This is a genomic window from Marinobacter sp. H13, from assembly GCF_059072335.1.
The window spans coordinates 1,587,982-1,817,994 of sequence record NZ_JCACRU010000001.1 but is presented as its reverse complement, the minus strand read 5'-3'; the positions used below and the strand labels follow the sequence as shown (position 1 = coordinate 1,817,994).

202 protein-coding genes (2 of these 202 cut by a window edge) are annotated in these 230,013 nt (G+C 58.7%); 113 read left to right on the top strand and 89 right to left on the bottom strand.

Annotated elements, in window-relative coordinates; genetic code table 11:
- Both AC5JQH_RS08505 and pdsR read right to left on the bottom strand, forming a co-directional pair.
- Positions 1–1,430 carry the 5' portion of an ATP-binding protein gene (locus AC5JQH_RS08505; RefSeq protein WP_008175771.1) on the bottom strand. It extends 601 nt beyond the left edge of the window, so only the first 1,430 of its 2,031 coding nucleotides appear in the window; the start codon lies at positions 1,428–1,430; the stop codon falls past the left edge of the window.
- A gap of 3 nt (positions 1,431–1,433) precedes the next feature.
- Positions 1,434–2,135, bottom strand: coding sequence for a proteobacterial dedicated sortase system response regulator (gene pdsR / locus AC5JQH_RS08500; protein WP_008175773.1), 702 nt, complete (start codon positions 2,133–2,135; stop codon positions 1,434–1,436).
- Positions 2,136–2,502: 367 nt separating this feature from the next.
- Here pdsR and AC5JQH_RS08495 point away from each other — a divergent pair, with 367 nt between their 5' ends.
- The 5 genes from AC5JQH_RS08495 to AC5JQH_RS08475 all read left to right on the top strand — a co-directional run bounded on the left by AC5JQH_RS08495 (position 2,503) and on the right by AC5JQH_RS08475 (position 6,647).
- Positions 2,503–4,572, top strand: a complete 2,070-nt coding sequence (locus AC5JQH_RS08495) for a marine proteobacterial sortase target protein (protein ID WP_100169516.1) — start codon at positions 2,503–2,505, stop codon at positions 4,570–4,572.
- Positions 4,569–5,159 carry a class GN sortase gene (locus tag AC5JQH_RS08490; RefSeq protein ID WP_493805487.1) on the top strand — a complete coding sequence of 197 codons (591 nt, stop codon included), beginning with the start codon at positions 4,569–4,571 and terminating at the stop codon, positions 5,157–5,159. The genes AC5JQH_RS08495 and AC5JQH_RS08490 overlap by 4 nt, the downstream gene beginning before the upstream one ends.
- Positions 5,160–5,207: 48 nt before the next feature.
- Positions 5,208–5,906, top strand: coding sequence for a lysophospholipid acyltransferase family protein (locus AC5JQH_RS08485; protein ID WP_008175778.1), 699 nt, complete (start codon positions 5,208–5,210; stop codon positions 5,904–5,906).
- A gap of 94 nt (positions 5,907–6,000) precedes the next feature.
- Positions 6,001–6,243: a GlsB/YeaQ/YmgE family stress response membrane protein gene (locus tag AC5JQH_RS08480; RefSeq protein WP_008175780.1), complete on the top strand. Its 243-nt coding sequence runs from the start codon at positions 6,001–6,003 to the stop codon at positions 6,241–6,243.
- 2 nt (positions 6,244–6,245) lie between these two features.
- Positions 6,246–6,647, top strand: coding sequence for an MAPEG family protein (locus AC5JQH_RS08475; protein ID WP_008175782.1), 402 nt, complete (start codon positions 6,246–6,248; stop codon positions 6,645–6,647).
- 79 nt (positions 6,648–6,726) lie between these two features.
- Here the strand turns inward: AC5JQH_RS08475 and AC5JQH_RS08470 are convergent, their stop codons facing one another.
- Positions 6,727–7,167, bottom strand: coding sequence for an OmpA family protein (locus tag AC5JQH_RS08470; RefSeq protein ID WP_039882127.1), 441 nt, complete (start codon positions 7,165–7,167; stop codon positions 6,727–6,729).
- A 322-nt stretch (positions 7,168–7,489) separates the two neighbouring features.
- Between AC5JQH_RS08470 and AC5JQH_RS08465 the strand changes: the two genes are divergently transcribed.
- The 3 genes from AC5JQH_RS08465 to AC5JQH_RS08455 all read left to right on the top strand — a co-directional run bounded on the left by AC5JQH_RS08465 (position 7,490) and on the right by AC5JQH_RS08455 (position 10,419).
- On the top strand, positions 7,490–8,944 hold the full coding sequence (locus AC5JQH_RS08465; RefSeq protein WP_008173052.1) for a rhomboid family intramembrane serine protease: 1,455 nt from the start codon (positions 7,490–7,492) through the stop codon (positions 8,942–8,944).
- A gap of 335 nt (positions 8,945–9,279) precedes the next feature.
- Positions 9,280–9,429 (top strand): hypothetical protein, encoded by a 150-nt coding sequence (locus AC5JQH_RS08460; protein ID WP_008173050.1) that lies wholly within the window; start codon positions 9,280–9,282, stop codon positions 9,427–9,429.
- 21 nt (positions 9,430–9,450) lie between these two features.
- Positions 9,451–10,419, top strand: coding sequence for an alginate export family protein (locus AC5JQH_RS08455; RefSeq protein WP_008173048.1), 969 nt, complete (start codon positions 9,451–9,453; stop codon positions 10,417–10,419).
- 98 nt (positions 10,420–10,517) lie between these two features.
- On the opposite strand, the gene AC5JQH_RS08450 is transcribed toward AC5JQH_RS08455, so the two are convergent.
- Both AC5JQH_RS08450 and AC5JQH_RS08445 read right to left on the bottom strand, forming a co-directional pair.
- Positions 10,518–11,159: a c-type cytochrome gene (locus AC5JQH_RS08450; RefSeq protein WP_493805486.1), complete on the bottom strand. Its 642-nt coding sequence runs from the start codon at positions 11,157–11,159 to the stop codon at positions 10,518–10,520.
- A 189-nt stretch (positions 11,160–11,348) separates the two neighbouring features.
- A complete protein-coding gene (locus AC5JQH_RS08445; protein WP_493805485.1) occupies positions 11,349–12,803 on the bottom strand; it encodes a hypothetical protein in 1,455 nt (484 codons plus the stop codon).
- 144 nt (positions 12,804–12,947) lie between these two features.
- Between AC5JQH_RS08445 and AC5JQH_RS08440 the strand changes: the two genes are divergently transcribed.
- The 5 genes from AC5JQH_RS08440 (at position 12,948) to AC5JQH_RS08420 (ending at position 20,683) form a co-directional block, all read left to right on the top strand.
- A complete protein-coding gene (locus tag AC5JQH_RS08440) occupies positions 12,948–14,771 on the top strand; it encodes an ABC transporter ATP-binding protein (protein WP_493805484.1) in 1,824 nt (607 codons plus the stop codon).
- Positions 14,772–14,868: 97 nt separating this feature from the next.
- The gene (locus tag AC5JQH_RS08435) at positions 14,869–15,528 is read left to right on the top strand and encodes an SCO family protein (protein ID WP_493805483.1); all 660 of its coding nucleotides are present in this window, start codon (positions 14,869–14,871) and stop codon (positions 15,526–15,528) included.
- Positions 15,525–17,045: a methyl-accepting chemotaxis protein gene (locus AC5JQH_RS08430; RefSeq protein ID WP_493805482.1), complete on the top strand. Its 1,521-nt coding sequence runs from the start codon at positions 15,525–15,527 to the stop codon at positions 17,043–17,045. The genes AC5JQH_RS08435 and AC5JQH_RS08430 overlap by 4 nt, the downstream gene beginning before the upstream one ends.
- 260 nt (positions 17,046–17,305) lie before the next feature.
- A complete protein-coding gene (gene acnA / locus AC5JQH_RS08425; protein WP_273157430.1) occupies positions 17,306–20,065 on the top strand; it encodes an aconitate hydratase AcnA in 2,760 nt (919 codons plus the stop codon).
- A 78-nt stretch (positions 20,066–20,143) separates the two neighbouring features.
- Entirely contained in the window at positions 20,144–20,683 is a 540-nt protein-coding gene (locus AC5JQH_RS08420; RefSeq protein WP_008173036.1) for a ferritin-like domain-containing protein, read from the top strand.
- A gap of 123 nt (positions 20,684–20,806) precedes the next feature.
- On the opposite strand, the gene AC5JQH_RS08415 is transcribed toward AC5JQH_RS08420, so the two are convergent.
- A complete protein-coding gene (locus AC5JQH_RS08415; RefSeq protein WP_493805481.1) occupies positions 20,807–23,644 on the bottom strand; it encodes a PAS domain S-box protein in 2,838 nt (945 codons plus the stop codon).
- Positions 23,619–25,358: an ATP-binding protein gene (locus AC5JQH_RS08410; protein WP_493805480.1), complete on the bottom strand. Its 1,740-nt coding sequence runs from the start codon at positions 25,356–25,358 to the stop codon at positions 23,619–23,621. Before AC5JQH_RS08410 ends, AC5JQH_RS08415 begins: the two co-directional genes overlap by 26 nt.
- A gap of 161 nt (positions 25,359–25,519) precedes the next feature.
- On the opposite strand from AC5JQH_RS08410, the gene AC5JQH_RS08405 reads away from it, so the two are divergent.
- The 8 genes from AC5JQH_RS08405 (at position 25,520) to AC5JQH_RS08370 (ending at position 33,804) form a co-directional block, all read left to right on the top strand.
- Positions 25,520–27,208 carry a diguanylate cyclase domain-containing protein gene (locus AC5JQH_RS08405; protein ID WP_493805479.1) on the top strand — a complete coding sequence of 563 codons (1,689 nt, stop codon included), beginning with the start codon at positions 25,520–25,522 and terminating at the stop codon, positions 27,206–27,208.
- A gap of 27 nt (positions 27,209–27,235) precedes the next feature.
- On the top strand, positions 27,236–28,384 hold the full coding sequence (locus tag AC5JQH_RS08400) for a response regulator (protein ID WP_008173029.1): 1,149 nt from the start codon (positions 27,236–27,238) through the stop codon (positions 28,382–28,384).
- On the top strand, positions 28,374–28,787 hold the full coding sequence (locus AC5JQH_RS08395; protein ID WP_008173027.1) for a response regulator: 414 nt from the start codon (positions 28,374–28,376) through the stop codon (positions 28,785–28,787). Before AC5JQH_RS08400 ends, AC5JQH_RS08395 begins: the two co-directional genes overlap by 11 nt.
- A 40-nt stretch (positions 28,788–28,827) precedes the next feature.
- Positions 28,828–29,148, top strand: a complete 321-nt coding sequence (locus AC5JQH_RS08390) for a DUF2288 domain-containing protein (protein ID WP_008173025.1) — start codon at positions 28,828–28,830, stop codon at positions 29,146–29,148.
- A 12-nt stretch (positions 29,149–29,160) separates the two neighbouring features.
- Complete coding sequence (locus AC5JQH_RS08385) at positions 29,161–29,529, top strand: PA4575 family protein (protein ID WP_491712992.1); 369 nt, start codon at positions 29,161–29,163, stop codon at positions 29,527–29,529.
- A gap of 27 nt (positions 29,530–29,556) precedes the next feature.
- Positions 29,557–30,465 (top strand): LysO family transporter, encoded by a 909-nt coding sequence (locus tag AC5JQH_RS08380; RefSeq protein WP_014578602.1) that lies wholly within the window; start codon positions 29,557–29,559, stop codon positions 30,463–30,465.
- 103 nt (positions 30,466–30,568) lie between these two features.
- Positions 30,569–31,528, top strand: a complete 960-nt coding sequence (locus AC5JQH_RS08375) for an ABC transporter substrate-binding protein (protein WP_493791062.1) — start codon at positions 30,569–30,571, stop codon at positions 31,526–31,528.
- Positions 31,529–31,584: 56 nt separating this feature from the next.
- Entirely contained in the window at positions 31,585–33,804 is a 2,220-nt protein-coding gene (locus tag AC5JQH_RS08370; RefSeq protein WP_493791063.1) for a PhnD/SsuA/transferrin family substrate-binding protein, read from the top strand.
- Positions 33,805–33,855: 51 nt separating this feature from the next.
- Here AC5JQH_RS08370 and AC5JQH_RS08365 read toward each other — a convergent pair whose 3' ends face one another.
- The gene (locus tag AC5JQH_RS08365) at positions 33,856–35,064 is read right to left on the bottom strand and encodes a cyclic di-GMP phosphodiesterase (RefSeq protein WP_493791064.1); all 1,209 of its coding nucleotides are present in this window, start codon (positions 35,062–35,064) and stop codon (positions 33,856–33,858) included.
- On the bottom strand, positions 35,061–35,870 hold the full coding sequence (locus AC5JQH_RS08360; protein WP_491712991.1) for a TatD family hydrolase: 810 nt from the start codon (positions 35,868–35,870) through the stop codon (positions 35,061–35,063). The genes AC5JQH_RS08365 and AC5JQH_RS08360 overlap by 4 nt, the downstream gene beginning before the upstream one ends.
- Positions 35,871–35,998: 128 nt before the next feature.
- On the opposite strand from AC5JQH_RS08360, the gene AC5JQH_RS08355 reads away from it, so the two are divergent.
- Positions 35,999–36,832, top strand: a complete 834-nt coding sequence (locus AC5JQH_RS08355) for a polyphosphate kinase 2 family protein (protein WP_493805478.1) — start codon at positions 35,999–36,001, stop codon at positions 36,830–36,832.
- Positions 36,833–36,849: 17 nt separating this feature from the next.
- Positions 36,850–38,121, top strand: coding sequence for a D-amino acid dehydrogenase (locus AC5JQH_RS08350; protein WP_053115489.1), 1,272 nt, complete (start codon positions 36,850–36,852; stop codon positions 38,119–38,121).
- A gap of 125 nt (positions 38,122–38,246) precedes the next feature.
- Here the strand turns inward: AC5JQH_RS08350 and AC5JQH_RS08345 are convergent, their stop codons facing one another.
- Positions 38,247–38,975 (bottom strand): tRNA/rRNA methyltransferase, encoded by a 729-nt coding sequence (locus AC5JQH_RS08345; RefSeq protein WP_008173009.1) that lies wholly within the window; start codon positions 38,973–38,975, stop codon positions 38,247–38,249.
- Between AC5JQH_RS08345 and AC5JQH_RS08340 the strand changes: the two genes are divergently transcribed.
- Complete coding sequence (locus AC5JQH_RS08340) at positions 38,974–40,248, top strand: methyltransferase (protein WP_493791067.1); 1,275 nt, start codon at positions 38,974–38,976, stop codon at positions 40,246–40,248. The genes AC5JQH_RS08345 and AC5JQH_RS08340 overlap by 2 nt on opposite strands.
- On the opposite strand, the gene AC5JQH_RS08335 is transcribed toward AC5JQH_RS08340, so the two are convergent.
- The 3 genes from AC5JQH_RS08335 to AC5JQH_RS08325 form a co-directional block, all read right to left on the bottom strand.
- Positions 40,205–40,711, bottom strand: a complete 507-nt coding sequence (locus AC5JQH_RS08335) for a DUF4124 domain-containing protein (protein WP_493805477.1) — start codon at positions 40,709–40,711, stop codon at positions 40,205–40,207. The genes AC5JQH_RS08340 and AC5JQH_RS08335 overlap by 44 nt on opposite strands.
- 50 nt (positions 40,712–40,761) lie before the next feature.
- A complete protein-coding gene (locus tag AC5JQH_RS08330; RefSeq protein ID WP_053113221.1) occupies positions 40,762–41,970 on the bottom strand; it encodes an OmpA family protein in 1,209 nt (402 codons plus the stop codon).
- A 160-nt stretch (positions 41,971–42,130) separates the two neighbouring features.
- The gene (locus tag AC5JQH_RS08325; RefSeq protein ID WP_493805476.1) at positions 42,131–44,452 is read right to left on the bottom strand and encodes an ATP-dependent helicase; all 2,322 of its coding nucleotides are present in this window, start codon (positions 44,450–44,452) and stop codon (positions 42,131–42,133) included.
- Between the two features lie 38 nt (positions 44,453–44,490).
- On the opposite strand from AC5JQH_RS08325, the gene AC5JQH_RS08320 reads away from it, so the two are divergent.
- From AC5JQH_RS08320 to AC5JQH_RS08310, 3 genes are all read left to right on the top strand, one after another.
- Positions 44,491–44,868 carry a DUF2237 family protein gene (locus AC5JQH_RS08320; RefSeq protein WP_493805475.1) on the top strand — a complete coding sequence of 126 codons (378 nt, stop codon included), beginning with the start codon at positions 44,491–44,493 and terminating at the stop codon, positions 44,866–44,868.
- A complete protein-coding gene (locus AC5JQH_RS08315) occupies positions 44,868–47,024 on the top strand; it encodes a tRNA(Met) cytidine acetyltransferase TmcA (RefSeq protein ID WP_493805474.1) in 2,157 nt (718 codons plus the stop codon). The genes AC5JQH_RS08320 and AC5JQH_RS08315 overlap by 1 nt, the downstream gene beginning before the upstream one ends.
- An 82-nt stretch (positions 47,025–47,106) precedes the next feature.
- On the top strand, positions 47,107–47,604 hold the full coding sequence (locus AC5JQH_RS08310; RefSeq protein ID WP_273157413.1) for an ankyrin repeat domain-containing protein: 498 nt from the start codon (positions 47,107–47,109) through the stop codon (positions 47,602–47,604).
- An 11-nt stretch (positions 47,605–47,615) separates the two neighbouring features.
- Here AC5JQH_RS08310 and AC5JQH_RS08305 read toward each other — a convergent pair whose 3' ends face one another.
- Complete coding sequence (locus tag AC5JQH_RS08305) at positions 47,616–48,719, bottom strand: enoyl-CoA hydratase/isomerase family protein (protein ID WP_474545947.1); 1,104 nt, start codon at positions 48,717–48,719, stop codon at positions 47,616–47,618.
- Between the two features lie 219 nt (positions 48,720–48,938).
- On the opposite strand from AC5JQH_RS08305, the gene AC5JQH_RS08300 reads away from it, so the two are divergent.
- Entirely contained in the window at positions 48,939–49,274 is a 336-nt protein-coding gene (locus AC5JQH_RS08300) for a c-type cytochrome (RefSeq protein ID WP_008172995.1), read from the top strand.
- A gap of 25 nt (positions 49,275–49,299) precedes the next feature.
- Here the strand turns inward: AC5JQH_RS08300 and ppnN are convergent, their stop codons facing one another.
- Positions 49,300–50,682, bottom strand: coding sequence for a nucleotide 5'-monophosphate nucleosidase PpnN (gene ppnN, locus AC5JQH_RS08295; protein ID WP_493805473.1), 1,383 nt, complete (start codon positions 50,680–50,682; stop codon positions 49,300–49,302).
- A gap of 110 nt (positions 50,683–50,792) precedes the next feature.
- Here ppnN and thiI point away from each other — a divergent pair, with 110 nt between their 5' ends.
- Positions 50,793–52,247, top strand: coding sequence for a tRNA uracil 4-sulfurtransferase ThiI (gene thiI, locus AC5JQH_RS08290; RefSeq protein WP_493805472.1), 1,455 nt, complete (start codon positions 50,793–50,795; stop codon positions 52,245–52,247).
- A 4-nt stretch (positions 52,248–52,251) separates the two neighbouring features.
- On the opposite strand, the gene AC5JQH_RS08285 is transcribed toward thiI, so the two are convergent.
- Entirely contained in the window at positions 52,252–53,265 is a 1,014-nt protein-coding gene (locus AC5JQH_RS08285) for a histone deacetylase family protein (RefSeq protein ID WP_476158377.1), read from the bottom strand.
- A gap of 185 nt (positions 53,266–53,450) precedes the next feature.
- Between AC5JQH_RS08285 and AC5JQH_RS08280 the strand changes: the two genes are divergently transcribed.
- The gene (locus AC5JQH_RS08280; RefSeq protein WP_493805471.1) at positions 53,451–54,902 is read left to right on the top strand and encodes an NAD-dependent succinate-semialdehyde dehydrogenase; all 1,452 of its coding nucleotides are present in this window, start codon (positions 53,451–53,453) and stop codon (positions 54,900–54,902) included.
- 239 nt (positions 54,903–55,141) lie between these two features.
- Positions 55,142–57,307 carry a DNA helicase II gene (gene uvrD, locus AC5JQH_RS08275; protein ID WP_493805470.1) on the top strand — a complete coding sequence of 722 codons (2,166 nt, stop codon included), beginning with the start codon at positions 55,142–55,144 and terminating at the stop codon, positions 57,305–57,307.
- Positions 57,308–57,319: 12 nt separating this feature from the next.
- Here uvrD and AC5JQH_RS08270 read toward each other — a convergent pair whose 3' ends face one another.
- Positions 57,320–58,117 (bottom strand): undecaprenyl-diphosphate phosphatase, encoded by a 798-nt coding sequence (locus AC5JQH_RS08270; protein WP_008172985.1) that lies wholly within the window; start codon positions 58,115–58,117, stop codon positions 57,320–57,322.
- 129 nt (positions 58,118–58,246) lie between these two features.
- Complete coding sequence (arsB, locus tag AC5JQH_RS08265) at positions 58,247–59,317, bottom strand: ACR3 family arsenite efflux transporter (RefSeq protein WP_493805469.1); 1,071 nt, start codon at positions 59,315–59,317, stop codon at positions 58,247–58,249.
- Between the two features lie 91 nt (positions 59,318–59,408).
- Between arsB and AC5JQH_RS08260 the strand changes: the two genes are divergently transcribed.
- Genes AC5JQH_RS08260 through arsJ form a run of 3 tightly spaced genes read left to right on the top strand, consistent with a single transcriptional unit; the run spans position 59,409 to position 62,419 of the window.
- Complete coding sequence (locus AC5JQH_RS08260; protein ID WP_008172983.1) at positions 59,409–60,173, top strand: metalloregulator ArsR/SmtB family transcription factor; 765 nt, start codon at positions 59,409–59,411, stop codon at positions 60,171–60,173.
- 46 nt (positions 60,174–60,219) lie between these two features.
- Complete coding sequence (locus AC5JQH_RS08255; protein WP_493805468.1) at positions 60,220–61,224, top strand: ArsJ-associated glyceraldehyde-3-phosphate dehydrogenase; 1,005 nt, start codon at positions 60,220–60,222, stop codon at positions 61,222–61,224.
- A gap of 1 nt (position 61,225) precedes the next feature.
- Positions 61,226–62,419, top strand: a complete 1,194-nt coding sequence (arsJ, locus tag AC5JQH_RS08250) for an organoarsenical effux MFS transporter ArsJ (RefSeq protein WP_424006652.1) — start codon at positions 61,226–61,228, stop codon at positions 62,417–62,419.
- A gap of 7 nt (positions 62,420–62,426) precedes the next feature.
- Here arsJ and AC5JQH_RS08245 read toward each other — a convergent pair whose 3' ends face one another.
- Positions 62,427–63,053 (bottom strand): hypothetical protein, encoded by a 627-nt coding sequence (locus tag AC5JQH_RS08245; protein ID WP_493805467.1) that lies wholly within the window; start codon positions 63,051–63,053, stop codon positions 62,427–62,429.
- Positions 63,054–63,142: 89 nt separating this feature from the next.
- On the opposite strand from AC5JQH_RS08245, the gene AC5JQH_RS08240 reads away from it, so the two are divergent.
- From AC5JQH_RS08240 to AC5JQH_RS08215, 6 genes are all read left to right on the top strand, one after another.
- A complete protein-coding gene (locus AC5JQH_RS08240) occupies positions 63,143–63,751 on the top strand; it encodes an ABC transporter ATP-binding protein (protein WP_482902152.1) in 609 nt (202 codons plus the stop codon).
- Positions 63,738–64,535, top strand: a complete 798-nt coding sequence (locus AC5JQH_RS08235) for an ABC transporter permease (RefSeq protein WP_482902153.1) — start codon at positions 63,738–63,740, stop codon at positions 64,533–64,535. The genes AC5JQH_RS08240 and AC5JQH_RS08235 overlap by 14 nt, the downstream gene beginning before the upstream one ends.
- Positions 64,532–65,716 (top strand): MFS transporter, encoded by a 1,185-nt coding sequence (locus tag AC5JQH_RS08230; RefSeq protein WP_482902154.1) that lies wholly within the window; start codon positions 64,532–64,534, stop codon positions 65,714–65,716. The genes AC5JQH_RS08235 and AC5JQH_RS08230 overlap by 4 nt, the downstream gene beginning before the upstream one ends.
- 11 nt (positions 65,717–65,727) lie before the next feature.
- On the top strand, positions 65,728–66,846 hold the full coding sequence (locus AC5JQH_RS08225; RefSeq protein WP_273157397.1) for a tRNA-queuosine alpha-mannosyltransferase domain-containing protein: 1,119 nt from the start codon (positions 65,728–65,730) through the stop codon (positions 66,844–66,846).
- 110 nt (positions 66,847–66,956) lie between these two features.
- Complete coding sequence (nifJ, locus tag AC5JQH_RS08220) at positions 66,957–70,550, top strand: pyruvate:ferredoxin (flavodoxin) oxidoreductase (protein WP_493805466.1); 3,594 nt, start codon at positions 66,957–66,959, stop codon at positions 70,548–70,550.
- Positions 70,543–71,535 (top strand): dihydroorotate dehydrogenase-like protein, encoded by a 993-nt coding sequence (locus tag AC5JQH_RS08215; RefSeq protein ID WP_491713300.1) that lies wholly within the window; start codon positions 70,543–70,545, stop codon positions 71,533–71,535. The genes nifJ and AC5JQH_RS08215 overlap by 8 nt, the downstream gene beginning before the upstream one ends.
- A gap of 12 nt (positions 71,536–71,547) precedes the next feature.
- Here the strand turns inward: AC5JQH_RS08215 and AC5JQH_RS08210 are convergent, their stop codons facing one another.
- Entirely contained in the window at positions 71,548–71,952 is a 405-nt protein-coding gene (locus AC5JQH_RS08210) for an acyl-CoA thioesterase (protein ID WP_286811128.1), read from the bottom strand.
- Between the two features lie 197 nt (positions 71,953–72,149).
- On the opposite strand from AC5JQH_RS08210, the gene AC5JQH_RS08205 reads away from it, so the two are divergent.
- The 5 genes from AC5JQH_RS08205 to phoU all read left to right on the top strand — a co-directional run bounded on the left by AC5JQH_RS08205 (position 72,150) and on the right by phoU (position 77,638).
- Positions 72,150–73,190: a substrate-binding domain-containing protein gene (locus AC5JQH_RS08205; protein WP_414673567.1), complete on the top strand. Its 1,041-nt coding sequence runs from the start codon at positions 72,150–72,152 to the stop codon at positions 73,188–73,190.
- 137 nt (positions 73,191–73,327) lie between these two features.
- Entirely contained in the window at positions 73,328–74,716 is a 1,389-nt protein-coding gene (gene pstC / locus AC5JQH_RS08200; protein ID WP_491713301.1) for a phosphate ABC transporter permease subunit PstC, read from the top strand.
- A complete protein-coding gene (gene pstA, locus AC5JQH_RS08195; protein WP_053113208.1) occupies positions 74,709–75,983 on the top strand; it encodes a phosphate ABC transporter permease PstA in 1,275 nt (424 codons plus the stop codon). The genes pstC and pstA overlap by 8 nt, the downstream gene beginning before the upstream one ends.
- An 11-nt stretch (positions 75,984–75,994) precedes the next feature.
- Positions 75,995–76,882, top strand: a complete 888-nt coding sequence (gene pstB / locus AC5JQH_RS08190; RefSeq protein WP_041645688.1) for a phosphate ABC transporter ATP-binding protein PstB — start codon at positions 75,995–75,997, stop codon at positions 76,880–76,882.
- Positions 76,883–76,915: 33 nt separating this feature from the next.
- Complete coding sequence (gene phoU, locus AC5JQH_RS08185; protein ID WP_088558819.1) at positions 76,916–77,638, top strand: phosphate signaling complex protein PhoU; 723 nt, start codon at positions 76,916–76,918, stop codon at positions 77,636–77,638.
- A gap of 155 nt (positions 77,639–77,793) precedes the next feature.
- On the opposite strand, the gene AC5JQH_RS08180 is transcribed toward phoU, so the two are convergent.
- The 5 genes from AC5JQH_RS08180 to mnmH form a co-directional block, all read right to left on the bottom strand.
- Positions 77,794–78,159: a histidine triad nucleotide-binding protein gene (locus AC5JQH_RS08180; RefSeq protein WP_482902161.1), complete on the bottom strand. Its 366-nt coding sequence runs from the start codon at positions 78,157–78,159 to the stop codon at positions 77,794–77,796.
- A 41-nt stretch (positions 78,160–78,200) separates the two neighbouring features.
- The gene (locus tag AC5JQH_RS08175; protein WP_493805465.1) at positions 78,201–79,496 is read right to left on the bottom strand and encodes an FAD-dependent monooxygenase; all 1,296 of its coding nucleotides are present in this window, start codon (positions 79,494–79,496) and stop codon (positions 78,201–78,203) included.
- Positions 79,497–79,578: 82 nt separating this feature from the next.
- Positions 79,579–80,136 (bottom strand): aminoacyl-tRNA deacylase, encoded by a 558-nt coding sequence (locus tag AC5JQH_RS08170; RefSeq protein WP_008172962.1) that lies wholly within the window; start codon positions 80,134–80,136, stop codon positions 79,579–79,581.
- Positions 80,137–80,306: 170 nt separating this feature from the next.
- Positions 80,307–81,140, bottom strand: coding sequence for a mechanosensitive ion channel family protein (locus AC5JQH_RS08165; protein ID WP_493791083.1), 834 nt, complete (start codon positions 81,138–81,140; stop codon positions 80,307–80,309).
- A 141-nt stretch (positions 81,141–81,281) separates the two neighbouring features.
- On the bottom strand, positions 81,282–82,385 hold the full coding sequence (gene mnmH / locus AC5JQH_RS08160) for a tRNA 2-selenouridine(34) synthase MnmH (RefSeq protein WP_273069541.1): 1,104 nt from the start codon (positions 82,383–82,385) through the stop codon (positions 81,282–81,284).
- A 133-nt stretch (positions 82,386–82,518) separates the two neighbouring features.
- On the opposite strand from mnmH, the gene AC5JQH_RS08155 reads away from it, so the two are divergent.
- Positions 82,519–83,217 carry a class I SAM-dependent methyltransferase gene (locus AC5JQH_RS08155; RefSeq protein WP_493791084.1) on the top strand — a complete coding sequence of 233 codons (699 nt, stop codon included), beginning with the start codon at positions 82,519–82,521 and terminating at the stop codon, positions 83,215–83,217.
- Between the two features lie 405 nt (positions 83,218–83,622).
- Here the strand turns inward: AC5JQH_RS08155 and AC5JQH_RS08150 are convergent, their stop codons facing one another.
- Entirely contained in the window at positions 83,623–84,039 is a 417-nt protein-coding gene (locus AC5JQH_RS08150) for a VanZ family protein (RefSeq protein WP_473805722.1), read from the bottom strand.
- An 85-nt stretch (positions 84,040–84,124) separates the two neighbouring features.
- On the opposite strand from AC5JQH_RS08150, the gene cysZ reads away from it, so the two are divergent.
- The 6 genes from cysZ to AC5JQH_RS08120 all read left to right on the top strand — a co-directional run bounded on the left by cysZ (position 84,125) and on the right by AC5JQH_RS08120 (position 92,043).
- Positions 84,125–84,874, top strand: coding sequence for a sulfate transporter CysZ (gene cysZ / locus AC5JQH_RS08145; RefSeq protein WP_092030554.1), 750 nt, complete (start codon positions 84,125–84,127; stop codon positions 84,872–84,874).
- A gap of 16 nt (positions 84,875–84,890) precedes the next feature.
- Positions 84,891–87,752 (top strand): RNA polymerase-associated protein RapA, encoded by a 2,862-nt coding sequence (gene rapA / locus AC5JQH_RS08140; RefSeq protein WP_493805464.1) that lies wholly within the window; start codon positions 84,891–84,893, stop codon positions 87,750–87,752.
- A 130-nt stretch (positions 87,753–87,882) separates the two neighbouring features.
- Positions 87,883–90,333 carry an acyl-CoA dehydrogenase gene (locus tag AC5JQH_RS08135; RefSeq protein ID WP_092030551.1) on the top strand — a complete coding sequence of 817 codons (2,451 nt, stop codon included), beginning with the start codon at positions 87,883–87,885 and terminating at the stop codon, positions 90,331–90,333.
- A 17-nt stretch (positions 90,334–90,350) separates the two neighbouring features.
- A complete protein-coding gene (gene crcB / locus AC5JQH_RS08130; protein WP_008172952.1) occupies positions 90,351–90,731 on the top strand; it encodes a fluoride efflux transporter CrcB in 381 nt (126 codons plus the stop codon).
- Between the two features lie 239 nt (positions 90,732–90,970).
- Positions 90,971–91,177, top strand: coding sequence for a cold-shock protein (locus AC5JQH_RS08125; RefSeq protein ID WP_008172950.1), 207 nt, complete (start codon positions 90,971–90,973; stop codon positions 91,175–91,177).
- A gap of 170 nt (positions 91,178–91,347) precedes the next feature.
- Positions 91,348–92,043, top strand: coding sequence for a lysophospholipid acyltransferase family protein (locus AC5JQH_RS08120; protein ID WP_008172949.1), 696 nt, complete (start codon positions 91,348–91,350; stop codon positions 92,041–92,043).
- A 50-nt stretch (positions 92,044–92,093) separates the two neighbouring features.
- Here AC5JQH_RS08120 and AC5JQH_RS08115 read toward each other — a convergent pair whose 3' ends face one another.
- The gene (locus AC5JQH_RS08115) at positions 92,094–92,897 is read right to left on the bottom strand and encodes a dienelactone hydrolase family protein (RefSeq protein WP_053113199.1); all 804 of its coding nucleotides are present in this window, start codon (positions 92,895–92,897) and stop codon (positions 92,094–92,096) included.
- Positions 92,898–93,054: 157 nt separating this feature from the next.
- Between AC5JQH_RS08115 and ald the strand changes: the two genes are divergently transcribed.
- The 5 genes from ald to AC5JQH_RS08090 all read left to right on the top strand — a co-directional run bounded on the left by ald (position 93,055) and on the right by AC5JQH_RS08090 (position 100,369).
- Complete coding sequence (ald, locus tag AC5JQH_RS08110; RefSeq protein WP_136629869.1) at positions 93,055–94,173, top strand: alanine dehydrogenase; 1,119 nt, start codon at positions 93,055–93,057, stop codon at positions 94,171–94,173.
- A gap of 22 nt (positions 94,174–94,195) precedes the next feature.
- Positions 94,196–94,768 carry a glutathione S-transferase family protein gene (locus AC5JQH_RS08105; RefSeq protein WP_136629870.1) on the top strand — a complete coding sequence of 191 codons (573 nt, stop codon included), beginning with the start codon at positions 94,196–94,198 and terminating at the stop codon, positions 94,766–94,768.
- Positions 94,769–94,963: 195 nt separating this feature from the next.
- Entirely contained in the window at positions 94,964–95,575 is a 612-nt protein-coding gene (locus tag AC5JQH_RS08100; RefSeq protein WP_008173563.1) for a Yip1 family protein, read from the top strand.
- 216 nt (positions 95,576–95,791) lie between these two features.
- Positions 95,792–97,534 (top strand): alkaline phosphatase D family protein, encoded by a 1,743-nt coding sequence (locus AC5JQH_RS08095; protein ID WP_493805463.1) that lies wholly within the window; start codon positions 95,792–95,794, stop codon positions 97,532–97,534.
- Positions 97,535–97,642: 108 nt separating this feature from the next.
- Positions 97,643–100,369, top strand: a complete 2,727-nt coding sequence (locus AC5JQH_RS08090) for a cation-translocating P-type ATPase (RefSeq protein ID WP_493805462.1) — start codon at positions 97,643–97,645, stop codon at positions 100,367–100,369.
- Here the strand turns inward: AC5JQH_RS08090 and AC5JQH_RS08085 are convergent.
- On the bottom strand, positions 100,350–102,767 hold the full coding sequence (locus AC5JQH_RS08085) for a phosphoketolase family protein (RefSeq protein ID WP_493805461.1): 2,418 nt from the start codon (positions 102,765–102,767) through the stop codon (positions 100,350–100,352). The two genes, AC5JQH_RS08090 and AC5JQH_RS08085, sit on opposite strands and share 20 nt — an antisense overlap.
- A gap of 212 nt (positions 102,768–102,979) precedes the next feature.
- Between AC5JQH_RS08085 and ilvD the strand changes: the two genes are divergently transcribed.
- Positions 102,980–104,668: a dihydroxy-acid dehydratase gene (ilvD, locus tag AC5JQH_RS08080; RefSeq protein WP_493805460.1), complete on the top strand. Its 1,689-nt coding sequence runs from the start codon at positions 102,980–102,982 to the stop codon at positions 104,666–104,668.
- 12 nt (positions 104,669–104,680) lie between these two features.
- Here the strand turns inward: ilvD and AC5JQH_RS08075 are convergent, their stop codons facing one another.
- Complete coding sequence (locus AC5JQH_RS08075) at positions 104,681–107,284, bottom strand: EAL domain-containing protein (RefSeq protein WP_493805459.1); 2,604 nt, start codon at positions 107,282–107,284, stop codon at positions 104,681–104,683.
- A 226-nt stretch (positions 107,285–107,510) separates the two neighbouring features.
- Here AC5JQH_RS08075 and pbpG point away from each other — a divergent pair, with 226 nt between their 5' ends.
- Positions 107,511–108,461, top strand: coding sequence for a D-alanyl-D-alanine endopeptidase (gene pbpG, locus AC5JQH_RS08070; RefSeq protein ID WP_493805458.1), 951 nt, complete (start codon positions 107,511–107,513; stop codon positions 108,459–108,461).
- Positions 108,462–108,480: 19 nt separating this feature from the next.
- Entirely contained in the window at positions 108,481–108,960 is a 480-nt protein-coding gene (locus tag AC5JQH_RS08065) for an asparaginase domain-containing protein (protein ID WP_008173551.1), read from the top strand.
- A 3-nt stretch (positions 108,961–108,963) separates the two neighbouring features.
- Here the strand turns inward: AC5JQH_RS08065 and rsuA are convergent, their stop codons facing one another.
- The 3 genes from rsuA to AC5JQH_RS08050 all read right to left on the bottom strand — a co-directional run bounded on the left by rsuA (position 108,964) and on the right by AC5JQH_RS08050 (position 112,003).
- Positions 108,964–109,656, bottom strand: coding sequence for a 16S rRNA pseudouridine(516) synthase RsuA (gene rsuA, locus AC5JQH_RS08060; protein WP_482902164.1), 693 nt, complete (start codon positions 109,654–109,656; stop codon positions 108,964–108,966).
- 5 nt (positions 109,657–109,661) lie between these two features.
- Positions 109,662–110,690 (bottom strand): metal-dependent hydrolase, encoded by a 1,029-nt coding sequence (locus AC5JQH_RS08055; RefSeq protein WP_491713307.1) that lies wholly within the window; start codon positions 110,688–110,690, stop codon positions 109,662–109,664.
- A gap of 62 nt (positions 110,691–110,752) precedes the next feature.
- Positions 110,753–112,003, bottom strand: coding sequence for a lytic murein transglycosylase (locus tag AC5JQH_RS08050; RefSeq protein ID WP_493805457.1), 1,251 nt, complete (start codon positions 112,001–112,003; stop codon positions 110,753–110,755).
- Between the two features lie 228 nt (positions 112,004–112,231).
- On the opposite strand from AC5JQH_RS08050, the gene AC5JQH_RS08045 reads away from it, so the two are divergent.
- The gene (locus tag AC5JQH_RS08045) at positions 112,232–113,107 is read left to right on the top strand and encodes a response regulator (RefSeq protein ID WP_008173544.1); all 876 of its coding nucleotides are present in this window, start codon (positions 112,232–112,234) and stop codon (positions 113,105–113,107) included.
- On the opposite strand, the gene phoR is transcribed toward AC5JQH_RS08045, so the two are convergent.
- The 5 genes from phoR to AC5JQH_RS08020 all read right to left on the bottom strand — a co-directional run bounded on the left by phoR (position 113,104) and on the right by AC5JQH_RS08020 (position 117,570).
- Positions 113,104–114,423, bottom strand: coding sequence for a phosphate regulon sensor histidine kinase PhoR (gene phoR / locus AC5JQH_RS08040; RefSeq protein WP_104270800.1), 1,320 nt, complete (start codon positions 114,421–114,423; stop codon positions 113,104–113,106). The two genes, AC5JQH_RS08045 and phoR, sit on opposite strands and share 4 nt — an antisense overlap.
- Before the next feature lie 53 nt (positions 114,424–114,476).
- Positions 114,477–115,169 (bottom strand): phosphate regulon transcriptional regulator PhoB, encoded by a 693-nt coding sequence (phoB, locus tag AC5JQH_RS08035; RefSeq protein WP_008173539.1) that lies wholly within the window; start codon positions 115,167–115,169, stop codon positions 114,477–114,479.
- A 342-nt stretch (positions 115,170–115,511) separates the two neighbouring features.
- Positions 115,512–116,399 carry a 4-hydroxybenzoate octaprenyltransferase gene (gene ubiA, locus AC5JQH_RS08030; RefSeq protein WP_008173537.1) on the bottom strand — a complete coding sequence of 296 codons (888 nt, stop codon included), beginning with the start codon at positions 116,397–116,399 and terminating at the stop codon, positions 115,512–115,514.
- 69 nt (positions 116,400–116,468) lie between these two features.
- Positions 116,469–117,032: a chorismate--pyruvate lyase family protein gene (locus tag AC5JQH_RS08025; RefSeq protein WP_008173535.1), complete on the bottom strand. Its 564-nt coding sequence runs from the start codon at positions 117,030–117,032 to the stop codon at positions 116,469–116,471.
- Positions 117,013–117,570, bottom strand: coding sequence for a hypoxanthine-guanine phosphoribosyltransferase (locus tag AC5JQH_RS08020; RefSeq protein WP_405417317.1), 558 nt, complete (start codon positions 117,568–117,570; stop codon positions 117,013–117,015). Before AC5JQH_RS08020 ends, AC5JQH_RS08025 begins: the two co-directional genes overlap by 20 nt.
- Positions 117,571–117,834: 264 nt before the next feature.
- On the opposite strand from AC5JQH_RS08020, the gene AC5JQH_RS08015 reads away from it, so the two are divergent.
- The 3 genes from AC5JQH_RS08015 to tesB all read left to right on the top strand — a co-directional run bounded on the left by AC5JQH_RS08015 (position 117,835) and on the right by tesB (position 120,207).
- Entirely contained in the window at positions 117,835–118,002 is a 168-nt protein-coding gene (locus AC5JQH_RS08015; RefSeq protein WP_008173532.1) for a rubredoxin, read from the top strand.
- 58 nt (positions 118,003–118,060) lie between these two features.
- Complete coding sequence (locus AC5JQH_RS08010; RefSeq protein WP_493805456.1) at positions 118,061–119,215, top strand: NAD(P)/FAD-dependent oxidoreductase; 1,155 nt, start codon at positions 118,061–118,063, stop codon at positions 119,213–119,215.
- Between the two features lie 134 nt (positions 119,216–119,349).
- Complete coding sequence (gene tesB, locus AC5JQH_RS08005; RefSeq protein WP_053113187.1) at positions 119,350–120,207, top strand: acyl-CoA thioesterase II; 858 nt, start codon at positions 119,350–119,352, stop codon at positions 120,205–120,207.
- Positions 120,208–120,211: 4 nt separating this feature from the next.
- Here the strand turns inward: tesB and AC5JQH_RS08000 are convergent, their stop codons facing one another.
- From AC5JQH_RS08000 to AC5JQH_RS07990, 3 genes are all read right to left on the bottom strand, one after another.
- Positions 120,212–122,791 (bottom strand): EAL domain-containing protein, encoded by a 2,580-nt coding sequence (locus AC5JQH_RS08000; RefSeq protein WP_493805455.1) that lies wholly within the window; start codon positions 122,789–122,791, stop codon positions 120,212–120,214.
- Between the two features lie 81 nt (positions 122,792–122,872).
- Positions 122,873–123,319: a flavodoxin gene (locus AC5JQH_RS07995; RefSeq protein ID WP_008173520.1), complete on the bottom strand. Its 447-nt coding sequence runs from the start codon at positions 123,317–123,319 to the stop codon at positions 122,873–122,875.
- A 79-nt stretch (positions 123,320–123,398) separates the two neighbouring features.
- Positions 123,399–124,502, bottom strand: coding sequence for a GGDEF domain-containing protein (locus AC5JQH_RS07990; RefSeq protein WP_053113185.1), 1,104 nt, complete (start codon positions 124,500–124,502; stop codon positions 123,399–123,401).
- A gap of 208 nt (positions 124,503–124,710) precedes the next feature.
- On the opposite strand from AC5JQH_RS07990, the gene AC5JQH_RS07985 reads away from it, so the two are divergent.
- Both AC5JQH_RS07985 and AC5JQH_RS07980 read left to right on the top strand, forming a co-directional pair.
- A complete protein-coding gene (locus tag AC5JQH_RS07985; protein WP_482902167.1) occupies positions 124,711–126,270 on the top strand; it encodes an inorganic phosphate transporter in 1,560 nt (519 codons plus the stop codon).
- 89 nt (positions 126,271–126,359) lie between these two features.
- The gene (locus tag AC5JQH_RS07980) at positions 126,360–126,626 is read left to right on the top strand and encodes a hypothetical protein (RefSeq protein WP_069182143.1); all 267 of its coding nucleotides are present in this window, start codon (positions 126,360–126,362) and stop codon (positions 126,624–126,626) included.
- A 187-nt stretch (positions 126,627–126,813) separates the two neighbouring features.
- On the opposite strand, the gene panP is transcribed toward AC5JQH_RS07980, so the two are convergent.
- From panP to AC5JQH_RS07960, 4 genes are all read right to left on the bottom strand, one after another.
- Positions 126,814–128,490 carry a pyridoxal-dependent aspartate 1-decarboxylase PanP gene (gene panP, locus AC5JQH_RS07975; RefSeq protein ID WP_286811280.1) on the bottom strand — a complete coding sequence of 559 codons (1,677 nt, stop codon included), beginning with the start codon at positions 128,488–128,490 and terminating at the stop codon, positions 126,814–126,816.
- A gap of 195 nt (positions 128,491–128,685) precedes the next feature.
- A complete protein-coding gene (locus AC5JQH_RS07970) occupies positions 128,686–129,030 on the bottom strand; it encodes a DUF503 domain-containing protein (RefSeq protein ID WP_053113183.1) in 345 nt (114 codons plus the stop codon).
- Positions 129,031–129,191: 161 nt separating this feature from the next.
- Positions 129,192–130,892 carry an isovaleryl-CoA dehydrogenase gene (locus AC5JQH_RS07965; RefSeq protein WP_008173507.1) on the bottom strand — a complete coding sequence of 567 codons (1,701 nt, stop codon included), beginning with the start codon at positions 130,890–130,892 and terminating at the stop codon, positions 129,192–129,194.
- A gap of 2 nt (positions 130,893–130,894) precedes the next feature.
- The gene (locus AC5JQH_RS07960; protein ID WP_482902168.1) at positions 130,895–131,527 is read right to left on the bottom strand and encodes a TetR/AcrR family transcriptional regulator; all 633 of its coding nucleotides are present in this window, start codon (positions 131,525–131,527) and stop codon (positions 130,895–130,897) included.
- A 272-nt stretch (positions 131,528–131,799) separates the two neighbouring features.
- Here AC5JQH_RS07960 and AC5JQH_RS07955 point away from each other — a divergent pair, with 272 nt between their 5' ends.
- The 5 genes from AC5JQH_RS07955 (at position 131,800) to AC5JQH_RS07935 (ending at position 137,865) form a co-directional block, all read left to right on the top strand.
- Positions 131,800–132,021: a hypothetical protein gene (locus AC5JQH_RS07955; RefSeq protein ID WP_008173503.1), complete on the top strand. Its 222-nt coding sequence runs from the start codon at positions 131,800–131,802 to the stop codon at positions 132,019–132,021.
- Between the two features lie 226 nt (positions 132,022–132,247).
- Positions 132,248–133,201, top strand: coding sequence for a lipase secretion chaperone (locus tag AC5JQH_RS07950; protein ID WP_482902169.1), 954 nt, complete (start codon positions 132,248–132,250; stop codon positions 133,199–133,201).
- Between the two features lie 141 nt (positions 133,202–133,342).
- Positions 133,343–134,362, top strand: a complete 1,020-nt coding sequence (hemB, locus tag AC5JQH_RS07945; protein WP_008173501.1) for a porphobilinogen synthase — start codon at positions 133,343–133,345, stop codon at positions 134,360–134,362.
- A 49-nt stretch (positions 134,363–134,411) separates the two neighbouring features.
- Entirely contained in the window at positions 134,412–136,553 is a 2,142-nt protein-coding gene (gene ppk1, locus AC5JQH_RS07940) for a polyphosphate kinase 1 (protein WP_053113181.1), read from the top strand.
- 22 nt (positions 136,554–136,575) lie between these two features.
- Positions 136,576–137,865, top strand: coding sequence for a DUF945 family protein (locus AC5JQH_RS07935; RefSeq protein WP_273085089.1), 1,290 nt, complete (start codon positions 136,576–136,578; stop codon positions 137,863–137,865).
- Positions 137,866–137,926: 61 nt separating this feature from the next.
- Here the strand turns inward: AC5JQH_RS07935 and coaD are convergent, their stop codons facing one another.
- From coaD to AC5JQH_RS07915, 4 genes are all read right to left on the bottom strand, one after another.
- Positions 137,927–138,403 (bottom strand): pantetheine-phosphate adenylyltransferase, encoded by a 477-nt coding sequence (gene coaD, locus AC5JQH_RS07930; protein ID WP_008173494.1) that lies wholly within the window; start codon positions 138,401–138,403, stop codon positions 137,927–137,929.
- 343 nt (positions 138,404–138,746) lie between these two features.
- Positions 138,747–140,348 (bottom strand): GMC family oxidoreductase, encoded by a 1,602-nt coding sequence (locus tag AC5JQH_RS07925; RefSeq protein ID WP_008173492.1) that lies wholly within the window; start codon positions 140,346–140,348, stop codon positions 138,747–138,749.
- A 28-nt stretch (positions 140,349–140,376) separates the two neighbouring features.
- On the bottom strand, positions 140,377–141,015 hold the full coding sequence (locus AC5JQH_RS07920; RefSeq protein ID WP_008173490.1) for a hypothetical protein: 639 nt from the start codon (positions 141,013–141,015) through the stop codon (positions 140,377–140,379).
- Positions 141,016–141,184: 169 nt separating this feature from the next.
- Positions 141,185–142,630 carry a coniferyl aldehyde dehydrogenase gene (locus tag AC5JQH_RS07915; protein WP_008173488.1) on the bottom strand — a complete coding sequence of 482 codons (1,446 nt, stop codon included), beginning with the start codon at positions 142,628–142,630 and terminating at the stop codon, positions 141,185–141,187.
- 191 nt (positions 142,631–142,821) lie between these two features.
- Here AC5JQH_RS07915 and AC5JQH_RS07910 point away from each other — a divergent pair, with 191 nt between their 5' ends.
- The 6 genes from AC5JQH_RS07910 (at position 142,822) to gntR (ending at position 148,296) form a co-directional block, all read left to right on the top strand.
- Positions 142,822–143,502 carry a TetR/AcrR family transcriptional regulator gene (locus tag AC5JQH_RS07910; protein ID WP_008173486.1) on the top strand — a complete coding sequence of 227 codons (681 nt, stop codon included), beginning with the start codon at positions 142,822–142,824 and terminating at the stop codon, positions 143,500–143,502.
- 291 nt (positions 143,503–143,793) lie between these two features.
- Positions 143,794–144,804 (top strand): TRAP transporter substrate-binding protein, encoded by a 1,011-nt coding sequence (locus tag AC5JQH_RS07905; RefSeq protein ID WP_288367250.1) that lies wholly within the window; start codon positions 143,794–143,796, stop codon positions 144,802–144,804.
- Positions 144,805–144,865: 61 nt separating this feature from the next.
- Entirely contained in the window at positions 144,866–145,468 is a 603-nt protein-coding gene (locus AC5JQH_RS07900; RefSeq protein ID WP_286811814.1) for a TRAP transporter small permease subunit, read from the top strand.
- Positions 145,461–146,777, top strand: a complete 1,317-nt coding sequence (locus AC5JQH_RS07895; protein WP_286802782.1) for a TRAP transporter large permease — start codon at positions 145,461–145,463, stop codon at positions 146,775–146,777. Before AC5JQH_RS07900 ends, AC5JQH_RS07895 begins: the two co-directional genes overlap by 8 nt.
- Before the next feature lies 1 nt (position 146,778).
- The gene (locus AC5JQH_RS07890; RefSeq protein ID WP_493805454.1) at positions 146,779–147,297 is read left to right on the top strand and encodes a gluconokinase; all 519 of its coding nucleotides are present in this window, start codon (positions 146,779–146,781) and stop codon (positions 147,295–147,297) included.
- Complete coding sequence (gene gntR / locus AC5JQH_RS07885; RefSeq protein ID WP_339621538.1) at positions 147,298–148,296, top strand: gluconate operon transcriptional repressor GntR; 999 nt, start codon at positions 147,298–147,300, stop codon at positions 148,294–148,296. It abuts the gene before it with no gap.
- Between the two features lie 7 nt (positions 148,297–148,303).
- Here gntR and yihA read toward each other — a convergent pair whose 3' ends face one another.
- On the bottom strand, positions 148,304–148,927 hold the full coding sequence (gene yihA, locus AC5JQH_RS07880; protein WP_008173473.1) for a ribosome biogenesis GTP-binding protein YihA/YsxC: 624 nt from the start codon (positions 148,925–148,927) through the stop codon (positions 148,304–148,306).
- A gap of 176 nt (positions 148,928–149,103) precedes the next feature.
- On the opposite strand from yihA, the gene AC5JQH_RS07875 reads away from it, so the two are divergent.
- The 3 genes from AC5JQH_RS07875 to AC5JQH_RS07865 all read left to right on the top strand — a co-directional run bounded on the left by AC5JQH_RS07875 (position 149,104) and on the right by AC5JQH_RS07865 (position 151,411).
- A complete protein-coding gene (locus tag AC5JQH_RS07875; RefSeq protein ID WP_008173471.1) occupies positions 149,104–149,712 on the top strand; it encodes a c-type cytochrome in 609 nt (202 codons plus the stop codon).
- A gap of 143 nt (positions 149,713–149,855) precedes the next feature.
- Entirely contained in the window at positions 149,856–150,491 is a 636-nt protein-coding gene (locus AC5JQH_RS07870) for a thiol:disulfide interchange protein DsbA/DsbL (protein ID WP_008173469.1), read from the top strand.
- Between the two features lie 59 nt (positions 150,492–150,550).
- A complete protein-coding gene (locus tag AC5JQH_RS07865) occupies positions 150,551–151,411 on the top strand; it encodes an endonuclease/exonuclease/phosphatase family protein (RefSeq protein WP_008173468.1) in 861 nt (286 codons plus the stop codon).
- 64 nt (positions 151,412–151,475) lie between these two features.
- On the opposite strand, the gene rpmG is transcribed toward AC5JQH_RS07865, so the two are convergent.
- The 3 genes from rpmG to radC form a co-directional block, all read right to left on the bottom strand.
- Positions 151,476–151,631, bottom strand: coding sequence for a 50S ribosomal protein L33 (gene rpmG / locus AC5JQH_RS07860; protein WP_008173465.1), 156 nt, complete (start codon positions 151,629–151,631; stop codon positions 151,476–151,478).
- Between the two features lie 11 nt (positions 151,632–151,642).
- On the bottom strand, positions 151,643–151,879 hold the full coding sequence (rpmB, locus tag AC5JQH_RS07855; RefSeq protein WP_493805453.1) for a 50S ribosomal protein L28: 237 nt from the start codon (positions 151,877–151,879) through the stop codon (positions 151,643–151,645).
- A gap of 229 nt (positions 151,880–152,108) precedes the next feature.
- A complete protein-coding gene (gene radC, locus AC5JQH_RS07850; protein WP_008173460.1) occupies positions 152,109–152,783 on the bottom strand; it encodes a RadC family protein in 675 nt (224 codons plus the stop codon).
- 186 nt (positions 152,784–152,969) lie between these two features.
- Between radC and coaBC the strand changes: the two genes are divergently transcribed.
- The 7 genes from coaBC (at position 152,970) to argA (ending at position 162,351) form a co-directional block, all read left to right on the top strand.
- Entirely contained in the window at positions 152,970–154,169 is a 1,200-nt protein-coding gene (gene coaBC, locus AC5JQH_RS07845) for a bifunctional phosphopantothenoylcysteine decarboxylase/phosphopantothenate--cysteine ligase CoaBC (RefSeq protein WP_008173458.1), read from the top strand.
- 41 nt (positions 154,170–154,210) lie between these two features.
- Positions 154,211–154,672, top strand: coding sequence for a dUTP diphosphatase (gene dut, locus AC5JQH_RS07840; protein ID WP_008173456.1), 462 nt, complete (start codon positions 154,211–154,213; stop codon positions 154,670–154,672).
- Between the two features lie 95 nt (positions 154,673–154,767).
- A complete protein-coding gene (locus AC5JQH_RS07835) occupies positions 154,768–157,410 on the top strand; it encodes a phosphomannomutase/phosphoglucomutase (RefSeq protein ID WP_493805452.1) in 2,643 nt (880 codons plus the stop codon).
- Positions 157,411–157,470: 60 nt separating this feature from the next.
- Complete coding sequence (argB, locus tag AC5JQH_RS07830; RefSeq protein WP_064229789.1) at positions 157,471–158,367, top strand: acetylglutamate kinase; 897 nt, start codon at positions 157,471–157,473, stop codon at positions 158,365–158,367.
- A gap of 24 nt (positions 158,368–158,391) precedes the next feature.
- On the top strand, positions 158,392–159,642 hold the full coding sequence (locus tag AC5JQH_RS07825) for an aq_1923 C-terminal domain (RefSeq protein WP_493791098.1): 1,251 nt from the start codon (positions 158,392–158,394) through the stop codon (positions 159,640–159,642).
- Between the two features lie 26 nt (positions 159,643–159,668).
- Complete coding sequence (gene argE / locus AC5JQH_RS07820) at positions 159,669–160,838, top strand: acetylornithine deacetylase (protein ID WP_493791099.1); 1,170 nt, start codon at positions 159,669–159,671, stop codon at positions 160,836–160,838.
- A gap of 205 nt (positions 160,839–161,043) precedes the next feature.
- On the top strand, positions 161,044–162,351 hold the full coding sequence (gene argA / locus AC5JQH_RS07815; RefSeq protein ID WP_008173448.1) for an amino-acid N-acetyltransferase: 1,308 nt from the start codon (positions 161,044–161,046) through the stop codon (positions 162,349–162,351).
- On the opposite strand, the gene AC5JQH_RS07810 is transcribed toward argA, so the two are convergent.
- Positions 162,325–163,395, bottom strand: a complete 1,071-nt coding sequence (locus tag AC5JQH_RS07810; protein ID WP_039881999.1) for an aminopeptidase — start codon at positions 163,393–163,395, stop codon at positions 162,325–162,327. The two genes, argA and AC5JQH_RS07810, sit on opposite strands and share 27 nt — an antisense overlap.
- A 171-nt stretch (positions 163,396–163,566) precedes the next feature.
- Here AC5JQH_RS07810 and AC5JQH_RS07805 point away from each other — a divergent pair, with 171 nt between their 5' ends.
- Together AC5JQH_RS07805 and AC5JQH_RS07800 are read left to right on the top strand one after the other, a co-directional pair.
- Positions 163,567–167,328 carry a DUF1631 family protein gene (locus AC5JQH_RS07805; protein ID WP_493805451.1) on the top strand — a complete coding sequence of 1,254 codons (3,762 nt, stop codon included), beginning with the start codon at positions 163,567–163,569 and terminating at the stop codon, positions 167,326–167,328.
- A gap of 18 nt (positions 167,329–167,346) precedes the next feature.
- Positions 167,347–168,213, top strand: coding sequence for a phosphoribulokinase (locus tag AC5JQH_RS07800; RefSeq protein WP_008173441.1), 867 nt, complete (start codon positions 167,347–167,349; stop codon positions 168,211–168,213).
- A gap of 5 nt (positions 168,214–168,218) precedes the next feature.
- Here the strand turns inward: AC5JQH_RS07800 and AC5JQH_RS07795 are convergent, their stop codons facing one another.
- From AC5JQH_RS07795 to AC5JQH_RS07785, 3 genes are all read right to left on the bottom strand, one after another.
- Entirely contained in the window at positions 168,219–169,067 is an 849-nt protein-coding gene (locus tag AC5JQH_RS07795; protein ID WP_008173439.1) for a pirin family protein, read from the bottom strand.
- A 135-nt stretch (positions 169,068–169,202) separates the two neighbouring features.
- Complete coding sequence (gene speD / locus AC5JQH_RS07790) at positions 169,203–169,997, bottom strand: adenosylmethionine decarboxylase (RefSeq protein ID WP_008173437.1); 795 nt, start codon at positions 169,995–169,997, stop codon at positions 169,203–169,205.
- A gap of 247 nt (positions 169,998–170,244) precedes the next feature.
- Complete coding sequence (locus tag AC5JQH_RS07785; RefSeq protein WP_008173433.1) at positions 170,245–170,667, bottom strand: OsmC family protein; 423 nt, start codon at positions 170,665–170,667, stop codon at positions 170,245–170,247.
- A 265-nt stretch (positions 170,668–170,932) separates the two neighbouring features.
- Between AC5JQH_RS07785 and crp the strand changes: the two genes are divergently transcribed.
- Positions 170,933–171,574: a cAMP-activated global transcriptional regulator CRP gene (gene crp, locus AC5JQH_RS07780; RefSeq protein ID WP_007153756.1), complete on the top strand. Its 642-nt coding sequence runs from the start codon at positions 170,933–170,935 to the stop codon at positions 171,572–171,574.
- Positions 171,575–171,656: 82 nt separating this feature from the next.
- On the opposite strand, the gene modC is transcribed toward crp, so the two are convergent.
- The 6 genes from modC to AC5JQH_RS07750 form a co-directional block, all read right to left on the bottom strand.
- Complete coding sequence (gene modC, locus AC5JQH_RS07775) at positions 171,657–172,739, bottom strand: molybdenum ABC transporter ATP-binding protein (protein ID WP_008173427.1); 1,083 nt, start codon at positions 172,737–172,739, stop codon at positions 171,657–171,659.
- On the bottom strand, positions 172,736–173,416 hold the full coding sequence (modB, locus tag AC5JQH_RS07770) for a molybdate ABC transporter permease subunit (RefSeq protein WP_008173425.1): 681 nt from the start codon (positions 173,414–173,416) through the stop codon (positions 172,736–172,738). The genes modC and modB overlap by 4 nt, the downstream gene beginning before the upstream one ends.
- Positions 173,416–174,219: a molybdate ABC transporter substrate-binding protein gene (gene modA, locus AC5JQH_RS07765; protein WP_008173423.1), complete on the bottom strand. Its 804-nt coding sequence runs from the start codon at positions 174,217–174,219 to the stop codon at positions 173,416–173,418. Before modA ends, modB begins: the two co-directional genes overlap by 1 nt.
- The gene (locus tag AC5JQH_RS07760) at positions 174,203–175,171 is read right to left on the bottom strand and encodes an alpha/beta hydrolase (RefSeq protein ID WP_008173421.1); all 969 of its coding nucleotides are present in this window, start codon (positions 175,169–175,171) and stop codon (positions 174,203–174,205) included. Before AC5JQH_RS07760 ends, modA begins: the two co-directional genes overlap by 17 nt.
- On the bottom strand, positions 175,131–176,117 hold the full coding sequence (locus tag AC5JQH_RS07755; protein WP_008173420.1) for a sterol desaturase family protein: 987 nt from the start codon (positions 176,115–176,117) through the stop codon (positions 175,131–175,133). The genes AC5JQH_RS07760 and AC5JQH_RS07755 overlap by 41 nt, the downstream gene beginning before the upstream one ends.
- Positions 176,118–176,225: 108 nt before the next feature.
- Positions 176,226–176,972, bottom strand: coding sequence for a glutathione S-transferase family protein (locus tag AC5JQH_RS07750; RefSeq protein ID WP_008173418.1), 747 nt, complete (start codon positions 176,970–176,972; stop codon positions 176,226–176,228).
- 138 nt (positions 176,973–177,110) lie between these two features.
- Between AC5JQH_RS07750 and AC5JQH_RS07745 the strand changes: the two genes are divergently transcribed.
- Entirely contained in the window at positions 177,111–178,085 is a 975-nt protein-coding gene (locus AC5JQH_RS07745) for an META domain-containing protein (RefSeq protein WP_227497823.1), read from the top strand.
- Here the strand turns inward: AC5JQH_RS07745 and AC5JQH_RS07740 are convergent.
- The 4 genes from AC5JQH_RS07740 to AC5JQH_RS07725 form a co-directional block, all read right to left on the bottom strand.
- Positions 178,061–178,903: a substrate-binding periplasmic protein gene (locus AC5JQH_RS07740; protein ID WP_008173414.1), complete on the bottom strand. Its 843-nt coding sequence runs from the start codon at positions 178,901–178,903 to the stop codon at positions 178,061–178,063. The two genes, AC5JQH_RS07745 and AC5JQH_RS07740, sit on opposite strands and share 25 nt — an antisense overlap.
- An 82-nt stretch (positions 178,904–178,985) precedes the next feature.
- Positions 178,986–180,044, bottom strand: coding sequence for a quaternary amine ABC transporter ATP-binding protein (locus AC5JQH_RS07735; protein WP_008173413.1), 1,059 nt, complete (start codon positions 180,042–180,044; stop codon positions 178,986–178,988).
- A gap of 11 nt (positions 180,045–180,055) precedes the next feature.
- On the bottom strand, positions 180,056–181,090 hold the full coding sequence (locus AC5JQH_RS07730; RefSeq protein ID WP_008173411.1) for an ABC transporter permease: 1,035 nt from the start codon (positions 181,088–181,090) through the stop codon (positions 180,056–180,058).
- 97 nt (positions 181,091–181,187) lie between these two features.
- Positions 181,188–182,153 carry an ABC transporter substrate-binding protein gene (locus tag AC5JQH_RS07725; RefSeq protein ID WP_493791101.1) on the bottom strand — a complete coding sequence of 322 codons (966 nt, stop codon included), beginning with the start codon at positions 182,151–182,153 and terminating at the stop codon, positions 181,188–181,190.
- 299 nt (positions 182,154–182,452) lie between these two features.
- Here AC5JQH_RS07725 and AC5JQH_RS07720 point away from each other — a divergent pair, with 299 nt between their 5' ends.
- From AC5JQH_RS07720 to AC5JQH_RS07705, 4 genes are all read left to right on the top strand, one after another.
- Positions 182,453–183,553: a M14 family zinc carboxypeptidase gene (locus tag AC5JQH_RS07720; protein ID WP_493805450.1), complete on the top strand. Its 1,101-nt coding sequence runs from the start codon at positions 182,453–182,455 to the stop codon at positions 183,551–183,553.
- Positions 183,554–183,594: 41 nt separating this feature from the next.
- Positions 183,595–184,329: an alpha/beta fold hydrolase gene (locus AC5JQH_RS07715; RefSeq protein ID WP_008173405.1), complete on the top strand. Its 735-nt coding sequence runs from the start codon at positions 183,595–183,597 to the stop codon at positions 184,327–184,329.
- 91 nt (positions 184,330–184,420) lie between these two features.
- Positions 184,421–185,038 carry a glutathione S-transferase family protein gene (locus AC5JQH_RS07710; protein WP_474545921.1) on the top strand — a complete coding sequence of 206 codons (618 nt, stop codon included), beginning with the start codon at positions 184,421–184,423 and terminating at the stop codon, positions 185,036–185,038.
- A 36-nt stretch (positions 185,039–185,074) separates the two neighbouring features.
- Positions 185,075–185,692, top strand: a complete 618-nt coding sequence (locus AC5JQH_RS07705; RefSeq protein WP_493805449.1) for a DUF4202 domain-containing protein — start codon at positions 185,075–185,077, stop codon at positions 185,690–185,692.
- Between the two features lie 134 nt (positions 185,693–185,826).
- Here the strand turns inward: AC5JQH_RS07705 and trpC are convergent, their stop codons facing one another.
- The 6 genes from trpC to rpe form a co-directional block, all read right to left on the bottom strand.
- Positions 185,827–186,648, bottom strand: coding sequence for an indole-3-glycerol phosphate synthase TrpC (gene trpC / locus AC5JQH_RS07700; RefSeq protein ID WP_493805448.1), 822 nt, complete (start codon positions 186,646–186,648; stop codon positions 185,827–185,829).
- A gap of 166 nt (positions 186,649–186,814) precedes the next feature.
- Positions 186,815–187,843: an anthranilate phosphoribosyltransferase gene (gene trpD, locus AC5JQH_RS07695; protein WP_008173396.1), complete on the bottom strand. Its 1,029-nt coding sequence runs from the start codon at positions 187,841–187,843 to the stop codon at positions 186,815–186,817.
- Between the two features lie 11 nt (positions 187,844–187,854).
- Entirely contained in the window at positions 187,855–188,436 is a 582-nt protein-coding gene (locus AC5JQH_RS07690) for an aminodeoxychorismate/anthranilate synthase component II (protein ID WP_008173393.1), read from the bottom strand.
- Positions 188,437–188,452: 16 nt separating this feature from the next.
- Positions 188,453–189,940, bottom strand: a complete 1,488-nt coding sequence (gene trpE, locus AC5JQH_RS07685; protein ID WP_039882005.1) for an anthranilate synthase component I — start codon at positions 189,938–189,940, stop codon at positions 188,453–188,455.
- 232 nt (positions 189,941–190,172) lie between these two features.
- A complete protein-coding gene (locus AC5JQH_RS07680; protein WP_008173387.1) occupies positions 190,173–190,862 on the bottom strand; it encodes a phosphoglycolate phosphatase in 690 nt (229 codons plus the stop codon).
- Positions 190,859–191,545 (bottom strand): ribulose-phosphate 3-epimerase, encoded by a 687-nt coding sequence (rpe, locus tag AC5JQH_RS07675; RefSeq protein ID WP_008173385.1) that lies wholly within the window; start codon positions 191,543–191,545, stop codon positions 190,859–190,861. Before rpe ends, AC5JQH_RS07680 begins: the two co-directional genes overlap by 4 nt.
- A 117-nt stretch (positions 191,546–191,662) precedes the next feature.
- Between rpe and AC5JQH_RS07670 the strand changes: the two genes are divergently transcribed.
- The gene (locus AC5JQH_RS07670) at positions 191,663–192,619 is read left to right on the top strand and encodes a DUF3530 family protein (RefSeq protein WP_273045897.1); all 957 of its coding nucleotides are present in this window, start codon (positions 191,663–191,665) and stop codon (positions 192,617–192,619) included.
- On the opposite strand, the gene AC5JQH_RS07665 is transcribed toward AC5JQH_RS07670, so the two are convergent.
- Genes AC5JQH_RS07665 through AC5JQH_RS07655 form a run of 3 tightly spaced genes read right to left on the bottom strand, consistent with a single transcriptional unit; the run spans position 192,616 to position 195,117 of the window.
- Positions 192,616–193,377 (bottom strand): DnaJ domain-containing protein, encoded by a 762-nt coding sequence (locus tag AC5JQH_RS07665; protein ID WP_483111599.1) that lies wholly within the window; start codon positions 193,375–193,377, stop codon positions 192,616–192,618. The two genes, AC5JQH_RS07670 and AC5JQH_RS07665, sit on opposite strands and share 4 nt — an antisense overlap.
- A complete protein-coding gene (gene murU, locus AC5JQH_RS07660) occupies positions 193,364–194,062 on the bottom strand; it encodes an N-acetylmuramate alpha-1-phosphate uridylyltransferase MurU (protein WP_014578482.1) in 699 nt (232 codons plus the stop codon). Before murU ends, AC5JQH_RS07665 begins: the two co-directional genes overlap by 14 nt.
- Entirely contained in the window at positions 194,059–195,117 is a 1,059-nt protein-coding gene (locus AC5JQH_RS07655; protein WP_493791175.1) for an aminoglycoside phosphotransferase family protein, read from the bottom strand. Before AC5JQH_RS07655 ends, murU begins: the two co-directional genes overlap by 4 nt.
- Before the next feature lie 243 nt (positions 195,118–195,360).
- Between AC5JQH_RS07655 and AC5JQH_RS07650 the strand changes: the two genes are divergently transcribed.
- The 9 genes from AC5JQH_RS07650 to slmA all read left to right on the top strand — a co-directional run bounded on the left by AC5JQH_RS07650 (position 195,361) and on the right by slmA (position 203,900).
- On the top strand, positions 195,361–197,682 hold the full coding sequence (locus tag AC5JQH_RS07650) for an LPS-assembly protein LptD (RefSeq protein ID WP_100169491.1): 2,322 nt from the start codon (positions 195,361–195,363) through the stop codon (positions 197,680–197,682).
- Positions 197,683–197,746: 64 nt separating this feature from the next.
- On the top strand, positions 197,747–199,087 hold the full coding sequence (locus tag AC5JQH_RS07645; protein WP_008173372.1) for a peptidylprolyl isomerase: 1,341 nt from the start codon (positions 197,747–197,749) through the stop codon (positions 199,085–199,087).
- A complete protein-coding gene (gene pdxA / locus AC5JQH_RS07640; RefSeq protein ID WP_483139518.1) occupies positions 199,087–200,097 on the top strand; it encodes a 4-hydroxythreonine-4-phosphate dehydrogenase PdxA in 1,011 nt (336 codons plus the stop codon). The genes AC5JQH_RS07645 and pdxA overlap by 1 nt, the downstream gene beginning before the upstream one ends.
- On the top strand, positions 200,094–200,924 hold the full coding sequence (rsmA, locus tag AC5JQH_RS07635; RefSeq protein ID WP_493805447.1) for a 16S rRNA (adenine(1518)-N(6)/adenine(1519)-N(6))-dimethyltransferase RsmA: 831 nt from the start codon (positions 200,094–200,096) through the stop codon (positions 200,922–200,924). Before pdxA ends, rsmA begins: the two co-directional genes overlap by 4 nt.
- Positions 200,917–201,717, top strand: a complete 801-nt coding sequence (locus AC5JQH_RS07630) for a symmetrical bis(5'-nucleosyl)-tetraphosphatase (RefSeq protein WP_008173365.1) — start codon at positions 200,917–200,919, stop codon at positions 201,715–201,717. The genes rsmA and AC5JQH_RS07630 overlap by 8 nt, the downstream gene beginning before the upstream one ends.
- Before the next feature lie 43 nt (positions 201,718–201,760).
- On the top strand, positions 201,761–202,120 hold the full coding sequence (locus tag AC5JQH_RS07625) for a DUF423 domain-containing protein (protein WP_008173363.1): 360 nt from the start codon (positions 201,761–201,763) through the stop codon (positions 202,118–202,120).
- 25 nt (positions 202,121–202,145) lie between these two features.
- The gene (thiS, locus tag AC5JQH_RS07620; RefSeq protein ID WP_008173362.1) at positions 202,146–202,346 is read left to right on the top strand and encodes a sulfur carrier protein ThiS; all 201 of its coding nucleotides are present in this window, start codon (positions 202,146–202,148) and stop codon (positions 202,344–202,346) included.
- Between the two features lie 66 nt (positions 202,347–202,412).
- Complete coding sequence (locus AC5JQH_RS07615) at positions 202,413–203,222, top strand: thiazole synthase (protein WP_014578475.1); 810 nt, start codon at positions 202,413–202,415, stop codon at positions 203,220–203,222.
- A gap of 90 nt (positions 203,223–203,312) precedes the next feature.
- Entirely contained in the window at positions 203,313–203,900 is a 588-nt protein-coding gene (gene slmA, locus AC5JQH_RS07610) for a nucleoid occlusion factor SlmA (protein ID WP_008173360.1), read from the top strand.
- Positions 203,901–204,088: 188 nt separating this feature from the next.
- Here the strand turns inward: slmA and AC5JQH_RS07605 are convergent, their stop codons facing one another.
- The 3 genes from AC5JQH_RS07605 to AC5JQH_RS07595 all read right to left on the bottom strand — a co-directional run bounded on the left by AC5JQH_RS07605 (position 204,089) and on the right by AC5JQH_RS07595 (position 207,677).
- Positions 204,089–204,913 (bottom strand): inositol monophosphatase family protein, encoded by an 825-nt coding sequence (locus AC5JQH_RS07605; protein WP_493805446.1) that lies wholly within the window; start codon positions 204,911–204,913, stop codon positions 204,089–204,091.
- 56 nt (positions 204,914–204,969) lie between these two features.
- Positions 204,970–206,265, bottom strand: a complete 1,296-nt coding sequence (locus AC5JQH_RS07600) for a pyridoxal phosphate-dependent aminotransferase (RefSeq protein WP_008173357.1) — start codon at positions 206,263–206,265, stop codon at positions 204,970–204,972.
- A gap of 113 nt (positions 206,266–206,378) precedes the next feature.
- Complete coding sequence (locus AC5JQH_RS07595; RefSeq protein WP_227507831.1) at positions 206,379–207,677, bottom strand: substrate-binding domain-containing protein; 1,299 nt, start codon at positions 207,675–207,677, stop codon at positions 206,379–206,381.
- Positions 207,678–207,906: 229 nt separating this feature from the next.
- Between AC5JQH_RS07595 and AC5JQH_RS07590 the strand changes: the two genes are divergently transcribed.
- Positions 207,907–208,566: a response regulator transcription factor gene (locus AC5JQH_RS07590; protein ID WP_008173353.1), complete on the top strand. Its 660-nt coding sequence runs from the start codon at positions 207,907–207,909 to the stop codon at positions 208,564–208,566.
- Here AC5JQH_RS07590 and AC5JQH_RS07585 read toward each other — a convergent pair.
- The 5 genes from AC5JQH_RS07585 to AC5JQH_RS07565 all read right to left on the bottom strand — a co-directional run bounded on the left by AC5JQH_RS07585 (position 208,499) and on the right by AC5JQH_RS07565 (position 214,136).
- Positions 208,499–209,893 carry a sensor histidine kinase gene (locus tag AC5JQH_RS07585; RefSeq protein ID WP_008173352.1) on the bottom strand — a complete coding sequence of 465 codons (1,395 nt, stop codon included), beginning with the start codon at positions 209,891–209,893 and terminating at the stop codon, positions 208,499–208,501. The two genes, AC5JQH_RS07590 and AC5JQH_RS07585, sit on opposite strands and share 68 nt — an antisense overlap.
- Before the next feature lie 79 nt (positions 209,894–209,972).
- Positions 209,973–211,076, bottom strand: coding sequence for a lipase secretion chaperone (locus tag AC5JQH_RS07580; protein WP_493805445.1), 1,104 nt, complete (start codon positions 211,074–211,076; stop codon positions 209,973–209,975).
- Positions 211,077–211,083: 7 nt separating this feature from the next.
- Complete coding sequence (locus tag AC5JQH_RS07575; protein ID WP_008173346.1) at positions 211,084–212,010, bottom strand: esterase/lipase family protein; 927 nt, start codon at positions 212,008–212,010, stop codon at positions 211,084–211,086.
- A 129-nt stretch (positions 212,011–212,139) separates the two neighbouring features.
- On the bottom strand, positions 212,140–212,454 hold the full coding sequence (locus AC5JQH_RS07570) for a DUF3301 domain-containing protein (protein WP_008173344.1): 315 nt from the start codon (positions 212,452–212,454) through the stop codon (positions 212,140–212,142).
- A 50-nt stretch (positions 212,455–212,504) separates the two neighbouring features.
- Positions 212,505–214,136 carry a methyl-accepting chemotaxis protein gene (locus AC5JQH_RS07565; RefSeq protein ID WP_273069947.1) on the bottom strand — a complete coding sequence of 544 codons (1,632 nt, stop codon included), beginning with the start codon at positions 214,134–214,136 and terminating at the stop codon, positions 212,505–212,507.
- A gap of 238 nt (positions 214,137–214,374) precedes the next feature.
- On the opposite strand from AC5JQH_RS07565, the gene AC5JQH_RS07560 reads away from it, so the two are divergent.
- Entirely contained in the window at positions 214,375–216,063 is a 1,689-nt protein-coding gene (locus AC5JQH_RS07560; RefSeq protein ID WP_273083432.1) for a putative bifunctional diguanylate cyclase/phosphodiesterase, read from the top strand.
- A 452-nt stretch (positions 216,064–216,515) separates the two neighbouring features.
- Positions 216,516–217,109, top strand: coding sequence for an AraC family transcriptional regulator (locus AC5JQH_RS07555; protein ID WP_227497821.1), 594 nt, complete (start codon positions 216,516–216,518; stop codon positions 217,107–217,109).
- A gap of 64 nt (positions 217,110–217,173) precedes the next feature.
- Here the strand turns inward: AC5JQH_RS07555 and AC5JQH_RS07550 are convergent, their stop codons facing one another.
- Both AC5JQH_RS07550 and AC5JQH_RS07545 read right to left on the bottom strand, forming a co-directional pair.
- Positions 217,174–220,263 carry an efflux RND transporter permease subunit gene (locus AC5JQH_RS07550; protein WP_014578464.1) on the bottom strand — a complete coding sequence of 1,030 codons (3,090 nt, stop codon included), beginning with the start codon at positions 220,261–220,263 and terminating at the stop codon, positions 217,174–217,176.
- Complete coding sequence (locus tag AC5JQH_RS07545) at positions 220,263–221,363, bottom strand: efflux RND transporter periplasmic adaptor subunit (protein WP_008173339.1); 1,101 nt, start codon at positions 221,361–221,363, stop codon at positions 220,263–220,265. Before AC5JQH_RS07545 ends, AC5JQH_RS07550 begins: the two co-directional genes overlap by 1 nt.
- Before the next feature lie 226 nt (positions 221,364–221,589).
- Between AC5JQH_RS07545 and AC5JQH_RS07540 the strand changes: the two genes are divergently transcribed.
- Positions 221,590–222,096 carry a J domain-containing protein gene (locus tag AC5JQH_RS07540; RefSeq protein WP_008173338.1) on the top strand — a complete coding sequence of 169 codons (507 nt, stop codon included), beginning with the start codon at positions 221,590–221,592 and terminating at the stop codon, positions 222,094–222,096.
- 2 nt (positions 222,097–222,098) lie between these two features.
- Here AC5JQH_RS07540 and AC5JQH_RS07535 read toward each other — a convergent pair whose 3' ends face one another.
- Positions 222,099–222,887 (bottom strand): secretin N-terminal domain-containing protein, encoded by a 789-nt coding sequence (locus AC5JQH_RS07535; RefSeq protein WP_493805444.1) that lies wholly within the window; start codon positions 222,885–222,887, stop codon positions 222,099–222,101.
- Positions 222,888–223,248: 361 nt separating this feature from the next.
- Here AC5JQH_RS07535 and AC5JQH_RS07530 point away from each other — a divergent pair, with 361 nt between their 5' ends.
- Positions 223,249–224,301 (top strand): 3-deoxy-7-phosphoheptulonate synthase, encoded by a 1,053-nt coding sequence (locus AC5JQH_RS07530; RefSeq protein ID WP_493791179.1) that lies wholly within the window; start codon positions 223,249–223,251, stop codon positions 224,299–224,301.
- Here AC5JQH_RS07530 and AC5JQH_RS07525 read toward each other — a convergent pair.
- Positions 224,246–224,917, bottom strand: coding sequence for a LysE family translocator (locus AC5JQH_RS07525; RefSeq protein WP_405417245.1), 672 nt, complete (start codon positions 224,915–224,917; stop codon positions 224,246–224,248). The genes AC5JQH_RS07530 and AC5JQH_RS07525 overlap by 56 nt on opposite strands.
- Before the next feature lie 173 nt (positions 224,918–225,090).
- Here AC5JQH_RS07525 and AC5JQH_RS07520 point away from each other — a divergent pair, with 173 nt between their 5' ends.
- On the top strand, positions 225,091–226,533 hold the full coding sequence (locus tag AC5JQH_RS07520; protein ID WP_493805443.1) for a dihydrolipoyl dehydrogenase: 1,443 nt from the start codon (positions 225,091–225,093) through the stop codon (positions 226,531–226,533).
- A gap of 18 nt (positions 226,534–226,551) precedes the next feature.
- Here AC5JQH_RS07520 and AC5JQH_RS07515 read toward each other — a convergent pair whose 3' ends face one another.
- Positions 226,552–226,827 (bottom strand): DUF2061 domain-containing protein, encoded by a 276-nt coding sequence (locus AC5JQH_RS07515; protein WP_202945859.1) that lies wholly within the window; start codon positions 226,825–226,827, stop codon positions 226,552–226,554.
- Between the two features lie 229 nt (positions 226,828–227,056).
- Here AC5JQH_RS07515 and AC5JQH_RS07510 point away from each other — a divergent pair, with 229 nt between their 5' ends.
- Together AC5JQH_RS07510 and AC5JQH_RS07505 are read left to right on the top strand one after the other, a co-directional pair.
- Complete coding sequence (locus AC5JQH_RS07510) at positions 227,057–227,530, top strand: Dps family protein (RefSeq protein WP_014578457.1); 474 nt, start codon at positions 227,057–227,059, stop codon at positions 227,528–227,530.
- Between the two features lie 157 nt (positions 227,531–227,687).
- A complete protein-coding gene (locus AC5JQH_RS07505; RefSeq protein ID WP_421865957.1) occupies positions 227,688–229,412 on the top strand; it encodes a choice-of-anchor I family protein in 1,725 nt (574 codons plus the stop codon).
- Positions 229,413–229,475: 63 nt separating this feature from the next.
- Here AC5JQH_RS07505 and AC5JQH_RS07500 read toward each other — a convergent pair whose 3' ends face one another.
- Positions 229,476–230,013, bottom strand: the 3' end of a protein-coding gene (locus AC5JQH_RS07500; protein WP_493805442.1) for an NAD(P)/FAD-dependent oxidoreductase. The gene runs 587 nt beyond the window's last position; 538 of the gene's 1,125 nt are visible here — the last part of the coding sequence; the start codon falls outside the window, past its right edge — the gene reads right to left on this strand; its stop codon occupies positions 229,476–229,478.

Sequence of the window (230,013 nt, the reverse complement as noted above, 5' to 3'; positions counted from 1 at the left end):
TCCAGCGAGGAACGAACCACAGCGACAGGTGTTTTAAGTTCGTGAGAGAGTCGCCGGGAGAAGCTTTCCAGGTAGCGGTTGTACCCGTGGAGACGATCCACCATCAGGCTGAAGTGTCGCTGCAACTGGCCCAGTTCGTCCTTGCTTCGGGCATCCGGCACTCTGCCCGTGATCCGGCCGTCTTCATCAATACTGGCGCTGACAGCACGCTGCAGCCGGGTAATCCGCCAGGACAACCAGCTGGCATAGCCAAGCAGAACCAGGGTGAGAGCGACAATGATGAGGGTGCTGCGGGCAATGACCGAGCCGAGGGCAGAGCCGGAGAGGGTAAGAAGCTGATCCAGCGACTGCTCCAGAATCAGCGTGCGGCCACCGAAAACCTCCCGGGTGGTCAGCAGCCAGACGCTGTCATCTTCATGACGGACCAGGCTCGTTTCCGGTAGCGCCTCAACGTCCACACGGTTGGTGTCGGTTTCGATTGAGGTGGGTTCTGGCTGGTAAAGGCGCACCAGGCCCCTGAGTGCATTGAGACTGATCTTTTCGATCACCTGCACCGGGCTGAGACTATCGAACTCTGGCGCTGTGACGGCTGAGTCAGCCTGTTGTCTCGCGATGACCCATCCGGCCGGTTCAACCAGTCGGGCCTGCTGGCCGGGGTTAAGTTGTGGTTCCAGCTGTCGCTCCAGGGCGAGATTTCGACTGACCAGCACCGGCAATGGATCAACCGACGTGGAGACGCCGGTTACCTGATCACTGCCCCATAAGGCCGCAAAACCCAGGCGGCTGCGGTCGACAGGCATGGGCAGTTTCAGTTCCAGCTGCCAGCCATCACCGGCGCCCTGCAAAAAGCCGGAGAGGCGATAGTCAGGCTGGCCGCCTTTCTCTTCAAGGCCATAGAGCTGGCCGGGAGCCGGTGTGCGCAGTAACCAGGACTGCCGGCCGGATTCCTGGGCCAGGTTGCCGCCTGAGGGCTCTAGCCAGAGCCTCAGCCGGTCATGGGCCTGTTCCGGGCTGCCGGGATTAAAGAACACGGGTTGCCTATGGCTAACGCGAATTAGCAGGTACAGGTTCCGTCTATCGGTAGCGGCCTGCCATTGCAGAGCCGTTTCCCCGGCTTTGCCGCTGGTGACCCTTTGCCAGTTTCTGGTCTGGTTTGCCTCGTCATATCCTGGCCAATCGTCAGCGTAACCATCCAGGTTCAGGTTGCCGGCAAAAGGTTCCACGTAGATGGCGGGCTCACCGGGCCGGACCACCGGCGTACCGATGATCTGATCGCCGGCAGTCGCGGCCAGTCTTTCGGCCTGGGCCTGGAGTTGCTGCCGGGCCTGTTGGCGAAGGGCATCGTCCAGCTCCAGAACAAACTGAAGGCCCGCCCAGGGGATCAGCAGCATCAGAAGGCTGGCAACGAACAGCTGGCGCTTGAGATTCAAGACTCAGACCTCACGGGCGTTCCACCGGTAGCCCATGCCGTAGGCGGTCTGTATGCCGTCAAAGGTTGCGTCAATCTGCTGGAACTTGCGGCGGATACGCTTGATGTGGGAGGTGACCGTATTGTCATCCAGCACCGTGCTTGCGGCTTCCATCAATTGTTCCCGGCTGCGGACATGGCCGGGGTGCTGAACCAGCGAGTGCAGCATCCAGAATTCAGTGACGGTCAGGTCGATGGGCGTTTCATCCCAGGCCACTGTCATGCGATCCACATTGAGGGAGAGTTTGCCCCGCTCGAGCACCTCGTCCGGTTTCTGCAGGGCTTCGGCCCAGGCGTCGGCCCGCCTGAGCAGGGCGGTAACCCGGGCCAGCAGGTGGTCCAGGCTCATGTCCTTGGTGACGTAATCATCGGCCCCAAGGCGCAAACCGTGGACGGAATCGATGTCGCTGTCTCGGGCGGTCAGGAAGATAATCGGCAGGGTCTGGGACAGTGACCTCAGATCCTGGCACAGGGCGAAGCCACCCTCCGGCTCATCGCCCAGGCCAACGTCGATGATGGCCAGGTCCGGCAAGGACTGCCGCAACACCTGCCAGGCCGACGACCGGTCGCCATGGGCGGTCACGCGATAGCCACGGCGCTCGAATGCGGCGCGGTAGTTGTCGCGGATGGCGGGTTCGTCTTCGATCAGTACAACGTGTTTCTTCATGGTGGCGGCTGCTTCCCGTTGCCGGTGTGTGCCTATTTAACCACGGCAGGTGCTGATAACAAGCGCGCAGGTCGTTGTTGCCATAATTCATCATTTTTTGAGGGTGGTTTGTCGCTTTCTGCCATGGGAGTTCCTCTCCGGATTGCTGAAATGGCGGTGTTTCGCACAGTCATGCAGTCACAAGGATTCTCTCATGATGCTCTCCAATTCTCTCTTGCAGCTCTACTCGACTTCTTCTGATAAGAGTCTGCCGCCCGGCCAGCGCCGGGTACCTTCCGAAACACGCTGTGAATACGTCCCTGTACGCTCGGCTCCGCCATCCATGGCTCCGCACGGTTTCGGAAGGTACCCGGCGCTGGCCTCTTTCATGAGCCGCTTTCTGCACCGTCGTTTCAAGCAGATCTGTGAGGGAATTAGCCTCTGGCTGGCAGTTTTGCTGATGCTGTTTGTTCACCCACTGTATGCCGAGGCGAATGAGGCAGACAAGGTCGGCCAGTTGCATTTTGTCGACGGCCAGGGGCAATGGCAGGAACCGGCGCTGGTGCTGGACAGTGAATTCGACATTCAGGTCAGCGGACTGATTGCCGACACTCGGTTGCTGCGCAGTTTCCAGAATACCAGCGACCAGTGGCGCGAAGGCGTTTTCGTGTTCCCGTTGCCCGAGAAGGCCAGTGTGTACGGTCTGACGATGACGGTGGGGGAGCGGACCATTGAGGGCAAGGTGCAGCCCAGGGAGACGGCGCTGCAGACCTATGAGAAAGCAAAGCAGGCCGGGCAGCATGCGGCGAATGTGGAGCAGCAGCGTCCGAATCTTTTTACTGCCCGGGTTGCCAATATCCCGCCGGGGGAGACGGTTTCGGTTAAGCTGAAGTACCAGCAACCGGTGCAGTATCAGGCCGGGGTGTTCGAGCTCACTGTGCCGACCACGCTGACGCCGCGTTACATGCCGGGAGCGCCGGTCAGCACCGCACCGGATCAGTGGCAAGGCGGGTGGGCGCTGCCGACGACCGAGGTGCCGGATGCCGGTGCCATCAGTCCGTTTACGGTAACCCCGGATGATGTGGCGGCCGACAGCCACCGGGCGGTGATTAATCTGGTGATTGATTCCGGGCTGCCGCTGGAGAGCGTCTCCAGCCCGTCCCACCGTCTCGCGACCAGTCAGGATGGCCAGACTTTCAGGATTCGTCCCGATGGCGGCGAGATCCTGATGAATCGTGATTTCGTGGTGCGGTGGCGTCCGGTTGCCGGGCTGGAACCCTCCGCAGCGGTTTTTCACCAGTCCTGGCAGGGTGAGGACTATCTCATGGCGATGCTGGTGCCGGGCGAAAACGGCACCATGGCGCTGCCCCGGGATCTGGTGTTCGTGATCGACACCTCCGGTTCCATGGCGGGGGAATCGATCCGTCAGGCCCGAAGTGCCCTTCAGGCCGGTCTGGACACGCTGACGCCACGTGACCGGTTCAATGTGATTCAGTTCAACAGCCAGACTCACTCGCTGTTTATGCAACCGGAAGTGGCGACCGGCAATAACCTCGCCCGGGCCCGTCGGTACGTTGACCGTCTGCGGGCCGACGGCGGTACCGAGATGGCACCGGCCCTGTCCCGAGCCCTGGAAGGTGCAGGCGAGACTGAAGGCGGGGCGAGGGTGCGCCAGGTCATCTTCATTACCGATGGCGCAGTGGGCAATGAGGCGGCGCTGTTCCGGCAGATCCGTCAGCAACTGGGCAGCCAGAGGTTGTTTACCGTAGGCATTGGTTCTGCGCCGAACCGGCATTTCATGCGTGAGGCTGCCCGCTGGGGCCGGGGCACTTATACGGCGATCCACTCGCCTTCCGATGTGGACGGTCCTTTGCAGGCGCTGTTTTCGGCCATGGAGTCGCCGGTTCTGACGGACATCCGGGTCGACTGGCCAGGCCAGGAGACAGGCAAGGAGTCATTTCCGAGGCGCTCGGGCGATCTGTTCCAGGGCGAGCCGCTGGTTCATGTGGTGCGCGGTGTTCCGGCCATGGGGGAACTGAAGGTGTCGGGTCGCCTGCCGGGTGGCAAGGACTGGACCAGAACGCTGGACCTGCAGCAGGCCGCCCCGGCAACCGGGCTTCATCGGCATTGGGCGAGAGAGAAGATCGACAGCCTGGAGGATGAGGCCAGGGTGACGGGCCGGGAGCCGGACAAGGCCGGCATTACCGAGCTGGCGGTCAGCCATGGCTTGATGTCGGCCTACACCAGTTTTGTGGCCGTGGATTCCACGCCGGCCCGGAGCCCAGAAACGCCAATGGAATCGGATAATTTGCCCACTCTTCTGCCGGCGGGCAGCCAGGACGGCATGCTGCGCTATCCGCAGACGGCAACGTCGGCGCCGCTGCTGATTGCGCTCGGCCTGGTCGGGCTGATGTTTTCCCTGGCGATTGTGCTGCTGCAGAGGAGGGCGTTCCCATGACAAGGCTCCTGTTACTGTTATTGACCAGCTCTGCTACCTTGTTGGTATTCGGGTTATGGATTCCGCTCAAGGCGGTTATTGCCCAGGAATTACTGGAGATGGCCTGGGCGGAAAGTCAGGCCCGGCAGACGGAATCGCGGCCCTGGCCCTGGGCGGACACCTGGCCGGTAGCTCGCCTGGCCATTCCGGAGCTGAACGACACGATGATTGTTCTGGCCGATACCCACGGCGAGAGTCTGGCGTTTGGTCCAGGCCGGTTAACCGGAAGCAGGGATCATGGCGGAGCCGTGATCATTGCCGGGCACCGGGATACCCATTTCCGGAGCCTGAAAGCGCTGGAGACCGGCAATGAGGTTCGCCTGCAAGGCCGGGATGGCCGGTGGCAGAGTTACCATGTAGACGGTGCCCGGGTGGTGGATAGCCGTTCAGAGCTGATTGACACCCAGCGTTTGCCGGAGGGGACGCTTCTGCTGGTGACCTGTTACCCGTTCGACAGTGTCGATGCCGGAGGGCCGCTTCGTTACGTGGTAAGGGCCTCGGCAAAGGGCAAACAAAGGGAGCAAATTGACACTGTTGCCGGAATATAAAGTTGGCGTACACTTGTGCGCCAAAATTTGGCTGCAGAGTGTGGTTGCATGGGTATTATCAGAAAACTGCTGGCGTGGCTGAGCGTACCGATCATCTGCCTTTTCGCGTTGGTTTTCTACGCAGCAAGGCCGTTCAACCCGGATAACAATCGTTTCCTGGCGCGTGCTGTGGCGCGTTTCGGGCGGGCAGTCCTCGGTATGGAACGGCCGCTGGAAGGCTGGGAGAACATGCCGCAGGACCGGCCCACGGTCGTCATTGCCAACCATCAGCACAATGACGATCTGTTTGTTGTGGGCGACCTGTTGCCGCCGCGAACCGTAACTGTCGGTAAATCGTCACTGGTCTGGGTGCCTTTCTTTGGCCAGGTGTTCTGGCTTGGTGGCAACGTGATCCTCAATCGCGGACGCTCCCACAAGGCCGTTGCGGTTATGAAGGCCACAAGCAGTGCCATTGCCCGGGACCGGAAAAGTCTCTGGGTTTTCCCCGAGGGCACCCGCAGCAAGGGCCGTGGCCTGCAGAAATTCAAAAAAGGCGCGTTTCACGCAGCAGTGGCATCCGGAGCGCCGATCACCATGGTGTGTGTGCAGGAATATGCTGATGAGGCGAAAGGCTGGAGCGGCCGCCGTGAATCGGTAGCCATCCGGGTTCTGCCGCCCATCGAAACCGAGGGCCTTACCGCCGAGGATATTCCGGAACTGATGGCCCGATGCCACCGGCAAATGTCTGAGGCCATTGCCGCACTGTAATCCCCTTCCCTGGAAGTGCTTGAAGCACCACTGGAAACAGGGCAGTCTTGCGGGACGGTTGTTTCGTTCAATGACCCTCAGGGAGAGGCAAGAGATGAACCTGATTCTGTTTCTGATTATCGGCGGTGTGGCCGGCTGGTTGGCTGGTCTGATCATGAAAGGCCGTGGATTTGGCATTCTGGCCAACATCGGTATTGGTATTGTCGGCTCGTTTCTCGGCGGTTTCGTATTCCGGCTATTGGGGCTGGCGGCCCAGGGTGCTGTCGGTGAGCTGGTGACCGCAACGGTGGGTGCGGTGCTGCTTCTGGCGATCGTCAGCGCAATCAAGAAGGCCTGAGCATGATCGTACCCGTAACCGGAGTGTTTGCCGCAGTAATTGGCATTCTTTTACTGGTGTTGTCGGCTCAGGTCGTCAAATTTCGTCTGAAGTACAAAAAGGGTCTCGGCACCGCCGACGACCAGGATTTTGAGGCGGCTGTCCGGGCCCACGCCAATCTGGTGGAGTACGCCCCTCTGGGTCTGATCATGCTTGCTATCGCTGAACTCAACGGCGTTGCCAGCGGCCTGATCTACTGGACCGGGATGGCGCTGGTGGTTGGCCGTATTCTGCATGCCTTCGGCATGATCAACGGTCGCGGCGGCACCCACTGGGCCCGGATGATCGGCATCCTGCTGACCTGGCTGGCAATCCTGGTGGCTGCATTGCTGCTGCTGTGGAACGTCTGGCAGGTTTACGGTTAACGAAACGCTACTGGCAAGATTTGCAGAGAGCGAATCCAAAAGGGGGCCTGGCCCCCTTTTTTCGTCTGTAGGCGATTTGTCAGAGCGCCCGGGCCACATCCAGAGTCAGATATTCCAGCTCAACCCGCCGGTTGGCAGCCCGATCTTCCGGAGTTGCCAGAGGTCGGGCTGAGCCCCAGTGGCTCATCAGAATGCGGGATTCCGCAACCCCTTCCTGCATGAGAATCCGCGCTACCGCGTTGGCCCGCAATCGGGAGAGGAACCGGTTGTAGTCTTCCGAGCCGAAGTTGTCGGAGTGGCCATGAATCCTGACGCTGACGGAAGGGTGTTCCTTCAGATAGGCGGCATGCTGCTGGAGGAACGCCATGTCATCATTGTCCACCGAGTGCTTGTTGAAGCCGTAATGGAACTTTATGCGGTGCGGGCGCCTGGTTCCGGCCTCGAAAGTGGCAGTGGTGAAGCCGGCGGCTATCGCGGCATTGGCAATCAGCTCCGGGTTATCCAGTACGAGTACGGTCATCTGAAAATCCTTGGTTCGGTATCCGGTTTTTCTTGTTATTCCTGTTCACTATTGGCTGGAGCAGGAACAACGGCAATTGGCGAAAGGTCGATATCTGGCCCGGTACAGTCCGTCGATGGAACCGATTAAATGTCATTTCTGTGACGTCTCTATGACAGTCGAACCGGTTGTCGGGGCTTTCCCGACTCTGTGGCGTGTGCCACCTTTCCGGGATTGACCCGCAACGACCTTTGCGCTGGATTCCATTTGAGCGCGAAAAGAAGGCCTGGGTGTGGTAAAAAACACTCTTTCAGGGACAGATTATGATGAATTGTGACCGCCCATGCTGATTATCCCCGCCGAAAACGCCATCAACTGGAAACGTCCGCCCTGGGTAACCCTTGGCCTGATCATGGCCTGTCTGCTGGTTTTTCTGTTCTATCAGGGGGGTGACAGCCGCAAACTCGAGCAGGCCGTTGAACAATACCTGGCCGCCGATCTTTACGAGCTGGAGGCACCGGCCTACGAGGATTACCTGCAGCGGCAAATCCAGTTCCAGGGCGAAGAAAGCCGGGTCTACGAACTACAGCAGTTTCAGCAACTCCGGCAAGAGAACGAGAACTTCTGGCTGGCCATCAACCTGATGATGGACCGGGAGTTCTACCAGTACCTGCTGCAAAATCGCGATGTCATCTGGGCGCCGGCGGAAAGGGCGCACTGGCAGGAACAGCGCAGCGCCATCGAGCAGGAATACCTCCAGAAACTCAGTGCCAACCAGCTTGGTCTGGTGCCGGCGGATCTTTCGCTGTATACCCTGATTACCTACCAGTTTCTACACGGCGGCTGGGGCCACATCATCGGCAACCTGATCTTCCTGTTCCTGCTCGGATTTACCGTTGAGAAAGCCCTTGGGCCGGGCCGCTACCTGATTGCCTACCTGGTGTGCGGGGCCCTTTCCGGCCTGATGTTTACCGCGGTTTCTGCAGGTAGCTATGTGCCTCTCGTGGGGGCCTCGGGCTCGATCTCCGGCCTGATGGGCATGTATGTGGCCATCTACGGGCTACAGAAAATCCGTTTCTTCTACTTTCTCGGTGTCTACTTCAACTATTTCCGTGCTCCGGCTATTGCCCTGCTGCCCGTATGGGTGGGCAAGGAAATCTACGATTACTGGTACGCCGGTGCCACCGGCATCGCCTACATGGCCCACGCTGGCGGCCTGATCGCCGGCGCAGGCCTGGTCTGGCTGCTCGGCAAGAGCTGGCTGCAGGTGCGCGAGGAATTCTTCGAGCCGGAAGAGGAAGAGCAGGATGCCCGGTTCACCACCGGTTATGCCCAGGCCATGGCCAGCCTCGGCCGGATGGAGTTCGATCTGGCCCGCCGCCAGTTCGAAGCCTTGCGTGAGCATTATCCGGAGCGGCCCATCCTGCTGGAACATCTCTACCACCTGGCCAAACTCCGGCCAGACCTGCCGCAATACCGCGACCGTGCCAGGGAGCTGATGAATGATGCCCTTGGCCGTCGCCAGCCGGAGCAGACGATTGCCATCTGGCAGGAGTATCTGGCTAAAGGGGAACCTCACCATCCATTAACGGCGGAAGATCATAACCGGGTGCTGTTCAGCAGCCTGAAACAGCATGACCTCAAAGCAGCGGAGAAAGCTTTTGAACGGCTCAGAAGCACCGGTGACGAACTGCTCACTACTGAAGCCTGCCGGCTACTGGCTGAAGAATTTGAGAAACGCCAGATGACGCCCAAGGCCCGCCACTATCAGCAGGTTCTGGAAGCCGCGCATTTTTGAGGACTTATCCGCAGATATTGATCATCACGAGCGATTGAGAGGTTAAAACAAGTACCACCACGTGGGTAGGTTGTTATTATTTATAGGTATTTTGGTCTGTTATATGCCGTTTACCGGGTGGTCAGAACTCTCGGCTGACTTTCATCAAGGTTGGTACGGTTTGAAGCACCCTAGACTCGCACAGCTTCATCCGCTTCTGTTTGTCAGCAACCCGTTAGCCAGCACACAAGGTACAATACCGATGAAAAAACGATCACTGCTCTCCAGTTCGCGCCCGGAAACTGTCGCTGCCGGTTTTGCCGCTCGGCATTTTATTGGTCTCGACAGCGACTCCGGTGGCGTCGCAAAGCATTACCGATGCGCTGACCTCCGGCACAGCGTCGGCTGATATCCGTTATCGCTACGAGTTTGTCGACCAGGACAATCCGCTTGATAATGCCCAAGCCTCCACTATCCGCACACGCCTGGGTTACCGCACTGCTTAGTATCAGGGGTTTGAGTTATTCATGGAGGCTGAGAACGTCACTGCGGTAGGTGATGAGAACTACAACAGCACCGTCAACGGCACCGTTGACCACTCGGTGGTGGCAGACCCTACAGAAACCGAGGTCAACCAGGCCTACCTGCGCTATCGCGGTCTGGCGGATACGACCTTGACCTACGGCCGTCAGCGTCTTGCGCTGGACAACCATCGCTTTATCGGCAACGTTGGCTGGCGTCAGAATGAGCAGACCTTTGACGGGTTCACCGCCATTAACACCTCGCTTCGGGATACACGGATAACCGCAGGCTATTTGTATAATGCCAATCGAATTTTTTCAGATGCGAGTCCGGTGGGTGATTTCCGCATGCGTGCTCCAGTGCTCAATGTTCAGTATGAGGGGCTGGCCGCAGGCACGGTGACGGGTTACGGCTACCTGCTGGACTTTACCGATTTACCGTCTTTGTCTACGCAGACCCTTGGCTTGCGTTTCGATGGAGGAACGGTCATTACCGAGGGGGCTAAGGCCGTTTACACACTTGAGTATGCGCGCCAGAGCGACTACGGGGACAACCCCCAAAGTTTTGATGTGGACTACTGGCTCCTGGACGCAGGACTGGCAGCCTTGGGAGTGACGTTTAAGGCGGGTGTGGGAACCCTCGGCTCCGATGACGGCAATGCGTTCCAGACACCGTTGGCGACGCTTCACGCCATGAACGGCTGGACCGATCAGTTCCTGGTAACCCCGGTGGACGGCCTGCAGGATATCCATGCGTCTGTTGCGACCTCGGTCAACGGGGTCAAGCTGATGGTGGTCTATCGGGACTTCAGTAGTGATAGGAATAGCGTTGATTATGGCAGCGAACTCGGTCTTCGGGCGACGTATACCATTGATGAGAACCGTAGTGTGGGCGCCAAGTTCGCCAGTTTCTCGGCCGATGACTTTGGTGTCGATACGGACAAGGCCTGGTTGTGGGCTGGAGTGAAGTTCTGATCCGCCATAATTGGTGTTAACTTCAGGCCAGAAAACGATCCCCAGGGGGCGTTTTCTGGTTTTCCGTTCCCACCCGCTCATTATGGAGCTACGCGGGTTTACCTCTCCGTCAGATACTCAGCCAAAGCCTTAATATCCCCCTCTGACAAAGTCGCGGCGATCCCAATCATGGGCGTGCTTTGCTTCTCGGGATCCATGTCCTGAAACCGCTTCAAGGCAATCTCAAGATACTCCGCCGGCTGCCCCGCAAGCCGCGGCATATCACGAAAGCCCTGAGCGTCTTTTTGATGGCACGCCGCACACCGCCCAGCAAATAGCTTTCCGCCTGTTTCTGCCAGGGCCGGGTCGCTACCGGTCCGGGGTTTGGCAGTCTGCTGGCTGTGGTAAACCGCGATGTTAATCCGCTCTTCCAGCGAAAGCGTCTTCGCCAGTTTCGACATCACATAGTCTTCGCGGGTGCCGGTCCGGAACTTTTCAAACTGGTTGAAGAGGTATAGCGGATGCTGTGCCGCGAGATTCGGAATGTAATCCCGCTTGCTATTGCCATCCTCGCCATGGCAATAACCACAGAATCGAATGCGCTCGTGCCCCGCCTCGTAGCTGGCCTGCCGTTTCTCGTCATCCGCCATGATGGCGTTAAGCTGGTCCATTGCATCGTCTGTCGAACCCGCAAGTGCGAGGGAGGAGGTTGTCAGGCCAAGCGCCAACACCAGATTCCTCAGGCGAGAACTACGAATCATAAGCCACCTACTGCTACGGGAAGGGCAAAGAATAGTCGACCGTTCAGACCTCAGCCTTGCCAAATATCAAAAATCGGAACAGCTCATCAGAGCGCGGTTTGTGAGGCAGGTCCGGTGTCTCTCTTGAGCTGTCCGTGGTTCCCCCATCCTGGGGTACCGGTTTCCGTTGATTGTCGCTTCCGAATCCACTCACTCCGACACGCTGAAGCGGGCCTTTGGCCCCTTCAGGGGTTCCCGGTTCTCCGCCTGCCTGAGATAAGTCGCAATCTGCTCCTGTAGTGGGTGACTAGCGCATCGCTTCTGGATAAATGTCAGGAAGGCGGTTGCCTTTTCCCACTGGGACAACCCGTTGGCCAGGGTCTGTGCCACCAGCAGGTAGGCCGGTGCCAGCTGTTCGCTGTCCGGGAAGCGTTTGTGGAAATCCTGAAGCACTCGCAAGGCCGGTTTGAACTGGCCCCGGTGGTACAGGGCCCGGGCGCAGCGCACTGAAAGGTCCGGATCCTCCAGTTTGAAGCCGGGTTCTGCTTTCTGGATCGTATTCAGCACACCGGCGATGCCTTCTCCGTCGTTGCGATCGGCCAGCCAGCCCAGAATGCGCGGGTGGTAACGGTAGAGTTCGTCGGTGTCCTGGCGGGCCGTCAGTAGCTGGTACAGCTGGCCGATTCTCAGGGCGTTATCACGATCTCGCTTCAACGCCTCCTTCAACATGCTCTGCACCCGATCGTAGTTGCCGTCTTTCAGGTTCATGTCGATATCGGCATCGAAGCGGGCGCTACGGTCGCGCTGATGGGTGTCCTGCCCGGAGGTGTCATCCTGGATATCCGAGGCAAAACCCAGCTCTTCCTGGTACTGGAACAGCAGGTAGCCAAGCATGTGGAACAGAATCAGCGTGAAGGTACTGTTCAGGAAGCCCGCCAGGGGCTGAGCAACCCAGAACGGGAAGTGATTCACCGCGAAGTCCTGGGCCGCGCCCGAGGCGAGGGTCAGCAGGATCAGGTAGCCGTAGAGCAGGAAATAGGGGGTGCCAATTCGCGAGATCAGCACCGCCAGATTCATCGGATTCACCGCCGCGCCCACCGAACGCTCCATGGCCAGAACCATGATGCTTGCCGGCAGTGCCAGGATGACAAATGCCAGCGCCAGCAGCATCAGGATCGGGCCGCCGAGCATGGCGGCAGCGCCAACCAACCCGCCCATCAGCACGAATACCAGCAACTGCAGGATGACAATATCAAAGCCACTGCCGGTGAAGGCGACGGACACCGCCGGCGGTTTCAGGTGACCTTCAGCGGTGTGGTTGATCACCGCATAGGTGTACTTGAAGAGCGCAAGCGCCAGCACTATCCAGATAAGGATGCCAATCAGATTGGCCGGGGCAATCACCGGCACCAGGGTACAGATGGCAATAACGATCAGCGGGTCGGTATGGAATGGGTAGCGGAAGAAAGCGCCGAGTCGCTGCCAGAAGGGGACCACCTCGGTGGCGGCGCCCAGATATCGCATGGCCTTGCTGCAGTGGGGGCACAAAGCCCTGCGCTGGCGGGTGTCGGCATCGGGCATGCAGCGACTGCAGTAATGGATCTGGCACTCCCCACAGTGCCATTTGGCAGGGTCGCCGGGGTGATAGTGGCAATCGTGTTTCACAGGTGCTTGTGTCCTGGTCCATCAGAAAATCGTTGGCTCATGATGACAGATGTCGGTTTTGATCGCAGCAAACCAGTTAACAGGTAGACTATTGTCAGTTCCCGGGCGTATCCAACCGGGCACATCTTATTCTCGGGAGGTTGCTTGGAACACCCGCAAAACAGCGTAACCGGTATCGACACCCGTGAAACCCGGCAGCAGTACTCCTGGCGGGATATCTTTGGGCTTGCGCTCAAGCACAAGCCAAGACTGGTGCGTGCCAATCTGCTGGCTATCATGGCAACCGCGATGAGTGTGCCGGTGCCACTGCTGCTGCCGGTTCTGGTGGATGAAGTGCTGCTGGACGAGCCTGGCCCGGTGTTACCGGTAATGGATTCTTTCCTGCCGGGGAGCTGGGAAACACCGGTGGTCTATATCGGCCTGATGGTTGTGGTGGCATTTCTGCTTCGTGTGGCGGCACTGTCGTTCAACGTTTTGCAGTCCCGGGAATTTTCCAAGGTTTCCAAGGATGTGGTGTTCCGCATCCGGTCCCGCCTGCTCGGGCGTTTGCAACGGGTGGCCATGTCCGAGTACGAGACTCGCGGCTCGGGCGGAATCAGCAGTCACTTTATTACCGATCTGGATACCGTAGACCAGTTTCTGGGCACCACCATCAGCCGTTTTCTGGTGGCGAGCCTGACAGTGCTGGGTACCGCTGGGGTCCTGCTCTGGGTGCACTGGGAGTTGGGCCTACTCATTCTGCTGTTCAATCCGCTGGTCATCTTCGCCACGATTCTGATCGGCAAGCGGGTCAAGGAGTTGAAGCGCCGGGAGAACAGCGCTTACGAAGAGTTCCAGGGCGACCTGACCGAAACCCTGGATGCGATTCACCAACTGCGGGCGGCTAATCGGGAAAAGCATTACCTTCGCCAGCTGATCGACCGCGCCCGCAACGTGCGGGACCACGCGATCCAGTTCGAATGGCGCAGCGATGCAGCCAGCCGGGCCAGTTTTGCCCTGTTCCAGTTCGGCGTCGACGCGTTCCGGGCCGCCGCGATGGTAACCGTGCTGTTCAGCGACCTGAGCATCGGCATGATGTTCGCCATTTTCGGCTACCTCTGGTTCATGCTGACGCCGGTTCAGGAAATGCTCAACATGCAGTACGCCTGGTTCGCCGCCAATGCGGCGCTCGGGCGTATCAACCGGTTAATGGATCTGAAAGAAGAGCCCCGCTATCCGGCGCTGGAGAACCCGTTCCGCGACCGTCATACCGTGGGGCTTACCCTGCGCAACATCCACTTCGCTTATGGCGAGGAGCAGGTGCTCCGGGGCATCAATCTGGAGTTGGCGCCCGGCGAAAAAGTGGCCCTGGTGGGCGCCAGCGGTGGCGGCAAGTCGACCCTTATTCAGGTCATCCTCGGCATGTACACACCGCAGCAGGGCGAGGTGCTGATTGATGGAGTGCCTGTTGAGCGCATTGGCTTGCCCTGCCTTCGTGAACATGTCGCGACCGTGCTTCAGCACCCGGCGCTGTTCAACGACACCGTTCGCCAGAACCTGACCCTTGGCCGGGACAAGCCCGATGCCGCGCTCTGGGATGCCCTGCGAATCGCCCAATTGGACGGCACGGTTGCGGCAATGCACGACCAGCTTGATACCGTTATCGGCCGACAGGGCGTGCGCCTGTCGGGCGGACAGCGTCAACGCCTGGCCATTGCCCGGATGATCCTGTCAGAGCCTTCAGTGGTGATCCTGGATGAAGCCACCTCGGCGCTGGATGCGGAAACAGAGTTTCAGCTCCATCGGGACCTCGAAGCTTTCCTCAAACAGCGCACCACGCTGATCATTGCCCATCGCCTCAGCGCCGTTAAACAGGCAGATCGTGCCTGTGTTTTCGAAGATGGCCGGATTATTGAAGAGGGTCACCACGACGAGCTCATTGCCAGGGAAGGGCTATACGCCCAACTTTATGGCGAGCGCCAGATGTAATCCTGTCCCTAAAGTTTACTTCTCATTACAACAAAAAAAGATCTGTCGCTTTTTGCGTCCGTAAAAGATTGGAAATGCAAGTTCTAGGGGCTAAACGTTGCGTAATGCACCTATAGCCCGGTTTCAAACTTCTCTGCAAACTTGCGCCGATCTTTCACGGACAGGAAAAGTGAACAGGAAAACGACAAGTATTCTGCTTTTCGCCGCAGCTTTCCTGCTGGCACTCGCGCTCCCGGTGATGCCGTCGCTGCTGAACAACAGCGGGTTTTACGGGATGGCGATCAATGAGCCGGGAGAAAACCTGATCGGCTACCAGCCTCCGCAGGAAGGGCTTGCCGTTATTTTCTTTGGTTATCGCCAGTGCGGAACCGTTTGCCCGGTCCAATTGGTCAATCTGATGGAGCTGAGCCAGCTTTTGGATGGGACTGAGATCGAGTTCCTGTTTGTCACCCTTGACCCGGAAAACGACACACCGGAAGTCCTTGACCAGACCATGGAGAGTCTTGGGCAGGCGTTCAAATACTACCGGCCGGAAACTCACCGGGCCGCTCAAAAACTTGCTTCAGCTTACAACGATTTTGCCGTTAAACAGGGTAGTTCCGAGGATGATCTCATTGCTCACAGCGCACATCTGCATGTAGTGACGGGAGAGTTCCGCAGAAGGCTGGTTTACACAACACCAGATCTGAATCTCAAGCTGGTTGAACAGGATCTTCGCCGCTTACTAAAAGACAAAAATAGCGAGAGTTCCACATGACGACCGCAGTAAACAGTCAGTCTTATGAAGTTGAAATCCGGGAGCGCACCGATCGCCAGATGTTGTTGATCCTTCTGGCTCATATTCCGGTGGTCGGCTTGCTGGTGCCGATGGGCTATGGCACCACCACGTTTGCTCTGATTGCGTCGTTGTTAGTGGGAGGTCTTGCAACTGCCGGTTTCTTTACGATGCGTGGAACAAGGGCCTTGTCGTCACTGTTCGCAATCTGCCTGATGCTCTTCTCGGCCATCATGATCCAGGCCCAGATGGGGCGCATTGAAATGCATTTCCACATCTTTGCCGCCCTGGCTCTGGTTATCATTTATCGGGACTGGCTGCCCGTGGTGGTCGCGGCAGGCACCATTGCCGTTCATCACCTGGCGCTGACGGGCCTGCAGCTGAGCGGTGCATCCTTTGGCAACATGGCATTGATGATCTTCAACTATGACTGCAGCTGGTCGATCGCATTTCTGCACGCAGCGTTCGTGGTTTTCGAGGCGGCGATTCTGGTGTTCTTCGCAATCCGAATGGGCGCGGAGCAAAAGCAGTCGATCAGGATTATCGAGATTATTCGGGGCTTCGACAGCAACAACGATCTGACAGCCCGTCTTGATGAGGCAGACAAGAGCGTCACGGCCAGTTCCTTCAATAATATGCTTGAGCGGTTCGTTGAGTTGATTGCCAGACTCAGGGAACTGTCAGAGCAGCTGCGCTCAAACGCTAATGAAATGACCAGCGTTAGCGATACCACGACGCAGATCACCAGTGAGCAGCAGGTCCAGACCGATCAGGCAGCCACGGCTACCAATGAAATGTCCGCCAGTATCCAGGAAGTCGCCAGTAACGCGCAGTTGGCGTCCGATGCGGCCAGCAATGCTTCTGGCGCTGCCAACCGGGGCGGTGAAGCCATGGCTAACGCCTCAAAACTGACTGAGGCAACCGATGAGGCGCTGGAGAGCAGTGCTAAAAGGGTCGATGAGCTGGGCGAAAAAATCGAATCCATTTCCTCAGTCGTTGGCTCGATCAATGCGATCTCCGAGCAGACCAATCTGCTGGCTCTGAACGCCGCCATCGAGGCGGCAAGAGCCGGAGAGCATGGCCGTGGATTCTCCGTGGTGGCGGATGAGGTCAGGGCGCTTTCCCTGAGAACCCAGGAATTTACTGACCAGATTCGGGCTACCGTCGGCGAACTGAGCGACATATCAGAAGCCACCAAGGCTTCGATGGAGATGGGCCGGACCCGTTCTGCCGAGTCAACACGGGCCATGCGAGAAACTGGCGAGGCAATTCGCGAAGTTGAAGCAGCCATCGGCGAGGTTTCGCGAATGAATTACCAGATCGCATCGGCCTCGGAAGAGCAGGCAGCCACGTCGCTTCAGATCAATGAGAACATCCATTCCATCGCCAACCGGAACAACGATGTGGTATCCGAGGCGGAGCGGGTCAGAACCATGGCTTCAGACCTTGAGGCGGTCACCGAAAAACTGAATGAACTGGTGAAGCTGTATCGCATCTAAACCTTCCAGGAACTGATGTCGGAGAGTCGTCGGGCTCTCCGACGTTGGTCTGATATTCACCGCGCTGATGCCGAACATTCACCGGCCCGCGGTTGAACTCTCGTTAATTGCTGCAATAGTTAAAGGTGACTTCATGCTGTGGAGTCCTTTCATCAGGCTATTGCCCGGTATGGGATTGCTTTCCCGGTCGATGCGTTGCTGAAAGGGCTTCGAAAGAGCCTTCCGGACTACGCGGATAACGACGAAAAAGGAGGCACCACATGTCGAACGAAAGTCTCAGTAAAGACAGTCTGAATACCCTTTCCAGCCTGGATGCTGGCGGTAAAACCTTTCATTACTACAGCCTGCCCAAGGCTGCGGACACCCTCGGCGACCTGAATCGCCTGCCGTTTTCGCTCAAAGTGCTGATGGAAAACCTTCTGCGCAATGAGGATGGCACCACCGTGGACAGAAGCCACATTGATGCCATGGTGCAGTGGATGAAGGATCGCTGTTCCGACACTGAAATCCAGTTCCGGCCTGCCCGCGTGTTAATGCAGGATTTCACCGGCGTGCCCGGCGTCGTCGACCTGGCTGCCATGCGTGAGGCGGTCAAGGCAGCCGGTAAGGATCCGGCGATGATCAACCCGCTGTCGCCGGTGGACCTGGTGATCGACCACTCTGTGATGGTGGACAATTTTGGCGACGCCTCTGCGTTCAAGGACAACGTTACCATCGAGATGGAGCGCAACCAGGAACGTTACGAATTTCTGCGTTGGGGCCAGCAGGCCTTCGACAACTTCCGTGTGGTGCCGCCGGGCACGGGTATCTGCCACCAGGTGAACCTGGAGTACCTCGGCAAGACCGTCTGGCAGAAGGACCAGGACGGCAAGACCATCGCGTACCCGGACACCCTCGTGGGCACAGACTCCCATACCACTATGATCAACGGCCTGGGCATTCTTGGCTGGGGCGTTGGCGGCATCGAAGCGGAAGCCGCCATGCTGGGCCAGCCCGTCTCCATGCTGATTCCGGAAGTGGTGGGCTTCAAGGTCACCGGCAAGCTTCGTGAGGGCATCACCGCAACAGATCTGGTGCTCACCGTCACCGAAATGCTGCGCAAGAAAGGCGTGGTGGGCAAGTTCGTGGAGTTCTATGGCGACGGCCTGAAGGACATGCCGGTGGCAGACCGGGCCACCATCGCCAACATGGCCCCGGAATACGGCGCCACCTGCGGGTTCTTCCCGGTAGATGAGCAGACCATCAAATACATGCGCCTGACCGGCCGTGAGGAAGAACAGCTGGAGCTGGTGGAAGCCTACGCCAAGGCCCAGGGCTTGTGGCGTGAGCCCGGCCATGAGCCGGTGTACACCGACAACCTGGAACTCGACATGGGCGAAGTTGAGGCCAGCCTTGCCGGCCCCAAACGCCCGCAGGATCGTGTTGCCCTGAAAAACATGAAGTCGTCCTTTGAGCTTTTGATGGAAACCGCTGAAGGGCCGGCTGAGAACCGTGAGGCGAATCTTGAGTCTGAGGGCGGCCAGACTGCCGTAGGCGTCGATGACAGCTACGAGCACCATGCCAGCCAGCCCCTTGAGATGAATGGCGAGAAAAGCCGGCTCGATCCGGGCGCCGTGGTCATTGCGGCGATCACGTCCTGCACCAACACCTCAAATCCGAGCGTTATGATGGCCGCAGGCCTGATCGCCCAGAAAGCGGTCCAGAAGGGACTGAGTACCAAGCCCTGGGTCAAGACATCGCTGGCGCCGGGTTCCAAAGTCGTCACTGACTATCTGAAAGTGGGTGGCTTCCAGGACGATCTGGACAAACTCGGCTTCAACCTCGTCGGCTATGGCTGCACAACCTGCATCGGCAACTCCGGGCCTCTGCCGGACGCGGTAGAGAAAGCCATCAGTGATGGTGACCTGACCGTGGCCTCTGTGCTCTCCGGCAACCGGAACTTCGAAGGCCGGGTGCATCCGCTGGTGAAAACCAACTGGCTGGCATCGCCGCCTCTGGTGGTTGCCTATGCGCTGGCCGGCAACGTGCGCCTGGATCTCTCAAAAGATCCGTTGGGCAACGACAAGGATGGCAACCCGGTGTACCTGAAGGACCTCTGGCCGAGCCAGCAGGAGATCGCTGAAGCGGTGGAGAAAGTGAAGACCGATATGTTCCGTAAGGAATACGCGGAAGTCTTCGATGGCGACGCCACCTGGAAGTCCATCAAGGTGCCGGAAAGCAAGGTGTACGAGTGGTCTGATAAATCCACCTACATCCAGCATCCGCCGTTCTTCGAAGGGCTCAAGGAAGAACCGGACGCGATCGACGATATCAAGGATGCCAACATACTGGCACTGCTGGGCGATTCGGTGACTACCGACCACATCTCACCGGCCGGTTCCTTCAAGCCGGACACCCCTGCCGGACAATACCTGCAGGAGCACGGTGTCGAGCCGAAAGACTTCAACTCCTATGGCTCTCGCCGGGGTAACCACGAAGTCATGATGCGTGGCACCTTTGCCAATGTGCGTATCAGGAACGAAATGCTCGACGGCGTGGAAGGCGGTTACACCAAATTCGTGCCCACGGGCGAACAGATGGCGATTTACGATGCCGCCATGAAGTATCAGGAGAAAGGCACGCCGTTGGTGGTCATTGCCGGCAAGGAGTACGGTACCGGCTCAAGCCGCGACTGGGCGGCCAAGGGTACCCGTCTTCTGGGTGTGAAAGCTGTGGTGGCCGAATCCTACGAGCGCATTCACCGCTCCAACCTGATCGGTATGGGCGTAATGCCACTTCAGTTCCCGGAAGGCACGGACCGCAAGAGCCTCAAGCTCACCGGTGAGGAAACCATCAGCATCGAAGGCCTGTCTGGTGAGATCAAGCCGGGACAGACCCTCAAGATGACGGTGAAGTACAAGGACGGATCCACGGAGACCTGCGAGCTGAAATCTCGCATCGACACCGCCAACGAGGCCGTCTACTTCAAGCATGGCGGCATCCTCCATTACGTGGTGCGGGAAATGTTGCGCACTGCCTGAGTGGACAGGGTGAAATGGCATAGCGGGCGGCCGCTATGCCGAATTCAAGAGATCAATGAGAGAAACGAGAGAGACATTATGACCGATCAACCGTTTCTGACCGACGTGAAAACCCTCAGAGAGCGGGCCCGCAAGCACATCGAAGAAGGAGCGCTTACCGAGGGCTACGGTGCCAACCGCGACAATGTCGTGAAAATCCTGAATGAGGCACTGGCAACCGAAATTGTCTGCACGCTGCGCTACAAGAGCCATTACTTCCGTGCAGATGGCATCAATGCCAATGTTGCTGCCCAGGAATTCCTGGAGCATGCCGATCAGGAACAGCAGCACGCCGATTGGCTGGCCGAACGTATCGTGCAGTTGGGTGGGAAACCGAACTTCTCGCCCGAAGGTCTTTTAACGAGGTCCCACGCTGAGTTCGTTGAGGGCGATACATTGCGGGAAATGGTAGTGGAAGATTTGGTGGCGGAGCGGATTGCCATCGACAGCTACCGCGAAATTGCCCGTTATCTGGGAGATCAGGACCCGACATCACGGCGGATTATCGAGGAAATCCTGGCTCAGGAAGAGGAGCACGCCGACGATATGGCGGGCTTACTTGAAGGTCTGGATAGCTAAGCCGCCTGACCGTAGACAGTAAAAGTGCTGCCTTTCAGGCAGCGCTTTTATTGCCGGTTTAGGCGACTGGCAAACTCAACCAGAAACAGGCGCCATGCCCTTCCTCTGAGTCAAACCCCACATCTATGCCTTCACTTGCTCCAACGGCAGTCCCAGCCAGAAAGTTGAGCCCCTTCCTTCCCGTGACTCGAATCCGACATCTCCTCCCATCTGTGTCATGATTTCTTTCGTGATGGCCAGACCGAGACCTGTTCCCCGTTTGCCACGTGTGTCGGAACTGTCTGCCTGAGCGAATTTCTGGAAAATTCTGCCGCGGAAATTATCAGGAATGCCAGGTCCCTGATCAGTAACGAGGATACGGACAAGATCATGTTCGACCTCGGTGCATACCAAAACCTCACCTTCAGGGGGCGAGAACTTGATGGCGTTAGACAGCAAATTGGTAAATGCCTGGCCCAGACGCGATCGATCGATTTTCGCCATGCAGTTGGGGCTACTGTCTTCGATCTGCACAGAAACGCCGCTGTCCAGGGCGTAGGTTTTGAGACGTTCTGCCGACTCCTCAATGACGGGGCCAAGTTCCTGTATACGCAGGTTCATGGTCATCTTGCCGGAAACAAGTTTTTCCATGTCTAACAGGTCGTCCACCAGTTGTTTCAGCTGCTCGGCATTACGATGGGCGATAGACACCATACGCTCAGCCTGTGAGGGAAGCGCGCCCAAAGTTCCGCTTTCGACCAGGCCAAGAGAACCCGATATGGAGGTCAGCGGCGTACGGAGTTCATGGCTTACCGTTGAGATGAACTCGCTTTTCATCCGGTCTACTTTTTTGCGCTCGGAAATATCTTCTATAAGGGTCCAGGTCAGGGGTTGGCCAGAGGGGTTGCTGATTCTCATACCGCGGACGATGGCAGGGTAGGTTGAACCATCCGCGCGCCCGATCTCGACTTCATAAGGCCCGAAACGTCTGTCGCTCTGAAGTTCCGCGATGATTTGCTGTCGATGGTTTTCGAAGTCCGGAGGCAGGAGCTGCGAGTAGTCCATTGCCATCAATTGGTTACGGCTGTATCGGGTAGGCCCTAGCAGAGCCTCGTTCACGTCAAGAAACGCTCCTGATACATAGTCATTCAGCGCTATGCCAATGGGCGACAGTTCGTAGAGTCTCCGGAGCTGAACTTCGCTTTCCTGAAGGGCCAGTTCGGTTTGTTTTGCCTCATCAATGTCAGCAATATAACCGTGCCACATGGTGCTGCCGTCTGGCATCCGTTCCGGTGATGACTTGCCCTCTACCCAGCGCCAGCCGGATTTGCCATCTGTTACCCGGTAGTGACTGTGCCAGAGCGTCAAGGACTCCTCAGATCTCTCAATACTGGCTGCTACCTTGGGCAAATCATCGGGATGGATCTTGGTGAAGCAGATCGAGGCATCTTCATGTGCCTCCTCTGCTGTAACACCGTAGATGTCCGTGATGCCGGGACTTGTGTAGGGAAACGAAACACGGCCATCCGGCCACTGTTGATACTGATAGAGCATGCCCGGCGTCTGTTCTACCAGTTTGGTGAGCATCTGCACACTGAGCTGCCTCTCAATGAGGGCTCCAACCCAGCGTGCCAGGAGAGTCACGAACTTGATTTCAGTATCCGAGAAGTCCTGTTCCCTCGGTTCTGGCGAAGAAAAGTTGAGGGTTCCGTACAAACGGTCTTTGATGAAAATGGGCGCAGCCAGGTAGCTCTCAAGCCCGAACTTGTCGTAGCACCGGTGATCGCGATAGCTCGATCTGGCCATGTGTGCAATGGCCAGGCTTTCCCGCGAACCGAGGAGCATTGAACAATAGGTGTCTTTCAGTGGAAAGCTGGCATTCTGCTCCAGTCCGGCATCCTCGGGGGCGACGAACCACCGGATGGAATAAACGTTACTATGGATCTCGCTGACTATTCCGAGAGGCAGCTTCAGGTAGTCAGACCCGAGCCGAAGGGCTTTTTCGATGCGAATGTCATCATTGGTTTCGGTGTCCAGGGCCAGATCATTGAGAATGGCCAGCGCTTCGTTCTGATGCTGGATCTTGCTCAGGTTGCTCATTTCCTCTGTGATATCGGCGTGGGTGCCATACATCATCAGTGGTTCATCGTTCTCGGTCCATTCAAACACCTGGCCGCGATCGTGCACCCAAACCCAATGGCCGTTCTTATGCTTCATCCGACACCGGTAGTCGTACTCGGACAATTCACCGGCAAAATGAGCTTTTAGCAATCGCTCTGATTCAGGCAGATCATCCGGATGTGCGAAGGCTAACCATGTCTCGATACTGACAGGCTCCAGCTCATCAAGCGTGTAGCCGCAAATGTTGGCCCAGCGCTCGTTGAAAACGGTTTCCCCGGTTTGTACGTTCCACTCCCAGGTGCCAATTCTCGTACCTTCAATAATAGCCCGTGACCTTCGCTCGCTGTGTTTGAGTTCCCGGTAGAACTCGGTTGCCGCCTGCATGTTGATTTCGCGCTCGACACAGTCGGCCATTTCACGAAGAAGGGATTGGTCCTCCTTATCGAAGGAGCGCGGAGTCGCGTCAATCAGGCAGAGCGTCCCCAATCTGAAGCCTTCGCTGTTGTGGAGGGGGGCGCCCGCGTAGAAGCGTATATTCGGGGCCTCGGTAACCAGCGGATTGTCGGAGAAGCGAGGATCCTCCATGGTGTCTTCGATGATCAGGGTGCCCGAGTCAAGAATGGTGTGACCGCAGAAGGATACGTCGCGGGACGTTTCCGAAGCTGCGAGCCCCTGGCAGGACTTGAACCATTGCCGGTTTTTGTCCACCAGGCTAACCAGCGCAATGGGAACCCGGAATGCCTTGCGGGCCATACGGGTGTAACGATCAAACCGCTCTTCAGGCTCCGTATCGAGCAGGCCCGTACGTTCAAGCGCCGCCTGGCGCTCAGTCTCCTCAGGAGGAAGTTCTGGCGCTTTCATTAATGTTGTTCCCCCTAACTATGTCATTAGGTAGCTCAACCCAGAAGTTGGCTCCGTTGTCGTAAAAATAGCCGACTTCACTGTTCATGAGTTTCGCCAGCTCCTGGCAGATCGCAAGGCCGAGCCCTGTTCCTGCCTGGGCCCTGGCGGAGCCTGAGTCGGCCTGGGCAAATCGCTGGAACAGCCGTGGCAGGAAGCTCTCCGGAACGCCTGGGCCTTCATCTGATACGGTAATTCGAACCATGCCAGATGAGGTTGATTCTGACGAGATCCTGACAGAGCCTCCTACGGGAGAAAACTTGATGGCATTGCTGATGAAATTATCCAATATTTGTCTAAGTCTGGTTGGATCAGCGGTGACGAATTTCTCTGTGCAATTTCCAAGTGTCAGTGGAATTTGGTAGTGGCTTGCCATGGCCCGGTTGCCATCGCAGGCATCCCTTATAGCTGTTGCAGGATCAACTGTCTCCAGATCGATGGGCATCTGCCCTGCCATGGCTTTGTTGAAGTCCAGCAGGTCGGATATCAGCCGTTGCAACTGTTCGCTATTCCGAAAAGCAACGTCGACCATCGAGTCAGCTTTATCCGGCAGTTTCCCCGCTGCGCCTGAGCGCAGCAGTTTCAGTGCGCCGTTTATCGAGGTCAAAGGCGTGCGCAGCTCATGGCTTACGTTCGAGACAAAGTCGTCTTTCATGATGTCCAGCGCCTCGCGTTCCTTCATCAGCTTGTTAAAGGCGCGGGCTACGTTTCTGACCTCTGGCGGGCCTTTAAGAGACAATCGGTTTGCCGCAAAACCCTCCGTCGCCATTTCCCGTATCCTGAGCGACATTCTCTCCAATGGAAGCGTTGTTGCCCGGGCGAGTAGCCAAGCTATGGCTGCCAGTGCCAGAAGAGCCACGGCACTGGCAGCAAGGAACTTGTCGAAAGAGGCCCGTGCCGGTTGTGTTGCCTGTTGGTAGGGCACTGCTCTTAGAAACATCCAGCCCACGCGGTCAAGATGTTGCGTAGCGTAGATCCACTTTTTTCCAGAATGGTCGGAAACAACGCCTGAGGTCTGGCCGGACAATGCCGCATCAATAATCAGATCCTCGCCTGGTGGCGGCAGATCGGGCATCGGATTGGCGACGGAGAGCGTATCCACCTGCATGAAATGGCCGGTGTCGATGACCTTGAACAGGGCGCCAGAAGAGGCATCTTCCTGCTTCGGTATGATCCCGGCCTCGGCCAGGTTGATGATTCCTCCGGCGAAACCAAGTAAATCCCCATCGTCACTACTGATAGGGTAAAGAAAAGATAGGAGCAGAAGCCCGGTTGTCCTGCCAATAATTGGCCGGCTGATGACGGGTTCCCGGGTTTTGTAGGCCTCGCGAAAGTGCTGCCGGTCAGCGTAAGAGGTGCCTATACGATTGGGTACGTAAACGTTTTCGGCGATTGCCACGCTGTCTTCGTCGAAGACCAACAGGCCTGCCTCGAAGTACTCGGATAAAGCCGATTGCCGACCGAGCAGAGCTTCGATGCGATCTTTTGAGAGTCGGTTTTTACCATCCGTCAGAGTAGCGGCGAAAGCGCCCAGAGCCTGTATGCGCACCTGGAGATCCTGATCGACTCGATTGGCGATTGACTCGGCGTCCAGAAGCTGGCGCTGGGTGAGAACGTTTTCGAAATCCCGGATCAGCTCGTTGTAGGCTGTCGCTGAAAGAACGACGACAGTCAAAAAGCTACTCAAGACAGCAATAAGGGCAACGCGGCTGCCAATAGAAAGATTCCTCAAATTCAGCCCTTCAGGTCGTAGCGGTAGCAGTTGAAACGTGTTTTCATTACCGAGAGAGTAATTGAATTTGCCGGCGTGGCAAATAGTCCACCAGGAGTATTGATGTGGCCTTGGAGTCGACAGGCAAGATTTCTTCACGGCTGGAAGTGCTCAGGCAAAGATTTCTTGAGCGGGCCAAAGAAGATATTCAGCAATTGCGAACATTGGCAGAGAAAACCCGGCGTGGTGAGTTCTCTGCCGACGGATTGTTGTTTTGCTATCAAAGCCTGCACAAGTTGTCCGGTTCGGCGGGGACATTCGGCCTTCCAGAGCTAGGTGAAGCTGCCAAGGCACTGGAACAGGAGTTAAAAGGTCAAGCTGAGAGTCTTGGCGCTCTCGACGACGTCCTCAGCCATCCTATCGACATTCCCGACGGATTTGCAGATGGAATAGACGCGCTCGCAGAGCTTGTTGAAGTCAAGAGTCAGGCGGTTGACCAGGATAGTAGCTTTACCGAGGAGCCCACTACCTACAAGGGTAGCCAGGGCATGCAGGTGAGCGTTCTGCTCGTGGAAAAGGGGGAAGAACGCCTTGCGATGTTGGAAAAGGAGATGGCTCCGTATGGCTTTTCCTTCACCAGCGTAAGCTGTGATGATGCCGGCGCCCTTGGTAACGCATTGGCGGAAATCCGTGGGGCAGCAGCCATTTTGTGTCGGGAATCGGCTCTTTCAGATGTTATGTCCATACGGAACACGTCTTTTGAGGAAAGCTCTCGTCGTCGCCTGCCGGTAATCTGCCTTGGCAGCGATAATTCTTTCCAGAACCGCTACAGAGTGGCCGAGACCGGAGCGTATGCATTCTTCCCGGATCCGGTGGACATACCTGAACTTGCCGAAAGGATTGAGTCGCTTGCCATTGAACGCAGCGCCAATGTACAGGGGCGGGTGCTGATCGCCGAAGACGATGCCGAGCTGGCCGAACACTATTGTCTGGTGTTGCAGGCGGCCGGTATTGAGGCGCAAGCAGTGTCAGAGCCTTTTCACCTGACGTCCAGCCTTGCAGATTTTGTGCCGGACATCGTCCTGATGGATGTTCAGATCGGCGACTATTCCGGTGTCACGCTCGCCCGGCTGATTCGGTTCGAGCCACGGTGGTTGAGCCTGCCAATCATTTATCTCTCTTCTGAGGATGATCGCGAAAACCAGCTGGAGGCTTTGTCCAAGGGCGCGGATGAATTCCTGATGAAGCCGGTCTCGGATAGTTATCTGGTCCGGTCGGTGCGCATTCGTTGTTACCGGGCCCGTCAGCTTTCCGAGCTTATGAACCGGGATAGCTTGACCGGTCTTCTGAAACATTCATTGATCAAGGAAGAGGTTGAAAAAGAACTGGCAAGATGTCGTAGGAGTGGTCACCGGTCCTGTGTTGTTATGCTTGATCTCGATCATTTCAAGACGGTAAACGATACTTGGGGCCACTCGCAGGGTGATATCGTGATTCGCACCCTTGCCAACCTTCTGAGAAATCGGTTGCGCGAGACTGATATGATCGGTCGTTACGGAGGCGAGGAGTTTCTGGTGGTTTTACCTGAGTGTGATGTTTCTGCGGCCAAAGACCTGATTCGTGGAATTGGTGAAAGCTTTTCCGAACTTTCTTTCGTGGCGGGAGAGTCCAGCTTTCAGGTTACTTTCAGCGCAGGCATTGCCGCGATTAATGATTTTACCAACGGTGAGGATGCCCTGAATGCCGCCGATCAGGCGCTTTATGAGCGCAAACGCGGTGGCCGTGACGGGGTGACCGTTTACTCTTCCAAATAATGTCCGTTGTACGCTTAGGGTGGTCATTTGAAAGCGCTGATTCTTGAAGACGATGATCTCATTGCAGAGTTGCTGGAAACTGTCGTCGCGGGCCTATACTCGGGTGTGTCTGTTGTGCTCGCCGATACTCTCGGTGAAGCGCTCAGGCAGGTAAAAAATAACCGGTTTGACCTTTACATTGCGGACAGAAATCTGCCGGATGGATCGGGGCTGGAACTTGTCAGGCAGGTGCGTCAACTGGATCGTGATGTTCCCATTGTGATGGTTTCCGGCCGCTCTGATCGGGAGTCTGTGTTGCAGGCGGCTCATTACGGGATCGACGGTTACATGACCAAACCCTTCGATGTGGCGAACCTCCACGAACGGCTTGGAAAGCTACTGAAAGTCGATCAGACCTCTGAAGCGCCGGACCTCAAGACATTGCTCCGTGATTCACTGGAGGAAGTGATTCAGTTGCCCTCCGATGTGGACCCTTCGGACATTCTTGAATTAATCGGTCGCCAGGGAGATCTTTCCGCGGCGCAGCTGGCTGAGCGCTGGCGAGAAGAGGCCAGCCTCACCGCCCGTTTGCTGGATGTGGCCAACAGCAGCTCATTCAGGCGTTCCGGCAAGCCCGTTGAAACTCTGAGAGATGCTATCGGGTCTCTGGGCGTACCTCTTGCACTGAACCAGGCTTTGGCGTTGTCGCTGGATGTATCCAACAAGCTGCAGCATGAGCCGCTACGCGAGCTTTCAAAAACCTACCACGAATGCGCCTTGCAGGTGGCAAAAGAGGCCCAGCGATTGGCGATCAGCCTGAAGAAACAACCCCTCCCGCTTCAAAAAGCCGGGTTGCTAAGCCGCCTGGGCGAGCTCGCTGTTCTCAAGGTACTCAACCAGTATGCTGCAGCCGGAGGTGAAATCGGAACGGCAGAGGCGGAAAAGGTTCTGGAGGAGTGGGCACAGGCTTATGGAAACCGGCTCAAGGTTCAATGGCGCTTGCCGCTGGGGGTCCGGGAGCTGATCGGTGCCGTCCATTTTCTGCCCAACGATTGCACCCGTGAGGAACGGCTGATTATGCGTGCTGCCTCTCTTTTGGCTTCAGGCGAGCAGGACTCCGAGGAATGCCGCAGGCTGATTAGACGCATTGGTATGGAAACCGAAGAAACAGAGCGGGAGAAAAGTAATGGAGAGTAAACAACAAAACTTGCCTCAGAAGATTCTGTATGTTGAGGATGATCCGGATATTCGGGCAGTCGCGGAAATTGCTCTGGAGGATGTCGGCGGCTTTTTAACGGCGATTTGCGAGTCCGGCGCTGAGGCTGTGGAGAGAGCCCCAGAATTCGAGCCGGAACTGATTTTGCTGGACGTTATGATGCCGGGAATGGATGGTCCTACGACGTTGCAGGCACTGCGTGAGCTTGATGGGATGGAGACAGTGCCAGTCATCTTTATGACCGCCAGGCTACAGAAATCCGAAATCGAGGAATATCAGGCGTTGGGAGCGCTCGGTGTCATACCGAAGCCCTTTGACCCCATGAACCTTTCAGAACAGATTGCTCAGATTCTGGCAGATGCGGTGGGGCGAGATTTCCGGTAGTCTGGCCAGCCTGAGCCCTGTTTAGACTGATGAGGTAGTCATGTCATCCTCCCCATCCCGGGACGAATTGAAAGCCAAGCTGAATCTTGAGACTTCTCGCATCCGCTGGCACGATCTGCAGACCTACTTTGCGAGGGGGCAGGTCGTCAGGGTGTCGCCGGACCTGGATCTGCTTGAAGTGGCGACTGAGTTGGCGGCGGATAACAAAGCCCGTTTCGAACAGTGGATGAACGATGGACGCGTTGGTGAGGTTGCGCCGGACACCGCGCAGGATTGGTATGATCGCAATGCGGAACTCTGGGCGGTCGTCATCGCACCCTGGGTTCTCGTGCAGGACAGGTCAGGGCATGTTCTGCACTGACAGAATGGCATCATGAAGCTCCACTATTTCCACGGCCGTAGCCCGCTTCGGGATCTCGTCATGGTGAAAGACGGCCAACGCATCGAGCTGCACATCCGGCCAGCAGGCGGCGGTCATTGGGGCCTGGTAGCTCTGGCTGGCCCTGACCGGGGGCGCCCGGATGGGCAGTTCTGCCGTGGGCCCTGGCCAACCCAGGCCCGGGCTGAATCGGTTCTCAGAAGCGTCGCCGGCACCATGATGGGAAAAGGCTACGAGCCGAAGCCCGGAGATTATGCGGTCTGGTCCGTTACCGCCCAACGTCTTGCCCGCACCATCGGCGTTCCGCAGGGTGAACAGGCCACCCCGGATGCCGACCCCGACCAGTTCAAACCCCTGACCTGATAACCCCCTTTTCGTTTCGAGGACGCCATGCTGACTGGAGCCTTGCTCATTCTTGCTCCCCTGTTCCTGGGTTTTGCCATCGCCCTGGAAAACCGCCGGGCCATGACGGTGATCCATTACACGGTGGAGGCACTGGTTTACTTCATCCTGTTGCTGCTGGGCCTGGGGCTTGGCCAGATGGAGGGCCTGGCGGCGCAACTGGGTGGCATGGCGACTCAGGTACTGGCACTGGTGCTGGTGCTTTTCGTCGCCAACATGTTTGGGCTCTGGATGTTCCACCGCTGGCAGCCAATGTCCATCGAGCGGGTCGAGGGCAGTGTCAGCCCCGGATACCGCCGGCTTTTTCTGGCTGGCCTGAAACCGCTGGTGGCGGTTATTGCCGGGCTGCTTGCCGGCTACTACCTGTTGCCGGACATGCCCATGGCGGAACAGCTGGCGACCTGGTCCCTGATGTTGCTGCTGTTTCTGATCGGCCTGCAGTTGCGCAATGCCGGGCTTTCGCTACGCAAACTTCTGATGAATCGTCAGGGGCTCGGTATCGCGCTGGCTCTGACGCTCAGTTCCCTGGTGGCCGGTGCCCTGTTGATACCCTGGCTTGGGTTGCCCTGGCACGACGCCCTGGCGGTTGCCTCCGGGTTTGGCTGGTACTCGCTGTCCGGCATTGTCATCGGCGAAGCCCTTGGCCCTGCCTGGGGCGGCGTGGCCTTCCTCAATGATGTGCTCAGGGAGATTGTTGCGTTGGCAATCATCCCCTTGTTGATTGCCAACAGGCCGGCCATGGCTATTGGTTATGGTGGCGCTACCGCCATGGACTTCACCCTGCCGGTTATCCGCAGCAGTGGCGGGCTGACCTGTGTTCCGGTGGCGATCGCGTCCGGTTTCTTGCTGTCTTTTCTCTCGCCGGTGCTGATGGGGGTGTTCCTGTCTTTGGGATAAATTGACGCGGTGCAAGGCAAGTTGCGGTTTTACGGGTAGTATGTGAAGCAGTAAACTGTCGTTTATTGACAAATGTTAATGTCTTTGCCCGGTCCGGAGCCTGATGCAACGCCGTGAATTCCTTGGTCTATCGATAGCAGCCGGAATGTCCGCGGCGGGATTGCCGGGTTGCAGCGATCCCGGCCCGCTGAGGTTCGGTATCCACCCCTGGATCGGCTACGAGCCGCTGTACCTTGCCCGTGATTTCAACTGGTTGCCGGATACGGTTGCGCTGGTGCCGGGCACGTCTGCCAAAGACTCCATGGAGGGCCTTATTTCAGGGGCGCTTGATGGGGCGGCGCTGACTCTGGATGAAACCATACGGGTCCGGTCGAGTGGGCTGGAACTGGTTGTGGTTGCCGTCGCTGATGTGTCCGCCGGCGCCGATGTACTGATGGTCAAGCCATCGATCACGGAATTGACAGCCCTCAAGGGGCAGCGTATTGCGGTGGAGCTGAACGGCGTCTCGGGCGTTATGCTGTTTAAAATCCTTGAGGTAGCGGGGCTCGGTCGCAGCGACGTGATAAAAGTGGATTTGCCGGTAAGCCAGCATGCACAAGCCTGGTCCCGCGGTGAAGTGGATGCTTCGGTATGCTACGAGCCAACAGCGTCACTCATAGAGAACGCCGGAGGCGTCAGACTCTTCGATAGTAGTGCCATTCCGGAAACCATCTTCGATGTGCTGGTGGTGACCCGGAAAGTGGCAGAGAGCAATTCCAGAGCGGTTCGCGACCTGTTGACCGGACATTTTACCGGCCTGCAGCACCTGGTGCGGAGCATGCACGACTCAATGTACCGGATTGCCACCCGTCAGGGGATCAGCCCGGACGAGGTCCGCACGGCGTTGGCCAGCGTTATGCTGCCGGATCTGGCCGCAAACCAGCGTTATCTCAGAGCAGCCGGACCCATCGAAACCATGGCGGGATCCCTGTCTCGTCTTATGCTGGCAGAGGGGATGATTGATCAGAATCCTGGCATCCACCGCTTGTCAGATCCTTCGTTTCTGCCAGCGAGGGTCTCTTGAACGTTCGCCGATTTGCTGTCTGTCTTTGTTTTCTGTTTGCCACGGAATTTGTGGCAATGGCAGCAGCCAGTGCCGATGAAACACTGACTATGGGTGTATTCGCCTATCGGCCGGACAGTGTGCTTCAGGAACGTTACCAGCCTCTGACGGATTACCTGTCCAGGGAAACCGGCATATCCGTAAGGCTGGAGGTTCTCAATCAGGAGAATATGAGCCGGGCGATCGCCGCCAACCGGCTGGATTTTTTTCTTACCAATCCCAGTCATTTTCTGCTGATCCGAAGCGAACGCAGTCTGACCGGCGTTCTGGCGACTCTGGTCAGGCGCTCCGGCCAGTCTTCGACCGGCAGTCTTGGTGGCGTGATCTTTACCAGGGCCGAGCGCGACGACATTGAACAGCTCGCCGATATCCGTGATAAAACCATTGCCTCGCCCGGTGTCCATTTCCTGGGGGGCTACCAGACGCAGGTTCTCGAGCTCCTGGATGCCGGTATTGATATCCGGAGAGTGAATCTGATCCGGTTTATGGGCACCCACGACCGAGTGGTTCGTTCGGTTCTCTCCGGAGATGCCGATGTAGGCTTTATCCGAACCAGCATTCTGGAGCAGATGGCGCAGGAAGACCCTGATCTGTATACCAAGGTCAAGGTTCTGAACCGTCAGCGGCTGGCGGGTTTCCCTTACGTTGTTTCAACCCGTCTATACCCGGAATGGCCCCTGGTGGCGCTGCCCCATGTAAACGAGCGGGCTGTCCGTCGTATCGCGTCGGCGCTTTTTGCCATTGAGCCGGAAGACGAGGTGGCGCTGTCAGTCGGCATTTCGGGTTTTTCGCCGCCTGCAGACTACCAGTCGGTTGAGTACCTGGCGCGCACTCTGCGGGTTCCGCCCTACGACCAGGCGCCCCAACTTACCTGGGTGGATGCGTTGCACCAGTATCGCCTCTGGGTCTTTACCATTCTGGTGTTGCTCATGTTGCTGGTGGCCTCGTCGCTCTGGCTGGGCAAGAGCAAGCGGCAGCTGGCCGCGGAACAGAGGCGTCTGCGCCAGCTTATCCGGGGTTGGCCACAAGCTGCATTGCTGATCCGGGGTGGACTTTTCATCGATACCAACCGGGCTTCTGTCGACCTGCTAAGATACACCTCCAGTGAATCACTGGTCGGCAAGGATCTGGCGGTCTTTTCGCCGGAATTCCAGCCAGACGGGCAGATCTCACGACAGAAAATGGCGCCCATGCTCGCCCGGGTCTCGGCGGGTCAGGTGGAACAGTGCGAATGGGTTCTGAATCGCTCTGACGGCACGGAGATCTGGGTGGAGCTTACCATGGCGCCCGTCCACACCGAGGACGAACCGGAAGCTCTGATTCTTTGCTCCCTGTATGAGATCACTCTCCGGAAACACGCGGAACAGCGGCAGCGGCTGGCGGCGAGCGTCTTCGAATACGCCCGCGAGGCTATTTTCATTACTGATAATCACGGCATCGTGATTGATGCCAACGATGCGTATCTGGCGATAACCGGCCGACCCCGCAAACGTGCTATTGGACGACTGCCCCCCTTACCGGTGGAGGAAGGCAGCGGTATTTTCGCCAGTGCCCGGTCTCAGGGCTTCTGGTCCGGAGAGTTTGCCAGCAGGCGCAATGATGGCGAGCCGATTACCTTGTCGGTAACACTCAGCAGCGTTCGTGGCGATCATGGCGCAGTCTCGCATTTTGTCGGTATTTTCAGTGACATCAGTCGGCTAAAAGAGCAGGAAAGAAAGCTCCGGATCATGGCCCATTACGATGCCTTGACCGGAATGCCTAACCGGGTTCTGTTTGCCGACCGATTGCAGCAAGGCATGGCTCTTACCCGGCGTCAGAGCGGCAAACTGGCGGTGGTTTATATTGATCTGGACGAGTTCAAGCCGGTAAACGATGCCTTCGGTCATGAGGCGGGTGACCAGTTGCTTGTCGAGGTGGCCGCCCGTATGCGTTCGGAACTCCGGCAAGAGGATACTCTGGCGAGGCTCGGTGGTGATGAGTTTGCGGCCATCGTGATGAATGTTCAGGACGACGCATCTCTTGAGACCCTGTTGGTACGTCTTTTGGCGCGGGTGGCAGAACCTGTCTGGGTTGCCGATCACAGCGTCGAAGTTTCAGCCAGTATCGGCTACACGCTGTTCCCGCAGGCAGAGGATCTGGACGGCGACCAGCTCCTGCGCCAGGCCGACCAGGCCATGTATCAGGCCAAGCACCGGGGCCGCAATCGCTATGTCCGATTCTCTGATCCATCTTCCTGATAGCAGCTGTTGAACCACTCTATTCCGAGCTGTCCGCGGCTGTCAGCGTTCTCAGGCGAGGAATTTCCTGACATCAATCTTGTAGGTTTCCGGATCAACGGCTCGCAGAATCCGGTCCTGTGTGCCCGGTTTCGCGAGATCGAGGGTATCTACTGTGATCGGCATGCGGAATTTGGTGTGGTACATAACGCGCACAGTCGGCAGCCTCTGGTCACTTTCATTGGCTTCAACCACGACGCCAAGGCGACCACTTTCCAGAAGCACCAGCGAACCCACCGGGTAAAGGCCCAGGCACCGGATAAACTGTTTGACCAGACTGGGATCGAGGTGAGTGCCGCTCCACTCCAGAAGCTTCTTCAGTCCCTGTGTTGGTGTCATGCCCTTGTGATAGACCCGGTCTGCGGTGATGGCATCGTATACATCGCTGATCGCCACCATGCGACCGTATTCCGAGATCTCATCACCCTTCAGACCCTCTGGATAGCCTGTGCCGTCGAGGCGTTCGTGGTGCTGGGCCGCCGTGATGACGGTGAGCTCGCCAATGCCCTCTGTGGTAGCCAGAATGTCCCGTGAATGGCGGGCGTGGAGTTTCATCACTTCAAACTCCTCCGGGGTCAGGCGTCCGGGCTTGTGCAGTATCTCGTCGGGTGTGAGGATTTTGCCCAGGTCGTGGAGCAGGGCGCCAACGATAGTCTGGTGCAGAACGTCAGACGACAGGCCCCGGTAATTCCCGAAAAGTGACATCAGGACACTCAGGTTGACCGAGTGTTCCAGCAGATAATTGTCTTTTTCCCGGATTCGTCCCAGACAGCTCAGGGCGTTGGCATTTCGGAGCACTGAATGCTGTAGTTCGTCCGCCAACTGATGGATGGGGGCCACATCAATGGCACCGCCAACCTTGGCGTGATTCATGAACTCGCCCACCAGCCCCTGGGCCTGGCTGTGGATTTGCTGGGCGATGACCATTTCTTCGGCAAGTGGTACATAGGGCCGCAGGCCGGGCGTCAGTTCACCCGCCTTTTGCAGGGCCGACTCATTCCGGCGATCCACCTCGGCGGCGGTTTCCGAGTCCTGGGTATCGAGCCCCTTCGAGGCATCGATATAGACGAACTCCACGCCCTTACGGCGGATTTTCTCGATGGTTTCCTCTTTTTTGATAACACCTCGCTTGCGCTGGGTGTTGTGGGGAATCCAGTCGTTGTTCAGGTCGGTTATGTACATGCCGACCTTGAGTGCGGAAATGGGGACGCGCTTGATCATTCGCTGGAGAAAAACGTCCTCAGGCTGTTGTGATACGTCTTGCCAATCACTTCGTCCAGAGGCAGTTCTTTCACCTCTGCGATTTTCTCGGCCACAAACGGCAGGTAGAACGGTGCGTTTTCCTTGCCGCGGTAGGGTACCGGGGTAAGGAAGGGGGAATCGGTTTCCAGAAGGATCTGGTCAATCGGAGCCATGCGCACGATGTCCCTTACATTTTCGGCCTTGTTGAACGTGGTGATGCCGTTGAAGCCCAGGCACCAGCCCTGATCCAGGGCATACCGGGCAAGCCCAGGGCCGGACGTGAAACTGTGGATTACGCCCCGGCGTTTGAGGGTGGCCTCAAACTCGCCCAGGATCTCGATGGTATCCTCGTCGGCTTCCCGGCTATGAATCACCACGGGTCTGTCTGTGTCACAGGCGATCTGGAGCTGGCGCCGGAACACCTCGCGCTGCACGCCCCGGTCGGCGTTGTCGTAAAAATAGTCCAGGCCGATTTCACCCACGGCAACGATCTTCTCATCCCGGGCGTGGGCACGGATTTCGGCTTCTACGTCATCAGAATAGCTTTCAGCATCGTGGGGGTGGATCCCCTGAGTACCATAAACCCAAGGCGCCATCTGGCTGAGTTCGCGTACTCTGGCAAGGTTGTCCGGGGACACCGCAATGGTGATCACTTTCTCGATATTGACCCCTTTTGCCTGCTCCAGGGTTTCCTCGAGCGGACGGTCCTTGAGGTAATCCAGGTGACAGTGGGTTTCGATGATCGGGTGATCGAATACGGGAATCTCGCGACGTTTTTTACTCATTGCCGGGTACTACACTCCATCGCAACCTGCGTCCAGGCTGCTATTCTGTGAATTCAAGCTCACAAGTTTACCAGTTTGTACGATTGTTGACCTGTATTACATTCATAGGGACTTGCACGGAGCATTGGATGAAATTGTCGGCGTTTGCCAGTTCTTTTCTCTACGACCCTGGAAAACCCAGATTCCGGGATTACCCGACTTTTCTGGATGGCGATGACGCCACCCTGCCAGGGTTGGAAGCCAGTCTGGATCAGATCGGTGAATACCAGCGCCGGCTCTGGGCCAACCAGTCCAGGGCGGTTCTATTGGTTGCCCACGGCCCGGACACCAGTGGAAAAGACAGCCTGATCCGTACTCTGGCAACCTACGCCGACCCCGCTGGTTTCCATGCCTGGTCGTTCAGCCGGCCCAGGGGGACCGAAACCCGCCATGACTTTCTCTGGAGGGTAACGCCGTTTCTGCCCGGATTTGGCCAGATGGTCGCTTTCAACCGCAGCCATCATGAAGCGGTGATCGCCGAGCGGGTTTGGCCGGTCCACGCGCCTGAAAGCTACAACTGGCAAAACCGTTACCGCTCCATCCGGAACTTCGAGAATCATCTGGTGGAAGAGGGCACCACGGTGATCAAGATCTGGCTCAACCTGTCTGAGGATGAGCATCGCCAGAGGCTTCTCAAGCGTCTGGACAAGCCGCGCAAGCGCTGGAAGTTTGATCGGTCCGATATCGATGGCTGGGAAAAACGCAGGGAGTACGAAGCGTTTGCCGAGGAAGCCATTGCCGCGACCCATACAGAGCAGGCACCCTGGTTTATCGTGCCGGGCGATCGGAAGCCCCAGGCGCGCCCGATTGTCGCAGCCATACTGGCTGAGCAATTGCAGAAACTGGCGCCGGAATATCCGAAAGAAGATGAAAGCGTTTTAAAAGAGTACCGGCGTCTTCTGGCGAAGACCGGCGTGGAGTAAACATGAGGGAGGAATGCATGCACATTGCTGTTGTTGGTGGCGGCGTGGTGGGAATGACCACCGCCTATGAACTGAATCGCCGGGGCCACCAGGTGACTGTGCTGGAACGTCATTCAATGGCCGGCAACGAGACCAGCAAGGCCAACGCGGCCCAGCGATCCTATGGGGTGGTGTACCCCTGGGCCGATCCCGCGATTGTATTCAAGGCCATCCCCTGGATCCTCAAGCAGGATGGCCCCCTGAAGCTACGCTTTCCGCCGTCTGTGGAAACACTCAAGTTCATGTTCGCCACGCTCCGTTACGCCTGGTCGCCAGGGCTGTTCGGGTTGAATCGCCGCGCCATGTTGCGCCTCGGTATCCACAGCCGGGAGCGATTCATGGCGCTTGAGAAGGAGCTTGATCTGTCCTTCGATGGCGACCACCAGGGTCTGCTGCACCTGGCGAGCACACCGGAAGCGCTGGAAGGCTACCGGACGACCCATGAATTGCTGAACGAACTGGGCATCCCTTCCCGTTTGCTCACACCCGAACAGGTGCGCGACGCCGAGCCCGGCATGGTTGGCAATGGTCCGCTTTATGGCGCCCTGAGCTATGACACCGACGGAACCGGCGATTGCCACAAATTTTCCCGGGAACTCGCTAAAGTCTGCGAGGCAAAGGGGATAGTGGTTCGTTACAACGTGGAAGCGGAAAAGCTGATTGCCGATGACCAGAGGGTCAGCGCAATTTCAGTCAGAAACAGCGATGGAGTCATGGAAGCCCTGGAAGTGGATGCCGTGGTGATCAGCGCCGGCTGCTGGTCCAACCACCTAGTTCAGCCCCTGGGCCTCGAACTGCCCATCTATCCGGTAAAAGGTTACAGCCTGACGGTCCCCATGAAGGACCCGGAACGAGGCCCCGCTTCCACCATTCACGATGACAACTACAAAGTGGTTTCTACTCGTCTGGGCAATCGATTACGCGCCACAGGGTTTGTCGAGCTAGCGGATTTCAACAGAGACATTCCGGAGGCGAGGCTGGCCACGATCCGAAAATCGGTGGAGTCCCGGTTCCCCGGCTGCGCCGATCTCGACGCCGCCGAAACCTGGACCGGCTTTCGCCCCATGACCCCGGACGGCCCTGCGATTATCGGCCGCGGTCCCCGAGACAACCTCTACCTCAACACTGGCCACGGCACCTTCGGCTGGACCCTGTCCGCGGGCAGTGCCGATGTCATCGCCCAGGTAATCGAAGGCGAGGAGCCGTCCGTTTGCCTGGATGCCTTCCGCCCAGGAAGATTCCAGGAGTAGGCTCAATACCCCGGTGCGCGCAAAAGGCCCGAGAGCAGGGCGGATAGCCCCTCCCGGGATCGTCGAAAACATGGATGTTTTCGTCGAGCGTACATGGACGTATTCACAGCGTATCCCGGGAGGGGCTATCCGTCCTGCTCCGCCTCGGAATTCGAGCGCGACTGAGATCTGCAATCCACAGCGCGCTCAATGTTCGAACACAGCGTATGAACAAACCCGATATCCCGATCAGACAACAAGGGCAAACGCTCGAAAACCCACTGGGACAGTTTTCCCTCAGGCGGTGTGTCCAGTTCCGGTAGCAAGGTTTCGAGTCGTCCACGAAGCGCGCCAAGACGATGTTCACCTGCGGGCTCAATCTGGCTCTCCGTAGCGACCGATAGTCCGGACATTTCCCAGGCATAGAGCATCACCGACTGGGCAAGGTTCAGGGAGGGGTAGGTGACCTTCATGGGGATGCCGGTTAACAGATCGCAGAGAGCCAGCTCTTCATTGGACAGCCCGCGATCTTCCCGGCCAAACACCAGTGCTGCGGTTGCCACGGACGCACCCTTCGTGGCCAGAACCTTCCGCAGATCTGAGGGGCCGTGCCAATCCTGGCGCTGATGCCGGGTCTTGGCGGAGGTCCCCATCAGCAGGTCTACGGAGTTTCTTACCGCAGCCAGATCGGGGAAAATGCGCGCATTGTCCAGGATATGGTCGCTGCCATGGGCCAGCCAGTGGGCTTCCGGGCGGGTGTGCAGATCGGAATTGACCAACCACAGTTCGCCGAAGCCCATGGTGCACAGGGCGCGGGCGGCTGCGCCGACATTTTCCGGAACCTTGGGTTCAACAAGTACAAAGGCCAGTTGCATGACGTTACCTCCGGCGGCGAGTTTACACCACGGCGCGGAATCTTTTTACCAGCGGTGGCAGCAGCTGAATGACTGGCTGGTGCAGCACCGGGATTTCTGGCAACCGGCGCCGTTCATGACACCGGAGCCGGCCTGGACAAAAGCTTATCCGCAACTGACCGCGATGCTGGCAGAGCTTACCGATGCCGAATGCCAGCATCTGGATGACGCCCCTGTTGAACTGGCGGCCCGGGCATCCCGGTGGCTGCCGTCCCTGGAAGCTTATGCCGACATGGTGCAGCTGCCGCAGCTTCTGCCGTCAGCCGAGAAAGCATCGGAGGCGACCCTGCCGGAAATCCGGGCCACGGATATGCCCGGCCGGAAGCGACTGCAGTCGGGTGCCTTTGCCGCCGCACTGGTGCCACTGGAACACTCTGCCCTGGATTGGTGTTGCGGCAAGGGTCATCTGTCCCGGACGCTGGCGCCGATTTGCCCTGGTGAGATACAGGGTCTCGAGTGGAATTCGGAACTGGTGCGTGATGGCAACCGTCTGGCCCAGCACTTCGGGGATCCGGTGTCGATCGGCTGCCAGGATGTCATGGCGGCGGATCTGGCGCTCCCGGACAGTCACCACGGCGTTGCGCTCCATGCCTGCGGCGACCTGCATAGACAGCTTTTGAAGCGGGGTAGCGAGGCCGGGTTGCCGAGGCTGAGTATTTCACCTTGCTGCTACCACCTGACCGAGCAGACAATTTACCGGCCTCTTTCCAGACGGGCGTCGGGCTATCAAAAGGCCTTGGAACCGGGCCGAAACGACTTGCGGCTGGCGGTGCAGGAAACGGTAACAGCGCCTTCACGAGTGCGTGAGCAGACCCGGCGTATCAGTCAGTGGCGCCTCGGGTTCGATGGTCTGCAGCGATTCCTGCGAGGGCATGACGAATACCTGCCAGTGCCCTCACATCCTGCCCGGCTGCTGAACGAAGGCTTTCCGGCCTTTTGCCGATGGGCGGCGGCGAAAAAACACCTCGAATTACCGGGCAGCGTGGACTTCGATGCATGGCTGGCATTTGGTGAGCGTCGGCTGGCGGAAGTTCGCCGCCATGAGCTGGTGAGGCACCTGTTCCGACGCCCGCTGGAACTCTGGATGGTGCTCGATTACGCGATCTATCTGGAGGAGCAAGGCTACCGGGTACGTCTCGGTCAGTTCTGCAACCGGTCACTGACGCCCCGTAATCTGCTACTCGATGCGGTCAGGGTTCCCGATACTCTACCCGTTCAACACAGCCATCCCTGAAATACACATAGGTCAGCTCATAGAGCGCGCCATAATAGCGGGTCTGGTAGATCCAGACTTCCTGGGGGCTGGTGTAGGTTTCAGGAGGGTTACCAAAAGCACGGCGCACGTTGTCACGGGTCATGCCTCGCACCACCTGCTCACGAACCAGATAACGACGCAAATCGGTAGAGTTGATAAAACGGCATGTGCCGGCCTCTTTTTCTTGTTCTGACTCTTCTGTCTGTTCTTCTGGATCAGGGGACTCCTGCACCGGGAGGTTCTGATTGAAACTGCCGCCAATGCGGTTATCCCGTAGCTCAAGCGATTCAGCATCCTCGCCGCAGGGCTGGTCCGAGAACACCGTATTGCCGTCTTTTTCGCAGCGAAAAACCTGGGACTGCGCCGGCACTGCCAGAACAGAGAGCGTGAAGATCAGTGCCATGGCTCTGAGCATCGGTTCCTCGCATTTTTGCAGAAACAAAAAAAGGCGCCCGAAGGCGCCTTTTCAAACCACTCAGGTAAAACCTTAAATTAACGGCGAACCTGAATGCGCGCTTCAACCCGGCGGTTGGCAGCTCGGCCGTCCGCTGTGTTGTTGGATGCGATCGGCTGCTCCTCACCGTAACCTACGGCTTCCACTCGTGCCGGATCAACACCCAGAGGCCCGGTCAGACGGCCGGCAACTGCTTCAGCGCGACGCTGGGACAGGAACTGGTTGTAGTCGGCAGCGCCACGGCTGTCGGTATGACCGGCGATTTCCACGATGGTTTCGGGGTTTTCCTGCATAAAGTCAGCGACGCGACGGATCTCCGCATCGTAGGCATTGCCGATGACCGAACTGTTGCTCGGGAACTGGACTTCAATGGTGAAGGTTTCGATGGTCTCGGTTACACCTTCACAACCTGTCTCATCAACCTCTGCGCCTGCGGTCGTATTTGGGCACAGATCCTGGCTGTTGACCACGCCGTCATTATCGCTGTCCAGCTCACATCCACGGCTGTTTACTTCCGCACCGCGCGGTGTGTCCGGGCACTGGTCACGACTGTCGGCCACGCCGTCGCGATCCGAATCCGGTTCGCAGCCATTGCTGTCAACGGTTGCGCCTGCCGGGGTGCCGGGGCACTGGTCCCGTGAATCCGGCACGCCATCACCATCTGCATCTGCCGGGCGCACAGGCGCCGGCGCTGCTTGCGCCACGGTGCGGGTAAACGCAAAACTGATGCCCAGAGAGACCTGAGTGTCGAAGGTGCTTTCATCAATGCCGTGGAATTCACGGAGGTCACCGCGCAGTGATACGGCGTCGCTGATGTTGTAGCGGAAGCCGGTACCCACGTTCACTCGGGTTTCGTCATGGTTGCTGCCCGCGGTGCGAACGCCACTGTTGTCCGAACCAAAGTCTGCATGGCCTGCGCCCAGAGAAACGTATGGGTTCCAGGCTTCGTCCGGCCCTGCAAAGTAATACGTACCGTCAACCCGAACTTCATCAAATTCCGATTCGCCCGGCACGTATTTGCGGTCTGCATCGGCACGTGAGTAAAGCGCCTCCACCGACCAGTGGGGACGGAAGCGGTATTCCACACCAACGCCGAAGGTGCCGGTTTCGCTCAGATCGCGCTTGTCGTCAAACAGCTGAAAACCTGCAAACGGGTTGATGTAAACGGTTTCCTGACGATCGGCCATGGCCGGGGTTGCCAGGGTAGCGGCCAGTACAGCCGCGGAAATCGGACGCATGACGTTCATGCAGAACCTCCTGTTCGTTATCGTTGTGGTACCGCACTTCCTCATGAAAAGTGCTTGTATACCCGGAATTTAGGCCAGTAGGCCAAAAAAAACAAAAAAATGATACGGATTGTTACGTCCGCAATTGTACCCAGCTGACCTTTACGACCCCGAGGTCGTTTCAGGCCAGAGCGGAAAAATACAGATGCGCGCTCTTTTTACTGAAGTTAAGCACCTCGCCGTTGTCGAAATGTACCTCGAAAGAATTCTCATCTTCGGCGACCACCGAGCCAGGACCAAAGATCGCGTGGCCAAGACGTTTTTGATGCCAGAGTGGTTCCGTTGAGTTTTCGGATGTTGCCGCCTGGCCCTCAAGGGTGACGCTCTCCCGGTCGGCGTAACGCTGGCTGACCGGTGTCAGGGGGTCAGTTAACCGAATGGTTGATGTTTCTGCCGGAGATCGATCATCCAGCCAGCGACCGAATTCCTCGGCAAGCTCAAAGCAGCACTCTTCCACGAAACGGCTTGGGCCCAGATCGCCGTCCAGGTGCGGTTGCTTGCTGGCCGGTCGGGTGATCAGGTGCAGCTGCTGGCGTGTGCGTGTCATGGCCACATACAGCAGCCGTCGCTCGCTTTCCAGAAATGCTCTGGCATTGTCCTGGGGGCGGGGGCTGTACGGCAGGTATTTCTCCTGTAGTCCGGGAATGATAACTGTTGGCCATTCCAGACCCTTGGTGCGGTGAATCGTTGAGAGCAGCACCCCACCCTGCTGTTTTTCTCCCGCCTGTTGTTTGAGGGTTTTCAGGTGTTCCAAGGCGCCTTCAGCTGTGACATCAAGGCTTTTAAGGTACTGCCGGAATCCTTGTATCGTATCGATCCGTTCCTCGGCACTCTCATGCGTCAGCGCCAGGCTGCGGATGCCCTCGTAAAGATCAGTGTGCTCGGCATAGACGCTGATCAGTCCTGCAACCGGACCTCCGTAGCTGCGCAGTTGGGCAAGCACTTCGCCGAGTTTCCGGAGCTTGCGGGCGGCCATGGGCGCCAGCGCGTCGAAGTCCATCGCCAGCAGACGCTCGTGCCAGCCACTGGAAAATCCTGCCAGGAAACGCGCCAACTGCTCCAGCTCCGGCTCTTTCAGACCCACATGAGGAAAGCGCAACAACTGCCGTGCCAGCTCCAGGCGATCCTCGTCCGGCAGGTTTTCCAGTTTCCCGGTCACCACCATCAGAAGGGCAGTGATCGCCTGAACTTCCCGGCTGAACAGCGCGCCCTTGCCGGCATCAATCCGGTAGGGAATCTGACGAGCCAGCAACTTCAGCTCGATAGGGACACTCTGACTCCAGACCCGGAACAGTATGGCCGTGCCTGCCAGAGCCGGTTCCGGTTGGCCCTGAAGAATTTGAAGCACGGCATCGGCATCGCTTTCCGACCGATGCAGGGTGATCTCCGTGCCGGGTGTGGAAGCGTGGGAATGGCAAAGCACATCCTTGCGACCGGTGTTGTGGCAGATCAGATGGTTGGCGAGCAAAGCGACGCGATGGCCGTACCGGAAGGTATAGCTGAGCGTCTGCTCCAGCGGGCTTTCGAACTCATCGCTGAACCGCTTGAGAATAAACTCGGGCTTTGCGCCCCGGAACTCGTAGATCGTCTGGTCCGGGTCGCCAACAACCGTCACCCGGGCCCGGTCTCCAGCCACGTAGCGCAGCAGCAGGTGCTGGATTTCATTGGTGTCCTGGTACTCATCCACCAGAATCAGGTCCATCTTGTTGCCTACCAGCCGCTGCAAAGGCGGATTCTGGTGAATTGCCATCACCGGCTCGTACAGCATGTCGGCGTAGCTGATCCGCCCCTGGCTCTTACGCCACTGTTCAAAGCTGTGGAACAGGTCAATGAGGTATTTGTGCTTGTCCGAGTACCCCAGTTCCTCAAACACGATTTCCGCCGGCGACAGCGTTGTTTTTACCAGATCAATAAACCCCGTCGCCGTCTCGACAAAATCCTTCTTGTTGCGCCGGATTTCATCCGCCAGATCCTCCGGCGCCAGCCGTCGGGTCAACTGCCAGGCCTGGAAGCTGATCTCCTGCTCGGTCAGGATTTTGTCCGAAAACCCCGGCAGATAGCCCTCCCGAACAAACCTCTTGTACAACCTCAAGCCCATGGCGTGATACGTCCGTATCTCTGGCAGCGCCAGCCCGCTCCGGGCGCACACCTCCTGCAGCTTGCGCTCGAAATCCACCCGGGCGCTGCGGTTGAACATCAACACCAGCATCCGGTCCGGATCGTGGCCCTGTTCCAGCAGATACCGGATTCGCCAGGCCAGCGTCGACGTCTTGCCACTGCCAGCCACGGCGGTAATCACCGAATGCTCATAGCCGGCGGTAATAATCGCCCGCTGTTCATCGGTGAGGTAATCCGGCAGGTTGGTGGTATCGGAAATTTGGGGTTCGGTCGGCATGGCCGGTATTGTAACGGCCTGCTGGTAGAGCGGATACCGCTGCCGCATAATTGCGATCAAAACATGAGAGCGAAAGGGTCTTAAACATGGAAATGTCCGAATCGGTAAACGTACTTGGCGAAAAACTCGAAACCTGCGGCAAAGACCCGATCACCGGCTTTTACCGCGATGGCTGCTGCAACGTCGGCCCGGATGATTTTGGCCTGCACGCCGTATGCGCCGTGGTCACCGACGAATTCCTCGAATTCTCCAAAGTCCAGGGCAACGACCTCAGCACCCCCAGGCCTGAATTCGGCTTCGAAGGCCTGAAAGCGGGCGATAGCTGGTGCCTGTGTGCCGGCCGCTGGCAGGAAGCCTTTGAAGCGGGCTGTGCCCCCAGGGTTCGACTGCGGGCCACCCATCGGGCTGCCCTTGAAAAATGCGCCCTGGACGACCTCAAGTCTCATGGTGCCGACCTTAGCTGATGGGCCATTCCGGACCCGATGCCAAAGCGGATCCATTCGCCTGGCGTGCCTTGCAGGACAGCCTCGCCGCCAACGGTGAACGCCGGCTGGTTCTGCTTGAGGGTGATCGGGAACAGAACCTCCGGTGGCTTGCCGGTCTGTTACCCGGGCTGGAAATACAGAGCGGTCTCTGGACCGGACCGGCGGATCACAGCCCCGATACCCGGCTGGCCCGGGTCACGCCTGCCGGGGCTCGAAAGTGGCTTGGGCGTGAAGTCTCGCTTATTGTCTGGGACGGCTGGCAGGGCAATCCGCCGGATGCCTTTGCCGGGCTCTCAGGTGCGCTCACCGCTGGTGGCCTGCTGTTCTGGCTGATGCCGCCGCTGGCAGAGTGGTCCCGCTTTGCGGATCCCGATTACCCGAGAACCGGTCTGGAGCATGGTCGAAACCATCCGTTTGCTGCCCGCATGGCCGAGCTGCTTGCCGACGATGATGCGGTTATCCGGGTGTCGCCCGACCGACCGGAATCACGGCCGCCGGTTCCGCCCCTGCCTGAGAAACGCTTTCGAATCGCCGCCACCCGGGATCAGGAACAATTGGTGCAGCGCCTCGTCCGTTTTGGCCTGGGCCGACGGCGCCGGCCGCTGGTGGTGACGGCGGACCGGGGCCGCGGCAAGTCTGCCGCGATGGGTATGGCTGCCGCCGAATTGTTGCGCCAAGGCAGGCAGGACATCGTGGTTACCGCGCCCTCGGAGCAGAATGTGGAGACCCTCTTTCGCCACGCTCGTGAGGCTCTCGGGGACCAATTGGCCGAAGCCAGCCCAGGGATAATCACCTGCCGAGCCGGTGGTCGCCTGAGGTTTATTCCGGTGCGTGAATTGCTGGCTGTGCGGCCGGAAGCCGAAGTGGTCCTGGTGGATGAGGCAGCAGCGATTCCGGCGCCGCTGCTGAAATCGGTTCTGCTCGGCTGGCCGAGAGTGGCGTTCGCCACCACGGTTCATGGTTACGAAGGGGCTGGCCGGGGCTTTGCCATTCGTTTTCGACAGGTCCTTGATCAATCAACGCCCCAGTGGCAGTCGGTAACGTTGAGCGAGCCGGTACGCTGGTCCATGAACGATCCGCTGGAAGCCCTGATTAGCCGACTCTTTTTGCTGGAGGCCGACGGTGGTCGCTTGCCCGGTAAAACTGAATACAGCGCCGGCGAGCTGGTCATCGAACCCTGGGAGCCGGCAACGGCAAGTGACGAAGCTCTGTCCCGTGCCTTTGGGTTGCTGGTGGATGCCCATTACCGGACCAGCCCCGCTGATCTGAGGCAGTGGCTGGATGACCCGGCCGCCCGTAGCTGGCGCGCGCGAATTGGCGATCAGACGGTTGGTGTGCTCTGGTGCGCGCTCGAAGGTGGCCTTCCGGATGAGCTGGCACAGCAGGTCAGTCTGGGTACCCGGCGAATACGGGGCCATCTGCTGCCGCAATCGTTGGCCAGCCACAGCGGCTATCCCGAGGCCGCGGTCCTGCGGGGTCTGAGGGTTGTCCGCATTGCAGTATCAGACGAGGTCAGACGCGCGGGCATTGGCCAAAGCATGGTGCAGGCTGCCAGGGCGTATGCCGCCGAGCAGGATGTTGATTACCTCGGAACCAGCTTCGGTGGCAGCGCTGACCTGCTCGCGTTTTGGCAGACCTGCGGTCTGCATGTGGTCAGGGTTGGCTTGCAGCAGGAAGCATCCAGTGGCGAATACCCACTGCAGATGGTGGCCGGCTTTTCGCAGGCTGGTCGCGATCTGGAAGGGCGCATCCGCAACCGCCTGGCCGATCATTGGCTTACTCTCTTGCCCGGCAACTGGCAGGGGCTGGAGCCAACATTGCTGGCCGGGATAACCGCCGATCTGCCCACCGGGCCGACGCTGGACAAGGATGATTTGCGGGATCTCCGCAATTTCGCCAATGGGCATCGTGGCTTTCAGGTTACTGTCCCGGTATTGCGGAAGCTGAGTCAGGTGCCGGGGATCATGGCGTGGCTGAAAAGCCATGAGGCGCTTGCGGTCTGGTGCCAGGGTGTTCTTCAGGGGCGGCCCTGGTCCGCGCTGCAGGCGGACAGGCTTTGCCTGGGCCAGAGAGAAGGCGAAGATCGTCTGCGACAGGTGGTGCGTGATCTTTTGAAGGATGGCCCGGGTTTGTGACTCGCTCGATTTAATTTCCGCCGGTGTCTGCCCAGAATGGGCTCTCGTATCCTTTCAACGAGATCCACAGAGACTGTTTGTTATGGCCAAGGGAACCGGCGCCTTCCGTTTTTTGCTGATATTACTTCCGCTTGTTGTTTTCCTGTCCGCCTGCGCCTCCCCGAACCAACCGGTTGCTCTGAGCCCCGAGGCCCTGGCCGAGGCGGATGCAATGCTGGTTTCAGCCGCCGGGAATGGTGAAAAGCGGCGCGTGCAGCTGTTGTTGTCGGCCGGCGCCGATGTGAACACCAGTGACCAGTACGGGTATACCCCCGTGATGCGGGCGGCGGAAAACGGCCATCTGTCGGTGGTGAAGGTATTGGTGGCAGCCGGTGCCAACGTCAACGTGAGTCAGGGGGGCGAATCCCTGCTGATGAAAATCGTGGCCAACGGGGATTTGCTGACGGCGGAGAGGCTGGTGGCGGCCGGAGCCGACGTCAATTACGAGGCGAGCGATGGCCAAACGGCACTGGACGTTGCCCGCGCCACCAACAATCGGGATCTGGAAATGTTGCTGGTGCAGGCGGGCGCCGAGTTCTAGCGCCGACCGGCTTACTCCAGGCCCATCGGATCCGTCTCGTCATCCCACTCCGGGGTGAAATGAGCCGCAACCACGTCTTCCGGCACATCGGCCACGCTCGGGTAACTCCATTTTGGCTGACGGTCCTTGTCGATAGCCAGAGCCCGGATTCCCTCTGCCAGATCGGGACGCCGGATGCATTCCGAGACCATGGCCAGTTCCATCCGGAAAATATCCTTCAGGGACATCTGCTGGGCTTTTTTCAACTGCGTCCACACCAGCCACGCCGACACCGGACATCCGGTTCTCAGTGTGTTCATGCACGCATGCCACCAGTCGCAGTCCACTTCGGCTGTCAGCAATTGATCGACAATCTCAGGCAGTTCATCACCGGCGCTCAGCCGGGCAATCCGCTGTTCGTGCGTAGCAAGATTGCTGGGTGGAAGAGCCCGGTAATCCGGTGTCTGGATCTGATTGAGTAAGCGGAACAGGCGGTTGTCATCGGCAGCGGTCTGCCCGGTCCAGCGCTCTGACGCCAGGCGGTCGAGCAAACGTTCCCGGTCTTCCTGGAGAATGGCCATATCCGCGAGGCCAACCCGAAGGGTATCGCTTACGTTCAGGCGGGCGCCGGTCAAACCCATGAACAAACCCAGCCGGCCGGGCAGTCGATTCAGAAACCAGCTGGCGCCCACGTCGGGAAACAGACCGATGGCGATCTCGGGCATGGCCAGGGTGACATCCGGCGTCACCAGCCGATACCGGCAGCCGGCAAACACGCCAAGTCCACCACCCATCACCACGCCGTGGGCAATGCCAAGCACAGGTTTCGGAAAGCGGTGAATGCTGTAATCCATCCGGTATTCGCGGTTGAAAACCCGTGCCGGTTTGTCCCGGTCCTCGGACGTGAGCATGGTATCGTAAAGTTCCCGGATATCACCGCCGGCGCAGAAGGCTCTCTCGCCCGCCCCCTGGATCACCACGATGCAGATCCGGTCGTTGTCGGCCCAGCGGTCAAGGATTTCCTGGGTCTGCTCGATCATGCGCTCGGTCAGTGCGTTGAGCGTGCCTGGGGAGTTCAGCGTCAGGACACCAATGTGGCCTTCCTGACAGGCAAGTTCCTGGGCCTCTACAGACATTGAGGTTATCTCCGGAGAATTAAATCAATCTTGGATACGGAATCGAACGTACTTTCACCATAATAGCCAGAACAGAAAAGAGGACGAACGTCGAAAGGAGGTCCTTGACCTATCGCATTTGAGGTTCCCCGGCTCTGTGCTATAAGTGCTAGTCAGTTTACTGTCCGGCTTCCGAACCGGCCTGAAAATCTTGAAAACGATGATGAGAGGGTAATGACAATGAATCTGAAACACTACGCTGTTGCGGGAATTTTTGCGCTTGGCGCTGCTGTGCCTGCTGTAGTTTCTGCTGGCGACCCTGAAGCTGGCAAAGCCAAGGCGGCTGTTTGTGCTGCTTGCCATGGCCAGAATGGTATCGCCCAGATTCCGACCTATCCGAATCTGGCGGGCCAGAACGAGCAGTATCTGGTCTCTGCCCTGAAAGCCTACAAGAACAAGCAGCGGTCCGGCGGCCAGGCGGCCATCATGCAGGGCCAGGCCACTGGCCTGAGTGACACCGATATCGCCAATCTGGCGGCCTACTATGCCAGTCTGCCCGCGGACGGCGGCAAGTAAGATCCCGCTGTGTCAGCGAAGCGGCTCAGGCCGCTCCGCTGACGATGCGATAGCTCGGTTTGTAGGCAGATGATCCCGGAAGCTTCATCCGGTTCTGGGCCACAAACTGCTCCAGCATTGCCTCCAGTGGTTTGATCAGGCTCGGATCTCCGGCGATCTCGAACGGCCCTTTCTCCTGAACCTGACGTATTCCCCCTTCCTTGACGTTGCCGGCAACAATGCCACTGAATGCCTTGCGCAGATTCGCGGCAATCAGGTGCACCGGCTGGTCCCGGTGAAGCTCAAGCGCCCGCATGTTGTCGTGATTGGGCTCGAACGGTAACTGGAATACCGGGTCGATCTTGAGCATCCAGTTGAAGTAGTAGGCATCCTGCATGGCGCGCCGGAAAGTCTCGACCTCCTTCATACCCTTTTTCATGGTTTGGGCCACGCGCACCGGATCGTCAATAATGATCTCGTATTTGCTGGCGGCTTCGTCCCCCAGCGCATTCCGGATGAACTTGTCGATCATCTCGAAATATTCGGCGTTCTCCTGCTGGCCGGTAAATACCACCGGGAAGGGCAGATCGACGTTGTCCGGATGGAGCAGGATGCCCAGCAGGTAGAGAATTTCCTCGGCGGTACCGACACCGCCCGGGAACACAATGACACCGTGGCCGCAGCGAACGAAAGCTTCCAGGCGTTTTTCAATGTCCGGCATGATAACCAGCTCATTGACAATGGGGTTGGGGGCCTCCGCGCCGATAATGCCGGGCTCGGTAATACCGATATAGCGGCCGTTTTTAACCCGCTGCTTGGCATGGCCAATGGTGGCGCCCTTCATGGGGCCCTTCATGGCACCGGGGCCGCACCCGGTGCAGATGCTGAGGGCTCTGAGGCCCAGCTGATGACCGACATCCTTGCTGTACTGGTATTCATCATGCCCGATGGAATGGCCACCCCAACAGACGACCAGATCCGGTTGCCGCCCGGCCTGAAGCACCCGGGCATTGCGCAGGATGTGAAAGACATAGTTGGTCAGATCCTCGGGATCGTCACGGCGGAAACCTGCGGCCGTCTGCGGGATCGAATACGAATAGATAATGTCCCTCAGAACTGAAAACAGATGCTCACGAATCGCGCGGAGCATTTGACCATCAACGAACGCGTGGGCGGGCGCATTGATCAGTTCCAGTTTCAGTCCCCGGGGCTGGGGCACCAGCCGGACATCAAAGTCGGCATGGGATTCCATCAGGGCCTTGCAGTCGTCTGTTTCGATACCGGTATTGAGAACGGCCAGTGCGCATTGACGAAACAGCCTGTAAAGACCGCCCTCGCTGCGGTCCTTCAGCCGATTGACTTCATGATTGGAGAGAATCTCAAGACTGCCCTCGGGGGAGACCAGGGCATTGATGGTCATTTCCTGCATTAACGGTGAAGCTCCTGAACGTTGCGGTAATGCCCGATTTTGAGGCACGCAGTCAAAAGGGTAGACTAAGCGCTTTCCATAAAATACGCCACCCGACAAAATTCCGATTTATGAAACTGCTTATTCGTCCCGCTCCGGAAGTTGCTATCAAGAGCAAACCCGTACGCCGTCAGCAAATGCGTCATCTGCGGCAGAACATCCGCAAACTGCTGGCACGGCTGGATCCTGAAATCCGCGTTGAGGGCAGTTGGGATCGGGTAGACGTGGCTGTGCCCGACGGGCGTAGCCTGTCCGGGCCTGTCATCGAGGCCCTTCTGCGTATTCCGGGTATCTCCACCATTCAGGAGATCGGGGCATTCCCCCTTGTCAGTCTTGAGGATGTTGCGGAAAAGGCGGTAGCGGCTTTTTCGGAGCGTCTGACTGGCAAGACGTTTGCGGTCAGGGCCCGCCGCCATGGCGAACACACTTTCCGCTCCATTGATCTTGAGCGTACCGTCGGAGCCGCCCTCATGCAGGCATCCGGGGCCCGGGGTGTTGATCTGAAATCACCCGAGGTCGAGGTACGCATTGAGGTGCACGGCGACCAGTTCCATATTGCCCATCGCAGACATCGGGGGCTTGGCGGTTATCCGTTGGGCAGTGTCGAGAATGTGCTGACTCTGATTTCCGGCGGCTACGACTCTTCGGTGGCCGCCTACCTGATGATGCGTCGCGGCCTGCGCAGTCATTTTCTGTTTTTCAACCTGGGAGGCACGGCCCATGAGGTGGGTGTTCGCCAGGTGGTGCACTACCTGTGGGACCGTTATGGCGCCTCTCACAGCGCCAAGTTTATCTCGGTACCCTTCGAGGGCGTGGTTGCCGAAATCATGCGATCGGTGAATCACCGTCACTGGGGGGTGGTTCTGAAACGACAGATGCTGATGGCAGCTGCCGAGATTGCTCGCAAGAACAACTCAGTGGGCGTGGTAACCGGCGATGCCGTCGCCCAGGTATCGAGTCAGACTCTGAGCAACCTCAACGTGGTAGACAGGGCCAGTGACGAGGTGGTTCTGCGCCCGTTGGTGTCCATGGACAAGGAATCCATTATCCGCATCGCGCGGGAAATCGGCACGGAATCTTTCGCACGAACCATGCCTGAATACTGCGGAGTGATCTCCCAGAAGCCTGCCACCCGGGCCAAGCTGCACCGGGTGGAAGAAGACGAGGCCCAAATGGACGCCGCGGTTCTGGCAAACGCCATTGAGGCACGTGAGGAAACGCCGGTAAACCGGTTGCTGGAAACCACGGTAACGCCAGAGGAAGTGGAGCTCGTGCAGACACCCTCGGTGGATGATGTGATCATCGACGTGCGTCACCCCTCGGAAGGCGAGCAGTCACCGTTGATGTTGACCAACAACGAGATTCTGCAGATTCCATTCTATGAGCTGAACCAGCAGATACCAGAACTGCCGGCGAACCGGCAATACCTGTTGTACTGCGATCGCGGCACCATGAGCCGCATGCACGCCGGGCATCTGAAGGCCGAAGGGCACGAAAACGTGAAGGTTTACGTGCCCGCAGCCTGAAGCGTCAGCCTGCCAGACCTTTGAAGAACTGCTGGACGTTCTCGCTCAGAGCCTCCAGATCGTAACCGCCTTCCTGCACTACCAGCGTCGGCAGCCCCAGCTGACGCACATGGGTGCTGAGCTTGCAGAACCCTTCGGAAGAGACTGACACCTTGGCCTGTGGATCGTTCTTGTAGATATCGAAGCCGAGGGCAAGGATCAGGGCATCCGGCTGGAAAAGTTTGATGGCCGCCAGGGCTTCATCCAGTTTTGCGAAGAAATCTTCTTCCGTTGAACCGTGGGGCATCGGCATGTTGATGTTGTAGCCAAAACCTTCCCCTTCGCCACGTTCGTTCTCAAAGCCGCTGACGACCGGGTAGAAGTTGGTGGTGTCGCCATGGATGGAGATGTACAGCACATCGCTGCGATCGTAGAAGATTTCCTGAATGCCCTGGCCGTGGTGCATGTCGGTATCCAGAATCACGATCCTGGGGAACCGTGTTTTCATGTGCTCGGCGGCGATGGCGGCATTGTTCAGGTAACAGAAACCACCGGCTGCATCCCGGCGGGCATGGTGCCCCGGCGGGCGACAGACCGCATACGAAGTCCGGTCGCCGGCGATCAGTGCATCAGCCGCACCCAACGCGCTCTGGGCAGACCAGTACGCGGCATGCCAAGTGTGTTCGCCAATCGGACAGCTGCCATCAGCCTGATAGCGGGCCGCCTCGGCGAGAATGCCAGTCAGGTGATTCGGGGAACGGACGAAAATATTCGAAATAACCTCATCGCCCCAGTCATCCATCTGTTTCCAGCGCCGATGCGCAGATTCAAGAAAGCGCAGGTAGCCCAGATCGTGGACTTTTGAAATCGGCCCCGCACCCTGGTCCGCAGGCTGCAGCACAGAAATACCCATTTCCTTCAGTCCGCCCAGCATTTCACCGGTTCGAGCAGGAATCTCCTGGGGCTGGCGCATCTGTCCCCGGGTAAAGTACGTCTGTGGAATGTGCTCATCCTGTGCGGGATGGAAAAATGCCTTCATTGTACGGTCTCCTGGGTGTCTGATCCCCCGAGTATAGGCACACTCAGGCGATGATCAAAAGCCTGCCCTTGACTTTACAGGTCGGGATACAACATCCACTATGAAAGACATAAAACACTGACGCAACCAGATTACCTGGACTGCGCCCCACACGGGGCGGAGCCAATCACAGAAGAGGAGTCGAGATGATCGAGTCACCCCTGCTGGAAAAGCTGACCGGCTATATCGGTGGTCGCTGGATTGATAATGAGCATGGCAACACCTTCGATGTTTACAACCCGGCAACGGGCAAGGTGATCGCCCAGGTCGCATCCATGTCGGAAGATGAAGTGAGCGCCGCTATTGCCTCCGGCAAGTCGGCACTGCGGTTGATCAGTCCCTACAGCATCGAGACCCGCCGCAAGTGGCTGGAAGACATCCGGGATGCGCTCAAGGCCAACAAGGAAGAAGTGGGCCGCATCCTCTGCATGGAGCACGGCAAACCGCTGCAGGAGGCCCAGGGTGAAGTAGATTATGCCGCCGGGTTTTTCGACTACTGCTCCAAGCATATTCAGGCACTCGACGCCCACACCATTCCGGAAAAGCCGAAAGACTGTACCTGGACGGTCCACTACCGCCCCATTGGTGTCACCGGCCTGATTACGCCCTGGAACTTCCCCATTGGCATGATCGCCAAGAAGCTGTCTGCGGCCCTGGCGGCCGGCTGTCCGTCGTTGATCAAACCGGCCAGTGAAACCCCGCTGACCATGATTGCCCTGTTCAGCCTGATGGATAAGCACACCGATATTCCGGATGGCATGGTTAACCTGGTGATGGGTAAAGCCAGCGTGATCGGCAAGGTTCTCTGCGAGAGCCCCGACGTGCCCATGCTCAGCTTTACCGGTTCCACCGAAGTGGGCCGCAAGCTCATTGTCGATACGGCGGATCAGGTCAAGAAACTGGCCCTGGAGCTGGGCGGCAACGCGCCGTTCATTGTCTTTGATGATGCCGATCTGGACGCTGCAGCTGATAACCTCATCGCCAACAAATTCCGTGGTGGTGGCCAGACCTGTGTCTGTGCCAACCGGATTTTCGTGCATGAGAAAGTGGCCGATGCCTTCGGTGAAAAGCTTGCCGAGCGTGTTAACAAGATGACCGTCGGTGACGGCATCAACGGCGACGTGGATCTTGGCCCGCTGATTAACCAGGCTGGCTACGACAAGGTCAAACGCCACGTTCAGGACGCCCTTGAAAAAGGCGCCACCCTGGTTGCCGGCAAGAAGCCGGAAGATCTTGGCAACGACCTGTTCTTCCCGCCCACCGTGGTCCACGGTGTGAACCGGGAGATGTCCTGCTACCAGGAAGAAACCTTCGGCCCGCTGGTACCCATGGCCCTGTTCCGCACGGAAGAGGAAGTCATCGAAGCCGGTAACGACACCGAGTTCGGCCTGGCCTCCTACGTGTTCACCAACGATGCCGAACGCGCCCAGCGTGTGGCTGCCGGCCTGCGCTTTGGCCACTGTGGCTGGAACACCGGCACCGGCCCGACGCCGGAAGCCCCGTTCGGTGGCATGAAGGCCTCCGGCATAGGCCGTGAGGGCGGTCTGGAAGGTCTGTTCGAGTTTGTAGAAGCGCAGACTGTACCAAGAGGTTTTTAACAGAGAAGCCATCTCCAAAGCGAGATAAGCGCGGGGGCGGGGCTCTGTTCAGGACTGTCTGTGGCCAAGGATGGCCACAGCCAAGCGCACATGGATGTGCTCGTAGCGTGTCCTGAACAGAGCCCCGCCCTCGTGCGTTCCTCCCTGGATAAGGGCTAACCCAGACCCCAAAGAAATCCCTCTTTTCTCCTGTTATACTCAACAACCTGTTTATTTAACCAGTAGCGAACCGATTCTTTATGGACGTCTCCCACATCATCGATCCGTTGAACGATGCCCAGCGTGAAGCTGTTACCGCTCAGAACGATCACCTTTTGGTTCTGGCCGGCGCAGGAAGTGGCAAAACCCGTGTTCTGGTGCACAGGATCGCCTGGTTGATGACCGTGGATCGGGTGCCGCCCACTGGAATCCTGGCGGTGACCTTCACCAACAAGGCCGCCAAGGAAATGCGTTACCGCATCGAGCAGATGATGGACATTCCGGCCCGCGGCCTTTGGTTCGGCACCTTTCATGGTATCGCGCACCGACTGCTGCGTTCGCACTGGAAAGATGCTGGGCTGCCGGAGAACTTCCAGGTTCTGGACAGCGACGACCAGCTGCGACTGATCAAGCGGGTGATACGGGAAAACCAGATTGATGAGAGCAAGTGGCCACCGAAGCAGGCCCAGTGGTTTATCAGTAGCCAGAAGGACGAGGGGCTGCGGGCGGATCACATCCAGGAGAATCCGGGCGACCATTTCCTGTCGATCATGCTGAAGATCTATCGCCAGTACGAAAAACTCTGCCAGCAGGGTGGTCTGGTGGATTTTGGCGAGTTGTTGCTGCGATCCCATGAACTGTGGCTGCATCGTCCGGAGCTGCTGGCCCATTACCAGAGCCGGTTCCAGCATATCCTGGTGGACGAGTTTCAGGACACCAACACCATTCAATATGCCTGGCTGCAGGTGCTGGCCAGCAATCGCGTGCCAATGACGGTGGTGGGGGACGACGATCAGTCTATCTACGGCTGGCGGGGCGCCAAGGTCGAAAACATCCAGCAGTACCAGCGGGATTTCCCCAATGCCCGGTTGGTGCGTCTGGAGCAGAATTACCGCTCCACCCAGATGATCCTGAAGGCGGCCAACGCGGTGATCGCCAACAACCAGGGCCGGCTGGGCAAGGAGCTCTGGACCGACGGTCCGGAAGGCGAACCGATCAGCCTGTACGCGGCGTTCAACGAGCAGGACGAAGCCAACTACATTGCCGACAGCATTTCTGCCTGGGTGCAGGACGGCAACCTGCGCAGTGAATCCGCGATTCTCTATCGCTCCAACGCCCAGTCCCGGGTGCTGGAAGAATCGCTGATGCGCCAGGGCATTCCTTACCGGGTATACGGTGGCCTGCGATTCTATGATCGTCAGGAAATCCGCAACGCCCTGGCATATCTGCGGTTGGTCCAGTATCGCCGCGACGATGCGGCGTTTGAGCGGGTGGTGAACGTGCCGCCCCGTGGCATTGGCGCCAAGAGCCTGGCGGAGCTTCGGGAATACGCGACCGAGCAGAGTATCTCATTGTGGGAATCCGCCGAGCGTCTGCTGGAAGCCGGGCAGGTTAAAGGCCGGGCCAAAACCGGGCTGCAGTCTTTCATTGCGATCATCGAAGGCCTCTCCGACATGGTGGGCGATGCTTCGTTGCATGGCCTGATGAAGCAGACCATCGAAAACAGCGGGCTGAAGGACTATCACGCCAGCGAAAAAGGTGAGAAAGGCCAGGCCCGGGTGGAGAACCTCGAGGAACTGGTCAATGCGTTGTCTGACTATGAGGTGGAGGACGGCGTGGACGCGCTGTCGGAATTCATTGCTCAGGCGGCTCTGGATGCCGGTGAATCCCAGGCCGAGGACCATGAGGACAGCGTTCAGTTAATGACCCTGCATTCCGCCAAGGGTCTGGAGTTCCCCCTGGTTTTCCTGGCGGGCGTGGAAGAGGGGCTGTTCCCCCACGGCATGTCCCTGGAAGAACCTGGTCGCATGGAAGAGGAGCGCCGCCTGGCCTACGTGGGCATAACCCGGGCCATGAAAAAGCTGGTGCTTACTTACGCCGAATCCCGCCGCCTGTACGGCCAGGAAAGGTTCAATGCCCTATCCCGGTTCGTGCGGGAAATTCCCGGCGACTGCCTGCAGGAAGTGCGCTTGCGCAACACGGTAACTCGCCCGGCCATGATGGACCGGCCCAACGAAAGCCTGTTCAGCCAGGATTCGGCGCAGCAGTCCGGGTTCAGCCTGGGGCAGCGGGTGCGTCATCCGAAGTTTGGCGAAGGTGTCGTGATGAATTCCGAAGGCACGGGGCACCATACGCGGGTGCAGGTGAACTTTGATGAGGGCGCCAAGTGGCTGGTTCTGGCTTATGCGCCTCTCGAGGCCTGCTAATTGTAAGCAGGCCTACATCAGAACTGCGTAAATCACACCCGCCAGAACAATCCGATAGATAACGTACGGCCACATGCCTACCTTGTTGAGCCACTTCAGGAAGAAGTGGATTGCGGTAATGGCCATCAGGAATGAGGTCACTCCGCCAATCAGAAAACCACTCCAGTCGACGATCACATCCGAAGTTGCCACTTCCAGCAGTTTCACCGCCGACGCCAGCACGATAATGGGAATTGCCAGCAGAAAAGAGAACCTGGAAGCGGTTTCTCTGGTCATGCCCAGGAACAGGCCGGCGGTGATGGTTACGCCGGAACGGGAGGTGCCGGGGACGAGGGCCATGGCCTGGGCGATGCCAACCAGGACGGCGTCTTTCCAGTTCAGTTTGTCGAGGGTGCGCTGACGTTTGGGCAACCAGTCTGCAAGGCCGAGGAGCAGGCCGAAGAACAGGGTGGTGAAGAAGATGACTTCCACCGCCCGCAGTTCGTTGTCGATCATATCCAGCAACGCCAGGCCGGCCAGGCCCGCAGGGATGGTGCCGATGACGAGGTACCAGGCAAGGGCGCCCTGGCCAACGATTTTGCGGCGGCTGACGGAAATCAGTCCGTCCCGGGCAATACCAAAAACATCCCTCCGGAAATAGAGCACAACCGCCAGCAAGGTCCCGACGTGCACCGACAGGTCGAAACCCACGCCCTGATCGGTCCAGCCGAACAATGCCGGGGTCAGAATCAGGTGGGCGGAGCTGGAGATGGGTAGGAATTCGGTCAGTCCCTGGAGAAGGCCAAGGAAAAGGGCCTGGAAAACATCCATTGCGTGGATTCCGTCAGATTCGGTGCGTCAGAAATGTGGGCGGGATATTAGCAGGGTGGGGGTGGGCTGAACAGATAGTGCGAGTGAAGCCAGCGCCATGATCCGAAGTCTGGCGCTGGCCTCTGCGGCTTATGCCGGAAACCGGTCCCGGGTGCGATTGGCTATTTTGACCAGCATCAGCATGAGCGGTACTTCCACCAGCACACCCACTACGGCGGCCAGCGCTGCGCCGGATTGCAGGCCGAACAGTGCGATGGCTGCGGCCACGGCCAGTTCGAAGAAGTTGCTGGCACCGATCATGGCGCCAGGCGCTGCGATACAGTGGCGTACTTTCCACAGCCTCGCCCAGCCGTAGGCCAGGAAGAAAATCAGGAAGGTCTGAACAATCAGCGGCACGGCAATCAGCACGATGTGCAGGGGGTTGTTCAGGATTACCTCGCCCTGGAAGGCGAACAGCAGTACCAGAGTGACAATCAGCGCTGCCGGGGTGACCGGGCTGAGCCGCTTCATGAAGACATCGTCGTACCACTGCTGACCGTGGCGCGAGATCAGGGCGCGGCGGGTCAGGTAGCCGGCCGTTAGCGGAATCACGATGTACAGGACGACCGACAGCAGCACGGTATCCCAGGGCACCTGGATGTCGGAGATGCCCAGCAGGAAAACAACAATCGGCGCGAAGGCAAACAGCATGATGATGTCGTTAAGCGATACCTGCACCAGAGTGTAGGCGGCATCGCCTTTGGTCAGGAAACTCCACACGAACACCATGGCGGTGCAGGGCGCCGCACCCAACAGGATCGCCCCGGCCAGGTACTCGCTGGCCAGTCCCGGCGCGATCCATGGCTCGAACACCACCATCAGAAAGAACCAGGCAATGGCAAACATGGTGAAGGGCTTGATCAGCCAGTTGACGATGGTCGTGATCGCCAGGCCTTTCGGTTCTTTGCGTACCCCGACCACCGCACTGAAATCAATCTGCGCCATCATCGGGAAAATCATCGCCCAGATCAGAATGGCGATGGGGATGGAGACCTGCGCGTATTCGAAACGGGACAGGGTCTCGGGTACCACTGGTGCGAGCTGACCGAGCGCCACGCCGGCGATGATGGCCAGGGCTACCCATACCGACAGGAACTTGCCGAACAAATCCATGCCGCCGTCGGCGTCTTCAGCCCGGGTTATTTCTGTGTTGGTGCTCATCGTATTTGATGATTCCTTTACTCGTAGGGAGACTGAATCTATTATGCACAAAATTGGATATCCATAAAGCCGAATATATTGGGAAGCAGATATGAAGCGCCGCGTTTTGTTTGTCTGTACCGCCAACAGTGCCCGTTCTCTTATGGCAGAAGCCTTGCTGCGGGACATAGCCGGGGACCGGTTTGAAGTGGCCAGCGCCGGTACCGAGCCAACCGAGCCCCACCCGATGGCATTGCAGGTTCTTGAGGAAGCCGGCGTATCGACGGAAGGGCTTTCTAGCAAGCGGTTGGCAGATTTGCAGGAACAGTATTGGGATTACGTGATTACCCTCTGCGAGAAAGCTTCCAGCGAGTGCGGTGCGGTCTGCCAGCCGGCCCAGCAGATTGCCTGGGATTTTGCCGATCCGGTACCAGCAAACCGCCATTCCACTTTCGCCCTCAGGCTTAAGGAGATCAAAGAGCGAGTCGCCCTGTTCGCACTCATTCATCAGAAAGAAACTGGAGCGAAACCCGCCAGCTATGACCCGGTCACGGTGTTCAAGGCGCTGGCCGACGATTTCCGCCTTGCGGCGCTGTTAATGATCCGCAGCCAGGGGCAACTCTGTGTCTGCGAGCTTACCGAAGCCTTTGAAGCGCCCCAGCCGAAAGTCAGCCGGCATCTGGCCACGTTGCGGGATGCCGGCCTGCTGGCCACGGAGCGTCGGGGCCAGTGGATCTACTATTCCCTGAACCCGGGCATTCCGCAGTGGCTGGCCCGGGTGCTGGATGAAACCGCCAGCCATAACGGCCGATTGATAGAGAACCCGCTTGCGCGATTGCAGGCCATGGCAGACCGCCCATCTGTCCAATGTCTGTAATGTCCGCAGGGTCTAATGTACGGAACAGGTTTATCAGGAGCACAACATGAGCAAGATCAAAGTAGGCATTAATGGATTTGGCCGAATCGGTCGTCTGGCCTTGCGGGCCGCCTGGGGCTGGCCAGATATGGAGTTTGTGGCCATCAACGATCCGGGCGCCGATACCGGTACTTTGGCTCACCTGCTCAACTTTGACAGCATCCATGGTCGCTGGAGTCGGGAAGCCACTGCCGACGGAACGGATATCGTCATCGAGGGCCAGCGCATTCGCGTGACTCACAACCGGAGCATCGGTGAAACCGACTGGTCCGGCTGCGATCTGGTGATCGAGGCCAGTGGCGTGAACAAGAAGGTCAGTGCTTTGCAGGCGTACCTGGACCAGGGCGTGAAACGGGTCGTGGTCACGGCACCGGTGAAGGAGGCGGGCGCCAAGAACATTGTGGTTGGTGTGAACGATGATATTTTCGACCCGGCCAACGACCGCATTGTGACCGCTGCCTCCTGCACCACCAACTGCCTGGCGCCGGTGGTGAAGGTGATTCATGAGAAGCTGGGCATCAAGCACGGCTCCATCACCACCATTCACAGCCTGACCAACACCCAGACCATTATTGATGCGCCCCACAAGGACCTGCGCCGGGCGCGGGCCTGCGGGAGTTCACTGATTCCTACCAGCACCGGTTCCGCAACGGCGATTATCGAAATATTCCCCGAGCTGAAAGGGCGTCTGGATGGCCACGCAGTGCGCGTTCCGCTGACCAATGCGTCGCTCACCGATTGCGTGTTTGAAGTTGAAACGGCCACGGACAGGGATATCGTAAACCAGCTCTTGAAAGAAGCCGCTGAAGGCGAGCTCAAAGACATCCTGGGCTACGAAGAGCGCCCACTGGTGTCCATTGACTACAAGACCGACCCGCGTTCCTCCATCGTCGATGCCCTGTCCACCATGGTGGTCAACGGCACCCAGGTGAAAATCTACGCCTGGTACGACAACGAATGGGGCTACGCCAACCGCACCGCGGAACTGGCGCGCAGGGTGGGTGCTGCCTGATATGACGGCTGCCATCCGACAGTACCTGGTGATCACCGGCAACTACTGGGCCTTCACTCTGACCGATGGCGCCCTGCGGATGCTGGTGGTACTGCATTTCCACCAGTTGGGCTACTCGCCCCTGGAAATCGCCCTGCTGTTCGTCTTTTACGAGTTCTTCGGGGTGGTGACCAATCTGGTGGGTGGTTATCTGGGCGCCCGTATGGGGCTGAACCGCACCATGAACATCGGGTTGTTCCTGCAGATTGTGGCGCTGGCCATGCTGGCAGTCCCGGCGGTGATCCTGACGGTGCCCTGGGTAATGGCAGCGCAGGCGCTCTCGGGCATTGCCAAGGATCTGAACAAGATGTCCGCCAAGAGCGGCATCAAGCTGCTGGTGCCGGATGAGCAGCAGGGCACCCTGTACAAGTGGGTGGCCATTCTGACGGGCTCCAAGAATACCCTCAAAGGTGTGGGCTTTTTCCTCGGTGGGGTCCTGCTGATGGCGGCCGGCTTCAAGGGTGCCGTGATTATCATGGCGGTGGCTTTGGGACTGGTCTGGCTGGCCAGCCTGTTCTTGCTGGGACAGGATCTGGGCAAGAGCAAGGCCAAACCGAAGTTCAGCGAGATCCTCTCCAAAAGCCGGGCCATCAATGTCTTGTCGGCGGCCCGGATGTTTCTGTTCGGCGCGCGGGATGTCTGGTTTGTGGTTGCTTTGCCCGTTTACCTGCACACGGTCTTTGGCTGGGACTTCTGGAAAGTGGGCGGCTTTATGGCCAGCTGGATTATCGGCTACGGCTTTATTCAGACCATTGCCCCGCGCATCACCGGCAACATGGAAGGCAAGCAGCCTGCTGTGCTCTGGGCGGCAGCACTGGCGCTGATTCCGGCAGCGATTGCCATCGGCCTGGCAGCGGGTTGGTCACCCCAGTTCGTGATTGTTGGTGGCCTGCTGTTGTTTGGCGTGCTGTTTGCCGTCAACTCGTCGCTGCACAGCTATCTCATCGTTAGCTATGCCCGCGGTGATGGGGTGTCCCTGGATGTGGGCTTCTATTACATGTCCAATGCCGCCGGCCGGTTGCTGGGAACGATTCTGTCCGGCTGGGTCTACCAGGCCTGGGGGCTGGAGGCCTGCTTGTGGATATCGTCGGGTCTGGTGGCCATGGCCGCGTTGCTGTCGGTTTTGTTGCCCCAGCGGCGGCCAGTGACGGCCTGACCGGGCTTCAGAACCGAATGGCCAGCCCTGCGGCGGCTTCCACCTGCAGGTAGCCGCTGCTGTCGAATCTGAGTTCGCAGCCGCCGGAGCAGAACGCGGAGCCGCCCGAGTTCAGGGCTGTGTAAACACCACGCAGATCGAGCCTCAGGCGCAGTTGTTCCGTCAGGAAAAACTGGTACCCGCCGCCAATGGACAGGGCGGCCCGGTGATGGGTTTCATACCGTGAATCGTCCGGCTCGAGGCGGGTAACGCCGAACACACCAGAGACAAACCCGCCATGATTCTGGCCAGCCGGGAAATACAGCCCGCCGAACTGGAGCTGGTAGATGGTCAGGTCGATGGAATCCAGGCCCGGTGCGAACAGGCCATTGTCCAGTCGGGCCGAGGTGCTCTGCCGGCCGAAATAAATCTCTCCCTGTTTGCCGGGCTCTGCAAGATCAAAATTGAACACCAGGCCCTGGCTGGCGGAATCCCGAAAGTCGATCTGGTCTGAGGTGCTGGCGCCGGCGGTCTCGATATCGACAGAGCTGCTCATGCGAAAACCTGCAAACGGTGCCAGGCTGACCTCTGCTTCCAACGGCGGGGCAATCAGTGCAGATGCCAGTGTGAAGATAATAAGAGATCGAAGCTTCATACATCCCTGGCCTGTGTGGCTGGTTGTTGGCAGGACACTGTGCAATGGTATATCCGTTATGAACGTTGGCGAGCCCTGGTGATGCTATCTTGACAGATTTGGTGCTAGAAAATCTCTGCGTTGGCACTCTCCGTAATGTGTCTTTGACGGTACCTGGTGGGCAGGTTGTCTGCCTGTCCGGTCCTTCGGGCAGTGGCAAGAGTCGGCTGCTGAGGGCCGTGGCTGATCTGGAACCACACGGCGGCAAGGTTTCTCTGGGTGATACCGCCCAGTTGAATGTTCCCGCACACCAGTGGCGACGCCGGGTGGTTATGGTACCGGCAGACAGTCAATGGTGGTTTGATGAGGTGGGTGGTCACTTTCCGGATGATGCTAAGGCAGAATTGCCGTCAGCGCTGGGCTTTCCGCCCGGCGTTATGGAGTGGTCGGTAAGTCGGCTGTCCTCTGGTGAGCGACAGCGGTTGGCGCTCTGGCGGGCCCTGGTGCTTGAGCCTGAGGTTCTGTTGCTGGACGAAACCACTGCCAATCTGGATAACAACAGCACGGAAGCCATTGAAACCTGGCTGCTCAATGTGATCCGGAGGCGGCAGATCGCGGTGCTTTGGGTCGCTCACGACCCGGCGCAGATCTATCGGGTGGCGGATGCCCACTACCGGATCCACGGCACCAGGCTGGAGCGCGCTAATGGAAGTGATTGATTTGGCCTGGTGGAAGCTGGGCCTGGCGGCCTTGCTAATTCTGGCGCTGGCCGGTACCGGCTATCTGGCCCGGCTCGGTATTACCCGGAGTCTGCTGATTGCGGCACTCCGCACGGTCATTCAACTGGCGTTGATCGGGCTGGTTCTGGAGGCTCTGTTCGCATCCTCTGCGTTCTACTGGATTGCGCTGCTGGCATTGGTCATGCTGTTGGTTGCCGGCCGGGAAGTGGTCGCGCGCCAGGGGCGACGATTGCGGGGCTGGTGGGCGTTCAGTATCGGTACAGGGGCGATGTTTGTGTCGTCCTTTTCCGTCACCATCCTGGCCCTGACTGTCGTGATCGGCCCAGACCCCTGGTACACCCCACAGTATGCCATTCCCCTTCTGGGCATGATGCTCGGAAACACCATGACAGGCGTCAGCCTGGCGCTGGATCGTTTGAACGAATCGGTCTGGCGGCAGCGGGCCGTCATCGAGAACCGCCTGATGCTGGGCCAGACCTGGAAGCAGGCGCTGGAAGATATCCGGAGAGACGCCATGCGCAGTGGTATGATGCCATCCATCAACGCCATGGCCGCTGCCGGTATCGTCAGCCTGCCCGGTATGATGACCGGCCAGATTCTCGCAGGCAGCCCGCCGGCAGTGGCGGTGAAATACCAGATCCTGGTGATGCTGATCATCACCGTCGGCACCGGATTTGGTGCCCTGATGGCAGTTTCCTGGGGCGGGCGAAGACTGTTCGACGACCGGGAGCGCCTGCGACTGGACCGACTGGTGAAACAATGATCGACCTGCTACGACGTTACCCCCTCCCTGTGATCGTTCTGGCCCAGCTTTTCGGCACCTCGCTCTGGTTCAGTATCAACGGTGTCTGGTTGTCGCTGGCCGGCGAGCTGGGCCTGACCGAGAGTGATCTCGGGCGGCTGACATTGGCGGTGCAGGCCGGGTTTATCGCGGGCACCCTGACCATTGCGGTGACCGGCCTGGCCGACCGCTTTGGCGCCAGTCGGATCTTTGCGCTATCGAGCCTGTTGGGGGCTCTGGTTAACGGTGGATTTATTTTCGCTGCCGATGCGCCGCCGCTCGATTTCCTCCTGCGCTTTGCCACCGGGCTGTGTCTGGCCGGCATCTATCCCTTGGGCATGAAAATGGTAATTGCCTGGACGCCAAAGTATGCCGGGGCCGCCCTTGCCTGGCTGGTGGGCATGCTGACACTCGGAACGGCGCTGCCCCACCTGATGCGCGGAGCAACCCTGGGCATGCCCTGGGAGTGGCCGCTGATGGCTGCGTCCTGTCTTGCCGTGGCCGGAGGGCTGCTAGTGTTTCTGCTGGGTGACGGCCCGCACCTTCCTAAAAGCAGCGGGCGATTGCCCCTCAGCCAGGGGTTGGCGGCTCTGCGCATCCCGAGATTCCGGGCAGTGGCCGGTGGTTACTTCGGCCATATGTGGGAGCTCTACGCGTTCTGGACATTAACACCCCTGCTCATCGGCCGGGAGCTGCAGCGGATGGGGCAGAGTGACGCACTTATTCCCTGGTTGTCGTTTGCTGTCATTGGCATTGGTGCGGCAGGTTGCGTCGGTGGTGGCCGGCTCAGCCGAACACGGGGTAGTGAATGGGTGGCCCAGCGAGCCCTGATGGTGTCCGGAGCCTTCTGCCTGGTTTACCCCTGGCTGAACGGACTATCGCCGGCCTTGCTGATCGTTTTGCTGATAGTCTGGGGCATTGCTGTGGTGGCCGATTCACCTCAATTCTCGGCGCTGGCCTCGGCAACGGCACCGAGGGAGTCGGTAGGCTCCTCTCTGGCGGTGATGAATGCGGTCGGGTTTGGTCTGACGCTGCCTGCCATCTGGCTGACCAGTGGGCTCTGGGGCCAGTTGAATGTCTGGGTGGTTCTCCTGCTGTTCCCCGGTCCGGTGCTCGGGCTTTGGGCGCTCTCCCGGGCTTGGCCTGAGGTTCAGGCTGGTTAGTGAGACATCGTATGACGACCTCTGGAACCACGCCGAGAATACTCCTTCTGTCTGGCTACGATGCCGCCAGTCACAGGCGCTGGCGGGAGCAGTTGAGCGCCATGTTTCCGCGTTATGAATGGCAGTTTCTTGCTTTGCCGCCAAGATTCTTCCGCTGGCGTATCCGTGGCAATCCACTGAGCTGGCTGAACGAGTCACTCCTGCAGGAACACTGGGATCTGATCATTGCGACATCCATGGTGGATCTGGCAACCCTCCGAGGGCTGCACCCGCGTGTTGCTCACACTCCCTGCCTGCTCTACATGCACGAAAACCAGTTCGCCTTCCCGGTATCCAGCGGCCAGAACGCCAGTGCTGACCCGCAGATGGTGAACCTGTACAGCGCGCTTTCGGCCGATTGTGTGGTGTTCAACAGTGGCTGGAACCGGGACAGTTTTCTGGCTGGCGCCGACTCTTTCCTCAAAAAGCTGCCCGACGCAGTGCCCGAGGGCCTGATCGAAACCCTGCGGGACAAGTCGAGGGTGATACCGGTGCCGATCGAGGCCCGGTTGTTTGTTGATCGCCGTCCACTTATGAACCGGGCCTGCCCCCATCTGCTCTGGAACCATCGCTGGGAATACGACAAGGGGCCTGATCGTCTGCTGAAGTTCCTGCAGGCGCTGGACCAGCGTTCGATGCCGTTCAGGTTGAGTGTGGTGGGTGAGCGATTTCGAAGCTATCCGAAAGCATTTGACCGGATCCGGGAACAGTTTGGTCCTTGCATCGAACACTGGGGGTTTCTGGAAAGCCGTGAAGACTACGATCATTTGCTGCGTCAGGCGGATATTGTGATCTCCACGGCTTTGCACGATTTCCAGGGGCTGTCGATGCTCGAAGCCATGGCGTCAGGTTGTGTCCCATTGGCGCCGGATCGCCTGGCCTATCGCGAGTACGTGCCGGAACTGTGTCGCTATGACAGCCATGAACAGGATGCGGAGCGAGAGGCTGAAGCTGCCGCCGACAGCCTCGAAGCCATGCTGGAAAAGGGCGCATCAGCCTGTCCGCCAGAAGGTTGGCGGGCATCCAGACTGGCCGGAGACTACCAGTTCCTGTTTCAGCACCTGATCAAAACCGGAGCAGGCAAGTCCTGATCCTGTTTCTTCCCCAAACCTGTCTCAGATCAAACCCGCCCTCTTGCGGTTGTCACCGTCGATACTAGACTCAAAGCTGTCTGCCGGCCTCACCACAGGGAGTCGTGGCCATGGAGTTTCATACCCTCGACGGCAATGAAGCGGTGTCCTCAGTGGCTTACCGCCTGAGCGAGACCATTGCCATCTATCCGATTACGCCCGCTTCAGTGATGGGCGAACACGCTGATGACTGGGCAGCTCTGGGCAAACCCAATCTCTGGGGACAGGTGCCCAGTGTGGTGGAGATGCAGTCCGAGGCCGGTGCGGCCGGTGCTATGCACGGGGCGCTGCAGGCCGGTTCCCTGGTGACCACTTTTACTGCCTCCCAGGGGCTGCTGTTGATGCTGCCCAATCTATACAAGATTGCCGGTGAACTGTCGCCGTTCTGCATGCACATTGCCGCCCGCAGCATTGCCACCCACGCCCTGTCTATCTTCTGCGACCATTCCGATGTCATGAGTGCCCGCGGTACCGGGTTTGCCCTGCTGGCTTCGGGGTCGGTTCAGGAAGCTCAGGATATGGCCGCGATTGGCCACGCCGTGACCCTCGAAAGCCGGGTGCCGGTGATGCATTTCTTCGATGGGTTCCGGACCTCCCATGAGATTTCCAAGATTGCAGCGCTCAGTGACGAGGATTTGCAGGCGCTGGTATCGCACGAAGAGGTCGAAGCGCATCGTAGCCGCCGGATGACGCCGGACCGGCCAGTGGTTCGGGGCACCTCCCAGAACCCGGACGCCTTCTTCCAGGCCCGGGAGGCAATCAACCCGTTCTATCAGGCGTTTCCGGACAAACTTGAAGCCGTGATGGACCGGTTTGCCGGCATTACCGGGCGCCAGTACCGGCTGTTTGATTATTTCGGCCACCCCGAGGCCGACCGGGTGGTCATCCTGATGGGTTCCGGGGCCGAATGCGCCCATGAGACGGTGGAGTGGCTGCTGGAGCAGGGCGAGAAAGTCGGGGTCCTCAAGGTGCGCCTGTTCCGGCCCTTTGCCACGTCGCGTTTTCTGGACGCTTTGCCCGATACCGTCGAACATCTCGCGGTGCTGGATCGCACCAAGGAACCGGGAGCCCAGGGTGAGCCCTTGTTGCTGGAAGTCAGCGGTGCCCTGATGGAGGCCTACAGCCGGGGGGATCGGAAGGTACTGCCCCGGGTGATTGGCGGCCGATATGGGCTGTCTTCCCGTGAGTTTACGCCGGCCATGGTCTGCGCCATTTTCGACGAACTTAAAGCGGCAGCGCCGAAAACCCGCTTCACCGTCGGCGTGCGGGACGATGTCAGCCACCTTTCGCTGGAGGTGGATAGCGAACTGGATATTGAATCCCCGAAAACCCGCCGGGCGCTGTTCTTCGGTCTCGGTGCCGATGGCACTGTCAGCAGCAACAAGGCCAGCATCAAGATCCTGGGTGAGGGCACGGAGCTGTTTGCCCAGGGCCATTTTGTCTATGACTCCAAGAAATCCGGCGCTACCACTGTCTCCCATCTGAGATTTGGGCCGCTGCCGATCCGCTCCAGTTACCAGATCAACAGGGCCCAGTTCGTCGCCATTCACGCGCCCCAGTTTCTGGAGCGGTTTGATGTGCTCGAACACGCTGCCGAGGGCGCCACGGTGCTGCTCAATGTGCCCTGGCCGAAAGAGGAGGTCTGGGACCGGCTGTCGGAAGAGGTCCAGCGGGCGCTGGTTGAGCGCAAGGCCCGACTGTTTGTGATCGATGCCGCCGAAGTGGCGGAAAAAGCGGGTCTGGAAAGACGGATCAACACCGTGATGCAGGTCTGCTTCTTCGCCCTGGCGGATATCCTGCCCCGGGATGAGGCCATTGCCCACATCAAGGAATCCATCCGCAAAACCTGGGGCCGCCGCGGGCCGGAAGTGGTGCGTCGCAACGTGGAAGCGGTGGACTCGGCGCTGGACAACCTGCACGAGGTACCGGTACCGGACAAGGTAACGGCCACCCGCACCCGGCCACCAAGAGTGCCGGAGGATGCGCCGGACTTTGTGCAGAAAGTCACCCGCCTGTTGCTGGAAGGGCAGGGGGACAAGCTGCCGGTCAGTGCTTTTCCGCCGGATGGTACCTGGCCAACGGGAACCAGCCAGTATGAAAAGCGAAGTATCGCTCTGGAAATCCCGATCTGGGAATCTGACCTTTGCGTGCAGTGCAACTTCTGCGCAATGATCTGCCCGCACACCGCGATCACCAGCAAGGTGTTTGAGCCCGAGACGGTCAAAGGGGCGCCAGAGGCGTTCGAGGTGGTGCCGGAAACCCACACCTCGGAGCTGGAGGGACTGGATTACCGTATTCAGGTGGCGCCTGATGACTGCACCGGCTGTGGCTTGTGTGTCGAGGTCTGCCCGGCAAAGGACCGGACCCAGCCCAAACGCAAAGCCATCAATATGCAGCCAATCGAGCAGCACCGCGAGGTGGAGGCGGACAACCTGGCGTTCTTCCGGCAGTTGCCGGATGTGCCCAGGGATCGCATCCCCCGTGATTTCAAATCCCTGCCGCTGCTGATTCCCCTGTTCGAATATTCCGGCGCCTGTTCCGGCTGCGGCGAAACGCCCTACATCCGGCTGCTGACCCAATTGGTGGGAGATCGGCTGCTGATTGCCAATGCCACGGGCTGCTCCTCGATCTACGGTGGCAATCTGCCCACCACACCCTATACGGTCAACGCCGACGGCCGGGGGCCCACCTGGAACAATTCGCTGTTCGAAGACGCGGCGGAACTGGGACTGGGCATGCGTCTGGGGCTGGACAAACTCGTGGGTCGGGCCCGGCAGTTACTGGACGGGTTCCAGGGACAACTGCCTGGCGCGCTCTACTCTGAGCTGACCAGCGCCTGCACCACCGTTGATGAATCGGCAATGGCATCCCGGCGCACAGCGATTGAGCAGCTCCGCAGCTGGCTGGCGGACCAGCAGGCTCCAGAGGCCCGGGAACTCGACAGCCTGGCCGACGAGCTCTGCCCGAAAAGTGTCTGGGTGATTGGTGGCGATGGCTGGGCCTACGATATCGGCTATGGCGGGCTGGACCACGCTTTGGCCTCGGGCCAGAACCTGAAACTGCTGGTGCTGGATACCGAAGTCTATTCCAACACCGGCGGCCAGCAATCCAAGGCCACGCCCATGGGTGCCATTGCCAAGTTCGCCTCCGCCGGCAAGGCCACCCGCAAGAAGGATCTGGGCCTGCTCGCCATGAGCTACGGCCATGTCTACGTAGCCCAGATCGCCATGCAGTCCCACAGCAACCACACCACCAAGGCTCTGCAGGAAGCGGAGAGCTTCGATGGCCCGGCGCTGATCATTGCCCACAGCCCCTGCATTGCCCACGGTTACGACCTGGTGCACTCCCCGGCACAGCAGAAGCGGGCGGTGGACAGCTGGGCCTGGCCGCTGTACCGGTTTGATCCCCGGCGTATTCACGAAGGGCTGCCGCCCCTGCAACTGGACTCTCTGCGCCAGAAAGTCACCATGAAAGCCTACATGCAGGAAGAAGCCCGGTTCCGGATGCTGGAGCTGAGGGATCCCCAACGCTACGAACAGCTGGTGGCTGCGGCGTCGGAGGCGGCCACGGAACAGCGTGAGCTCTATAAGCAGCTGGCGGGGATACATTTTGAGCCCCACGAATCTTCGGAAGCAGGTAACGAGAAGGGTGAACGTCATGACTGAGCTGGCAACCCGTTGGCTGGGGCTGGAACTCCGCTCGCCCCTGGTGGTTGGCGCCAGTCCGCTGACCGATGACCTGGACGCCCTGAAAGCCTGTGTTGAGGCAGGTGCCGGTGCCGTGGTCATGCATTCGCTGTTTGAGGAGCAGCTGGTGGAGGAGCAGATGGCGGCCCACCGGTTTATTGATTCCCGGATCAATACGGACGCCGAGGCCCGATCGTTTTTTCCGGAATCCGAGCTGTTCGAGATGGGATCGGACAGCTACCTGCAGCGATTGGAGCTACTGCGACACTCACTGGGTGTGCCGGTGATTGCCTCGCTCAACGGTATCTCGACGGGTGGCTGGACCAGGCATGCACGCGAGCTGGAAGCGGCGGGCGCCCATGCCATCGAACTGAATCTCTATGACCTGGCATCGGATCCGAATGAAACAGCTGAAGCACTGGAACAGCGGCAACTTGCGGTAGTGAGGTCAGTGACTGAGCAGGTGAGCATTCCGGTCAGCGTCAAGCTATCGCCTTTCTATTCGGCGTTGCCGGCTTTTGTGGCAGGTATTGAAGCGGCTGGCGCCCACGGGCTGGTTCTGTTCAACCGGTTTTACCAGCCCGATATGGACCTGGACGAGCTGGAGTTGAGCCGGGAAGTGGTGCTTTCATCCAGCGCCGAGCTGCCGTTGCGCTTGCACGCTGCGGCCATGCTGTATGGCCAGACATCACTGGAGATGGCCGTCTCGGGTGGCGTTCACAGTGGTGATGATGCGGCAAAAGCGATTCTTTCGGGCGCTTCCGCAGTGCAGGTGGTCTCCGCATTGCTGTCGGAGGGTGCCGGCGCCCTGTCGAGGATTACCCGGGAAATGAATGCTCGGCTCTCCGGAATGGGGTACCGCTCGCTGGCAGAAGCACAGGGCGTTCTGTCTATGGCGAACGCCCCCAATGCCCGAACCTGGGAGCGCCTTAATTACGCCCGCCTTCTGCACGGCTGGAAATAGAGTGGTGAAGGTTCAGAGCACTTGCTCTGGCACTTCCCTTATTCGACCGTGCTCATCGATGGCAACGTAGACGAACAGGCCCTCGGTTACCTTGCGTGGATTCTTGGCGGTACGGTCAAGGGTCCACACTTCCACGCTGATTTTCATGGAACTGCGACCGATATCGACGAGTTCGCAGTAGCAACCTACCTGAGATCCTACTCGCAGCGGTGACAGGAACTCCATCCGGTCCATGGCCACGGTGGCGTTACGGCCCTGGGAAATCCGTCCTGCCATGGTATTGGCGGCGAGATCCATCTGTTTCACCAGCCAGCCAGCGAAGACATCGCCATTGGCGTTGGTGTCCGCGGGAAGCGGTATTATCTGCAGGGTGAGGTCACCACGGGGCATGGGTTTGTCATCGTCTAGCGCGGTCATAGTACTGCCTTCTTGCGAACCTGGAATTGTTTTAACACGCATGGTAACGGGCTGGAGCGCCGCTGCAAGCAAATTTGAAGATTCCGGACTATATTTCAGATGCTGTAACAAAGTTGTCACAGAGTGCTATTAGTCTGCACACATCGGTAAAACACATCCGACACAACGTCCAAACCGAATCATGGAGACTTGACGTGATGAAACTGAACAAAGCACTCGCGACTGTTGCACTGGCCGGCTCCGTAGCCGCCATGTCTGCACCGGCCATGGCCCGTGACACCATCAGCATCGTGGGTTCCTCAACTGTTTATCCGTTCGCCACAGTTGTTGCCGAGCGTTTCGGCACCAAGACCGACTTCAGCACACCCAAGCTGGAATCCACCGGTTCCGGCGGTGGTCTCAAGCTGTTCTGTCAGGGTATCGGTACCCAGCACCCGGACATCACCAACGCCTCGCGTCGGATGAAGACTTCCGAGTTCGAGCTTTGCCAGAGCAATGGTGTTAAGGACATCACCGAGTTCCGTATCGGTTCTGACGGTATCGTTATTGCCAGCTCCAAGAATGCCGAGAACCTCGAACTCACGCTTGAACAGTTGTTCCTGGCCCTGGGTTCCAAAGTGCCTGTTAACGGCGAGTGGGTAGCCAACCCGAACAAAAACTGGAGCGACGTTGATTCCAGTCTGCCGAACAAGCCGATCCGTGTGATGGGCCCCCCTCCGACCTCCGGTACCCGTGACTCGTTCAACGAGCTGGCCCTGGCCGCTGGTTGCGATGAGCTGCCCGAAGCCGCTGACCTGAGCAAGGACGAGCACGCTTCCATCTGTGAAAGCGTTCGTGAAGACGGCGTATTTATCGAGGCGGGTGAGAACGACAACCTGATCGTGCAGAAGTTGATTGGGGATGCCGGGATGTACGGCGTATTCGGTTACAGCTTCATGGAAGAAAACTCCGACCGTCTGCAGGCCGCTACCCTGAATGGCAAGGTACCGACTGCTGAAGCCATTGCTGCGGATGAGTATCCGGTAGCCCGTTCACTGTTCTTCTACGTGAAGAAAGCACACGTTGGTGTGGTTCCCGGCATCCAGGAGTACGTTAGCGAGTTCACCAGCAACGCTGCCATGGGCCAGAACGGCTACCTGAAAGATGTTGGTCTGATCGTGCCGCCCCGTGCTGCCCTGATGGACCTGATGGAAAAGGCAGAAAACATGCCGAACCTGACCCTGGACGAGCTCAAGTAAGACCGCCGTCCGGTCAAGAACAGAGGTGCGGGTCTCGATTGAGGCCCGCACCTTTTGCACGTTTGGACGATCCGGTGCCAGTGCAGAGCTGAATCTGTAAACTGTGCGCCAATACGAAGTCGAATACAGGAATTTTCATGCAACCGGCTAATCTTTTATTACTGACACTGGTGCTGGCGATCGTGGCCTATTGGCTTGGTTACGCCCGCTCCCGGTCGCTGGCGATGCCGATGGGTGGGATCCGTCATCTCAAGTCCCTTCCTTTCTATTATGGGGCCCGGGCGGCATTGTGGAGTGGTATTCCCGCGCTTATCGTGCTCGGTTTGTGGGCAGCATTCCAGGGCAAAGTCATTCAGCTGATTGTGATTGGTGGCCTGCCAGACGGCATGGTACCGACGACCGACGGTGAAGCCAGCCTGCTGCTGAGTAAAATCAGTAACGTGGCCAGTGGGGCGTTACCGCCCGGGTTCGTGGAGGCACCGATCGCTGAGGCTGCTGAACGCTTGCAGGCCTTGCGCACTCAGAGCCGGTTCCTCATGTCTGCGCTGGTTATCTCGGTTGCCGTGCTCGCGGGTTTCCTTGGCTGGTTGAGAATCAGGCCGCGCCTGAATGCCCGTGTCCAGGTTGAAGCCATTCTCAAGTGGGTATTCTTCGCCTGTGCGGCCCTGGCCATCCTGACCACTATAGGCATCATTTTCTCGGTGGCCTTCGAGACGTTCCGGTTCTTCGAGAAGGTACCGTTTACCGAATTTTTCTTTGGCAGCCACTGGAGTCCCCAGACCGCACTTCGGGCTGATCAGGTTGCGTCCCAGGGTGCATTCGGCATGATCCCCCTGTTCACTGGCACCCTCCTGATTTCAGCTATTGCCATGGTTGTGGCCGTGCCGGTGGGGCTGCTTTCAGCGATTTACCTGTCCGAGTATGCCGGCAAAAAAGTTCGTGGTGTGGTCAAGCCGCTGCTGGAAATGCTGGCCGGTATTCCCACCGTGGTTTACGGTTTCTTCGCCGCGCTGACCGTTGCGCCGTTTATCAGCGATCTGGCCGCATCCATGGGTATCGAGGCATCAAGCCAGAGTGCCCTGGCCGCTGGTGCCGTTATGGGCATCATGATCATTCCGTTTGTGTCTTCCCTGTCGGATGACGTGATCAATGCCGTGCCCCAGGCCATGCGTGATGGCTCTCTTGCGCTCGGAGCCACCCAGTCCGAGACCATGAAAAAGGTGATTTTCCCGGCTGCACTGCCCGGCATCATGGGCGGTATTCTGCTGGCGGTCTCCCGGGCCATCGGTGAAACCATGATCGTGGTCATGGCCGCTGGTCTGGCTGCTAACCTGACGGCCAACCCGCTGGAAACGGTTACCACCGTAACCGTGCAGATCGTGACCCTGCTCACCGGTGACCAGGAATTCGACAGCGCCAAGACGCTGGCTGCCTTCGCATTGGGCGCCATGCTCTTCCTGGCAACCCTGTTGCTCAACGTCATTGCACTGAAAATCGTACGCAAATATCGGGAACAGTATGACTGACCAACGTTCACAGGCGGAGATTGTCCGCCAGTCGCTCAAGCGTCGCTACCGTAAGGAACGCCGTTTCCGCGCCTACGGCATCATGGCAATCGCCATTGCCCTGGGGGCCCTGTTAATCCTGTTCACCGATATCATCGGCAAGGGTTATACCGGCTTCGTGAAGACCACCATCACCATGGATGTGCAGTTGGATGGTGAGATGATGTATCTGGATGATCCCACGGACGAGCGTCAGATCAAGATGGCCGATTTTGTCGAGCCTCTGGTTCAGGCACTGATCAAGGAGATCCCTGGAGCAACGGAGGATGACCGGAATCAGGTTCGCGAGCTGATCAACCCGTACGCCTCGGTGACGCTACGGGATGCCCTGAAGGCAAACCCCGATTGGTTGGGCACCACCCAGACCATGACCTTTCTCACGCACACGGATGTGGATGTCTACGTCAAGCATGCAGGGGATGATGCCTACTCGATCAAGCTGAACGACCAGCAAAAAACCTGGGTCGATGAGCTTCTGGAGCGGGACGTTATCGAGACATCGTTCAATGATGTGTTCTTCAGTGGCGGCGATTCCCGTGATCCGTCCAAGGCAGGTATTCTTGGCGCCATTGTCGGTTCGCTGCTGACCATGTTCGTTACCCTGATCCTCTCGTTCCCGATTGGTGTGGCCGCGGCGATCTACCTGGAAGAATTCGCGCCCCAGAACAAATTCACCGATTTTATCGAGGTGAATATCAACAACCTGGCGGCGGTTCCTTCCATCATCTTTGGTCTGCTTGGCCTCGCGGTGTTTATCAACCTGTTCGGGATGCCACGTTCGGTTCCGGTGGTTGGTGGTCTGGTGCTGACGTTGATGACTCTGCCGACCATCATCATTTCCAGCCGGGCCGCGATCAAAAGCGTACCACCCTCGATCCGGGAGGCCGCTGAAGGTATCGGTGCATCCAAGATGCAGGTAGTTCTGCACCATGTGCTGCCGCTGGCCATGCCGGGTATGCTCACCGGTTCCATCATCGGTATGGCCCAGGCACTGGGTGAAACCGCACCGCTGCTGCTGATCGGTATGGTGGCGTTCATTGTGGACGTACCCGACGGGTTCTTCGATTCGGCGACGGTGCTGCCTGTGCAGGTGTTCCTGTGGGCGGGCAGCCCGGAGCTGGCCTTTATTGAGCGAGCGTCGGCAGCCATCATGGTGCTGCTGGCCTTCCTGATCAGTATGAACGCATTGGCCATCTGGATGCGCAAACGTCTCGAGCGCCGGTGGTAAGGAGAATCAAGATGAATAGTGTGAATACAACCATTACCAGTGAAGTTACCCAACCGGACGAGGTTGCCGTGCCAGTTCAGGAATCGAAGCCCGCTGAAACCATCATCGAGGAAGGCAAGACCGTCGGTAAGCCTTACTCGGACGACCCCAAGTTCAAGCTTCGGGATGTCGAGGTATTCTACGGGGATGCCCCCGCGATCAAGAAGATCAGCCTTGATATTGGCCGTAACGAAGTCATTGCCTTCATCGGCCCATCCGGTTGCGGCAAATCCACCTTCCTGCGCTGCCTGAATCGCATGAACGACAGCATCGATATCTGTCGTGTGAAGGGTTCCCTGCAACTGGACGACCACGACATTTACGACCCCAAGCGGGATGTGGTCGAACTGCGGGCCAGGGTCGGTATGGTATTCCAGAAGCCGAACCCCTTTCCCAAGTCCATCTATGACAACGTGGCTTACGGTCCCCGGATTCACGGCCTGGCCAACCGCAAGTCGGATCTGGACGAGATTGTGGAAAACAGCCTGCGCAAGGCCGGCCTCTGGGAAGAAGTAAAGGATCGCCTGGACGCCAACGCAACCGGTATGTCCGGCGGCCAGCAACAGCGTCTGTGTATTGCCCGTGCAATTGCCGTGAGCCCGGAAGTGGTGCTGATGGACGAGCCCTGCTCGGCCCTGGACCCTATCGCGACCGCGAAAGTGGAAGAGCTTATTGCCGAACTGTCCGAAAGCTACACGATCGTTATCGTGACCCACTCGATGCAGCAGGCGGCCAGGGTATCCCACCGCACGGCCTACTTTCACCTGGGGCACCTGGTGGAAGTGAACGAGACCAACAAGGTATTCACCTCGCCGGAACATGAACTGACCGAGTCCTACATCACCGGCCGTTTCGGCTGATTCCGGACCTGAGGAATTTTGGAGAAGAACAGTATGCCTACGAAGAAGGACGAAGTTTACGGGGATCACATCTCCCACAAGTTCAATAACGAACTGATGGAACTCAAGACCGAGTTCCTGAAAATGGGTGGCATGGTGGAATCCCAGGTCGAGAACGCCATTCAGGCCCTGGTGGATGGCGATGGTCATCTGGCCGACGAAATCCGTGCCAACGACAAGAAAGTTGACCGGATGGAAGTGGAAATCGACGAGGAAGCCACCCTGATCATCGCCCGTCGCCAGCCGACGGCAAGGGATCTGCGTCTGGTGATCTCGGTCATCAAGATGGTGGCCGACCTTGAACGGGTTGGCGACGAGGCCAAGAAAATCGCCAAGCTTGCGATCAAGCTGCAGGAAGAAGGCCAGGCCCCGCGGGGCTATGTGGAAGTACGCCACATTGGCACCCACGTGCTCAGCATGCTTCACGATGCCCTGGATGCCTTTGCCCGGCTGGATTCGGAGCAGGCGCTGCGGATCATGAAGGAAGACAAACGCGTCGATGAGGAATATCAGGCAGCTGCTCGGACCCTGCTGACGTTCATGATGGAAGATACCCGTAACATTTCACGGTGCATGTCGGTGATGTGGGTGCTCCGTGCCCTGGAGCGGGTGGGTGACCACGCATGTAACATTGCTGAGAACGTGATTTTCATGGTCAAAGGCGAGGACGTTCGTCATACGCCGGTTGAAGAGGCTGAGAAAGTCGTCGGCCGCTGATTTTTTGGCCTGGGAGGAGGGCCGCCGCGTGGTGCGGCTTTCCGAGACACGCTCGAGCCGTCCATGGATGGCGAAAGCTAAGCGCGCATGGATGCCTTGAGCGTGTCCCAAACAGCATTACCGGACCGCTTGCCGGCACCCAAGGCCTAAAACAATCAGGCCTGCTTCATTTTGTCGGTATAGGGCGGCCAGCCCAGCGGCTTGCCACCGAGAACGTGCAGGTGGATGTGAAACACCGTCTGCCCAGAATTCTCCCCGCAGTTCATGACAACGCGATAGCCGTCGTCCGCAAACCCCTTCTCCTTGGCAATCTTCGCTGCCACCAGATACAGATGCCCCACCAGCTCCCGATCTTCTTCGGTAATGTCGTTGATGGTGGCGATGGCCTTCTTCGGGATGACCAGAAAATGCACCGGTGCCTGAGGATTGATGTCACTGAAAGCGAGGGCGATGTCGTCTTCGTAGAGGATGTCCGCGGGAATTTCCCGGTTGATGATCTTGGTGAAAATCGTCTTTGACATGGTGGCTCCTTTTCACTTGTCCTTGGGATTGTTGTTTGGCTCTAAAGCTGATTCAGGCCCGGAATCCGGGAGGCTATCTGCCGCACCACGGCCGGCAGTTCCTCGTCGATGCCCATGGCGTAGCGGGCCACCCGGTTGCGGGCGAAGGGCAGGGCGCGGGCGGCGCCCAGGCCCAGATTGCGCAGCAGATGGACGGGCGGAATCCGGTTACTGAACAGATGGTAAAACACATCCATGGTCAGCATCATTCTGCGGTTCGCTGGTCGGCGCTGTTGCTCGTAAAGGTTCAGCCACTTCTGGGCGGCCAGATCATCATCGGCGCGCCTGGCTTCCTTGAGGACTGCCTGTAGGGCCTGGGCATCCTGGAAGCCCAGGTTCACCCCCTGGCCGGCCAGCGGGTTGATGGTATGGGCAGAATCACCGGCCAGGACCACTCGTCCAGAGTGATATTGTTTGGCGTGCTGGCGGGCGATGGGGAACGAGGCTTTGATGTCGATGTGGGTCAGCAAGGGCAAACTCGCGGGAAACGACGACTGGATTTCGCTCATCAGGGTGCTGTCGTCCAGGGCTTTCAGGCGTGCCAGTTCATCGGGCGAATCGTACCAGACCAGGGAGCCCCAGCTTTCACCCGGATGTTCCGGACCGGCACTGTGCAATGGCAGGAAGGCTCGGGGCCCCGAGGGGTGAAAGCCCTGCCAGGTAATGTCTTCAACCGGCCCCTGATAGCGTACCGAGATAACCATTGCCTGCTGGTCATACTGGTTACGGGTTACGCCGATGCCGGCCAGGTCCCTGATCCGGGATTGGGCGCCATCGCAACCGACTACAAGGCTTGCTAGCAGCTCGCGGTCGTCATCCAGGGTGACCGTGGCTGTATCACCGGACTGCGCCAGTGAGGCGACACCCTGACCGTGGAACAGGGATATCTGGGGGCAGGCCTCGGCGGTTTGCCAGAGCGCCTGTTGGGTTACTGAGTTTTCGACGATGTGTCCCAGGTGGTGGGCGCCCAGCTCGGTGGCGTCGAATTGGACCTCAGCCAGTTTTCGGGGCACCAGGTTCTGCAGTGGATAGCGGGTTTCATCCCATACGGCCAGTCGTTTGTAGGGCGTTGCCCGCATGTGAAGGATATGGTCCCAGGCGCCCAGGCTCTGAAGATAGCGCTCGCTGCCGGCGCTGAGGGCAGATACCCGTATATCGGGGGCGTTTTCTGGATCGAAGGCGGGCGGCGGAGCCCGGTCTACCAGGGCAACGCGGAAGCCATTCTGGCCAAGGCCAGTGGCGAGGGCAGCACCGACCATGCCGGCACCAACTACCACAATATCAAAGGCTTGAGTCATATCGGTTTCCTGTCTGATGCCCCCAGTTTACGCGATGGCGGCAGCCAGACAAGAGACCGGGATCAAGCCGGCAGGAAAAGCCTCAGTAGCCGGCCATTCCTGATACCCGTTGCTTGGCAACGTCGTCCGGCCGGCGACGGCCTTTGACCAGCCAGGCGGGCTTCTGGGCTCCGGGTTTGTTGAAGCCCTGGTTCAGTACCATCGGTTGCACGAGGTTAATGAAATCGGCGGTCTTCATGTGGACAGATTCACTGTGACTGCCCGCCGCAAAGGCAAGTTCCGACTGTTCGGTCAAGGCTTCCGCGCAGTACACGGTCATTCCGAACAGGTTGCCAAAGGGGGGCATGGCGCCTACCTCGCAATCCGGGAAGCGGTCCTGGAATTCCTGTTCGTCAGCGAGGTCAAGAAAGTCGGTGTCGAGGATGCGGGATAACCTGTCCCAGCGGATTCGCCAGGTGGCCGGCATCACCAGCATTGCCATTTTGCCATCCAGTTCGATGATCACCGTTTTGACGACACGGTCGCCGGCAATCTTGACGTGGTGGGCGAGTTCCTGGGCGGTAAATGCAGGAGGGTGGGAGAGGCACATGTATTCCACACCTGCCTCATCGAGGAATTCCTTCAACTGCTGTACCGGCATAGTGACAACCTCCTACCAGCAATGACAGCGTTCCGGAGCCTGTGTTGATCTGATTGCCTGGCCCCGATGGCCTGGTGGGGTTGGTCAACCCCGCCATTAATGGTCAGCTTAGTCGAGGTTACGCAGTTTGCGAGTAACCGGATGTATCAATGAGAAACCGATCGCGAATCTCAGTCGGTTTTAATCATATGAATATCGCGCTGGGGGAACGGAATGCTGATACCCTCGGCGTCGAATGCTTTTTTCACTTTCTCATGCATGTCCCAGTAGAAGGGCCAGAGATCACCTGATTTGGTCCAGGCCCGAACGGTCAGGTCGACGGAGCTTTCGCCCAGTGCACCAACAACGATCAGTGGTTCGGGGTCCTTCAGTGCGCGCTCGTCTTCTTCAATGAGGCGCTTGCAGATGGCCTTGGCCTTGTCGATGTCATCACCGTAGCCGATGCCGAAGCTCATGTCGCAGCGACGGGTTTCATAGGCGCTCAGGTTGGTCAGGCTGGCGTTGGCCAGTTGACCATTGGGGATCACAATCCGGCGGTTATCGAAGGTGTCGACGATGGTGTACAGGATGGAGATTTCGCGGACGGAGCCGAGGTAGCCCTGAGCATCAATCGCGTCACCAACTTTGAACGGTTTGAAGATCAGGATCAGCACGCCGCCGGCGAAGTTGGCGAGGCTGCCCTGAAGCGCAAGACCGACGGCCAGGCCGGCAGCACCGATAATGGCAATGAAGGAGGTGGTGGCAATGCCGACCATGGAGGCGACAGAGATCAGCAGCAGAATCTTGAGGATTGCTCCGATGAGGCCGCAGAGAAACTTGTTCAGAGTGGGGTCTTTTTTGCCCAGCTTGTTATCTAGAACGCCGACAAACCGGTTGATCAGCCACATGCCCACAATCAGAGTGACAATGGCCAACACGACCTTGGGGGCGTATGTCATGACCAGAGCCATGGCCTGATTCATGAGTTCCGAGGCACCGCCTTCAGCGCCAAATAGGTCTTCCATAAAGGACTCCTTGTTCGTTGGTATTTTTCATAAGTGTCGGATTAACGGACAAATTCCTGCAACAACATGATTCGTCTACTTCTTTATATAGCAGACAAATGTCGTGAGTGTGTACTGCAGGCGTAATATTCAGTCAGGGCCTTACGCAACCGAGCTTTTGTTGGCCCAGTCGAGAATGGTCTTGGGGCCTCCACGAACAAGAATCCGGCCTTCTTTCTTGCCCAGTTGGTAGTCGTACATTGGGTCGTAATAATCCTGGAGCAGTGACTGGATCCAGGCGTTATGGGCCGCTGTCTCTCCGGTGGCTTCCTGCTGCAGGAGTGCCTGGTCCATCAGGCCGCGCAGCTGCTGGTGTCGCTCCCCGCCCAGGCGCTTGCGGATGCGGTCAATGGCGCTCAGCAGATAGTCCCGGAAATTCAGCCAGCCTGCTTCGGCCCCGTCGCGATCCACGTAATCCGAGTACATTCCCTCAACATAATCTTCGCGAATGATGCCAATACGCTCTTCCATCGGTTGCTCGAGGATCAGCAACGGCGACCTGGCCATGCGCTCCTTGAGGGATTCGGGCAGGGCGCAACGGCCCACCAGGCGGCTTTCATCTTCCAGATAGACCGGACCACTGTTCAGGTGGCGGGCTTTGAGCATGGCGACCGCCAGCCGGTTCTCGAAATCGATCTGTGAAGGCTGCGGTGTTACCTGACGCCCGAAACTGGAGCCCCGGTGATTGGCCAGGCCTTCAAGATCCACCGGATTGGGTAACTGTTGCAGAACCCGCGTTTTGCCGGTTCCAGTGCGCCCGCTGAGAATGCGGAACTCGCCGGATTCGATCTGCGCTTCCAGACTGTCGATCAGGAATCGGCGCAATGCCTTGTAGCCGCCTTTGACCAGCGGGTAGTCAATGCCGGCCTCCCGGATCCACTGCTGAGTGAGCCGGGAGCGCAGGCCGCCCCGAAAACAGAACAGGTAGCCGTTCGGGTGGCGGGCGACAAAACGTTTCCAGGCTTCAATGCGCTGGGCCTTGATGTCACCGGACACAAGCTGGTGCCCCAATTCAATCGCCTTGTCCTGACCTTTCTCCTTGTAACAGATGCCAACCCGATGGCGCTCCTCATCGTTCATCAGGGGCGCGTTTTCGGTATTCGGAAAGCTGCCACGGCTGAACTCTACCGGTGCCCGGACGTCCATCAGCGGCACATCGTTCAGGAACAGGGAAAGGTAGTCGTCGGTGTCGGGTCTGCTTGCCATTTCAGCGGTAAACCAGTTGTCAGATGGAGGCGGCAGTATAGCGGAAATGGGGTTTTTCTGCTTGTCGCCGCCTGTTTCCCGTACTGGTCACGGGTACAATAACGCCTTCCGGAAAATTGAGGTTGGGTACCCCATGTCAGTGGACAGTCTGAATCAGCACCTGCGCAAAACCCTCTCCCGAGGCCGGGTGGCCGTTTCCCGTCCTGCCGGCTGTGAGCGCATTGCCCTGTACCTCTTTGACCCGAGGGTGCTTGAGGGGCCGTTATCGCACGAAGAGGCCCAGGCGGTCGTTGCCGAACCCGCCTACTGGTCGTTCTGCTGGGCCAGCGGCCAGGTGCTCGCCAACTGGATTCTGGACAATCCCCATTGGGTTGAGGGCAAGCGCGTCCTGGATTTCGGCTCGGGATCCGGAATCGTGGCTGTCGCGGCGGCAATGGCCGGAGCCAGGGAAGCCATCGCCTGTGACATTGATCCGGCTGCGCTGGACGCGGCCAAGGCGAATGCGGCTCTCAATGGTGTTTCCGTTGGCCTTTGCCCTGACTGGGCAGCCCGGCCGGACGAAATAGATGTCGTGACCGCTGCGGATGTGCTCTACGATCCGGAAAACCGGCCGTTGCTCGGCGTTTTACGCGAGGCGGCTCCTCGGGTGCTGCTGGCGGATTCGCGGATGAAAGTGTTGGGTGACGATGCCTTCCGCAAGCAGGCAACGCTTGAGGCCCGGACCTGGCCGGATCTTAACGAATTCGAGGAGTTCAATAAGGTTCGTATCTACCTGGCCGAGAACAACCAGAGATGGATCAGAGGTGAGAAAAAAGAAGTTATAAAAAAATAAAGGGCAACCAAACGGTTACCCTTTCTCGGAACAGGTCGGCGCATCCTTGCGCATTTGGCAACAGCCGTGTTGCGAGATCCTTGAGCCACTCCGTGGTGCCGGCATCCGAGCCGGCTATCCGAATAGTTATCCCTTAAGCGAGGCGTCCTTGTGTCCCTACCTCTCCCCGCGGTCCTTGCCGGGGTGCATCCAGTGCGTCGTCCATTTCCCTGTCATCCTTGACAACAACAATATACCAACTGGATTCTGACAAACGTGTGAACTGTGCACGCATCGCAGGAGATGTCAGCGTGGGTGTCTCCAATAAAATAAAGTTATCAGTGAGTTAGCTTTTTCCTAAAGAGTTTCTGGCACTGCCGCGCACACAACGTCACTGCAAGATCTCACGCCTTTGTAAGAGATATCTCACAGCGATTCTGGCGAATTTCGCAAATCCGGTTTTCCGGCGTTTCGGATGCCGGGCCAGGGAAGAAGTCCGATAGCAATGCCGGCGCCGTCCGCAGCCAGATCGGCCAGGGAAAATTCCCGATAGGGCAGGGTTGCCTGGATAAGCTCAATGCCAAGACCAAAGCCCAGCAGCGCCGGCGCAAACCAGATGGCCCGGAGCTCCGGCCAGGCCAGCCGGGTGAGGATGGTGAGCTCGAGGAAGGCGATCAGATGGTTCACCTTGTCGTTCGACGATGAAGGTATGGCATGAGGGCTGTCGGTTGTCGCCAGAAACCCGATGGCCAGAACGGAAACCACAAAGGCTACCTGCCAGAGGGGGCGATATTGCAGCAGGCTGGTCAGTTGTTGTTTCAAGGTATCCATCGGGGAAGTCACTGAGCGTTCTCGGGCTGTGGGAATGTTGCCAACATGATATGCTTTGCACCCCGTCATTGTCATTGAAGCGGAGGTCCTGCCAGCTATGCTCAAGGGTAATTTTTTTCGTGGACTGGGCTACCTGGGTGAGGGTTTCCGCCTGATTCGTCAGCCCGGTCTTCGGCTGTTCGTCATCATTCCACTGGTTATCAATATTCTGCTCTTCGGATTGCTGTTCTTCTTCATGGGAGAGCTGTTTGCAGGCCTGATTGCCGCCGCGATGTCGTGGTTGCCTGACTGGGCGTGGCTTCAGGCACTGGATTGGTTGTTCTGGATTCTGTATGGGGCGGTCATCGTACTGATGCTCGCCTACGGCTTTGTGATCGTTGCCAATCTGATTGGTTCCCCTTTCTATGGCTATCTTGCCGAGCTGACAGAAAAGCACCTGACCGGCCAGGAGGTGAATACCGATGACAGCTGGGCATCGATCATCAAGGATATTCCCCGCGCACTCTGGCGCGAGGTTCAGAAGATCCTGTATTACCTGCCGCGGGCTATCGGTTTACTGATCATCGGTCTTATACCGGTTGTTAATCTGGTGGCTGCTGTTCTCTGGTTCCTGTTCAACAGCTGGATGATGGCGCTGCAATACGTGGACTACCCGGCAGACAACCACAAGGTCAGTTTCCCCGCACTGCGACGGTTGCTCGGCGACACCCGCCTGTCTGCCTTCGGCTTTGGCCTGCCGGTGGCGCTGGCCGCCATGGTGCCGGTGCTGAATCTGTTTGTCGTGCCGGCGGCGGTATGTGGGGCGACGGCTTACTGGGTGCGTGAGAACGGCGCCACAAGAACTTAATTGGTCTGGAGGTTTCTTGGATACATCGGAATTTGTTATTGGTCAGCGTTGGGTCAGCCACAGTGATACCGGCCTGGGGCTCGGGATCGTCACGGATATCTCCGGGCGCCGGGTGACCCTGGGGTTTCCTGCCGCCGATGAGGAGCGCACCTACGCGATTGATAACGCCCCGCTGTCCCGCATCATCTATCAGTTGGGGGAAGAGATTGAGACCTTCGATGGCGAACGGTACACCGTCCGCGCAGTTGAGGACCGGGGCGGGGTGCTCCTGTATCACGGGGACGACGGCACCGATCTGCACGAAATATCCGAGGTGAAACTCGCCGGATCCGTGAATTTTTCTGCGCCGCACCAGCGGCTGTTTGCGGGCCAGTTCGATCGCAACGGCGCCTTTCGCCTGAGGTTTGCCACGCTTCAGCACATGAACCGCCTGCGGGCATCGTCAGCCCAGGGGTTGATCGGCGCCCGCACGCAGCATCTGCCACACCAGATATACATTGCCCATGAAGTTGCCCGGCGCCATGCGCCACGGGTTCTTCTGGCAGATGAGGTCGGTCTTGGCAAAACCATCGAGGCGGGGCTGATCCTCCACTATCAGCTGCACACTGGCCGGGCAAAGCGTGCCTTGATCGTGGTACCGGATTCCCTCACCCATCAATGGCTGGTGGAAATGCTCCGCCGCTTTAATCTGCGATTTTCCATAGTGGATCAGGGTCGCTACGACGCTCTGAAAGAGCAGGAAAGCGACGTGGATGCGCTGGTTAACCATATTTTTGGCGATGAAGATGCGGTGAATCCGTTCGAGAGCGAACAGCTGGTGCTCTGCAGTCTCGACTTCCTGAAGAAAAGCCAGAAGGCGCAGGACGATGCCCTCAAGGCTCACTGGGACCTGATGATTGTTGATGAGGCCCATCATCTTGCGTGGAGCCCTGAAGAGGTTAGCCCGGAATACCGGATTGTTGAGGAACTGTCGGCGGTCAGCCGCGGCCTGCTCTTGCTGACAGCAACGCCCGAGCAGGTGGGTATCGCCAGTCACTTTGCCCGCCTGCGGCTTCTCGACCCGGCCCGTTTCCATGATCTGGAAACCTTCCGCAGAGAAGAGCAGCAGTATGAAGCCATCAACAGTGTTGTCCGACGGCTTCAGGACGAAAGCTCCGATATCAGCGAGGGCGATCAGAAGCTGCTGCGGGAATGGTTGGGTGAAGAGCTGGACCAGCTGTTTGCCGGTGACAATCCGAGGCAATCGGTGATCGATGCCCTGCTGGACCGGCATGGTACCGGTCGCGTGCTGTTCCGGAACACCCGGGCGGCCATCCAGGGATTTCCCGAGCGTCGACCCGATCCTGAACCGTTGCCTTGTCCGGCCATGTACGAAGGGCAGGCCTCAGGTATTAAGGAGTTGACCCCGGAGCAACTGGTGCCCGAGGAGCAGTGGCTGGCGGACGATCCCCGGGTTGAGTGGCTTGAGAAAAAGCTGGTCGGCCTGCGCCCCGCCAAAGTGGTGGTGATCTGTGCCAGTGCCCAGACTGCCATGGCCCTGGAGCATTATCTCCAGCTGCGAGCGGGTATCCGCAGTGCTGCCTTCCATGAACACCTGAGCCTGATCGAGCGTGATCGCGCCGCCGCCTATTTCGCCGACACGGAGCAGGGTGCCCAGGCGCTGATCTGCTCTGAAATCGGCAGCGAAGGCCGCAATTTCCAGTTTGCCCATCATCTCGTGCTCTTCGATCTGCCTGCAAACCCGGACTTGCTCGAGCAGCGCATCGGGCGGCTGGACCGGATCGGTCAGACAGAAGCGATTGATATTCACGTGCCCTACCTCAGTGGCACCAGTCAGGAGGTGCAGTTCCGCTGGTTCCACGAGGGCCTGAACGCCTTTGCCGAAAGCTGCGCGGTGGGCGTTGCCGTTCAGGAAGCGGTGCAGGCCCAGTGGCAGCAGGCTATTGATGGCGACCTTGATGTGGCTGATGGACTCGTCGAGGCCTCCGCGGACGAAGCAACGCGCCTGAAAACGCTCTTGCAGGCTGGCCGTGATGCCTTGATCGAGCTGAATTCCTGTCGCCCTGAGGTGGCAGAGGATCTGATCGCCGCCATCGAAGACGAAGAATCCGAGGCCCGGGTTCGGGATTACATGATGGAGGCTTTTGACATCCTCGGCGTGGATGTCGAAGACCATGCCGATCACTCCGACATTCTGCGACCCGGCGAGCAATATCAGGCCGGCCATGTCGCCGAATTACCGGAAGACGGGATTACCGTGACCTGGGACCGACAGAATGCCTTGGAGCGGGAAGACCTGGCTTTCATGAGCTGGGAGCACCCGATGGTCACGGGGGTAATGGACTCGGTGACCAGCTCCGGCCTTGGCAAGGCCGCGCTCGCCAGTCTTTCCGTAAAGGCGCTGCCGCCCGGAACGCTGTTGATGGAGGCCCTGTTTACTGTGCACTGCCCGGCACCGGAAGCGCTCCAACTGACCCGCTACCTGCCGGTCTCGCCACTTCGGCTGCTGGTGGATGTAAATGGCAAGGAACTCTCGGGCGCGTTGCCCCACGACCGTCTTAACGAGATGTGCTCGAATATCCGGCGTCGCACGGCCCAGGCCATCGTCCCGCAGATCCGGCCCCAGGTGGAAACCATGGTGGACCACGTGGAGCGGTTGTCGGAGCCTCATCTGGAACCCCTGAAGTCTCAGGCGCTTGAGCAGTTGGAGGCCAGTTTCGGACCGGAAATCCGTCGGCTGGAAGCATTGCAAAAGGTGAATCCGGCGATTCGCGAGGAGGAAATCGACTTTTTCCGCGAGCAGTTCGAGGCGGCAAAAGAGGCGATAGGGCACGCCAGCCTGGCATTGGAAGGCATTCGTGTGATCGTGACCGCATAATGCCAGGTGTGATCTCCGTAACTGGCTGACTGTGCGGCATTTGCTGGTCAGCCCTCATCTGATGCGGTACCGTAAACGTAACGGTTTATAGTCTTCGACATTCCCGAACCATGGATGACAGAGAGAACCTATGATGACTTTCATACTGTTTGTAGTGGCACTGGCTGGCCTGCTGATTGTGATGCGGCGCGAGTCTGGTGCAACGTCCGCGATTGGCGTAATGGCCGTTACCGGCCTGCTGTCGCTGATTTTCGCCTCTGGTTTGCTGGCCCTGGTTTTGTTTATTGGTGCCGCCGTAACAGCTGCTGCCGGCCTCCCCGGGTTTCGCCAAAGCTGGCTGACACCCCGCATTTTCGCGATGTTCAAGAAGGTCGCACCGAAGGTGTCCGAGACGGAGAAAGTGGCACTCGAAGCCGGTACGGTCGGCTGGGACGGTGAACTGTTCACTGGTCGGCCCGACTGGCACAACCTGCTGATAAACCGTAATACCGGCCTGAGCGAGGAAGAGCAGGCCTTCGTCGACAACCAGTGTGTCCAGGCAATTTCCATGTGTAACACCTGGGACGTGGCGGTCGAGCGGGCTGATCTGCCCAAAGAGCTGTGGGACTTCCTAAAGAAGGAAGGTTTCTTCGGGATGATCATTCCCAAGGAATACGGTGGCCTCGAATTCTCTGCCAAGGCGCAGTCTGCAGTTCTGCAAAAACTGGCATCCAACGAGACGCTCATGGTGTCTGTGGGCGTACCCAATTCCCTTGGTCCTGGCGAGCTGCTCGTCAAGTACGGCACCGAGGAGCAGAAAAACCATTACCTGCCAAGGCTTGCAGACGGTCGTGAAATTCCGTGCTTTGGTCTGACGGGCCCAAGGGCTGGTTCAGATGCGACGTCGCTTCCGGACACCGGTATCGTTTGCAAACAGAAAGTCGATGGCAAGGAAGTTGTCGGTATCCGGCTCAATTTCGAGAAGCGCTGGATCACCCTGGCGCCAATCGCCACGGTTGTTGGTCTTGCCTTCCGCATGTTCGACCCGGACGGGCTCCTGGGCGAAACTGAAGACTATGGTATTACCTGCGCACTGATCCCCAGGGACACCAAAGGCATGGAGATCGGCCGTCGTCATTGCCCGATTGGCAGCCCGTTCCTGAATGGCCCGATCAAGGGTAAAGACGTCTTCATTCCGCTGGACTACATCATCGGTGGCGTGGATATGGCCGGTCAGGGCTGGCGTATGCTGGTTGAGTGCCTGTCGGTGGGTCGCTGCATCACCCTGCCGTCCGGTGCGGCCGGTGCGGCTGCGTCGGCCGTTGGCACCGCTGGTGGTTTCACCCGTATCCGCCGTCAGTTCAATACGCCGGTTGCTGATATGGAGGGTGTGCAGGAGCCTCTGGCCCGAATCGCCGCCAAGACCTATATCTCTCAGGCAGCTGTAAACCACACTGCCAATATGATTGATAAAGGTGAGAAGCCGGCAGTGCCGTCTGCCATCCTTAAATACCACCTTACCGAGTTCCAGCGCGGTGTATTGACCGATGCCATGGACGTTCACGGTGGCAAGACCGTCACGCTTGGCCCGCGTAACTACCTGGGCATAGGCTACAGCGGTGCCGCTGTCTCGATCACTGTTGAGGGTGCCAACATCATGACCCGCAGCCTGATGATCTTCGGCCAGGGCGCCATTCGCTGCCATCCGTATGTGCTCAAGGAGCTGGCGGCCAAGGACAACGATGATATCAACGCGTTTGACGATGCGTTCTTCGGCCACGCCGGGCTGATTTTCGGCAATGCCGCCCGCGCCTTCACCCAGGCTCTTGGTCTTGGACGGGCAGATGTGCCGTTTGACAGTGCCAGTCGCAAGTACGCGCAGGCCGTGGCCCGCTTCAGCGCAGCCTTTGGTCTGTGCTCGGATGCCGCGATGACCACGCTTGGCAGCGAACTGAAAATGCGGGAGCTTATCTCTGCACGGCTGGGAGATATGCTGTCCAACCTGTACCTGGCTTCCATGGTCCTCAAGAACTGGCACGAGACCCAGCCGGTAGAGGGTGAGAAGGAAGTAATGGAGTACAGCCTGGGCATGCTGCTGCATCGCACTGAAAACGCCCTGGATGAGTTCCTCCAGAACCTGCCGAATCGCGCCGTGGCGCTGGTTCTGCGGGGCGTCACGATGCCGCTTGGCCGTCGCTGGGGCAGTCCGCAGGACGACCTTGCGCGCAAACTGGCTCGTGCAATATCCACAGACACGCCTATCCGCAATAAGCTGATTGCCAGCATCTGGCATACCAATGGCGAGGGCACCGTGGAGAATCCGGTGGCTCGCTACAACGGTCTGCTCAAGGACTACGACAAGGCAGAACAGCTATACCGGAAAGCGACCAAGGCCTACGCCAAAGGTGAATTGCCGATGACCGCCTTGCATCCGGAAGAGCGGTTTGAGGCGGCCCTGAAGGCTGGTATCTATACCAAGGAAGAGGCCGATTTCATGCGCCAGTATGAGACGGTGGTACTCGAGATGCTAACGGTCGATGACTTCCCGTTTGATGAGTTTGCGCGCAACAAGGAGACAGTGATTGATCACAACCCCGCCTGACAGGAGACAGCCCTGACATGTGGTTGTCGTTCGTTGCTGTGAGTGTTGGCGCCGTCATCGGCGCCAACCTTCGTTGGGCTCTGGGATTGTGGTTGAACACGACATACCATGCCGTTCCTTACGGAACGCTGGTTGCCAATCTCAGTGGTGGTTGGCTGATCGGGCTGCTGATCGGTTACTTCAGCCATGGTACCACGCTGGCACCGGAGTGGCGGCTCTTTGCCATAACCGGATTGTGCGGTGCGCTGACCACCTTTTCGACGTTTTCACTCGAGATGTTTGCTGCAATCCAGGACGGCAAATGGGCCATGGCCATCACCGGTATTCTGGCCCACGTTGTCGGCTCCATCCTCATGACTGCACTGGGAATTTACACCTTTGGCCTGGTGAAGGGATGATGGGTACCACTACCTACACAAATTCTCGAAAATACCCTTGGCAAGCTTCGGATTCAGGAGTAGAGTGAAGGGCGTAGGAAAGATTCAGTAAAGCATTTCATGAATAAGACGTACCTCCGCAGTTAGTAGTGACCGTCCTGTTTTTGATTCCGCGAGTTCTGTATTTCCGCAAAACGCTGACCTGACACCATGAAGGTGCGAGGCGGCAGATAATATGATTGATTTCAGGAAGTTTAAGTATGTCTACTACTACCGGTACTGTTAAGTTCTTCAACGAAGCAAAAGGCTTTGGCTTTATCACTCGTGAAGGCGGCCCGGACGTTTTTGTTCACTACAGCGCTATTCAGGGCAGCGGTTTCAAAACTCTGGCAGAAGGCCAGCAGGTTGAGTTCACCGTTACCCAGGGCCAGAAAGGTCCTCAGGCGGAGAACGTTGTTGCCCTGTAATCCCTGATGGATTCGGCAATAACCGCCAAAAAGGCAGCTTCGGCTGCCTTTTTTAATGGCTGAAAAACGCCTGGCAAGGTGGCACGCTTTTGTCATTTTCCCATCATTGTGTAATCTTTACCGACCTGCTGCTCGTTTAACCGGAAGTCGAGATCTCCAGGAATCATTACATGCTCCGACTGCTCAAGGCCGCCTGGATCCTGTTCTGGGCCATACTGCTCACCCTGATTCTGTTCTTCCCGATTGTTATTGCAGCCCTTTTGGGGAAGCGAGGGGATGCGGCGTTCCACGGCACCCAGATCTATGCATGGATTATCCTGAAAGTCTGCGGTATCCGCCTCAAGGTTCGTGGCAGGGAAAACATCGAGCCCGGTCAGCGATATGTCATTCTGAGCAACCATGCCTCCTATCTTGATCCCCCGGCGCTGGTGCTCGCCCTTGGTCTGCAATATCGGTGGGTGATCAAGAAAGAGTTGCGCAAGGTGCCCCTGTTCGGATTGGCACTGGAAGCCTCGCGGAATTTGTTTATCGATCGTTCGAAAGGCAGTGATGCACTGGAGAGCATCAAGCGGGGTGTCGGCCAGCTCCCGGACGGCACCGGCATTCTGATTTTCCCGGAAGGAACCCGTTCGTGGGATGGCAAATTACTACCCTTCAAGAAGGGTGGTTTCGTCATTGCACAGGATGGCGAGCTTCCGATTCTTCCCGTCACCATCTGTGGGTCCCACCAGCGATTGCCCAAGGGAAGTGCTGCCTTCAGCAGCGGTGACATTGAAATCGTCATTCATCCCCCGATGGCGTCCGGGGCTTTGCCGCTGGATGATCTGATGACAGACGTTCGCAACAGTATTGCGTCGTCCCTCTGAAGCAGAAGAACCCGGCCGCCAGGCCGGGTTCCGGTGTTCAGCGCACGGTGTTACCGGGCGAAAATAGCCTCGTAGAAACGCATGGTTCCCTCCCAGGAACGGGTGGCGGCCTCTTCGTCATAACCTATCGGCATGCCGAACTCCTCGGCGACCTTGTCAGCGCCAGGATTGGTGAATGAGTGCAGCACGCCGGGAAAGCTCACCAGGGTGAGATCGACTTCTGCATCCTGCATCTCCTTCACCAGGCCGGCGACCTGGTCCGAGGGAACCATCTTGTCGGCACCACCGGTGTACACCTGAACCCTGGCCTTCACTGTTCCGGCTTCGGCGGTTATGGGGCTGCCAAGCGCACCGTGGTAGCTGACGACGCCGTCCAGATCCACGCCCATACGTGCCATATTCAGGACCACCGCGCCGCCGAAACAGTAGCCTTGTGCAGCAATGCGGGACGCATCAACGCTTTCATGGTTTTGCAGGATCTCCATCGCCTTCATGAAGCGCGCCTTCACCTGATCCATGTCCTTGGTCGCTTCCTGCATGAACTTCTGGGCGGTATCAGGGTGGTCCGCCTGCTTGCCGGAGCCATACATATCCAGGGCAAACGCGGTATAGCCGGCGGCGGCGAGCCGCTCTGCCTGATCCCGGGCGAATTCATTGTGGCCCCACCACTCATGCACCACCAGAACACCCGGGCGCTTCTCTTCGAACTCATTATCCCAGGCCATGTAACCGGTGAAGGTGGTTTCACCGACCTTGTATTCAACGGTCTTGGTTTGCATTTCTGCCAGTACCTGCGTGCTTGCCAGAGTTAGTGACAGGGCTGCGGCGGTCGCCGCTGTTTTCAGAGTTTTCATGATCTGTCCTGCTCCTTTTGGGTCGGATTGTCTTTTTGTCCGGAAATCTACGCCCGGAACCGGTAAACCGATGCAATCAGTTGCCAATCCAGTATAGGACCTTTTGACTACACTACAGTCAGACACCCGCAAATCCCGAATGATCTGGAGGTTGTGTATGAGGATCGGTGTACCCAGGGAAATCAAGAACCGCGAATACCGTGTAGGCATGACACCCGCTGCCGTTCATGAGCTGTGCGGCAACAATCATGAGGTGTTTGTGGAAACCGGAGCTGGCCTCGCCATTGGCTTTTCCGACGAGGATTATCGGCAGGCCGGAGCGCGAATTCTTGAGACGGCCGGGGAGGTTTTCGATACCGCAGAGTTGATCGTCAAGGTCAAGGAGCCCCAGGCCGAAGAGCGGGCCATGCTGAAGCCGGAGCACACGCTTTTCACCTATCTGCATCTGGCCCCGGACAAAGCGCAGACGGACGACCTGGTGAAGTCCGGCGCTACCTGCATTGCCTATGAGACAGTGACCGACCGTGGAGGGCACTTGCCCCTGCTGGCGCCTATGTCGGAAGTCGCCGGGCGCATGTCGATCCAGGCCGGTGCCCATTGCCTGGAGAAAGCCATGGGCGGTCGCGGCGTGCTATTGGGCGGCGTACCCGGTGTCAGTCCGGCGCGGGTAGCGGTCGTTGGTGGCGGAGTTGTCGGCCAGAATGCGATTGCCATGGCGGTCGGATTGGGTGCCCAGGTCACGGTTCTGGACCGCAACATGGACGTACTCAGAAACCTGGACCATCTCTACGGCAACCGCATCACAACCCTGTTTTCAACGGCCCAGACTCTCGATCAGGCGGTGACGGAATCCGATCTTGTCATCGGCAGTGTGCTCATTCCAGGGGCCTCTGCGCCAAAGCTGATCACCCGCGACATGATCCGCCGGATGCCGGAGGGAAGCGTTATCGTGGACGTTGCCATTGATCAGGGTGGCTGTGCCGAAACCTCCCGGGCCACGACGCACGACGATCCCACGTATATTGTTGATGGTGTGGTACATTACTGCGTGGCGAATATGCCGGGTGCCGTTGCGCGCACGTCGACTCTGGCGTTGAATAACGTCACTTTGCCTTTTGTGGCGGCCCTGGCCAACAAGGGTCCGGATCGGGCGATGAAGGAAGATCAACACCTCAGGGCCGGGCTGAACGTGGCCGCGGGCAAGGTGACCTACAGGGAAGTGGCAGAAGCGACCGGGCACCCATACACCAACCCTGAATCCCTGTTGGGATCCTGAGTGTGAAATCCCCGGAGAAACCATGAAACTGATCGGATCCACTACTTCACCTTACGTTCGGCGTATTCGTATCCTGCTGGACGAAGAGCCCTATGAATTCCTCAATCTCAATATCTATGGTGAAGGCCGGGACGAGCTGCGGCGAAACAATCCGACCCTGAAAATTCCGGTACTCGAAGACGGTGGCAAGGAAATCTATGATTCCCGGATTATCGCCCGTTACGTCAGTGCCAAACAGGGCCGCGATCCGCTGACCTGGGATCAGGAAAACCAGCTGACCATGATCGATGGCGCCAATGACTCCGCGGTCACCTTGCTGCTCTCGGAGAAGTCCGGAATCGATACCGGCGCCGACCTGATGTTCTACAACCTTCAACGTGAACGCATCATGACAACCTTGCGCACGCTGTCGGCAATGGCGGAAGAGGGCCAGTTCGAGGAATGGAATTACCCGGCCATCTGTCTTTATTGCCTGGTAGACTGGCTGGATTTCAGGGACCTTGTGGACTTTTCCGGTGTGGAGAGCCTGTTATCCTTCCGCGACAGCCACCGGGATTACCCCTGGGTTGCCGAGACCGATCCGCGCAATTCCTGACTCCGCGCGGCCGGCAATCGCCGGCCGCCGCCTCCAGCCAAGGCTGAAAAAAAACTTGCCCGATCATCCTGCGTCATTTTGCTTTCGCAATCGCTGTTCTTGACTATAGTTAAGATTAAGGAACAGCGTCTGATCTGCCGGTTACCGCGTTCCGTACGTATAAATACCAACAATAGAAGAGAGAGGGGGTCATCCATGCTCCTGTCACATGCGTTCGGTCTCTTTACCCATCCTGATGAAGAGTGGGCTTCCATACGAAAAGAACATGAAACTCCGCGCCGGGTCTATGTTGCCTATGTTCTGATTCTGGCGGCGATAGCTCCCATTTGTGCCTATATATCGACTGCCTATTTCGGCTGGACGGTTGGCAATGAGCGGCTGATCAAGTTAACCGAGATCAGTGCAATGCAGCTCAGCGTGTTGACCTATCTGGCAATGCTGGTCGGCGTTTTTGCGCTGGGTTATGCCATCAACTGGATGGCAAGAACCTACGGCGCCAAGGAAGAACACGTACCCTCGAACGGTATTGCCCTGGCAGCCTACTCCTGCACTCCTCTGTTCCTGGCAGGATTTGCCCTGTTGTATCCAGTGCCCTGGTTCAACGCCATCGTCTTCCTGGCCGCCGCCTGCTATGGCGCCTATCTCATGTATGACGGACTGCCGATTGTCATGGGCATCGAAAAGGAGCGGGCGGTCATGTACGCCGGAGCGTTGCTGACCGTCGCCCTGGTCATCCTGGTATCCACTCGAGTGGGTTCCGTCATTCTCTGGAACTTCGGAGTCGGTCCGGTATTTATCAGCGGATAGACCGGGTTTAAACGGACCGTAAAAGGGGAGCCACTGGCTCCCCTTTTTTATGGTTTCTGTTTCTTGCAAAAGACTTGTCGTGATTTGCCATCCCCCTGTCGCAAATTGGCAATGCGTTCTTAACCAAGCCCGATTAGCTTCTTCATTTGGAGTAGAAACGGCGAAAGGTGCAGAACGTCGAGACTACAAGGGACGAATGCAGGGGAAGATATAACAATGAAACGACTGACACGACGGGATTTTCTGAAGGCATCAGCCATGGGTATGGGCGCCGTGGTGATTTCGACCGGCCTCGCAGGCTGTGTACTGGACAGCTCCGACAAGCGAACAATCAGCTTTACCCATGGAGTGGCCAGCGGCGACCCGCTTGCCGATGGTGTCATGCTCTGGACCAGGGCTGCACCGGCGACCGGTTCGGCACCTGTCGGTGTCGCCTGGGAGGTATCGACGGATGAGGGTTTCGAGAACCTTGTGCACTCCGGCACGGCAGAGGCCACTGAGGCCCATGACTTCACCGTCAAGGTGGACGTCCGCGGCCTGGCACCGGTGCAGAGCTACTATTACCGCTTTCAGACGACCGATCGGCAGTCACCGGTGGGCGTAACCCGGACCTTACCGGAAGGCAGTATCGACTCAGTGCGCCTGGCCGTGGTCTCCTGCGCGAATTATCCGGCCGGCTATTTCAACGTCTACGGGGAAATCAGTAAACAGAGCGATCTGGATGCTGTGGTGCATCTGGGCGACTACATCTACGAATACAGTTCCGACAGCAGCAGTTATGCGGCACAGGATGCCCAGGCGCTGGGGAGGACCTTTTCTGAGGACAACAACCTTGAGCTGATCGAACTGGTGGATTACCGCAGGCGGTACGCTGCGTACCGGGCAGACCCGGATCTCCAGTCCCTGCATGCCAGAGTGCCGTTCATTGTTGTCTGGGACGACCATGAGGTGGCCAACGACACCTGGGAAGAGGGCGCCGAAAACCATAATGACGGAGAAGGCGATTTCACCGAGCGCAAGCTCAATGCCCTCAAGGCCTATTTCGAGTGGATGCCGATCCGTCCCGTGATCGAGGGCAGCGACGAAGCGATTTTCCGGACTTTCCGGTTCGGAAATCTGGTGGACCTGCACATGCTGGATACCCGCATTATTGGGCGCGACCAGCAACTGGACTACATGGACTACTTCACGGGAGAGGGACTGGATGCCGCCCGCTTTACTGCGGATGTTGGCAGTCAGAACCGCACCCTACTGGGCGCGGAGCAGCTGCTCTGGCTGCAGTCTTCCCTGAACTTCTCCACCGCAACATGGCAGGTGTTGGGACAGCAGGTATTGATGGGCCGGATGAATTTGCCGGCAGAGCTTCTGGTGGGTATCGCCACGGAACAGTTTGAAGGCCTTCCGGAAAAACTCGCGGAACTGGCTCAGCTCAAAGGCCGCGCTCTTGCGGGTGACCCTTCTCTGACTCAAGAGGAGCTGGCACGGATCAATACCGTCGCGCCTTACAATCTGGATGCCTGGGATGGTTACCAATACGAACGGGAAGTGGTTCTGGGTACCGCCAAGGCGCTGAACAAGAATCTGGTGGTGCTGGCGGGGGATACCCATAACGCCTGGGCCAATAATCTCAAAGACATCAACGGTGACCAGGCTGGCGTGGAATTCGCCACTTCCGCGGTCACGTCACCCGGCCTGGAGGAGTATCTGGGCATTCCGGATGAGATGATTCAGGGGGCGGAACAGGCCATTGGTCTTCTGGTAGATGATCTGGATTACCTGAATGTGAATCAGCGAGGCTACATGGTAGTAACTTTCACTCCGGAAGAAGCCCGTGCCGACTGGCATTTCGTGGACACTATCAAGTCACGGGAGTATCAGGTTGATGCGGCGCGAAGTGCTTCCCGTCGGGTATTGCCGGGTCAGGGCAACCGTACCGTAGAAAACGTCACCGCCGGATAGGGCGCCAGACTTCCCCGTTAGCTATCCTGTCCTTGATGCAGCGCAAGCCACCCCGGGTACATTCCGGGGTTTAATGGTGATGTTGTAACGACAGGGAGCTCTGAGGATATGTCTGAATCTGTGGAACTGGACAGCGGCGAGCGCGAGCAGGGGGAGCTTGAGTGGCATGTACTTCAGCCTGCTGATGCCCGGCAGAAGCTGAAGGCAGAGGCACCTCTGTCTGATGATGAGGTTCGCCATCGCATGGCCAACCACGGCCCCAATGCGCTTCCCGAGGCTCGTGTAGGGGGGGCTTGGGCGCGGCTGGGCCGGCAACTCAAAAATTTTCTGATTTACGTGTTGGCAGCCGCCGCAGTCATTACGGCCAGCTTGGGCCATTGGGTGGATGCAGGCGTTATTCTTGCCGTCGTTGTTATCCAGACCCTGGTGGGCTTTATCCAGGAAGGAAAGGCCGAGCAGGCCCTGTCTGCCATTCGCCACATGCTTGCACCCAAAGCACGGGTGGTGCGTTCCGATGGCCAGCATCAGATAGACGCTTCGAATTTGGTTCCGGGTGATACGGTGCTGTTGGAACCAGGCGACCGGGTGCCCGCTGATCTTCGTCTGGAGAAATCCCATAATTTGAAAATCGATGAGGCCATTCTAACGGGTGAGTCCGAGGCTGTTGAAAAATCGACAGAGGCGGTCACTGCAGACGCCCCCTTGGGTGACCAGTCCGGAATGGCATTCTCCGGCACCATGGTTGCAACCGGCACTGGTCGAGGCGTGGTGGTCCGCTCAGGCGCCAATACCGAGATTGGCCGCATTTCCGGTCTGCTTGCCCAGACCACAACCCTGAAAACCCCCTTGCTGGAACAGATGGACAGGTTCGCTCGAATCCTTTCCATTGTCGTTATTATCGCCGGCATTGCGATTCTTGGCGGCGGGTATGTATTCAGCGGCTTGCCATTTCGCGAGCTATTCATGGCCGTAGTGGGTCTGATTGTGGCGGCTATCCCCGAAGGGCTGCCGGCGATTCTCACCATTACCCTGGCAATTGGTGTGCGCCAGATGGCTCGTCGTCAGGCAGTGGTTCGTCGAATGCCGGTTATAGAAACCCTGGGCGCGGTGTCGGTGATCTGTTCGGATAAAACCGGAACCCTCACCCGAAACGAAATGATGGTAACCCGGGCGGTATTATCTGGTGTCCGGCTGGAAGTGACCGGCGAAGGTTACGATTTTGATGGTTCGGTGAACTCCGAACAGGGGCATCCGCCGGACTCTGCCCTGCTTGACGAACTTGCCCGGGCGGCGGCCCTTTGTAACGACGCCCACGTCCACCATGATTCCGGCACAGTCAGGATTACTGGCGATCCCATGGAGGCCGCGCTTTCGGTGTTCGCCCGAAAAGCCCGGTTTGACGTTGAAAACAGTGCCGCTGACTGGCCCCGGAAAGACGAAATTCCGTTTGATACTGAAAATCGCTTCATGGCCACGCTCAACCATGATCACCACGGACATAGCGTGATCTACCTGAAAGGCGCGCCGGAGCGGATCCTGGATATGTGCTCCAGCGAGGTTGTCGAGTCCGGGGAAGGCGGGGAACTCCGCCGGGAATTCTGGGAGCAGGTCATCACAGAAATGGCATCGGATGGTCTCAGAGTGCTGGCCCTGGCCCGGAAACCGGCAGAGCGAGGCATCGGTGAACTGGCCATTGAGGATCTTGAGCAGGGTGCCGAGCTGCTCGGATTGGTCGGGCTGCTGGATCCGCCCCGGCAGGAGGCCATTCGCGCGATTGCGGAGTGCCACGATGCCGGAATTCGGGTCAAGATGATTACCGGTGATCACGGGATCACGGCAGGCGCTATTGCCCGCAAGCTGGGCCTGAAAAATACCGGGCGGGTTCTGACTGGTAAGGAATTGGACCAGCTGGATGATGATCAGCTTCGGGATCTTGTTGGTGAAGTGGATGTCTTTGCCCGGACCAGTCCTGAACACAAATTGAGGCTGGTCACTGCGCTGCAGGCCCTGCATGGAGTTGTCGCCATGACCGGTGACGGGGTGAATGATGCCCCGGCACTGAAGCGGGCAGATGTCGGGATCGCCATGGGGGTGAAAGGCTCGGAGGCAGCTCGGGAAGCGTCTTCAGTCGTGTTGCTGGATGACAATTTTGCCAGTATTGCCGCAGCCGTACGTGAGGGCAGAACGGTCTACACAAACCTTAAAAAAGGCATTGCCTTCCTGCTCCCGGTCAATGGCGGCGAGTCCATCAGTCTGGTCACCGCTCTGCTGTTGGGGCTCACTCTTCCCATCTCTGCCTTGCAGATTATTTGGGTCAACATGGTCAGCTCTGTAGTCCTCGCCATGACGCTTGCTTTCGAACCGGCCGAGCCCGGGGTTATGAAGCACCCCCCCAGACCCAGAGGCGAGTCTCTTTTGCGGGGGTTCGTGGTCTGGCGGGTCGTTTTTGTGTCGCTGCTTTTCCTCTCAGGTATCTTCGCCGCATGGTACTGGGCCATGCACCAATACGGAGATGAAAGTATTGCCCGCACTCTTGCGGTCAATACGCTTGTGGCTATGGAGGTCTTTTACCTGTTTGCCGTGCGCTATCTCGACTCAGCGTCGATCACTCTGCGTGGGGTGTTGGGCACGCCGATCGTGCTGTTGGCAGTTGCCACGGTGATCGCGTTGCAGTTGTTGTTTACCTATTTGCCCTGGTTTAACCAGACGTTTGGCACGCAAGCGCTCAGTCTGGAGGCATTGGGATTTGCAGCAGTCGCTGGCGGGCTGGTGCTGGTGATTCTGGAAATCGAGACAGCGTTGAGAAAGCGCCTGCTCAGGGCAGGCCCCGTGTAATCACGGCCGGGTCGCCGCGACCTTCCACAGCAGCCAGTTCTGCACTGGAAAGCCACTCGCCCGGTGGCTTGTCCATAACGCTGGCGCAGGCGGCCAGGGCATGGCCCCAGGAACAACCGTTGGCGAACAGCATGCCGGCCTCATTCAGGGTGCCGCCGCGGTTGATGTAACCCAAAACCCGGGCCTGTGACGGTTCCGGGAACAGTGGGAAGAGATGGCCCCGGAACACTTCAGGGCGCATGTGGGAGAGGGCAACCCGCCGGTGAATGCGGTGGGGGAACAGGCGCTCCCTTTCGAACTCCGACAGGCACACCTGGGCTTCCATTGTGTCCCTTGGCTGACGGAATCTACCGGGTTCCTGAATATAGACCAGCCGGAAGGGTGTGCCTGTCTCCCGCAAGCGTTCGCATGCTCGTATGGCCTCGGATAACTGGTAGGCACCATTGGCCATAAGCAGCAATGGTTCACCGGACGAGGTATCTTCATCCACCACCAGGGCCCCGTGCCTCGCCAGCAGTTCCGCTTCCCGGGTGTCGAAGACGCAGGGGCGTTCCCGTTTCGGGATCACCATGCAACTGATCGTGCCCCTTTCACGGAATACAGATGGCAATGTTGCCAGAGTGCTGTTGTAGTCGGCCGGAAACAGCACCCGGGAGACGTCGTTCATCTCCGCGAGCATGCTTTCGCAGAAGGTGGTGTCCTGATGGGACTGCTCGTTCTTGCCATTTTCCCAGGTGTGGGAGGTGGCAATAACCGGCAAGCCGAGCCAGCGGGCAGGCCGCCCGATTTCTTTCTGGTGCCGGGCAAAAATCAGCTCCTGGCGGATGGCGCCAAGCATTTTCACGCAGAAGGCCTCATAGCTGGCGACCAGATTTAGCCCGGCCTTATTGGCCAGACAAGCCGATACCACAGATTCTTCGTTCAGTGCCGTGATGATCTTGCCGTGCACCGACTCCTGATCGTTCTCGGGATCGTTCACCCGGTGCTTCAGATCATCCAGCACTCCGCCAAGACGATTGCTTGCCAGCTCGTCCGGATTGCCCACTCTGGCCCTGAGGTCCGGGTTCTGGGCCACCAGCGCACGGAAAAAATCATCCACAGCCTTCATCGGCGAGGTGCATTCCCGACAGGCCGGAAGCCGGGGGATTATCGGGTCCGGTGGATTGCGGGTCGCGAGAGCATGATCACGCTCAAGTGGCCGAGATTGCCCGGCGTGCTGGTTAAGATGAGTGATAGCGTTTTGAAGCTGATCCGGAGCCACCCACAATCTGGCGGCATGCTCGTTAAACAGCTCCCTGGCCCGGGCATCCATTCGCGGGTTTCCGGGCAGTGGCAGGTTGTGGGCTGCATTGCTGCTGGCGCCATAAAAACCATACCCCTTGGTGGTCTCCGCAATGCCATAGGGTACCCGAACGGGATAGCCGCTCTCTCCCCGTAGCGCCGCCTCGCCATTGGTGGCGAGTGCCTGCTCCATTTCATAGAGAGCACAGACAAAGGCGGCAGGATCGCGGCCATCAAAACGGAAGGGCACAAAGCCCCTGTGTTCGAGATGCGCTTCAAAACGTTCGAGACCCTCGCGGGTGCCCAGCTCGGTTCGCTGTTCGATCCGCCGACCGTTGGCAATCATGACCGGCATGATGGCTCCGCAATCCTCGGCGTGCCACCAGCGAGGAATCCAGTCGCTGCCGCGCTGCTCTTCGGCGGCGCCGTCTGAAAGAAAGGCGACCAGAGATTCGCCGGGCAGAGGCATGTGGGCATATTGAAGTTCGGCAAAACCCAGGTAACCACCTTCCAGAATGCCGCCGGCGGTGTGCGGATTGACATGGCTGCCAAGGGGAGCAGCCATGGTGCCGTCCGGCTTCTGCCGGTAACTGTAGAAATCGGCCACCAGAGTGGACAGCCCGTCAGGCCCGCGGTAACGCTCCGCCTGTTCCGGATGCAGGTTTCCGGTGAGGACATTCAGGGCGTCTACCGCTGCCACGCAGTGCCCCTGGCCCATCAGCCAGCTGCGTGTGCGCCCGGTCAGATTGTTCAGGGCCAGATAGCCGGCATAGGCCGGCACCATGTTCAGCGCGCCGCCGGTGTGGCCTTCCGGATTGGTCTTGAAGTCCTGAGGCGCCAGCGGCTGGCCGGAGACATCAACCCGGCGGGCGTAGGTCATGTGGACTACCAGCCAGAGACCGGCACTGGTCAGCCTGTCCAGGTCGGCGAGTTTACGATAGACCGCGGCAGCATCGGGCTGGTGGCCTGCAGCAACCAGGTGCTCTGCCAGTAGGCTGACCTGATGTTGCGTGGCTTCACTGTGCTGGATGACGCCATAACCATCGCACCAGCGCCGGAAATCCGGGCAGTCCGAAGCAGCGTGATTCACCGCTGCTGTTTGAATGGGAAATGGCATGAGATGCCTCCATGGCGTCAGTGTGTCCGCGAATTTTAAAACCACCGCTGTGAACTGCCATTGATGCAGGTCAGTCGAAACTGCATCTTTCTGCAGACTGCCCCAAGCCAAGCGTTCCACCCGCCCGCGTACAGGCTTGCTCGCCTGCCCGTTGCCGAAAGCCATGGTTTCTGAGAGTCTGTTCGAATAAGCCACCTGATAAGGAGACTCCCATGACGCAAGACAAGAATCAGGACAAGCGCCGGAAATATTCGGCCCCCGTTGTTGATGGCATTGGCAAATCCGCCAGCCGTGCCATGCTTCGGGCCGTCGGGTTTACCGATGAGGATTTCAAAAAGCCCCAGATCGGCATTGCGTCCACATGGAGTAACCTCACGCCGTGCAACATGCACATCAACCAACTGGCCGAGGAGTCGGCTGCCGGAGCCGATGAGGCAGGCGGCAAGTCGCTGATTTTTAATACCATTACCATATCGGACGGCATTGCCAATGGTACCGAGGGCATGAAGTATTCCCTGGTGTCTCGGGAGGTGATCGCCGATTCCATCGAGACCGTGGCCGGTTGTGAAGGGTTCGATGGCCTGGTGGCGATCGGTGGCTGCGACAAGAACATGCCCGGTTGCATGATGGGCCTGGCGCGTCTGAACCGGCCATCTGTGTTCGTGTATGGCGGCACCATCATGCCTGGCGAGAACCACACCGATATTATTTCCGTGTTTGAAGCCGTGGGTGCCCACGCCCGTGGTGATCTGGATCTGATTGAGGTGAAGCAGATAGAGGAAACCGCGATTCCGGGGCCAGGGTCCTGTGGTGGCATGTATACCGCCAATACCATGGCGTCGGCCATCGAGGCCATGGGCATGAGCCTGCCGGGCAGCTCCGCCCAGAACGCTGTGTCGGAGACCAAGGCGGAGGATTGTCGAGGTGCCGGTGCTGCGGTGCTGAACCTGCTGGAGAAAGACATCAAGCCCAGCGACATCATGACCCGGAAAGCCTTCGAAAACGCCATTACGGTCGTCATCGCCCTGGGCGGTTCCACCAATGCGGTACTGCACCTGCTGGCCATGGCCAGCACCGTCGGTGTCGATCTGGAGCTGAAAGACTTTGTCGAGATTGGCAAGCGGGTGCCGGTGCTGGCGGATCTGCGCCCGAGCGGCCACTACATGATGTCGGAGCTGGTGGCCATCGGCGGTATCCAGCCGCTGATGAAAATGTTGCTGGACCGCGGGCTGCTGCATGGCGACTGTCTGACCGTAACCGGCCAGACTCTGGCCGAGAACCTGGCCGATGTTGCCCCCTATCCGGAAGGGCAGGACATCATTCACGCCTTCGACAACCCGATCAAGGCTGACAGCCATCTGCGGATCCTGTTTGGCAATCTCGCACCAACGGGTGCGGTGGCGAAGATTACCGGCAAGGAAGGTACTCACTTTACCGGCCGTGCCCGGGTATTCCATTCGGAAGAAGAAGCCCAGGAGCGGATTCTCGACGGCACGGTGGTGGCCGGCGATGTGCTGGTCATCCGCTACGAAGGCCCCAAAGGCGGACCGGGCATGCGGGAGATGCTGAGCCCCACCTCCGCGATTATGGGCAAGGGCCTGGGCAGCGATGTCGCGTTGATTACCGATGGCCGGTTCTCAGGGGGCAGCCACGGTTTCGTGGTTGGCCATATCACACCGGAAGCGGCCGAGGGCGGTCCGATTGCTCTGGTCGAGGATGGCGACACCATTACCATTGATGCCGTCAGTAACCGGATTGAGCTGGATGTCTCAGATCAGGAACTGGAACGTCGTCGGCAGGCCTGGCAGGCTCCACCACCCCGTTTCACCCGAGGCACGCTGGCGAAGTATTCGCGAACCGTAAGTTCTGCCTCGAAAGGGGCTGTGACCGATTTGCCCTGATCTGATCGGAGCTCAGGTCTTCAGCTGTTCTGGCTTGCCCCAGTAGTATCCCTGGCCATACAGGCCGGGGAACTGCTGTAGCCAGGCGGCGATAGATTCCTCCTCCACACCTTCGACCACAACATCCAGGTCGAGAGCCTCACCCAGGTCAAGCGCCGCTCGGAATATCCGCTGTCGGGCGGGTTGGGTGAGTATGTCGCTGAGAAAACTCCGGTCGATTTTTAACTCGTCCAGCTCGAATGTGGCAAGGGTTCCCAGCGACGAGTGCCCGGTTCCAAAATCATCGACGGCAATTCTGAACCCGCTTTGGCTCAGGGTCCGAATAACGACTTTTGCCAAGGCTGTGTCAGCCATCATCGCTGTTTCGGTAATCTCCAGAATAAGATCGGAAGGTTGTGCCCCATGGTGCTGCACAATTGCCTTCACCTTTTCCAGAAAGTCCGGGTGGGTGAGATCGTTTGCAGAAATGTTGACCGCAACGGCAATGTGGTCCCCGTGACGGGCCTTCAGCGCGCTCATATCTTCACAGACGCGGTCCACCACCCAGAGCGTAACGTGGTGAATCATCCCGACCTGTTCGGCTAATGGGATCCACCGATCCGGAGCAACCGTGCCGAAGTCCGGGTGTTGCCAGCGGATCAGGGCTTCCAACGAAGCGATACGTGCGTCCTGTATTCGCACGGTTGGTTGGTATTCCAGCCATATGCAGCCATTACCCAGTGCCTCTTCGATATCCAGCATCAGCATTTGCTGCTGGTACTGCCAGTCCGCGATAGCCGGGTCGTAAACCGTCAGGGGCTGATGCGTATCCAGGGCAGCAAAGCCAGCTGATGAAAGGATATCTGACGCGTCGACCCCATGCTCCGGAGCATGGGCGATACCCACCGATGAACTCCACGATAGCGAGAACCGGCCCTCGCGGAAGTTCTCTCCCAACCAATTCATGAGCGTTTTCAGTTTTTCCGGGTAAGTGTCCGGGGCGTCAGTATGGAAAAAGGCAAAGGCATGATTGCTCGTATCAATGCTGGCGAGGGCATAGCCGTCAATCATGATCAACTGATCACCCATGATCCGTTTCAGGAATCCGTCGAGCTCCCACAGATAACTTCTGAGCAGATCCTCTGCCGTCCGATAGCCGAGAGCCTGCTCGATTTCGTTAAACCGGGTCAACTGAATCATGGCGACGGTGTAGGGCTGTTGGTGGCTATCAAGTTGATCCAATGACTCCTCCAGCATGGCCCGATTGGGTTTGCCGGAAACACTGTGTGTTTTGAGGAGTTGCTTGTAATTTTGCTCAACGTGAGATCGCAGCGTTTGTTCCTGGCGGGCCCGAATATCAGAAGCCAGCCTTTTTTTGCGCTCTTCCAATATCTGACGGCCAATGCCGCTGGTCAGGATCAGAGATGCGGCCGCTGCACCGATAAAGAAGGCGGAATCGGTAAAGCTGTTCACCGGGACCCAGCCGACAGTCCGTGCTGCCGAGATAACTGTACCCAGGAGAATGAAGAGCAGTGATAACGCAAAATAGCGGGCAAACACCTCGTGTCGGGCCTGTTTTAGCGTCAGGGCCAGAATCATTGAACCACCGGTCAGGGCCAGTATCAGGAAGGAGTCCTGACCGAGCAACGGTAGCCGCAGTGGCATGGCCAGCAGATGTAAAAGGCCAAGAACACTCGCTGCATTCAGTAGCAGTCTCGGGAGTCTGGAGACCTGGATAAAGTTTGGCGTGATTTGGCAAAGTGAGATGAGGCAAAGACAGAGGCTGATGTTCAGTAATGCGTTTATTTCCGGGAATTCTGGCCAAATCAGCCAGAGCCCGAAGCCCTCCATGACAAGTTGCACGTGAATAACGGATAGCGTGAGAACGCCCAACCAGGCCAGCCCCGGGAGTCTGAATTTCATCATGAAGCTGAGGTTCAGCAACAGCGCAAAGACGAGGAGGCCAGTGATGAACGCCTTCCAGGTCATGGTTCCTGCGATGTCGCTTACAACATTGTCAGGTTCCAGAATGCTAATGGGTAGTAGCGTGGGGCCGGCATTCTGAACCTCGAACAACAGTGTGGTCGTACCCGCCGGTAATGAAACTGGCCAGATCCACGGTGGTAGCGAAATCAGCCGGTTACCGAACGGGTAAAGGTCTCCCATGTCACGAAGCCGCTGGAAAGCGCCATTTTCATCGAGAATGGCGGGTCTGAGCCGGTCGATGTAGGGGGCGGATACAAGGACCCAATGTTCGGCGTTTGTGGCTCCGGGGTTCTCCACCGTCACCTTGAAGGTGACAGGTCCGTTGTAATAGCCAATGCCGGAGTTCTCTGACGGGGCCGCCTGCCAGTTTTTCTGCCGCCAGTTTTCGTCCTCTATAACCTGCTCCAGAGGCGCAACCAGATAGTCGATCTGCACAATGCGGGAGGACTCGGACGCCGGCTCGGGAGAGTCGACGTGCGGCAGCGCGGAAAGCGGATTTTCAGGCGCGTGAAGGAGGCTTGCGAGCAGACCGTATGCCATGGCAGCCATAAGGAACAGGAAGGGCATCCACCGTCGAAAAGGTGTCAGCCCGGACTGGGCTCGGAGTTGTGACAGCACGGCTTTTTCAGTCTGATGTGTGCTGTCATCCATATGAAGCGACGGTTCCGCTAAGTGGTGTTTTCTGACTCGATGGATCAGGTCGAATTTTAATGGTTTTTCAGCTCACTTGCATTTGCTACGTGAAATTGGCGCAAGAAACTTTTCACCTGATCAAACAAGACATTCGCTGGTATAGTTAACCCTGACCATCATATCTCTAGAAGCCTGTTTCCGGACCGGTTGCGCGATGCATGAATAAACCACAGGATCTGTACAAATGAGACTCGCCGGCTTTTCCCCTTTCGTGATCTTGATGTTGCTCTGGCTGCCTGGATCGCTTATGGCCCATCAAACGGGGGGGGAATCCCAAAAGCGGGAGGCAGACACAGACAGTGGACCCAGGCTCGCTTCGGTGAATGCCGCGGTTGCCGTGGCTGGTGATAACAAGCTGATTTTCGGCAAGAATGCCGACCGGTCCGTACCCATTGCCTCTGTCACCAAGGTCATGACCGCGCTGGTCGTGTTGGAATCCGGCGAGCCGCTGGATGAGTGGCTGACTTTTCATGAGCGGCATACGCCCGCCGCCGCCAACGCCTACAGTCGGATTCGCATCGACTCGGAGATGCGGCGTAAAGATGTGCTGCGCATTGCACTGATGTCCTCCGAAAATTTTGCCGCCTACACCCTTGCCCGTAACCACCCGGGCGGGTTCGATGCCTTTATCGAGGCGATGAACGCCAAGGCCGCGGCCCTGGGAATGACCGGTACCCGGTTTGTTGATCCGACCGGGCTGTCGTCGGAGAACCTTTCAACCGCCGCGGATCTTGTAAAGCTGGTAAACGCTGCGGCTGATTACCCGGAAATCCGGGAGTACTCCACCACCGGTTATTTCCGTGGGCAATTCCGGCAGCCCCGTTACAGCCTGTCGTTCGGGAATACCAATGCCCTGGTGCATCGGGATAGCTGGGGGGTGGCCCTCAGCAAGACCGGCTATCTCTCCGAGGCCGGGCGCTGCCTGGTGATGATTTCGAAGATGAACGGCAAAGAGGTGGTGACCGTGCTGCTTGATTCCCTCGGTACCCGCTCGCCGCTGGGCGATGCCGGACGGATAAAGCGCTGGCTTGATACCGGAGCCAGGGGCTCGGTGGCCGCTGCCGCCCGGCGTTACGAACAGGAAAAGAACGCGTCATACGCGACCGCTGGTAACAGTACGGTCAGTGTGAACTGACACTGAAAGGAATCCCGTTATGATCCAGATATTCACGACCGGTGGCACCATCGACAAGGTCTACTTCGATGCCAACAGCGAGTTCGAGGTAGGGCACAGCCTGCTGCCGGAGCTGCTGTCTGAATCCAACATCCACGAGGGCTATCGCCTGCGGGAACTGCTGCGCAAGGACAGCCTGGAGATGACCGATGATGATCGCCAGCAGGTACTGGCGGCGGCCAGTGAATGCGATTGTGGCCGAATCATTATCACCCACGGCACGGACACCATGGCCGATACTGCGGCGGTGCTGTCCGGCCTGAAGGACAAGACCATCGTATTGACCGGCGCGATGCAGCCGGCCCGTATGCGCCGAACCGATGCGGTATTCAATGTCGGGTTTGCCTGGGCTGCGGTGCAGCTGCTGCCGCCGGGTGTGTATATTGCTATGAATGGTGAAGTGTTCGAGGCCGGTGCAGTGCGCAAGAATCTCAAGGCGCAACGTTTCGAGCGCACCTGAGTATCACGCCAGGCTGTCTCTTTCCTCGGCGGTCAGTTCCCGGTATTCGCCGGGCATCAGCGCATCGTCCAGTTCGACCTGTCCAATGCGGACACGATGAAGGGCTTCCACGTGGTTGCCAACGGCTGCCATCATGCGCTTGACCTGATGATAGCGCCCCTCCGAAATCGTCAGCTCAATGATCCTTTCTTCCAGAAAATGCACCCGGGCCGGTCGCGTCGGCCTGGGATCATTATGCAGGTCCACACCACGTTCCAGTTGCTGTGCCGCGGCGTCGCTCAGAGGTTCGTTCAGGGTTACCCGGTAAGTCTTGGGGCAGTCGGTTCGCGGTGAGGTGACCCGGTGAGACCACTGCCCATCGGTGGTCAGTAACAGCAGGCCGGTTGTATCTGCATCGAGGCGCCCGGCAATATGGAGATGTCGGGTGATGTCTGCTGGCAACAGGTCCAGCGCTGTTGGATGGTCGCTGTCGGTCGTCGCGCTCACCACGCCTGCTGGCTTGTTCATCATCAGATAGCGCTCGCCCGGGAGGCTCAGAGGGGTGCCTGACAAGGCCACCCGTTCATCCCCGGCCAGGCGGGTGTTGGCGCCCTTGCAGATTTGCTCATTGATCGTTACTTCTCCGCGGCCGATGGCCCGCTTGGCCTCTTTTCGGGAAAGCTCGGTGCTGTTGGCAATAAACTGGTCCAGTCGCATGGTGTTCAGCAGCGTTGTCCGGATGCCGGGGAGCTCAGACTGGCCAGGCAGAGCACCGGCGTTTCGGCAATCATCCGGGACCAGAGCAGCCCGAGGGCTTCGGAGCTTACTGGTGGGCGTGGAGTCCGAAAGCTCGCCGTGGGGTCGATGCCGCTGCCATTGCGGGTCGCCAGAACAAAGGTAAACGGGTGCGCGCCTGGAATGCCCAGCCGAATATCGGTGGCCGTGATGCGGTCGCCGGCCTGGTCGTAATCCAGGAAGCCCCGGGTGAACCATTCAAGACGCCGGGCCTCGGGCAGGTCCGAGACTTCGCTCGCCAGCTCCGGGCGGCGTGGAAAGTATTCAAGATTCAGCGGCGTGTCGCCATCCAGAAAGCCGGTGACTATTTCTATCCGCTGATCACCCTGCAGAGCCGTCGCCCGCCACAACAGGGTGCTGAATGGCATGGGCTGAACCAGCAGGTCCGGGTTTTCCAGGCCGGCGGCCGCAAGCGCGGGTTGTACTCGCTGTGTCATCACTTGCTGGGCCAGAACACTCCAGCCCAGGTACAGGGTGGACACTGCCAGGCCCGCAACTATCGCTGTTTTGGCGGGCGGCCGGGCGAGAAAAAACAGGCAGCCTGCCAGCAGGGGCAGGGTGTATAGCGGGTCGATGATAAAAATGCTGCTGACGGCTATGGGTGGCCCGATGGGCCAGAACAGCTGGGTGCCATAGGTGGTGAAGGCATCCAGCAAAGGATGGGTAATCAGGATCAGCCCCGTCAGGGCGAGCCACCGCTGAAAACTCAGTTGTGGTTTCCAGCGCCAGAGCAGCCAGGCAAGGGCCACTGCCAGAGGGGCCAGAACGAACAACGAATGGCTGAATCCACGGTGTTGGGTGAAATTGGCCACTGCGGTGCCGTAATCGATGACAACATCCAGATCCGGGAGGGTGCCCAGAACTGCGCCTGTCAGCAAAACAGAGCGGCCAAGAGTCTTGCCGGCTACGGCGCCGGCCAGGGAGGCGCCCAGGGCGGCCTGGGTGAGTGAATCCATGTCAGATCAGTCTCGCATCAAAACGGTGTCCTGCAGTAGTAGGCCGCCGACTCCCCGGCGGATCACTGTCCTGCAGGTATTTCCAGCGCCGCCAGCACCGATTCACCGGGGTAGCCATCAGCCACCAGGTTGTTGGCAGCCTGGAACTGACGGATGGCAGACCGCGTTGCCGGGCCCATGATGCCATCGGGGTTACCTGGCTCATACCCCCGTTGCTGCAGGGCTTTCTGGAGGTTGATGATGTTGGCGCGGGACAGCGCAGGCGCGTCTTCGGGCGGCGGATTTTGCAGTTTACCCGCGCCGGCAATCCGGTCAGCCAGATGACCAACCGCAATGGCGTAGAACTCGGAGCGGTTCCAGCCCATGATCACGCGGAAGTTGTGATAGGCAAGAAACGCAGGCCCGCGGTGCCCTGCCGGCACCACGAGGGCGGCATTAATCGGTTCGCGGGCCAGTGGCTTGCCGAAGGCATCCGTAATGCCCATTTCGCGCCACTGCTCCAGTTGCAGACGTCGTCCGTCCGCAAGGGAATAGTCGAAATTCTCGGGTAACAGGACCTCTCGGCCCCAACGGTAGTCGCGGTCCCAGTTCATGGATTCGAGAAACCGGCCCGCAGACATCATGGCATCCGGAAGGCTGTTCCACAGATCCCTTCGGCCATCACCATCGGCATCCACCGCGTGTTTCAGGAAAACCGTCGGCATGAACTGAACGTGGCCCATGGCGCCGGCCCAGGAACCTTCCATCTGGTCTGCCGGAATGGCGCCCTCGTCTATAATGCGCAGGGCCGCGATCAACTGCTCGGTGAAGAAAGTGCTGCGGCGGGGATCGCAGGCCAGTGTCGTCAGGGAGCTGGGTACCGGCATCTTGCCGAAATAGCTGCCAAAATTGGTTTCCAGGCCCCAGAAGGCCACCAAATAAGGCGCGGGCACGCCGGTTTCCCGGGTGACTCTGGCCAGCAGCTCCTGATGTTCCTGCAACAGTTCGCGGCCGGTGTTGACCCGGGCATCGTTAACCCGCCGGTTCAGGTAGTCGGCAAAGGTAGTGGTGAACTCCGGTTGCCGCCGGTCCAGTTCGATCACCCGTGCCAGATGCTGGACCCCGGACATCACCTCGCTGGCGGTCTTGCTGCTGACCCCGGCGGCAATGGCCTGCTTCTGAAGCCGGGCCTTGCATTCGGCAAATCCCGCTGGCTCAACTTCAGCGCTGTCCTGGGCAATGGCGGGCAGTGACAGACATGACAGAAAACCGGAAAACAATAAGCCGCGAGTAACGCCGCCCTGGCGAAGAATCCTTGCAGGTTTGGTCAGCACACAAAACCTCTATCAGGCTGATGATCGTGGAGTATCCTGAGCCCATGTTAGCGCGTTTTCCAGCCGGAGAAACACTGTCCTGGCTCCCGTGGAGTGACAATTCTTTAACCTGACGGTTCCCGAAAAACGGCGATTGTGGTCTTTTTGTTGCCGACAGGTTTCTGGCGTGGGTGTTTGTTCTATAGTTGCAACATAGAACCGGGTTGTGGATAGGGGAAGGTCTGAACTATGGCAATGCTGAAAGCGCTGGTGGTGGATGACGCCAGCTTTGTACGTGATCTGGTCAAGCGAACCGTGCGCCAGCGTTTCCCTGTCATCGAGACTACCGACGCCCAGAACGGCCGGCGAGCGCAGTCATTGATGTCGAGGACCGCGTTTGACCTGATTCTGTGCGACTGGGAGATGCCAGAAATGTCCGGGCTGGAATTGTTGCAATGGATGCGCCAGCAGCCCCAGTACGAAAACGTGCCTTTTATCATGATCACCAGCCGGGGCGACAAGGATCACGTGATCGAAGCGGTCAAAGGCGGCGTTTCCGAATACCTTGGTAAACCGTTCAGCCCCGAGGGGTTGAGCAAGAAAATCATCAAGGTGATGGGCCGCAAACTGAAAGATGCCATGGACCGGAGCGGCAAATCCATGGCCAGCCCTGCCGATGCCTTCAAAGAGTCGGCCAACCTGCTGACCCGCAAGCCCGAAGCCGCGGCGGAGGTTTCCGCCGAGTCACCGTCCTCTTCCCCCGGGCCCGAGCCTTTGGCACCGACAAGGCCGACCTCGGCCCGGGCGCCCATGAGCCTGGCCTCGGTACGCTTCGCCGAGAGCACCCTGAAATCGGTGGTCAAGGATATCAATCTGACGGAGGTGCGGGTGATCGCGAAGCGGGACCAGGTATTCCCGGGGATTCTCGACCAGGCGGTAGTGGACATCGAGATCGCCGAGGGCCAGATGGCGAGGTTGAACGGCTACGTGCACCAGTTGCAGGCGGTGGACAAACGCCAGGACACGGACTTTGTCAGCGTTACCATTCGTTTTGTCGATGAAGACCCGAAAAAGCTGGAGGACCTGTCGAGGTTTGTCGCCCGCTTCCGCGCGGGTATGCGCTAGCTCTCTGCCCTCTCGGGGATCCGCTCGACCAGTCGCTCCCGCGGGAAATGACAGATAAATTCACTGCCCTCGCCAATCCGGCTGCGAATCTCCAGATTGCCATCGTGGTTGAGCAACACGTGTTTGACGATTGCCAGGCCAAGGCCGGTGCCGCCGGTGTCTTTGTGACGGCTGGGGTCGGCCCGGTAAAAGCGTTCCGTCAGGCGGGGTATATGGACCGGGTCGATACCGATGCCGGTATCCCTGACTGACAGGTGTGCGCCTTCCCGGTTGGTGGACCAGGACACGATAATCTGGCCATTTGCAGGGGTGTACTTCACCGCATTGAATATCAGGTTCGAGAAAGCGCTGCGCAGCTGGCTTTCATCGCCTTTCAGCAGGCGATGATCGCCGATATGCACGGTAATCTCGTGCTGTTTTTCGCCACTGAGCGCCCGGGCGTCATGACAGATCTGGGTCAGCAGCTGGTCCACGTCCGTGAGGGTGTCGTTGACCGTTTGCTCCCCGGTTTCAATACGTGAGAGCAGGATCAGATCGGTGATCAGGGCTTCCATCCGGGATGACTGGGCAGCCATGGTGTTAATGGCCCGGCGCCACTTTGGCGGCAGGTCGGCAGCATTGTCCACCAGGGTTTCGAGGTAGCCGCTGATGACCGTGAGGGGCGTGCGCATCTCGTGGGACACATTGCCGACAAAGTCACGGCGCATCTGTTCGAGTTGGTACAGCCGTGTTACGTCCTTGGCGACAATCAGACGGTCGTCGTCACCAAACAGGCTGATCTGGATCTGAAGGTGAATATGAGGTCTGGCCGGAGAATGTATCTCCAGGGGTTCGCGGTAATCCCGTGAATCGAAATAGGTCTTGAAGGCCGGCGTGCGGATCAGGTTATGGATGTACTGGCCCTGATCGGTGTTGCGCCGGAAACCCAGCAGATACTCGGCGGAGCCGTTCCACCATTCCATGGCGCCGCGGGAGTCGGTCATGATCACGCCATCGCGCATGGCGTTGGTGGATTCCTGAACCCGATTGATCTGGGCCCTCAACCGGTCCTGGGTTCTCAGGTGGGTCTGATGCAGTTTGTGAAGGTTGTCGAAAATATCGCCCCACAGGCCGATGCTCTGGGGGGCTTCGTCGGTGGCGCTGGGGTTGGACAGCCACTGGTAGAGACGCCTGGCCTGAAGCAGCGTCCACCAGAGATAGACGATCAGCCCGAGGGTAAGGCCGTAGACGGGCTCACCGAAATAGAGGCCAACCAGGGTGGAGCCAATCAGGCCACCGATAATGTAGCGCAGGTATCGTGACCAGTTGTGCTGCATCAAAAACTGCCTTGTGTCCGTTCCGGGGCTGATGCTCAGCTGGCCGGAGTTACTTACGCGGCTCTGGTCGAGAAGCGGTAACCGGTTCCGCGTACGGTCTGGATCAGGTGGTCGTACTGGTCGCCAAGCGCCTTGCGGAGCCTGCGGATATGCACATCCACGGTCCGCTCCTCAACATAGACATTACCACCCCAGACCTGGTCCAGGAGTTGGGAGCGAGTATATACCCGTTCCTGGTGCGTCATGAAGAACTGAAGCAGTCGGTATTCTGTCGGGCCCATGGTAAGGGCGCCATCCTGGGTGGTGACCCGATGCCCGACCGGATCCAGCGTCAGGCCTTCCACTTCAATCGGGCTGTCTACGCCCGGCGGCGTCGCACGCCGAAGCACGGCTTTCAGGCGGGCGACCAGTTCCCGGGGGCTGAAAGGTTTGGTGATGTAATCATCGGCACCAACTTCCAGGCCCTGGATCTTGTTGTCTTCCTCGACCTTGGCGGTGAGCATGATGATGGGAATGTCGGCGGTCGCTTCTTCTTTCTTGAGGCGGCGTGCCAGTTCCACGCCGCTGGTGCCGGGCAGCATCCAGTCTAGGAGTACGAGATCCGGGTGTTTGTCGACAATCAGGGCATGGGCTTCCCGGGCGTCCGCTGCCTCCAGATAGTCATAATCCGCCATTTCGAGGGCCACCGCGATCATCTCGCGGATCGGGGCCTCATCATCGACGATCAGGACAGTTTTTCCAGTCATGAGCTTTTAACCTGTGTCAGACCTTGATTTGTTGCCAGTGTCCCGCCTGGCTGCTTTCTTAAGCTACTGCTTACCTCTGAGGGTTCTGAACTAGGCGCCAGTCTGCAGGTGTGGTGGTTCCACATCAAAGACTGGTAACGCGGGCTCAGAGCCCTCAGAGGTGAGCCCTTCGGGAGCTTCTGAAAAGCCGAATAGCGTTGTTCTGCTGTTTCGATTTGGAACCACCAAACCTTCATCAGCACGCCTAGCTCTTCGGCTTTTCAGAAGCTCAGTAGCTTAAGAAAGCAGCCAGGCGGGACACCGCTCATTACAACGCTCAAGTGTTACAAGTATATGACAGGTTCAGCTGACCATGAGATCAATTACAAGGCCGGCAAAAACGGCAAAGCCGGCCCAGTTGTTGTTCAGAAACGCCTTGAAGCAGCCGTCCCGTTCACGTTCCCGCGCCAGGTACTGGTGGTAAATGAACAGGCAGGCCATGGCCACGACGCCCAGATAGTAGAAGGTGCCCAGCTCGGCACGATGGCCCACCATGATCAGGATCAGTACAACCATGGCCTGCAGCATGCCAATGATCGCCTTGTCGGCTTCTCCGAACAGGATGGCCGTGGACTTGATGCCCACTTTCAGATCGTCATCCCGATCCACCATGGCATACAGGGTGTCGTAGGCAACGGTCCATAGCACGTTGGCGGTGAACAGCAGCCAGGTGAGCTGACTCAGTTCGCCGGCCTCCGCCGCCCAGGCCATGGGGATGGCCCAGGAAAAGGCCGCGCCCAGAAACAGCTGCGGCAAATGGGTGTAACGCTTCATGAACGGGTAAATGAATGCCAGCAGGGCACCGCCGAACGACAGATACAGGGTCAGCGGGTTGGTGAACAGAACCACCATCAGGAAGGAAACCAGGCACAGTCCCGCGAACAGCGCCACCGCTTCCCAGGGTTTTACCCGGCCCGCGGTCAGTGGCCGGTCCTTGGTGCGTTTGACATGCTTGTCCCAGTCCCGGTCAGCGAAATCGTTGATGGCGCAGCCAGCCGCCCGCATGAAGAACACGCCCAGGGTGAAAATGATGACATTAGCCAATGCAGGGCTGCCGTCTCCGGCCAGCCACAGGGCCCAGTAGGTCGGCCACAGCAGGAGCAGGGTTCCGATCGGGCGGTCGATTCTGAGCAGGCTGGCGTAGTCGGCCAACCGGCGCTGGATAGGTTCTGGCACAGCGTCAGGCAGCATGGCGCGCGTCCGTCTGGTGTTCTTCGAATTGAATGAGTGCTGGGATTATAGCCAGTCGCAGGAGGCCGGTTAAAGCGTGTTCCGCTGAAACAGCGCCGGTAGCAGGTATTCACCAACCAGCAGAGAGCTGTTGTGGCCACTGAACAGGGAGCGCCTTGCCAGTTCCGGCTGTCCCGGGATTACCGGTCTGCAGAGGCCGGTTTCCAGAGGGCCCCGTTGCCAGTGGGGGCTGGTGAACAGGTAGGCGCCCAAAGGTCGATTGCCCAGGTGAAGCAGCCGGCGCCCCTCGCCCTCCAGACACTTCAGGGGAATGACCGTCCTGGCCAATACCCAGGGCTGGTTGTCGCCGCACAGGCTGACTTCCCGTATCCAGGCGTGTTGACGGTGGGGAATGCGCAGGCGCCGGGCCTCTTCCTGTGTCGGCGTTGCAAAGCCCTCCCGGCGGACCTCCACGTGAAAGGAATGGCTGCACTGTTTCTGCAGGGCTCTTGTAAACGAGCCCTCTACCTGCAGCCAATAGCGGGCAGGCCCGTGAACCTCCGGGTTAAGAAGGCCGGCGGCCGTCAGCGATTGGTACCAGTCCGTCGGGGGTATGGTCAGGTGACTGTCGATGTCAGAGACCCTTGACTGCATAGATGCCGGGGGCATTGCGCCAGTAGCCTTTGTAGTCCATGCCGTAACCGAACAGGAAGCGGTCTTCCACTTCCAGGCCGGTGAAATCGGCCTTCAGATCCGGACGGGCCTTCCGGTCATGTTGCTTGTCGACCAGAACGGCCGTCAGTACCTCACTGGCACCGTGAGCGCGGCAGTAGTCGGCGATGGCGCACAGGGTCGTCCCCTCATCCAGAATGTCATCGATAATCAGGATGGTACGGCCGTTCATATCGGCTTCGGGCTGCAGTTTCCACTCGAGAATGCCGCCGGTAGTTTCCTGACGGTAGCGGGTGGCATGCAGGTATTCGGCCTGGACCGGAAACCGGAGCCGGGGTAGCAGTTGTCCGGTCAGGATCAGCCCGCCGTTCATCACGCAGAACAACAGGGGGTTGCTGTCTTTCAGGCGGGCGGTAATATCGTCGGCCAGGTTGCCGATTGCAGTCTGTACCTGCTGTTCATCCACGAGGCAGTCGGCTTCGGCCATAACCTGGTTCATTTCGGCGACGGTATCGGTCATATCGGTCGGTCCTGTCGTAAAACGGGCGATTATACCGGACAGGGCCTGCAGAAGGGAGGGGCCACCCCGGTTGTCAGATCTGTATTTGTGGCTATTGGCAGAAATCCCCTGACCGGACCGTCGGCATTGGCATTGGTCAATACCGGGGCGATGGGTATGATGGCCTGTTTCGACAGTTGTTCGTATCTGTTAACTGAATAAAACACTTGCGTGTAATATTGTCCGACAATTATTATTGCGCCCGTCTGATGTTGGGAGAACGTTATGAAGAAGTGGCAGTGTGTGGTGTGTGGTTTGATTTACGATGAAGCCGAAGGCTGGCCCGAGGACGGCATTGAGCCGGGCACCAAGTGGGAAGACGTACCGGAAGACTGGGTATGCCCGGATTGCGGTGTCGGCAAGGAAGATTTTGAAATGATCGAGATCGGTTGATAGCACCCGGCACGGCCGGTAAAACCCGCCCAGGTGAGTTAAATACAGGAACACGGTTATGACTGAACAGGCCCCCATCATTATTGTCGGTACCGGTTTGTCCGGTTATTCCCTGGCGCGGGAAATCCGGAAGCAGGACAAGGAGACCCCGGTTCTGATGGTTACCGCCGACGATGGCGTGAGCTACTCCAAGCCCATGTTGTCCACCGGCTTTACCAAGGGCAAGGACGCCGATGGCCTGGCCCAGGGCGGTACCGACGCCATGGCGGATCAGCTGAATGTCCGGATTCGCACATTTGCCACGGTCACCGGCATTGATACCGAGGCCCACGAACTCATTCTCGGTGATGAACGGCTTGCCTACAGCAAGCTGGTCCTGGCCTGGGGCGCCGATGTGATCCGGCTCGGCCTGGACGGTGATGGTCAGGAGCATGTGTTCTCGATCAATGACCTGATGGATTACCGCGCCTTCCGGCAAGCGCTGGGCGAGGGCAAGCGGGTGGCGATCATGGGGGCGGGTCTGATTGGTTGTGAGTTTGCCAACGACCTGCGCAACGGCGGTTACGAGGTTGACGTGATTGCCCCTTCCGAGGAGGTGATGCCCGGACTGCTGCCGGAGGCGGCCGCCCATGCTGTCCAGCAGGAGCTGGAGAACCTGGGGGTCGGGTTTCACCTCGGAACCGTGGTTGATCGGATCGACCGCAGGGGTGACGGGGTCAGTCTGACCCTGGCCAATGGCGAGACTCTGGACGCTGATCTGGTACTGTCCGCTGTGGGCCTGCGCCCGAGGACCGATCTGGCCCGGGCTGCCGGGCTGGAGACGGCCAGGGGCATCGTAGTGAATCGCGCGCTCGAGACTTCCGCGCCGGATGTCTACGCACTCGGTGATTGCGCCGAAGTCGACGGCCACGTGCTGCTTTATGTCCTGCCGCTGATGGCCTGTTCCCGGGCGCTTGCAAAAACCTTGCTCGGTGAGCGCACCGAAGTCAGCTATGGCACCATGCCGGTGATGATCAAGACCCCCTGCTGCCCGACCGCCGTCTGTCCACCACCGTCGGAAGCCAAGGGCAACTGGGAAGTTGAGCAGGATGGCACCAGCGTCAAGGCGCTATTCAAGAGCGCCGGGGGCGATGTACTGGGGTTTGCGGTGACCGGCAGCTATGCCATGGAGAAACAGGCCCTGTCCAAGGAAGTGCCTCCGATACACGGCTGATTAGCCGGACTCCAATCCGCAGCCCCGATACCACGGGGCTGCTTTCTCTTGGCCGGCGACGGCTTTTCATTGCGAAATTTCGCCGCTTGCGGTAGAAAACTCCTTCGTGTGCTAACGAAATCACAGGAGCAGGCATGCTTGAGGTAACCAAGAAACTGGTGGAGTTGCTGGATCTCTCGCCCATCGGTGACGACCATTTCCAGGGGGACAGCGAGGATCTGGGCTTTCCAAACGTGTTTGGCGGGCAGGTTCTTGGTCAGGCGTTGATGGCGGCCAGCCGAACTGTTGAAGGTCGCCTTTGCCACTCCCTTCATGCCTACTTTTTGCGCCCCGGCAATCAGGACATGCCCATCGACTACGAGGTCCAGCGGGTCCGTGATGGTGGCAGTTTCTCGGTACGTCGGGTGATTGCCCGCCAGGACGGCAAGGAAATCCTGACCGGTTCCATGTCGTTCCAGGTAGCCGAGGAAGGATTCGAGCATCAGCTGACCATGCCGGATGCGCCGGACCCGGAAACACTTCGCTCGGAACAGGAATGGGGCGAACTGCTGGCACCCCAGGTACCCGAGAAGATGCGCCCGATTCTGACCCGGGACCGCCCGATCGAGATCCGCCCGGTGAATCCGGTCAATCCCCTGAAACCGGAGAAGCGGCCGCCCCACAAGCAGAGCTGGTTCCGGGCCCAGGGGCATCTGCCAGACGATCCCGTACTTCACCGTTGCCTGCTCACTTACGCATCGGATTTCCAGTTCCTCGGGACTTCCCTGAACCCGCACGGCCTGACATTCATGAGCAAGGGGCTGCAGGTGGCCAGCCTTGATCACTCGATCTGGTTCCACCGGGATTTCCGCATGGACGAATGGCTGTTGTACGACAAGGATAGCCCCAGCGCTTCGGCCGGACGGGGATTCAATCGGGGTAATTTCTTCAATCAGGACGGTGTGCTGGTGGCATCCACTACCCAGGAAGCACTGATTCGTCAGAGGTCCTAGCCGGCTAGCCCAGCTTACGCTGGTCCGGCTGCTGGTGATTCTTATCCAGCCAATCCATCATTTCGTCGAAGGGTAGTGGCGGTGTCAGCAGGTAGCCCTGGATCATGTCGCAACCCATGTCCCTGAGCAGATTGGCGGTGACCTCATCCTCGACGCCTTCGGCCACCACCTGATAGCCGAGGCTATGGCACATGTCTATCGTGGTCTGGACGATCACGCGGTCCTCCGCCTCGGTGTTCAGCTCGGTGACCAGTGACCGATCGATTTTGACCTCGCTCGCAGGTAGCTGCTTGATGTAGGACAGTGAAGAGTAGCCGGACCCAAAGTCATCGATCGAAACCGGAATGCCGGTGGCGCTGAGTGAGTTCAGCGCTCGCAGGGAGTTGCCCGGGTCCTGCATCATGGACGTTTCCGTTACCTCGAAAATAATCGAGCCCTGATGGCTGTGATAGCTGTTCATCAGACGCTGAACAAAGATGGGAAAGTCCGGTTCCCGCAGGTTGTTGGGCGAAATATTGATGGATATGTTCAGGGGCCAGCCGCGCTCCAGTAAGTGTGAGCGCAATTCCAGTGATTGCTCAATGACCCACCGGGTCAGAGGTTTAATTAGACCGGTCTGTTCCGCCAGACTGACAATCTCATCGGCGCGGATGGGGGTTGCCCGGCCGGGCCACCGGATCAGAACCTCAATTCCGACGATTCGACCCGTTTTCAGGCTCTGCTTGGGTTGCATGAACAGTGCGAGCTCGTTGGTATTGAGCGCATGCCGTAGCTCCGACACCAGGGTCAATCGGTCGGCGCTGTAGGAGTCCTTTTTGGATTTGTAATAGGCAATGCCACGTTCCCGCGCAGATTCGGATCCTTCAGCGATCACCGCCCGGCGTATCAGGGTATTGGCATCGGTGCCGTGCTCGGGGAAAATTGCCACTCCGAGGGCGGGGTCCAGAGGTATCTGCATGCCCAGGTAGTCGATCGGGTAGCGTATGCCCTCCAGCGCCTTCAGAATGGCTCTGGGAACGTGGCCGGTTGCATCGGCGTCGACAACAAAGGCGAATGTCTGTGGGTCCAGTGACGCCAGGTAGAAACTGCGCTGATCGCTCTGCTCAATCGGCAAGGCGCCTGGGAGCTCCCTCGCGACGGCATTGTAGTGCTTGGATGCCAGCGCCAGAATCCGGTCGCTGTTGCGATGCCCCAGCGTCTTCGTGACCGACTGCAGATTATTCAAATGGATGACGGCGACGCCATAGCGTCGCTCGGGGCTGCGCAGCATCAGGTCGTTCAGCATCATTTCCAGACTACCCCGATTGGGGAGGCCGGTAAGTGGATTATGCAGCGCATGATCCATCAGTTTCAGCTCTGCTGACCGTCGTGCTGCCAGAGCATTCAGTTCGGCTTCCCGGGCGTCAACCTTGTCCTGGCGTTCCTGATAAATTCGCGCCGCGAGGGCCAGCGTGAGCAGAATGGCCTCCAGTGCCGACCCAATCTGCATACCGTAGGTGGTCACAAAATTGTTTGGCAGCAGGCCGTACTTGTTGGCCGCGGTTATTGCGCTGCCCAGTGTCAGTGCCGCCCAGGCCACCGTGTAATAACCGGCTTGCGGGTTCCCCTTCCACCATTGCACGGGCCCCAGAACAGTGAGCAAAAGGCAGCTGGGTATTGCCAGGGCCACGGTCAGTCGGCTGCCCGTGCTGTAGTCCAGAAAGAATGTCATCAGACCAACCACTGCATTCAGTGAGATCATGAACAGTACGAGCCGGTTCAGAACAGGCCCGGTGTGTTCAAGTTTCAGGAATGAGCGGGAGAACACCAGGGTGAAGAAAAGAGAGAAAGGCACAGCCAGCAACATGATCTGATTCTGTAGGGCAGGGCTGTCAGGCCAGAGAAACTGATAAGTTGAGCCATTCAGGCTTCCGATAAGTAATAGATAGCCGAGTGTCGAGAGCACGTAGAGCAGGTATACCGGCTCTCGTAGCGCGGCAAAAATAAACAGGTTGAAGAAAATCACCGTGATCAGGATGCCGTAGTAAAGCGCGTGCATCTGGTCTTCGGTGGAAGAATGCTCGAAGAACGCCTGGGCGTTCCAGAGACGAACCGGAATCTGCATGGCCCCCTCGGTGCGCACCTCCAGCAGAATCTGGTACTCGCTGGCTATGCTTTGCTCGAAGGGGAACAGGAAATGGCGGTGCAGTATCGGGCGCTGTTCAAACGGAACGTGGTCTCCGGTCTCCACCCGCCGTGCGATTCGGCCGTTCTCAATCAGGTGGAAGGTCACTTTATCCAATTGCGAGTAGCGAACTTCAAGAAGGTTGATGGTCGCCGGCTGCGATACCGGAAACCGAAGCCAGACGGTATCGCGGATATAGCCAAAATTCGGACTTTTTTCCTCGAGAGTTTGCCAGCTGTCGGAGGCCAGGGCTTCACTGACCGTCAGCTTGTTGTCGGGGGCAACGCGCAGGTACTCGATTTGCGGAACATAGGAATCCTCGGCCCCGAAGGATGGGGCGGACAGGCCGGATAACAGCAAAAGTGTTATCAGTAAACGAAGCCAGAGGGTGGATGCCACGTCGTACCGCTTAATTGTCATTGTCTCTGGGAGTATGGCGTGTCGTCTTTGGCGGCTCAAGTCGCTGGCAGAGCCTGATTGGCAAATTTTTGTAGCCGTGTCTCAGATCTGCTCCAGCCACCCCCGGACCCAGGGCAGCGCTTCGGCCTCCGGTTCCATGGTTTCCAGGGCATCAATCCGAAGCGTGTCACCAACCTTACGGGCAGCGGTTTCGTAAAGCGCTTCCTCCATGAGGTCGCCAGCGCCACAGAAAGTATCTCCGTAGGAGCTGTCACCCAGGACGATGATGCCAAACGGCCGGCCGGGTTGTTGTGGCAACTGGTCCCTCAGGTCCAGGTAGAAGGGCAGCAGATTGGCCGGAAGCTCGCCCTGTCCGGTTGTCGATGTGCATACCAGTAGCGCATCGTTGTTCGACGTGATGTCATCCAGTGCCGGATTTTCCAACACGGTCACGTGGTGACCTTCCCCCTCAAGCTCTTTCTTGAGCGTTCTGGCCGTCAGGAGCGCGCCGCCATAGACGCTGCCCACCAGGATTCTGATTGATGTCATAGGTTATCTGCTCGCTGCCTTGGCACTGTTCATACGGTCGTTCGGTGGCGCACGATCATAGCGGGAGTGCTTTCTCGCCTCAAGGCGAGTGGGTGGGGGAAGGTTCGCTTTCCTGGCTTCGAACCCGCGGTGCTATCCGGTTGCGCCCGGATTCCTTGGCATTGTAGAGGTTCAGGTCGGCCTGTTTGAGAAGATCGTCAAGCGACCGGGCCTTGGCTATGGAGCAGACACCGGCGCTGATGGTTACCGGTAATGCCTGATCCCTGAACCGGAACGGGTGCCTGGCAACTTGAGAGCGCAGTCTTTCAGCCAGGCTCAGGGCCTGCAGCAGGGAAGTGTCAGGCAATAACACCAGAAATTCTTCACCGCCCCATCGGGCCGCGACATCCGCCTGCCGAATCACGGTTCGCATCAATGCAGCGAACTCCCGCAGGACATCGTCGCCCGCGTCGTGTCCGAACTGGTCGTTGATCTGTTTGAAAAGGTCGAGATCGATCAGGGCAATGGAGAAATGGTGGCCGGAGCGCTGGTAGCGGGAAAACTCCATGGTCAGGCGGTTCTGCATTTCACGACGGTTGGCCAGCCCGGTGAGCTCGTCGGTGCGGGCGGCGTGCTCATGGGTTTCGGCCAGCGCCAGAAGTTCATTACGTGCTTTCAGTCGGCTGGCCTCGAGGACGAAACAGAAAATCGATTCGAAGGTCAGGGCCGCAAAAAAGCGGATCTTGAAATCCATGCTGTATTCCGCCGAGACCAGCGGTAGCCCGGGAAACTGGAACACCACTACCGCGACCAGGTAGCAGAACAGCAACACCGCCGTGCCGGTTTTCAGGTCAGTCAGGTAAAAGAGCAGAGGCGGGAAGACGTAGAACCAGAGTGGCCCGGTGTTGCTCTCGCCGCCGGACGCAATCAGGTAGGTGAAAAGCAGGCCGACAATAACGATCATCCCGGCTTTCTGGCGTGCCCGGTTGCCGGTGCTGGCAAAGTGCAGCATGTTCACGGCAATCAGACCGATGAAGGACCAGAGCACCCAGGCATGGGTCTCGTGTCCGGCGAACCAGGCCTTGGTACCGATGCCAACCAGAAAAGCGATAGCGGTTGCCGAGAGCCAGGTGAGCAGACGCGAGACCTGGCCGTCTTCCCGTTCGCCGGCAGCGAGCTGTCCGGAGGAAGTTGAATGAGGCATGGGAACCTTTTTTTGCTGTTTTTGTAATTTTGGCGCTTATGTCCGGGATTATGAGTCAATTTAGTGCGTTTTTGCACTCGAGTCTGTGATGTGTTTAGTCTGTGTGAATTGTGACCGTTTTATTTCATTTTCATGTCAAAAAAATTATAGTTGCCGCGCGACAGCGTTCGCCCCCAATCCTCACAGACTAAACGAGACCTGATCTGTTATGGCCCGTTCGAGCGGATTCCTGGATACCCTTCTCACCAGCCCTACCACGGAACGATACAGGGTCGGCATCAGCCTGCTTTTCTTACTTGGCGTGTGGCTGACTGTCGGATCATTCAGCCAGGGAATGCCCAACAGTATGTTGCTGATGGCCGCCGCGGTGATTGGCGGGTACATGGCGATCAACATTGGCGCCAATGACGTTGCCAACAACGTGGGGCCAGCGGTGGGTTCTGGTGCCCTGTCCCTGGGTGCCGCTGTGCTCATCGCAGCCGTTTTCGAGGCCGGTGGCGCGATCATCGCCGGCGGAGATGTGGTCTCCACCATCAAGGGTGGCATCATTGATCCCTCCAATCTGGAAGAGAGCAGGGCGTTCGTGTGGCTGATGACCGCCGCCCTCCTGGCTGGCGCCCTCTGGCTGAATCTGGCCACCTGGATGGGCGCGCCTGTGTCTACAACCCATTCCATTGTTGGCGGCGTTCTGGGTGCCGGTATCGCCGCCGGTGGCTGGGGTATTGCTGATTGGGCGGTGATGGGCAAGATTGCCGCCAGCTGGGTGATTTCGCCGGTGCTGGGCGGTGCTCTGGCAGCCCTGTTCCTGTTTGCGATCAAGAAGACTGTGCTCTATCGAAGAGAGGTCATTCCGGCCGCGAGGACCTTTGTTCCCTGGCTGGTGGCGATCATGGCCTGGGCCTTTGGCACCTACCTGATGATCAAGGGCGTCAAGAAGATCGTCAAAGTCGATTTTCTCGAGGCGACGCTGATCGGGCTTGCCGCGGCCGCCGTGGTGTTCTTCGTTATGCGCACCCTGGTGGGCCGCATGGCATCGACCATGGAGAACAGCTCGGCAGGCGTGAATACCCTGTTTACCTGGCCGTTGATCTTTGCCGCGGCACTGCTGAGTTTTGCGCACGGGGCCAACGACGTCGCCAACGCCATTGGTCCGCTGGCGGCGATCAATGATGCCCTTTCTGCTGATTCGGTTGTCATGTCGGCGAGCATACCGATGTGGGTGATGATGGTGGGCGCCCTGGGTCTGGCTGTTGGCCTGATGCTGTTCGGGCCGCGACTGATCAAGACCGTTGGCAGTGAAATCACCGAACTGGACAAGACCCGGGCCTTCTGTATTGCCCTGTCGGCAGCCCTCACGGTGATTCTTGCGTCTCAATTGGGCCTGCCGGTCAGCTCCACCCACATTGCCATTGGTGGTGTGTTCGGCGTTGGCTTTCTGCGGGAGTACCTGAAGTCGAACTACGCTACCCAACTGCACAAGATCATGGAGCACCATGATCCCGCCGAGCAGGAGCGTCTCAAGCCTTTCCTGGATGATTTCCGTAATGCCTCGGTGGAGGAAATGGAGAACCTGCTCAAGCAGGCCAAGAAGAAAAAGCAGGTGCCTCTGTCCAAGTCCGAGCGCAAGCGCCTGAAGAGGATTTATCGGGAAGAGATGGTCAAGCGTTCGCACCTTGTGCGAATTGCTGCAGCGTGGATCATTACGGTGCCGGCATCTGCCATCATGGCGGCGACGCTGTTCTTTACGCTCCGGGGCTTGTTGATCTGACCGGGCTGGTTGTATAAACCGAGTTTGGTCATACTATCTGTAAAAAGGGGTGTTTCACCCCTCAAGCCTATTTGTCCATGGAGTGAAGTATGAGTTCATCCGTTGAAAGCCGTCAGGCGAAGATGATTGATGAGCTGAGGACCTTTATCAAGAAGGTTCTGAGCGATCCGACCATTGCCGTTAAATCCATGGAGATCGCCCGCAAGCATCGTGGTCAGCCGAATGCCGAGGAGCTGATTGCACAGGAGATCAGTGCCAGCACCAATATCCGGATTCCGGAGAACTGGAGTGAGGCGGATAAGATGTTCCTGGATATCATCCATGATGTTCTGGATGATGAAGAGGCCCTGTACTAAGGCCTTGTCTGCAGGCTTGGGAGAAGCGAGCCGGGCGGGGGATGGTTCAAAAACACGCTGTGAATACGTCCCTGTACGCTTGGCTCCGCCATCCCTGGCTCCGCACAGTTTTTGAACCATCCCCCGCCCGGCTCACCTGAGCCATGGTTGTGGCCTAAAATCGCCATGGCTAAGTCTTTTGGACTCTTCAGGCCTGTCTCGCGTTCGGCGTCGCCTGCTTCAGGACAGCATCTGCCATCTGGTGCAGAATACTAATCTCATCCTCGATACCTTCATCCCGGGACAACTCTCTCTGCTCGGCAAGAATGTCCGCCAGGATTTCTTTGGTGGTCAGCGGGTTGGCCAGTACCACCCGGAACACGATGCACGGGAAATTGAAGTAGCGGGCCGGCTCCAGCCGGGTCCGTGACACAAACGCCTTGCCCCTTTCCCGCTGGGTTTTCTGGATGAACTTGGTGATCCGGTTCAGGCAGGTGTTGAGCTTTTCCGCCTGCAGGGGATCGGCAATGGCCAGGGCTTCCTGGACGTTTTCCGGGCAGTAGCGGTAGGTCAGGATGTTCAGTTCGGGCCTGGTAACCAGCTCGAAATCCGGTTCTGCTTCGATCATTTCCGCGAAGGTTTTGGCCTTGTCGATGCCCTGGTCTATCAGGATCTCGTAGCCTTCCCGGGCCAGGATTTTCAGGCCGGAGTGGATCAGCATGGACATGCCGGGCCGTGAGCCTTCCAGGGTGGTGCTGCCAAGATCCCGGGAGCCCTTACGGATGATGTACTGGGCGTGGTGTTCAACGGCACTGGCCAGGCTCGGGTCGCGGAATACCACGAGGCCCACGCCCATGGGTACGTAGAGCTGCTTGTGGGCGTCGAAGGTGACGGAGTCGGCCTTCTCGATGCCCCGCAGCAGGTGTTTGTAGGTGCGGGAGAACAGCGTGGGCCCGCCCCAGGCGGCGTCCACGTGGAAGTGGGCGCCGAATTCCCGGGCGATGTCGGCCATGGCGTCCAGGGGGTCGACGTTGCCGGTTTCGGTGGTGCCGGCCACGCCGCAGATGGCCATAACCTTGATTTTCTGGCGCTGCAATTCCAGGCACTTGTCCCGCAGAGCATCGGTATTGATGCGGTTTTCGTCGTCGGTATCCACCGGTATCAGGGACTCGCGGCCCAGGCCGAGTACGTCGGCGGCCTTGCGCAGGGAGTAGTGGCCGCGGCGGGAAACGACGATGGCGGCGCCTTCGTGGCCGTAGTATTTCAGCGCCCGGAACAGACCTTCCTGGTGCAGGCCCCGGAAGCTGCCTTCAGCCGGGAACGCCCGGTTACGGGCGACCCATAGGGCGGTCAGGTTTGCGACGGTGCCGCCGGAGCACATGGCACCCAGGGCGTAACGGGGATCGTGCATCCACTTGCGGTAGAAGGCGCCGTCTTCCTGGTACACCAGCCGGTGAATCATGCCCAGTACCTGGCGTTCCATGGGCGTGAACGCCTTGGAGGTTTCGGTTTTGACCAGGTTCTGGTTCAGGGCAATCATGATCTTCGAAAGCGGCAGCATGAAGTACGGCAACGCAGAGGTCATGTGCCCGATAAAGGCCGGAGAGGCGGTGTGAACGGAATTTGCCACCAGTTTGTCGAGCAGGAACTGGGCCTGTTCAGATACGAAGACGGGCTTCTCGGGAATGCTGTAGTCGGAGAAGTCTTTCTCCACATCCGAGAGGTCCCGTTCAACCGCAACGATGTGTTCCTGCAAGAAGCCTGCAAGATTGCGGGAGATGTTCTGGTCAATCCGGCTCAGCGTCGATTCCGGTGCCTCGGGCACCGTGAACACGCGATACATGGCCTCTACCGAGGCCTGTGCGGATTTCTTCTTTCCGGTCATAGGCGCCCACTCACATTCAGTGGTCATCCGAAGGGCCGGTTCCGGATGCCCTGCGGATACGGCCGGCATTCATGTCCGGCATTGGTTTCTGGTCACCCGCCTCTGGCAGGCGCACTGGCATCCCTGAGGGGGCGTAGTATACGGCCTGGCGACAGGTTACGCCACACGGCCCCTGCTCAGGTTATTGCGTCCCGGTCAGAGTATTTCCCGGTGTATATCAAGTATGGCAGCATCCACGCGTTCTTCGATGGCTTTTTCGATCTGATCCAGACGCTGGGTAATCTGCTGGGAGGAGGTACCCAGGGCGGCAATGGTCCAGGTGGCGCAGTCGAGGGCCTCCTGGTCGGCGGTTTCGGCAACGGCCAGGTCGGGTTCTTTGCCCCAGACGGCCTTCAGGGCGGTGAAGACTTTGCGTTTGGCTTTGAGGTCGTCGCAGCCGTAGAGCTGGAAGTGCAGGGTCAGTACGCCCACGTGGGGCGTGATAACCGGCTGCTGGGGCTTTTGGCCTTCCCGCAGGAGTTTTCTCAGGGCTTCTGACATCTTTGATTCCGTGCTGGAGTCGATGAGAAATCCCCTCCCAAAAAACGCTCCTTGCGGCACATCCCTGTGGCGCTTGGGCTCCGCCATCCATGGCTCCGCACATTTTTGGGAGGGGATTCCCCATCGACTCTCAGAGTTCTCAGTGGGCTTCCAATAGCAACTTAGCCTACTACAGGCGTTGCCCGTTTGATAATGGCTGCCGGATCGGTGCCCGAGGGCAGGTTGCCGTAGTTCATGCCGCCACTGGACTCGAGTCTCGAGGCGCAGAAGGCGTCGGCGACGGCGGCATCCGAGTGGCGGAGCAGCAGGGAGCCCTGCAGGGCCAGGGCCATGCGATCGACCAGGTTTCGGGCGCGGTACTGGAAATCGCTGATGTCGGCGAAGTCGTGTTGCAGCTGCGCCAGGAACTGGTCGAAGCGGCGATCGGCGCCTTTGGCTTCAGCGGCTTCCTTGAAGAAGGCGTCTAGGGTTTCAGGCTCTTTTTGCAGGGCGCGTAGGGTGTCCAGGCACTGAACGTTGCCGCTGCCTTCCCAGATGGCGTTGACGGGGGATTCCCGGAACAGCCGGGGCATGATGCAGTCTTCCATCACGCCGCTGCCGCCGATGCATTCCATGGCCTCATAGGCATGGTTCGGGGTGCGTTTGCAGATCCAGTATTTGCCGACCGGTGTCGCGAGGCGTGCCAACAGTCGTTCGTGTTCTTTGTCCTGGTTATCCAGGGCGCGGGCAATGCGCATGGTATAGGCCAGTGCCGCTTCGCTTTCCAGGGCCAGGTCGGCCAGGACATTCTGCATCAGAGGCTGATCGATCAGGCGGGCACCGAAGGCGCTGCGGTGACGGCAGTGGTGGCTGGCCTGGGCGATGGCCTGACGCATGCCGGCGGAGCTGCCGATCATGCAGTCGAAGCGGGTCATGGCCACCATTTCAATGATGGTGGGCACGCCGCGGCCTTCCTCGCCAACCATCCATGCAAGGGCGCCGCGCAGTTCGGCTTCGCTGGAGGCGTTGGCAACGTTGCCCATTTTGTTCTTGAGGCGCTGGACCTGCCAGGGGTTCTTGGTGCCGTCCGGGCGCCAGCGGGGCATCAGGAAGCACGACAGTCCTGACTGTGTCTGAGCCAGTACCAGGAAAGCGTCGCACATGGGAGCAGAGACAAACCATTTGTGACCCACCAGCTCATAGGCCTGGCCCGGGCCTCCCGCGCCGATCGGGTAGGCCCTGGTGCTGTTGGCGCGAACGTCGCTGCCACCCTGTTTCTCGGTCATGGCCATGCCAATGGTCACGGAACTTTTCTGGCTGTCCGGCAGGTTGCGGGGATCGTAGCTGTCGGCCAGGATCCTGGCTTCCCAGTCGGCCGCCAGTTCCGGCTGCTTGCGAATTGACGGGATGGCGGCAAAGGTCATGGTTACAGGGCAGCAGTGGGCGGCCTCCACCTGGGAGTGCATGTAGTACTTGGCTGCGCGGGCAACATGCGCGCCCTGGCCTGGATGGCTCCAGGGGCTGCTGTGGAGACCATTGTCGAAGGCAATCCGCATCAGCTCATGATAGGCCGGATGGAAGTCCACTTCGTCGATGCGGTGGCCGAAACGGTCATGGGTGTTGAAGACCGGTTTGTTGGCGTTGGCGCGAAACCCCAGGTCAATGGTCTGCGCGGCCCCGGCCAGGGCTCCGAATGCCTTGAGGTCCTCGGCAGCTTTACCGGCGCCCTCCCGGAGGGCAGCTTCCTGCAGGGCAATGTCCTGTTCGAACAGGTTATAGTTCTCCAGGGCCGGTGGCTGGTTGAAGACCTCGTGGGTGCTGGCCAGGTAGCGATCTTCCTGGTCGTTTGATGGCGTCTCTGGCCCGGGCTGCCGCGCGTTCATAGCTACCTCCTGGTGCCGGTCAACCCCTGCATACAAAAGCAGATGATGGAATTGACCAGCGGGTCATTGTTGTCTTCTGTTGTGCTGGTGGCCTGGCTGGTCTGTGTCGGTGACAGGGGGCCAACCAGGCTTTCCGCTATGGCGCCCACCAGGCAGGTGCTGCTTTGGCGAGCGTCCTGATCCCGGATGCATCCTTCTTCAATGCCTTCGCGGATCGCTTTTTCGAACAGGTTGGCGTACGCCTTGCGGTATGCCAGTCGTTCTTCTTCCACTTTCGGGTCCACCGGCTCGGCGATCAGTGACCAGGCCATTTGCGGGCCTTTCAGTGCCCGCTCGGCAAATTGTCTGAGTGCCCGCTCAAGCCGCTCGGCGGCGTTGCCATCGGAGGCCAGAGCTTCGGCGACCTTGTCGACCTCCCGCTGGGTTGCCAGCCGGAAAATCTCGGCGAACAGGTCCTCTCTGGACTCGAAGTGCCGGTAGATAGTTCCTGTGGCAACGCCGGCCAGCCCGGCGATCCGGGTAACCCGCGCGCTTCGAAAACCGCCTTCGGCCACGCACTGATAAGTGCAGTCCACAATCCGTTTGCGCGCCTCCGCCTTGCGCTGGCGCATTTTTTCCGTTTCTCGATAGGCCATTCGGGCTCCCTATAAGCAGTGAATCACTATTCATTCTTTCTGTCAATTTCTTGATCTACAGACGAATATAAAATTTTCGCATGTAATTCAATTGTTTGTTGTGATTTACAAAAATTTACAAAAAAGTCGTTGCCAATAAATAGCGTGGTCACGAAAAGCAGATTATAAAGACGCCAAGACGAAGCCGCAGGCGGTCTTTCGTCGATACGGAGTGAGGTTCCCTGCGGGGTCGCAGCACTCGACCATCTGTTTTCGTTGATGGAGAAAAGATCATGAGTGAATTCGACGAAAGCAACCTGGAGCAGTCCGGAAGCTGGACCAGCGACAGTGACGACAACCATTCCATCGCCGGCCGTGCCCGCGTTCGCGCACAGTTGCAGGCAGACATCGAAGCGTTCCTGAGCCAGGGCGGAAGGATCCAGGAAGTAGATACCTCCTTCCGTTCTGATACACCTCGCAAGGTGGAAGTGGGTTTTAACAACCGCTCCCTCTGAACGTTCAGACGGCAGTCCGGGGCGCTTCGCCCCGGCTCCGTTTTTGATCCCTGTCTCGGTATGACCTGTCAGCGTCGTTTATCCTCGTTCATTATCATTTTGCGCCGTTAGCCCGGGCAAATCGCCAGTCACCCGTAATCCGGACTCCTGTGTGGTAATGAAGCGCCGAATCCATCTTTTCCTTGTTTTGCTACTGATCATAGCAGCTGTTGTCAGCTTCTGGCTGATGACGACATATCCGGCTGCCGAGGGTGAGCCGGTCGTATCGGCGCCTGTTGATGAGTCTCTGAAATCACTGAACAAGGGGGCGGCCTCTTCTGCGCCCTCCGACCTGGTAAACAACGCTTCCACGGTCCGTGTTCCCGAGCAGTTGCCAGCCTCGCTGGCCGGCACCTCGGTCCCGGATGGTTGGGCCCGAACGGACAGGTTCGGCAATCTTGTCCCGACCCCGCATCTGCGACAGCTGTTCGAGTATTTCCTGTCAGCCCTGGGAGAGGAATCGCTGCAAGCGTTGGTGGCGCGCATTGAAGCGGCGCTGTCGGGCCTGGAAGAGCCAGCGAGATCCCAGGCCCTGGTAACCCTTGGAAACTACCTGGAATATAAACTTGCGGTTTCTGAGCTGGAACAAAGCTATGGTGAGGTGTCCGGGCTTGGCGCGGGTGAGATGCAGCGAAGGATGGCAGAGATCCAGGCACTGCGGCGGACCTGGCTTGATGCCGATACCGCCGTCGCTTTCTTTGCTGACGATGAGGCAGTCGACCGCTTCCAGATCGAAAAACTCAGGATCGCAAGCAATGACAGCCTGACCGATGAGCAGAAAGCAGAAGCTCTTCGCCAGGCCGAGTCTGCCTTGCCGGAGCCGCTCCGCAAGGCCAGGGAGGAGACCCGACGGTTTGCAGACTATGAACAGGTGCGCCGGGAGCTGGCGGATGATCCCCGGGCGCTCGAGGCCTGGCGTCAGGAGGCCTTTGGGGAAGCCGCGGCGGACAGGCTGGCCCGCCTTGAGGAGGAACAAAAGAACTGGGACCGCCGCTGGCAAGTCTATTCACAGGAGCGGGACCGGCTATTGTCCCCCGGGCTTGCCGAGCCGGAACGTCAACAGGCGCTGGAGCGTCTGAGGGCCAGCCACTTCAATGAAACCGAACAGGTTCGAGCCGAGGCGCTGGATTCGATACGGTAATTAACCTGTCATTTAATCGCCCTAACCTGCCAGGGGAGTCTGCAACCAGCGGCGCCGGCCGTGTATGATGGCGCAAAGGGCGCCCGGCGGATGCCGAGACGGTCCATCAGACTTTTTGTTCAGCCATCCAGGAGGTTGTCAGTGCCGATTCCGACTCCCCGTACTTTTCCTGCCACCCGCTTACGCCGTAACCGGGCCAGCGATTTCTCGCGTCGCCTGGTTCGGGAAAACCAGCTCACGCCGGACAACCTGATCTATCCGGTATTCGTGCTGGAGGGTGAGGGCCAGCGGGAACAGGTGCCCTCAATGCCGGGAGTGGAGCGCCTGAGCATTGATCTGCTGGTTGAACAGGCTGCGGAGCTGGTCGAATTGGGTATCCCGGCAATTGCCCTGTTTCCGGTAGTTCCGGCCGAGAAGAAAAATCTCTCCGGCTCCGGAGCCTGGGATTCCGATGGTCTGGCGCAGAGAGCGGTTCGCGCCCTCAAGTCGGCCCACCCGGAACTCGGAGTGATTACAGACGTGGCGCTGGACCCTTTCACCACCCATGGCCAGGACGGCATCATCGATAACGACGGTTATGTCCTCAATGACGTGACGGTCGAGGCACTGGTCAACCAGGCGCTCTCCCATGCCGATGCGGGCGCCGATGTGGTCGCACCGTCTGACATGATGGATGGCCGTATTGGTGCCATTCGCGAAGCGCTGGAAAACGGCGGCCATGTGAACACACGGATCCTGGCCTATTCTGCCAAGTACGCATCAAGCTATTACGGGCCTTTCCGTGATGCGGTAGGCTCGGCCGCCAATCTCGGCAAGGGTAACAAGGCGACCTACCAGATGGATCCGGCCAACGGTGACGAGGCATTGCATGAGGTCTCGATGGACCTGGCCGAAGGCGCAGACATGGTGATGATCAAGCCCGGTATGCCGTATCTCGATATCGTGCACCGGGTGAAGACGGAATTGCGGGTACCAACATTTGTTTACCAGGTCAGTGGCGAATACGCCATGCATATGGCCGCAGCCCAGAACGGCTGGCTCGACGGGGATGCGGTGATGATGGAAAGCCTGATGGCCATGCGCAGAGCCGGGGCCGACGGAATCCTGACCTACTTTGCCGTGCGCGCGGCCCGACTGATGCGGGACCGTCAGCGCGGATAAGGCCAAAATCATTCGCCAGCAGTGGCGAACACACTGGAATCGAGGAATCATGACAACGGAAACGGCGAAGAATCAGACGGCAGGGGATGACCGGAGTGTGCCTGCGCCGGTGGATGTGCCCCCGGTTGGTGAGGAGATCAACCTGGATGCCAATGAAAATTACTTCAACCGGGAACTGAGCCAGCTCCAGTTTAATTACCGCGTGCTCAAGCAGGCCCTGGATACGACGCACCCGTTGATCAATCGTCTGATTTTCTGCTGCATTTTCAGCAGCAACATGGACGAGTTCTTCGAGATCCGTGTGGCCGGTCTAAGGCAGCAGATGAAATACGGCCGTGAGACCGTTGGTGCCGATGGCATGATGCCGGACCAGGCCCTGGCGGAGATCAGCCGTGTTGCTCACGAGTACATTCGCGAGCAGTACGACATACTGAACAATGTGCTGATTCCCGAGATGGAAGAGCAGAACATTCACTTTGTCCGGCGCCGGGAGTGGACGCCGGAGCAGGCGGAGTGGGTGCGCACTTATTTCGAGGAGGAGATCCTGCCGGTGGTCAGCCCCATCGGGTTGGATCCTTCGCACCCGTTCCCGCGTCTGGTCAACAAAAGCCTGAACTTCATTGTTGAGCTGGACGGCAAGGACGCCTTCGGGCGGGAAACCGGCATGGCGATTGTGCCGGCTCCGCGTTCGCTGCCCCGCCTGGTCCGTCTGCCTGATGATGTCTGCAATGGTGGCGAAAACCTGGTGTTCCTGTCGTCCATGATCCACGCCCACGCCGACGAGCTCTTCCCCGGCATGGAGGTGAAAGGCTGCTATCAGTTCCGGCTGACCCGTAACGCCGACCTTGAGCTTGAAGACGATCTGGAAGACCTGGCCTCGGCCCTGCGTGGTGAGCTGCTCAGTCGCCGGTTTGGCGACGGCGTGCGCCTGGAGGTTGCTGACAACTGCCCGGAAGAACTGGTGCAGTTCCTGCTGAAGGAATTCGGTCTGACCGAGCGCGATCTTTACCAGGTCCATGGCCCGGTGAACCTGACCCGATTGATGGCGGTCGGAGGGCTGGTGGACCGTCCGGACCTCACCTATTCCGGTTTTTCGCCGTCGATTCCCAAGCTGATACGCAGCAAGGAATCGATGTTCGATGCCATTCGCAAGCGCCCGATTCTATTGTTGCACCCTTACGAAAATTTCAGCCCGGTCGTTGATCTGTTGCGCCAGGCCGCCAAGGATCCTCAGGTTCTGGCGATTCGCCAGACCCTATATCGGACGGGGGCAGACTCGGAGATTGTCGAGGCGCTGGCGGATGCGGCCCGCCGCGGCAAGGAGGTTACCGCGGTTATCGAGTTACGGGCGCGATTCAGTGAGGCCGAGAACCTCGAGCTGGCCAGTCGGCTGCAGGAAGCGGGCGTGATCGTGGTATACGGCGTGGTTGGTTACAAAACCCACGCCAAGATGATTCTGATTGTGAGGCGTGAGGAGGGACGGCTGCGCCGCTATGTGCACCTGGGCACCGGTAACTACCATGCCGGTAACGCCCGTCTGTATACCGACTACAGCTTCATGACCTGCGATGAGTCCATCAGCGATGACGTCAACAAGCTGTTCCAGCAGCTTACCGGCATGGGTAAGGCCCTGAAGATCAAGAAGCTGTTTCATTCGCCCTTCACCCTCCATCCCCGGCTACTGAGCCTGATTGATCGGGAAGCGGGCTTTGGGGACAAGGGCCGGATCATCTTCAAGTTCAATGCATTGACGGAAATCCAGCTGATCAAGGCGCTTTACCGGGCTTCACAGGCCGGTGTGAAAATCGATCTGATCATCCGCGGCATCTGTTGTCTGCGTCCGGAAGTGCCGGGCCTCTCGGAGAATATTCGGGTGAGGTCGATCATTGGCCGCTTCCTGGAGCACACCCGTGTCTACTACTTTGGCAACAATGGCCGCCCGGATGTGTACTGTTCGAGTGCCGATGGTATGGAACGGAACCTGCTCAGCCGGGTGGAAACCGCTTTCCCCCTGGACGATCCTGATCTTGCCGCCCGGGTCAGAGAAGATCTGGATACCTACCTGGCCGACAATTGCCAGTCCTGGGTACTGCAACCGGACGGCAGTTATATTCAGAACCAGCCCGCAGAAGGTGAAGAGCGCCTTGCCTCACAATTGGTGTTGCTTGAACGGCTGACCGGAAAAACCTGATTCCCGAACTGGAGAAAGTTGTTTGAACACCAAATGGATGATTGCCGGCGCTGGTGTGCTGGCTGTAGCGGGCGGCCTGCCCTGGGTCGTGGGATACGTAACTGAGCAGCAGTGGCACCAGGCAACAGCGGAGGTGAACGATGCACAACCCTTCCTTCGCATGGAAACGGATAACTATGAGAGAGGTATTCTCGGGGCCCGTTTCAGAGGTTCGGTGAACCTGATCAATCCGGAAACCGGTGAATCCCTGAAGCTTGCCTACCGGGCCAATGTGACCCATGGCGTGACCGGCAGCCTGATGGATTTCCAGCCCGAGGATGGCTGGGCCGCCGGCGATAGCGACTGGTTCTCCGGTGAGGAGCCGAAGCTGACCCTGGAAACCCGTCTCTGGGGTACCGCTGTTCTCGAACTCGAAGCGCCCCAGATGACCCTGACGGACCCGGATACCGGGGAGACCCTGGCCTCAAGTGGCGGCTTGGCAAGAATTGAGGTCAGTGAGGCCGGTTCTCAGGCCGATGCCTTGATGGTCTGGCCGGGAGTAACCCTGTCCGGTCCGGACCTGGATATCCAGGTCAGCGACTTCCGCCTCGAGCAAACCATGAGTCATCTGACCGGTGAGGTCTGGACCGGCTCCGGCGAGATTGCGGTGGAATCGGTTGCTGTGACCCCGGCGGCGGAAGCCCCCTTCATGCTTCAGGGGATTTCGGTTCTTAGCAGCAGCGAGCCGGTCAACGATGGTGAGCGCCTGGATTCACGAATGACGTTCGAGGTCGCTGGCGTTTCAACGGCCGATGAGCGTTATGGTCCCCAGAGACTGGTGTTCGCATTGTCCGGGCTGGATGTGGCGGCCTGGAGCAACCTGACCGAGAGCCTTTCATCCATGCAGGCGCTGGCTATCACTCAGGCCTCTGGCGGTCCCCAGCAGTTTGAGCAGCAGATGGCCGCCATGCAGCAGGTGAATGCCGCCGTTCGGGATTTGGCAGCAGCCGGGTTCTCGGTTGGTTTTCCAGAGCTGACGGTGACCACCCCGGAGGGTGTGATAGAAGGCAGCGCCCGGATCGCCCATCCGGAGCTGACGGCGGATCAGAAAGCAGAAATGCTGATGGTGATGCAGCAGTTGACCGGCAAAATGGATCTCAGTCTGCCCGTCGCGCTCGCGGAGGAATACCCGGAATTCCGGTTACAGCTGGCACCGCTGATAAAGCAGGGGCTGCTGGTAGAGCAGGGTGACAGTCTGGTGCTTGATGCCAGTATGAAAGATCTTGTGCTGGACGTGAACGGTGTGGAAATTCCTTTGCCGCCGTTGCTTTGACGCCGCTGCTTCATTGCCATAAAAAAGCCCCGCTGGTCGGGGCTTTTTTGTTAGTTCAGCTTCAGCTGAACTTCTTTTTCAGGGCAGCCTCTACCGCCGGATCAACAAACTCCGAGACATCGCCACCCAGGGATGCGATTTCCCGGATCAGGGTGGAGGAGATGTAGGACAGGTGATTGGCCGGTGTCAGGAAAACGCTTTCCACTTCCGGAGCCAGACGGCGGTTCATGTCGGCCAGCTGGAATTCGTATTCGAAATCCGATACCGCCCGGAGTCCACGGAGGATCACGGTGGCACCCTGTTCACGGACGAAATCGGCGAGCAGGTTGCTGAATCCGGTGACGCTGACATTGGGGAGATGCGCGGTCGCCTGGCGGACCAGTTCGCAGCGTTCTTCTAGATCGAGAAGTGGCTGTTTCTTGGGGTTATAGGCGATGGCGACGACGATTTCATCAAACATTCGGCCGGCCCGTTCGATCAGGTCGGTGTGGCCGTTGGTGATGGGATCGAAGGTGCCCGGGTAGATGACTTTGGACATGCGCAGCTCCTTTCTTTGCGAGGCCCAAGGATAGCAGCATTTTCGGAGACTCTGTAGGCGTCCGGGGCTTCAGGTCGTGCATGTCGGCTATGTGGTGGGGCCGACTGGAAGGGCTTGTCCGGGAAACGCTACAAGCACCCCTTCGGGGTCCGGCCAGCAATCACAGATTGCTGTCGTTCGCCTGCGCATGAAGCTTCGCTTCATAATCGCTTGTCTCACCCATGTGCGCTTGAGCGAAGCCATCCATGGCTTCTCACATTCCCGGACAAGCCCTTCCAGCCAGCCCTTTCATCCCCGTGCGAGCCTCCCCGAAGGAAACTGGGGCTGTTATCTGCGCGCAATGCTAGCTGGCTGCTCGCGAGAGTCTTTGAGCCAACCTTGTACTGTTCCGTGCCGCCAGGGCGTAAACCGACAGCTGCGGATTTGCCCCGATGCTGGTGGGGAAGATCGAGGCATCGTGGATGCTGAGGTTGCTGACCTGGTGGTGTTCACCAAAGCCGTTGACGACCGAGTTTTGCGGATTGCTTCCCATGGCGCAGCCGCCCATCTGGTGGGCGGTGAACAGGCGGACGCGGTGGGGTGCCATGGGGAGCTGGTCGATGGCGGCTTTGGCGTCGGTCCAGTTGGTGTACCAGTCGGAATCCAGGTGCATCAGGCGGACTTTTTCGGCACCGGCGGCGAACTGGATTTCGGCCATGGTGTGGAAGGCTTCGCGGATGCCCTTCCAGAGGTAGTCGCTGACGGGGTAGTCCAGTACCGGACTGCCGTCGTCGCGGAGGGAGACTGTGCCGCCGGGGCTTTCGGGGTGGAAGCCGTCCCGGAGCAGGGCGATGACGGACTGCATGTGGGGCAGGCCGGCCATGTTGTTGATCTGGGTTTCGCCGTGGCCGGGTATGACGCCGCTGGACATGCCCGGGTGCAGCGGTGGCACCTCGAGTTTGTAACCAACCGGGCCGTCGACGCCGTTTCGGAAGTTGAATTCGTCCGAGTAGATGGACTGGGGCGCGCCATAGAACGGATCGACGCGCTGAGGCATCTGGGCGACGGTGGCGTTGACCGGATGGATGAACGAACGCTTGCCGATCCGCTGGTGCGGGTCCGGGATGTCGGAGCGGAGCAGCAGGCCGGGGCTGCCGATGGCGCTGGCGGCGACCACGAAGTGTCGGGCTTTGAGCGTGACCTTGATCCCGGTCGGGGTGACGCCATCATCCGCAAAGGCAGAGGCTTCCAGGTGGTCGATCTTGTCCTCGTTCATTACCAGGCGGTCGGCGCGCAGGCTGTGGAACAGCCGGGCGTTGTTATCGAGCGCCCCCGGAATGGTGGTCATCAGGGCGCCCTGTTTGGCGTTGGTCGGGCAGCCGACGCCGCAATAGCCCAGGTTCCAGCAGCCTTTCACATTGCGGGGAATGATCTGCCAGCTGTAACCCAGTTTTTCGCAGCCCTGGCGCAAGATGTCGTTGTTGACGTTCGGGTCGACCTGCCACGGGGCCATGGAGTGGCGTTCTTCCCGGCCATCGAACCAGGGCGCCATGGCGTCCGGCCGAAGTTCGTCCAGGCCAAACTGCTCGGCCCAGTAATTGAGCGTGGGCGCCGGTGTCCGGAAACTGGAAGTCCAGTTTACCGTGGTGGAACCGCCCACGCAGCGGCCTTGCAAAATGGCGATTGCCCCGTCCCGGGTTACCCGGCTCATGCCTTCCTGGTAAAGGTTGGCATAGGAGGTCTGCTCGTCCATCTTGAAGTCTTTCTGATAGTAAAGCCGGCCCTCCTCCACGAGTATCACGGACAACCCGCTGCGGGCCAGAATCTCGGCGGTGGTGCCGCCACCGGCGCCGGTTCCGATAACAACAACGTCCGCTTCTGCGGTCAGGTTTTGCGTCAGGAGGGCGCTATCGGTGACGTTCCAGCCTGATTCCAGGCCCTGGGCAATACGATCGGTCAATGACATGTTTGTGCTCCGTCAGATCAGCTGGCAATCAGGCGTTTTGGAATTGTGGCAATGCGTCGACCGCGTATTGCGGTGGTCCGGGATAGCCGGACAGGTGCCAGAAATCCCGATAGCCATAAAACGCCACGTTGCTGATCTTGGTCAGCGCAATGTAGCCGTTGTTGAACAGCCCGATACGGCTGGTGCGCCAGCGCTCCAGAAACGCGTCGGCTTCCGCCGTTGTCACATTCGGCCAGCTGGACCAGACCCGGGCAACGGTCACCCGGGTGAGCCCGAAGTTCAGCAGGTCAAACAGTTGCCGCAGTTCCTTCTGGTTAGCTGGTCCGAACTTGTGGATGCCGGCATCAATCCGCTCGATCGTCCCGGCAATTGCCAGGTTTCTGGCCTGTGGCTGCTCTGGCAAACCCGGCCCAATCATGGCGGGCAACAAGGCCTCGAACAGCGCAATGTCATCCTCGTTTAAAAACCGGAACTGGTAGCTGGCGTCCATCCGGGTGCCAACGGCACTCAGCCGGCCCGCCGGCTGAGTGGCGCATCCGCTAAGCCCGGCGGTGACGCTGACGGTGCCCAGAAACACGGCACCGCCAAGTCCGGTTTTTAGAAAGCTTCGGCGGTTGAGATCGGCAAATTGAGGGTGTCCTGACGGATCAGGGATCTGTTTCTGCATGGGTGTGTTCTCGTTATTGTTTTTGGATAGCGGGGAAAATGCTGAATCGTCGCGGGCTGGTAGCCCCTTCCAAAACTGTGCAAAACAGGGATGTTTTGCTCAAGCCTACACGGACGTATTCACGGCGTGTTTTGGAAGGGGCTACCAGCCCGCGACAGACTCCGAGTTCTCAGCGGATAAAGAACTTGTAAACCAATTTGTGCGCAGTTGTCCCATGGGGCGCATAGACAAACTTGCCGCTGTTGAATTTCTGCTTGGTGAAAATGGCCCGGTGATGGGAGAAGGTCAGGAACCCCTCACGGCCGTGATAGTGCCCCATGCCGGAATCACCGATGCCACCGAAAGGCAGATCATCCTGGGCTACGTGCATCAGGGAATCGTTGATGCACATGCCTCCAGAGTGGGTGTTATCCACCACATGCTGCTGCTGGGTCTTGTCGTACCCGAAGAAATACAGCGCCAGAGGCCGCGGACGATCATTGATGTAGTGAATGGCTTCATCCAGGCTGCCGTAACTGACGATCGGCAGAATCGGACCGAAGATCTCATCCTGCATCACCTTCATATCCGGAGTGGTGTTCAGCACCAGCGTCAGGGGCAGTTTTCGGGTGCCGTCCTTCAGATTCTCCCGGGCAGGGTTGATCTCCACCAATTCGGCGCCTTTCTCCCGGGCGTCCTCAAGGTAGCCTTGCAGTCGATCGTACTGCCGCTCATTGATGATGGCAGTGAAGTCGTCATTGTCCCGCAGGCTGGGATACATCTCGGAAAAACGGGCACGGAACTCGTCGACAAACGACTGCACCCGGTCAGCGGGGCAAAGGACGTAATCGGGCGCCACGCAGGTCTGGCCGGCATTGAAAGCCTTGCCAAAGGCGATTCTCTGGGCCGCGTCTTCCATGGGCACATCCGGGGAGACCACGGCCGGGGATTTGCCTCCCAGCTCCAGGGTGACCGGTGTCAGATTTTCCGCTGCGGCCTTCATGACCAGCTTGCCCACCGACGTAGAACCTGTGAACAGCAGATGATCAAACGGACGTGACGAGAAGTCTGCAGCCACGTCGGCCTCGCCATTAATAACCGAGACCAGGTCCTCCGGGAAGCTGGCTTCAATCAGCTCCTTGAACAGGGCCGAGGTGTGTGGCGTGTACTCCGACATCTTGATCATGGTGCGGTTGCCCGCAGCCAGAGACGCAACCAGGGGGCCCACTGCGAGGTAGAGAGGGTAGTTCCAGGGCACGATTACGCCCACCACACCCTTGGGCTGGTAGTGGACCTTGTTGCTGGCAGGCTGGAACAACATGGATACATGGCGTTTGGATGGCTTCATCCAGCTACTGAGATTTTTCAGGGTGTAATTGATGCCCTGGATCGACGGCATGACCTCGGCAATGAGGGATTCGTCTTTCGAGCGGCAGTTGAAATCCCGGTCGATGGCATCCAGAAGCCGGTCCTGGTTACCCAGCAGCACCCGTTTGAGGCGTTTCAGGTTTTCCTGCCGCTCGGCCAGGGAAGGCATGGGATTGTTGCGGAACGCCTTTTTCTGATCCTCAAACACGCGGTGGGTGTGCTGGATCTGTTTCTTGCTCTCGGTGAGCTGAACGACAGTGGCTCCCATGATTTTTCTCCTCTTCGGCCCCGATCATGCTTCGTCGGTGGCCCGTTATTTCAGGTATTGAACGACTGGCGAAAAAGTGTTCAATTTGCGTCTGGGGGTATTATTAGAGTATATACTCTAGTGAGTCAAGCGGAGGCGGGTGGCGAATCGGGCCATCTGTGAGCGATACAACAACAAACGCCGACGGGTCTATGAAGACAAGAGACAAGATACTGCTCTCCAGCCTGGAGCTGTTCAACGAGCGGGGCGAGCGCAACGTCACCACCAACCATATCGCGGCGCACCTGGCCATTTCGCCGGGCAACCTCTATTACCATTTCCGCAACAAGTCGGACATCATTTACGAGATCTTCCTGGAATACGAAAAACTGGTGGATTTCTACCTGGACATTCCGGAAGACCGGGCCATGACCCTGGACGACATGACCTTCTATCTGGAGTCGGTCTTTGACGGCCTCTGGAGTTACCGGTTCTTCCACCGGGATCTGGAATACCTTCTGGACAGCGACAAGAGACTGCGACAGGACTATCGCGATTTCACCAACCGCTGCCTGACTTCAATCAGTCGCATTTTCGAAAAACTGGCGGAAGCCGGGATTATTGAACCCCAGGAGGAAGACCTGCGATCGGCCATGTCGCTGAATGTGTGGCTGGTGATTACCAACTGGATGGCGTTCCTGAAAACCGCCCATGCGGCCGAGGAATCTGCCTGTCTCACGCTCACCGAGCTGAAGCAGGGCATCTACCAGGTGCTCACCCTGGAAATTCCCTACCTGACGCCAGCGTATCGTGAGCGTGTGATGGCTCTGAGAGAGAAGTATCGGCCGGCACTGCACGACAGGGACGATCTGGGCGCGGCCCTGTGCAAGTGAAACCCGAATAATTGATCAAAAAATGATCTGCCCTGGAACTTTTGGCGAAAATCGGACTCATAACGGTGACGTTGGGAATTCGGATATTCCTTGCGTCTCCTGAGTGCGATCTCAGGTTTTAGCACGTCGCAAACCCTGACGTTTCACCGGTCTGCTTTCTGGCAGGCCGGTTTTTTTATTCCCTACTGTTTCCTGCTCAAAAAACACCCTTGTAAGTGATTTCCGAATTCGATACGCTTCTGATGTTACCGGTAACATCTGCCGGCACAAAAACAATCAGGAGACGCGATTATGTTCCCGACCCGACTCGCGACTGGCCTACTGTCAGCTGCATTTGCCTTTAACGCCTTCGCGGCGGACTATACCTTCAAGTTCCAGTCCTCCGACCCCTCTGGCGTCAAGAACTTCGAGATTCAGCAGCAATGGGCTGACCGTGTCGAAGAAATGACCGGTGGCCGCGTTGCCATTGATCTTCTGCCCGTGGGCAGCGTGGTAAGCCATACCGAAACTCTCGGTGCCATGAATATGGGCGTCCTGGATGGCCATGTATCGGTGACCGGTTATTTTTCCGGCAAAGATCCCGCGTTCGGGCTCATTGGCAATACCGTGGGCGCCTGGTCCAGCCCGGACCAGCTCATCGATTACATCAATTATGGCGGTGGCTATGAGCTGATGAATGAGCTCTACGCGCCCTATGGCGTGAAGTTTGTTGGCGGTGGTGGCACTGGCCTGGAGTCGTTTGTTTCGAAGAAACCGCTGGATGGTGTTGAAGACTTGAAAGGCCTCAAGATGCGTGCACCCGAAGGTCTGGTGCAGTCGGTATTTGCCGCCGCCGGGGCGGCGCCAGTGAACCTGCCAGGTTCCGAGGTCTACACCGCACTGAGCAAGGGTGTTATCGATGCTGCCGACTATACGGTGTTTTCCACCAACCACGAAGCCGGCCTGCACGAGATTGCCCCGCATCCGGTGTACCCTGGCTTCCACTCCCTGCCGCTGATCGAAATTGCCATGAACCTGGAAGATTGGGAAGAGCTTCCCAAGGACATTCAGACGATCATGACCGTCTCGGCCCGGGACTTCGCCCAGGATATCAGCACCCAGCTGGCCATGGCGGACAAGAAGGCCGTCAGGGAAGCCCGCGCCAATCCGGATATCACCGTTCATGACTGGTCGGCGGAAGAGCGCCGGAAGTTCCGCACCATTGCCCGGGACCAGTGGAAGAAATACGCTGAGCAATCCCCCAATGCCGAGAAAGTCTATCAGTCGGTAACCGGCTATCTGGAATCCCAGGGCCTGCTCTGAAGGCAATGCCCCGTAACCAGTAACCGGGCAGGCAGGGCCTGCCCGGTGCGCGGAGTTCATTATGTCTGCTGCAAACCTTTCCTCCGGCCCGGAGCGCACTCCGGGCCAGGGTGATCTGCTGCCCGAATCCGACGAGGATATCGGCTTTACCCGCCTTGACCGCGCCATTGTCTGGCTGGGGAAAAAGCTGAGCCTGGTATTCGCGTTGATCGTCCTGGTGTCTTTCTACGAGATTGTCCGCCGATATGTGTTCGGTTCGCCGACGCTCTGGGTGCATGAAACGGTGACCTTCGCCGGTGCCACCCTGTTCGTGCTGGGTGGGCTCTATGCCCTGGCCACCGATCGCCACGTGCGTATTGTGCTGATCTACGACGCAGTGTCCCCGGCCGTCCAGCGTTGGCTGCGGGTGGTTCACCATCTGTTCGGGCTGGCGTTCTGTTCGATGCTGCTCTATGCCAGCTGGTTCATGGCCAGGGGCGCCGTCTGGGCCCCCTGGGGCGGCTGGCGCCTGGAGACCTCCGGGTCGGCCTGGAATCCGCCGTTTCCCGCCTTTCTCAAGGTGATCATTCTGGTGGCGATTGCTGTCATGACCCTCCAGTTTGTCCTGCACCTGATTCGTGATCTGCGTGGTCCGGCGCCGACCGGGGAGAAAGACAATGTTTGAGCTGGCTTCCCTCGGAATTGGCTACGGCAGCCTGCTGATGCTGGTGATGCTGATCGTACTGTTGCTGACCGGCATGCAGCTGGCCTTTGCCACCGGCCTGGTGGCCCTGGTCTTTGCCCTGGGCTGGTTTGGCCCTGACGCGCTGCCGATTGTCAGCAGTCGTCTTTACAGCTTTATAGGCAACTACGTTTTCCTGGCGGTGCCGATGTTCGTGTTGATGGCATCGCTACTGGATCATTCCGGCATTGCCCGGGACCTGTTTGATGCTATGGCCCGTTTTGGCCGCAAGCTGCGCGGTGGTGTTGCCCTCCAGACCCTGGTGGTGGCGGTGATCCTTGCTTCCATGTCGGGGGTGATCGGTGGCGAAACCGTTTTGCTCGGTATTCTGGCACTGCCGCAGATGCTGCGTCTGGGTTACGATCGCAAGCTGGCCATTGGCACCACCTGTGCCGGTGGTGCGCTGGGCACCATGTTGCCGCCGAGCATTGTCCTGATCATTTATGGCCTGACCGCAAACGTCTCCATTGGTGATCTGTTCAAGGGCGCGTTCCTGCCCGCGCTGATCCTGGCGCTGCTCTACATGGGCTACGTGCTGGTCAGGGTCTGGCTGAAGCCGGAGATGGCCCCCATCCCCTCCGACCAGGATCAGCCGGAAACCCCGGCGCCGAACTTCTTCAAGGCCCTGTTGTTCCCGATTCTGTCGGTCGTGGTCGTGTTGGGCAGCATCTATGGCGGTGTGGCGTCGGTCACCGAAGCTTCGGCCCTGGGTGTGCTGGGCATTGCCATCAGTACCTGGATCCGGGGAGAACTGTCTCTGGCCATGGTGCGCAAAGCCACAATCAGTACGCTGAGGGTGTGTGGCATGATCATCTGGATCGGCATCGGCGCCACCGCTCTTGTGGGCGTCTATAACCTGATGGGCGGTATCGAGTTTGTCCGCGAGATGGTTTTTGCAGTCAGTGGCGGGGATGGGCTAACCACCATCCTGTTCATGATGTTTATTCTACTGATTCTGGGCATGTTCCTGGACTGGGTCGGGGTGGCTCTTCTGACCATGCCGATTTTCGTGCCCATTGTCACGGAGCTGGGCTACAGCCCGATCTGGTTCGGTGTGGTGTTCTGCATGAATATGCAGGTATCCTTCCTGTCACCGCCCTTTGGCCCGGCCGCGTTCTATCTGAAAACGGTAACCCCCAAGGACATCACCCTCGGCGAGATTTTCCGGTCGCTACTGCCATTTATTGCCTTGCAGATTGTTGCGCTGGCCCTGTTGATCGCATTCCCGCAACTGGCTTTGTGGTGGCAGTGATATGAGCGTTTCCAAAATCATCGTCATGGGTGTGTCCGGGTGTGGCAAAAGCCTGATTGGTACCCGGCTGGCGGAACGTCTTCAGGTTCCGTTTTTCGATGCCGACGACTTTCACAGTCCGGCCAACGTGGCCAAAATGGCCAGCGGTGTGCCGCTGACAGATTCCGACCGTAGCGGTTGGCTGGATGATCTGGCAGAGCTGGTCAAGGGTGAGCAAGGCGGTCTGGTGCTGGCATGTTCTGCCCTCAAGCGGGCGTACCGTGACCGGCTGAGGTCGGGTAATCCGTCACTGCAGTTTGTCTATCTCAAGGGCGACATGGAAACCATCTGGTCTCGGCATTCCAGTCGGGAAGATCACTACTTCAATGGTCGTTCCATGCTCGAAAGTCAGTTTCGCACGCTGGAGGAGCCGGAACCAGGGGAAGGGGCCATTGTCGTCGACGTCTGCGAGCCGCCCGACCGGATTGTTGAGCGCTGCCTGGCAGTGCTGAGTACACCCGACCGGAGGCGGAAAAACTGAATGGTTAAAAAGAAGCGCCCAACACTGCAGGATATTGCCGATAGGGTCGGTGCTACGAAAATGACCGTGAGCCGTTGCCTGCGGGGCGGCAATAATGTGTCTGAACACATGCGTGAGCGGATTTTCGCCGAGGCCGAGGCGCTGGGTTACATCCCGAACAGGGCGCCGGATCTGCTTTCCAAATCCACCAGCCACGCAATCGGTGTGCTGCTGCCATCGCTGACCAACCAGGTCTTCGCCGATGTCATCAAGGGGATCGAATCAGTCACTGAACCGGCGGGCTATCACCTGATGCTGGCCCACTACGGTTACAGCCGCGAGGTGGAAGAGCGCAGTCTGGCCTCGCTACTGTCCTACAACGTTGATGGCGTGATTCTGTCGGAAAGCCAGCACACCGACCGCACCCTGCGAATGCTGGGAACAGCAGGCGTGCCCACGGTGGAAATCATGGACACCCACACGACGCCCTTCGAGCAGGCGGTGGGTTTTGACAATGTGCGTGCGGCCTATGACATGGTGCGGGAGATGATTCGCCGTGGTCGCCGCCATGTTGTGTACCTGGCGGTTCGGCTGGATGCTCGCACGTTGCAACGACAGGAAGGTTACACCCGCGCCATGGAGGAGCAGGGGCTGATTCCCGTTACCCTGCGCAGTGAACAGCGCTCATCATTCAGTGTCGGCGCCACATTGCTGCAACGCATACTCATCGAAGCGCCGGACACTGACGCGATCTTCTGCACCAACGACGACGTGGCTATAGGCGCTTTTTTCGAGTGCCAGCGGCAGGGTATCGAGGTGCCGGGCCAGATGGCGATAGCAGGCTTTCACGGCCACAATGTTGGCCAGGTCATGGTGCCGACGCTGGCCAGCGTCATTACGCCACGTGAGCAGGTGGGCCAAAGGGCGGCTGAGGCCCTGATCGCTCGCCTGTCCGGCGCGGACATGGGCGAACAGGTGATTGACCTCGGTTACCGGATAGAATGCGGTGGCACCCTTTAATTCCTTGTTACTCCGCTTCCAGCCACTCGATCAAGGCCTCCCGGCATTCGTCCACGCCCCGTTTTGACGTTGCAGAGAACATGATCAGATGTTCGACGCAGGAATACGATTTCAGGTTCTTGGCAATGCCCAGCATGGCGGTCTTGGCCTGGCCGTATTTCAATTTGTCGGCTTTGGTGGCCAGAATCATCAGCGGCAGGTTGTTATGTTCGCACCATTCCACCATCATTTGGTCGAAATCGGTCAGTGGGTGGCGAATGTCCATCACCAGAACCAGGCCGCGTAAACAGCGCCGGTCATTCAGATAGTGGCCCAGGTGCTTTTGCCAATCGTCTTTCATGTCCCGGGATACTTTGGCATAGCCGTACCCGGGCAAATCGACCATTCGGCAATTCTCGCGGTTGAGAGAGAAGAAGTTGATCAGCCGTGTGCGTCCGGGGGTCTTACTGGTGCGGGCCAGCTTGCTGTTGGCGGTGATCGCATTAAGCGCACTGGACTTGCCGGCGTTGGAACGGCCGGCAAAGGCGACTTCAGCGCCGAAATCCGGCGGGCACTCATCCAGGCGGGAAGCGCTGATGAGGAATCGGGCGCTGTTAAAAGAAAGGCTTTTTTGAGTCAGATCAGAGTCCACAGCGGTTGGCTTTCCTTTGGATTTCAGTTGTCAGGGATTAATGTATAATGCTACACCAATTCCGGGCGGCGCGCTGTGCGCGACCGCTGTCAGCCCCGGTTTCGAGCCTGACTGGTCAGTGCCTGCCGGCTGCATAGCGAAGAATACCCTTAAAAGATGAGAGAAGCGGAGCGAGCATGAAAAAACTGATCGCAGGAGTAGTTCTCGGTGTTGGCCTCACAGCGATGGCGCACGGGGCGGGAGATCCTCAAGCAGGTGAAGAGAACGCAGCGGTATGTGCCAGTTGTCACGGCGCGAATGGTGCCAAGCCCATTATGGGGTCTTATCCCAAGCTGTCCGGTCTCGGCGAAAAATATCTTTATCGCCAGTTGGTGTTGATCAAGGACAAAGAGCGGAATATCGCGGAAATGACCGGTATTCTGGATAACATGGACGATCAGGACCTGCAGGATCTTGCGGCCTATTATAACGAACAGGAAATGGTTGTAGGTCAGGCCGATCCGGATCTGGTTGATCAGGGTGCTGCTCTGTACCGTGGCGGCAACATGGCAACTGGCGTTCCTTCCTGTGCAGGCTGTCACAGCCCGCAAGGCGTTGGCAACGAGCCGGCCGGCTACCCGGCTCTTGGTGGCCAGAACGCAGAGTATCTGGTCAAGCAGTTGAAAGCCTATCGCGATGGTGAGCGGAACAGCGGCGTGAACGCATCAATCATGATGGATGTGGCCTCGAAGCTGACCGACGCCGAGATCGAAGCGGTCTCCAGCTACATCTCCGGCCTGAACTGACACAGCCGGACGGTACCGAAAGACCCCGCCTGGAGCGGGGTTTTTGCTGCCTTTCTTTTCTGTAACTGCCGACCTGTGGAACTTTTCAGGTACGCTGGGTCATAATCCTCCCAAAACGATATTCAGATAACCGGAGATTTTTCATGTTTCGATCCTTCAGAACGGCTTTCCTGCTCCTGTTGGCGCTGTCTGTTTCTGGCCTGGCCAGTGCTGCAGAGTGGAAAGAAGGGACCCATTACAACCGGTTGGATAACCCGGTAAGAACCGAAAGCGATTCCGGTGTCGAGGTAGCGGAAGTCTTCTGGTATGGCTGCCCCCATTGTTACAACTTCAAACCTCTGATTGAGGAGTGGGCGGCCAGTGCTCCTGATTACGTCAATTACGTGAAGATCCCTGCGGCACTGGGCAGAAACTGGGAACCCCACGCCTACGCTTTTTATGCGCTTGAGGCCATGGGGGAGCTGGACAAGGTGCACGATGCCCTGTTCGAGGCGCTTGCCGGTGAGCGTCGACCGCTGAATACCCCTGAAGCCCTGGCCGACTTTGTTGCGGATTACGGTGTAGATCCGGATGAGTTTGTCAGCACTTACAAAAGCTTTGGCGTGAATGCCCGTATGCAGAAAGCTCAATCGAAAATCCGTGGCGCGCGGATTACCGGAACGCCGACTATGCTGGTTAATGGCAAGTACACTGTCAGTGCATCCATGGCCGGCAGCCATGAGGCCGTTCTCGACGTGGTGGACTACCTTGTCGCCAAAGAGCGTGGCGAGGTGGAATAACCCCCGTTACGGGTTCCGGCCCCATTGCAAAGACCAGCCGGCCGGTTGAGGCCGCCACTATGTACAAGCATATCCGAAAGCAGTTGAATGGCATCCTGAGGCCGGCCGGCGGGCCCAGGGGTGCCTGCTCCGGGACCGAACATGTCCCCGAGTTCGAGCCGCAACGGCACATTCGCCTGCTCACCTTCAACATCCAGGTGGGTATCAATACCTCGTCCTATCGCCATTATCTTACGCGAAGCTGGCAGCACATCTTGCCTCATCGCAACCGTATCGAAAATCTGGACCGGATTGCCTCCCTCCTGCGCAGCTACGACGTAGTGGCGCTGCAGGAGTGCGACGGGGGCAGCCTTCGCAGCGCCTATATCAACCAGGTGCAATACCTGGCCGAAGCGGCCGGCATTCCCTATTGGTACCAGCAATTGAACCGGAATCTCGGTCAGATCGCCCAGCACAGCAATGGCCTGCTGAGCCGGTACCGTCCCCTGGACGTTACCGAACACAAGTTGCCGGGCCTGATTCCGGGCCGGGGCGCCATCATCGCCCGATACGGAACCGAGCATGATCCACTGGTGCTGGTGCTGATGCACCTTTCCCTCAGCAAGACGGCCCAGCAACGTCAGTTGGGCTACATCCGGGAGCTGATTGCCGACTACCGGCATGTGGTTCTGATGGGGGATATGAACGCCCATGCCGAACAGCTACTGACCCAGACGCCCCTCAGGGAAACCGATCTGGTACCGCTACCGGATACCGCCCATAGCTTCCCCAGCTGGCGGCCGGAGAAGGCTTTGGATCATATCCTGGTAAGTCCTTCACTCGAGATTCGCCGGTCCGAGGTGGTGAGTTATCCGATGTCGGATCACCTGCCCATCGCCATGGATGTGGCGTTGCCGGAGGGCTACCTGGAGAAGTTCTGAATAGCATCAAGTCAAAAAAAAGCCCGGCGCATTGGCCGGGCCTTTTTGGATGCCGGATCAGGAATTACTTGATCTTGGCTTCCTTGTACGCAACGTGCTTGCGGACAACCGGATCGTACTTTTTGATCTCGATTTTTTCCGGAGTGTTACGCTTGTTCTTCTTGGTCGTGTAGAAGTGACCAGTACCTGCTGATGAAACCAGCTTGATTTTTTCGCGCATGATGCGGCTCCTTAAAATTTCTCGCCGCGGGCACGAAGATCGGCCAGCACAGCGTCAATGCCTTTATTGTCGATGATGCGCATGCCCTTGGTGGATACGCGCAGCTTCACGAAACGCTTCTCGGACTCAACCCAGAAACGATGGTTCTGCAGATTCGGCAGAAAACGACGACGAGTGTGGTTCATCGCGTGGGAAACGTTGTTACCGGATACCGGACGCTTACCGGTAACCTGACAAACTCTGGACATACTTGCCTCCGACCTGAGCAATGGTCTCAATAATACGAATTCGTTTTTTAATGCGTCTCTGGTTGCTAAGGAGCCATTACGCCCCCATTCGCGCCTCTAAACTGAACGCTGCTCGCCAGACGCCGCCAGAAAGGGACGCTTTTATACCAGAACTCGCCCCCCAACGCAAAAAATTGTTGGGAATTTGGCCAGTTTTCCGGCATTGCCGTGCAAGGTTAACCATCGGGCTTTACAGCAGACCCCGTTCAGCGAGAGATACTACCTCACCATGGCCAACAACCATATGGTCAAGAACCCTGATATCCACCAGTCCGAGGGCCTCTTTCAAGCGGCGGGTGAGGGAAATGTCGGCCTGGCTCGGTTCGGCGACGCCCGACGGGTGGTTGTGAGCGAAAATCACCGCTGCTGCATTGTCCTCCAGAGCCTGTCGCACCACTTCCCGCGGATAGACGGCCGCGCCATCGATGGTGCCCCGGAACAACTCACGGTATTGAATAACGCGATGGCGATTGTCCAGAAACAGGCCTGCGAAAACCTCGTGCGGGTAGGTGCCGAGCCGACTGGTAAGAAAGCGGCGGGTATCTTCGGGAGAGCGCAGGGGATCACCCTGGCGCAATGGTTCATCCATGACCCGGCGCGCCATTTCCATGGCCGCCTGAACCTGGGCGTATTTGGCGGTTCCCAGACCTTTGACATCGCAGAACTGGCGACGGGAAGCCGTCAGCAACCCCCGAAGCCCGGAAAACTCCTCAATCAGGTGGCGAGCCAATGCCATGACCGGCATGCCGGTGGTGCCGGTGCGTAAAAACAGGGCGAGCAGTTCGGCGTCGGAGAGGGTTTGCGGTCCGTGGGCGAGCAGGCGTTCCCGTGGACGTTCGTCCGTGGGCCAGGCGGGGTCTGACATCGTGGCTTCCTTGCATTGGTTGTCTCCTGCCCTGGTGCTTCCTGCACCGCGACGGGCATCTCAGGGTTACAAAGGTTACTTTAAAAACTAACAATCGGTAAACGTATGCCGGGTCTGGCAGGCTGTCGCTGCGGCCTGAGCATGCTATCTTATAAGCCTTTTATTTTATGCGGAAACGGAGCCCCTATGGCCGCCAGACGAATCCTCCTGGGAGTAACCGGTGGTATCGCTGCCTATAAAAGCGCCGAACTGGTTCGCCAGTTAAAGAAAGCGGGCCATGAGGTGCGGGTTGTTATGACCCGTGGGGCGGAAGCGTTCGTGGCACCACTGACCTTCCAGGCCCTCAGTGGCGAGCCCGTGAGGACGTCCTTGCTGGACCCTGAGGCGGAAGCTGGTATGGGGCATATTGAACTGGCCAAGTGGGCTGATCAGTTGGTCGTTGCGCCGGCGTCTGCCGATTTTATCGCCCGCCTTGCCCAGGGTATGGCCGACGATCTGTTAACCACCGTTTGTTGTGCAACCGAGGCGCCCATTGCCGTGGTGCCTGCGATGAATCAGGCAATGTGGAGCAACGGCCGTACCCAGAGAAATATCCGGCTTCTTGAAGAGGATCCCCAGATCGAATTATGGGGGCCGGCTCAGGGAGCGCAGGCCTGTGGTGATACCGGGCCAGGGAGAATGTTGGAGCCGGAGGATATTGTTGCGCTTGTCGATCACAGTCGCACAGGCGTGCTCGCTGGCAAGACGGTCGTGATTACTGCAGGCCCGACCCGAGAGCCTATCGACCCGGTGCGCTATATAAGCAATCACAGCTCCGGGAAAATGGGTTATGCCCTGGCCAGCGAGGCGCATAAGGCAGGTGCCCGGGTGATTCTGGTCAGTGGTCCGGTAGCGCTTTCCGCGCCTATCGGTGTCGAGGTTCGTCCGGTGTTAACGGCCGAGGACATGTTGCAGGAAGCCTCAAGCGCAGTGGATGAAGGTTGTGACCTGTTTATTGCGACAGCTGCGGTCGCCGATTACCGTCCGGAAACCTGTGCCGGAGACAAGATCAAGAAGTCCAGTGACGCCATGGCGCTCTCGCTGGTGCGCAATCCCGACACCCTGGCTACCATAGCCGGCCGCGACGATGCGCCTTTTAGCGTAGGTTTCGCGGCCGAAACCACCGATGTGGCGAGCTACGCCACCGACAAAATGCAACGCAAGAAACTGAACATGATCGTGGCCAACGATGTGTCTACGCCCGGGCTGGGATTTAACAGCGACAACAATGCGGTGACCGTATTCTGGCCGGGTGGCCAGACGTCGATCGGTCCCGACAGCAAAACGAACATTGCCCGACAGCTTGTGGCGATGATAGGTGAACATCTTGGTCAGGCCGCCCGCTGACTCAGCGCAGCGCACCTGCACTACAATCGACAGGACCCCTCATGAGCAGGAAAAATCTTCAGGTACGTATTCTGGATGATCGCATTGGCAGCCAGATTCCCTTTCCCGAGTATGCCACCGAAGGCTCCGCAGGCCTTGATCTTCGGGCCTGTCTGGACGAACCGCTGACCCTCGAGCCGGGCGATACCCAACTGATCAGGACAGGGTTGTCGATCCACATTGCCGATCCATCGCTGGCGGCCATGATCCTGCCCCGAAGCGGGCTCGGCCACAAGCACGGTATAGTGCTTGGCAACCTGGTGGGCTTGATTGATTCGGATTACCAGGGCGAGTTAATGGTGTCCTGCTGGAACCGGGGGCGCACCAGCTTTACCGTGGATGTGGGGGAGCGTCTGGCACAGTTGGTGCTGGTACCCGTTGTGCAGGCTGATTTTGAGGTGGTTTCGGAATTCGACGCCAGCGCCCGCGGTGAAGGCGGCTTTGGCTCCACCGGCACAAGGTGACCGGGAAGCCGGCCACGCAGAACATTGTGCCGGCGTCTATACTTTGCGGATAACTGCTTGTCCAGGACGATAAAATTACAACTGCAGGATGGACTATGAAGCTGGGTAAAAAGAAAGATGCCGACGCGTCCGTTGATGAAAAGCCATCAAAGAAGGCTGTAAAAAAGGAAAAGGTCAGTGCCTCGGGGCCCAAACTCAAGCGGCTCAATTCCGTGGCGGTCAACCAGTCACTGGTCGTGGTTCTGGCGGGCGTGGTTGCCGTTGCATTGCTTCATTTTCTGGTGGTCCAGCCTTCGGCCGAGGAGCGCTTCCAGTCATTGAAAGTCCTGGAAGCCGATGCCGCAGCGCTTCGCCTGAACCAGTATTTTGACCAGGTCCAGAAAAGCGTTGATGGTCTGGCCACCCAACCGCACGTGATTCAGGCGCTTAACAACCGGAATGAAATATCGGCAACCGAGGTGCAGCTGGCGGATTCATTGCCCGGCATTGAGGCGGTTCATCTGTTTCCCTACCGTGACATTCCACGCACCTCCAGCAGTGAGGGCCTGCTGGGCTTCTCCGGGCTTGAGCTGGCCCGGCGCGCCGAAACCGGCCAGCGACTGTTTCCCGACGCGTTTCCACGGGATAACCGGTGGTTTGTCCAGATGGCAGCCCCGGTTCGCAATCCGACCAGCAATGCGGTCATCGGCAGCCTGCTGATTATCTTCGACTCCGGCCAGATCCAGCCGTTGCTGCAAGTGGTCAACTCCAGCCTCGGTGGTCAGCTCGCGCTGGTGCAGACCGTGTCCGGCTCATCCCGGACCGTGGTCAGTAACGGCAATGGCTCCGGAAACGCAGAGTCCCGCAGGCTCACCAATCCTGACTGGACAGTCACCTACACCCCGGCCCGGTCGTCGGCTGCGCCAGTGGATACGGTGATGATCGCTATTCTGGTCGGGGTTCCCGCACTGATTGCCGCCATCATCGTCTGGGTTCTGCTGGGTGGTGCCCAGAAAGGTCTGCGTCAGGATGTGACAGCACTGATCCAGTGGGCCCACAAGGTGTTTGGCGGAGAACGGGTGAAACTGCCCACCTTCCGCTGGGATATGGTGGCCTCAACCGGTGAGGTTCTGTACCGGTTGTCCCAGGTTGTCGACAAGCGGGTTTCGAAGGCCGGAGAGTCGGCAAAACCCAGGCAGGCCGGTTCCGGAAAGTCTGGCGGTGGTGCCGCCAAGGGCGGCGATGAGCCTTTGTTCCAGGACAAGGACATGCCCGATATCGACATGCTTGATGGCGATGAGGACGTTCTGGGCTTCGGCAGCGGCGATGATACCGTCTTTGGTTCCGGCGACACTCCGGACGTGGAAGAGGTGGCCCTGCCTCAAGTGGAGCTTTCCCAGGATATTTTCCGGGCCTATGACATTCGGGGTATTGTCGGCGAAACCCTGACCGCCGAGGGCGTTGAAGTCATCGGTCGGGCCATCGGTTCGGAGGCCCGGGAGCGCGGTGTCGACAGCCTTTGCATTGGTTATGACGGCCGCCATTCCAGCCCGGATTTGGCCGATGCCCTGGCACGCGGTGTCATGGCAGCCGGGTGCAACGTTATTCACGTGGGTGCCGTGCCCACACCGGTCCTCTATTTTGCCACCCACGAACTCCAGACTGGCTCTGGCGTTATGGTGACCGGCAGTCACAACCCGGCCAACTATAACGGCCTGAAAATCATGTTGGGTGGCGAAACCCTTTCAGGTGAGGCCATCCAGAAACTGTATCAGCGCATCCAGACCGGAGATTTTGCCAGCGGTCGGGGCAGCCAGAGCACCGAGGATGTGCGCCGTGCTTACCTGGACAGGATTGTTGGCGATATTGCGGTAGCGGCACCGCTCAAGGTGGTCGTCGATGCCGGCAATGGCATTGCCGGGGAGCTGGCACCCATGCTGATCGAGGAGCTGGGCTGCGAAGTGATTCCGCTCTACTGCGAGGTGGACGGTGACTTCCCGAATCACCATCCCGACCCAGGTAAGCCAGCGAATCTGGCGGATCTGATTGCCCGGGTTGAATCGGAAGGGGCCGATATCGGTTTGGCCTTCGACGGCGATGGTGACCGTCTCGGTGTAGTAACCAATTCCGGCAAGATTATCTGGCCGGACCGGCTGATGATGCTGTTCGCCCGGGATGTGGTTTCACGTAATCCGGGGGCTGATGTCCTTTACGATGTGAAGTGCAGCCGCAGGCTGGCCGGGGTGATTTCAGAAGCCGGGGGCCGACCGATCATGTGGAAAACCGGTCATTCCCTGATGAAGGCAAAAATGAAAGAGACTGGCGCTTTGCTGGCCGGGGAAATGAGTGGTCATATTTTCTTTGGCGAGCGCTGGTACGGGTTTGATGACGGTCTGTATTCTGCGGCCCGCCTGCTGGAAATTCTGGGCATTGAGGATCGTCACAGCGATGAAGTTTTCGAGGATTTCCCGGATGACATCAGTACGCCAGAGCTGAATGTCGAAGTGACGGAAAGTTCCAAGTTCGACATTATCAAACGCCTCGGCGAGTCCGGGGATTTCGGTGACGGCAATATCAGCACCATCGACGGCATCCGGGTGGACTACGCCGACGGCTGGGGGCTGTGCCGGGCATCGAACACCACGCCAGTGCTGGTTCTGCGCTTTGAGGCGGAGACCGAGGATGCACTGGAACGTATCAAGTCTGTGTTCCGGGACCAGCTGCAGAAGGCGGCGCCGGATCTGGTGGCGGATTTCTGATCCGTTGGCCTTCAAACGGTTTGCGGGCACTTATTAATTCAGGATTAACAAGGCAAAAACATGGCGCTGGATCGTGAAACAGCAATGCAGGTAGCCTCGGTACTGAGCCGGGGTCTGCCTTATATTCAAAGATTTACCGGTAAGACCGTGGTCATCAAATATGGCGGTAACGCCATGGAGAACGAAGACCTGAAAAGCAGTTTTGCCCGCGATGTGGTGCTGATGAAGCTGGTGGGTATCAACCCGATCGTGGTCCACGGTGGTGGCCCCCAGATCGGAGAGCTGCTGGAGCGGCTGAACATCCAGTCACGGTTCGTCAACGGCATGCGGGTGACCGATTCCGAAACCATGGATGTGGTGGAGATGGTGCTGGGTGGTCAGGTCAACAAGGAAATCGTGTCACTGATCAACTCCCATGGTGGCATGGCGGTGGGACTGACCGGTAAAGATGCCAATCTGATCCGCGCCCGCAAGCTGGAAGTGGTCAACCGCTCGCCCGAGCTGGAGCGGCCGGAAATTATCGACATCGGCCACGTTGGTGAGGTTGCCAGTGTGAACGTGGACGTGATTGACATGCTCACCCGCAGCAATCTGATTCCCGTGATCGCACCGATTGGTGTGGGGCCCGACGGCGCCTCCTACAACATCAACGCGGACCTTGTGGCGGGCAAAGTGGCCGAGGCCATGAAAGCCGAGAAACTGATTCTGCTGACCAACGTGTCCGGGCTGAAGAGCAAGGACGACAAAGTGCTCACCGGACTGACCGCCAAGCAGGTCAACGATCTGATAGAAGACGGCACCATTCACGGCGGCATGCTGCCCAAGATCCGGTGTGCCCTGAGCGCGGTGGAGAACGGCGTGCGGACGTCGCATATTATCGACGGCAGGGTCGCCCATGCGTGTCTGCTGGAGATCTTCACCGATGAGGGTGTCGGCACCCTGATTTCCCGTAACTGACGACACCCGACAAGGAGTCTCCGGATGAAGCGCCTGCTCGCGACGCTGGTAGTACTGGTTCTGATCGGCTTTGCCGCGTTCAAGGCAGGTGTCTGGTGGCTCGCAGACCAGCGCATGGCCGAAGCGCGACAGGCGCTGGAGCCGCACGGTGTGCTTCATCGGGGCAGTATCAGTTCCGGCATTGAGGGCCGTCTGGTTCTTAATGATGCCAGCTGGCAGGATTTCGAACATACCCAGCCGCTGGACATAACCCGGGCAGAGCTTGATACCGGCTCCCCCGTCAGCTTGCTGTCTGCTCTCGTCGATCCGACCAATCTGCCGGCCCAGTGGACCCTGCGACTCGATGGCCTTGGCCTGACGCTGGACCCGACCATGCTTCGGAACTGGGTGACCGCAGAGGGCGCCAACAGTGATGGTGACCCGGCGCTGTTTGCCCTTTCCTGTGCGCCAGATCCCCGTCAGCAACTGGGCAGCGGCGACCTGATCCGGATGGGAATCACAGCGCTTGCCGGAGACGGCTTCGTTCGCCAGACCCCGGACAGACTCCACGCCGAGCTGAACACCATCAATACCGGCAGCCTGGAACTGGACTGGCCCGAAGCCCGGGTCCGCGTACAGGATTCGGAGGTGTCGGTCGCCAGTGGTTCCAACCCCATGAGTTTGACCGTTCGGGACGGCGGCCTGATGCGCCGCATTGCCGCCTATTGTTCCCGCGAAGCCGGCATTGAAACCGGCGAATGGGCCGGGCGCGCGGTTGAGTCGCTGGCTGCCGGGCTTGAAGCCCGGGGCCTGGCAGCCAGCGGCCAGTTGAAAGCACTATACCGCCAGTGGCTGCTCGAGGGCGGTGAGCTGACGGTCAGCTTGCAACCGGATCAGCCCATGTTCGGGGTTCCCGTCAGAGCGGATGAGAACGATGGCGAGGGCCTGAGCTGGCCGGTTCGTTATAATGGGGCAGGCGTGCCAGACGTCTATCTGGCCGAGGCAGAGCCTGTCGTTCAGGAAACGCCAGAGGTGGCGGTTGAGCCGGTGGTGCCACGGGAAGATCCTGAGACCGAGAGCTGGTATCCCGCGGACCTCGAGAATGCCGGTCAATGGATCGATCGCCGGGTGCGGGTAACGCTGTCCAACGACAATGTCGTGGAGGGCCGCCTGGTAAGCGTGAGCGAACGTGAGCTGGAAGTGGCCCGCGTGGTAGCCGGTGGTGAAGTCGCCTATCCGATGTTGATCCGGGCCATCGTCAACTTTGAAGTCTGGCGTCGTGGCCGTGCACAATGATTCCACTGGGAATCTGAGAGGAAATTATGTCGCAGTCCGATAGCAAATCCGCAGCGGTGCCGGGCATTCGTGACATGCTTGCCCGCCTGATATCGCTGCCTTCCATCAGCAGCGCGTCGGCGAAGTGGGATCACAGCAACGAACCGGTGGTGCGAACCCTGGCGGAGTGGCTGGAAGCCCTCGGGTTTACCGTGGAACTCCTGGAAGTACCCGGTATGCCCGGAAAGTTCAACCTGATCGGAACCCTGGGCAGCGGCCCGGGCGGTCTGGTGCTGTCCGGCCACACCGACACGGTGCCCTTTGATGACAAACGCTGGCAGAGCGACCCCTTTACCCTGACCGAGCGGGACAATCGCTGGTACGGGCTGGGCACCTGCGACATGAAAGGCTTTTTCCCGCTGGCCATCGAAGCGGCCAGGGCCTTTGTGGATGAAGACCTCAAGCAGCCCCTGATCATACTGGCCACGGCCGACGAAGAGAGTTCCATGGATGGCGCCCGGGCCCTGGCCGAAGCCGGCAAGCCCAAGGCCCGCTATGCGGTCATCGGCGAGCCCACCAGCCTGAAGCCGGTGCGCATGCACAAGGGCATCATGATGGAACGGCTGAAGTTCGAGGGCCAGTCCGGTCATTCTTCCAACCCGGCCCTCGGCCGCAATGCCATGGAAGGGATGCACGAAGCGCTCACCGAATTGCTGGCGCTTCGTTCAGGCTGGCAGGAAAAGTACCGGAACCCGAACTTCGAGGTACAGTTTCCAACCCTGAACCTTGGCTGCATCCACGGTGGTGACAATCCAAACCGTATCTGTGCCCAGTGTGAGCTGCACTTTGATCTGCGCCCCTTGCCGGGCATGAACATGGAAACCCTGCGCCAGGCCATCCTGAGCAAGGTTCAGCCGATCGCGGACCGCCGGGAACTGTCCCTGGAATTCGAGCCGCTCTTTGACGGGGTTCCGCCCTTCGAAACTCCGGCCGATGCCGCTCTGGTCAAAGCCTGCGAGAAACTGACTGGCCATACCGCTCATGCCGTTGCCTTCGCCACGGAAGCGCCCTGGCTCCAGAAGCTCGGCCTGGAAACCCTGGTCATGGGGCCCGGATCTATCGATCAGGCGCACCAGCCCGATGAATTTATCGAGCTGTCCCAGCTTGATCCAACCGTTCAAGTACTGCGAGGGCTGATCCGACAGTTCTGTCTCTGAGTGTGGCGCAGGCACTTCCGACGCCTGCGGAGAGTCCTGGCGGGGAGGGTGTGCCAAAACCGTGGAGCGCCAGGGATGGCGGGACCGAGCCCTACAGGGACGTATTTACGGGCGTGTTTTGGCACACCCTCCTCGACAGGACTCGGCAAACTCCTCAAGATAAAGTACCTGCCTTTAGAAGATAACGAGAGACCAGGAGAAAGGTTTGAAATCAAACGACTGGCTGCATGGATTCCGCCATTCATCCCCTTACATCAACGCCCATCGCGGGCGGACGGTGGTATTGACCATTCCGGGGGATGCGATTGAACACGGGAATTTCATCAACATCATCCATGACATCGCGCTGCTGAGCAGTCTTGGTGTGCGGCTGGTCGTTGCCTTTGGAGCCCGCCCGCAAATCCAGACGCGGCTGGATGCTGCAGGAATCGAATCGTCGTTTTCAAAAGGTTTGCGGATTACGCCGCAAGAGCACCTCAGCATGGTGATGGAGGCCGTCGGTGGCCTGCGTGCCTACCTGGAGAGCCACCTTTCCATGGGTTTGGTGAATTCGCCGATGCATAATGCCCGTATCCGGGTGAGTGGCGGCAACTATGTGGCTGCCAAGCCCGTGGGTGTGCTCGACGGTATTGATTTTGGCCATACCGGCAAGGTGCGCCGGGTGGATGTGGCCGGGATCGAGAAACTGCTGGAGCTTGGTCACATTGTCCTGTTGCCGCCCATGGGCTATTCGCCCACCGGGGATGCCTTCAACCTCTCCTACGAGGATGTTGGCAGCCAGGTGGCAGCGGCACTGCAGGCCGAGAAGCTGATGGTGTTTATTGATGATCCCGGGTTACAGGAAGAGGACGGTACTTTGATCCGGGAGCTGTCGGCGCGCCAGGCGTCCGATCGTCTGGCGGCCGGTGCGGTGACCGGTCACGATGCCGACTTGCTGCGAGCTGCCTGTGATGCCTGTGTGAAGGGTGTGCGTCGCGCCCACATCATCAGCTATGTGGATGACGGCGCCCTGCTGAAGGAGCTCTTCACGCGGGATGGCGCCGGCACGTTGGTCAGTGGTGATCACTACGAGCAGTTCCGCCAGGCCCGGGTCGAGGACATCGGCGGGATTCTGGAACTGATCCAGCCGCTGGAAGAGCAGGGCATTCTGGTTCGCCGCTCCCGGGAGATGCTGGAAACCGAGATTGACCGCTTTGTTGTGGCGGAGCGCGACGGCACTATCGTGGGCTGTGCCGCTCTGTACAGCTACCCTGAAGAGGGTGCCGGCGAGTTGTCCTGCTTCGCGGTAGACCCGACCTATCGCCGGGCCGGGCGGGGCGATGAGATTCTGGCAATGGTGGAGAAGCTGGCCAGGGGGCAGGGTATCCAGAAGCTGTTCGTGCTCACCACCCAGACGGAGCACTGGTTCCGGGAGCGGGGCTTCCAGCCTTCGACAGTGCAGGCCCTGCCCGGGCCGAAGCTGGCTGCCTATAACACCCAGCGGAACTCAAAGGTGTTCTTCAAACCGCTCTGACAGGGCGGCCAGATGTTCAGTCCTCTGGGGTTCCGGTTGCTCTGACAGCGTCTTGACGGCCTTGTAAAAGTCCGCAAAGTCGTAGCCTGCATTCCGAAGCATCTGACGGAACGCCGGTACGTGCTGGTTGTACTGACGAAACAGCGCCAGGTTGGCATTGTTCAGGCTGACTGGTACCGGTCCGAACGGGCCCGGTTCGGACCACTCTGCGGAAAGTTCCTGATAGGCAAGAGCCAGCTCTTGGTAAATGGCCGCCTTGCGATTCCGCAGTTGCTGGTCTGGCAAGACGTCCTGCTGAGCATAAAGAACGTCCAGCCGGGCACTGAAGTCTTCGACCAGGGAGAGCGTCTGGTTTCGGCGAGCCAGGCGGTCCAGTGCCTCCTCGAACTGGCCGGGTTTGCCCTGGTCCGATAGCCAGAGCCTGAGCCCTTCCAGCTCCACCGCGGTGGCAAAGCTTTCGTTAAATGCCGTGTCATCGGCGATGTAGACCACCCGGTGTGCCAGCTCATGGAACATCAGGGCGACCATGCGATCCTCCGCCAGTCGGGTAAAGCCGGTGTGCAGGGGGTCATCGAACCAGCCGAGGGTGGAATAGGCCGTCACGCCGCCGATAAACGTGTCGAAGCCCTTGTTGCGAAACTGCGACTCCTCGGCACGCGCATCCGCCAGGCTGTAGTATCCCCGGTAGGCCTGACAGCCGAGCACCGGATAGCACCAGCGGTGCGGTTCCAGGGAGAACTCCGGCACAGCCACCAGGTTCACCACTACCCAGGGTCTGTCGAGATCCACGTAGTCGCTGAAGGCTTCTCCCACCGGCAGGGCCAGTCGTTGACCGGCGAATTCCCGGGCCTGTTGCGCTACCGTGAGTTTTCCCCGAAGGTCCACCGGCGTTGAGGTGTCGGAGAGAATGTCGTCGACCGGTTCCGCCGACATCATCAGGGAGAGATGGCCACTGACAGCCTGCGAATAGTAGCCAATGGTCGAACAGCCGTTAAGCATTGTTACCAGTAGCAAAAGTAGATAGATCTGACTAAGCTGTTTCATGGGTCAGGATGTTATAGTGGATTGGTTTGCCTGTGGGGGCCAGGCCGCTATAGTACAATCATGGTCTCTATAGTAGCAGCCGGTGGCATCCGCCATCGTTTCAGGGACGTGAGCCGGTACCGGGCGCTGTGTTCGGTGATCGTTCCGGCTTTGCGAGATATCAGGTAGTTCATGGATCCGAGAGAACGTCGTAGCAGCCCCCGCCAACCAATCAAGCTTGTCGCCCAGATTGATCTGGGAACCGGTGAAGCCTGGCCGTGTCAGATCGCCGATTTCTGTGCGGAGGGTCTGTTCGTCCGCTATTCGGGTGAAACCTCGAAGAAGCTGGATCGGGCGTTTGCTTCCGGCATACCCCCAGAACTGGTGATACGTTTTCGGGGTCTGGATGGTGCGCGCCGCCACGAGCTTCATGTCAGTATTGTCCGTCGCATCGATGGCGCCATGGGGGTCAATTTCAGCAGGCCCAACCCGGTAGCCGTGGATGCCATGCTGCAGCAATGCGGGGGCTCCCGAAGTCAGGATCGCTCCTCGCTCCGCGCGCCCAGTGACCGCGTACAGTTTGTCCTGCACCAGTCCGCCAAGGCGGTGACCCAGTTTATCGAGCCGTTGATGGACGCCTGTTTCGTGCAAATGGTGGAGGGTCTCAAACTGGCGGCCCAGAGAGCGGTAAATGATCAGCAGGCCAATGAATACATGGATGCTTCGGGCCAGATTCAGGCCCGGCAACGGGTCATCTGGCATCAGATGGCTCGCAGCCTGGAATCACCACTTAAGCCCGCCCCCAAGGGGTTTCCGGGGTCCGAGCTGTCCGTGGTCGACAAGGGCGAATTCGAGGACTGGTTGACGATCCGGGTGATGGTAACCAAGGCGGATACCCAGTATCGGGGCGATCTGCTGCAGCTCAAGCTTCGCCTGGACAAACTTGGCATCGCGAACGCCACGGGACACCACAATCCCCTCGGGCCCTCCCTGGTCTGCGAAGCCTTCCATAATGGCCTCAGCCAGCTCAAGGCGACCCGGGAGGTGGAGAAAGTCTGTCTGCGGGTCTTTGAGCAGACCGTGTTGCAACAGCTGGGACCTCTTTACAAAGAACTCAACGATATTCTGATTCGTCACGGTGTTCTGCCGGACCTGGATCTCAGCAAGTATCTGAGCGAGCAGGCCGGGGCAAAGCCGGAGACACAACAAGAGCCCGCGGAGCCCGAGCCGGTTGCCGCGGAGAGTGCTGCTGCAGAGTCAAAGCCGAAGGCGGGTGCCGAAGACGCCGGACAGCCCCAGTCTCGTCGCAGAGCCGGCATGCTGGGGGGCGAGTTTCGGGGTTATGCCCAGGCGGCCCAGACTGCGTTCGCCACGGTGCGTAACCTGCTGAATACCCTGAGCGCGAGCCGTGTGGCCCGGGGCGATCCGGAGCCTTTGCCGTTCCAGCCCAATGCCAGGCCTCTGTCGTCCGGAGAATTCCAGCGAGAACTCCAGCAGCTGCAATCTCAGCCCGTGGATACTGGCGAGGAGCTGGCTCCCCTGAAGGAGCGGGTGGTAGAGAAAGTAAAGGCAAGCGGTGATAACCGGCTGGATGAAGAACAGCAGGAAACGGTCGATGTGGTCGACCGGTTTTTCAAATCGGTGGTGGAAAGCCCGAAGCTCAGCGAGTATGCCCAGCAGCGCATGCGGCAGCTGGAAGTGCCCGTTCTCAAAGTTGTCATGAGGGACCCTGCGTTCTTTGACGATCAGGATAGCCCGGTACGCGGGGTGATGAACCGTCTGGCCCAGCTAGGGGTAAAGGGCGGGCGCATCAATCCGGTGGTTCAGCGTCGCGTGGATGAGCTGGTAGAGCGCATTACAACGGACTTCGAGCAGGACACCGGGGTATTCGAGCAAACGGTCCAGGAACTGGACACCCTGATTGATCGCCAGAATCTTGTCTATCGCCGGAATGTCGAGCGAGTGACAGCGGCCGCAGAGGGGGCCCAGAAGGTAGCCGAGTCAAAAAAGGCTGTGGCCGATGTTCTGGACAACAAACTGGGTGGGCGCAAGGTGCCAAAGGCGGTAATCAGCCTGTTGGATGGTGGCTGGCGGGATCTGCTTTCGCTGACCTGGATCCGGCAGGGGCCTGACAGCCAGCTGTGGCATGATTACCTGGCCGTTATCGATTCGCTCCTATCCTTCGCTGATGATCCGAACAGCTCCATTAATCTGCCCGAGCTGCTGCGGGTAATCCAGGATGGTCTGGCCTCTATTTCCAGCAACCACATGCCTTCTTCGCAAATCCGGGACGAGCTCAAGCAGTTCCTGGTTCGCAGTCCGCAAAAAAGCCCCGAACTGGTTGAAGTGCCAGTGGCAAAACCGGAGCAACCGGATGCCAGAAAACTGTCCGACCGGGAGCAACGAAGTCTTCAGCGCTGGATCAACCGGGCGCAGAAATTGCGAACCGGCGACTGGCTTCGCGACCAGGAAAAACCGGACGAACCCCAGTACATTCGTCTGGTCTGGGTGGCCCGCGGTTTCAGCCGCTTTGTCTTTGTGAATCACCAGGGCATGCGAGTGGTGGAATTGGAGCTGGAGTCCCTGGCCCGGCAGATGCGAAAAGGCATCATCGTGCCTGATAGCCAGTATGAACGCCCGCTGGTGGACGAGAGTATCGATCGCATGGTCCGCAAGGTCTATGACCAGTTGTCCTGGGCCTCCACCCATGATGAATTGACCGGCCTTCTCGGGCGTCGCGAATTCGAGCGCATGCTCGATCAGCAGTTGGCCCGTCGGGAGGATGAGCGCTCCCTCGTGCGCCTGGATCTCCGCAGGTTCCGCCTGCTGAACGACACCGCCGGCTACCAGGCCGGTGATGAGACCCTGAAGCGGGTTGCCGATATCCTGCGCAGCCACGTCGGTGACGGTATGCCCGTGGCCAGACTTGCGGGCAATGAGTTTGCCATGCTGGTGCCGTCCGAGAGTGCCAGCGACGCGGCAAGAGATCTCATCCGGGCAGTGGAGGCCGCCGAGTTCAGTTTTGGTGGTCGCGACTACCGGCTCTCAGCCAGCGCCGGTGTGGTCCCCACGTTGCCGGCCCTGGTCAGTGCTGAACGCTGGTTACGGGCGTCGGAGCAGGCGCTTGCCGCGTCTCGCCAGCAGGGCCACGGGAAGGTTTCGGAGTATGCCCTGGACGCCGATGACCAGGCCCGTCAGGAGCAGATTGCCGCCAAGGTTGCCAGCCTCAGCGACCTGAATGAGGAGCGCATGCTGCTGCGTTGCCAGAAGATCATCCCTCTGCATGCGAAGTCCTCCATGGCTGCGCAGTATGAGGTGCTGATCAGCATGTACGATGACGAGGGCAACCTCATTACCGGTCGGGACTTCGTGCGCATGGCCGAGCGTTATGACCGTATGCAGGCCGTGGATCGCTGGGTTGTTGGTCACATGCTGGACTGGCTCAGGGAACAGGCGCCGGACCCGAGGCATTTCGGCGGCGTCTGCATCAACCTGTCCGGCTATTCCATGAATGACCAGTCGCTGCTGGAGTTCATCTACGAAAAGCTGAGTGAGAAAGATGCGCCTATCGAGCGGCTGTGGTTCGAGATTACCGAGGCCTCGGCGATTAACGACGTCCAGTCAGTGGCAGACTTCATCATTGAGATGAAAGAACTTGGCTGCCGGTTCTGTCTCGGCAACTTTGGCAGTGGCCCCAGTTCGTTCGAGTTCATGCGTTCGTTACCGGTAGACCTGATTAAGATCGACAGCGCCTTTACCGGCCAGCTGTCGACCAGCGAGACTGACCGGGCAATGGTGCGCTCAATGGTGGATATGGCCCACTACATGAACCGGGAAGTGATTGCCTCCCAGGTTGAATCCCGGGACGTTCTGGACATGCTCCGACAGCTGGGTGTGGACTACGCTCAGGGCTTCGTGGTTGAAAAACCCCGTCTGCTCGACAGCCTAACCTGATTCCGGCAACCTGCCTCTATGTCAAAACGTCATCCCATCATCGCGGTTACCGGTTCGTCCGGAGCGGGCACCACGACCACCGGCCAGATTTTCAGCCGGATGTTTGCCAGTGAGGGGCTGAACGCCGCAATGGTCAGCGGTGACAGTTTCCATCGCTACAACCGTGAACAGATGGCCAGGCTTGCGGCCAAGGGCCAGTTCGGTGAGCGCAACCACTTTGCGCTGGCCGCCAATCACATCGACAAGCTGGAAGCACTGTTCTACGACTACGGCCACACCGGCAACGGTCGGTATCGTCAATACGTTCACGATGAGGATCGCAGGCTGGTTGAAGCCGGGCACAAGCCCGGCACCTTCACGCCCTGGGGGCCTTTGCCCGCCGATACCGATCTGCTGTTTTACGAGGGGCTTCATGGGGGTGTGGTCAGCGAAACCTGCAATATCGCCCAGTATGTGGACCTGCTGATCGGTGTGGTTCCGATTGTGAATCTTGAATGGATCCAGAAGATCCACCGGGACACGCACAAGCGGGGCTACAGCCAGGAGGCGGTGGTGGAAACTATCATCAACCGCATGGATGACTATGTGCACGACATCGTGCCCCAATTCTCGCACACCCACATCAATTTCCAGCGCATTCCCCTGGTCGATACTTCCAACCCCTTTGTCGTCCGGGAAGTTCCCACTGAGGACGAAAGCATGCTGGTGATCCGGTTCCGGGATCAGTCAGAGGTGGACTTTCCCTATCTGCTGCAGGTGATTGCAGGCAGCAGCCTGTCGAGACACGACACCCTGGTGGTTCCGGGCACAAAAATGCCGCTGGCCATGGACCTGATCGTACGGCCGATGGTGCAGCGGCTGATGGCAAGAAAGCCGTTTGCCTGAGGCCGTCAGGCCGTCAGGCGTCCATCCCGGTAATCCCGGAGCGTCTGTTCGATCTCTTCTCGGGTATTCATCACAAACGGACCATACTGGACCACCGGCTCGCCGATCGGTTTGCCGGCAATCAGCAGGAGTCGCGCTCCGGCTTGCCCGGCATGGAGTTCGATCTGGTCGCCGTCGTCGGAAAGAACGTTGGCGGCGCTTCGCTGCAGCGAGCTTTCCCCCAGGCTCGCGCTACCCTCGTAAAGATAGAGCATGGCGTTGTGGCCTTCCGGAAGGAGCAGTCTCAGGCTCCCATCGGATGCCAGGTGAATATCCGCGTAGATCGGCTGGGTGGTGCGATCGGGCATCGCCCCTGCATGGGCCTGGCCATCGATCTGTAATGAGCCGGCAATGAGCTTCAGTTTGCCACCGTCGAAGGCAAGCTCCGGAATCTCTTCCGGCTGGATGTCCCGGTAGCCGGCCTTCGTCATTTTTTCCGCCGCTGGCAGGTTCAGCCAGAGCTGAAAACCGCGCATCACGCCTTCTTCCTGCTGGGGCATCTCCGAATGGATGATGCCGCGACCGGCGGTCATCCATTGCACACCACCATTGCGCAGGTCGCCCCGGTTTCCGAGATGATCTTCATGCAGCATGTGCCCCTCGATCATATAGGTCACGGTTTCGAACCCCCGATGGGGGTGCGAGGGGAAGCCTGCGATATAGTCGGCGGCCTCGGCGGAACCAAACTCGTCCAGCATCAGGAACGGGTCAAGGCGAATGTTCTGTTGCTGGCCAATGGAACGCTTGATGCGCACGCCGGCACCGTCGGACGTTTCCAGGGCGGGTATGATCTGTTTCAGGGAGCGCAGGGTCATGATGTCCTCCTCTCGTTAGCTCTTGGCTCTATTTAAACGGGATGGGAGGAGAGAATAAAACGCAGAAATCTGGGGGGTGACATCAAAAAAACTGAAGGACCCGTGACGCCCCGGGCGGGGCGCCACAGGAGGCGATCATTCGACGTTGCGGGAATAGAAGATTTCCAGCATTTCCCGACGCAGACGGTCCTCGATGGACTGCGCTTCGGCGGGATCAAGATCACCGGCGTTCACCCCGAACACATAGTTATCGAGGTTGAAGTTCTTCAGCATCATCTTGGTGTGGAACAGGTTCTCCTGGTACACGTTCACATCGATCATCTGATACGCGTTCTGGGTATCTTCGGTCAGGTAGTTCTGGATCGAATTGATATCGTGATCAATGTAGTGCTTGGTGCCGTCCACATCACGGGTAAAGCCGCGAACCCGGTAGTCCACGGTAACGACATCAGAATCAAAGCTGTGGATCAGGTAGTTCAGCACTTTCAGCGGTGAGATCAGGCCACAGGTGGATACGTCGATGTCAGCGCGGAAGGTGCTCACGCCATCGTGGGGATGGCTTTCCGGGTAGGTGTGCACCGTGACGTGACTCTTGTCCAGGTGGGCCACGATGGTATCCGGCAGCGGTCCGGGAGACTCTTCGTTGTCGGGCTCTTCGCCATTGGTGAGCTCGTGCTCGGCGATCAGCATGGTGACAGATGCGCCATGGGGCTCGTAGTCCTGACGCGCGATGTTAAGAACGTTGGCGCCGATAATCTTGACGACGTCGGTCAGAATCTGGGTCAGGCGCTCGGCGTTGTACATCTCGTCGATGTAGTCGATATAGGCCTTGCGTTGTTCTTCGGTCTGCGCATAACAGATGTCGTAGATGTTAAAGCTCAGGGATTTGGTCAGGTTGTTGAAACCATGCAGCTGGAGTTTTGATTCCATGCTCAGCCCCTCCGGATCGTGGAGATGAATGACTGCAGAGCTGCATTGCTGAGCTCTGCCGAGGCCGCCACCGACTACTGACCGGGTTGTTCACCTTTTGCGCAGACCGGCGGAGAGGGTGCGTATTATGCACACCGCAAGTGACGTTGAATAGTATTCGCAATGACATTTTAGCATTCGTGATTTCCCCTGCATCCGGCCCGGGGAATCGGTCCATGAGCGGCCCTGGCGAGATTTCTCACACGTGTTATGACGCCTGGTGAACCTCGTAGCTGTGACTGATCTCGACGCCGGCCTTCTCAAGCATGATAGATGCGGAGCAGTACTTTTCTGCCGACAGGCCCACGGCCCGCTTGACCAGATTGTCTTTCAGGCTGTTTCCGGTTACTACGAAGTGCAGGTGAATGCGTGTAAACACCGCCGGAACCGCGTCGGCCCGCTCTGCTTCGAGCTCGGCGTGGCAAGCGGTCACGTCCTGGCGGCTTTTCTTCAGGATGCTCATGACGTCGAACGCCGAACAGCCTCCGAGCCCCATCAGCAGCATTTCCATGGGGCGCGGGCCCAGGTTCTCACCGCCGTGGTCTGGCGGGCCATCAAGCTGCACGCTGTGGCCACTGCCGCTGGTGGCTTTGAAACTGGCGTTGCCGGTCCAGTCTACGGTTGCTTTCATGGGACGACTCTCCGTTGTGATGACGCGGGACCAACTGGTGTGTTGGCCCCGATAAAGATGACCTGTGGCCGGATGCTAGCACAACCGGCTTCGCCAGGCAGGCCGATCTCGGATACATGTTGTATACTCTTTCCGGTTGCCCGCAACAGACCTTCTTGTTATAAGTTGCGCAGTTTTGCAGTAAAAAAGAACGAACCCGCAAGGAAAGCCGGGTGCATAACAAACATTGGGACCCGCCAGTATCTGAGGAGGCACGACTCGCATTATGGCCACTATCGTCAAGCCGGTTGAGCAGAAAACAAAGCATCTCGACTATTTCCTTTCGCAGTGCCATCGCCGCCGTTACCCAGCCAAGAGCACGATTATCTATGCCGGGGACAAGAGCGATTCCCTGTTCTACATCGTCAAAGGCTCGGTGACGGTTATCATTGAAGACGACGATGGTCGCGAGATGATCATGGCCTACCTGAACGCCGGTGACTTTTTCGGTGAAATGGGACTGTTCGACAACATGGATTCCCGCAGCGCCTGGGTAAAGGCCAAGACCGAGTGCGAAGTGGCGGAGATCAGCTACACCAAATTCCGTGAGATTGCCCAGCAGGATCCCAGGGTTCTGTATTTCATTGGTGAGCAGATGGCTTCCCGCCTCCGCCAGACCACGCGCAAGGTGGGTGATCTCGCGTTCCTGGATGTGACCGGTCGGGTCGCCCGCACCCTGCTGGATCTCTGCAAGGAACCGGATGCCATGACCCACCCGGACGGCATGCAGATCAAGATTACCCGCCAGGAAATCGGCCGTATCGTGGGTTGTTCCCGGGAGATGGTTGGACGGGTTCTGAAGACCCTGGAAGATCAGGGCCTGGTTCGGGTCAAGGGCAAAACGATGGTGGTGTACGGCACCCGCTGAGTCTCCGTATAGCAGAGCATCGATGTAGCAAGAAAGGCCGCTGATATCAGCGGCCTTTCTGGTTGGGGCAGGGGCGCCGGTGTCAGTCGGCCAGGGCCACGGACTTGATCTGCATCCACACCTGCCGGCCGGGTTCCAGAGCCAGCTGGTCAACAGCCCGGGTGGTCAGTCGGGACATGACCGGTGTGGGTCCGGCGAGCAGGCGGACGATACTGACGCCGGGGGTAACGTCCGGCTCAATCCGGTCAATGGTTGCCGGAACCAGGTTCTGGATGCTCTGGTCAGGGTTCTCTTCCAGAGCCAGGCTGATGTCCCGGGACAGCAACTGGATCCGGACCCGATCCCCGATTTTCATGCCGTTGTCCCGGCGCAGCCACAGGGAGCCACCGTCGAACTCAAAGCGCGCCAGGTGCCAGCGCTGATCCAGTTCTCTTATTGTCCCCTCCACAAGCACGCCCGCGTCGTCCTCGAGACGGAACGGGTTATCCATGCGTGCAAGTGTCTCCCGGGTCGGCCCGCTGGCTAACACCTTGCCGTCCTCCATGACCACCAGATGGTCGGCGAGCCGGGCCACCTCTGCGGTAGAGTGGGAGACATATACGATCGGGATGGCCAGGGCGTCCCTAAGACGCTCCAGATAGGGCAGGATGTCGTGTTTGCTGGCTTTGTCCAGGGCTGACATCGGTTCGTCCATAAGTAACAGCCGGGGACTGGTCAGCAGCGCGCGGGCTATCGCTACCCGCTGGCGCTCGCCCCCGGACAGGCCTGCGGGCATACGGTCCAGGTGGCCGCCGAGTCCCAGCCAGTTCACTGCCTCGTCAAACCCGATCTGCCGGTCCGTGGCCGGAATACGCCGGTATCCGAATTCAAGATTCTTGCGCACGGTCAGATGGGGAAACAGGTGGGTTTCCTGGAATACATAGGCGAGGGGACGTTTATGAACCGGCAGGAAAGTATCAGCGCTTTGCCAGTGTTCGTCGAGAACGGTCATGGCTCCCTCTGCGCGGTGAAGGCCCGCCATACAGCGCAAAACAGTGGTCTTGCCGCAGCCGGAATGCCCGAACAGGGCGGTGATGCCCGTGCCGGGCAGGGTCAGGTCAACGTCCAGACCAAACCCGGGAAACGCGCAACGGAAGCGGGCAGAGATGCTTTTCTTTTCGCTCATCTCAGTGCTCCCGACCGGGCCTTACCGTTGAGAGCGTAGAGGGTGACCAGAACCACGAAGGAGAACACCACCATGCCGGCAGAAAGCCAGTGTGCCTCGGTGTATTCGAGGGATTCCACGTGGTCATAGATAGCAACGGAGAGAACTTTGGTTTCCCCGGGAATGTTACCCCCGATCATCAGAATCACGCCGAACTCGCCAATGGTATGGGCGAAGGTCAGTACGGCGGCAGTGAGGAAACCGTTGCGGGCAAGGGGCACGGCAACAAACAGGAAGCGATCCCAGGGCGCGGCGCGAAGCGTGGCAGCGACCTCGAGGAAACGGTCGCCAACCGACTCGAAGGCATTCTGCAGCGGTTGCACCGTAAACGGCAGGGAATAGATCACGGAAGCCACCACCAGACCCTCGAAGGTAAACGGCAACAGCCCGATGCCGAGCGACTGGGTGACCTGGCCAACCCAGCCTTCCGGCCCCATCACCAGCAGCAGGTAAAAGCCAAGGACCGTGGGCGGCAGAACCAGAGGCAGCGCGACCACGGCCGCCACCGGCTGGCGCAGCCAGTGCCGGGTTCGGGCGAGCCACCAGGCGATGGGCGTGCCTATCAGCAACAGCAGCAGAGTGGTTGTCGTGGCCAGTTTCAGGGTCAGCCAGACTGGATCCCAGTAGGTTTCAAACATCAGTTGATCGCGTCATGTCCTTGGTCGTAACCATAGCTCCGGATGATGCCGATGGCAGTATCGGATTTCAGGAAATCCATCCAGGCGCGGGCTGCTTCATTGCTGGCGCCCCGGTTCAGCAGGATGGCCTGCTGGTCAATGGGCTGGTAATAGGCCTGAGGCACCTGCCATAGGGTGCCGGCATCCTCGTCCCAGACTTTCACCTGGGAAGCGGCCACGAAACCGGCCTGGGCATTGCGACTGACAACAAACTGGAACGTCTGGGCTATGGAATCACCGCGGACCAGTTTCGGTTGCAACGTTTGCCATTGGCCGATGTGCTCAAGAACCTGCTGGGCAGCCAGGCCATAGGGTGCGGTTTTCGGGTTGGCGATGGCCAGTCTGGCGAAGGGTTGCTGCTCCAGATAGCGCGGGGCATCCTCAAATGCATCGGGCGCCGGACTCCAGAGCACCAGCTTGCCCCGGGCATAGGTAAAGCGGGTTCCGTTGACCCCGGCCTGGGCCTCTTCGATCAGCTCTGGCCTGAGCACGTCGGCCGCCATGAATACGTCGAAGGGCGCGCCGTTCCTGATCTGGGCGTAAAGTTTGCCGGTAGAGCCAAAGCTGGCGGATACCCGGTGACCGGTTTCCGCTTCAAAGTGCCTGGTCAGTTCCCGGGTGGTATCGGTGAAGTTTGCGGCCACACCAATACTGACTTCGCCGGCGATGGCTCCGGAAGCAAAACTGAACAACACGCACAGGCAGGCGAAAGCCCGGGTTATTGGGTGGCAGATTCTGGTGCGGCGTTCATGGGGCTCTGGCATGGAGCAGGGCTTTCTGTTCGGCGGTTGATTGGGCAGACGCATTGTCCCTATGCAGGCACAGGGAATGCAAGTATTGCCACACCTCGTCCCGGTTGGTTTCGTTGAGCATCTCATGGCGCCCGCCCTCAAACAACCTCAGGGTCACATGGCCAACGCCCGCCTCTCGAATGGCCTGAAAGTGCTGGCGCACGCCGCGACCCATTTCACCAACCGCGTCCGCCGTTCCAGAGAACAGGTGCACAGGCAGGTCTTTGCGCCAGGTCGGCGGTTTGATGGCCAGCATGCCGCCGATAAAATCCAGCCAGAGCCCGGTTGAGCATTGGAACCCGCAAAGCGGATCGGCAACGTAGGCGTCAACCTGGTGCGGATCGCGGCTGAGCCAATCGGCATGGGTCCGGTTGGGGCGGAACCGGCGATTGAACTGCTCAAACGTCATGCGGGTAATCAACGGGCTGCGGTGCCGCTTGCCCCGGAGCAGTCGGATCAGGCCGATCAGGGCCCGGGATGCCAATAGCTGGCCTCGATCAATCCGGTTGGTGGCGCTCAGGATCAGGGTATCCAGGGAATCACCGTGCCTCTGGGCGTAACCCTGGGCAATGAACGAGCCCATGCTGTGGCCCAGCAGGTTGACCGGCAGCCCGGGAAACTGTGAACGGGCGTGCTGGACCACCTGGTGCAGGTCGGCCAACACGCTGGCCCAGCCGTTCTGGTCCGCATAGTGCCCCAGGTTCTCGACTCCTGAATTCGGGCCATGGCCCCGGTGGTGAAAGGTGATAACGGCCATGCCGCGTTCGCAGAGCCAGCGAGCGAGGGACTGGTAACGGTCGCCATGCTCGGCCATGCCGTGGCTGATGATCAGAAGGCCGGTGGGAGCCGTCGGGGTAAAGACTGTTCCGGCTATACTGTGGTCATCACCACTGCTCAGCGTCAGAGGGTGTTCGTTCGTTGTCACGACCCGGTTCCTTGTTGTTTTTCTCCGCAGCCGGGCGTTGCCACTCCGGCGGTTTCCATAGATGGGTAAGGCGAGACAATAATCCGCCGGGCTGTGCCATGTCGCGGAACAGGTCCACGTATTCGTGGGTCCAGAGCACAATCAGGTTATTGGAGCGAACAGGCCGGGTGATGCCGTATTCGGGCGGATCCTGGGCATTTTCATCGACAAACGTGCCGAACAGGCGATCCCACACTATCAGCGTGCCGCCGTAATTACGGTCGATGTAGCCGGGATTTCGGCCATGATGGACGCGGTGATGGCTGGGCGTGTTGAACACCAGTTCGATCCAGCCGGGCAGCTTCCCGACCAAAGTGGTGTGAATAAAGAACTGGTAGACCAGCGACAGGGCATAGGCTACGCCGATCCAGACAGGATTGAGTCCCAGCAGCGCCAGGGGCAGGTAGAACACCCACATGCCGTTGAAAATGTTGGTGGCATTCTGGCGCATGGCAGTGGAGAAGTTCATCCGCTCGGAGGAATGGTGAACCACATGGGCCGCCCAGAACCAGCGTACCCTGTGACTGGCCCTGTGCATCCAGTAGAAACAGAAGTCCACCCCCAGAAAAGCCAGCAGCACGGTGAATCCGTTCAATTCCAGATCAAACAGCCGGTAGTGGTAGCACAGGGCATAGACAGGGAAGGCAATGAGGCCGGCGAAGAGCAGTTCGGTCACCTGATAGCCGGCGCCTAGGGCAAAGTTTCTGACCGCCTCACGGGTATCCATCAGCTGCGGATCGTGGCGAATCTTCAGGTATTCCCACAGGGTAACGCCCACAAAAACCGGTGTTGCAATCACAAAGATCAGTTGGCGTTCATCCAGCGCCAGCCACGGCGCAGCCATCGCCCAGAGAGAAAGCAGGCCGCTGTCTTCCAGTACGGCCAGTATCATGTCGGTCAAAGCCATCGGGTTTCTGCCGGTTTCCTCATCAAGTCCGTTTATTCTGGCACGTAACCCGGAAACCGGAATGTCGGTTCACGCCAGATTGGCTAACGGATTCCGACAATCCGGTACTCAGCCTGGTCGACGGTTGTCTTCGTACACTTTTTCCAGAGCCCGGATCTGTGGCTGCCACTTGTCCAGCCAATGTTTGATGTCTTTGGGAATTCGCGCAGTTTTCGGCCATGGCACCGGATACTGTGCGGGCTGGAACATGGGTGCAAACAGGGCGGCTGCGGTCAGGTCTGCGCGCGAAAACTGGTCGCCGGCCAGGAAAGGCCTTTCGGCGTAGATGGCAGCCAGCTCGGTGAGCAACTCTTCCATGACCTGGCGGGACTTTTCAGAGGTTTTTTCGTTGATCTTCATCCACTGACGCATGACTTCATCAACCCGGCTGAAAGCAAGGCTGAGCAGTATCCGGTTATAGAAAGGCGTTCCCGCGGCCAGCATGGGCACCACAATTTTGGGGCGCTGCAGGAAGTGGTGGTAGGAATAGCAGCGGATAGCCGGCCCCGCTTCCTCGTCAAGCCGGCGCTCCCAGGCCAGCGCCTGCTCACGAACGTCCGGGTCTGCCGGTGTCAGCGGGTGCTCGGGAAACGTCTGGTCCAGGTAATCCAGAATGGCGGCCGAGCCCTGAACCACGTGGCCGTCATGGTCCAGTACCGGCACAGAGGAGGCTTCACCGGTCAGTTTCCGGATGGTTTTCACATGTTGTCCCGGCAGCAGGTTCACCGTTTCGTAGTTGAGCCCCTTGTAGTCCAGGGCCCAGCGTATTTTTTCGCAGTAGTGGGAAATGGCAAATTGGTAAAGTTTCAGTGCCATGGAGTGTCTCCTTGGTTCAGCGTTCTAGCATACTGCCGGTGGGGCGGTATAAGAAGTCCCATCTGATGCCCATGGTGGCCTCATCGGTCGTTGGGTTCTAAACTGTAGGCCGAAAAGACGCTCACAAGGGAACTGACCATGCACTCACGACGAGTTTTGATGTTGTCCGTCGTCACTGCGGCGAGCCTTGCCATCTCCGCCTGCTCCTCTCTATCCAAAACCAGTCAGCCGGTTTCCGCGAGCTATGCTTGCGGGCAACTCGATATTTCCGTCTCCGGCACCGACGACAGCGATCTGATCAGCATCGACTATCTGGATCGACGTATTCTGCTCAAGCCGGAGGTAAGTGCCTCGGGCGCATTGTACGTAACCCCCGGCGACGAGCAGACGCGGTTCTGGAGCAAGGGTGAAAAAGCGACCCTGACAGTGAAGGGGCAAACCTATCCGGAGTGTTTGCAGCCTGGCGATCTGGAAATGCCGTTTGAGGCGCGGGGGAATGAGCCTTTCTGGCACGCGACGCTCGAAGGCGGTGAGCTCTTGATAACACGGCCTTTCGAGGAACAGGGAACCCGTCGGGTACCGGTTGAAGTCAAAACAGCCAACCGGCATGGGCGGACATTTGTGGCGACGCTGGCAGATCTCCCCATTACCCTGACAGTCGCCCGTCAGCTCTGTGACGACAGCATGTCCAGGGCTCAATATCCCGCGCAGGTGCGCCTGCAGGTCGGTGATGATGAGTTCAGGGGATGTGGTGGTGATCGCCAGCGTCTGTTACGGGGCGCAATCTGGGTTGTTGAGGATCTTGCGGGCGCAGGCATCATCGATCGGTCCCGGATCACGATCGAGTTTCTTGAGGGCAATCGGATCGCGGGCAGGGCGTCTTGCAACCGATACACTGGCACCTATGAACTCAGGGGAGAGGGCATGGCTATAGGCCCACTGGCATCAACACGGATGGCCTGTGCGCCCGCGCTGATGAATCAGGAGGAGCGGTTTCTGAACCTGCTGGACCAGGTGAATTCAGTGCGGATCGGGCAGCAGGGCCAACTGCTGTTGTCGACACCGGGCGGTGAGTCTATCCGGGCGTTTCAGTCTGACCACGACAGTCCATAGCGCGTCAGGATCTCTGCCACCCGCCCACTGCTTTGCAGGGCTCTCGCTCCCTCTGACAGGAGCGCTGCGAGCTGGGCGGAATCACGGCCGATCGGTGAAAATGCAACGTAGATCGGCGACTCGTGGATCACCGCGGCCATTCGCAGGCTTTCCGTGTTGTTCTCCTGCTCCAGTTGCCACTGCATCACATAGCGGTCTTCCGGGAATACGTCAGAGCGCTGCTGGTGCAGGAGTTCGATTGCCCGGCTCAGTGGTGCCGGCCCGGACAGCACCCAGACCCGCTCTGGATCGTCCTGGTACTTCTCGATATAGCTGTCCAGTTCCGGTGAGTAAGCGTAGCCGTTGATCGCCAGCAGCTTGGATTGGCTGAGTGAGTCGATGCCAGCGTACTGCCAGGTGTTGTCAGGGTGGGTGTAGAGCGCGATCGTCGAGTAACCAGTAGCGGCGTCCGGAAACACGAAGTCCGGCGCATCCCCCGGAAGGGCTCCGACAACCGCATCAATATACCCGTCCCGGGCCTGTTGCAGGGCCCGCGCCCAGCTCATGTTCACGTACTCGACATTGATACCGTAGAGGCCAAACGCCTCCCTGGCAATATCTATCATATAGCCTTCGTGCTCGGAGCCGGCTATACAATTGTGAGGACACCAGGGATCAGCGGCAATGACAACGCTTTGGCGCGGCTCTGTGGGAGCCGGCGCAGCGGGAGCGGTCTTCGTTGCCTTTGCCGCTGTTTCAGGAACCAGCGGTGGCGGGTCCTCTGGCTGCGAGCAGGCGGCAAGAAAGAGCGCGATGGAAAGAACCAGGGTTTTTGCCATGGTGATAAAACCGGGATGCCGATGACGTCGGCTCTCCCTGAAGCATAGACCCTGGTCGCGGTTTTGTAATGGCTAAAAGCCCCTAGGCTGCGGTTTTGTTCCTGTCAGCCGACGCGGCGGTCGGCACCAGCGCCCGGGCGAGGTCTTTCATGTGCAGGGTGCCCACGTGCTGATCGTCCCGGACTACCCGGAAATTCAGAGACATATCCCCGTCGGATTTCAGCAGTACCGTTTCAAGGTTGTCCTTTTCCGAGATGTCACCGGCGAACGTGGAGTCACCGTCATCCGGGGGACTCATGACCGATCGTACCCTCAGCACCCGTGCCCGATTGATATCGCTGATGAAGTCGACGATGTAGGGATCGCCGGGATTGAGCAGGATTTCCTGGGGATCTCCCTGCTGCACTACTTCGCCATCTTTCAGGATGACCAGGTGGTCGGCCAGTTTCAAGGCCTCATCAAGATCATGGGTGATGAACACGATGGTTTTCTGCAGTTCTTCCTGGAGCTCCAGCAACAGGTCCTGCATATCGGACCGAATCAGCGGATCCAGTGCCGAGAAAGCTTCGTCCATCAACATGATCGGGGCGTCGGACACCAGGGCTCGGGCGATGCCCACCCGCTGTTGCATGCCACCGGACAGCTGGTGTGGATACTGGTATTCGTTACCCTCCAGACCAACCCGCGCGAGCCATTTTCGGGCGTCGGCCTCAAAGTCCGATGTCGTATAGCCGCGAATGTCCTTGGCCATGCCGGCGTTCTCGAGCACGGTTTTGTGGGGCAGCAGGGCAAACTTCTGGAACACCATCGACATCCGCTCGCGGCGAAGCTTTCGCAGCTGCTCTTCGCTGTAGCTCATGATGTCTTCGCCATCGACACGGATTTCGCCGGCCGTGGGGTCGATCAGTCGGTTCAGGTGCCGGATGAGTGTGGACTTTCCGGAGCCGGAAAGGCCCATGATGACCGTGATCTCGCCATCGTGGATGTCCACGTTGATATCACGCAGACCGAGTACGTGTCGCTGCTGCTCCAGCAGATCGGCTTTGCCCATGCCCTTGCGAACATACTCCAGGGCAACATCCGGGGTCGGGCCGAAGATCTTGTAAAGGTTCCGGATCGAAATCTTGATGTCTTTTGCCATGGGGGCTTTCCTCACTGCTTCTGGGAGACGTTAATTCGTGCCAGGGACGCCTTGGTTACCCTGTCGAGAATAACCGCCAGGATCACGATGCCAAGGCCGGATACCAGGCCAACACCCAGTTCCAGATTACGGATGCCCCGCAGGACCAGAACGCCAAGCCCGGGCGCGGAAACCAGGGATGCGATAACAACCATTGCAAGACTCATCATGATGGTCTGGTTAACCCCTGCCATGATGTTGGGCAGCGCCAACGGGATCTGCACCTTGTAGAGTTTCTGTCGGGGCGTCATGCCAAAGGCGTCTGCGGCCTCAATCACGTCCTTGTCTACCAGCCGGATGCCCAGGTTCGTCAGCCGGATCACAGGAACAATCGCGTAGAGGATGATGGCGATGCCGTACAGCTTCGATTCGGTAACACTGAACAGGAAGATAAGCGGGATCAGATACACAAAAGGTGGCAGCGTCTGCAGCATGTCCAGCACCGGTATGATCATCCGTTGCAGGGAATTGCTGCGTGCCATGGCGATGCCTATGGGTACCCCCAGCAAGACACAGAGGAAGGCACATACAAAAATGATCGCCAGTGTTTGCATGGCGTAATCGTAATGGTCGATGAAGGCCAGTAGCACGATACTGCCGCCTACAAAGAGCATCAGTTTCCAGGATTTGGTGACCACGTAAACAACCGCCAGTAACAGTGGAATCACGATCCACCAGGGCGTGTTCAGCATGGCGTAAAGTGCGCCATCCAGGAACCAGCTAAGAGGCTGGGTCAATGGATCGAGAACCAGACTCAGGCTGTCCTTTATTGCCAGAAATCCCTGTTCCAGGCCCTTGGTAAGTTCCCGGGACTGGGGGAAGGCGGAGCAGGATTCGTTCAGGGCGTCCATGGACGGAAACGGGAGTTCCCATATAGAGGCCGGTTCGGCGCTCTCTCCCTTGGTTTTATTCAGCAGGTCGGCCATCGACATGGGGCCGCTGCTTTTGCCTTCCGAGCACCATTGCTCAAGGCCGAGCGATGAAAAAAGGGAATCGTAGGTTGCCATGGGCGGTCAGTCTCTCCTGCGCACGTCTGGAATCAGAACGGTTTTCGGAAAACGGCCCGGGACACCGATTGAGCGTGTCCCGGGCGGGGCAGGTCGATCAGTTAAGAACGTTGGCCAGCCGCTCTCTTGCAGAGTCGTTCAGCCAGGTTGACCACTCATCGCTGTTATTGGTGAGGTAGTAAACCGCAGCTTCTTCGCCTGACGCGTTGTTGGAATCCATCCAGGCCAGGATGCTGCTCATGGTCTCGGTCTTGAACGTCAGCTTGCTGAGCATCTCGGCCACTTCCGGCTCGCGCTCTTTGAAGCTGGTAGTGATCGACGTCAGAACCGTTGCCGCCGGGAAGTCGGATACGCCCGGATTGTCGACATCCGGCGTCTGGTTTTTCTGGTGCACGTCCGGCTTGATGTCGCCGAGATCAACCCGGGTCATGTCGTACTTGCCGAGCGGGACGGTCGGACCCCAGTAGTAGCCGAACCAGGGCTCTTTGTTCTGGACAGCAGACGCCATGGACGACGCCAAGGTCTCACCGGAGCCATGGTTGAATACGTCAAGGCCGGACTCTTCCAGATCCAGGGCGCGAATCAGGTTGTCACTCACGACACGACAGCCCCAGCCATCCGGGCAGTTGTTGAAGGTGCCGCCAACGAGCTCAGGATTAGCCATGATGCCCTCGATGGTCTTCAGCTCCGGATGCTCTTCCGCGAGGTAGGTGGGAATCCACCAGCCTTCAACGCCGCCCGGATCCAGAACCTTGCCAAGGCGTTCCACCTTACCCTGTTCTTCCAGGCGCAGGTAGGCCTCGCCCGCAGAGTTCAGCCACAGCTCGGTGACGATGTCAGGCTCACCGTTTTCGGCAACGGAAGTTACCGCCGGAACGGTATCGGAAGGAACGATGGTGACGTCGCAGCCGTAACCCTGCTCCATGATGAAGGTGGCCACGTTGGTGACGACCGTGTTGGACGCCCAGTTCATTTCGGTAATGGATACCTCGCCGCAATCGGCCTGGGCCGCGACGGGAACCGATAGCGCGCAGAGTAATGCAGCAGACTTAAGCTTTCGCATAGTCACTTCTCCTTTTTCAGGGTTTGTGATTCTTGGAGGGTGGTGTCGGTGTTAATGTCGATACACGAAGGCGGCGATCCAAAAGGATCGGGAAAACAGCTGGGTTTTGGTCGCTGTTGTGGTCGAACAAATCAAAAGTCTCGGTTAATACCTATTAACAAGGATAACGATCCTCAGCTCAGTTACAAGGGCGTATTCCAAATCCGTCTTTACACTAGACACATTATGCGTCTGAGAAGCTGTCAATAAGCTGTAGCAATCAGCGGTTACACTCCACGAATCTGATACCGGAGTATGCCATGACAGAGCTGCGCGACCTGACGCCCCACACGTCGATTACCCAGGAACAGGCCGGCCGAGACGGCCGCCAGCGTCGGCTGTTGCGCACCTTCCTGCCGGAAATGGTCGGCCTTGAACGCCTGCTGGCTGAAGCGCCGGAAGTGGCGACCACCCGGGTGGTTGAGCGGGTAGTCATGAAGGATTTGTCGCTGCCCGTCTATCAGGTCGACATCGGCTCAGCCCGGCCGGATGTGCCGGCGGTGCTGATTGTGGGGGGCGTACACGGGCTGGAGCGTATTGGCAGCCAGGTGGTGATGGCCTGGCTGAAGTCGCTACTCGCCAGAGTGACCTGGGACGAACATTTGCTGGGGTTGTTGCAGAAGGTTCGAATTACCCTTTTGCCAATCCTTAACCCGGGCGGTATGTACCTGAATCAGCGCAGTAATCCCAACGGCGTGGACCTGATGCGCAATGCGCCGATCCAGGCCCAGGAACGTAGCGCATTCCTGCTCGGCGGCCAGAGAATTTCACCCCGATTGCCGTGGTACACCGGCGACCCTGAACAGGGCATGGAGCCCGAAAACCTGGCTCTTGAGGCGGTCATAAAACAGCTGCTGCCGGGGCGGCCGTTCAGTGTGGCACTGGACTGCCATTCCGGATTCGGGATGCAGGACCAGATCTGGTTTCCCTACGCCTACCGGCGTCGACCCATGCGTCGAGTCGCATCGGTTATGGCGCTGAAGCTTATCTGGGAGCAGTCATACCCAAATCACGACTACCGTTTCGAGCCCCAGTCCCGCCACTATCTCACCCATGGCGACTTGTGGGATTACTTCTACAAACAGGTCAATCGCGAAAATGCCGGTGTTTTCCTGCCCCTGACCCTGGAGATGGGCTCCTGGCGCTGGATTCGCAAGCGGCCCCGTCAGTTGCTGAGACTCGACGGCTTTTTCAATCCCCTGGTTCCGCACCGGCACAAGCGGGTCCTGCGCAGCCATCTGACCTGGATGGACTTCCTGATTAACGCCGCCGCCAGCCACGAAAACTGGTTGCCGGCTCGGGATGAGGAGTCCATGCTGAAAGAAGCCGCGATCATGCACTGGTATCGCGATACTCTCTAGCGATCCAGCCGGCCCTGGCATCCATCAATCGGAACTATCGTATGCACTGGATTCTGTTGCGGGGTCTGACTCGGGAACACGCCCACTGGGGCAGCTTCCCGGCTCGCCTTGGGGAGGCATTTCCCGAGCACCAGTTCCATCTGGTCGACCTGCCCGGGACGGGCGTGCGATATCGAGAAGACAGTCCGGCAACGGTAGCGGCGATTCGGGAAGCTGTCTCCAGGCACGTTAGCCATATCCCCGGTCCTTTCAGCATCTTGGCACTTTCCATGGGCGGTATGGTGGCCCTGGACTGGGCCCAGCAGGCTGCGGATGGTCAGATCCAGAATCTGGTCCTGATCAATACCAGTTCCGGCTTCAGCCCGCCCTGGAAACGCATGCGGCCTGGGGTCTGGCCGCGAATTCTGCGGCTGCTGGCCCGTCAGGAGTTGTTTGACCGTGAGCGGGATATTCTCCGGCTCACGTCTAACCGTGAGGTGCCTCTGTCACTGGCAAAACAGTGGTACAGCATACAACGACAACGCCCCGTCAGTACCCGCAATGCGATCAACCAGTTGGCGGCTGCCGCCCGCTACAAACCCGGTGAAAAGCGTCCTGTGCCAGATGCCCTGATTCTCGCCAGCCGCGGCGATCGCATCGTTCACTGGCGCTGCAGTTCCACGCTGGAGCAGCGCTGGCAATGGACCATGAAACTGCACCCGGATGCTGGCCATGACCTTCCACTGGACGATCCGGAGTGGATTATCCAGCAGATCCGCAACTGGCTGCCCCGGTAACGCCGGTTGCTTGACGCAACTCTTCTTTCCGGTCAGTCTTCTCGTTTTGAACCGTCAAAGCCGCCATTGATCAGGAACGGAGCCGATAATAATGAAAATCTTCGAAACCAAAACCGCCCCTAACCCCCGCCGCGTGCGCATGTTCATGGCCGAGAAAGGCCTGTTGGACAAGGCCGAATTCATCGAGATTGACCTGCAGAAGGGTGAAAACCTGACACCTGAATTTGTCGCCCGAAATCCGATGAAGAAAGTGCCTGTGATGGAACTGGATGACGGCACCTGTATTGCCGAGACCATGGCAATCTGCCGCTATTTCGAAGAGAGCTACCCGGACACGCCGACCCTGATGGGCGACACCCCGCTTGAAAAAGCCCAGCTTGAGCAGTGGCTCCGGTGGATCGAGCTGTTCTTCTTCATGCCCACTGGCATGTGTTTTCAGCACACCACCGGCTATTTCAAGGACCGGATGAACCCGATCAAGGAGTGGGGTGAGGAATGCGGCAAGAGCGTTGAGAAGTTCATGCACTTCCTCGACAAGCAGCTCGAAGGCAAGGAATACATCTGCTGCGACCGCTTTACGGCCGCCGATATCAACGCTTTCACAACAGTGGCATTCGCGCGGGTGGTGGGCATCCGGATCAAACCTGAGCAGGCCAATCTGCAGGCCTGGTACGACCGCATCAAGGCCCGTCCTTCGGCCCAGGCCTGAGGTCCGGGCTACCCTGGAACTGGAAGAGAAACGTTAATGACCACAACGGATTCAAGCCTCCAATGCGCATTGGCTGCGATTGACGCGGCGAATAAGGCCGACCCGAACCAGGAGCGGGTCGGTGATGAACTTCTGCCAAAGGAGTATGCCTACAGCCTGCACATGACCCGCTGGCTGTTCGAGCTTGAATCCGACCCTTTCGAACGCATGCAGATCGCCTGCCGCGCCCAGCACATTGAGCGGTGGACGATGCCGCGGAAGGACTATCCGGAAGGTCGTAAAGCCTATTACCAGTGGCGTCAGGCCTGTGGCCGTATACATGGCCGGCGTGCTGCAGAAATCATGGCGGATTGTGGCTACCCGAAGGAGGAGTGCGATCGGGTGGAGACCATCCTGACCAAGCGCGAACTGAGGCAGGATGCCGACACTCAACTGCTGGAGGACGTGGCCTGCATGGTCTTCCTGGAACGATATTTCGCAGATTTCTATGAGGAAAAAGCGGACTACGATCGGGAGAAGTGGCTACGCATAGTGCGCCGGACCTGGGGCAAGATGTCGCCCCGTGGGCACGAGGCGGCACTCAAGCTGGCAGAGGGGATGCCGGCGCACTTGTTGGAGTTGTTGCAGGAGGCTTTGGCGGAGCCTGATGTCTGATGGGAGCATGCGAATCGGCGGGTGGAGCTTTCCAAAATACGCTGTGAATACATCCTTGTACGCTCGGCTCCGCCATCCCTGGCTCCGCACGATTTTGGAAAGCTCCACCCGCCGACTCGCCCCATCTGAAGGAGTCAGCCTGCGGGGAAAAACAGCTCCCTCAATTTCGAACCAGGCTCTTCCGCCCGCATGAACGACTCACCGACCAGGAAACCGTAGATCCCACGGTTGGTCATGGCCTCGACGTCATTGCGGGTCATGATGCCACTTTCCGTAATGGTTAGTCGGTCCTGTGAGATCCGCTCGTGCAGATCAAACGTGGTTTCCAACGACACATCAAAGGTATGCAGGTTCCGGTTGTTGATGCCGACCAGAGGCGTCGTCAGCGTCAACGCATCATCCAGTTCCTCACCATCGTGCACTTCGACCAACACATCCAGACCGATTTCATGGGCAATACCTTCCAGCTCTTGCATCTGGTCTTTGGTCAGGCAGGCGGCGATCAGAAGGATGCAGTCGGCGCCGATGGCCCGGCTTTCGTAGACCTGGTAGGGCGCGACCATGAAGTCCTTGCGGATCACCGGCAGACTGCAGGCATTGCGGGCGGCGACCAGGTAGTCCTCGTGGCCCTGGAAGAAATCGCGGTCGGTAAGCACGGACAAGCAGGCCGCGCCGCCGTTCTCGTAACTCTCGGCAATGACGGCCGGCTCGAACGGATCCCGCAGGATGCCCTTGCTCGGTGAGGCTTTCTTGATCTCCGCGATAACAGCAGGTTTCTGTTGCTCAATCCGCTGCCGAAGTGCGTTGGCAAAACCACGTGCGGGTGCTTGATCTCCCGCCATTGCCTTCAGGTCAGCAACCGAAATCCTCGGTTTCCGCTCGTCAATTTCTTCCCACTTACGGTCAACGATCTTGCGAAGAATGGTGGGAGTCTTGTCCAAATGTCGTTCAGTCATTAGCGGCCTGCAAGTAGTTAGCGAGAGCCGGTGGGGCAGGGCTTTCCAAAACTGTCTGCAGCCATGGATGGCTGCAGCCAAGCCCTACAGGGACGTATTCACGGGCGTGTTTTGGAAAGCCCTGCCCCACCGGGTCGTCCTGCCGAAATCCGGCAGGCTTATCCGATCAAAAGCACTGGGAAAAATCAGCCAGCTCCGACATCTTGCCGGCAGCGAGGCCAGAGCCCATGGCGTCGAGGGCCATATCCACACCTTCTTTCGGCGTCTTGGCCAAACCAGCGACATAGATCGCTGCGCCAGCATTGAGGGCAATCAGGTCCCGGGCTTTCTCGGCCATTTCATCGTGGCCACGACCGAAGGCTGCCTTGATCAGCTTTAAGGAATCGTCGGCGGTGTCCACGGTCAGGCCCACCAGAGCCTGGCTCTTGATGCCGAGATCCTCGGGGGTGATGTCGTACTCGGTGACTTCGCCGTTCTTCAGTTCGGCTACATGGGTCGCGCTGGCAAGACTGATTTCGTCCAGGCCGTCTTTGGAGCAAACGACCATGATGTGCTCGGCCCCAAGGCGATGCAGCACCTCCGCCATCGGGCGACACAGCTCCCGGTTGAACACGCCCACCAATTGGCGTTTAACGCCCGCCGGGTTGGTCATCGGGCCCAGGATGTTGAAAATGGTCCGGCAGCCCAGCTCCTTGCGGGGGCCGATGGCATGTTTCATGGCACCGTGGTGGGCCGGAGCGAACATGAAGCCGACACCAATTTCCTCGACGCAGCGGGCCACCTCTTCCGGTTTCATGCTCAGATTGATGCCCAGCTTTTCCAACAGGTCGGCACTGCCGCTCTTTGAGGAAACTGCCCGGTTGCCGTGCTTGGCCACAAAGCCGCCGGCTGCTGCCACCACGAAGGAGGCGGCGGAAGACACGTTGAACAGGTTGGCGCCATCGCCGCCGGTGCCGACGATGTCCACCAGGGGTTCGGCCTTGACCGTAACCTTGGTGGCCAGTTCGCGCATAACCTCGGTGGCGCCGGTGATTTCGTCAATGGTTTCGCTCTTCAGACGCAACCCCATGAGAAAAGCGCCGATCTGGGCGTCCGTGGCCTCGCCGTTCATGACGATACGCATCACGTCCTTCATTTCCTCCCGGGAAAGGTCCAGGTTGGAGGCAATGCGGTTGAGAGCTTCTTTCATGTCCATGTGTCGGCCTCTTATTGTGTTCTCAGAAAGTTGCGCAGCAGCTCGTGGCCCTGTTCCGTCATAATAGACTCCGGATGGAACTGCACGCCTTCGATGGGCAGGGTCTTGTGGCGAACCCCCATGATTTCCTCGATGGAACCGTCGTCGTTGCGGGTCCAGGCGGTCACTTCCAGGCAGTCGGGCAGGGTGGCCTTGTCGATCACCAGGCTGTGGTAGCGGGTCGCCTGCAGCGGGTTGCTCAGGCCCCGGAACACGCCAGTGTCCTTGTGGAATACCGGGGACACCTTGCCATGCATGACCCGGCCGGCGCGGATGACGTCACCACCGTAGACCTGGCCAATTGCTTGATGGCCCAGGCAAATGCCCAGGATCGGAACCTTGCCGGCGAAATGCCGGATGGCCGCCATGGAGATGCCAGCCTCGTTCGGGGTGCAGGGGCCGGGGGAAATCACCAGCCGCTCCGGGTTCAGGGCTTCAATCTGTTCGATGGTAATTTCATCGTTGCGGTGCACCTGCACGTCGGCACCCAGTTCGGCCAGATACTGCACCACGTTGTAGGTGAAGGAATCGTAGTTATCGATCATCAGCAACATAATCTGTTCCTCCGCCTCAGTGGTCGAAATCGTTGTAGGTCATGGCCACCGCGCGGAAAATGGCGCGGCCCTTGTTCATGGTTTCCTTCCACTCGAGGCGGGGCACCGAATCGGCCACCACGCCGGCGCCTGCCTGGATATGCAGGGTGTTGTCCTTGATCACGGCGGTACGGATGGCAATGGCTGTGTCCATGTTGCCGTTGAACGACAGATAGCCCACGGCGCCTCCGTAGACCCCACGCTTGACCGGCTCCAGTTCGTCGATAATCTCCATGGCCCGGATCTTGGGCGCACCGCTAAGGGTGCCGGCGGGCAGGGTGGCGCGCAGCACGTCCAGGCAGCTGGTGTTGTCTTTCAGCCGGCCGGTCACGTTGGAGACGATATGCATCACGTGGGAGTAGCGCTCCACGATCATCTTGTCGGTCAGCCGGACCGTGCCGGTTTCCGACACCCGGCCGGCATCGTTACGGCCCAGGTCGATCAGCATCAGATGCTCGGCAATTTCTTTCGGATCAGCCAGCAGTTCTGCTTCCAGCGCCTTGTCCTCGGCATCGGTGGCGCCGCGCTTGCGGGTGCCGGCGATCGGCCGAACCGTCACTTCCTCGTCTTCCACCCGGGCCAGGATTTCCGGGGAGGAGCCCACGATGTGGAAGTCACCCAAATCCAGGAAATACATGTAAGGGGAAGGATTCAGTACCCTGAGCGAGCGATACAGGTTCAGCGGTGGCGCCTCGAAGGGAATCGACATGCGCTGTGATATCACCGTCTGCATGACATCGCCGTCGAGCACGTAGCCCTTGATCTTGTCTACCGCGGCTTCGAATTTGTCCTGGGTAAAGCCGGAAATAAAGTCGCTCTCGTCCACGGCTTTTCCGCGCAGGTGTTCTGGGGTGCGGGGCGCGTCAGCGGTCTGCCTGTGCAGATGGTTTTCCAGCTGATCAATGCGGCTCTGCGCCTTTTCGAAGGCGCCCTCAATGGCCGGATCGGCATGGACAATCAGATGCAGCTTGCCCCGCAGGTTGTCGAATACCACGATCTCGTTGGACACCATCAGCAGGATGTCCGGCGTGCCGATTTTGTCCGGCGGACAGCTCTTGCGCAGCCGTTTTTCGATGTAGCGCACGGTGTCGTAGCCGAAGTAGCCCACCAGGCCGCCATTAAAGCGGGGCAGCTCATCCAGATCCGGTGCATGGAAGCGTTTCTGATAGGCTTCGACAAAGGTGAGCGGATCGTCCACTTCCTCGGTCTCAACAACCTCGCCGCCGCGGCTGATCTCCACCCGGTGGTCGAAGACCTTCAGTACTTCGTGACTGGGCAGGCCGATGATCGAATACCGGCCCCATTTCTCTCCGCCCTGAACGGATTCGAACAGGTAGGAATAGGGTCCGCTGGCGAGTTTGAGGTAGGTGCTCAGGGGCGTGTCGAGGTCGGCCAGTACCTCACGATACACAGGGATACGGTTAAAGCCGGCGTCGGCGAGCTCGGTGAATTGCTCGGGTGTCATGGTACGGTTTCCTGAAATCTGATCTGCATTGTGGATGAAAGCCTGTGCTTCCATCAGGTGCTGCGGGCTCGACCAGCAGACGCCAGTCAGCCTCCGGGCTTGCTCAGCCGGTGCGCCATCGCCACCATCGTGTTGCGCGGGTTGTCAGGATGCCTCGCGCTGCAGTCAGATTCAGTCCCTGCACGGCAGGAATCTCCCGTAAAGAAGTGCTCAATGTAAGTTCCTTGTGAGATTACAAAAGCTCGGCCAGCGAATCAACAACCGCGTCGGCGCCCAGAGTATCCACCGCAGGCCCGTAGTTATACCCGTACCGCACCGCCACACAGGGAATGCCCGCGGCCAGCGCCGCGTTAATATCCGCTGCGGAGTCGCCTACCATGACTGTGGTTCCGCGGGTGCCCCCCAGGGTTTCCATGGCATGAAGCAGGGGAGCGGGGTCCGGTTTCTTGACCGGCAGGGTGTCACCACCCACGGTCAGGTCGAACCAGTGATCCAGTCCCATTTGCTCAAGCAGCGGTGCCACAAACTGTTCCGGCTTGTTGGTGACGATGCCCAGCCGGCAGCCCTGGTTCTTCAGGTGCGTGAGACAGGCCTCGACTCCGGCGTAGACTACCGAATGCTGTCCGTTGAGCGTGCCGTAGGCGTGATAGAAAATCGCCAGGGCATCCTTGAACAGGGCCTCGTCTTTTGGTCGCGCCGGTTCCCAGTCCACCTGGCCGGCCAGGGCCCGGCGCACCAGAACGCTGGCGCCATTGCCTACCCAGTTCCGTACCCGGTCAATGCCTGCTGGTGAGCGCCCAAGATGCGCCAGCATCTGGTCCACGGCGGCCGCCAGATCCGGTGCACTGTCCACCAGGGTGCCGTCGAGATCAAACAGGGCAATCCCCGGCCAGCGTGGATTGAACAGCCCTGCCAGGCTCATTGGCTGATCACCCTGCGGGCCTGCTCCAGTTCTTCGCGCATGGCATCAATGGTGGTTTTATAGTCGTCGGTGTTAAAGATGGCAGATCCCGCCACGAAGGTGTCGGCACCGGCCTCGGCGATTTCCCGGATGTTCTCGGTCTTCACGCCACCGTCGATTTCCAGGCGGATATTGTAGTTACTGGCATCGATGCGCTTGCGGGCCTCCCGGAGTTTGTCGAGCGTGCCGGGAATGAACTTCTGGCCACCGAAGCCGGGGTTTACCGACATCATCAGCACCATGTCCAGTTTGTCCATCACATGATCCATATAATGCAGCGGCGTGGCCGGGTTGAACACCAGGCCCGCCTGGCAGCCACCGTCGCGGATCAGCTGCAGTGAGCGATCAATGTGGTTGGTCGCTTCCGGGTGGAAGGTAATGTAACTGGCCCCGGCGTCGATAAACATACGGATGAGGTCGTCCACCGGCGACACCATCAGGTGCACATCGATGGGGGCGGTCACGCCGTGCTTGCGCAGCGCCTCGCAGACCATGGGGCCAATGGTGAGGTTGGGTACGTAGTGATTGTCCATCACATCGAAGTGCACCACGTCGGCGCCGGCGGCCAGCACGTTATCGACTTCCTCGCCAAGACGGGCAAAATCGGCGGACAGGATGGATGGGGCAATCAGGTAAGGGTTCATGACGGCTCTCTCACAACAATGGATAATGGCTTGGTCAGCGGTCCCTGCCGCACATTCAGGATGGCTGCTAGTCTAACAGCTCAGTGGCGTTTTTTCGCAGTCAAAGGATCAGTATCTGTGCAGAGATTCGAGATTTACCGGCCCGGCGTGTTCTGGTTTTTTGTCCTGGCGCTGATGTGTGTCGCACCGTCCATCACCCTCGGGCAGGAAGAGAGCGGGACGGCCGGTGAGGCCGAAGGCGTCGAGGCGTCAGAGTCTGCGAGTCGGGCCCTGATCTGGACAGGCACCGGCGAACGCTCCCTGATCCAGCGTTTTCCCGAATCAGCGGTATGGCTGGAGCTTGAGGAGGGTGATAGGGCGCTGGGCCTGTTCTACCCGGAAGCCAGGTTGCCGGCTCGCGGTGCGGTGCTGGTTCTGTCGGAAGAAGGTGAAACTGCCGCTTCCGGGGTAACCGGCTCACTGGCAGCGGGGCTGGCTTCCCGGGGCTGGGCCGTGCTGACGCTTGGTCTGGAGTCGCCCTCTCCGGTTCTGAATGAGTTCCTGATGCGACCCGTGATGGAGCCGCCGGCGGCTGAAGCAGGCGCAGGTGAGGAGGGGGCATCAGATTCAGTCATGATCGATGTCATGGCCTCATCCGAGAGCGCCGATGATCTTGAGGCGCGCTACAGAAGCCGCATCAACCAGATGCTGCAGGCAGGGCTGGCCCTGCTGGTTGAGCGGGGCTATGAAGCTCCGGCAGTTCTTGGTGTCGGGCGAGCCAGTATCCATGTGACCAACCGGGTACTGGATGGCGCCGATGCCTCTGCCCTGATCTGGGTGGTGCCACAGTTTTATCCCGTTGACCGGTCAGGTCTGCCGGACCGTCTGGAGTCGCTCGGCACTGATTTGTTGGAGCTGTATCCACAAGGGACGGCTGATGATCAATCGGGCTGGAGTATTGGCATGCAGTTGCGGCGCGCCGGAATGAGCGGCTTTGAGCGACAACCGATTGCCTGGATCAGCCCTGCGCCTGAGACTCTGGGCGATGGCGTGGCCAGTCGTGTTGCCGCCTGGCTGGAATCCCGCGAGCGTTAGGGACGGAGCGTGTTGTGGCGCTTTATCAGTTCCCAGGCCTGTTGGTAGTGGAGCAGGCGTTCCTTGGCCAGGCTTCGGTCGCGGTCACTGACCTGCTGTTGGGCAAGCTTGTCCGGGTGGCACTCGGATATCTTCTTGCGGTAGGCCCGTTTGATCACTTCCAGGGAATCCCGGCGGGTAACGCCTAGAAGTTCACAGGCCTGCTGATAGCTGGTGGGTCTGGAAAGGTTCTCGCTGTGCCGGGTCCAGACCTTGCTGGCATAACTGTCGAAAATGTCCTCGCTGATGCTTACTGGCAGACCAATCTGGTCAATGGCGTCCTCGCAGCGATAACGTCTGGGTTTGCCGGGGCGGCCGTTAAGCTGGCTGGCGTGGCAGAGACAGATGGCGGTTTTCAACGCGGGAGCGGGCCAGAGACGGCGGGAAAGTCGCATGGCCAGCCCGCGGATGAACGGCAGCTGCCCGGCCGACTTGCCCTGCTGGAACCAGCCAATGGCTCGCCTGCGCTGGCGTCTGGACAGCCTCATGGCCTTGATCAGCGACTCGGCATAACCGATGTCGGCTTCGGTGACGCGTCCGTCTGCCTTGGCGATATAGCCGAGGAAGAAAAACAGGGAATGTCGGCACCAGTGGGGAAGGCGGGCGCGCTCAATCAGAGTGGGGGCCTGGTGACCACAGGCCGAGAGTTCCCGCATCAAGCTGGAAAATTCGGCTTCCATTCGGGGCGGCAGTGCCGGTTGTCTGTTATCGCCTGCCATGACTTTCAGGTTCCTTGGAGCCCAGTTGCCGGTCGAGCGCCTGCAGGCGTTCCGGGGTGCCGACGTCCACCCACTGTCCGGGATGGAAAAGACCCTTTACCCGGCCTCTGCTCATGGCATCGCGAAGCACCGGCCCCAGTTTCCCCGCCTGATCGCTCAGCCCCTCGAACAGGCGCCGGTGTAACAGGCTAATGCCGGTGAAGGTCAGCTTGTCCGGGCCATCACTATGGAGTACTCCCTGGTCAGTGAGGTGAAAGTCACCTTCGGGATGGTGTGGCGGATTGCTGGTGACCACCAGCAGGGCGTCTGCGTCAGGCGGCGGTGTCAGTCCAGAAAGGTCGAAATCGCTCCAGATATCGCCGTTGATCGCCAGAAACCAGTCAGATTTGTCACCGGCAAGCAGAGGCAGAGCGCGCACGATGCCACCGGCGGTTTCCAGCGGCTCGCCTTCCCGGGAATATTGAATGGATAGCCCGAACCCTTCGCCGTTTCCCAGGGTTTCCTCAATCTGGTCGCCCAGCCAGGCATGATTGATCACCACCTCACGGATTCCCGCCCGCCGCAGGTGCTCCAGATGATAGGTGATCAGAGGCTTGCCAGCGGCCCTTAACAGGGGCTTTGGTGTGGCCAGCGTCAGTGGCCGCATGCGTTCACCTTTGCCGGCAGCAAGAATCATGGCCTTCACTGGGACAGGTGCTCCTGACCCGGGGCCGGGCCGATCCTCGTCTCGATCCGGGGCATAACCGTATCGCTCAGCCATTCGTGGAAGTGACGCAGGGCTGGCTGTCGACCGCTGGCAACGATCAGGTACTGAACGGTTCGGGGAATGTCCTTGAGATAGCCGTGCTTGCTATCGCGGATCGATAGCCGGGCAAAAATGCCGGCAGCTTTCAGGTGCCGCTGCATGCCCATCAGTTCAAACCACTGGCGGAAGGTCTCCGGGTCCGCACGGTGCAGGCCAGCCTCGAGGCTGCTCTGGCGGTAGTCTTCCAGCCATTTGCAGATGCGCTTCTCTGGCCATTGGATGTAGCAGTCTTTCAGCAGCGAGACCACATCGTAAGTGACGGGCCCAGTAACCGCATCCTGGAAATCGATGACACCCGGGCGAGGTTGGTCTTGGCGAACCAGCAGGTTTCGGGAATGGTAGTCCCGGTGGACCGTCACTTCCGGTTGCGCCAGGGCGCTTTCCCGCAGCATGGAAAAGGTCGTGTCCAGCAGGGCCCGCTCGCTGTTTTCCAGGTTCATGCCCAGATGCCTCTCCAGAAGCCAGTCCGGGAACAGCGCCATTTCCCGCTCAAGCAGGGTGGCATCGTAAGGCGGTAGCGGGTAATCACTGGGGGAAGTCTGGCTCGCGATCAGGGTCAGCTCTTGCAGGGCGTTCCTGTAGAGCTGGTCTGCGGACTCGGTGTTCAGTCGGCCAAGCATCAGCTGGTCGCCAAAATCCTCCAGTAGCAGGAAGCCCTGCTTCAGATCAGCCTGCACAATGTCCGGCACCGCAATACCTTGGCGGTGCCAGTGCCGGGCGATGGCCACGAAGGGCTCGCAGTCTTCATGTTCCGGGGGCGCATCCATCACGATAAACGGTGCACCGTCCCCGGTAGCGGTCGTCGGATTTGCGTGCTGCCAGACCCGGAAATAACGGCGAAAACTGGCATCGCCGGAAACCGGTTCGGCTTCGCACTGTTCGAAGCCGGGAAATTGTCTGACCCAGTTGGTCAGCAACTGCAGGCGGGTATCCATAGTTCGGGTTGCGATCCTGAAAAAAGTTGTCGCTGACAGCGAAAGTTAGCAGACGAGTATAAAGAGGGTAAATCGGTTTTGCAGCGGAGTTTCCGTTAACAACCCCGGAGTGCACGTGTAAACTAGGCCGCTGTTAACCTTGCCCGTCCTCATATTCACCCGGAACAGGATTCAGCCACTGTGCCATGTCCAGAACGCCCACTGCAATCGCCGGAAATCCGGTGGCAGAGCCGGTATGGCCGTTTGTTGCTGGCCGCGTTTCTAGGATTGGGGGGTGCCACCGGTTATGCCCAGACACCGCCGTCAGCGGCGGAAATTGACTGGCGCCCCAGGGCAGAACTGCCTTCCGAGGTGCGGTCATCTTTGCCCCTGTTCTGTGATGGTGGCTATTTGCCTTCCGGCAGTCACGACGGCGTTGGCAGTGCCTTTGCCGGTGGTAGCGATGCCGAACAGCCATTGGAGGCCAGCGGCCTGAATGCCCGGTATGAAATTGACCGCGAGCTGTTTCTCCAGGGCGATGTCCGGATCCGCCAGGGGGGCTTCCAGGTAACCGGTTCAGAAGCCCGCTACAGCCAGCAACAGGGCGCGGTATCGGTTCAGGGGCCACTGGTCAGTCGAGGTGATGGCTTCCTTCTGACCGGTGAGAACGCGAACTACGATGTGGATACCGGGCGGCTGGACATCAACACGGCGACGTTTCTGCTGCACGGGCCCGAAATGCGCGGTCGTGCAGGCCGTCTGGCGCGGATCAGTGAAGAGCAGGTGGTCATTGAAGATGGCTTTCTGACCACCTGTGGCCCGAAGCAGAACGACTGGGCCATTGTTGCCTCGGATATCCAGCTGGACCGGGCCGAGGGTTTTGGTACCGCAAAGCATGTTCGGCTGGAGATTCTGGATGTGCCGGTGTTCTACTGGCCCTGGGCCAGCTTTCCCATTGATGACCGACGCAAGTCCGGTTTCCTGTATCCCCAGTTCGGTTCTTCCACTGCCGGTAGCGGAGGCTTTCTCGCGCTACCTTATTATCTGAATCTTGCCCCCCATTATGACGCCACGCTCACGCCTCAGTACATGAATGGCCGGGGCCTGTTCAACGAGGCCGAGGGCCGCTATCTCAGTTCGCTGGGCGAGACGACGCTGCAGTTGGGCTACATCGGCAGCGATTCGGAGTTCGCGGCCGAGAATCCCGGCGAATCGGGCGAGCGCTGGGCTCTGGATGCCACCACGAGGGCGGTGTTCGGCGGTGGCTGGTCCGGCTACGGTGATTTTTCCGTAGTGAGTGACGAGGACTATTTCAGCGACCTGAACCGTAACCTGGAGATTAACCAGGCAACCCACCTGCAAAGAAAGGGTGGGGTCACTTACCGGAGCGACCAGCAGTATTTTGATGCCTACCTTAACGATTACCAGACCATCAGTGAAAGTATTGCCAATGAGGATAAGCCCTATGCCCAGCTGCCTGAAATAATCTACGCGGGACAGGCAGGCGCGGGTATTCTGGAAGCGAATCTGGAGAGTCAGTACACCGTTTTTTACCGTGATAACGAAGGACTGACTGGTCTGGACCAGGCCAACGGTCAGCGGTTCCGGGCCCGGCCGGAACTGGCTCTGCCACTGCGGGCGTTGTGGGGCTTCAGTCGCCCCTCGGTGAGTGTGGATTACACCCGCTACGATCTCGATGATTACGATCTCGGTGATGGCGCGTTTGATCGCACGGTGCCGGTTGCCGAGTGGGATAACGGGCTTTATTTCGACCGTCAGGGCAGTCTGTTTGATGTGCCCTACAACCAGACCCTTGAGCCCCGGCTGTACTATGTATGGGCCAATGCGGACGCGGATCAGAATGACATTCCTGACTTTGACACCGACCTCCAGACGTTCCGGTTTGACCAGCTGTTTCAGCCGGATCGCTTTACCGGCGGTGATCGGGTAGGTGACGCCAACCAGTTGACCGTGGCCCTGACCAGCCGTTTCAATGACCTGCTCACCGGTGCCGAGCGGGCCAGGTTCAGTATCGGCCAGGTGCAGTACTTTGACGACCGTGAGGTAACTCTGTTTGGTGAGGGTGGCGGAACCCGGAGCCGCTCTCCGCTGGCGGGTGAGGTGGTGCTCAACCCGCTTGATACTCTGGAGATCCGGTCGTCTGGCCTGTGGGATCCCGACACCGGTGATACCGAGGAAGGTCGAAGTCAGCTGACTTTCCATTCCAGTGATTACCGCTACCTGGCCAGTCTGGGGCACACCTATAGCCGGGATGAACTGGAACAGTCAGACATTGCGACGGTTTTCCCGGTGACGGACCGTGTTAGTCTGATCGGCCGCTGGGTCTACGACTCAAGCCTTGACCGTACGGTGGGGTCCCTGGCCGGCCTTGAATACAACAACTGCTGCTGGAGCATTCAGGTGGTTCACCAGAATTACCTGACTTACGACCGGGAGCTTCAGGGGCGCATACTGTTTCAGATTCAGCTGAAAGGACTGGGTGGCAGTGGTGGTGCCTCATCGAGTATTTCCGAGGCCATTTACGGTTTTGATGAAAGGGAGAGTCGTCGTTTTGGAACTCCCTGACTGGATCCCGGACTAAGGCCCCCAAAACGCCAGAAAAGCTCAAATTCTATTTGTAGAGGTGATTATGAAGGCGACCCTTCGCCATGGTGTACAAGCGTTACTGGTTCTTCTAGCCGTCCTGGCCCCGTTGTCTGTTCAGGCCGAGCGTAAGTTGCTGGACCAGGTAGTGGCCATCGTCGATGAGGATGTCATCCTTCAGACCGAGTTGGAGGCCCGAATCAACACCATCACCAGTCGCCTTAGTGCACAGGGCACGGCGCTGCCGCCAAGGCAGGTCCTCGAAGAGCGTGTGCTTGACCAGCTGATCACCGAATCGATCCAGATGCAGATGGCAGATCGGGCCGGTATGCGCATCAGCGATAACGAGTTGAACGAAACCATGGCCAACATTGCCGAACGCAATGGCATGAGCCTGCCGCAGTTTGAAATCCAGCTCGAAGCCGAAGGCGTGACTTACAACCAGGCCCGCGAACAGATCCGCAAGGAAATGCTGACCAGCCGGGTTCAGCAGCGCCAGGTCGGCAACCGGGTTCGGGTGACTGATCGGGAAGTTGAAAACTATCTGGAAAGTCTGGAGGCCCGTGGAGGGAATAACGCTCAGTACCGGCTGGCGTACATCTTTGTGAGCGTAGACGACCCCTCTGATGAGGCGGAGGTGGATGCCGCAAGGGAGAAAGCCGAGCGGCTGCGCAGTGAGATCGCCAATGGCCGTGATTTCCGCGAAGTGGCTGTTGCCGAGTCTGATGCCAGTAATGCCCTGGAAGGTGGCGATATGGGCTGGCGTGCCGAGGGTCAGCTGCCGTCTCTGGTTGCTCCGGTCGTGCCGGAGCTGCCGGTGGGTGAGCCCTCAGACGTCCTGGAAAACAACAGCGGCTTCCACCTGGTAATGGTGATGGACAAGCGCGGCGGCGAGCAGCAGCAGATGATCCAGCAGCACCGTGTTCGTCACATTCTGGTTCGGCCTTCCGAAGCCACGACGGACAGCCAGGCTGAAACCGTGATCCGGGATCTGTACCAGCAGCTTCAGAATGGAGCCAGCTTCAGTGCGCTGGCCAGAGAATACTCCGATGATCCGGTGTCTGGCTCCGATGGCGGTAATCTGGGCTGGGTAAGCCCGGGCCAGATGGTGCCGGCGTTTGAGCAGGCCATGCTCGATGCTGATATTGGCGAGTTGCGCGGGCCGTTCCGTTCCCAGTTTGGCTGGCACATTCTGCAGGTTCAGGAGCGCCGCCAGAAAGACATCAGCGGTGATGTGCGCGACGCCGAGGCCCGCCAGGCGATCTATCGCCGCAAGTTTGAGACCGAACTTCAGAACTGGCTTCAGGAGATCCGCGATGAGGCCTTTGTCGAGTTCAAGGGCGAGTACGCCAAGGACGAACCGGCGGAAGAAGAGCCAGTCTCCTGATGAGTAATCCCGTGGTGCTGGCACTGACGGCCGGCGAACCTGCCGGCATTGGTCCGGAGTTGTGCCTGCAACTGGCTCTTGAGGCCCGGAATGCAGGTGTGGTGGTGGTTGCCAGCCGGCCATTGCTGGAGGCCCGGGCGAAGCAAATGAACCTGGCGGTTGAACTGCGTGCCTGGCAGCCCGGAGATTCGCCGGAAATGGAGGCAGGCCTGCTGTCGGTTCTGCATGTGGACGGTTGTGCCAATCATGAACCGGGCACACTGGATACCGGCAGCGGTGCTTATGTGCTCAGAACGCTGGAAGTCGCCGCTAACGGCTGCCTCAGCGGCGATTTTGACGGCATGGTGACGGCGCCTGTCCATAAGGGCGTTATCAACGATGCCGGCATCGCGTTCAGCGGCCATACCGAGTTCCTGCAGGAGCTCTGCGGTGTGGATCGTGTGGTCATGATGCTGGCGACCGAAGAGTTGCGGGTTGCGCTTGTTACCACCCACTTACCGCTCAAGGACGTATCCGCCGCCATTACCCCGGAGCGCCTGACTCAGGTAACGCGAATTCTCGATGCTGATCTGAAAAAGTTCTTCGGTGTTGCCAGGCCCAGGATACTGGTGGCCGGCCTGAATCCTCATGCCGGCGAAGGTGGCCACCTTGGTCGGGAGGAAATCGACACCATCGAGCCAACCCTGGAGGCTCTGCGTGCCGAAGGCATTTCTCTGACCGGACCTTTACCTGCGGATACCCTGTTTACCCCGCACTGGCTCGACCAGGCCGATGCGGTTCTGGCCATGTATCATGATCAGGGACTGCCGGTGCTGAAGTTTCAGGGCTTTGGGCGTGCGGTGAACATTACCCTGGGGCTGCCGATTGTGCGCACGTCCGTGGATCATGGCACGGCTCTGGATCTGGCGGGAACCGGTCGAGCCGATGCCGGCAGTCTGCATACGGCCCTGAAGGTAGGCGAGCAAATGGCTCGTTGTCGAAAATCTGCAATTGAAGAGACCCGTTCGTGAGCAACAAAGCCGGCCACCAGGCCAGAAAACGGTTTGGCCAGAATTTCCTCCATGATCCGGGAGTCATAGAGCAGATCATCCGCGCCATTAACCCGAAACCCGATGACGCCATCGTGGAAATTGGCCCTGGCCTGGGCGCACTGACCGAGGAAATACTGGCGGTGAACCCGAAGCTCCAGGTGGTAGAACTGGATCGGGATCTGATTCCCGTGCTGCGCACCAAGTTCTTCAACTATCCCGAATTCCGGATTCACGAGGCGGACGCACTCAAGTTTGATTTCAGCCAGCTCATGGTGGATCGCCCCCTGCGGATCATCGGTAATTTGCCGTACAACATTTCCACACCGCTGATTTTCCACCTGCTGTCCCAGGCCGGTGTTGTGCAGGATATGCACTTCATGCTGCAGAAAGAGGTGGTTCAGCGAATGGCAGCGGTGCCGGGTGACAACAATTACGGGCGTCTTGGCATCATGACCCAGTATTTCTGCCGGGTTCAGCCGCTGTTTGAAGTTGGGCCCGGCGCTTTCCGACCGGCGCCCAAGGTGGATTCGGCGATTGTCCGATTGGTGCCTCACAAGACCCTGCCACACCCGGCGAAGGATTTGACGACACTTCAGGCTGTGGTCCGCACAGCCTTTAACGCCCGGCGGAAAACTCTCCGCAAGGCACTGGGCGGTATGGTGTCGGCCGAACAGCTCCGGAGCCTTGGCATCAATGACGGTCTGCGACCGGAGAACCTCGCGCTGGCCGATTTCGTGGCGATTGCCGACCTGCTTTTTCCCGAGAAGGGTTCAGCTAATCCGGCAAACGAGGTAAGTGATGACTGACTACGCGATCGGCGATATTCAGGGTTGTTACGAGCGTCTCAGGGATGTCCTGGAGAAAGTAGATTTCTCTCCCTCCCGTGACCGTCTATGGGTGGCCGGCGATCTGATCAACCGTGGCCCGTCCTCGCTGGAAACCCTGAGATACATCGAGAGCCTTGGGGATTCGGCGGTCGTCGTGCTTGGCAATCACGACCTGCATCTGCTGGCGGTGTCCCTGGGCGGTCATCAGACGCGTCGCAAAGACACCCTGTCGGATATCCTTGACGCTCCGGATTACGAGCCGCTGGTTAACTGGCTCCGGCAGCAGAATCTTTGTGTTCACGACCCGGCCCGGAATCTGGTGATGACCCACGCCGGTTTGCCCCATATCTGGACGGTCAGCCAGGCAATGGAGTGTGCCAGGGAAGTTGAAGCCGTGATCCGGGGCGAAACCGCCGAGGAATACTTTGCCCATATGTACGGCAATCAGCCCGAGCGCTGGGACGAGTCCCTGCAGGGAATGGATCGCTGGCGGGTCATTACCAACTATTTCACCCGCATGCGCTTTATTGCCGAGGATGGCTCTCTGGAACTGGCGGCCAAGGAAAGCGTCGACAGCGCGCCGGAAGGTTACCAGCCGTGGTTTCATTTTCCCCGCAATGACGATGTACGGGTGGTGTTTGGCCACTGGGCAGCCCTGGAAGGAAAAACCGGCAGTGACCGTTTTGTCGGCCTGGACACCGGGTGTGTCTGGGGTGGCGCACTGACCATGATGAACCTGGATTCGGGAGAAAAGATCCACTGTGACTGCTGAATCCGTACGACCGGCCAGGAGAGGGATTCTTCGGTTACCGCTGTTGGCAGGTGCTTTTCTGGCCCTGGTGGCAGTGATGGCCGGCGCTTTCGGTGCACACGGGCTGCGCAATCTGGTCAGTGAGCGGGGCCTTGAAGTTTTCCAGACCGCCGTCACATATCAAATGTATCATTCCATTGCGCTGGTTCTGCTGGCATTGCTGGCTGCACAGGGCCTGTCCAGAAAGCTACTGGCCTGGTCGGCCGGGTTTTTCCTGGCCGGCATTCTGTTATTCAGTGGCAGTCTTTACCTTCTGGTGCTGACAGACATCCGCTGGATCGGTCCGATCACGCCCCTTGGTGGGTTGTGTTTCATGGTGGGCTGGGCGCTGTTAATAACCTCCGGTCTCCGCCGGAACAAGTGAAGAATACAGAGGTTCAAGAGTCACGATGCAGGTTCAGGTAAATGGCGATCAAATGGAGCTGCCGAGTGGCGCTACCATTGCCACGCTGATTGAAAAGATGGCGCTGGCCGGCAAGCGGCTTGCGGTTGAGGTTAACGAGGACATAGTGCCACGAAGCCGTCACCCGGAATTTACTCTGAGCGATGGCGACCGTGTAGAAGTCGTTCACGCCATTGGCGGCGGCTGAACAGTCTGCCCAGCCCACCCATGACGGCGGTTCCCATCCTCCCGTAACAAACGATTCAGGAACACTATGACAGAGACATCCGAACTCCAGCTTCCAGAAGACAAACCGCTCGAAATTGCCGGGCGGGTCTACCAGTCCCGTTTGCTCGTCGGGACCGGCAAATATCGTGACATGATGGAAACCGGCCATGCCATCGAATCCAGCGGTGCCGAGATTGTTACCGTTGCGGTGCGCCGCACGAACCTCGGCCAGAACCCGGATGAGCCGAATTTGCTGGATGTGATTTCCCCAAGCAGCTATACCATTTTGCCCAACACGGCGGGCTGCTATACCGCGAAAGACGCGGTCCGCACCTGCAAGCTGGCCCGCGAGCTTCTGGATGGCCACGACCTGGTGAAGCTGGAAGTTCTCGGTGAGGAGAAAACCCTTTATCCGAACATGACCGAGACCCTGGTTGCCGCCGAAGAGCTCATCAAGGACGGCTTCAAGGTCATGGTCTACTGCTCGGACGACCCGCTGCTGGCCAAGCGTCTGGAAGAGATGGGCTGTGTGGCCATCATGCCCCTTGGTGCCCCGATCGGTTCCGGCCTGGGTATCCAGAACCGGTATAACATCCGTCTGATCGTAGAGAACGCGAATGTTCCCGTACTCGTGGATGCCGGTGTTGGCACCGCGTCGGATGCCACCATCGCCATGGAGTTGGGCTGCGACGGCGTACTGATGAATACCGCCATTGCCCAGGCCAAAGACCCGATCCGAATGGCCAATGCCATGCGTCTGGCCATTGAGTCTGGTCGTGAAGCCTATCTGGCGGGCCGGATGCCCAAGAAGCTCTATGCCAGCGCATCCTCGCCCATTGATGGCACCTTCTTCTGATCTCGGGCACAATCCTGACTAACGATAACCGAGGGCCGGCGCTGAACGACCGGCCCCGACAACGATAAATCAGAGCGCTGCTGTCCTGCCATGACTGACCAGAAACCCAGTCGCCGCGAGGCGATTCTCCATGCTCTTGTGGAACTCCTGGAGACCGATCCGGGCGCCCGTATCACCACCGCCGGTCTCGCCAAATCCGTGGGCGTTACCGAGGCGGCTTTGTATCGGCACTTTCCCAGCAAGCGGAAAATGTTCGAGGCGCTTATCGAGTTTGCTGAAGAGGCCGTGTTCTCTCGCTGCCAGGTGATCCTGCAGGAGCAGGAGGACGTGCGGGTTCGCCTTCAACAGCTGGTGCATTTGGTGCTGGTGTTCGCCGAGCGCAACCCTGGCCTGTGCTGTGTGCTGACCGGCGATGCCCTGATGGGCGAGAACGACACCCTGCGCAAGCGTGCCTCCCAGTTCTTCGAGCGCCTGGAAACCCAGGTACGGCAAACCCTCAAAGAAGGCGAAATCCGCCAGGGTCTGCGGCCCCGGACGACGTCTGCTCGCGGCGCGGACTTTGTCCTGGTGTTTGTTGAGGGCCGGATTCAGCGGTTTATCCGTTCGTCGTTCTCGCGGTTGCCTTCTACTGACTTCGACGAGAGTTGGGGGTTGGTTGCAGAAGGTGTTTGGGGCTGAGCTTGGAGTTGGCCTCCTCCTGGTAGCCTGATAGATCCGGTGGTGAGGCGAAGGCAGGAAGGGCTTTCCCGAAACCGCTACGAGCACATGAATGTGCTCGTAGCGGTTTCGGGGAGCAGGTTCCCATCCTGTGCCCGCCCCGAAGTTAACAGGCTAGTGACAACCCCCGAAGGCAATCACAAGCACAATCAGTCGTACCCAGAGGCAGACCGCAGGATAGACCGAACAGGCTCCCAAAGAGCCGGTGCCGAAATCAGGATATCGCGGCCCCAGAGGTCGGCAGGATAACCGTCGGGCACTTCACTGAAATGGCCAGCGGTGGCGCCTGCTTCCAGGGCGATCAGGCGGGCGGCGGCGAAGTCCCAGGGGCTGACGTTTTCATAGTAGATATCCAGTCGGCCACAGGCCACCCAGCAGATATCCAGGGCCGCCGAGCCAATACGGCGCAGGTCGCGGCATTGGTGAATCATCGCGTCCAGGCGTTTGATCAGTGGTTCCAGGGCGTCTTTGGTGTAGGGGAAGCCGGTTGCAAACAGGGCATCACGGGGCACGGTGGCGCCGCTGTGGCGGATCGGATGGTTGTTCAGGGTAGCGCCCTCTGAGCGGGTCGCCCGGAAGGTTTCGCCGGGGAAGGGCGCATGCACCACGCCGGCCTGAACCCGACCTTTTTCGGCATAGGCAATGGAGACGGCTACCTGGGGATGGCCATAGGCATAGTTCACGGTGCCATCGATGGGGTCGACGATCCAGAGGGGTGTATCCAGCTCTTCGGCCTGGCTAAGGTCGGGCATGGTCTCTTCCGAGAGAATCCGGTGGCCGGGGAAGCGTTTGCGGATGGCGCCTGTGATGAATTCGTCCGCCATCACGTCGGCGTGGGTTACCAGCTCGGTCTGATGTTTGTAATCGGTGCGCAGGGCGTTGTTGTCCCGCTCGCGGCGAATCAGTTCGCCGGCCTCGCGGGCCAGGTTTTCGGCAAAGTCGGTAATCTCGAGCAGAGAAACTGAATCAGACATGGCGCCCCCGTTGATATCCCGTTAGAGAATGAGGGCGCCAGTCTAACACGGCGGGATCAGAGGCTGTTCAGCCACTGCTCCATCTTGTCCATGGCGGTGACCAGCCGCGGGCAAGCCTGTTTCACGAAGTCGTCGCCCAATTCCTGTTCGGCATAGTCGCCGCCGGCGAGCTCTAACGATTCGGCGCCGTCGAAGTCGACGAAGGCCAGGCGCGCCGCCAGATGATCCGGCACGAAGCCAAAATCGCTGGCCGGCAGGATGGCCACGCCGGTGTTTTCCAGCAGGGCCTGGCAGAGGGCCTGGCTGGTCTTGATGTCTTTACTGGCCAGTTGTTCGCGGAAGCCGGAGAAGTCCGGGAACAGGTAGAACGCGCCTTCCGGTTTCTGGACTACCGCGCCCATGTCGCTCAGTCGACGGTGCATGTACTCGCCAACAACCTTCAGCACCCGACGGGACTGTTTAAGGTATTCGTCGATGTCGTCACCGCCATTGAACGCTGCAATGGCCGCGTGTTGGATCGGCGCGCTCGTCGCGGTGTAGGTTTCACTGGCGATGATGGCCATGGCGTCCTGCAGGGGCCTCAGTTCCCGGGGGAAAATGAATGTGCCAAGGCGCCAGCCGCCGGCACCGGCCCATTTACTGAGGCCGGTACTGATGATGGTGCCTTCCGGGTAATACCGGGCAATGGATTTGTGCCTGCCCTCGAAATGCACCTCACCATAGATCTCATCGGAGAGCAGGATCAGCCGGTATTTTCGGGCCACATTGGCAATGGCCAGTAGCTGGTCGTCGGTGTAGGTGCAGCCGGTGGGGTTGGACGGGTAGTTCAGGATCAAAATCCGGGGCCGCGAGGGATCATCCCGACAGATGATATCCAGCTCTTCGGCGGTAAGCTGCCAGTTGTTCTCGGCATGGGTTGGCAGCCAGTGAACCGAGCGGCCGATGATCCGGGCTTGCGGGGCATAGGAGACCCAGCTCGGACGCGGGATCAGCAGATCACCATAGTAGGCCAGCTGCAGCATGAACAGCAGTTCCTTGGAGCCCGGGCCAATCAGCACGTCTTCCCAGGTGCAGTGCATGCGCTCACTACGGCGAATGTAGCCGGCGATTGCCTCGCGTAAGCCTTTGAGCCCTTTTACCGGCAAATAGTCCTTTTCGTGGGCGTGCTCCTTGAGCGCCTCCACCACGCGATCGGGAACCGGGAAAGGGGACTGCCCCAGCCCGAGTTTGATAATGTCCTTGCCCTCGGATTTGAGGTGATTGCTCAGCTCATTGATTCGAAGGGTGGCCGAGGGCTGAATACCCCGGACGTTCAGGTTGATCGCGTAACGGTGGTCGTTTTGGATGTCCATTGTCCCTGTCTGTTGGTTGGAAATGACCCCGTCAGTATAGGAAACCCCAACATATCTGTGATGTCGTGGCGGATAGGTGATTGCCGCAGTTTTTCCTCAGACTTTGGTCTCGGCTATCGGGATTTGATCCAGACTTCCACCCGACCATTGCGCGGGCTGCCGCTGCCGCCCACCGGCATGTACTGGCCATAACCCGTGTAGGCAACATCCGGCACGTTCACTTCCTGCAGGGCCTTGCGGACCGACAGGGCCCGGAGCTCGGAAATCATCTGGGCACGTAATTCATGGCTCTGGGTGTCGGCGAACCCGATGAGTAACAGGTCGTCAGCGGATCGGCCGTTCTGGTTCAGATACTGCTGAACTCGCTGCAGGTCCCGGCGGGCCTTGTTGTCGAGCTTGGTCCGGCCTTCGGAGAAACGGAAATTGACCGTCAGGCGATGGTAGTTGCCGGTCAGGCGGCGAAAACTCTCGGGCGTCGATTCGTCGAATTCCGGCTTGACCGCGATGGGGTTCTGGGAGATGAATCCGGATTCTGCAACCAGTGCCTGGCCTTGCTGGCCGAGGGCAAAGCCAATCAGACCTGCGGAAAGTGGCGGGACGTCACTCCCGGGCGTGTACATGAACAGGCGTCGTGATAGCGGATAATCCTCGCTGGCAACGGTGAGCTGGTTGGGGTGAAGCGCCGGGGCATTGCCTTCCGAGATCGCCAGGAGTTTGCTGTTACGCACTGAGGCGAGGCCCGAGAAACCAATACCCGAGGGATCCTTGCTTACGTCATCCGACAGCTGGTCGTTGGATTCGTAGCGCCTGGCGTTGCTGTCCAGTTCGAACTGTTTTCCAAGAACCAGGGATTTGAAGGTGTCCCAGGTTCCGGAACGGTCATCCCGGGCGTAGAGATGAATCGGGCGGTCCGGGCCGCCCAGCTCAGACCAGTTCCGGATCTGCCCGGAGAATACGCGGCCCAGGGTTTCGATGCTCATTTTGCTTACGGGGTTGGACGGGTGCACCAGAATGGCCAGGCCATCAATGGCAATAACGTGCTCGCTCTCGGGCGCAGTGAGGTCCGCCCGGGCGCGAAATTGCTCTGCTTCCTGCGGTTTTACCGGGCGGGAAGAGGCCCAGATGTCGGCCTTGCCTGCGGCCATCGCCTTGAAGCCGGTGCTTGATCCGTGCGCTGCAACCAGCACCTCGGCCGCCCGATTGTTCACAGGCGCTCGCAGGATTTTTTCGTTTTCCACGCCGGTACCCCTGGCTGCAACCTGTCCGCCGCCATGCTCTTCCAGATAGCCGGTAACCAGCATTGGCGCCAGGGTAGCGCCGACGGTATTGGAACCGTGAATTTCCAGGTCATAGGCCTGGGCCTGAAAGGCCATAAGAGCGGGCAGTAGCAGTCCCGGGAGTGTTGCAGTCATCCGTGTGAATCGCGGCATCTTTCGAAAAACCCTTACCAGACAGTTGGTTGAGAAGCTGGAAGGATGCTTCAGAAATATGACATTTGTGTTTCACTGCCTACACATTGGGACGCAAGGCCGCAGGTCCCTGTAAAAAAATGTTAAGCAGTGCGCGGAGCGCAGCGTTCGGCTGGCCTATAGTGACGCATCCGCCGTAACAAAAATAAACACAGCGGGCAGAGGCACATCCATGGATGCCATAACATCGAAAGCCGGGCAGGCCCCTGCTGCGGGCGCACGACCAGTTCCCATGAAGAAGGTGTTGCTGGTCGATGACCATGCCCTTTTTTCCCAGGGGTTGGCGGGCCTGATCCGTCAGGAAGGCTTGGCCGAATCCGTTGTGATCGCCAGCACCGTTGAGGGCGCCTCGGATTTGTTGGTCCGTCAGGACGATTTTCAGCTGATCCTGCTCGATATCGCTTTGCAGGGCGAAACAGGATTGGCGTTGTTACCCAGGCTGGCAAGCCACAGGGAGCCACCTCCGGTGGTGATCATTTCCAGCAGTGAAGACGAAGCTACGGTAAGAGCTGCGCAGGCAGCCGGTGCCAGTGGCTTTCTGGCGAAATCTGCCGGGCGGTCGGCGCTGGTGAGCATGGTCCGCTCTGTAAGCCGCGGTGAGAGGTATTTCCCTGGCGGTAACGATCCTGTGGCACCGGGGCTGTCGTTGACCCCGAGGCAAATGGACGTGCTCCTGTTGTTGGCCCAGGGCTTTCCCAATAAACGGATTTGCCAGAGCCTGAATTTGACGGAGCACACGGTGAAAACCCATCTCAAGGCGATTTTTACCCAGCTTGGTGTTCACAACCGGACAGAATGCGTGAATCTGGCGCGGGCTCGTGGGTGGTTGTGACGGCCGCGGGAAGCCGGACCCAGAACACAGACCCCCCGCCAGACCTCGACTCGGCGCCGCACTCTCCCCGCATCAGCGCAACAAATTCCTGAACAATGGTCAGGCCAAGTCCCAGACCCGGATACTCACTGGGGCCTGCGCCCCTCACGTAGGGTGAGAACAGGTTATCCACCAGCCCGGGTGGCAGGCCGATGCCGTCATCCGCGACCTCCAGCAACACATGTGAGCCCATGGCTTTTGCTGACAGGGTAACGGCCGTGCCGCTGCTGTGTTGCACCGCATTGAATATCAGGTTCTGGAGGATCCGCGACAACAGTGATGGATCCGCCATAACCTGAAGATCACTACCCGGGTGGTCAATCCGAACCTCTATCTTGTTATTGCCAAGCGAGTCCGCCAGCAAATCGTTGAGATCCCGGAATACCGGTGCCAGTGTGGTTGGTCGGACAACGGCTTGCACCATGCCCTCGTTGAGCCGTGCGCTGTCGAATACGGTGCCCAGCAGGCGCCGGAGATGACGAATCATGTCCCGCAACTGTTGGGTGGCCGGGTGCGCTGCGGGGCCGTCTTTGCTTGGCGACAGGCTTTCCAGCGTTATGTCGATCACGTTCAGAGGCTGGCGCAGGTCGTGGCTGGCTGCGGTGATCAGTTCCGTTTTTCGCCGGCTCTCGTCGCGGGCCGCCTGATGCATGTGATCCAGCAGCTTGCGGTCCAGAAAGTGCGCTCGGTGGCGGTATTCACTGGTCCACGCGCCAACCATGCCGATAAGGTTGGCCGTGGTCAGGAAAAACAGGTTGGTCGCTATGTCGGAGCCGGACATACCGCTCCAGAGTTCGGTCAGAAGGTAGCCGACGATCAGAACAAGCGAGACCATGGACGCGCTTAAGAACGGCAGCCCCATGGCAAAGTATCCGAACATGAGCATCAGGATCATGCCCTCGTAGGGCAGCGGAAAGGCAACCTGTCGCGCGGCGGCAATGATTGCGACCACGCTCAGGCCACCTACGAGGTAGGCCAGGGTATAGATGCGCTCGAAGAGCCTGTCCGAGGGAGACGCGCGGTAGGCGAGCCAGACAACTGATGCAATCACCGGGCAGGTGACGGCGAGCCGGATGGAGACCGTGACCTGAGCCAGTTCTGGCGGCAGGGTCAGTGCATCCATAACCGCGTAGATCAAAAAAAGGAACAGGCCGGCCACTGAAACGGGCCGGGCTCGCTGTCGGATCAGTCCGGACCGGGTTCGCCGGTAAGCTTCCTCCAGATCGGGCGCAAAGCGCAGGTTCCGAAATCCGGCGGCCTGTTGTTGTCTGATCTGCTCGGTTGTCATGGCCATTTCCAGTGTCGGGCAGGTTTCTGGATTGTATCCGCCCCGGCCGACTGGCTTCGCGAACCCGAGCACATTCCGGTCAGCCGTTACCGAGCATCTTCAGCCGTGCCCAGGTTCTGTCCTGCTCATCCGGGAAATGCTGTTCCAGCAGAGCTTCTTGCTGTTCCTGGATGTCGGCCTCGGTCAGACCCGAGGATTCCTCCCGTTCCATCGCCTCCCGGAACGCATCGGAGCGCTGGTCGAAGCGCTTACGCTGCTTGAGATACTTTACGACGCTCTCGACACCGTCCGGACCCACGCCAAGCTCTTCCAGTTGCCTGCCGGCGGCTTCCGGAGACGAGGCAGATTCAATGGCTGCTGTCCGGGCCTGTTGTTGTCGGCTGCTCGCGTGAAGGTGTTTTTCGGTTGTCCTCAATTCCTCGGGCAACTGATTGCGGTGCCACTGTACGAGTGCCTGTTTGCCCTGTTCGCTCAGGTCTGTGCGCTGCTGAATGGCCAGTGTCGCCAGTGTGTATTCGCTGTAAGCCTCCTCAAGCCCGAAGAAAGCCCGGTGGGCATCAGGGCTGAAGGTGCTGGCGCGCAGTTCTTTCAGCTGTGCCAGGGCATCGCCCAGCGCCGTCAGCTGATAGCCCGGATCCTCCGTTCGGGCTGGGTCGAGTCGGGTTTGCAGGACTTGCAGTGACGCCTGCTTATAGGCGAGATACTCATCGAGGAGCGCCAGCGCCTGGGTGGAAGCGGGCTCAGGCAAGTGGTTCCTGGCCATGGTTTCGATCTGTTGAATGGCTGTTTCCGGAGTCACCTCGCCGACCGTGCTGAGGAAGTAATCGAAAAAGTCACGCACCCGGAGATTGATAACCAGCTCGCCGTTGTCATCGGCTGTCAGGGCGCCGTCAATTTGTGTCCCTGATAGCGACGCCGCAAACGGGGTCGGCCCGAGGGAATCAGGAGTTCGGGATTGCTCCTGTCCAGAAGAAGGCTCTTCCGGGACCGCTTTGGCGCTGTGCTCGGATGCTGGCGTTGGCGACTTCGCCGGGGCCGCGGATGATGGTGGCATTGAAGCCGAAATTTCGGCGTTTGTCTGGGCTGTTCCGGCAAGGCCATACCAGAGAGCACCGGCGACCAGGACGGCCGCCAGTGCACCCGGGAACAGCCACCGACGCGCTTCGATGGATGTCCGCTTCATGGTCACCTCACAGACCGCGGTTTTTAAGCCGGTTGGCCTGGGTGCGGTAAAGGGTGACAGGGTTGGTCCACAGAGAACGGGCTCCGAGAAGGTGGTTGATGGCGTCCACGTGGTTCATGTCGTAGTGGGTGCCGATCACCCGGCCCATCATGGTTGAGCAGACGCCTACCAGCCCGTCATTGGGCTCGCTGCCAAAGGCCAGTGAAGTGATACCCAGGAACGGGTCGGTAATGTCGAACGCATTGGTCCACACGCCCCGGCCGGTCCAGGAAAAGAACTTGATGCGATTGCCGTCTATCCAGACATCCTCGCTGGTTCCGGCGCAGCTATTCCGGTTCACGCCTTTCCAGCCAAGGGCATCGTTCAGGCTGGTTGTACCAGGTGTGGTGAGGGTCTCCAGCGCCGCCAGCCCGTTCTGAGGGTTGTCTGCTCCGGACAAGGCATTGATCAGATCGCCCAGGGCGTTGGCGATGGCGTTGGCGCCGCCTTCGACATAGCTACCCGGCGGAAGGATTCCCCGGACCACATCGGCCACTTTGGAGCCCTTGTTAACGCCGTCGATGGAGGTGATTGAGGCAATACGGTGAGGAATCAGGGCTGCAGTCACCCGGGAGGTAGGCGCGCCCTGGCTGTGGGCCATCAGGTTGACTTTGGAATGGCCGAGGCTGTTGACGTAGTTCGCCAGTTGCTGGCCCCGCTGCTCACTGCTGTTGACGAAGGACACGCTGGCGGAATAGACCTGTGCGCCACTGCGCTCAAGATTCCAGGGAATGGTATGGAAGTAGTTCACCAGGCCGCCGATGGTGTTGAACCCGGTGACGCCGTGAACCAGGACAATCGGGTGGCGGGTCTGGGTGTAGCCGGCGTGGCTTGAAAATGAGGCGGACAGCAAGGCCAGCCCCAGCACAACTGCTGTGGTAAATCGAATACGCATGTGTGACTCCTGTTGTTTTTGTTGACGGCTGCATCAGGCAGCCGACGGTCGTCGATGCGTTGTCGATTATTGGTATGTCAGGAGCGATCAGGAATCGCCCAAATGGGTGAGGACAGGAAGGCTGCGTATTCAGGAAAACCGGTGGGGTTCCAGCTCCATATGCTGGATGCGCTGGCCCAGCATGATGATACGGCCGGTGTAGCGCTCCTCACCGGTGGATGTGAAATCGAACAGGAAGCGGCGCCAGACTCGGATCCGCCCCTGATCGTCGCGTTTGAACCATAGACCACGGAGGAATACCGCATCATCCAGCAGCATCACGTCCATGCTTTTGCAATAGCGACGCGCTGCCTGGAGCACGAAATCCTTGATGGCTTTGGCGCGCCACCAGTACCAGACAGCGAATCCGGCCACGAATAGCCAGAACAGGGTTCCAAGAGTCACGGTCTCAGCGATCTTCCACGGTTGCTCAAAGGGATGATCGCCAGCCTACCCTATTGCGTCGGCTCGGGGAATCGCTGACGCTTCCCGGATTCCGGCGCCGGCAACAGTCGGTCACACAGCATCTGCAGGAAATGGCTGGTCAGCAACTGGGCCTGATCCACGTTATTGCCGAGGTGTTCCGACTCTTCCCGGGCGTTTTCGCTGCTCTCGACAGAGCGGTTACCGAGTTCCAGGAGTCGTGCTGCCTGACGTTCCACCTGAACGCTCAAGGCCGCCTGTTGTTCGGTAGCGCCGGCTACCTCATGGGTGCAGGAAGTAATGAGATCCACATCTCTGAGGGTCGCTTCCAGCGTCTCGCTGGCCTCATTGGCGATGCCTGCCGTTTGCTGACAGCAGTGGGTGCCGTTGTTGATCACCTCGACCACCTCACGGGTTTCGCTTTGCAGGGCAGCAATCATCTCATCGATCTTGCGGGTGGATTCGTGGGTTCGCTGGGCCAGTCCCCGAACCTCATCGGCAACCACGGCGAAGCCGCGACCTGATTCGCCGGCTCGCGCCGCTTCGATGGCGGCATTGAGAGCCAGCAAATTGGTCTGCTCGGCGATGTCGGAGATCACATCCAGAACCATGCCAATGGCATCGCTTTTTTCGGACAGCGCCTGCATGCGGTCATTGGCCACAGAGAGCTGCCCGCCAAGCTCGGACAGCGACTGATTCATGGATGTCATCTGCCCGCGACACTGGTTGGCTGACTGGCGCGCGTCGTCCGTTGCGTCGTGGGTCCGTGCGGTCAGTTCGCTGACCCGCCGCACGCTTTCCGCCAGCTCCTCAAAAGCACGGGTTATGTCCTGGATATCGCCCTGCTGGCTGCGGATGCTGGCCACAGAGTTTGCGACCCACTCGACGGTCCGCTGTTTCCGGCCGTGGAGCTTGCCCACATTGGCGTGCATGCGGGCGGAAACGGCCCGAAGAACGGCATCCCGTTTCTGGCGATCAAATTCGATCCAGGCACCTTCATCCCTGCGCCCGGTATAGATCCAGGGCATGGCCGGGTGGGTCTCGGTACAGGCCGATCTGGCGCTGCGCATCACAGGAAGGGTAAGCCAGACCAGTACCGCGAATACTGCCAGCAGCAGCCCTTGCAATGTCACTAGATGGGACAGGGCGAGCTCTGAAAGGCCGAACCAGAGCAGGGCAACCGCCAGCAGTCCATACAGGCAGCCCAGTTTCAATGCCAGGGGCGGACTGACTGCAAGGTATCTGCGGGGGACTTTGCCTTGTTTCCAGACCGAATAGAGTTTCTCCGCCCTGGCAACCTGATCTGGTCGGGGGCGTGTGCGAACAGACTGGAACTCAACAATCTCGCCGTCTTTGCGAATTGGCGTAACAAAAGCGTCCACCCAGTAATGATCGCCGTTCTTGCAGCGGTTCTTCACCATACCCCGCCAGGATTCGCCGGATTTAATGGTTTGCCAGAGATTTTCGAATGCCCCCGGCGGCATGTCCGGATGCCGTATCAGGTTGTGGGGCTGGCCGACCAGTTCGTCAATTGTATAGCCAGCGACTTCGGCAAACTCTTCGTTTGCGGCGGTGATCTTGCCGCGAAGGTCGGTGGTGGTGATCAGGTGGTAGTGGTCCGGGTAAACCTTTTCTTTCTGAGTGACCGGTTCGTTGACTCGCATGGCGTTTCCTTGCACGGGTCAGTGTTTTTCTCGTTGTTGGCCTACTATCAACCCGTTCTTTTGTCCTGAATATCCGGTTATTGCAATAAATGAAAATATGTTCATCTATTTGCTGTTTCCCCTGGTGGTTTCTCGTCTTTTGCAATATGTGGCTAGGTTGGCGACAGATACTGCTTATGCTGGTGGGTGGAACTGATCGGACATGATTCAGGGGCTGCTAAAAAGGAGTGAGCAGTGCATGCAGGCATTACAACAACAAGATTTCAGGGCTCTCGTCGACAACCACCCAAAAGCCATCATGCTGGCAACCAGGGAGCCAAGAATTCTTTACGTGAACGAGAAATTCCGTTCAGTCACCGGCTACCGGTCGGACGAGGTGCTTGGCCAACCCCCTTCTGTGCTCAGCTCGGGATTTCACTCCCGCGAGTTCTATCAATCCATGTGGAGGGCCATTGGTCATAAGGGGCGCTGGGAGGGACTGGTCTGGAATCGGCGCAAGAACGGCGAGACCTATCCACAGTGGTTGATGATCTATCCGGTTGAGCACGAAAACCATCGGTTTTACGCCGGCGTTTTCATGGATGTCGGTGATATGACGGCTGACGATGAGCGCCTCGCCTCGCTGGCCTATTACGACCCGTTGACCGAGCTGCCCAATCGCGCGCTGTTTCAGGAGTTCCTCAAGGCACGTGTTTCACAGAGGGCAAAGGACGGTCAGGCGTTTGCGGTGCTCTATATCGACCTGGATTTCTTCAAGTCCGTAAACGATTTGCATGGACATGATTGTGGTGACCGGGTTTTGCAGCAGGCAGCTCTATGTATCCAGAGTGTGCTTCGCCGCGGGGATGTCGTGGCCCGCCTGTCGGGTGACGAATTCGCCGCTATCATCGAGCTGCGGAATGATGATGACCTTGAGAGCGTGTGTCAGCGGATGGTTCAGAGCTTCAGGGCGCCAGTGATTGTCGATCATCGCGAGTATTTTTTGTCGTCATCTGTTGGCGCCGCCGTCTATCCGGACCATGGCAGTCAGGCATCCGAGCTTCTGCAGAACGCGGATCGGGCCATGTACGCAGCAAAGCTTGCGGGGCGGGCCTGTTTCCGGATTTACGATGCGGTCGACACCGAACAGGGTCGGCAGGCCGAGCTGCTATCCGAGGCGTTAATTGTTTCACTGAAAACGGCACCGGAGGAGTTCACGGTTGTTTACCAGCCACAGTACCACCTCGATACCGGCAAGATGGCCGGGCTGGAGGCACTTCTACGCTGGACCCACCCCGAATTCGGTGCCGTGTCACCCGCTGATTTTGTGCCGATCGCCGAACAACGAGGCCATATCCACGAGCTAACGGAGCATTTGGTCCGTTGCATCGAATCGGATCTCTCCGAATTCCCCGCCTCATTTCTCCGTGGTCTGCGGCTTGCTCTCAATATTTCGGCCCGGCAGATCACGGACTCCCGTCTTGAAGCCCTCTTGAATCCACTGTTCGAGAGAATTCGAGCAGTGGGTTGGCGCCCTGAAATCGAGATTACCGAAACCCATTTGATGAATCTTTCACGTCAATGTCTCGACAGGCTGGCGGAATTCTGTGAGCAGGGGGTTGTCGTCGCCATTGATGATTTTGGCACAGGTTACTCTTCGCTTGCCTACCTTCACACGTTGCCAGTTCAGGTGCTGAAAATTGATCGTCAGTTTACTCAAAGACTGGGTGGGGAATCGCGAGATTCACGCATCGTCTCCGCGATTTTGGCAATTGCCGATGCCCTTGAACTGGAGGTGGTTGCTGAGGGAATCGAGAACGCCGAGCAGCACGCAAAACTGAGAGAATTGAAATGCCAGAGAGGACAGGGATATTTGATGGCGCGGCCGGCTCCCTGGAGAGTATGGAGCGCCAATCTGATTGACCACAGTCAAGAGAAGAGCAAATAACCCTAAAATTCACAGGGTTTTGCAAGATATGGCTAGTGGGAAAGTGTTGCCTCCTATAGAAGTAGCCCAATATTTTGTTTCAGGGCTCAAATGAGAAAGACATCTCCAAAACCGGATCTGGACGCGTATTTGAGGCTGAATAACGCCTCATTTGAGGAGTGGATCACCGCTCTCCGTGTGCTGTCTGGCTGCGACGATATAAAATGCCGCCCGCATTCGGGCGACGGCAGTATTGGTTCTCTCTCTGCTCTTGATAGTGCGCGCGGTCGGGTTATTTCGCTCAAAGCCAGCAAAGGGATAGACGTGTCGGGTTTTCGTTCAACCGAATCTGTCCTGTTATTACCCCGAGAAGGGGTGCCGGAAATCGCCATTCGGGGAGGCCTCTGGACCGACTGCTTGTACTTGTTCCACAAGACAGGTTCGAACTTCGTCTGGCACCTGGAACAAAGGTTATGATCCTGAGGCCAGATGTTGGTGCTCTGGGTGACTGGATCGCGCAATCATCTGATCAATGTCTTACCGTTCTTGAAGCAATAATTGACTGTTACCTGGAACGTTTGCCATTTGTTCGGGGGGATGAACAGGCCAGGCAGTTGACGAACCGCTTTTTCGATACGTTGGCGACGCCCTGGACACCCCGGAAGGCAGCTGTGTGTTCGGAACGCAACCTTGACCGCCGTTTGCAGCGAGTGGTCGAAAAAATCATGCAGGATCCTGCCTGGGAGTTCGACCTCAAGGAACTGGCAAGTTACGCCGGGGTCAGCGAGCGGAATCTCTACTACCTGATGAAGCGGGAAACGGGTATTACGCCTTATCGGTTCTATCAGAGGGCTCGATTGACCCGGGTTCGGGAACGGTTGGTTGACTGTCAGTGTGAGGTGCCACACATCTCCTGGTACGCCGCGGATGAGGGGTTTTCCCACCTTGGCCGATTTGCCGCCATGTACCGTGAGCATTTTGGGGAGCTGCCCAGCGAAACCGTCCAATGGCGCCGTAACCTGCTGCGACGCAGCGTTGCGTCCGCGGAGGAACTTGTAGAGACGTGATTGTCTCACGCAAAAAAAGGCCCGGCGCACGTTGCCGTGGCCGGGCCTGATACCTTGCTTCTTATCAGTGGGCCGGAGCTGACTTTTCCTCAGGTCCGGAGCCGTTACCGTATTCCTCGGAGGCTGAGCCGTGATGATCACGGCCCAGCAGGATATAGAACGCCGGTAAGACAAAGATAGTGAACAGGGTGCCGATACCAAGACCTGCGCTGATGGTCAGGCCGATGGCAAAGCGGCTTTCTGCACCCGGGCCGATGGCAATCAGCAGAGGCACCATGGCAAAGATCAGCGCCAGTGATGTCATGATGATTGGCCGCAGACGAATGGCGGCAGCCTCGATGACCGCGTCCACTTTGTTAAGCCCACGCTCCTTCTGCAACTGGTTGGCGAACTCGACAATCAGGATACCGTTCTTGGACACCACCCCGATCAGCGTGATCAGACCCACCTGGGTATAGATGTTCATGGTGGCAAATCCGAGCACGATGAACGCCATTGCCCCGGCTACCGACATGGGTACCGAAACCAGGATGATGAACGGGTCCCGCCAGCTTTCGAACTGGGCTGCCAGAACCAGGTAGATGACCAGCAGCGACAGGAAGAAGGTCACCATCAATGCGCTGCCCTGGGTGGCCAACTGTCTTGTCTGGCCGGTGTAGTCGTAGGTGTAACCCTGCGGGAACACTTCGGCGGCGGTCTGCTCCATGAAATCCATGGCAGTGCCAGCGGCCACCCCGGGCATAACCACACCCTGAAGGGTCAGCGAGTTCTGCTGGTTGAACTGGGTCCGGTTGGATGGCTCAACGTCCTGGGTGAAGCTGACGACGCTGCCCAGCGGCACCAGTTCGCCGTTGTCTGCCCGAATGTAGTACTCATTGAGGGCCTGGGCGTCCAGCCGGAACTGCTGATCTACCTGCGGAATGACCTGGTAGGAACGGCCCTCCATGCTGAACCGGTTGATGTAGCCGCCTCCGAGCATGCTCGACAGGCTCTGGCCGACGTCCTGCATGGACAGGCCAAGGTCCGCCACCCGGTCCCGATCAACGTTGATACGCGTGATCGGACGATCAAAGTTGATGGACTTCTGCAGGAACATGAAGTTACCGCTGCCCATGGCTTTGCCGAGCAGTTCGTCAGCCACCTGGTCCAGCTGTTCATAGTTGTTGCCGGTGGTGATTACGAACTGGAACGGCAAACCGCCGCCGGAGCCCGGCAGTGAGGGGCGCGGGAAGACTGCGGTTTGCAGCCCGGTGACGTTTTTGAGCTCGGCATCAAGTTTGGGCTGGGCCTCAAACTGGCTGATTTCCCGCTCGCTCCAGGGCGCCATCTTGAAACCACCGAATACGGCATTCGGGCCGGTGATCCCGATGATCATGAAGTCTTCGTTGTAGCCCGGAACCGTCGACATACGCTCCTGGATTTCATCGCCGTGCTCCAGCAGGTAATCCAGGGTCGACGTCTGTGGGCCAAGGCCCTGATAGAACAGAATGCCCTGGTCCTCGGTAGGAGCCAGCTCGTTCTGGCTCATGGAGACCATGAAATAGATTGAGCCCAGCACCACGACGGCGAAGAAAACCACGACCGACTTGGTTTGCATCAGCGAGCTCAGGGCCGACTTGTAGGTGGCGGCGAGGCCGTTGAACGTTTTCTCTACCAGGTTTTCGAATTTACCCGGGTTGCCGTGGGGTTTCAGAACCTTGCCCGACAGCATCGGAGAAAGCGTCAGGGCAACAATGCCGGAAATAACCACCGTACCGGCCAGCGTGAAGGCGAACTCCGTAAACAGGGAGCCAACAAGCCCGCCCATGAAGCCGATCGGGGCGTACACCGCCACCAGGGTGGTGGTCATGGCAATGATGGGAACCGCCATTTCCCGCGCACCATTGATTGCGGCGTCAAAACGGGATTCTCCCTGCTCAATGTGCCGGTGAACGTTCTCTACCATGATAATGGCGTCATCCACAACGAGACCGATGGCGAGAACCATCGACAGCAGGGTAAGCAGGTTCAGCGAGAAACCGAACATCAACATGATGAAGGCGCCGCCAATCAGTGACAGCGGCACCGCAACCGACGGAACAATCGAAGCCCGAACCGAGCCGAGGCAGAGGAACACCACCACCAGAACGATGATCATGGCTTCCAGCAGTGTCTGGATAACCTCGTTGATGGAATCTTCGATAAAGTCTGAGGCGTCGTAAGCCAGGCGAACATCCAGGCCCGAAGGTAGTTGGCTTTCGATGTCCGGCAGCTCGCCCTTCACCAGGCCGGCGACGGTCAGCGGGTTGGCTCCGGGGGCCAGTTCAATCGCCACGTAAGTGGCAGGCTGTCCCTTGTAAAGAGCCAGTTGATCGTAGGTCTCCGAGCCCAGTTCGACTCGGGCGATGTCCTGCAGTCGGATCTGGGTGCCTTCGGACTGTTTGACGACAAGGTTGCGGAACGCATCCGGATCAGCGACGTCGGTGTCGCTGGTCATGCTGATTTCGGTGTAGGTGCCCTTGGTGTTACCTACGGCAGCCTGGTAGTTGTTGGCGCGGAGCTTTGCGACTACCTCCTGCGGTGTCATGTCGACGGCCGCCAGGCGCTCCGGATCCAGCCAAACCCGAAGGGCAAATTTACGCCCCAGCAGTTCGGCCTTGCCGACACCGGAAAGCGCCTGCAGTCGGGGCTGGACAACGCGGGTCAGGTAGTCGGTGATCTCGGGCACCGCCAGCTCGTTACTGTAGAAGGCGATATACATCAGGGCGGTTGAGTCACCGGTGGTGGAGGTGATGACCGGGTCCTGGGCCTCCGCCGGCAGAACGTTGCGCTGGCTCGCCACCTTCGCCTGGATTTCAGCAAGGGCTGCGTTGGCGTCATAGTTCAGCACCATTTTGGCTTCAATGGTGGAAGTGCCCTGCGAGCTTGTGGATGTGAGATAGTCAATGCCACTCGCCTCGGCAATGGCCTGCTGCAGCGGCGTGGTAATAAAGCCTTTGATCAGGTCGGAGCTGGCACCGGGGTAGGCCGTTGTCACGGTCACCGTGGTGCTTTCAAGCTCAGGGTACTGCCGGATTTCCATTTCCATGGCCGCGCGGGCGCCCAGAAGCAGAATCAGCAGGCTGACCACCGTCGCCAGCACGGGACGGTGGATAAAAATGTCGGTGAAGCGCATTACTCAGACGCCCCCTGCTTCTGCTCTTCGTCCTGAATGGCAACTTTCTGACCTGCGCGCAGGCGCAGCAACCCCTTCTCTACAACGGTTTCACCGGCTTCCAGCCCGGACAGAACGGCTACGCGGGTGTTGCGGGTTTCGCCGGTGGTTACCGTGCGACGATTAACCACCAGATTCCCGTCGTCATTCTCTTCAACGACAAACACAAAGTCGCCGTAAGTGTTGTAGGAGATGGCGGTGCGCGGCACCGTGACTACCTCGTTGTCTTCCGGTTGCTGCGTCAATACGGTGGCAAACATGCCAGGGCGTAAGAGGTTGTCCGGGTTAGACAGCGTGGCGCGAACCCGGACAGTCCGGGTCTCCGGGTTAACCGAGGTGTTGATTGCGCTGACGGAACCCTCGAAATCCTGCTCCGGAACAGCTGCGACGGTGGCGACCACCGGATAGCCTGTTGCTACGTTCGGCAGGTTTTTCTCGGACAGGGTATAGTCGACATAAATCGGATCCAGCATGTTGATCTCGACAATTGGGGTGCCGGTGGCAATGTATTCGCCCTGGTCGACCATCCGGATACCGAGCGTGCCATCGAAGGGCGCGCGGATAATTTTCTTGCTCAACTGGGCCTCGGCTTCATTGACCCGCGCGCGGGCGGCGTCGAAATTGGCCTTGGCTTCATCGTATTGGGACTGCGACACTGCGCGCTTGGGTAACAGGTCGGATACCCGTTTGAATTCCTGCTCGGCCAGTTGCGCCTCGGCACGGCGAGTGCGAAGGGCAGCCTCATCAATGGCGGCGTCAATGCGGATCAATACATCGCCCTGTTTGACCACGTCGCCGGATTCGAAATTGATGGCCTCAATCACACCGGGTACCTCATTGGCAACCCGGATGCCGTTAATGGCTTCAACACTGCCCACGGCCTTGATGGCCGGTGTCCAGGCTTCGTTCTGAGCCTCAACGGCGGAAATCTGCGCCGGCGGTTGGGGCTGGGACATCTGCTCTTGCATCTGGCCAAACTGGTAGAATTTGTAGCCGAAGATGCCTCCGAGCACTACGCCGAGAAATATAATGACGATCAGAAAGCGGGAAGCAGTGCGCATGATTCGGGTCCTGAGGATCTGTGTCAGATTTTGGGAAGCATAGTATCCTACAAAACAGGGTCGCTAATGTCACCGGGTTGTAAGTATTTCTATCTAGACTTCGGATTGGTCAGATTTGACAGATATCATGGTCGTTTTCTTGGCGGGGGCTTTTCCGCGCAGGGCACTGGTAATGTAACAGGCGACAGTGACAGAATTACGACGGTATTCAGGGTGAGGATCAACCATGCAGTGGATTCTGGGAATCGCGTTGGCAGCCGCCGTGTTTGTGATTCTGAAACAATGGGGTGCGTTGTCCGCCGAAAAGAAGAAGGCGGCCACCTGGAAAGTTATCCTGGTCGTGGGCGGCGCACTGCTGGTGTTTATGGTGCTAACGGGCCGGATCCATGTGCTTACAGCGGCGGTGGCGGCCGTTATTCCGCTGTTGCGCAAACTCCCCGCCTTGTTGAAGTTTGCCCCTGAAATCAACCGGTTCATGGGGTCGAAACAGCGTGAAGACGGGCATGCGCAGGGGAACGATCACGCTGGTCCGGGAGCTGATCTGGTCGGCCAGATGTCAGAGCGCGAAGCCTGCGATATCCTCGGCGTGAAAGCCGGCTGTGCCGAGGAGGACATCGTGATGGCCCACCGCCGGCTTATGCAGAAACTGCACCCGGATCGCGGCGGGAACGACTACCTGGCGGCCAAGCTGAACGAAGCCAAGCAGGTCCTGCTGGGCAAGCGCCACGCCTGATATCAGGGCAGAACGTCGACCCGCACTTCAAAACTCCGGGTCTCGGACCGACTGCTGTTCACCTGATAGGTAATGCCACTGCGCTCCTGGGTTGAGTGGGTTGCGGTGCTTCCCAGTGTTACCCACTGTCCCGGCTCCACACGCCGGATGGTGACCACCGCCTCCGTTTCGTAGCCGTCCAGGTTTGCCGGTTCCTCCTCGAACGAAACAATGCTCAGTTCGACCGCCTGATCGGAAATAACCTGGGGGCTGACCAGAAAGCCACTGCGCGTTTCGACCTGCTGTAGAAAGGCAGCAGGATTTCGGCCACCACGAACAGCGACGGGGATTGTCCGGACCTGGCCCGAGGTGATGTGCGCCGACTGGCCATCCTGCATGATCACTGAGCGTTCCTGAGCGCTGCCGGTACTGGTAACGCGACGCTCTGCGGATATTCCTGCCTGACCGTTCGACGCGGAGATGCCGGCACCTGAGCGCTTGCCGCCGCTGTCGGTTCTGGAGCGAACGGTGATCCGAACCTGGACTGGCGCTACATCCAGGGTTTCGACAAGCCGACCGATTTCCTCCAGCAAGGGCGGTTCGCCGCGCACCACCAGTTGTTGCCCCCTTGCAGTCACGGTTACCGGCGAGCCCTGATAGAGCTCGCGGATCTGCACCGCCACATCGTCGCCCGGCCTGTTGTTGAGCTGGTAGGTGCGGGACTCGGCCTGGGCAAGAACCTGGTTGGAGATCAGCCCGAGCAAGAACGCCAGGGCCAGCTGCAGAGGATATCGTCGGACAAAATAGACCATTGATTGCTCCCAACCCTGATGTCGGTGGTGAAAAAAACTCCGGCATGCGGGTTGCCAAGGTGAAAACCGGGGGTATATATTGAAAAGCATGAAGACGACACACGCGACCTGTCAATTGAATGTTTTGCAAGCTTTCGGCGCCAAGCCGGCGGCTGCGGTCGCTGCTGTGTTTTTCTGGTGGTTTGGTTATGGCTTTTATTTTAGCCAGAGCCGGGGCCGCCCATAGGATCTTCATCGAACGAATAACGAGGAAGGCAGCCCGGCAGAAAACCCAGGCTGCCACCGGACTCGAAAAGCCCCGACTGGTAGCCCACCAGCCGGGGCTTTTTTGATTCTGACGCAGGGAAACGGAAGCACTGACATGAATATGTCCTTGAACACTGAACTGACACACCAGGTAGTCGGATCACCGGCCACCCACCGGGAAGAAGTGGTTCTGCCAACGCCGGCGGAGCTCAAACTTCAGATGCCGGCCAGCGACGACATTGTCCGGCAGGTCGATGAACACCGGCAGGCAATCCGGCAGATTCTGCAGGGCAGCGACACGAGAACGTTGATCGTCATGGGGCCCTGCTCCATCCACGATGAGGTGGCCGCACTCGAATACGGGGAAAAGCTGAAAGCCCTGGCGGATGAAGTCAGTGATCGCTTCCTTATCGTTATGCGGGCCTACCTGGAAAAGCCTCGGACCACGGTGGGTTGGAAAGGGCTGTTGTACGATCCGGAGCGCACCGGATCAGGCGATCTGAATGAGGGGCTGCTTCGTTCCCGTCGCTTGTTGCTGAACCTGGCGGCCATGGGGCTGCCGCTGGCCACCGAAGCCCTGAGCCCGTTCGCAATGGATTACTTGGGCGATCTGGTGAGCTGGACGGCTATTGGTGCCCGAACTACCGAGTCGCAGGTGCATCGGGAGATGGTCAGTGGGCTACCCATGCCGACCGGCTTCAAGAATGGCACCGATGGTGGTGTCGCCGTCGCCACCAATGCCATGAAATCGGCTTCCCATCCCCATCATCATCTTGGGGTTTCGGCAACAGGCGCGCCGGTCATGATTACTACTCGGGGCAATCCCGACACCCATCTGGTGTTGCGCGGTGGCCGCGGTATCACCAATTACGATGCGTCCAGCATTGAGCAGGCTGTGGGCGCCCTGGCAGAGGCAGGATTGTCCACAGCCGTCATGGTGGACTGCAGTCACGACAACGCCTGCAAGGAGTCAGAGCGACAGCTGGATATTGCCCAGGACGTGATGGCGCAGCGCCGCGCCGGCAACCACCATATCCGGGGTCTGATGCTGGAAAGCTTTCTGGAGCCGGGGCGTCAGGACGACGGCGAAGATCTGCGCTACGGCTGTTCGATCACCGATCCGTGTCTGGGATGGGCGCAGACGGAGGCTCTGATCCGCTCACTGTAGACAGCAGTAGCTGTCCGGCGAGCAACAGGAGAACGCCGCCCATCAGCCGGTCGAGCCAGTGCCCGAACCGGTTAAACCCGCGGCGGACACGGGGCAGGGTAAAGAAAATGGCAACCATGGCGAACCAGAGTGCCGTGGCCAGGGCCATGTAAATGCCATAGCCGGCCTGGAGCACAATGGGTGTGCCTGGGCTGATCACAACAGAGAAAAGGGACACAAAGAACAGCGTTGCCTTGGGGTTCAACGCGTTGGTCAGAAAGCCCAATCGCAGGGCTGCAATACCGGACTGTCCACCCGTCGGATCCTGTTCCACATGAATGCCGCCGGCCCTTGCCTGCAGGCACTGGACGGCAATCCAGGCAAGGTAAAGTGCCCCCAGCACCTTGAGAACATTGAAGAGCATGATCGATTGCTGGATCAGCAGGCCAATGCCCAGCAGTGAATAACAGACATGCACCAGAATGCCCCCGCCGATACCAATGGCGCTTAGCAGCGCGTTTCGTCGGGTCTGGCACAGAGCCTGTCTGAGCATCACGGCAAAGTCCGGCCCGGGACTGGCCACTGCCAGCAGGTGGACAAAGGCTACCGTCAGAAATTCCGGCCAGTAACTCTGCATCTTCCCAATTCCTCCGTTGAGACGTCCGTTGCCTGAAAAGTCTGACAGCATAGGCGGAATCGGTGCGTTTTTCATCGTGTGGGTGAAACTTGTCACGGCTTCTATACTGGGGGCACAGCCGTCCCAATCTTCCCTGTTCCCGATTCCGGGAATGCCTGTCAGGAGACCCTTGTATGGAAAAGCGAACCGTAGACGTTGCCATTATCGGAGCTGGAACCGCCGGTATGGTGGCTTACCAGCGCGTGCGCAAACTAACCGACAAGGTTGTGCTGATCGAAGGCGGCCATTATGGAACCACCTGCGCCAGAGTCGGGTGTATGCCGAGCAAGTTGTTGATCGCGGCCGCTGATAACGCTCATCAGATGCAGCTTGGTGAGCTTTTCGGCGTGTCTGCCGGGGATATCAGGATCGACGGAAAGCGGGTGATGGAAAGGGTGCGAAGCGAACGGGACCGCTTTGTTGCTTCGGTGATTGATTCGGTCGAGAAGTTTCCGGATGCGCATCGAATGGAAGGCCACGCCCGGTTTGCCAGCCCGAATCGTCTGGTCGTCGACGGCAATGTCGAGGTTGAGGCGGGGCGTATCATCATCGCCACTGGCTCCCGACCCAATGTTCCCGGGTTCCTGAAAGATGCCAAGGATCGGCTGGTTGTAAACGACGATATCTTCGAATGGCAGGATCTTCCCGATTCGGTGGCAGTCTTTGGCCCGGGGGTGATTGGTCTGGAGTTGGGCCAGGCCCTGAGCAGGCTGGGTGTGCGTGTCCGTATGTTCGGGGTTGGCGGTTCGGTTGGTCCTATCCAGGATGAAACCATCCGGAATTACGCGCTGAAAACGTTTAACGAAGAATTTCCTCTGGATCCGGATTCGAACGTAAAGAAGGTTGAACGTGTTGAAGAGGGCGTTGCCATTACCTTTGAGAATGGCAACGCCGATGCAAAGACGGAAACCTTCGATTACCTGCTGGCGGCTACCGGGCGTCGTCCCAACGTCGACGGGCTGGATATCCAGAACGCTGGTATTGAGCTGGATAAAAAGGGAACGCCCCTGTTTGATCCCCATACCCTGCGCTGTGGCCAGAGCCACATATTTATCGCAGGCGATGCCAATAACAGTCTGCCGCTGTTGCATGAGGCAGCCGACGAGGGCCGGATCGCGGGCGATAACGCCGGGTCATACCCGGATGTGCGAACCGGGCTTCGCCGCACGCCGTTGGCCGTGGTCTTCACCGATCCGCAGATTGCGACGGTGGGGCTCACGATTCACCAGGTTGATGAGCGCTGCCGCGGCTGTTTTGCCGTTGGAGAGGTGTCCTTCGAGGATCAGGGCCGCAGTCGGGTTATCGGCAAGAACCGGGGCCTACTCAGAGTTTATGGAGAGCATGGAAGCGGCCTGTTCATGGGCGCAGAGATGTTTGGCCCGGCCGCGGAGCATATTGCCCACCTGCTCGCATGGTCTGCCCAGCGAAGGCTGACCGTCACCGAGATGCTGGAAATGCCCTTTTATCATCCGGTTATCGAAGAAGGTCTGAGGACCGCACTCAAGGACCTGAACCGCAACCTCAGCATCGGACCGGCGCCAGAGGAGGGTTGCACCGATTGCGGGCCGGGTGTCTGAACCGGCCCTTAAAAGGAATCAACAGATATGAGGCCTCGCCTCGCTCAGCGTTCCCTCTGGAACCCTTGTATTTCGCTGGCGCCGCGCCCAGATCTTTTCGTGGAAGAAATAGGCAACCGTGTTGATGGCCGGTTCCACCATGGCTATGAGGCTTCCGATGAGCAGGTCACCAGTGAGCAGGTAAGCCACGGTAAAAGCGACGGTAAAATGGGTGAGGGCGAACGTTACCGTCTTTATCAGCGACTGGTCGCCATTCGTGCCATGGTTGTGTACGAATAGTTTTAACGCGCTCATGGTTGTCTCCGGTGTCGTTCTTTAATGTGATCATTAGACGCCGGGTGAGAATGATTGTTAAATGAAATGTATTGAGATGATTGATAGGTTAGAGCTATCTGAATTTCTTCTTCTATAGGGTCATGCATCGCTCCTATTATCGAGATTAGCAAACTAAACTTCCTGACGACCGCCGATCAGGCGTATATTCAGATATAAACCTGTTATATAACCGCGAAGGAGAAGCGTTATGGGTAAGAATTTCATTGGTCTTGATACCGAGAAAACGGCAAAGCTTGCTGATTCCCTGAATGATCTGCTGTCCAACTATCAGATCTTTTATATGAATGTTCGCGGCTACCACTGGAACATCAAAGGCGACAACTTCTTTGAGCTGCATGTAAAGTTCGAGGAGCTCTACGACGATCTGCTACTCAAGATCGACGAGATCGCAGAGCGGGTTCTGACGCTCGGCCATCGCCCGGCTCATGCCTACAGTACCTACATAGAGCGTTCGGAAGTGCCGGAGCGAAAAGATGTTTCCGACGGCAAGGAAGCGATGGACAACATTGTCGAAAGTTTTGCCAAGCTGATCGGCAAACAGCGGACACTGCTCAGTCTGGCCGGTGAAGCGGACGACGAGGGTACCGTTGCCCTGATGAGCGACTATATCTCCCAGCAAGAGAAGACGGTGTGGATGTATCGCAGCTACCTCGGTCACTGAGCCGAGTGCGCTGAATGAATGGCGACCCTGCGGGGTCGCCATTTTTTTGTCGCTGCAATGCGTTTGTCATCAGATTGTCTTCTGTCTGACGCAGTTATGTCACCTTGCCTCAATAACGTGTGTCGTGAACCAACACACTTTAAAAGACGAGGCGAATATGGAACTGCGTAAATCCCTCCTTGGTACCGCCATACTGGCAACAGTTCTCGGCCTTGCCGGCTGTGACGGCGACGACGGCACAGACGGTGCACCTGGCACCAGTCAGACGCTCATTGAGCTGAATGTGGTGGGCTCCTATCAGGCGGAAGGAGAGGTTTTTGACGAGAGTGCTGCCGAGATTGTCGCCCACGACCCCTCGAATCAGCGACTATTCGTAGTGAATGCCCTCGCCAGTACGATCGATGTGCTCGATATCAATGATCCAGCGATGCCTGTGAAACTGAGCACGATTGACGCCACAGCTGAGGGTGCTGCTGCAAATAGCGTCGCGGTTTATGGTGATCTTGTCGCCGTAGCCATTGAAGCCGAGAACAAGCAGGCAAATGGCAAGGTTGTGTTCTACAACAGCACGGACCTCAACAAAGTTGGTGAAGTTGTGGTTGGCGCGCTGCCCGACATGGTGACCTTCACGCGGGATGGCATGAAAGTGCTGGTTGCCAACGAAGGCGAGCCGAGTGACGACTATAGCGTCGATCCTGAAGGCTCAGTCAGCATTATTGATCTGTCCAACGGCGTAGCGTCTGCCACCGTGACCACCGCCGATTTCACCGGTTTCAATGCTGACCAGGCGGACCTGGTAACCGCGGGCCTGCGGGTCTTCGGCCCAGGCGCCACACTGGCCCAGGACATGGAGCCGGAATACATAGCCGTATCTATCGACAACACCAAAGCCTGGGTAGCCCTGCAGGAAAATAACGCCGTGGCCGAACTGGACATCGCTGCCGGTGAAATCACGGCCATCGTGCCGCTTGGCTTCAAGGACCACGGCATCATCGGCAACGAACTGGACGCCAGCAACCGTGACAGCGGTATCAACATTCGCAACTGGCCAGTGAAAGGCATGTACATGCCCGACGCCATCGCAAGCTACGGCTACAACGGTAAAACCTACTACATCACCGCCAACGAGGGCGATTCGCGGGATTACGATGGCTGGACCGAAGAATTCCGCATGGGCGACCTGACCTTGAACCCAGCCGGTGAGCTGGCGGCCATAACCAATCTGTTGGAAGACGAAAACCTGGGTCGTCTCAACACCACTTCCACCATGGGCATCAGCAACGGCTGCGACCCATCACAGCTGCCCGCTGAACTCGGCGACCTGAACGGTGACACCAATGTGGACGTGGACGACGTCAAGTTCTACGTGGAAAACAGCTGCGAATACGACACCCTGTACAGCTATGGGGCACGCTCATTCAGTATCTGGAGCGCTGAAGGCCAGCGTGTTTTCGACAGCGGCAGCGAATTCGAACGAGTCACCGCTAGCCTGATCCCCGACAACTTCAACGGCAACAATGACGAAAATTCCTTCGACAATCGATCGGACGACAAGGGCCCTGAGCCGGAGGCGGTGGCCGTAGGCATAATCAATGGCCAGACTTTCGCGTTTATTGGATTGGAGCGAGTTGGCGGCATCATGGTTTACAACGTTACTAATCCCCAGAATCCGGAGTTTGTCCAATATCTGAATAATCGAGATTTTTCGGTATCCCAGGCGGATCTGGAGGCGGGTATGGCCGGTGATCTTGGACCGGAAGGCCTGGCGTTCATTTCTGCGGATGACAGCCCCAGCGGTAAGCCAATGCTGGCGGTTGGCAACGAAGTGAGCGGCACCACGACGCTGTACAGCATCGACGTAATTGAACTGACTGCAAACTGAGTTCTGACCCTGAAAGAAACCCGGAAGCATCATGATAGGTGCTCCCGGGTTTTGCTTTTCGCCTCAGACAGCAACTTTCAACGGTGGCACCTCCTGGTGCAGGAACCACTTCTCTGTAACCACCTTGCGGGTAAACCAGTGGGAGCGCATCAGGCTGCTGGCCAGAGGCATCTTGACCCAGTCAGGAACCTGCCAGCCCTGGTCTGGCTCGGAGGCGCGAGTGCCGAAGCGTTCGGCAATGGCATCACCGTAACTCTGCAGGGAGGAGGCTGAGTAGTCGGTGGCCTCGCCGATCACATCGGCTGCCAGAAGGGCGGATTCGATCGCCGGCCGTATACCCTCGCCACTCTGGGTGTAGGCAAGGCCAGCGGCGTCGCCAATCAGCATCACACCGTCGTCCACCAGGGGTCTGTCGGCATGGGCGTAGAGCAGATAGGCGTGGCCCTTGAAGCGTCCGGGCAGGTCTTGTGGAATCCGGCCGGTGGATTTCATTTCCTCGACAAACGCTTCCAGATGCCCTGTCAGCTTGTGGTTGTCTTCCCGGCCCAGGCCAATATTCAGGAAATTGCCCTTACGGAACACCCAGGCATAGCCCTTCAGG

Coding starts and splice junctions, on each gene's coding strand:
- pdsR (WP_008175773.1), bottom strand. CDS start 2,135: ATGAAGAAACACGTTGTACTGATCGAAGACGAACCCGCCATCCGCGAC.
- AC5JQH_RS08495 (WP_100169516.1), top strand. CDS start 2,503: ATGAGCCGCTTTCTGCACCGTCGTTTCAAGCAGATCTGTGAGGGAATT.
- AC5JQH_RS08490 (WP_493805487.1), top strand. CDS start 4,569: ATGACAAGGCTCCTGTTACTGTTATTGACCAGCTCTGCTACCTTGTTG.
- AC5JQH_RS08485 (WP_008175778.1), top strand. CDS start 5,208: ATGGGTATTATCAGAAAACTGCTGGCGTGGCTGAGCGTACCGATCATC.
- AC5JQH_RS08480 (WP_008175780.1), top strand. CDS start 6,001: ATGAACCTGATTCTGTTTCTGATTATCGGCGGTGTGGCCGGCTGGTTG.
- AC5JQH_RS08475 (WP_008175782.1), top strand. CDS start 6,246: ATGATCGTACCCGTAACCGGAGTGTTTGCCGCAGTAATTGGCATTCTT.
- AC5JQH_RS08470 (WP_039882127.1), bottom strand. CDS start 7,167: ATGACCGTACTCGTACTGGATAACCCGGAGCTGATTGCCAATGCCGCG.
- AC5JQH_RS08465 (WP_008173052.1), top strand. CDS start 7,490: ATGCTGATTATCCCCGCCGAAAACGCCATCAACTGGAAACGTCCGCCC.
- AC5JQH_RS08455 (WP_008173048.1), top strand. CDS start 9,451: ATGGAGGCTGAGAACGTCACTGCGGTAGGTGATGAGAACTACAACAGC.
- AC5JQH_RS08450 (WP_493805486.1), bottom strand. CDS start 11,159: ATGATTCGTAGTTCTCGCCTGAGGAATCTGGTGTTGGCGCTTGGCCTG.
- AC5JQH_RS08430 (WP_493805482.1), top strand. CDS start 15,525: ATGACGACCGCAGTAAACAGTCAGTCTTATGAAGTTGAAATCCGGGAG.
- acnA (WP_273157430.1), top strand. CDS start 17,306: ATGTCGAACGAAAGTCTCAGTAAAGACAGTCTGAATACCCTTTCCAGC.
- AC5JQH_RS08420 (WP_008173036.1), top strand. CDS start 20,144: ATGACCGATCAACCGTTTCTGACCGACGTGAAAACCCTCAGAGAGCGG.
- AC5JQH_RS08415 (WP_493805481.1), bottom strand. CDS start 23,644: ATGAAAGCGCCAGAACTTCCTCCTGAGGAGACTGAGCGCCAGGCGGCG.
- AC5JQH_RS08395 (WP_008173027.1), top strand. CDS start 28,374: ATGGAGAGTAAACAACAAAACTTGCCTCAGAAGATTCTGTATGTTGAG.
- AC5JQH_RS08390 (WP_008173025.1), top strand. CDS start 28,828: ATGTCATCCTCCCCATCCCGGGACGAATTGAAAGCCAAGCTGAATCTT.
- AC5JQH_RS08385 (WP_491712992.1), top strand. CDS start 29,161: ATGAAGCTCCACTATTTCCACGGCCGTAGCCCGCTTCGGGATCTCGTC.
- AC5JQH_RS08380 (WP_014578602.1), top strand. CDS start 29,557: ATGCTGACTGGAGCCTTGCTCATTCTTGCTCCCCTGTTCCTGGGTTTT.
- AC5JQH_RS08375 (WP_493791062.1), top strand. CDS start 30,569: ATGCAACGCCGTGAATTCCTTGGTCTATCGATAGCAGCCGGAATGTCC.
- AC5JQH_RS08370 (WP_493791063.1), top strand. CDS start 31,585: ATGGCAGCAGCCAGTGCCGATGAAACACTGACTATGGGTGTATTCGCC.
- AC5JQH_RS08365 (WP_493791064.1), bottom strand. CDS start 35,064: ATGATCAAGCGCGTCCCCATTTCCGCACTCAAGGTCGGCATGTACATA.
- AC5JQH_RS08360 (WP_491712991.1), bottom strand. CDS start 35,870: ATGAGTAAAAAACGTCGCGAGATTCCCGTATTCGATCACCCGATCATC.
- AC5JQH_RS08355 (WP_493805478.1), top strand. CDS start 35,999: ATGAAATTGTCGGCGTTTGCCAGTTCTTTTCTCTACGACCCTGGAAAA.
- AC5JQH_RS08350 (WP_053115489.1), top strand. CDS start 36,850: ATGCACATTGCTGTTGTTGGTGGCGGCGTGGTGGGAATGACCACCGCC.
- AC5JQH_RS08340 (WP_493791067.1), top strand. CDS start 38,974: ATGACGTTACCTCCGGCGGCGAGTTTACACCACGGCGCGGAATCTTTT.
- AC5JQH_RS08345 (WP_008173009.1), bottom strand. CDS start 38,975: ATGCAACTGGCCTTTGTACTTGTTGAACCCAAGGTTCCGGAAAATGTC.
- AC5JQH_RS08330 (WP_053113221.1), bottom strand. CDS start 41,970: ATGAACGTCATGCGTCCGATTTCCGCGGCTGTACTGGCCGCTACCCTG.
- AC5JQH_RS08325 (WP_493805476.1), bottom strand. CDS start 44,452: ATGCGGCAGCGGTATCCGCTCTACCAGCAGGCCGTTACAATACCGGCC.
- AC5JQH_RS08320 (WP_493805475.1), top strand. CDS start 44,491: ATGGAAATGTCCGAATCGGTAAACGTACTTGGCGAAAAACTCGAAACC.
- AC5JQH_RS08315 (WP_493805474.1), top strand. CDS start 44,868: ATGGGCCATTCCGGACCCGATGCCAAAGCGGATCCATTCGCCTGGCGT.
- AC5JQH_RS08310 (WP_273157413.1), top strand. CDS start 47,107: ATGGCCAAGGGAACCGGCGCCTTCCGTTTTTTGCTGATATTACTTCCG.
- AC5JQH_RS08305 (WP_474545947.1), bottom strand. CDS start 48,719: ATGTCTGTAGAGGCCCAGGAACTTGCCTGTCAGGAAGGCCACATTGGT.
- AC5JQH_RS08300 (WP_008172995.1), top strand. CDS start 48,939: ATGAATCTGAAACACTACGCTGTTGCGGGAATTTTTGCGCTTGGCGCT.
- ppnN (WP_493805473.1), bottom strand. CDS start 50,682: ATGCAGGAAATGACCATCAATGCCCTGGTCTCCCCCGAGGGCAGTCTT.
- thiI (WP_493805472.1), top strand. CDS start 50,793: ATGAAACTGCTTATTCGTCCCGCTCCGGAAGTTGCTATCAAGAGCAAA.
- AC5JQH_RS08285 (WP_476158377.1), bottom strand. CDS start 53,265: ATGAAGGCATTTTTCCATCCCGCACAGGATGAGCACATTCCACAGACG.
- AC5JQH_RS08280 (WP_493805471.1), top strand. CDS start 53,451: ATGATCGAGTCACCCCTGCTGGAAAAGCTGACCGGCTATATCGGTGGT.
- uvrD (WP_493805470.1), top strand. CDS start 55,142: ATGGACGTCTCCCACATCATCGATCCGTTGAACGATGCCCAGCGTGAA.
- AC5JQH_RS08270 (WP_008172985.1), bottom strand. CDS start 58,117: ATGGATGTTTTCCAGGCCCTTTTCCTTGGCCTTCTCCAGGGACTGACC.
- arsB (WP_493805469.1), bottom strand. CDS start 59,317: ATGAGCACCAACACAGAAATAACCCGGGCTGAAGACGCCGACGGCGGC.
- AC5JQH_RS08260 (WP_008172983.1), top strand. CDS start 59,409: ATGAAGCGCCGCGTTTTGTTTGTCTGTACCGCCAACAGTGCCCGTTCT.
- AC5JQH_RS08255 (WP_493805468.1), top strand. CDS start 60,220: ATGAGCAAGATCAAAGTAGGCATTAATGGATTTGGCCGAATCGGTCGT.
- arsJ (WP_424006652.1), top strand. CDS start 61,226: ATGACGGCTGCCATCCGACAGTACCTGGTGATCACCGGCAACTACTGG.
- AC5JQH_RS08245 (WP_493805467.1), bottom strand. CDS start 63,053: ATGAAGCTTCGATCTCTTATTATCTTCACACTGGCATCTGCACTGATT.
- AC5JQH_RS08235 (WP_482902153.1), top strand. CDS start 63,738: ATGGAAGTGATTGATTTGGCCTGGTGGAAGCTGGGCCTGGCGGCCTTG.
- AC5JQH_RS08230 (WP_482902154.1), top strand. CDS start 64,532: ATGATCGACCTGCTACGACGTTACCCCCTCCCTGTGATCGTTCTGGCC.
- AC5JQH_RS08225 (WP_273157397.1), top strand. CDS start 65,728: ATGACGACCTCTGGAACCACGCCGAGAATACTCCTTCTGTCTGGCTAC.
- nifJ (WP_493805466.1), top strand. CDS start 66,957: ATGGAGTTTCATACCCTCGACGGCAATGAAGCGGTGTCCTCAGTGGCT.
- AC5JQH_RS08215 (WP_491713300.1), top strand. CDS start 70,543: ATGACTGAGCTGGCAACCCGTTGGCTGGGGCTGGAACTCCGCTCGCCC.
- AC5JQH_RS08210 (WP_286811128.1), bottom strand. CDS start 71,952: ATGACCGCGCTAGACGATGACAAACCCATGCCCCGTGGTGACCTCACC.
- AC5JQH_RS08205 (WP_414673567.1), top strand. CDS start 72,150: ATGAAACTGAACAAAGCACTCGCGACTGTTGCACTGGCCGGCTCCGTA.
- pstC (WP_491713301.1), top strand. CDS start 73,328: ATGCAACCGGCTAATCTTTTATTACTGACACTGGTGCTGGCGATCGTG.
- pstA (WP_053113208.1), top strand. CDS start 74,709: ATGACTGACCAACGTTCACAGGCGGAGATTGTCCGCCAGTCGCTCAAG.
- pstB (WP_041645688.1), top strand. CDS start 75,995: ATGAATAGTGTGAATACAACCATTACCAGTGAAGTTACCCAACCGGAC.
- phoU (WP_088558819.1), top strand. CDS start 76,916: ATGCCTACGAAGAAGGACGAAGTTTACGGGGATCACATCTCCCACAAG.
- AC5JQH_RS08180 (WP_482902161.1), bottom strand. CDS start 78,159: ATGTCAAAGACGATTTTCACCAAGATCATCAACCGGGAAATTCCCGCG.
- AC5JQH_RS08175 (WP_493805465.1), bottom strand. CDS start 79,496: ATGACTCAAGCCTTTGATATTGTGGTAGTTGGTGCCGGCATGGTCGGT.
- AC5JQH_RS08170 (WP_008172962.1), bottom strand. CDS start 80,136: ATGCCGGTACAGCAGTTGAAGGAATTCCTCGATGAGGCAGGTGTGGAA.
- AC5JQH_RS08165 (WP_493791083.1), bottom strand. CDS start 81,140: ATGGAAGACCTATTTGGCGCTGAAGGCGGTGCCTCGGAACTCATGAAT.
- mnmH (WP_273069541.1), bottom strand. CDS start 82,385: ATGGCAAGCAGACCCGACACCGACGACTACCTTTCCCTGTTCCTGAAC.
- AC5JQH_RS08155 (WP_493791084.1), top strand. CDS start 82,519: ATGTCAGTGGACAGTCTGAATCAGCACCTGCGCAAAACCCTCTCCCGA.
- cysZ (WP_092030554.1), top strand. CDS start 84,125: ATGCTCAAGGGTAATTTTTTTCGTGGACTGGGCTACCTGGGTGAGGGT.
- AC5JQH_RS08135 (WP_092030551.1), top strand. CDS start 87,883: ATGATGACTTTCATACTGTTTGTAGTGGCACTGGCTGGCCTGCTGATT.
- crcB (WP_008172952.1), top strand. CDS start 90,351: ATGTGGTTGTCGTTCGTTGCTGTGAGTGTTGGCGCCGTCATCGGCGCC.
- AC5JQH_RS08125 (WP_008172950.1), top strand. CDS start 90,971: ATGTCTACTACTACCGGTACTGTTAAGTTCTTCAACGAAGCAAAAGGC.
- AC5JQH_RS08120 (WP_008172949.1), top strand. CDS start 91,348: ATGCTCCGACTGCTCAAGGCCGCCTGGATCCTGTTCTGGGCCATACTG.
- AC5JQH_RS08115 (WP_053113199.1), bottom strand. CDS start 92,897: ATGAAAACTCTGAAAACAGCGGCGACCGCCGCAGCCCTGTCACTAACT.
- ald (WP_136629869.1), top strand. CDS start 93,055: ATGAGGATCGGTGTACCCAGGGAAATCAAGAACCGCGAATACCGTGTA.
- AC5JQH_RS08105 (WP_136629870.1), top strand. CDS start 94,196: ATGAAACTGATCGGATCCACTACTTCACCTTACGTTCGGCGTATTCGT.
- AC5JQH_RS08100 (WP_008173563.1), top strand. CDS start 94,964: ATGCTCCTGTCACATGCGTTCGGTCTCTTTACCCATCCTGATGAAGAG.
- AC5JQH_RS08095 (WP_493805463.1), top strand. CDS start 95,792: ATGAAACGACTGACACGACGGGATTTTCTGAAGGCATCAGCCATGGGT.
- AC5JQH_RS08090 (WP_493805462.1), top strand. CDS start 97,643: ATGTCTGAATCTGTGGAACTGGACAGCGGCGAGCGCGAGCAGGGGGAG.
- AC5JQH_RS08085 (WP_493805461.1), bottom strand. CDS start 102,767: ATGCCATTTCCCATTCAAACAGCAGCGGTGAATCACGCTGCTTCGGAC.
- ilvD (WP_493805460.1), top strand. CDS start 102,980: ATGACGCAAGACAAGAATCAGGACAAGCGCCGGAAATATTCGGCCCCC.
- AC5JQH_RS08075 (WP_493805459.1), bottom strand. CDS start 107,284: ATGGATGACAGCACACATCAGACTGAAAAAGCCGTGCTGTCACAACTC.
- pbpG (WP_493805458.1), top strand. CDS start 107,511: ATGAGACTCGCCGGCTTTTCCCCTTTCGTGATCTTGATGTTGCTCTGG.
- AC5JQH_RS08065 (WP_008173551.1), top strand. CDS start 108,481: ATGATCCAGATATTCACGACCGGTGGCACCATCGACAAGGTCTACTTC.
- rsuA (WP_482902164.1), bottom strand. CDS start 109,656: ATGCGACTGGACCAGTTTATTGCCAACAGCACCGAGCTTTCCCGAAAA.
- AC5JQH_RS08055 (WP_491713307.1), bottom strand. CDS start 110,690: ATGGATTCACTCACCCAGGCCGCCCTGGGCGCCTCCCTGGCCGGCGCC.
- AC5JQH_RS08045 (WP_008173544.1), top strand. CDS start 112,232: ATGGCAATGCTGAAAGCGCTGGTGGTGGATGACGCCAGCTTTGTACGT.
- phoR (WP_104270800.1), bottom strand. CDS start 114,423: ATGCAGCACAACTGGTCACGATACCTGCGCTACATTATCGGTGGCCTG.
- phoB (WP_008173539.1), bottom strand. CDS start 115,169: ATGACTGGAAAAACTGTCCTGATCGTCGATGATGAGGCCCCGATCCGC.
- ubiA (WP_008173537.1), bottom strand. CDS start 116,399: ATGCTGCCTGACGCTGTGCCAGAACCTATCCAGCGCCGGTTGGCCGAC.
- AC5JQH_RS08025 (WP_008173535.1), bottom strand. CDS start 117,032: ATGCAGTCAAGGGTCTCTGACATCGACAGTCACCTGACCATACCCCCG.
- AC5JQH_RS08020 (WP_405417317.1), bottom strand. CDS start 117,570: ATGACCGATACCGTCGCCGAAATGAACCAGGTTATGGCCGAAGCCGAC.
- AC5JQH_RS08015 (WP_008173532.1), top strand. CDS start 117,835: ATGAAGAAGTGGCAGTGTGTGGTGTGTGGTTTGATTTACGATGAAGCC.
- AC5JQH_RS08010 (WP_493805456.1), top strand. CDS start 118,061: ATGACTGAACAGGCCCCCATCATTATTGTCGGTACCGGTTTGTCCGGT.
- tesB (WP_053113187.1), top strand. CDS start 119,350: ATGCTTGAGGTAACCAAGAAACTGGTGGAGTTGCTGGATCTCTCGCCC.
- AC5JQH_RS08000 (WP_493805455.1), bottom strand. CDS start 122,791: ATGACAATTAAGCGGTACGACGTGGCATCCACCCTCTGGCTTCGTTTA.
- AC5JQH_RS07995 (WP_008173520.1), bottom strand. CDS start 123,319: ATGACATCAATCAGAATCCTGGTGGGCAGCGTCTATGGCGGCGCGCTC.
- AC5JQH_RS07990 (WP_053113185.1), bottom strand. CDS start 124,502: ATGCCTCATTCAACTTCCTCCGGACAGCTCGCTGCCGGCGAACGGGAA.
- AC5JQH_RS07985 (WP_482902167.1), top strand. CDS start 124,711: ATGGCCCGTTCGAGCGGATTCCTGGATACCCTTCTCACCAGCCCTACC.
- AC5JQH_RS07980 (WP_069182143.1), top strand. CDS start 126,360: ATGAGTTCATCCGTTGAAAGCCGTCAGGCGAAGATGATTGATGAGCTG.
- panP (WP_286811280.1), bottom strand. CDS start 128,490: ATGACCGGAAAGAAGAAATCCGCACAGGCCTCGGTAGAGGCCATGTAT.
- AC5JQH_RS07970 (WP_053113183.1), bottom strand. CDS start 129,030: ATGTCAGAAGCCCTGAGAAAACTCCTGCGGGAAGGCCAAAAGCCCCAG.
- AC5JQH_RS07965 (WP_008173507.1), bottom strand. CDS start 130,892: ATGAACGCGCGGCAGCCCGGGCCAGAGACGCCATCAAACGACCAGGAA.
- AC5JQH_RS07960 (WP_482902168.1), bottom strand. CDS start 131,527: ATGGCCTATCGAGAAACGGAAAAAATGCGCCAGCGCAAGGCGGAGGCG.
- AC5JQH_RS07955 (WP_008173503.1), top strand. CDS start 131,800: ATGAGTGAATTCGACGAAAGCAACCTGGAGCAGTCCGGAAGCTGGACC.
- AC5JQH_RS07950 (WP_482902169.1), top strand. CDS start 132,248: ATGACGACATATCCGGCTGCCGAGGGTGAGCCGGTCGTATCGGCGCCT.
- ppk1 (WP_053113181.1), top strand. CDS start 134,412: ATGACAACGGAAACGGCGAAGAATCAGACGGCAGGGGATGACCGGAGT.
- coaD (WP_008173494.1), bottom strand. CDS start 138,403: ATGTCCAAAGTCATCTACCCGGGCACCTTCGATCCCATCACCAACGGC.
- AC5JQH_RS07925 (WP_008173492.1), bottom strand. CDS start 140,348: ATGTCATTGACCGATCGTATTGCCCAGGGCCTGGAATCAGGCTGGAAC.
- AC5JQH_RS07920 (WP_008173490.1), bottom strand. CDS start 141,015: ATGCAGAAACAGATCCCTGATCCGTCAGGACACCCTCAATTTGCCGAT.
- AC5JQH_RS07915 (WP_008173488.1), bottom strand. CDS start 142,630: ATGGGAGCCACTGTCGTTCAGCTCACCGAGAGCAAGAAACAGATCCAG.
- AC5JQH_RS07910 (WP_008173486.1), top strand. CDS start 142,822: ATGAAGACAAGAGACAAGATACTGCTCTCCAGCCTGGAGCTGTTCAAC.
- AC5JQH_RS07905 (WP_288367250.1), top strand. CDS start 143,794: ATGTTCCCGACCCGACTCGCGACTGGCCTACTGTCAGCTGCATTTGCC.
- AC5JQH_RS07900 (WP_286811814.1), top strand. CDS start 144,866: ATGTCTGCTGCAAACCTTTCCTCCGGCCCGGAGCGCACTCCGGGCCAG.
- AC5JQH_RS07895 (WP_286802782.1), top strand. CDS start 145,461: ATGTTTGAGCTGGCTTCCCTCGGAATTGGCTACGGCAGCCTGCTGATG.
- AC5JQH_RS07890 (WP_493805454.1), top strand. CDS start 146,779: ATGAGCGTTTCCAAAATCATCGTCATGGGTGTGTCCGGGTGTGGCAAA.
- gntR (WP_339621538.1), top strand. CDS start 147,298: ATGGTTAAAAAGAAGCGCCCAACACTGCAGGATATTGCCGATAGGGTC.
- AC5JQH_RS07875 (WP_008173471.1), top strand. CDS start 149,104: ATGAAAAAACTGATCGCAGGAGTAGTTCTCGGTGTTGGCCTCACAGCG.
- AC5JQH_RS07870 (WP_008173469.1), top strand. CDS start 149,856: ATGTTTCGATCCTTCAGAACGGCTTTCCTGCTCCTGTTGGCGCTGTCT.
- AC5JQH_RS07865 (WP_008173468.1), top strand. CDS start 150,551: ATGTACAAGCATATCCGAAAGCAGTTGAATGGCATCCTGAGGCCGGCC.
- rpmG (WP_008173465.1), bottom strand. CDS start 151,631: ATGCGCGAAAAAATCAAGCTGGTTTCATCAGCAGGTACTGGTCACTTC.
- rpmB (WP_493805453.1), bottom strand. CDS start 151,879: ATGTCCAGAGTTTGTCAGGTTACCGGTAAGCGTCCGGTATCCGGTAAC.
- radC (WP_008173460.1), bottom strand. CDS start 152,783: ATGTCAGACCCCGCCTGGCCCACGGACGAACGTCCACGGGAACGCCTG.
- coaBC (WP_008173458.1), top strand. CDS start 152,970: ATGGCCGCCAGACGAATCCTCCTGGGAGTAACCGGTGGTATCGCTGCC.
- dut (WP_008173456.1), top strand. CDS start 154,211: ATGAGCAGGAAAAATCTTCAGGTACGTATTCTGGATGATCGCATTGGC.
- AC5JQH_RS07835 (WP_493805452.1), top strand. CDS start 154,768: ATGAAGCTGGGTAAAAAGAAAGATGCCGACGCGTCCGTTGATGAAAAG.
- argB (WP_064229789.1), top strand. CDS start 157,471: ATGGCGCTGGATCGTGAAACAGCAATGCAGGTAGCCTCGGTACTGAGC.
- AC5JQH_RS07825 (WP_493791098.1), top strand. CDS start 158,392: ATGAAGCGCCTGCTCGCGACGCTGGTAGTACTGGTTCTGATCGGCTTT.
- argE (WP_493791099.1), top strand. CDS start 159,669: ATGTCGCAGTCCGATAGCAAATCCGCAGCGGTGCCGGGCATTCGTGAC.
- AC5JQH_RS07810 (WP_039881999.1), bottom strand. CDS start 163,395: ATGAAACAGCTTAGTCAGATCTATCTACTTTTGCTACTGGTAACAATG.
- AC5JQH_RS07805 (WP_493805451.1), top strand. CDS start 163,567: ATGGATCCGAGAGAACGTCGTAGCAGCCCCCGCCAACCAATCAAGCTT.
- AC5JQH_RS07800 (WP_008173441.1), top strand. CDS start 167,347: ATGTCAAAACGTCATCCCATCATCGCGGTTACCGGTTCGTCCGGAGCG.
- AC5JQH_RS07795 (WP_008173439.1), bottom strand. CDS start 169,067: ATGACCCTGCGCTCCCTGAAACAGATCATACCCGCCCTGGAAACGTCC.
- speD (WP_008173437.1), bottom strand. CDS start 169,997: ATGGAATCAAAACTCCAGCTGCATGGTTTCAACAACCTGACCAAATCC.
- AC5JQH_RS07785 (WP_008173433.1), bottom strand. CDS start 170,667: ATGAAAGCAACCGTAGACTGGACCGGCAACGCCAGTTTCAAAGCCACC.
- crp (WP_007153756.1), top strand. CDS start 170,933: ATGGCCACTATCGTCAAGCCGGTTGAGCAGAAAACAAAGCATCTCGAC.
- modC (WP_008173427.1), bottom strand. CDS start 172,739: ATGAGCGAAAAGAAAAGCATCTCTGCCCGCTTCCGTTGCGCGTTTCCC.
- modB (WP_008173425.1), bottom strand. CDS start 173,416: ATGTTTGAAACCTACTGGGATCCAGTCTGGCTGACCCTGAAACTGGCC.
- modA (WP_008173423.1), bottom strand. CDS start 174,219: ATGCCAGAGCCCCATGAACGCCGCACCAGAATCTGCCACCCAATAACC.
- AC5JQH_RS07755 (WP_008173420.1), bottom strand. CDS start 176,117: ATGGCTTTGACCGACATGATACTGGCCGTACTGGAAGACAGCGGCCTG.
- AC5JQH_RS07750 (WP_008173418.1), bottom strand. CDS start 176,972: ATGGCACTGAAACTTTACCAATTTGCCATTTCCCACTACTGCGAAAAA.
- AC5JQH_RS07745 (WP_227497823.1), top strand. CDS start 177,111: ATGCACTCACGACGAGTTTTGATGTTGTCCGTCGTCACTGCGGCGAGC.
- AC5JQH_RS07740 (WP_008173414.1), bottom strand. CDS start 178,903: ATGGCAAAAACCCTGGTTCTTTCCATCGCGCTCTTTCTTGCCGCCTGC.
- AC5JQH_RS07735 (WP_008173413.1), bottom strand. CDS start 180,044: ATGGCAAAAGACATCAAGATTTCGATCCGGAACCTTTACAAGATCTTC.
- AC5JQH_RS07730 (WP_008173411.1), bottom strand. CDS start 181,090: ATGGCAACCTACGATTCCCTTTTTTCATCGCTCGGCCTTGAGCAATGG.
- AC5JQH_RS07725 (WP_493791101.1), bottom strand. CDS start 182,153: ATGCGAAAGCTTAAGTCTGCTGCATTACTCTGCGCGCTATCGGTTCCC.
- AC5JQH_RS07720 (WP_493805450.1), top strand. CDS start 182,453: ATGACAGAGCTGCGCGACCTGACGCCCCACACGTCGATTACCCAGGAA.
- AC5JQH_RS07715 (WP_008173405.1), top strand. CDS start 183,595: ATGCACTGGATTCTGTTGCGGGGTCTGACTCGGGAACACGCCCACTGG.
- AC5JQH_RS07710 (WP_474545921.1), top strand. CDS start 184,421: ATGAAAATCTTCGAAACCAAAACCGCCCCTAACCCCCGCCGCGTGCGC.
- AC5JQH_RS07705 (WP_493805449.1), top strand. CDS start 185,075: ATGACCACAACGGATTCAAGCCTCCAATGCGCATTGGCTGCGATTGAC.
- trpC (WP_493805448.1), bottom strand. CDS start 186,648: ATGACTGAACGACATTTGGACAAGACTCCCACCATTCTTCGCAAGATC.
- trpD (WP_008173396.1), bottom strand. CDS start 187,843: ATGGACATGAAAGAAGCTCTCAACCGCATTGCCTCCAACCTGGACCTT.
- AC5JQH_RS07690 (WP_008173393.1), bottom strand. CDS start 188,436: ATGTTGCTGATGATCGATAACTACGATTCCTTCACCTACAACGTGGTG.
- trpE (WP_039882005.1), bottom strand. CDS start 189,940: ATGACACCCGAGCAATTCACCGAGCTCGCCGACGCCGGCTTTAACCGT.
- AC5JQH_RS07680 (WP_008173387.1), bottom strand. CDS start 190,862: ATGAGCCTGGCAGGGCTGTTCAATCCACGCTGGCCGGGGATTGCCCTG.
- rpe (WP_008173385.1), bottom strand. CDS start 191,545: ATGAACCCTTACCTGATTGCCCCATCCATCCTGTCCGCCGATTTTGCC.
- AC5JQH_RS07665 (WP_483111599.1), bottom strand. CDS start 193,377: ATGGCAGGCGATAACAGACAACCGGCACTGCCGCCCCGAATGGAAGCC.
- AC5JQH_RS07655 (WP_493791175.1), bottom strand. CDS start 195,117: ATGGATACCCGCCTGCAGTTGCTGACCAACTGGGTCAGACAATTTCCC.
- AC5JQH_RS07645 (WP_008173372.1), top strand. CDS start 197,747: ATGAAGGCGACCCTTCGCCATGGTGTACAAGCGTTACTGGTTCTTCTA.
- pdxA (WP_483139518.1), top strand. CDS start 199,087: ATGAGTAATCCCGTGGTGCTGGCACTGACGGCCGGCGAACCTGCCGGC.
- AC5JQH_RS07630 (WP_008173365.1), top strand. CDS start 200,917: ATGACTGACTACGCGATCGGCGATATTCAGGGTTGTTACGAGCGTCTC.
- thiS (WP_008173362.1), top strand. CDS start 202,146: ATGCAGGTTCAGGTAAATGGCGATCAAATGGAGCTGCCGAGTGGCGCT.
- AC5JQH_RS07615 (WP_014578475.1), top strand. CDS start 202,413: ATGACAGAGACATCCGAACTCCAGCTTCCAGAAGACAAACCGCTCGAA.
- slmA (WP_008173360.1), top strand. CDS start 203,313: ATGACTGACCAGAAACCCAGTCGCCGCGAGGCGATTCTCCATGCTCTT.
- AC5JQH_RS07605 (WP_493805446.1), bottom strand. CDS start 204,913: ATGTCTGATTCAGTTTCTCTGCTCGAGATTACCGACTTTGCCGAAAAC.
- AC5JQH_RS07600 (WP_008173357.1), bottom strand. CDS start 206,265: ATGGACATCCAAAACGACCACCGTTACGCGATCAACCTGAACGTCCGG.
- AC5JQH_RS07595 (WP_227507831.1), bottom strand. CDS start 207,677: ATGACTGCAACACTCCCGGGACTGCTACTGCCCGCTCTTATGGCCTTT.
- AC5JQH_RS07590 (WP_008173353.1), top strand. CDS start 207,907: ATGGATGCCATAACATCGAAAGCCGGGCAGGCCCCTGCTGCGGGCGCA.
- AC5JQH_RS07585 (WP_008173352.1), bottom strand. CDS start 209,893: ATGACAACCGAGCAGATCAGACAACAACAGGCCGCCGGATTTCGGAAC.
- AC5JQH_RS07580 (WP_493805445.1), bottom strand. CDS start 211,076: ATGAAGCGGACATCCATCGAAGCGCGTCGGTGGCTGTTCCCGGGTGCA.
- AC5JQH_RS07575 (WP_008173346.1), bottom strand. CDS start 212,010: ATGCGTATTCGATTTACCACAGCAGTTGTGCTGGGGCTGGCCTTGCTG.
- AC5JQH_RS07565 (WP_273069947.1), bottom strand. CDS start 214,136: ATGCGAGTCAACGAACCGGTCACTCAGAAAGAAAAGGTTTACCCGGAC.
- AC5JQH_RS07560 (WP_273083432.1), top strand. CDS start 214,375: ATGCAGGCATTACAACAACAAGATTTCAGGGCTCTCGTCGACAACCAC.
- AC5JQH_RS07555 (WP_227497821.1), top strand. CDS start 216,516: ATGATCCTGAGGCCAGATGTTGGTGCTCTGGGTGACTGGATCGCGCAA.
- AC5JQH_RS07550 (WP_014578464.1), bottom strand. CDS start 220,263: ATGCGCTTCACCGACATTTTTATCCACCGTCCCGTGCTGGCGACGGTG.
- AC5JQH_RS07545 (WP_008173339.1), bottom strand. CDS start 221,363: ATGCGCACTGCTTCCCGCTTTCTGATCGTCATTATATTTCTCGGCGTA.
- AC5JQH_RS07540 (WP_008173338.1), top strand. CDS start 221,590: ATGCAGTGGATTCTGGGAATCGCGTTGGCAGCCGCCGTGTTTGTGATT.
- AC5JQH_RS07535 (WP_493805444.1), bottom strand. CDS start 222,887: ATGGTCTATTTTGTCCGACGATATCCTCTGCAGCTGGCCCTGGCGTTC.
- AC5JQH_RS07530 (WP_493791179.1), top strand. CDS start 223,249: ATGAATATGTCCTTGAACACTGAACTGACACACCAGGTAGTCGGATCA.
- AC5JQH_RS07525 (WP_405417245.1), bottom strand. CDS start 224,917: ATGCAGAGTTACTGGCCGGAATTTCTGACGGTAGCCTTTGTCCACCTG.
- AC5JQH_RS07520 (WP_493805443.1), top strand. CDS start 225,091: ATGGAAAAGCGAACCGTAGACGTTGCCATTATCGGAGCTGGAACCGCC.
- AC5JQH_RS07515 (WP_202945859.1), bottom strand. CDS start 226,827: ATGAGCGCGTTAAAACTATTCGTACACAACCATGGCACGAATGGCGAC.
- AC5JQH_RS07510 (WP_014578457.1), top strand. CDS start 227,057: ATGGGTAAGAATTTCATTGGTCTTGATACCGAGAAAACGGCAAAGCTT.
- AC5JQH_RS07505 (WP_421865957.1), top strand. CDS start 227,688: ATGGAACTGCGTAAATCCCTCCTTGGTACCGCCATACTGGCAACAGTT.